General features: G+C 40.3%; 205 protein-coding genes, 2 pseudogenes and 1 other annotated feature (2 of these 208 cut by a window edge). Of the genes and pseudogenes, 121 read left to right on the top strand and 86 right to left on the bottom strand.

Annotated features, from left to right (window positions below; translation table 11 throughout):
* From tssA to NQT65_RS08080, 27 genes are all read left to right on the top strand, one after another.
* Positions 1 to 858: the 3' portion of a type VI secretion system protein TssA gene (tssA, locus tag NQT65_RS08210; RefSeq protein ID WP_256850905.1), read on the top strand. It extends 255 nt beyond the left edge of the window; only the last 858 of its 1,113 coding nucleotides appear in the window; the start codon falls outside the window, past its left edge; the stop codon is at positions 856 to 858.
* Positions 859 to 874: 16 nt separating this feature from the next.
* Positions 875 to 1,378, top strand: a complete 504-nt coding sequence (tssB, locus tag NQT65_RS08205) for a type VI secretion system contractile sheath small subunit (RefSeq protein WP_024032878.1) — start codon at positions 875 to 877, stop codon at positions 1,376 to 1,378.
* Positions 1,375 to 2,865: a type VI secretion system contractile sheath large subunit gene (gene tssC / locus NQT65_RS08200; protein WP_024032877.1), complete on the top strand. Its 1,491-nt coding sequence runs from the start codon at positions 1,375 to 1,377 to the stop codon at positions 2,863 to 2,865. Before tssB ends, tssC (NQT65_RS08200) begins: the two co-directional genes overlap by 4 nt.
* A gap of 36 nt (positions 2,866 to 2,901) precedes the next feature.
* Positions 2,902 to 4,428: a type VI secretion system contractile sheath large subunit gene (gene tssC / locus NQT65_RS08195; protein ID WP_138685260.1), complete on the top strand. Its 1,527-nt coding sequence runs from the start codon at positions 2,902 to 2,904 to the stop codon at positions 4,426 to 4,428.
* Positions 4,429 to 4,430: 2 nt separating this feature from the next.
* Entirely contained in the window at positions 4,431 to 5,207 is a 777-nt protein-coding gene (locus NQT65_RS08190; RefSeq protein ID WP_126009407.1) for a type VI secretion system accessory protein TagJ, read from the top strand.
* Positions 5,208 to 5,224: 17 nt separating this feature from the next.
* Positions 5,225 to 5,710: a type VI secretion system baseplate subunit TssE gene (tssE, locus tag NQT65_RS08185; protein WP_064387136.1), complete on the top strand. Its 486-nt coding sequence runs from the start codon at positions 5,225 to 5,227 to the stop codon at positions 5,708 to 5,710.
* Positions 5,707 to 7,533, top strand: a complete 1,827-nt coding sequence (tssF, locus tag NQT65_RS08180; RefSeq protein ID WP_126009405.1) for a type VI secretion system baseplate subunit TssF — start codon at positions 5,707 to 5,709, stop codon at positions 7,531 to 7,533. Before tssE ends, tssF begins: the two co-directional genes overlap by 4 nt.
* The gene (gene tssG, locus NQT65_RS08175) at positions 7,530 to 8,519 is read left to right on the top strand and encodes a type VI secretion system baseplate subunit TssG (RefSeq protein ID WP_126009403.1); all 990 of its coding nucleotides are present in this window, start codon (positions 7,530 to 7,532) and stop codon (positions 8,517 to 8,519) included. Before tssF ends, tssG begins: the two co-directional genes overlap by 4 nt.
* Positions 8,520 to 8,541: 22 nt before the next feature.
* The gene (tssH, locus tag NQT65_RS08170; protein ID WP_126009401.1) at positions 8,542 to 11,145 is read left to right on the top strand and encodes a type VI secretion system ATPase TssH; all 2,604 of its coding nucleotides are present in this window, start codon (positions 8,542 to 8,544) and stop codon (positions 11,143 to 11,145) included.
* Between the two features lie 237 nt (positions 11,146 to 11,382).
* The gene (locus NQT65_RS08165; RefSeq protein WP_024032870.1) at positions 11,383 to 11,862 is read left to right on the top strand and encodes an Hcp family type VI secretion system effector; all 480 of its coding nucleotides are present in this window, start codon (positions 11,383 to 11,385) and stop codon (positions 11,860 to 11,862) included.
* 74 nt (positions 11,863 to 11,936) lie between these two features.
* On the top strand, positions 11,937 to 13,814 hold the full coding sequence (locus NQT65_RS08160) for a type VI secretion system Vgr family protein (protein ID WP_064387133.1): 1,878 nt from the start codon (positions 11,937 to 11,939) through the stop codon (positions 13,812 to 13,814).
* Positions 13,815 to 13,821: 7 nt separating this feature from the next.
* Entirely contained in the window at positions 13,822 to 14,178 is a 357-nt protein-coding gene (locus NQT65_RS08155; RefSeq protein WP_024032868.1) for a hypothetical protein, read from the top strand.
* Between the two features lie 37 nt (positions 14,179 to 14,215).
* Positions 14,216 to 14,506 (top strand): PAAR domain-containing protein, encoded by a 291-nt coding sequence (locus tag NQT65_RS08150; protein WP_024032867.1) that lies wholly within the window; start codon positions 14,216 to 14,218, stop codon positions 14,504 to 14,506.
* A 2-nt stretch (positions 14,507 to 14,508) separates the two neighbouring features.
* Positions 14,509 to 15,534 carry a hypothetical protein gene (locus tag NQT65_RS08145; RefSeq protein ID WP_256850904.1) on the top strand — a complete coding sequence of 342 codons (1,026 nt, stop codon included), beginning with the start codon at positions 14,509 to 14,511 and terminating at the stop codon, positions 15,532 to 15,534.
* Complete coding sequence (locus NQT65_RS08140; RefSeq protein ID WP_256850903.1) at positions 15,531 to 16,382, top strand: hypothetical protein; 852 nt, start codon at positions 15,531 to 15,533, stop codon at positions 16,380 to 16,382. Before NQT65_RS08145 ends, NQT65_RS08140 begins: the two co-directional genes overlap by 4 nt.
* Positions 16,382 to 21,019, top strand: a complete 4,638-nt coding sequence (locus tag NQT65_RS08135; RefSeq protein WP_256850902.1) for an RHS repeat-associated core domain-containing protein — start codon at positions 16,382 to 16,384, stop codon at positions 21,017 to 21,019. Before NQT65_RS08140 ends, NQT65_RS08135 begins: the two co-directional genes overlap by 1 nt.
* Before the next feature lies 1 nt (position 21,020).
* Positions 21,021 to 22,208, top strand: coding sequence for an ADP-ribosylglycohydrolase family protein (locus NQT65_RS08130; RefSeq protein ID WP_256850901.1), 1,188 nt, complete (start codon positions 21,021 to 21,023; stop codon positions 22,206 to 22,208).
* 29 nt (positions 22,209 to 22,237) lie between these two features.
* A complete protein-coding gene (locus NQT65_RS08125; protein ID WP_256850900.1) occupies positions 22,238 to 23,005 on the top strand; it encodes a peptidoglycan-binding domain-containing protein in 768 nt (255 codons plus the stop codon).
* Positions 23,002 to 23,532: a hypothetical protein gene (locus NQT65_RS08120; RefSeq protein WP_256850899.1), complete on the top strand. Its 531-nt coding sequence runs from the start codon at positions 23,002 to 23,004 to the stop codon at positions 23,530 to 23,532. The genes NQT65_RS08125 and NQT65_RS08120 overlap by 4 nt, the downstream gene beginning before the upstream one ends.
* 369 nt (positions 23,533 to 23,901) lie before the next feature.
* On the top strand, positions 23,902 to 24,657 hold the full coding sequence (locus NQT65_RS08115; protein WP_182711765.1) for a TraB/GumN family protein: 756 nt from the start codon (positions 23,902 to 23,904) through the stop codon (positions 24,655 to 24,657).
* Between the two features lie 4 nt (positions 24,658 to 24,661).
* Positions 24,662 to 25,237 carry a hypothetical protein gene (locus NQT65_RS08110; protein WP_256850898.1) on the top strand — a complete coding sequence of 192 codons (576 nt, stop codon included), beginning with the start codon at positions 24,662 to 24,664 and terminating at the stop codon, positions 25,235 to 25,237.
* A gap of 67 nt (positions 25,238 to 25,304) precedes the next feature.
* Positions 25,305 to 25,571 (top strand): hypothetical protein, encoded by a 267-nt coding sequence (locus tag NQT65_RS08105; protein ID WP_076924322.1) that lies wholly within the window; start codon positions 25,305 to 25,307, stop codon positions 25,569 to 25,571.
* A 176-nt stretch (positions 25,572 to 25,747) separates the two neighbouring features.
* Complete coding sequence (locus NQT65_RS08100) at positions 25,748 to 26,227, top strand: hypothetical protein (protein ID WP_256850897.1); 480 nt, start codon at positions 25,748 to 25,750, stop codon at positions 26,225 to 26,227.
* 76 nt (positions 26,228 to 26,303) lie between these two features.
* Positions 26,304 to 26,570, top strand: coding sequence for a hypothetical protein (locus NQT65_RS08095; protein ID WP_096042758.1), 267 nt, complete (start codon positions 26,304 to 26,306; stop codon positions 26,568 to 26,570).
* A 90-nt stretch (positions 26,571 to 26,660) separates the two neighbouring features.
* Positions 26,661 to 27,440 carry a hypothetical protein gene (locus NQT65_RS08090; RefSeq protein WP_256850896.1) on the top strand — a complete coding sequence of 260 codons (780 nt, stop codon included), beginning with the start codon at positions 26,661 to 26,663 and terminating at the stop codon, positions 27,438 to 27,440.
* Positions 27,441 to 27,585: 145 nt separating this feature from the next.
* Entirely contained in the window at positions 27,586 to 28,104 is a 519-nt protein-coding gene (locus NQT65_RS08085) for a DUF6795 domain-containing protein (protein ID WP_024032856.1), read from the top strand.
* Between the two features lie 23 nt (positions 28,105 to 28,127).
* A complete protein-coding gene (locus tag NQT65_RS08080) occupies positions 28,128 to 29,294 on the top strand; it encodes a lipase family protein (RefSeq protein WP_064387120.1) in 1,167 nt (388 codons plus the stop codon).
* Positions 29,295 to 29,308: 14 nt separating this feature from the next.
* On the opposite strand, the gene soxR is transcribed toward NQT65_RS08080, so the two are convergent.
* A complete protein-coding gene (gene soxR, locus NQT65_RS08075) occupies positions 29,309 to 29,770 on the bottom strand; it encodes a redox-sensitive transcriptional activator SoxR (RefSeq protein WP_154945733.1) in 462 nt (153 codons plus the stop codon).
* A 77-nt stretch (positions 29,771 to 29,847) separates the two neighbouring features.
* On the opposite strand from soxR, the gene NQT65_RS08070 reads away from it, so the two are divergent.
* The 5 genes from NQT65_RS08070 to NQT65_RS08050 all read left to right on the top strand — a co-directional run bounded on the left by NQT65_RS08070 (position 29,848) and on the right by NQT65_RS08050 (position 33,778).
* Entirely contained in the window at positions 29,848 to 30,321 is a 474-nt protein-coding gene (locus NQT65_RS08070; RefSeq protein ID WP_256850895.1) for a flavodoxin family protein, read from the top strand.
* Between the two features lie 64 nt (positions 30,322 to 30,385).
* A complete protein-coding gene (locus tag NQT65_RS08065) occupies positions 30,386 to 30,898 on the top strand; it encodes a DsrE family protein (protein ID WP_256850894.1) in 513 nt (170 codons plus the stop codon).
* A complete protein-coding gene (locus tag NQT65_RS08060) occupies positions 30,898 to 31,521 on the top strand; it encodes a GDSL-type esterase/lipase family protein (protein ID WP_256850893.1) in 624 nt (207 codons plus the stop codon). Before NQT65_RS08065 ends, NQT65_RS08060 begins: the two co-directional genes overlap by 1 nt.
* Positions 31,522 to 31,647: 126 nt before the next feature.
* Positions 31,648 to 33,198 carry an EAL domain-containing protein gene (locus tag NQT65_RS08055; RefSeq protein WP_256850892.1) on the top strand — a complete coding sequence of 517 codons (1,551 nt, stop codon included), beginning with the start codon at positions 31,648 to 31,650 and terminating at the stop codon, positions 33,196 to 33,198.
* A 58-nt stretch (positions 33,199 to 33,256) separates the two neighbouring features.
* A complete protein-coding gene (locus tag NQT65_RS08050) occupies positions 33,257 to 33,778 on the top strand; it encodes a hypothetical protein (RefSeq protein WP_256850891.1) in 522 nt (173 codons plus the stop codon).
* Positions 33,779 to 33,811: 33 nt separating this feature from the next.
* Here NQT65_RS08050 and NQT65_RS08045 read toward each other — a convergent pair.
* A pseudogene (locus NQT65_RS08045) lies at positions 33,812 to 34,069 on the bottom strand (TonB-dependent receptor); the annotation flags it as partial.
* On the opposite strand from NQT65_RS08045, the gene NQT65_RS08040 reads away from it, so the two are divergent.
* Both NQT65_RS08040 and NQT65_RS08035 read left to right on the top strand, forming a co-directional pair.
* Entirely contained in the window at positions 34,011 to 34,568 is a 558-nt protein-coding gene (locus NQT65_RS08040) for a trehalase family glycosidase (protein WP_338128530.1), read from the top strand. The pseudogene NQT65_RS08045 and the gene NQT65_RS08040 sit on opposite strands and share 59 nt — an antisense overlap.
* A gap of 172 nt (positions 34,569 to 34,740) precedes the next feature.
* Positions 34,741 to 35,430 (top strand): response regulator transcription factor, encoded by a 690-nt coding sequence (locus NQT65_RS08035; protein ID WP_064387111.1) that lies wholly within the window; start codon positions 34,741 to 34,743, stop codon positions 35,428 to 35,430.
* A 130-nt stretch (positions 35,431 to 35,560) separates the two neighbouring features.
* Here the strand turns inward: NQT65_RS08035 and NQT65_RS08030 are convergent, their stop codons facing one another.
* From NQT65_RS08030 to NQT65_RS08015, 4 genes are read right to left on the bottom strand one after another with little or no spacing between them, the layout of a single operon-like run.
* The gene (locus tag NQT65_RS08030; protein ID WP_004587046.1) at positions 35,561 to 36,334 is read right to left on the bottom strand and encodes a CsgG/HfaB family protein; all 774 of its coding nucleotides are present in this window, start codon (positions 36,332 to 36,334) and stop codon (positions 35,561 to 35,563) included.
* Positions 36,334 to 36,759, bottom strand: coding sequence for a curli assembly protein CsgF (locus NQT65_RS08025; RefSeq protein ID WP_004587047.1), 426 nt, complete (start codon positions 36,757 to 36,759; stop codon positions 36,334 to 36,336). The genes NQT65_RS08030 and NQT65_RS08025 overlap by 1 nt, the downstream gene beginning before the upstream one ends.
* A complete protein-coding gene (locus NQT65_RS08020) occupies positions 36,749 to 37,147 on the bottom strand; it encodes a curli production assembly/transport protein CsgE (protein ID WP_126009353.1) in 399 nt (132 codons plus the stop codon). The genes NQT65_RS08025 and NQT65_RS08020 overlap by 11 nt, the downstream gene beginning before the upstream one ends.
* A gap of 37 nt (positions 37,148 to 37,184) precedes the next feature.
* Positions 37,185 to 38,687, bottom strand: coding sequence for a curlin (locus NQT65_RS08015; RefSeq protein ID WP_256850889.1), 1,503 nt, complete (start codon positions 38,685 to 38,687; stop codon positions 37,185 to 37,187).
* Positions 38,688 to 39,258: 571 nt separating this feature from the next.
* On the opposite strand from NQT65_RS08015, the gene NQT65_RS08010 reads away from it, so the two are divergent.
* Positions 39,259 to 41,760, top strand: a complete 2,502-nt coding sequence (locus NQT65_RS08010) for a S8 family serine peptidase (RefSeq protein ID WP_256850888.1) — start codon at positions 39,259 to 39,261, stop codon at positions 41,758 to 41,760.
* 254 nt (positions 41,761 to 42,014) lie between these two features.
* Here NQT65_RS08010 and puuE read toward each other — a convergent pair whose 3' ends face one another.
* From puuE to xdhA, 8 genes are read right to left on the bottom strand one after another with little or no spacing between them, the layout of a single operon-like run.
* Positions 42,015 to 42,953 carry an allantoinase PuuE gene (puuE, locus tag NQT65_RS08005; protein WP_138611172.1) on the bottom strand — a complete coding sequence of 313 codons (939 nt, stop codon included), beginning with the start codon at positions 42,951 to 42,953 and terminating at the stop codon, positions 42,015 to 42,017.
* Position 42,954: 1 nt separating this feature from the next.
* Positions 42,955 to 44,160, bottom strand: a complete 1,206-nt coding sequence (locus NQT65_RS08000) for a urate hydroxylase PuuD (protein WP_256850887.1) — start codon at positions 44,158 to 44,160, stop codon at positions 42,955 to 42,957.
* Positions 44,161 to 44,164: 4 nt separating this feature from the next.
* Entirely contained in the window at positions 44,165 to 45,529 is a 1,365-nt protein-coding gene (gene guaD, locus NQT65_RS07995; protein WP_256850886.1) for a guanine deaminase, read from the bottom strand.
* A 2-nt stretch (positions 45,530 to 45,531) separates the two neighbouring features.
* A complete protein-coding gene (gene uraH / locus NQT65_RS07990; RefSeq protein ID WP_029773019.1) occupies positions 45,532 to 45,870 on the bottom strand; it encodes a hydroxyisourate hydrolase in 339 nt (112 codons plus the stop codon).
* Positions 45,867 to 46,367 carry a 2-oxo-4-hydroxy-4-carboxy-5-ureidoimidazoline decarboxylase gene (gene uraD, locus NQT65_RS07985; protein WP_256850885.1) on the bottom strand — a complete coding sequence of 167 codons (501 nt, stop codon included), beginning with the start codon at positions 46,365 to 46,367 and terminating at the stop codon, positions 45,867 to 45,869. Before uraD ends, uraH begins: the two co-directional genes overlap by 4 nt.
* On the bottom strand, positions 46,364 to 47,254 hold the full coding sequence (gene xdhC / locus NQT65_RS07980; protein ID WP_256850884.1) for a xanthine dehydrogenase accessory protein XdhC: 891 nt from the start codon (positions 47,252 to 47,254) through the stop codon (positions 46,364 to 46,366). Before xdhC ends, uraD begins: the two co-directional genes overlap by 4 nt.
* Positions 47,247 to 49,586, bottom strand: coding sequence for a xanthine dehydrogenase molybdopterin binding subunit (gene xdhB / locus NQT65_RS07975; RefSeq protein WP_256850883.1), 2,340 nt, complete (start codon positions 49,584 to 49,586; stop codon positions 47,247 to 47,249). The genes xdhC and xdhB overlap by 8 nt, the downstream gene beginning before the upstream one ends.
* Positions 49,573 to 51,072, bottom strand: a complete 1,500-nt coding sequence (xdhA, locus tag NQT65_RS07970) for a xanthine dehydrogenase small subunit (RefSeq protein WP_256850882.1) — start codon at positions 51,070 to 51,072, stop codon at positions 49,573 to 49,575. Before xdhA ends, xdhB begins: the two co-directional genes overlap by 14 nt.
* 200 nt (positions 51,073 to 51,272) lie before the next feature.
* On the opposite strand from xdhA, the gene NQT65_RS07965 reads away from it, so the two are divergent.
* The 9 genes from NQT65_RS07965 (at position 51,273) to NQT65_RS07925 (ending at position 61,853) form a co-directional block, all read left to right on the top strand.
* Entirely contained in the window at positions 51,273 to 52,832 is a 1,560-nt protein-coding gene (locus NQT65_RS07965; protein ID WP_256850881.1) for an ABC transporter ATP-binding protein, read from the top strand.
* Positions 52,829 to 53,932: an ABC transporter permease gene (locus tag NQT65_RS07960; protein ID WP_256850880.1), complete on the top strand. Its 1,104-nt coding sequence runs from the start codon at positions 52,829 to 52,831 to the stop codon at positions 53,930 to 53,932. The genes NQT65_RS07965 and NQT65_RS07960 overlap by 4 nt, the downstream gene beginning before the upstream one ends.
* 2 nt (positions 53,933 to 53,934) lie before the next feature.
* Positions 53,935 to 54,861, top strand: a complete 927-nt coding sequence (locus tag NQT65_RS07955; RefSeq protein WP_024032830.1) for an ABC transporter permease — start codon at positions 53,935 to 53,937, stop codon at positions 54,859 to 54,861.
* Positions 54,862 to 54,928: 67 nt separating this feature from the next.
* The gene (locus NQT65_RS07950; RefSeq protein WP_256850879.1) at positions 54,929 to 55,996 is read left to right on the top strand and encodes a BMP family ABC transporter substrate-binding protein; all 1,068 of its coding nucleotides are present in this window, start codon (positions 54,929 to 54,931) and stop codon (positions 55,994 to 55,996) included.
* Positions 55,997 to 56,074: 78 nt separating this feature from the next.
* Entirely contained in the window at positions 56,075 to 57,451 is a 1,377-nt protein-coding gene (locus NQT65_RS07945) for a uracil-xanthine permease family protein (protein ID WP_054981699.1), read from the top strand.
* Positions 57,452 to 57,481: 30 nt separating this feature from the next.
* On the top strand, positions 57,482 to 58,216 hold the full coding sequence (locus tag NQT65_RS07940) for a DUF5020 family protein (RefSeq protein ID WP_256850878.1): 735 nt from the start codon (positions 57,482 to 57,484) through the stop codon (positions 58,214 to 58,216).
* A 214-nt stretch (positions 58,217 to 58,430) separates the two neighbouring features.
* Positions 58,431 to 60,329 (top strand): TonB-dependent receptor domain-containing protein, encoded by a 1,899-nt coding sequence (locus NQT65_RS07935; RefSeq protein ID WP_256850877.1) that lies wholly within the window; start codon positions 58,431 to 58,433, stop codon positions 60,327 to 60,329.
* A 9-nt stretch (positions 60,330 to 60,338) separates the two neighbouring features.
* Positions 60,339 to 61,352: an MBL fold metallo-hydrolase gene (locus tag NQT65_RS07930; RefSeq protein ID WP_256850876.1), complete on the top strand. Its 1,014-nt coding sequence runs from the start codon at positions 60,339 to 60,341 to the stop codon at positions 61,350 to 61,352.
* A 105-nt stretch (positions 61,353 to 61,457) separates the two neighbouring features.
* Positions 61,458 to 61,853: a DUF4019 domain-containing protein gene (locus NQT65_RS07925; RefSeq protein WP_241232317.1), complete on the top strand. Its 396-nt coding sequence runs from the start codon at positions 61,458 to 61,460 to the stop codon at positions 61,851 to 61,853.
* A 183-nt stretch (positions 61,854 to 62,036) separates the two neighbouring features.
* On the opposite strand, the gene NQT65_RS07920 is transcribed toward NQT65_RS07925, so the two are convergent.
* Entirely contained in the window at positions 62,037 to 62,936 is a 900-nt protein-coding gene (locus tag NQT65_RS07920) for a LysR family transcriptional regulator (protein WP_138685306.1), read from the bottom strand.
* 222 nt (positions 62,937 to 63,158) lie between these two features.
* Between NQT65_RS07920 and NQT65_RS07915 the strand changes: the two genes are divergently transcribed.
* The 7 genes from NQT65_RS07915 (at position 63,159) to NQT65_RS07885 (ending at position 67,680) form a co-directional block, all read left to right on the top strand.
* Positions 63,159 to 64,313 carry an iron-containing alcohol dehydrogenase gene (locus NQT65_RS07915; RefSeq protein WP_004587069.1) on the top strand — a complete coding sequence of 385 codons (1,155 nt, stop codon included), beginning with the start codon at positions 63,159 to 63,161 and terminating at the stop codon, positions 64,311 to 64,313.
* Between the two features lie 147 nt (positions 64,314 to 64,460).
* Complete coding sequence (locus NQT65_RS07910; protein ID WP_256850875.1) at positions 64,461 to 65,054, top strand: RDD family protein; 594 nt, start codon at positions 64,461 to 64,463, stop codon at positions 65,052 to 65,054.
* 42 nt (positions 65,055 to 65,096) lie between these two features.
* On the top strand, positions 65,097 to 65,561 hold the full coding sequence (locus tag NQT65_RS07905) for a hypothetical protein (protein ID WP_256850874.1): 465 nt from the start codon (positions 65,097 to 65,099) through the stop codon (positions 65,559 to 65,561).
* Positions 65,562 to 65,581: 20 nt separating this feature from the next.
* The gene (locus tag NQT65_RS07900; protein WP_256850873.1) at positions 65,582 to 66,076 is read left to right on the top strand and encodes a hypothetical protein; all 495 of its coding nucleotides are present in this window, start codon (positions 65,582 to 65,584) and stop codon (positions 66,074 to 66,076) included.
* Between the two features lie 50 nt (positions 66,077 to 66,126).
* A complete protein-coding gene (locus tag NQT65_RS07895; RefSeq protein WP_121638324.1) occupies positions 66,127 to 66,450 on the top strand; it encodes a hypothetical protein in 324 nt (107 codons plus the stop codon).
* A gap of 2 nt (positions 66,451 to 66,452) precedes the next feature.
* Positions 66,453 to 66,872 carry a hypothetical protein gene (locus NQT65_RS07890; RefSeq protein WP_121638325.1) on the top strand — a complete coding sequence of 140 codons (420 nt, stop codon included), beginning with the start codon at positions 66,453 to 66,455 and terminating at the stop codon, positions 66,870 to 66,872.
* A 172-nt stretch (positions 66,873 to 67,044) separates the two neighbouring features.
* On the top strand, positions 67,045 to 67,680 hold the full coding sequence (locus NQT65_RS07885) for a trimeric intracellular cation channel family protein (RefSeq protein ID WP_256850872.1): 636 nt from the start codon (positions 67,045 to 67,047) through the stop codon (positions 67,678 to 67,680).
* Between the two features lie 3 nt (positions 67,681 to 67,683).
* Here the strand turns inward: NQT65_RS07885 and NQT65_RS07880 are convergent, their stop codons facing one another.
* Entirely contained in the window at positions 67,684 to 68,049 is a 366-nt protein-coding gene (locus NQT65_RS07880) for a GNAT family N-acetyltransferase (protein WP_256850871.1), read from the bottom strand.
* Between the two features lie 357 nt (positions 68,050 to 68,406).
* On the opposite strand from NQT65_RS07880, the gene NQT65_RS07875 reads away from it, so the two are divergent.
* From NQT65_RS07875 to NQT65_RS07840, 8 genes are all read left to right on the top strand, one after another.
* A complete protein-coding gene (locus NQT65_RS07875) occupies positions 68,407 to 69,246 on the top strand; it encodes a DUF417 family protein (RefSeq protein WP_256850870.1) in 840 nt (279 codons plus the stop codon).
* A 17-nt stretch (positions 69,247 to 69,263) separates the two neighbouring features.
* Positions 69,264 to 69,515 (top strand): Rho-binding antiterminator, encoded by a 252-nt coding sequence (locus tag NQT65_RS07870; protein WP_256850869.1) that lies wholly within the window; start codon positions 69,264 to 69,266, stop codon positions 69,513 to 69,515.
* 440 nt (positions 69,516 to 69,955) lie between these two features.
* The gene (locus tag NQT65_RS07865) at positions 69,956 to 70,258 is read left to right on the top strand and encodes a hypothetical protein (protein ID WP_162986020.1); all 303 of its coding nucleotides are present in this window, start codon (positions 69,956 to 69,958) and stop codon (positions 70,256 to 70,258) included.
* A gap of 647 nt (positions 70,259 to 70,905) precedes the next feature.
* Positions 70,906 to 71,418 (top strand): hypothetical protein, encoded by a 513-nt coding sequence (locus NQT65_RS07860; RefSeq protein ID WP_256850868.1) that lies wholly within the window; start codon positions 70,906 to 70,908, stop codon positions 71,416 to 71,418.
* Positions 71,419 to 71,523: 105 nt separating this feature from the next.
* A complete protein-coding gene (locus NQT65_RS07855) occupies positions 71,524 to 71,892 on the top strand; it encodes a DUF7079 family protein (protein ID WP_121638329.1) in 369 nt (122 codons plus the stop codon).
* A 331-nt stretch (positions 71,893 to 72,223) separates the two neighbouring features.
* Positions 72,224 to 73,762 (top strand): OpgD/OpgG family glucan biosynthesis protein, encoded by a 1,539-nt coding sequence (locus tag NQT65_RS07850; RefSeq protein WP_256850867.1) that lies wholly within the window; start codon positions 72,224 to 72,226, stop codon positions 73,760 to 73,762.
* A gap of 267 nt (positions 73,763 to 74,029) precedes the next feature.
* The gene (locus NQT65_RS07845; RefSeq protein WP_256850866.1) at positions 74,030 to 74,341 is read left to right on the top strand and encodes a hypothetical protein; all 312 of its coding nucleotides are present in this window, start codon (positions 74,030 to 74,032) and stop codon (positions 74,339 to 74,341) included.
* A gap of 417 nt (positions 74,342 to 74,758) precedes the next feature.
* Complete coding sequence (locus tag NQT65_RS07840; protein ID WP_164834669.1) at positions 74,759 to 75,319, top strand: YrbL family protein; 561 nt, start codon at positions 74,759 to 74,761, stop codon at positions 75,317 to 75,319.
* 111 nt (positions 75,320 to 75,430) lie between these two features.
* Here the strand turns inward: NQT65_RS07840 and NQT65_RS07835 are convergent, their stop codons facing one another.
* From NQT65_RS07835 to NQT65_RS07805, 7 genes are all read right to left on the bottom strand, one after another.
* Entirely contained in the window at positions 75,431 to 76,717 is a 1,287-nt protein-coding gene (locus tag NQT65_RS07835; protein ID WP_256850865.1) for an allantoate amidohydrolase, read from the bottom strand.
* 14 nt (positions 76,718 to 76,731) lie between these two features.
* Positions 76,732 to 77,961: a pyridoxal-phosphate-dependent aminotransferase family protein gene (locus tag NQT65_RS07830; RefSeq protein WP_256850864.1), complete on the bottom strand. Its 1,230-nt coding sequence runs from the start codon at positions 77,959 to 77,961 to the stop codon at positions 76,732 to 76,734.
* 3 nt (positions 77,962 to 77,964) lie between these two features.
* Positions 77,965 to 78,789 (bottom strand): sulfite exporter TauE/SafE family protein, encoded by an 825-nt coding sequence (locus NQT65_RS07825; RefSeq protein WP_004587085.1) that lies wholly within the window; start codon positions 78,787 to 78,789, stop codon positions 77,965 to 77,967.
* On the bottom strand, positions 78,786 to 80,360 hold the full coding sequence (locus NQT65_RS07820; RefSeq protein ID WP_256850863.1) for a gamma-glutamyltransferase family protein: 1,575 nt from the start codon (positions 80,358 to 80,360) through the stop codon (positions 78,786 to 78,788). The genes NQT65_RS07825 and NQT65_RS07820 overlap by 4 nt, the downstream gene beginning before the upstream one ends.
* Positions 80,357 to 81,565 carry an amidase family protein gene (locus NQT65_RS07815; protein ID WP_256850862.1) on the bottom strand — a complete coding sequence of 403 codons (1,209 nt, stop codon included), beginning with the start codon at positions 81,563 to 81,565 and terminating at the stop codon, positions 80,357 to 80,359. The genes NQT65_RS07820 and NQT65_RS07815 overlap by 4 nt, the downstream gene beginning before the upstream one ends.
* A 346-nt stretch (positions 81,566 to 81,911) precedes the next feature.
* On the bottom strand, positions 81,912 to 82,394 hold the full coding sequence (locus NQT65_RS07810) for a putative 4-hydroxy-4-methyl-2-oxoglutarate aldolase (RefSeq protein ID WP_054981718.1): 483 nt from the start codon (positions 82,392 to 82,394) through the stop codon (positions 81,912 to 81,914).
* Between the two features lie 3 nt (positions 82,395 to 82,397).
* The gene (locus NQT65_RS07805) at positions 82,398 to 83,051 is read right to left on the bottom strand and encodes a TetR/AcrR family transcriptional regulator (protein WP_024032802.1); all 654 of its coding nucleotides are present in this window, start codon (positions 83,049 to 83,051) and stop codon (positions 82,398 to 82,400) included.
* 175 nt (positions 83,052 to 83,226) lie between these two features.
* On the opposite strand from NQT65_RS07805, the gene yddG reads away from it, so the two are divergent.
* Positions 83,227 to 84,147: an aromatic amino acid DMT transporter YddG gene (yddG, locus tag NQT65_RS07800; protein WP_256850861.1), complete on the top strand. Its 921-nt coding sequence runs from the start codon at positions 83,227 to 83,229 to the stop codon at positions 84,145 to 84,147.
* A 20-nt stretch (positions 84,148 to 84,167) separates the two neighbouring features.
* Here the strand turns inward: yddG and NQT65_RS07795 are convergent, their stop codons facing one another.
* The 3 genes from NQT65_RS07795 to NQT65_RS07785 form a co-directional block, all read right to left on the bottom strand.
* Positions 84,168 to 85,034, bottom strand: a complete 867-nt coding sequence (locus NQT65_RS07795; protein WP_256850860.1) for an alpha/beta hydrolase family protein — start codon at positions 85,032 to 85,034, stop codon at positions 84,168 to 84,170.
* 392 nt (positions 85,035 to 85,426) lie between these two features.
* The gene (locus NQT65_RS07790; RefSeq protein WP_064387079.1) at positions 85,427 to 85,921 is read right to left on the bottom strand and encodes an ankyrin repeat domain-containing protein; all 495 of its coding nucleotides are present in this window, start codon (positions 85,919 to 85,921) and stop codon (positions 85,427 to 85,429) included.
* Positions 85,922 to 85,988: 67 nt separating this feature from the next.
* Positions 85,989 to 87,527: a catalase gene (locus tag NQT65_RS07785; RefSeq protein ID WP_276537816.1), complete on the bottom strand. Its 1,539-nt coding sequence runs from the start codon at positions 87,525 to 87,527 to the stop codon at positions 85,989 to 85,991.
* Positions 87,528 to 87,899: 372 nt separating this feature from the next.
* Between NQT65_RS07785 and NQT65_RS07780 the strand changes: the two genes are divergently transcribed.
* The 7 genes from NQT65_RS07780 to NQT65_RS07750 all read left to right on the top strand — a co-directional run bounded on the left by NQT65_RS07780 (position 87,900) and on the right by NQT65_RS07750 (position 96,390).
* Positions 87,900 to 88,571, top strand: coding sequence for an HAD family hydrolase (locus NQT65_RS07780; RefSeq protein WP_256850859.1), 672 nt, complete (start codon positions 87,900 to 87,902; stop codon positions 88,569 to 88,571).
* A gap of 182 nt (positions 88,572 to 88,753) precedes the next feature.
* Positions 88,754 to 90,475 (top strand): purine-cytosine permease family protein, encoded by a 1,722-nt coding sequence (locus NQT65_RS07775; RefSeq protein ID WP_256845747.1) that lies wholly within the window; start codon positions 88,754 to 88,756, stop codon positions 90,473 to 90,475.
* A gap of 36 nt (positions 90,476 to 90,511) precedes the next feature.
* On the top strand, positions 90,512 to 92,035 hold the full coding sequence (locus NQT65_RS07770; RefSeq protein WP_024032787.1) for a mannitol dehydrogenase family protein: 1,524 nt from the start codon (positions 90,512 to 90,514) through the stop codon (positions 92,033 to 92,035).
* 2 nt (positions 92,036 to 92,037) lie between these two features.
* Positions 92,038 to 92,955 (top strand): carbohydrate kinase family protein, encoded by a 918-nt coding sequence (locus NQT65_RS07765; protein WP_256850858.1) that lies wholly within the window; start codon positions 92,038 to 92,040, stop codon positions 92,953 to 92,955.
* Between the two features lie 588 nt (positions 92,956 to 93,543).
* Entirely contained in the window at positions 93,544 to 95,010 is a 1,467-nt protein-coding gene (locus NQT65_RS07760; protein ID WP_004589533.1) for a carbon starvation CstA family protein, read from the top strand.
* A gap of 91 nt (positions 95,011 to 95,101) precedes the next feature.
* On the top strand, positions 95,102 to 95,794 hold the full coding sequence (locus NQT65_RS07755) for a cupin domain-containing protein (protein WP_256850857.1): 693 nt from the start codon (positions 95,102 to 95,104) through the stop codon (positions 95,792 to 95,794).
* Positions 95,795 to 96,009: 215 nt separating this feature from the next.
* Entirely contained in the window at positions 96,010 to 96,390 is a 381-nt protein-coding gene (locus tag NQT65_RS07750) for a SpoIIAA family protein (RefSeq protein ID WP_024032784.1), read from the top strand.
* Between the two features lie 68 nt (positions 96,391 to 96,458).
* Here the strand turns inward: NQT65_RS07750 and NQT65_RS07745 are convergent, their stop codons facing one another.
* The 3 genes from NQT65_RS07745 to NQT65_RS07735 form a co-directional block, all read right to left on the bottom strand.
* Positions 96,459 to 97,406 carry a carbohydrate kinase family protein gene (locus NQT65_RS07745; protein WP_256850856.1) on the bottom strand — a complete coding sequence of 316 codons (948 nt, stop codon included), beginning with the start codon at positions 97,404 to 97,406 and terminating at the stop codon, positions 96,459 to 96,461.
* Positions 97,407 to 97,522: 116 nt separating this feature from the next.
* Complete coding sequence (locus tag NQT65_RS07740) at positions 97,523 to 99,910, bottom strand: TonB-dependent receptor (RefSeq protein ID WP_126009263.1); 2,388 nt, start codon at positions 99,908 to 99,910, stop codon at positions 97,523 to 97,525.
* 164 nt (positions 99,911 to 100,074) lie between these two features.
* Complete coding sequence (locus NQT65_RS07735; RefSeq protein WP_256850855.1) at positions 100,075 to 101,292, bottom strand: MFS transporter; 1,218 nt, start codon at positions 101,290 to 101,292, stop codon at positions 100,075 to 100,077.
* 173 nt (positions 101,293 to 101,465) lie between these two features.
* Here NQT65_RS07735 and gtfA point away from each other — a divergent pair, with 173 nt between their 5' ends.
* On the top strand, positions 101,466 to 102,938 hold the full coding sequence (gene gtfA / locus NQT65_RS07730; RefSeq protein WP_256850854.1) for a sucrose phosphorylase: 1,473 nt from the start codon (positions 101,466 to 101,468) through the stop codon (positions 102,936 to 102,938).
* 73 nt (positions 102,939 to 103,011) lie between these two features.
* On the opposite strand, the gene NQT65_RS07725 is transcribed toward gtfA, so the two are convergent.
* Together NQT65_RS07725 and NQT65_RS07720 are read right to left on the bottom strand one after the other, a co-directional pair.
* A complete protein-coding gene (locus NQT65_RS07725) occupies positions 103,012 to 104,043 on the bottom strand; it encodes a LacI family DNA-binding transcriptional regulator (protein WP_138684768.1) in 1,032 nt (343 codons plus the stop codon).
* 79 nt (positions 104,044 to 104,122) lie between these two features.
* Positions 104,123 to 105,019 (bottom strand): AraC family transcriptional regulator, encoded by an 897-nt coding sequence (locus tag NQT65_RS07720; RefSeq protein WP_256850853.1) that lies wholly within the window; start codon positions 105,017 to 105,019, stop codon positions 104,123 to 104,125.
* A gap of 163 nt (positions 105,020 to 105,182) precedes the next feature.
* On the opposite strand from NQT65_RS07720, the gene exaC reads away from it, so the two are divergent.
* The 5 genes from exaC to NQT65_RS07695 all read left to right on the top strand — a co-directional run bounded on the left by exaC (position 105,183) and on the right by NQT65_RS07695 (position 110,601).
* Positions 105,183 to 106,703 (top strand): acetaldehyde dehydrogenase ExaC, encoded by a 1,521-nt coding sequence (gene exaC / locus NQT65_RS07715; protein WP_256850852.1) that lies wholly within the window; start codon positions 105,183 to 105,185, stop codon positions 106,701 to 106,703.
* Between the two features lie 448 nt (positions 106,704 to 107,151).
* Positions 107,152 to 107,388 (top strand): hypothetical protein, encoded by a 237-nt coding sequence (locus tag NQT65_RS07710; RefSeq protein WP_256850851.1) that lies wholly within the window; start codon positions 107,152 to 107,154, stop codon positions 107,386 to 107,388.
* Between the two features lie 104 nt (positions 107,389 to 107,492).
* A complete protein-coding gene (locus NQT65_RS07705; RefSeq protein ID WP_138684764.1) occupies positions 107,493 to 107,966 on the top strand; it encodes an energy transducer TonB in 474 nt (157 codons plus the stop codon).
* 420 nt (positions 107,967 to 108,386) lie between these two features.
* On the top strand, positions 108,387 to 108,899 hold the full coding sequence (locus NQT65_RS07700) for a DUF421 domain-containing protein (protein WP_121638353.1): 513 nt from the start codon (positions 108,387 to 108,389) through the stop codon (positions 108,897 to 108,899).
* 229 nt (positions 108,900 to 109,128) lie between these two features.
* The gene (locus tag NQT65_RS07695) at positions 109,129 to 110,601 is read left to right on the top strand and encodes a S41 family peptidase (protein WP_256850850.1); all 1,473 of its coding nucleotides are present in this window, start codon (positions 109,129 to 109,131) and stop codon (positions 110,599 to 110,601) included.
* A gap of 52 nt (positions 110,602 to 110,653) precedes the next feature.
* Here NQT65_RS07695 and NQT65_RS07690 read toward each other — a convergent pair whose 3' ends face one another.
* The 10 genes from NQT65_RS07690 to NQT65_RS07645 all read right to left on the bottom strand — a co-directional run bounded on the left by NQT65_RS07690 (position 110,654) and on the right by NQT65_RS07645 (position 127,385).
* Positions 110,654 to 113,587: a TonB-dependent receptor gene (locus tag NQT65_RS07690; protein ID WP_054981730.1), complete on the bottom strand. Its 2,934-nt coding sequence runs from the start codon at positions 113,585 to 113,587 to the stop codon at positions 110,654 to 110,656.
* A 66-nt stretch (positions 113,588 to 113,653) separates the two neighbouring features.
* The gene (locus NQT65_RS07685; protein WP_248533891.1) at positions 113,654 to 116,314 is read right to left on the bottom strand and encodes a glycoside hydrolase family 16 protein; all 2,661 of its coding nucleotides are present in this window, start codon (positions 116,312 to 116,314) and stop codon (positions 113,654 to 113,656) included.
* 594 nt (positions 116,315 to 116,908) lie between these two features.
* Positions 116,909 to 117,700, bottom strand: a complete 792-nt coding sequence (locus NQT65_RS07680) for a sterol desaturase family protein (protein ID WP_256850849.1) — start codon at positions 117,698 to 117,700, stop codon at positions 116,909 to 116,911.
* Positions 117,693 to 118,337 carry a CDP-alcohol phosphatidyltransferase family protein gene (locus tag NQT65_RS07675; RefSeq protein WP_256850848.1) on the bottom strand — a complete coding sequence of 215 codons (645 nt, stop codon included), beginning with the start codon at positions 118,335 to 118,337 and terminating at the stop codon, positions 117,693 to 117,695. Before NQT65_RS07675 ends, NQT65_RS07680 begins: the two co-directional genes overlap by 8 nt.
* Before the next feature lie 27 nt (positions 118,338 to 118,364).
* Positions 118,365 to 119,003, bottom strand: coding sequence for an ATP-binding cassette domain-containing protein (locus NQT65_RS07670; protein ID WP_096042815.1), 639 nt, complete (start codon positions 119,001 to 119,003; stop codon positions 118,365 to 118,367).
* A 22-nt stretch (positions 119,004 to 119,025) separates the two neighbouring features.
* Positions 119,026 to 120,780: an ABC transporter permease gene (locus tag NQT65_RS07665; protein ID WP_256850847.1), complete on the bottom strand. Its 1,755-nt coding sequence runs from the start codon at positions 120,778 to 120,780 to the stop codon at positions 119,026 to 119,028.
* Positions 120,777 to 122,054: an ABC transporter substrate-binding protein gene (locus NQT65_RS07660; RefSeq protein ID WP_256850846.1), complete on the bottom strand. Its 1,278-nt coding sequence runs from the start codon at positions 122,052 to 122,054 to the stop codon at positions 120,777 to 120,779. The genes NQT65_RS07665 and NQT65_RS07660 overlap by 4 nt, the downstream gene beginning before the upstream one ends.
* Positions 122,041 to 122,859 carry a DUF547 domain-containing protein gene (locus tag NQT65_RS07655; protein WP_256850845.1) on the bottom strand — a complete coding sequence of 273 codons (819 nt, stop codon included), beginning with the start codon at positions 122,857 to 122,859 and terminating at the stop codon, positions 122,041 to 122,043. Before NQT65_RS07655 ends, NQT65_RS07660 begins: the two co-directional genes overlap by 14 nt.
* A gap of 1 nt (position 122,860) precedes the next feature.
* Positions 122,861 to 125,014, bottom strand: coding sequence for a dihydrolipoyl dehydrogenase family protein (locus tag NQT65_RS07650; RefSeq protein ID WP_256850844.1), 2,154 nt, complete (start codon positions 125,012 to 125,014; stop codon positions 122,861 to 122,863).
* A 16-nt stretch (positions 125,015 to 125,030) separates the two neighbouring features.
* Positions 125,031 to 127,385, bottom strand: a complete 2,355-nt coding sequence (locus NQT65_RS07645) for a TonB-dependent receptor (RefSeq protein WP_256850843.1) — start codon at positions 127,383 to 127,385, stop codon at positions 125,031 to 125,033.
* 348 nt (positions 127,386 to 127,733) lie between these two features.
* On the opposite strand from NQT65_RS07645, the gene NQT65_RS07640 reads away from it, so the two are divergent.
* Positions 127,734 to 128,147, top strand: coding sequence for a hypothetical protein (locus NQT65_RS07640; protein WP_054981739.1), 414 nt, complete (start codon positions 127,734 to 127,736; stop codon positions 128,145 to 128,147).
* An 85-nt stretch (positions 128,148 to 128,232) separates the two neighbouring features.
* On the opposite strand, the gene NQT65_RS07635 is transcribed toward NQT65_RS07640, so the two are convergent.
* Positions 128,233 to 128,658 carry a hemerythrin domain-containing protein gene (locus NQT65_RS07635; RefSeq protein WP_256850842.1) on the bottom strand — a complete coding sequence of 142 codons (426 nt, stop codon included), beginning with the start codon at positions 128,656 to 128,658 and terminating at the stop codon, positions 128,233 to 128,235.
* 316 nt (positions 128,659 to 128,974) lie between these two features.
* Here NQT65_RS07635 and NQT65_RS07630 point away from each other — a divergent pair, with 316 nt between their 5' ends.
* From NQT65_RS07630 to NQT65_RS07620, 3 genes are read left to right on the top strand one after another with little or no spacing between them, the layout of a single operon-like run.
* Positions 128,975 to 129,226, top strand: a complete 252-nt coding sequence (locus NQT65_RS07630) for a hypothetical protein (RefSeq protein WP_004589590.1) — start codon at positions 128,975 to 128,977, stop codon at positions 129,224 to 129,226.
* A 57-nt stretch (positions 129,227 to 129,283) separates the two neighbouring features.
* The gene (locus tag NQT65_RS07625) at positions 129,284 to 129,541 is read left to right on the top strand and encodes a putative periplasmic lipoprotein (protein WP_126009226.1); all 258 of its coding nucleotides are present in this window, start codon (positions 129,284 to 129,286) and stop codon (positions 129,539 to 129,541) included.
* 26 nt (positions 129,542 to 129,567) lie between these two features.
* On the top strand, positions 129,568 to 129,786 hold the full coding sequence (locus NQT65_RS07620; RefSeq protein WP_126009224.1) for a DUF6500 family protein: 219 nt from the start codon (positions 129,568 to 129,570) through the stop codon (positions 129,784 to 129,786).
* A 10-nt stretch (positions 129,787 to 129,796) separates the two neighbouring features.
* Here NQT65_RS07620 and NQT65_RS07615 read toward each other — a convergent pair whose 3' ends face one another.
* A complete protein-coding gene (locus tag NQT65_RS07615; RefSeq protein ID WP_256850841.1) occupies positions 129,797 to 131,704 on the bottom strand; it encodes a tetratricopeptide repeat-containing diguanylate cyclase in 1,908 nt (635 codons plus the stop codon).
* A 323-nt stretch (positions 131,705 to 132,027) separates the two neighbouring features.
* Between NQT65_RS07615 and NQT65_RS07610 the strand changes: the two genes are divergently transcribed.
* Positions 132,028 to 132,534: a TetR/AcrR family transcriptional regulator gene (locus NQT65_RS07610; RefSeq protein ID WP_138611065.1), complete on the top strand. Its 507-nt coding sequence runs from the start codon at positions 132,028 to 132,030 to the stop codon at positions 132,532 to 132,534.
* Between the two features lie 11 nt (positions 132,535 to 132,545).
* On the top strand, positions 132,546 to 133,604 hold the full coding sequence (locus NQT65_RS07605; protein WP_256850840.1) for an alcohol dehydrogenase family protein: 1,059 nt from the start codon (positions 132,546 to 132,548) through the stop codon (positions 133,602 to 133,604).
* Positions 133,605 to 133,660: 56 nt separating this feature from the next.
* Here NQT65_RS07605 and NQT65_RS07600 read toward each other — a convergent pair whose 3' ends face one another.
* The 3 genes from NQT65_RS07600 to NQT65_RS07590 all read right to left on the bottom strand — a co-directional run bounded on the left by NQT65_RS07600 (position 133,661) and on the right by NQT65_RS07590 (position 137,201).
* Positions 133,661 to 134,887: a threonine/serine exporter family protein gene (locus NQT65_RS07600; RefSeq protein ID WP_029773039.1), complete on the bottom strand. Its 1,227-nt coding sequence runs from the start codon at positions 134,885 to 134,887 to the stop codon at positions 133,661 to 133,663.
* 107 nt (positions 134,888 to 134,994) lie between these two features.
* Positions 134,995 to 136,224 (bottom strand): glycosyltransferase, encoded by a 1,230-nt coding sequence (locus NQT65_RS07595; RefSeq protein ID WP_256850839.1) that lies wholly within the window; start codon positions 136,222 to 136,224, stop codon positions 134,995 to 134,997.
* Positions 136,224 to 137,201: a LacI family DNA-binding transcriptional regulator gene (locus tag NQT65_RS07590; RefSeq protein ID WP_256850838.1), complete on the bottom strand. Its 978-nt coding sequence runs from the start codon at positions 137,199 to 137,201 to the stop codon at positions 136,224 to 136,226. Before NQT65_RS07590 ends, NQT65_RS07595 begins: the two co-directional genes overlap by 1 nt.
* A 165-nt stretch (positions 137,202 to 137,366) precedes the next feature.
* On the opposite strand from NQT65_RS07590, the gene NQT65_RS07585 reads away from it, so the two are divergent.
* The 3 genes from NQT65_RS07585 to NQT65_RS07575 all read left to right on the top strand — a co-directional run bounded on the left by NQT65_RS07585 (position 137,367) and on the right by NQT65_RS07575 (position 141,098).
* Complete coding sequence (locus NQT65_RS07585; RefSeq protein WP_256850837.1) at positions 137,367 to 139,844, top strand: S9 family peptidase; 2,478 nt, start codon at positions 137,367 to 137,369, stop codon at positions 139,842 to 139,844.
* A gap of 68 nt (positions 139,845 to 139,912) precedes the next feature.
* On the top strand, positions 139,913 to 140,530 hold the full coding sequence (locus NQT65_RS07580; protein WP_064387054.1) for a LysE family translocator: 618 nt from the start codon (positions 139,913 to 139,915) through the stop codon (positions 140,528 to 140,530).
* Positions 140,531 to 140,606: 76 nt separating this feature from the next.
* Positions 140,607 to 141,098, top strand: coding sequence for a DUF2798 domain-containing protein (locus NQT65_RS07575; protein ID WP_256850836.1), 492 nt, complete (start codon positions 140,607 to 140,609; stop codon positions 141,096 to 141,098).
* On the opposite strand, the gene uvrA is transcribed toward NQT65_RS07575, so the two are convergent.
* Positions 141,095 to 143,656, bottom strand: a complete 2,562-nt coding sequence (uvrA, locus tag NQT65_RS07570) for an excinuclease ABC subunit UvrA (RefSeq protein WP_256850835.1) — start codon at positions 143,654 to 143,656, stop codon at positions 141,095 to 141,097. The genes NQT65_RS07575 and uvrA overlap by 4 nt on opposite strands.
* A gap of 192 nt (positions 143,657 to 143,848) precedes the next feature.
* On the opposite strand from uvrA, the gene NQT65_RS07565 reads away from it, so the two are divergent.
* Positions 143,849 to 144,259 carry a hypothetical protein gene (locus tag NQT65_RS07565; RefSeq protein ID WP_256850834.1) on the top strand — a complete coding sequence of 137 codons (411 nt, stop codon included), beginning with the start codon at positions 143,849 to 143,851 and terminating at the stop codon, positions 144,257 to 144,259.
* Positions 144,260 to 144,275: 16 nt separating this feature from the next.
* On the opposite strand, the gene NQT65_RS07560 is transcribed toward NQT65_RS07565, so the two are convergent.
* From NQT65_RS07560 to NQT65_RS07550, 3 genes are read right to left on the bottom strand one after another with little or no spacing between them, the layout of a single operon-like run.
* A complete protein-coding gene (locus tag NQT65_RS07560) occupies positions 144,276 to 145,064 on the bottom strand; it encodes a LytR/AlgR family response regulator transcription factor (protein WP_256850833.1) in 789 nt (262 codons plus the stop codon).
* Positions 145,061 to 146,101: a histidine kinase gene (locus NQT65_RS07555; RefSeq protein ID WP_054981760.1), complete on the bottom strand. Its 1,041-nt coding sequence runs from the start codon at positions 146,099 to 146,101 to the stop codon at positions 145,061 to 145,063. The genes NQT65_RS07560 and NQT65_RS07555 overlap by 4 nt, the downstream gene beginning before the upstream one ends.
* 27 nt (positions 146,102 to 146,128) lie before the next feature.
* Entirely contained in the window at positions 146,129 to 147,982 is a 1,854-nt protein-coding gene (locus NQT65_RS07550) for a CIA30 family protein (RefSeq protein WP_256850832.1), read from the bottom strand.
* Between the two features lie 401 nt (positions 147,983 to 148,383).
* Here NQT65_RS07550 and NQT65_RS07545 point away from each other — a divergent pair, with 401 nt between their 5' ends.
* The 3 genes from NQT65_RS07545 to NQT65_RS07535 all read left to right on the top strand — a co-directional run bounded on the left by NQT65_RS07545 (position 148,384) and on the right by NQT65_RS07535 (position 149,634).
* A complete protein-coding gene (locus tag NQT65_RS07545; RefSeq protein WP_138684740.1) occupies positions 148,384 to 148,797 on the top strand; it encodes a hypothetical protein in 414 nt (137 codons plus the stop codon).
* A 119-nt stretch (positions 148,798 to 148,916) separates the two neighbouring features.
* Positions 148,917 to 149,216, top strand: coding sequence for a hypothetical protein (locus tag NQT65_RS07540; RefSeq protein ID WP_126009197.1), 300 nt, complete (start codon positions 148,917 to 148,919; stop codon positions 149,214 to 149,216).
* 112 nt (positions 149,217 to 149,328) lie between these two features.
* Complete coding sequence (locus NQT65_RS07535) at positions 149,329 to 149,634, top strand: hypothetical protein (protein ID WP_126009195.1); 306 nt, start codon at positions 149,329 to 149,331, stop codon at positions 149,632 to 149,634.
* A gap of 888 nt (positions 149,635 to 150,522) precedes the next feature.
* Here the strand turns inward: NQT65_RS07535 and NQT65_RS07530 are convergent.
* Complete coding sequence (locus NQT65_RS07530; protein WP_256850831.1) at positions 150,523 to 152,106, bottom strand: tetratricopeptide repeat-containing sulfotransferase family protein; 1,584 nt, start codon at positions 152,104 to 152,106, stop codon at positions 150,523 to 150,525.
* Positions 152,107 to 152,191: 85 nt separating this feature from the next.
* The gene (locus NQT65_RS07525) at positions 152,192 to 154,609 is read right to left on the bottom strand and encodes a TonB-dependent receptor (protein WP_256850830.1); all 2,418 of its coding nucleotides are present in this window, start codon (positions 154,607 to 154,609) and stop codon (positions 152,192 to 152,194) included.
* Positions 154,610 to 155,024: 415 nt separating this feature from the next.
* Between NQT65_RS07525 and NQT65_RS07520 the strand changes: the two genes are divergently transcribed.
* Both NQT65_RS07520 and NQT65_RS07515 read left to right on the top strand, forming a co-directional pair.
* Entirely contained in the window at positions 155,025 to 156,119 is a 1,095-nt protein-coding gene (locus NQT65_RS07520; RefSeq protein ID WP_256850829.1) for an NADH:flavin oxidoreductase/NADH oxidase, read from the top strand.
* A gap of 79 nt (positions 156,120 to 156,198) precedes the next feature.
* Positions 156,199 to 157,377, top strand: a complete 1,179-nt coding sequence (locus NQT65_RS07515) for an MFS transporter (RefSeq protein WP_064387172.1) — start codon at positions 156,199 to 156,201, stop codon at positions 157,375 to 157,377.
* A gap of 75 nt (positions 157,378 to 157,452) precedes the next feature.
* On the opposite strand, the gene NQT65_RS07510 is transcribed toward NQT65_RS07515, so the two are convergent.
* The 4 genes from NQT65_RS07510 to NQT65_RS07495 all read right to left on the bottom strand — a co-directional run bounded on the left by NQT65_RS07510 (position 157,453) and on the right by NQT65_RS07495 (position 161,877).
* Positions 157,453 to 158,310, bottom strand: coding sequence for an EamA family transporter (locus tag NQT65_RS07510; RefSeq protein ID WP_054981767.1), 858 nt, complete (start codon positions 158,308 to 158,310; stop codon positions 157,453 to 157,455).
* 219 nt (positions 158,311 to 158,529) lie between these two features.
* Positions 158,530 to 159,279: a FadR/GntR family transcriptional regulator gene (locus tag NQT65_RS07505; protein ID WP_004587131.1), complete on the bottom strand. Its 750-nt coding sequence runs from the start codon at positions 159,277 to 159,279 to the stop codon at positions 158,530 to 158,532.
* A 557-nt stretch (positions 159,280 to 159,836) separates the two neighbouring features.
* Positions 159,837 to 160,838, bottom strand: a complete 1,002-nt coding sequence (locus tag NQT65_RS07500) for a Gfo/Idh/MocA family protein (protein WP_256850828.1) — start codon at positions 160,836 to 160,838, stop codon at positions 159,837 to 159,839.
* 31 nt (positions 160,839 to 160,869) lie between these two features.
* Positions 160,870 to 161,877, bottom strand: a complete 1,008-nt coding sequence (locus NQT65_RS07495; RefSeq protein ID WP_256850827.1) for an AraC family transcriptional regulator — start codon at positions 161,875 to 161,877, stop codon at positions 160,870 to 160,872.
* A 176-nt stretch (positions 161,878 to 162,053) separates the two neighbouring features.
* Between NQT65_RS07495 and NQT65_RS07490 the strand changes: the two genes are divergently transcribed.
* Entirely contained in the window at positions 162,054 to 163,664 is a 1,611-nt protein-coding gene (locus NQT65_RS07490; protein WP_256850826.1) for a GMC family oxidoreductase, read from the top strand.
* Here NQT65_RS07490 and NQT65_RS07485 read toward each other — a convergent pair.
* From NQT65_RS07485 to NQT65_RS07475, 3 genes are all read right to left on the bottom strand, one after another.
* Positions 163,659 to 164,483, bottom strand: a complete 825-nt coding sequence (locus NQT65_RS07485; protein WP_256850825.1) for a class I SAM-dependent methyltransferase — start codon at positions 164,481 to 164,483, stop codon at positions 163,659 to 163,661. The genes NQT65_RS07490 and NQT65_RS07485 overlap by 6 nt on opposite strands.
* A 3-nt stretch (positions 164,484 to 164,486) precedes the next feature.
* Positions 164,487 to 164,885 carry a hypothetical protein gene (locus NQT65_RS07480; RefSeq protein WP_096042842.1) on the bottom strand — a complete coding sequence of 133 codons (399 nt, stop codon included), beginning with the start codon at positions 164,883 to 164,885 and terminating at the stop codon, positions 164,487 to 164,489.
* A 67-nt stretch (positions 164,886 to 164,952) separates the two neighbouring features.
* On the bottom strand, positions 164,953 to 165,372 hold the full coding sequence (locus tag NQT65_RS07475; RefSeq protein ID WP_054981772.1) for a DUF3429 domain-containing protein: 420 nt from the start codon (positions 165,370 to 165,372) through the stop codon (positions 164,953 to 164,955).
* Between the two features lie 254 nt (positions 165,373 to 165,626).
* Here NQT65_RS07475 and ahpC point away from each other — a divergent pair, with 254 nt between their 5' ends.
* Together ahpC and ahpF are read left to right on the top strand one after the other, a co-directional pair.
* Entirely contained in the window at positions 165,627 to 166,196 is a 570-nt protein-coding gene (gene ahpC / locus NQT65_RS07470; protein ID WP_004587118.1) for an alkyl hydroperoxide reductase subunit C, read from the top strand.
* Positions 166,197 to 166,352: 156 nt separating this feature from the next.
* Positions 166,353 to 167,936 carry an alkyl hydroperoxide reductase subunit F gene (gene ahpF / locus NQT65_RS07465; RefSeq protein ID WP_248533939.1) on the top strand — a complete coding sequence of 528 codons (1,584 nt, stop codon included), beginning with the start codon at positions 166,353 to 166,355 and terminating at the stop codon, positions 167,934 to 167,936.
* Between the two features lie 111 nt (positions 167,937 to 168,047).
* Here the strand turns inward: ahpF and NQT65_RS07460 are convergent, their stop codons facing one another.
* The 3 genes from NQT65_RS07460 to NQT65_RS07450 all read right to left on the bottom strand — a co-directional run bounded on the left by NQT65_RS07460 (position 168,048) and on the right by NQT65_RS07450 (position 170,746).
* Positions 168,048 to 168,299, bottom strand: coding sequence for a hypothetical protein (locus tag NQT65_RS07460; RefSeq protein ID WP_154944923.1), 252 nt, complete (start codon positions 168,297 to 168,299; stop codon positions 168,048 to 168,050).
* 17 nt (positions 168,300 to 168,316) lie between these two features.
* The gene (locus NQT65_RS07455) at positions 168,317 to 170,344 is read right to left on the bottom strand and encodes a hybrid sensor histidine kinase/response regulator (RefSeq protein WP_256850824.1); all 2,028 of its coding nucleotides are present in this window, start codon (positions 170,342 to 170,344) and stop codon (positions 168,317 to 168,319) included.
* Between the two features lie 180 nt (positions 170,345 to 170,524).
* Positions 170,525 to 170,746, bottom strand: coding sequence for a hypothetical protein (locus NQT65_RS07450; RefSeq protein ID WP_024032720.1), 222 nt, complete (start codon positions 170,744 to 170,746; stop codon positions 170,525 to 170,527).
* Positions 170,747 to 171,194: 448 nt separating this feature from the next.
* Between NQT65_RS07450 and NQT65_RS07445 the strand changes: the two genes are divergently transcribed.
* The 3 genes from NQT65_RS07445 to NQT65_RS07435 are packed head-to-tail and all read left to right on the top strand — an operon-like array spanning position 171,195 to position 173,307.
* Positions 171,195 to 171,482, top strand: a complete 288-nt coding sequence (locus tag NQT65_RS07445) for a hypothetical protein (protein ID WP_256850823.1) — start codon at positions 171,195 to 171,197, stop codon at positions 171,480 to 171,482.
* Entirely contained in the window at positions 171,479 to 173,074 is a 1,596-nt protein-coding gene (locus tag NQT65_RS07440; RefSeq protein WP_256850822.1) for a PepSY-associated TM helix domain-containing protein, read from the top strand. The genes NQT65_RS07445 and NQT65_RS07440 overlap by 4 nt, the downstream gene beginning before the upstream one ends.
* On the top strand, positions 173,071 to 173,307 hold the full coding sequence (locus tag NQT65_RS07435; protein ID WP_256850821.1) for a hypothetical protein: 237 nt from the start codon (positions 173,071 to 173,073) through the stop codon (positions 173,305 to 173,307). Before NQT65_RS07440 ends, NQT65_RS07435 begins: the two co-directional genes overlap by 4 nt.
* On the opposite strand, the gene NQT65_RS07430 is transcribed toward NQT65_RS07435, so the two are convergent.
* Positions 173,304 to 174,140, bottom strand: coding sequence for a patatin-like phospholipase family protein (locus NQT65_RS07430; protein WP_055253856.1), 837 nt, complete (start codon positions 174,138 to 174,140; stop codon positions 173,304 to 173,306). The genes NQT65_RS07435 and NQT65_RS07430 overlap by 4 nt on opposite strands.
* A 354-nt stretch (positions 174,141 to 174,494) precedes the next feature.
* Here NQT65_RS07430 and NQT65_RS07425 point away from each other — a divergent pair, with 354 nt between their 5' ends.
* Positions 174,495 to 175,367 carry an SMP-30/gluconolactonase/LRE family protein gene (locus NQT65_RS07425; protein WP_256850820.1) on the top strand — a complete coding sequence of 291 codons (873 nt, stop codon included), beginning with the start codon at positions 174,495 to 174,497 and terminating at the stop codon, positions 175,365 to 175,367.
* Positions 175,368 to 175,376: 9 nt separating this feature from the next.
* On the opposite strand, the gene NQT65_RS07420 is transcribed toward NQT65_RS07425, so the two are convergent.
* On the bottom strand, positions 175,377 to 176,819 hold the full coding sequence (locus tag NQT65_RS07420) for a diguanylate cyclase domain-containing protein (protein ID WP_256850819.1): 1,443 nt from the start codon (positions 176,817 to 176,819) through the stop codon (positions 175,377 to 175,379).
* Between the two features lie 198 nt (positions 176,820 to 177,017).
* Between NQT65_RS07420 and NQT65_RS07415 the strand changes: the two genes are divergently transcribed.
* Entirely contained in the window at positions 177,018 to 177,914 is an 897-nt protein-coding gene (locus tag NQT65_RS07415; RefSeq protein WP_029774437.1) for a cation diffusion facilitator family transporter, read from the top strand.
* Here the strand turns inward: NQT65_RS07415 and NQT65_RS07410 are convergent.
* Complete coding sequence (locus NQT65_RS07410; protein WP_256850818.1) at positions 177,911 to 182,446, bottom strand: EAL domain-containing protein; 4,536 nt, start codon at positions 182,444 to 182,446, stop codon at positions 177,911 to 177,913. The genes NQT65_RS07415 and NQT65_RS07410 overlap by 4 nt on opposite strands.
* A 133-nt stretch (positions 182,447 to 182,579) precedes the next feature.
* Here NQT65_RS07410 and NQT65_RS07405 point away from each other — a divergent pair, with 133 nt between their 5' ends.
* From NQT65_RS07405 to NQT65_RS07365, 9 genes are all read left to right on the top strand, one after another.
* Positions 182,580 to 183,134, top strand: coding sequence for a hydrolase (locus NQT65_RS07405; RefSeq protein WP_126009159.1), 555 nt, complete (start codon positions 182,580 to 182,582; stop codon positions 183,132 to 183,134).
* 106 nt (positions 183,135 to 183,240) lie between these two features.
* A complete protein-coding gene (locus NQT65_RS07400) occupies positions 183,241 to 184,707 on the top strand; it encodes a methyl-accepting chemotaxis protein (protein ID WP_256850817.1) in 1,467 nt (488 codons plus the stop codon).
* On the top strand, positions 184,691 to 185,209 hold the full coding sequence (locus tag NQT65_RS07395; RefSeq protein WP_126009155.1) for a DUF6436 domain-containing protein: 519 nt from the start codon (positions 184,691 to 184,693) through the stop codon (positions 185,207 to 185,209). The genes NQT65_RS07400 and NQT65_RS07395 overlap by 17 nt, the downstream gene beginning before the upstream one ends.
* A gap of 846 nt (positions 185,210 to 186,055) precedes the next feature.
* Positions 186,056 to 186,889 carry a tyrosine-type recombinase/integrase gene (locus NQT65_RS07390; RefSeq protein WP_256846747.1) on the top strand — a complete coding sequence of 278 codons (834 nt, stop codon included), beginning with the start codon at positions 186,056 to 186,058 and terminating at the stop codon, positions 186,887 to 186,889.
* Positions 186,886 to 187,974: an IS91 family transposase gene (locus tag NQT65_RS07385; protein ID WP_256850816.1), complete on the top strand. Its 1,089-nt coding sequence runs from the start codon at positions 186,886 to 186,888 to the stop codon at positions 187,972 to 187,974. The genes NQT65_RS07390 and NQT65_RS07385 overlap by 4 nt, the downstream gene beginning before the upstream one ends.
* A 357-nt stretch (positions 187,975 to 188,331) precedes the next feature.
* On the top strand, positions 188,332 to 189,795 hold the full coding sequence (locus NQT65_RS07380; protein ID WP_256850815.1) for an LA2681 family HEPN domain-containing protein: 1,464 nt from the start codon (positions 188,332 to 188,334) through the stop codon (positions 189,793 to 189,795).
* Between the two features lie 110 nt (positions 189,796 to 189,905).
* Positions 189,906 to 190,391, top strand: coding sequence for a hypothetical protein (locus NQT65_RS07375; protein WP_024031814.1), 486 nt, complete (start codon positions 189,906 to 189,908; stop codon positions 190,389 to 190,391).
* A gap of 114 nt (positions 190,392 to 190,505) precedes the next feature.
* Positions 190,506 to 190,925, top strand: coding sequence for a DUF4262 domain-containing protein (locus NQT65_RS07370; RefSeq protein ID WP_256850814.1), 420 nt, complete (start codon positions 190,506 to 190,508; stop codon positions 190,923 to 190,925).
* A gap of 146 nt (positions 190,926 to 191,071) precedes the next feature.
* Positions 191,072 to 191,635 (top strand): hypothetical protein, encoded by a 564-nt coding sequence (locus tag NQT65_RS07365; protein ID WP_256850813.1) that lies wholly within the window; start codon positions 191,072 to 191,074, stop codon positions 191,633 to 191,635.
* Between the two features lie 254 nt (positions 191,636 to 191,889).
* Here NQT65_RS07365 and NQT65_RS07360 read toward each other — a convergent pair whose 3' ends face one another.
* The 11 genes from NQT65_RS07360 to NQT65_RS07310 all read right to left on the bottom strand — a co-directional run bounded on the left by NQT65_RS07360 (position 191,890) and on the right by NQT65_RS07310 (position 205,718).
* Positions 191,890 to 192,264 (bottom strand): hypothetical protein, encoded by a 375-nt coding sequence (locus NQT65_RS07360; protein ID WP_138684718.1) that lies wholly within the window; start codon positions 192,262 to 192,264, stop codon positions 191,890 to 191,892.
* Positions 192,265 to 192,344: 80 nt separating this feature from the next.
* On the bottom strand, positions 192,345 to 195,452 hold the full coding sequence (locus NQT65_RS07355; protein WP_256850812.1) for an efflux RND transporter permease subunit: 3,108 nt from the start codon (positions 195,450 to 195,452) through the stop codon (positions 192,345 to 192,347).
* A gap of 9 nt (positions 195,453 to 195,461) precedes the next feature.
* On the bottom strand, positions 195,462 to 196,592 hold the full coding sequence (locus NQT65_RS07350) for an efflux RND transporter periplasmic adaptor subunit (RefSeq protein WP_138684716.1): 1,131 nt from the start codon (positions 196,590 to 196,592) through the stop codon (positions 195,462 to 195,464).
* Entirely contained in the window at positions 196,589 to 197,185 is a 597-nt protein-coding gene (locus tag NQT65_RS07345; RefSeq protein WP_138684715.1) for a hypothetical protein, read from the bottom strand. The genes NQT65_RS07350 and NQT65_RS07345 overlap by 4 nt, the downstream gene beginning before the upstream one ends.
* A gap of 71 nt (positions 197,186 to 197,256) precedes the next feature.
* Entirely contained in the window at positions 197,257 to 197,541 is a 285-nt protein-coding gene (locus tag NQT65_RS07340) for a hypothetical protein (protein WP_249326035.1), read from the bottom strand.
* A 280-nt stretch (positions 197,542 to 197,821) separates the two neighbouring features.
* On the bottom strand, positions 197,822 to 199,264 hold the full coding sequence (locus NQT65_RS07335; RefSeq protein WP_256850811.1) for an SNIPE associated domain-containing protein: 1,443 nt from the start codon (positions 199,262 to 199,264) through the stop codon (positions 197,822 to 197,824).
* 3 nt (positions 199,265 to 199,267) lie between these two features.
* Positions 199,268 to 199,582: a hypothetical protein gene (locus NQT65_RS07330; RefSeq protein WP_138684712.1), complete on the bottom strand. Its 315-nt coding sequence runs from the start codon at positions 199,580 to 199,582 to the stop codon at positions 199,268 to 199,270.
* 1,225 nt (positions 199,583 to 200,807) lie between these two features.
* Positions 200,808 to 202,139 carry a TniQ family protein gene (locus NQT65_RS07325; RefSeq protein WP_024032701.1) on the bottom strand — a complete coding sequence of 444 codons (1,332 nt, stop codon included), beginning with the start codon at positions 202,137 to 202,139 and terminating at the stop codon, positions 200,808 to 200,810.
* A complete protein-coding gene (locus NQT65_RS07320) occupies positions 202,139 to 203,047 on the bottom strand; it encodes a TniB family NTP-binding protein (protein WP_223866401.1) in 909 nt (302 codons plus the stop codon). Before NQT65_RS07320 ends, NQT65_RS07325 begins: the two co-directional genes overlap by 1 nt.
* Before the next feature lie 35 nt (positions 203,048 to 203,082).
* Complete coding sequence (locus NQT65_RS07315) at positions 203,083 to 205,110, bottom strand: TnsB C-terminal domain-containing protein (RefSeq protein ID WP_055011436.1); 2,028 nt, start codon at positions 205,108 to 205,110, stop codon at positions 203,083 to 203,085.
* Positions 205,107 to 205,718 carry a TnsA endonuclease N-terminal domain-containing protein gene (locus NQT65_RS07310; RefSeq protein ID WP_256850810.1) on the bottom strand — a complete coding sequence of 204 codons (612 nt, stop codon included), beginning with the start codon at positions 205,716 to 205,718 and terminating at the stop codon, positions 205,107 to 205,109. Before NQT65_RS07310 ends, NQT65_RS07315 begins: the two co-directional genes overlap by 4 nt.
* Positions 205,719 to 206,412: 694 nt before the next feature.
* On the opposite strand from NQT65_RS07310, the gene NQT65_RS07305 reads away from it, so the two are divergent.
* The 3 genes from NQT65_RS07305 (at position 206,413) to NQT65_RS07295 (ending at position 208,681) form a co-directional block, all read left to right on the top strand.
* Positions 206,413 to 206,736 (top strand): hypothetical protein, encoded by a 324-nt coding sequence (locus NQT65_RS07305; protein WP_138579943.1) that lies wholly within the window; start codon positions 206,413 to 206,415, stop codon positions 206,734 to 206,736.
* Between the two features lie 357 nt (positions 206,737 to 207,093).
* Positions 207,094 to 207,684: a hypothetical protein gene (locus tag NQT65_RS07300; protein ID WP_150137674.1), complete on the top strand. Its 591-nt coding sequence runs from the start codon at positions 207,094 to 207,096 to the stop codon at positions 207,682 to 207,684.
* Between the two features lie 346 nt (positions 207,685 to 208,030).
* On the top strand, positions 208,031 to 208,681 hold the full coding sequence (locus NQT65_RS07295; RefSeq protein ID WP_256850809.1) for a phosphoribosyltransferase-like protein: 651 nt from the start codon (positions 208,031 to 208,033) through the stop codon (positions 208,679 to 208,681).
* 35 nt (positions 208,682 to 208,716) lie between these two features.
* Here the strand turns inward: NQT65_RS07295 and NQT65_RS07290 are convergent, their stop codons facing one another.
* The 3 genes from NQT65_RS07290 to NQT65_RS07280 form a co-directional block, all read right to left on the bottom strand.
* Positions 208,717 to 209,154 carry a hypothetical protein gene (locus tag NQT65_RS07290; RefSeq protein ID WP_013463093.1) on the bottom strand — a complete coding sequence of 146 codons (438 nt, stop codon included), beginning with the start codon at positions 209,152 to 209,154 and terminating at the stop codon, positions 208,717 to 208,719.
* A gap of 240 nt (positions 209,155 to 209,394) precedes the next feature.
* Positions 209,395 to 209,775 (bottom strand): YlcI/YnfO family protein, encoded by a 381-nt coding sequence (locus NQT65_RS07285; protein WP_024606317.1) that lies wholly within the window; start codon positions 209,773 to 209,775, stop codon positions 209,395 to 209,397.
* A 172-nt stretch (positions 209,776 to 209,947) separates the two neighbouring features.
* Positions 209,948 to 211,167 (bottom strand): IS3 family transposase gene (locus NQT65_RS07280; RefSeq protein WP_256850808.1). Its coding sequence is split into 2 segments (ribosomal slippage): positions 209,948 to 210,879 and positions 210,879 to 211,167, totalling 1,221 coding nucleotides; the frame shifts between segments, so codons are not numbered across the junction.
* Positions 210,773 to 210,889, bottom strand: a sequence feature (AL1L pseudoknot). Its footprint overlaps the gene before it by 117 nt.
* Before the next feature lie 420 nt (positions 211,168 to 211,587).
* On the opposite strand from NQT65_RS07280, the gene NQT65_RS07275 reads away from it, so the two are divergent.
* The 3 genes from NQT65_RS07275 (at position 211,588) to NQT65_RS07265 (ending at position 213,581) form a co-directional block, all read left to right on the top strand.
* Complete coding sequence (locus NQT65_RS07275; protein WP_013463096.1) at positions 211,588 to 212,262, top strand: hypothetical protein; 675 nt, start codon at positions 211,588 to 211,590, stop codon at positions 212,260 to 212,262.
* Positions 212,263 to 212,894: 632 nt separating this feature from the next.
* The gene (locus NQT65_RS07270) at positions 212,895 to 213,104 is read left to right on the top strand and encodes a hypothetical protein (protein WP_152965273.1); all 210 of its coding nucleotides are present in this window, start codon (positions 212,895 to 212,897) and stop codon (positions 213,102 to 213,104) included.
* A gap of 141 nt (positions 213,105 to 213,245) precedes the next feature.
* Positions 213,246 to 213,581 (top strand): hypothetical protein, encoded by a 336-nt coding sequence (locus NQT65_RS07265; RefSeq protein ID WP_055013468.1) that lies wholly within the window; start codon positions 213,246 to 213,248, stop codon positions 213,579 to 213,581.
* Positions 213,582 to 214,472: 891 nt separating this feature from the next.
* On the opposite strand, the gene NQT65_RS07260 is transcribed toward NQT65_RS07265, so the two are convergent.
* Together NQT65_RS07260 and NQT65_RS07255 are read right to left on the bottom strand one after the other, a co-directional pair.
* Complete coding sequence (locus NQT65_RS07260; protein ID WP_029774587.1) at positions 214,473 to 215,870, bottom strand: heavy metal sensor histidine kinase; 1,398 nt, start codon at positions 215,868 to 215,870, stop codon at positions 214,473 to 214,475.
* Positions 215,860 to 216,546 (bottom strand): heavy metal response regulator transcription factor, encoded by a 687-nt coding sequence (locus NQT65_RS07255; protein ID WP_024032688.1) that lies wholly within the window; start codon positions 216,544 to 216,546, stop codon positions 215,860 to 215,862. Before NQT65_RS07255 ends, NQT65_RS07260 begins: the two co-directional genes overlap by 11 nt.
* A gap of 166 nt (positions 216,547 to 216,712) precedes the next feature.
* Here NQT65_RS07255 and NQT65_RS07250 point away from each other — a divergent pair, with 166 nt between their 5' ends.
* The 8 genes from NQT65_RS07250 (at position 216,713) to NQT65_RS07215 (ending at position 223,201) form a co-directional block, all read left to right on the top strand.
* Positions 216,713 to 218,536, top strand: a complete 1,824-nt coding sequence (locus tag NQT65_RS07250) for a copper resistance system multicopper oxidase (RefSeq protein WP_024032687.1) — start codon at positions 216,713 to 216,715, stop codon at positions 218,534 to 218,536.
* The gene (locus NQT65_RS07245) at positions 218,533 to 219,396 is read left to right on the top strand and encodes a copper resistance protein B (RefSeq protein WP_055011431.1); all 864 of its coding nucleotides are present in this window, start codon (positions 218,533 to 218,535) and stop codon (positions 219,394 to 219,396) included. The genes NQT65_RS07250 and NQT65_RS07245 overlap by 4 nt, the downstream gene beginning before the upstream one ends.
* A gap of 22 nt (positions 219,397 to 219,418) precedes the next feature.
* The gene (locus tag NQT65_RS07240; protein WP_004588802.1) at positions 219,419 to 219,826 is read left to right on the top strand and encodes a copper resistance CopC family protein; all 408 of its coding nucleotides are present in this window, start codon (positions 219,419 to 219,421) and stop codon (positions 219,824 to 219,826) included.
* Positions 219,827 to 219,837: 11 nt separating this feature from the next.
* Positions 219,838 to 220,746, top strand: coding sequence for a CopD family protein (locus NQT65_RS07235; protein ID WP_256850807.1), 909 nt, complete (start codon positions 219,838 to 219,840; stop codon positions 220,744 to 220,746).
* Between the two features lie 22 nt (positions 220,747 to 220,768).
* Entirely contained in the window at positions 220,769 to 221,257 is a 489-nt protein-coding gene (locus NQT65_RS07230) for a YybH family protein (RefSeq protein ID WP_008109928.1), read from the top strand.
* A gap of 10 nt (positions 221,258 to 221,267) precedes the next feature.
* A complete protein-coding gene (locus tag NQT65_RS07225) occupies positions 221,268 to 221,786 on the top strand; it encodes a DUF411 domain-containing protein (protein WP_024032684.1) in 519 nt (172 codons plus the stop codon).
* A gap of 140 nt (positions 221,787 to 221,926) precedes the next feature.
* Entirely contained in the window at positions 221,927 to 222,436 is a 510-nt protein-coding gene (locus NQT65_RS07220; RefSeq protein WP_024032683.1) for a DUF305 domain-containing protein, read from the top strand.
* Between the two features lie 33 nt (positions 222,437 to 222,469).
* Positions 222,470 to 223,201 (top strand): MauE/DoxX family redox-associated membrane protein, encoded by a 732-nt coding sequence (locus tag NQT65_RS07215; protein ID WP_024032682.1) that lies wholly within the window; start codon positions 222,470 to 222,472, stop codon positions 223,199 to 223,201.
* A gap of 659 nt (positions 223,202 to 223,860) precedes the next feature.
* On the opposite strand, the gene NQT65_RS07210 is transcribed toward NQT65_RS07215, so the two are convergent.
* Both NQT65_RS07210 and cadR read right to left on the bottom strand, forming a co-directional pair.
* Positions 223,861 to 224,238 (bottom strand): MerR family transcriptional regulator, encoded by a 378-nt coding sequence (locus NQT65_RS07210; RefSeq protein ID WP_055018870.1) that lies wholly within the window; start codon positions 224,236 to 224,238, stop codon positions 223,861 to 223,863.
* A 42-nt stretch (positions 224,239 to 224,280) separates the two neighbouring features.
* Positions 224,281 to 224,670: a Cd(II)/Pb(II)-responsive transcriptional regulator gene (gene cadR, locus NQT65_RS07205; RefSeq protein WP_002962247.1), complete on the bottom strand. Its 390-nt coding sequence runs from the start codon at positions 224,668 to 224,670 to the stop codon at positions 224,281 to 224,283.
* Positions 224,671 to 224,748: 78 nt separating this feature from the next.
* Between cadR and NQT65_RS07200 the strand changes: the two are divergent.
* Together NQT65_RS07200 and NQT65_RS07195 are read left to right on the top strand one after the other, a co-directional pair.
* A pseudogene (locus tag NQT65_RS07200) lies at positions 224,749 to 225,479 on the top strand (transglutaminase-like domain-containing protein).
* Complete coding sequence (locus NQT65_RS07195; protein WP_002962252.1) at positions 225,466 to 226,353, top strand: cation diffusion facilitator family transporter; 888 nt, start codon at positions 225,466 to 225,468, stop codon at positions 226,351 to 226,353. The pseudogene NQT65_RS07200 and the gene NQT65_RS07195 overlap by 14 nt, the downstream one beginning before the upstream one ends.
* 84 nt (positions 226,354 to 226,437) lie before the next feature.
* On the opposite strand, the gene NQT65_RS07190 is transcribed toward NQT65_RS07195, so the two are convergent.
* The 3 genes from NQT65_RS07190 to NQT65_RS07180 form a co-directional block, all read right to left on the bottom strand.
* Positions 226,438 to 229,566, bottom strand: a complete 3,129-nt coding sequence (locus NQT65_RS07190; protein ID WP_256850806.1) for an efflux RND transporter permease subunit — start codon at positions 229,564 to 229,566, stop codon at positions 226,438 to 226,440.
* 10 nt (positions 229,567 to 229,576) lie between these two features.
* The gene (locus NQT65_RS07185; protein WP_002962254.1) at positions 229,577 to 230,473 is read right to left on the bottom strand and encodes an efflux RND transporter periplasmic adaptor subunit; all 897 of its coding nucleotides are present in this window, start codon (positions 230,471 to 230,473) and stop codon (positions 229,577 to 229,579) included.
* 70 nt (positions 230,474 to 230,543) lie between these two features.
* On the bottom strand, positions 230,544 to 230,686 hold the final stretch of the coding sequence (locus NQT65_RS07180; protein ID WP_002962255.1) for a TolC family protein. Its footprint extends 1,150 nt past the window's final position; the window shows 143 of its 1,293 coding nt (coding positions 1,151-1,293); the start codon falls outside the window, past its right edge — the gene reads right to left on this strand; it ends in the stop codon at positions 230,544 to 230,546.

Below are 230,686 nucleotides of genomic sequence, written 5' to 3'. Positions count from 1 at the left end.
TTTATTGAAGCTTTATGCCGAATTCACGGTTTTAAAGGGCTTGCCTTTGGCTTTAAAGTGGCTAGCCACTTATTAGATAATTATTTCGACGCGCTATACCCTACCCTCGATGCAGACGATGAAATTTCAGACAAAGTATCGGCTCTTGGCGGATTAAATGGCTCCGCAGGTGAGGGGACTCTTATTATCCCCATCAAAAGCATACTGTTAACTGACAGTGTTAGCTTAGACCCTTTTACATTTTGGGAATATCAGCAAGGTTATGATATTTCAAGGTTAAATGATGAGAAAAGAGAGAAAAAACTAGCACAAGGCGCGGTCGATTTTGAATTAATTGAAAAAAGCGCCGCGGAGACAAGCACTGAATTTTTTGTCAACTTAAAGCAAGATATAGAAGAGGCAATTACTGAATTTGCCCAGCTTAGCGATGTGATGGATAAAGTGACGGGGCAGCCGCAACCTACCTCAAATATTAAACAAGCGCTTGAAGTAAGTTTGGCGGCCGTTAACCACATTGCAGCGGATAAACTTGTTGCAGCTGAACAGGCTCTCATCTCTGAGCAAACGCAAGAGCAACTCACTCAAAATGATGAAGAGCAAAATGCTGTTGAGGCGCCTAAAAAGGCCATTAACCAAGCAATTGATTCTCGTGAGAATGCGATAAATAAGCTTAAAGAAATAGCGGCGTTTTTTAGAAAAACCGAACCGCATTCTCCAATGTCATACACGATAGAACAAGTGATTCGATGGAGCGAATTATCGCTGCCTGAATTATTAAATGAATTAATAACAGATAGTGATGCTAGGACCGGGTACTTTAAGTTGTCTGGCATTAAGATCAGCGAAACTGAAACATAAGTAAAAGGAGTTCTCTATGAGTATCCATGATAAATTAAAACGAGTACGTAAGCCTCGCGTTCACATCACTTATGATGTTGAAACTGAAGGGACTGCGGTAAAAAAAGAATTACCATTTGTTGTTGGTGTAATGGGTGATTTTTCAGGTGATAACACTGAAGCATTAAAACCATTAAAAGACAGACGCTTTATTCAAATTGACCGCGAAAACTTTAACGATGTTTTAAAACGCATGAGCCCTTCATTAAAACTTGTTGTAGAAAATACACTGAGCGATGATGACTCTGAGTTTGAAGTTAACCTTAGCTTTAAATCAATCGATGACTTTGAGCCTGCAGCAGTTGTTAATCAGGTAGAACCATTACGTAAGCTAATGGAAACACGTAATAAATTACGCGATTTAATGACTAAGATTGACCGTTCAGAAGAGCTTGAAAATGTTTTAGAAGAAGTATTAAGCAATACTTCAAGCCTTGATTCTATTGCTAAGGAACTTAAGCTAGAGGAGACTGAAAAATGAGTGCAGAGCAACTAAGTACTGAATTAGAGTCAACAGCTGAGGCAAGCTCATCGTTATTAGAGCAAGCCATTGGTGCCACTAAGCAAACTGATGCAAGTCGTGCAGAAGAACTACTTAAAACATTAACTGAAGAGGCATTAAAAGGCACAGTTCAATGGAATAAAAACATGACTGTGACGTTTAATGAAGCAATTCAATTAATCGATCAGAAAATCTCAAAGCAGCTTAGTGTTGTTATGCACAGCGAAGAGTTTCAAAAGTTAGAAGGTTCTTGGCGTGGTTTGCACCACCTTGTAATGAATTCTGAAACGAGCTCAACGCTTAAAATTCGTGTTTTAAACATGAAGAAAAAAGAACTACATAAAGATTTAAGCAAAGCAGTTGAGTTTGACCAAAGCCAAACATTTAAAAAGATTTACGAGTCTGAATTTGGTACTCCTGGTGGCGAACCTTATGGCACAATTGTGGGTGACTTTGAATTTACTAATCACCCAGAAGATGTGGAAACTTTAAGCCTAATGTCGAATGTGGCAGCAGCTGGTTTCTGTCCATTTATTGCCGCTTCTTCACCGTCTTTATTCGGGTTTGATAACTGGGAAGAGTTGACTAAACCTCGTGATTTAGAAAAAGTGTTTGAATCATTAGAGTACACAAAATGGCGCTCGTTCAGAGACAGCGATGATTCACGTTTTGTATCGCTAACTATGCCTCGCTTCTTATCACGTTTACCTTACGGTGCAGCTTCTAAACCTGTCGAAGAGTTTAACTATGAAGAGTTTGAAGTTGAACCAAAAGCAGGCCGTTCAGTAAGCACTGATAATAGCGACTACTGCTGGAGTAATGCAGCTTACGCAATGGCCACTAATATGACCAAAGCGTTCTCGCAATACGGTTTTTGTACTGCGATACGTGGTGCTGAAGGTGGCGGTAAAGTTGAAGGCCTACCAACGCATATTTTCACAAGTGATGATGGCGATCCGGATCTTAAATGCCCAACAGAAATTGGCATAACAGACCGTCGTGAAGCTGAGCTAAGTAAACTTGGTTTCTTACCTCTGTGTCATTACAAAAACACCGATTACGCTGTTTTCTTTGGTGGCCAAAGCTGTCAAAAACCACAAATATATTCAACGCCTGATGCAACAGCTAATGCTGCAATTTCAGCTCGCTTACCTTACTTAATGGCGACGTCTCGTTTTGCACATTATTTAAAAGTAATGGCGCGCGATAAAATTGGTAGCTTTATGGAAGCGGAAGATGTTGAGTCATGGTTAAACCGCTGGATTCTATCGTATGTAAATGCGACCGAGGGTGGTGGCCAAGATATCAGAGCACGTTACCCATTAGCCGATGCAAAAGTATCAGTTAAAGAAATACCAGGTCAGCCAGGCGCTTATAACGCAGTGGCATGGTTACGACCTTGGCTACAAATGGAAGAGCTTACCTCTTCATTACGTCTTGTAGCTAAAATTCCAGAGATTGGTTAATTAACTAGTCTTTAGCGTTAAGGATAATGCAGTAAAATGAATCACGAAGAGTTTTCATTTATAAATCAAGACTACGCTTTTCACCAAAAGTCGCAGTCTAGAATTAGCGATAATGATGCTTTGCTTGATAGGTTTTTGAACGAAAAAAACTTAGACAAGGCACTGTTATTGTGGCTTGAAGGCTCTTCTGATTCTCCTATCTCTTGGACAAAAGAATCGCTTGGTCCCTATTTACAACGAATTATTGTTGAACTTGATCAGCTAATTTCTCAACAGCTAAATAGCATTATTCATGCTACACGATTTCAAAAGTTAGAAGCCAGCTGGCGTAATTTATGGTGGTTAACCCTCCAAACAGAGCAATACGACAAAGAAAATAAAGTAAAAATAAAAGTATTAAACTGTGATTGGGCAACCCTCTCTAAAGATGTAAACAAAGCGATAGATTTCGACCAAAGTTACTTTTTTCAGTTACTCTATCAAAGTGAATTTGATAGTGCCGGTGGCGAGCCTTTTGGTGTAGTAATTGGCGATTACGAAATTAGTAATATGTCATCTAATGGCACTATTTATAACGATATTGATACTATTAAAGAAATCTCGCGCACTGCAGCTGCTGCATTCTCACCATTTATATGTTCAGCGTCTCCAAACCTTTTTGGCGCAGATAACTTTTCTGATCTAGGGTACTACGCAGATTTATTCAATCAATTTGAGCAACCTGAATATGTAAAATGGCAAAGCTTTAGATCAATGGAAGAGGCACGCTTTGTTGGTTTAACGTTACCGCACGTTTTAGTCAGAGCACCCTACAGTAACGATGGTAAACGCCATCAAGACTTTTATTTTAAAGAACAAATAAAAAACCCCGAAACAGATATGTTGTGGGGTAACGCTGCGTTTCAGTTTGTATCAACAATAATTAGGGCTTACTGTGATAGCGGATGGTTTGGGCACATTAGAGGGATAGAGCCTGGTAAAGTGTCAAAAGGGCTCGTCACAGGACTTGCAAAAGATAGCTTTGCAAACGATACCTACCAAAAAGAAGCTAAACCGCCATTGGATTTATTGGTAACAAGTAAATTTGAAAAGCAGTTCTCTGAACTTGGATTTATTCCAACGTCATCAGTAACTAATACTGAACATATTGTTTTTTATAGTAATGCATCGGTACAAAAAGCAAAAAATTACGATTCCAGTGCAGCTAATATAAATGCACGCCTTTCATCTATGTTGCAATACATTTTATGCGTATCTCGCTTTGCACATTATTTAAAAATACTTGCCCGCGATAGAGTCGGTTCATACATAAATGCGCATGCGTGCGAGCGCGACTTACAGTCGTGGATCAATAATTATACAACGGCGTCAGACTCAGCATCTGAGCAAATCAGAAGTAAATATCCACTGAGTAATGCGCGCATAAAAGTAAGTGAAAACAAAGCAAATCCAGGTCACTTTTTTTCTGTTTTACAACTACAACCCCATTTTCAATTAGATCAAATGGTCTCGAGCATTAAATTAATAACAGAGCTCAGTCCTCATCACAAAATAAAGGAATAACCATGAAGAAAATACATAGCTTGATTCGCGAGGGAAAACTAACTGAAGCACTATCTTTGTGTGCTACAGAGCTTCAAGATGAGCCTTTAAATTTTGATATAAGAAGTATCTATTCAGAATTACTTTGCATAAATGGTGATCTAGAAAAAGCAGACAAACAACTCGATTTTATGGTTCAAAAAAATCCTGAGTTTGCTGTAGGTGCTGTAAATCTTAGACATTTGATCCGTGCTCAGCAATCACGAATAGACTTTTACCAAGGTAAAGGGATCCCTAAATTATTTCATGATGCTGATGAGATAGACACGCTGTTTTTAAAAATGCATGTGGCATTGCTAGAGGGCGAAATAGACGAAGCTGCTGAGCTTTCTGCGCAAATGGAAACGTTAAGAGTTACAACGTTAAGTGATGCAGAGTCTGTGGCACGCGATTTGGACGATACATTAAACCCTTATTTAGAAGTACTAGGCACAAATGGCGAATTTTACTTGGCAAATTTTGATGAAATTGAATCGATAAAAGTAGAGCCTGTAAGTTCAGTATTAGAAAGCATTTGGCTACGCGTTGAAATAACGATTAAAGAAGGCCCTTCAGGCACTGCACATTTACCGCTTGTCTATGCCAATGCTGAATCGGATCTTGAAAAATTAGGTCAGGTTTCGGACTGGGTTGAACTCAAAGATGAATTCATTATTGGTAAAGGCATGAAAATGCTGTTTGTGAATGATGAAGCCATCACAATTCCTAATTTAAAAATTAATGCTGTAGAAGCAGCATAATTTATATTTGAGCAATAATGATAGAACATAAGCAGCAGCTTCAAGCATCTATTTTAGATAGGCTCATTGATGATGAGCCTGACTTTCAAGATGCACCATCGCGTACCGAAGGGATCACAATAAGTGAGCTACGTAAAAATGTGCGCAGAGATATAGAAGCACTGCTTAACGCCCGAATTCAATGGCACACGTGGCCTACACAATATAGTGAACTTGCTACATCGTGTTTATCGTACGGTTTACCTGATTTTTCAAGTATGTCGGTCAGTTCTCACGAAGGTCGAGCACTGCTATGCGAGACAGTTAGAAACACTATTTTAAAATTTGAGCCACGATTTTTAGAAGTTGAAGTATTTACTGATGAAGAAGTGCCGGTTAATCGCGTTTTAAACTTGCGTATTAATGCGCTTTTATACGCTGATCCTGAGCCAGAATTTATAAGCTTTGATTCTGAGGTAGAGCCCGTAAATTTAGGTATGAAGATTATTGAGGCATCATTATGAACGATGAATTATTAAAATATTACAATCGTGAATTAGCATTTGTGCGTCATTTAGGTAAAGACTTTGCTGAGAAATACCCAAAAGTAGCTGGGCGTTTAAAACTTAGTGAAGATCATGTTGAAGACCCTCATGTATCACGGCTTATTGAATCGTTTGCATTTTTAACAGCCAATATTAGACAAAAGCTAGATGACAGTTTTCCTGAATTAACGGATGCTTTATTAGGGCAGATGCTACCAGATTATCAAGCACCTATCCCTTCTATGTCGATTGTAAAATTAGAAGCCGAAAACCTTTCCACCGCGGGTGTTGTCATCCCAAGAGCAAGTGAAGTTGAAACTAACGTTGATTCTATGAAGCAATGTAAGTTTCAAACCTGTTACGAAACCTACCTTTGGCCCATTGAAATTACTAAAGCCCAGTTTGATAACAGCCCTTTTGTAGCGCCTAAGCCGCGTTGGCATGAAAAGGCAAAGTCTATATTTAAGTTAGAGCTAACCGGTGAATACAAGGGCGTTTCGCTTGCAGAAACTGGTTTAGAAAAACTTCGCGTATATATAAACGGGCAGTGGCACCATACTCTTAAAGTGTACGAACTGTTATTCAAACATAGCATTGGTATAGCCATAGATAATGGCGAAGAAGGCATTAAATACTTATCAAAAAACCAATTAAAAGCGGTCGGGTTTGAAACACACGAAGCGGTTGTGCCTTACTCTCAGCGCTCTGCTGCCGGTTATCGTTTATTGGTTGAAAACTTTACTTTTCCTGAGAAGTTTCGTTTTTTTGAACTTGAAGGTATACGCGGCGCATTACCTAAAAACTCCAACAAATGTGATATCTATATATACCTTGATACTGAGTCAAGTGAGCTTGAGAAACAGGTTGATGAGGATATGTTTTTACTTGGGTGCACGCCAATAATTAACTTATTTGAACAAGAACTTGAGCCAATTCGCCCTGAGATAAGTGAATACGAGTATCAACTTGCACCGCGTTACATGGACTCAGAAATTTCTGAAGTGATTGGTATTTCAGAGGTTATAGCGTTTGATCACAAAGGTAATAAACAAGTCGTTGCGCCATTTTATGGTCAAACTCATCCAAATTATCAAGGTCACGAAGACCTATTTTGGCATATAAGAAGAGAAACAGCGTCGTGGGCGGGCGGTTATGTAGAGTCTGGCACCGAGACATTTATGTCATTGGTAGATGCCAAATTTGAAAACAGCGCTATGGAATATGGTGAAGGTAACTCTGTACTCACTGTACGCGCACATTGTAGCAACCGTAATTTACCTGCGAGTATGCCATTTGGCGACGATGAGCTTGGATTACTAATGCCAGAGCGCGGCGATGTAATTAAAAAAATTCGTTGTTTAGCGCCTTTTACACATGCAGTTAGACCCGTATTAGCCGATGCAACGCGCTGGCAGCTTGTTAATCATTTAACACTCGATACGTTTAGCGGTGAAGATGCGTGTAATAAATTAAAAGAAGTACTTCGTCTGTATGACTTTAGAGCATCGCCTCAAACCAAAGGGCTAATAGATAATATATATCGCGTTAGTATTGAGCCTGCAACCGCGCGTGTTATTCAAAAAGGCAGGGTAAGTTTTGTAACTGGCAGCGAGATAGAAATTACTTTTGCTAACGATGATTTTTCGGGCAGTGGCATGTTCTTTTTTGCCGCAGTGTTGGATCATTTCTTTGCTCAGTTTGCCGCTATAAATAGTTACACACGTTTGAGCTTGCGTTTAAAAGAGCAAGAGCAAATATATTATCAGTGGCCTGCGCGCGTAGGTGATAGACCACTACTATGATAAAGCAACTGATTGCCCAAGCTTCTCAAGTCGATTTTTATAAAGCGGTTTTCATTATTGAAAACCAGCTTAAAAAGCGTGGCTTAGATTATCGCCACGTCGGTTACGATAGCAACCCAAAGCAAGAACTAATAAAATTTACGGCTACCCAAAAGTTTGGCTACCCGGGAAATGCAATTACTAAGCTAGAAGAAACTGGCTTTGAAGATGGTCTGCACAAGGTCAATATGCAGGTTTCATTTATGGGGTTAACTGGCTGCTCTGGTGCATTACCGCAATTTTATAGTGAACTGGTTATGCAAAGGCTGCGCTATAAAGACACGACCATGCGCGATTTTTACGACATGTTTAATCATCGTCTGATCTCTTTGTATTACCGAGCTTGGAAAAAATATAAGCCTTCATTAAATCATGTAAACAATGACAAAAATAAAGACCCATATACCAAAATATTGGGGCTATTAAGTGGTGGCTATAATGAGCATCAGTTGCATTTTTCGGGTTTGTACAGTCGAAAAATTCGTAACGCATTTGATTTACAAAGTGTGCTTAGCTCATACCTAGGTTGCGAAGTAAAAATAAAACAAATGGTTGGTCAATGGCATGAACTTCACCAACAAGAGCAAACACGCCTTGCAAGCCAAGTATTATTTGAAGGTCAGCATGCGCAGCTAGGTGTAGATACCATGCTAGGTAAAAAGGTTTGGGATGTCTCTTCTAATATTGAAGTGCATATACAATCAAACGATCCAAAAAAAGCAAAACTCCTTTTACCCAAAGGGGCTTTGTTTGAACTCGCAAACAAAATTACTAAAGACTACGTTGGAAACTCAATTCAGTTCCGCTTAGTTATTGAAACTGACTTTCAGCATTTAGGCGCCGCTCAGCTGGCTAAGAATGACTGCCAATTAGGCGCAAATTCTTTTTTAGCGGTACAAAATAACAAATCAAAATCTAACCCTACTAAGTTATCGTTTAAGGGATAATTAAAATTAAAAGGAACACTGTATGTCTTCGATGACACTCAATAAATTAGTTGAAAAACTAAGCCCTGATTGCAGAAAAAGCCTAGAGGCGGCGGTTGCAATTTGTAATAGCAGAAGCCACTTTACAGTGGAGCTTGAACATTGGTTACTAGCCATGATTGAGCAGCAACTAGATGATGTTAGACTTATTTTTGGCTCTTTTGACATTGATATTGAAAAAGTAAAACAAGACTTAAATCAATCTTTAGAAGCGTTTAAAACCGGTAGTGAGTCATCACCTAGTTTATCTGTACATGTTACTAGCTTATTAAAGCAATCTTGGTTAAGTACCAGTATTGAGTTTACAGATAATCAAATTCGCAGTGCCTACGTTATTTATACGCTTGTAAAAGACGATACCTTATCGAGCTTAGTAACCCGGTGCAGTAAGTTATTTAATAAAATAGAGCCAGGGCAGTTGCTTCATGCGTGGCCAGAAATAGTTGCTCAATCGCAAGAGCGTAATCACTCAGTACAAAACACGGCTAGCCAATCGGCTACAAACTCTAAAACCCCGAGCCTTGACCAATTTACTGTTGATTTAACTGCTCAAGCAAAAGCCGGAAAAATAGATCCCATTTTAGGACGCGACTTCGAAATTCGCCAGATGGTTGATATTTTGACCAGACGCCGTCAAAACAACCCTATTTTAACCGGTGAAGCGGGTGTAGGTAAAACAGCCGTAGTTGAAGGCTTAGCTTTAAGAATTGCACAAAAAGATGTACCGGCCGTGCTGCAGAATGTGAAAATTCACAGCTTAGATTTAGCACTATTACAAGCTGGCGCAGGTATGAAAGGCGAGTTTGAAAATCGTCTTAAATCATTAATTAACGAAGTGAAAAATTCAGTTAACCCGGTTATTTTATTTATTGATGAAGCTCATACGATGATTGGTAGCGGTGGAGCTGCAGGCCAAAACGATGCTGCTAACTTATTAAAACCAGCACTTGCTCGTGGCGAACTTAGAACCATTGCTGCTACAACGTGGGCTGAATATAAAAAGTTTTTTGAAAAAGATGCTGCTCTAACACGCCGCTTCCAAGTGGTAAAAGTAGAAGAGCCAACGCCAGAAAAAGCAGTGGCTATGTTACGTGGCTTAGTGCCCGTTATGGAAAAACACCACAAAGTATTTATTTCTGAACAGGCACTCGAAAGTGCAGTGCACTTATCGCATCGCTATATTACGGCAAGGCAACTACCCGATAAAGCGGTGGCATTATTAGATACTGCCTGTGCGCGGGTAGCAATGAGCCAAGCATCTACACCAAACACTATAGAGCAACTTGTAAATCGATTAAGCGAAATAGAAACACAAGTGCAGATGCTACACCGTGAACAAAAAACAGGTTTAGATCATTCAGTGCAACTAGATACACTTAAAACTGAACTTGTAACTATTGAAGAGCAGTTAGCGCCGTTAACTGAGCAGTTTAAAGTAGAAAAAGAAATTGTAGCTGAGCTTAATCAGGCACTCGAGTCTATTAACTCAGAACAAGAAAATTCATCAGATGAAATTTTAGCCAATCTTAAGCAGAGTAAAGAAAAGTTAACTGCTTTTGAACATAATATGGTTCATTGGCAAGTGGATGAAGAGCTTATTGCACAGGTTATATCAGATTGGACTGGCATACCTGTAGGTAAAATGCACGAAGATGAAATACATGGCATTTTAAACCTTGCACAGCAAATGAAAAAACGTGTTGTAGGGCAAGACCATGGGTTAGATTTAATCGCTAAGGTAGTGCAAACATCTCGCGCCCAACTAGCAGATGAAAGCCGACCTAACGGCATTTTTATGTTGGCAGGTCCAAGTGGTGTAGGTAAAACCGAGACTGCACTTTCGCTTGCACAAGAAGTGTATGGCAGTGAAGAAAATGTCACCATTATTAATATGTCTGAGTTCAAAGAAGAGCACAAAGTATCACTACTGCTTGGTTCACCTCCTGGGTATGTAGGTTATGGCGAAGGTGGCATATTAACCGAAGCCGTAAGAAGAAAACCGTACAGCGTAGTATTGCTCGATGAAATGGAAAAAGCTCACCCTGGTGTACAAGATATTTTCTATCAAGTGTTTGATAAAGGTACAATTAAAGACGGTGAAGGCCGTGATATCGACTTCAAAAATACAATCATTATTATGACCTCTAATGTGGGAACTGATACCACCATGAGTTTATTTGAAGACGAAGAAAGTAAACCTAGTATCAAAGGTTTATTAAAAGCATTACAAGATGATTTACTCGCATCATTTAAACCTGCTTTTTTAGGGCGTATTAATGTAATACCTTACATTCCACTAAGTGACGATATTCTTACAGAAATTGCATCACTACAAATTGATAAAATAATTAAACGCGTTAATAAGCATTACGATGCTGAGCTTAAATATGAAAATGACGTAATAGAATATATTATTGATAATTGTCAAAATGCAGGGTCCGGTGCTAGGAACATTCATACCATTTTGCAAAATAAATTATTGCCTTTGTTGTCGGAAGTTTTACTTTCTAGCATGATTGATGACAAAAAAATAAATAGTATATCGCTATCAGTTAAAGATAATGAATTTAATATTGAGTTAAATTAAAGTTTATTTAATTTAACTTAGTATTAAGGTTGTTTCTTTATTTTTAGGGTATTATAATTTTGGTGCCTTAAATCACTACATGGAATTTTGAGACATTGTCTTCATCTAAGGAAAGGAGTCTGAAGGCCTTTTCATTGCTGTATTAAAGATAATGATTTCAAAGGAATTTTTGGGAAACCAAAGTAAATAATCCAGTCTAAATGGATAACATTGTTTAATTAAAAGGAGCATTATCAAATGCAAGCAAATACATATTTAAAATACGGTTCAATCAAAGGCGAAACTACAGCTGAATCTTTCAAAGATTTAATCACAGTATTATCTTTAGATTGGAACGTAAGCCGTGAAATTAGCGCAGCAACTGGTACAGCAATGGACCGTGAGTCTAGCTCTACTCGTCTTGGCGACGTTACTATCACTAAACTTCAAGATAAAGCATCTCCGGATCTTTTCAAAGAAGCGACAATTGGTAAAGGCTTACCAGCTATTTTCCATATCACTAAACAAGGTGATAAAGTTGAAGAAATCATGAAAATCGAACTTACAGATGCGATGATTTCTAGCTATTCAGTGTCAGTACAAAACGATCGTCCTATTGAAACAATCACTATCAGCTACACAGAAATGATGATGACTGTTACTCCAACAGACGACAAAAATAACATTACTGCTCCACTTGTATACGGTTACAGCGGTGTTAAAGGTCAACAAATGTAATATTTGTTATCTTATAATGGCTCTGGGCTTTTGCTCAGAGCTTTTTTTGATCTTTAGGATGGGAAAGGCAAGGAATGCAAACAGCAACACAAAATAACAACGTAATTCAGATTAGCACCCCTGCTGGTAAAGATGCCCTCTATTTAACTCGTTTTGTTGCCCAAGAGGCAATGTCAGACTTATTTGTTATGTCTGCCAATATGTACACAATTGGCAAGCAAATAGCACATGAAGATTTGGTTGGAAAGCCAGTATCTATTAAGGTAAAAAATGCACAAGGCGGCGGTGAGCGTTACTATCATGGAATAGTAAGCCATTTGGTTTCAAACGGCAGCCGTACAGCTGATGTAGAAGAACAAAAAAACTATATAGATTACCAAGCAACTATCGTCCCGTTTGCAGCATCTATGCGCAACCGTAAAAACAGCCGAATATTCCAAAAGAAAACAATTAAAGAAATATTTGCTGACCTATTTGGCCAACACAATGTTGCCTTTAGCGATAAAACCAGCAAAACATACCCTAAATACGAGTACTGTGTTCAGTACCAAGAGTCAGACTTTGACTTTATTCAACGATTGCTTCAACAAGAAGGTATTTTTTACTTTTTTGAGCATACCAACAGCAACCATACCTTGGTATTAGCTGATGATATTACCGCTTATGAAGTGTGCGACGAAGCAAAGGTAGTTTACTCAACTGGCCATTTAAGCGAATCTCATGTATCACGTTGGCAGGGCGGTTTAAGTATTGCGCCAGGCAGCTTTAAACGCGTTGGTTACGATTTTAAACAGCCATCACGCTACCCAGATGGTGAGCAAGCTAATCCAGAGTTACCGACTCAATCAGTATCAGAAATTTTTGAATACACGGGCGAGCAAGAATGCCACCCGCGCGCAGCTAATTTAGCATCTGTTCAGCTTGAGTCATTACAGCGAGACATGAAGCTTTCTAGTGGTCGCAGTGATTGCCGCTCATTTACAGTGGGTAAACTCTTTAGTTTTAAAAAGCACGAAGACCCACGTCTTGAAGGTAAAACATTTGTTATTACTTCTATGATGACGTCTATAACGGTGCCTAATCAGTCAGGCTCTCAGCAGTCGTCAGTAGAAGAAGTGTACTCGAACCATTTTGAATGCGTACCCAAAGATATACCCTACAGAGCGCAAATAAATAAGAAAAAACCAGTTATAAACGGTGTGCAAACGGCAATCGTAACTGGCGACAGCGCCGATGAAATAATGATTGACCAATATGGTCGCGTAAAAGTGCAATTTGACTGGGACCGAGAAGGTAAAAAAGATTCAAAAAGCTCGTGTTGGATCCGTGTTGCGCAAAACTGGGCAGGTAAAAAGTGGGGGGCATTTTTCTTCCCTCGGGTAGGCCAAGAAGTACTTGTAGACTTTATAAATGGCGACCCAGACCAACCAATTATTAGCGGAGCAGTGTACAACGCAGATTTAATGCCTCCGTATGCACTGCCTGGTGAAAAAACACAAAGTGGTATTAAAACACGCTCTACCAAAGAAGGCGGAGCCGATAACTTTAATGAGCTAAGGTTTGAGGATAAAAAAGGCAGCGAGCTGGTTTATATTCAAGCAGAAAAAGATAAGCAGCTTTACGTAAAAAATGACCAAAACGACAAAACAGATCACGACCATAATATTGAAATTGGCAACGATCGAAAAGTTGATATTGGCAATAATGAAACACTAAAAGTGGCTAAAAATCGCAGTGACGATATAGGTGAAAACGACACGTTAAAAGTGGGTAAAACACTTAATATTGAAGCCGGTGACGAAATAGTAATTAAAACAGGCTCTGCACAAATTAAAATGAGCAGCAGCGGTAATATAACTATAGAAGGCACTAATATAGACATTAAAGGCAGTAACGTTAAAGTTGATGGTAGCGCCATTACTTTATCTGCCGGCATGATTAAATTAAATTAGTGCAGTTATGGAAATAATAAATAGCTTTTATACAGGGCATAGAAACGGCATTAATAATAATGGTTACGTTGTATATTGCCGTTACGGTTTGCCGTATTTAATTTGTTTACCAATAAATAGGCCAGATGATCCATTGCTAAATCCTGCATTAACGCATTTGAAAGCTATGGATGGTTATTATGCTAATCAGTTTTTAAGTAATTTACATAATGCTTTAAATAGTGAAGATACCATAGCTGCTTTATATCAGTACGCATTACAAAGCCCGGTATCAATTTCGGATTATAGTAAGGCAGAATTAGTTGATACCTTATCGGGTTTAGTTTCTCAAAGTAAATTATTAATTATTCCTTTATTTGATTAGTTTTATTGTCAAAAAGTAAATAAGACAAGGAGTCTTTATGGGTAAGCCCGCAGCTACAATTGGTCATATGCATGTATGCCCTAAAACCACAGGTACAGTCCCGCATGTTGGCGGCCCTGTTGTGGTAGGCTCAACTAATGTATTAATAGGTAGCATGCCCGCAGCACGTAAAGGCGATATGTTAGTGTGTGTTGGGCCACCCGACAGCATAAAGTCAGGCTCTGGTAGCGTAAAAATTAACGGTAAACCCGCAGCTCGAATGGGTGATGATAGCTCCCACGGCGGAAAAATTGTTGTTGGTAACCCTACTGTATTAATAGGTGGCTAACCTTGCTGTCTACTTACATAAGTAATCACCAAGCACAATTGCTTTGTATTAGTAAGGCGCAGTGCTGCCCGTTTACTTCTGTAGGTTATGTAAAAACACTTAAAAAAAAGCTGTTAGAAACAACGTGGCTAACCGCTAAAAAAAATAATACTCCTCAACACTTTACACAACCCGATTTAACTTTAATTAATACGTTAGTAACGAGTGAGCAAAGCCTTGATGTGACTGCGCAGGCATGTATAGAGGTTATGGCTAATTTACCGCAAACAATTAACCTGGCTTTTATAAACTCGTTGCTCAACAGCCCATCCCTGCATGACTTAGCAAAGGCTGTTATTTATAAAGTTTTATTACAGCAACACAGCTTTAATTTAATTGCATTAATTGACTTAAACACTATTTATTTTGCATTGGCTAATAGCACCGAACAAGAGGCAACATCAGCCGAAACAGTGGCGCTCATCAGCGCATTCAACCCTAATGCAAACATACAAGTGCTAAAACATGTGTTTGATGAGCTATGTAAAAGTAAGCTTGTTAATTCACCGTTAATGTCGCTTTTTTTATTATCACTAAGTTGGGAACAAGTAAACGCATTAAGTAATTACGCAAGCAATGTTTTAACAGTAGATGACACTTTGCATGTGCTATTACAAAGTGGCTATATAAAGCTAGTGCCCTTAGCGTGTATGTCGTTAAACCAAGTAGAAAACCCAACAGCTATTATTGCCTTAATAAGGCGAATGCTCGGTGATAAGCTCGATTTACTCGTAAGCTATGACATTCAAGTAAGTGCATTTAATGCTGAACAACAAGCACTAGTGGCTTTTAAACAGCAGTTACAGCAAAACTGGCCTAAATACGAGGAGGAGCTTTGCTTACAAAGGTTTGTAGCTGGAAAATCTCTGAATAAAAGGTTAAACGCAATAGAAATGTCGGCAATGGACTGTTATAGCCAAGCAATATTTAATTTGTATACCTACTACAAATCGATGGCTAAAAATGTAAAAGCAGAGGCGCAAGCATGAAGGCGTTTAATGTAAACGTAAGCTGTTTTTCTACGCCTTTGTCGCAAGACATAGATACACTGCTATATGCAGATACCCCAACTCCACCTAACGGTATTACTTGGCAATCATGGAATGCCTGTATTTATGATTGCATAGTAAAAGCGAAAGAACTTTTTGCAAAAGTAGAAGACTCAAACTTGCCACTTGTATGGTTATTGCCAGCACTTGCGTACCAAGATGAGCTAAAGCAGCTTTTAGCAAAAAGTTTTAAACAGTTGTTCCCTGAGCATGTAGAGCACTTATTATTTTATGGCGCTGTTGGTGCTAATACGTTAGTGCAGTTGGCGGTGCAAAAAAAATGGCATAAGGCAAACGTGATTGCCATTGATGCTACCTATAAAGCCGATAAAAACAATGAGTGGGTATACTTAGGAGTAGGTGGTGCACTTGCGTCTATTGAAACGGCTCAAATTGGCTGGATGCAAACTAGTCATGAATTTGCTCCTTCAATAGATTTTATAAAGCACGACCAACTAGGCGGTATATTTTCCAAAATCGCACAGGATAATAAAGACCATATAGATCTTATATTTGCACCTGGCAACGGCATACATCAGCAAAGTGATGTTTGGCTGACTAATTTACAATTGCTCAGTAATTTAATTAATGAGCATACACATTATGAATTACCTAATTACAAATTAGGTAAAATTGGTGCGCTTGAAGGACTCGTCAATTTATATCAATTGACCTCAAGCCCGGCTATTGTAAATCACTTTAAACACGCGTTAGTGATTTCTCAAGAACAATCAAAATATCAGGCCGCAGCATCATACTTATGGATAAGTGAGGAAGTACACAACTAATGCAAAGTAATACGGTTGTTTTACAAGGAACGAGTTACCCCATTTGCCTAGTTGCTGGCAAAGGCCAAACGCCGTCAGGTTATGCGCCAACTGTGGCAAACACCCCTGAAACGGCTAAACAACAAATAGCTCAAATTGGTGGTGCGTTAACAGGTGACGCTGCCAAACGCCTCGACGTAATTAATTTATTAAATAGTGCTGGCGTTAACTGCCCGCGCAGCGCATCAGCTCGCGAAACCGCAAGCGTACTTACCCAAGCCTTAGTAAGTGGCGCAGTAACGTGTTTCCACCAAAAAGCAAAGTCGGCCATTCAGGTAAGCGATAATACTAATAGTGGCTCAGCGGGAAAAAATTCGAACAAAAAATCAAGCTCAACCGCATCAGGTAAAAGCGCATCGCAAGCACCCGCTAAAAATACGGGTGGTGCAAGTAATAACACCGCAAGTGAAGAGCCCATTACAAATCAAGAGTGCCGTTCAGATCCAGTTTCAATGCTCTCTGGCGAAGAAATCCTCCCGCTTATCGACTTTACCCTTGCAGGCAGTCGCCAATTAGTGTGGCGACGTTTGTATCGCTCATCTCATGCTGATGTGTGCACAACAATGGGTAATGGTTGGCGCCACGACTTTATGGCAAGCCTTACCGAGCATTATTTGCCGCCCCCAAAAGTGGGCCCTAAGCAAAAAGGCACTTACTGGCTAGAGTACCAAGACGAGCACGGCGCTAAACATAAATTTGAAAAGGTGAAACCTGGCCAATCAAGCTATCAGTTAAGTAGTAACCTTGCGCTACATTACCAAACAAATGGTAAGCAAGTACTTGTAACACCAGATGACCAACACCTTACGTTTAAACCAGGCGAAAGCGCGTGGCTGCTTGAAAAAATAATTAACGAAAAAGGCCAAAGCATCGCGTTTTATTACGATGCTAAAGAGCGCCTACACCGTATAGAAGTAAACAAAGTACGTGGCTGTATAATTAGCTACAACGCGCAAGGTTTATTAAGCAAAATAGCAGCGTACTACACCGATAAAAACAACAAACAGCAATTGCTATCGCCATTACTTGCAAGCTATGAGTACGATGAAAACAAAAACCTTGTTCTGTCTACTAATCAGCAAAACGAAACTGAGCGCTACGCGTATAACGCCGCTAACTTATTAACAAAGCGTACCCGAGCTAGTGGCTTTAGCCATCACTTCGAGTGGGATAGCTACTCACCCAGCGCTAAATGTATAAAGCAGTGGGGCGATAACAATACCTATACCTACCAGTTTGAATACAACCTTGAGCGCGGTGAAACAACCTGTATAGACTCTCGAGGCCACAAAGAGCACTTTGTACATAACGCACAAGGTAAATTGGTAAAACATACCGACCCTAACGGCAACGTTTGGCAATATACATACAATGCGCAAGGCCAAAAGCTCAGTGAAATTAAGCCCGATAGCAGCACAACGCGCTATAGCTATACACCTTATGGCCAATTAGAAACAATAACGCAGCCAGATGGTAGCCAAACCCATTTTGCTTACAACCAACTTGGGCAACGTGTACTAACTACCTTACCTGATGGCCAAACCATTACGCGTAAATACAGTGTGGCTGGCTTATTACAAAGCGAAACCTTTGGTGATGGCCGCACCACGTTATACAGCTACGATAAGCTCGGCCAGTTAACCCAGCATATTAATAAAAATGGTCAAATCACCAAGTTTATTTGGAACGAGCAAGGCGAGCTTTTAGCAAAGCATCTTAACGATGAGTTAATACGTTACAGCTACGACAGCCTAGGCCGCGTAAATGCCACACTGAATAACGCAGGCTTACTCACCCAATATAAATACAATGAGCACGGCCAGCTTACACAAACAATTGCCTTTGATGAAAACGAGCCTGAAAATAAGCAGCATCAATACTTTAGCTACGACGAAGCAGGGCGGTTAATTAGCTCGCAAAACAGCAAAGGCGACACCACCGAGCAACACTTTGAAGGGCTAAGCCAACCGCACTGTGTTATTCAGCCCGATGGCAGCGCACTGCATTTAACGTACGACAAAGAGCGAAACTTAACAGCCATCGAGCGAAGCGATGGTCACGTATACCGCATAAGTTACGACGCTAACGAAAACCCAACACAAATAACCGGGTTTGATGGCACGCTACAGCAGTATAAATACGATGCCTGTAACCGCTTAGCCTCAGTAACACAAAGCAACAAACGCCATGTAAAAATAGAGCGCGACAGCCTAGGCCGTGTAACTGCGCAGCATGCAAGCCTTGCCAGTGACTCACATATCATTAATAACGCCAATTACTACAGCTACACAAAGCAAGGTAAAATTGCGCGTGCACATAACGCACAATCAACACTTAAACAACGCTTTGATAAAGGCGGGCGATTATTGTGTGCTGAGCAAGTTAATAACCAGCAACAAGCGCATACCTTAAAATACAGCTACGACGAATACGGCAGAAGGCAAACCCTTACCCTGCCAGATTCAACCACGCTTAAATACAGCTACAACCAGTTTGGCCAGCTAAGCGGTATTAACTTACAGCAAACCAACAGTAAAGAGATTGAGCTAGCTGAGCCGCTTGTAACATTAAGCTACGACAGCCAAGGTAATATTAAAACCCAGCAGTTTGGTAACAGCATTACCCTCAATCAACAGTTTGATGTATTTAACCGTTTAACGCAGCAGCAGCTTACACACCCAGCGCAAGCATTATTTGATACCTGTACGTACAACTACGACAGCGTCAACCAGCTGATTGCCCGTAAAAACGAAGGCGTAAGCAGCCAAAATATCAATTTTGAATACAACAGCTTGGGTCAGTTAATAAAACAAACATTGGCAAGCTCAGGTGCTGATACAATCACACACTACCAGTGGGATAGCTTTGGTAACCCGCAAAGCCAAACAGTTAAATCAAACACAAGCGATGCAGACCTTAGAGATACAGGCGAGCAGGGTATAGACCATGATACTGCCAGTAATGAGCATACAGCCAGCTCTTTTATTGATTTAACACGCGCCACGCATAGCGAATACAATGAGTTAGCGCCAAATAGTAGTAAAAATAGTAGCAACGCTGACTCAGTAGCAAACAATGAAAGTACGAACAACACCACAATAAACAGTGCCACCGACGCAGACCGCCTAACTCACTTTGGCGACAGCGACTTTTACTACGACGAGTTCGGTAACCAAATACGCGAAACCGGCAAAGGCATTAAAACCCGCCGTGAATATAACGCGTTTAATCAGTTAAGCTGTTTTAACAACAACGGCACGCTCACCCAATACGATTACGACCCACTCGGTCGTCGTATCGCCAAGCACACTGAGCAGGGCAAAATTGACTACATTTGGGATAACGATCAGTTAATCGGCGAATGCCAGCACGGTGAGTATACGTGGTATATCAACTTGCCAAATCAATTTCATCCAGTGGCGCTGATTAAACAAGGTGAGGTGTACTACTACCACCTAGACCAAATTAATACCCCGCGTTTTGTAACAAACAACAAAGCAGAAGTCGTTTGGGAAAACCAAGCCGATGCGTATGGTTATGAAGAGTTAAAAGCAGAATCAAATAAAGAAGAGTCTTTCACTCAGCCAATCCGCTTTCAAGGGCAATATTTAGATGAAGAGAGCGGCCTACATTACAACCGCTACCGCTACTACAGCCCCAAACAACAACGCTTTATAAACCAAGATCCGATAGGCTTAGTAGGTGGCATAAACCACTATCAATATGCGCCCAATCCGGTTAATTGGGTGGATCCGTTCGGGTTGAGATGTAAAGAAGATGAAGAGAGAAGATTGAAAGTATGCTTAAAAAAAGCATTTAACGAAGGCCTAATTAGTGAGGAGTTACAAAGGGATTTACTTGAAGCCGCCCAAATTGGATTTATCACGGCAAAAGAGATTAAACAGGAGATTATTTCAGGAAATCCCGCTTCATTGCTTATATTGGGAGGAGGAGATAACTCAAGCCCAATGACCTCTCAGTCTATTATCGATGAAAGTATTGGGGAGCCGCTTTCTATCGATGCATTGATTAATTCAGAACTAGATAAAGTGACTAGTTTAATATGGAAAGAGGGTGAAGAGTTTAAAAATCACGTTTTAATTAATTACCATTTAGATCCTGATATGCAGGTTTTAACACGTGATGAGTTTTTATCACTTGCAGTGTATACTACAAACCTTTACAAGCCTATAAATGCTGGGCTTAGGGGGTTTTCACCTAGGGATAAGGAAAAATGGGCTAAGGCAGTTGCTGATACTGATCAAGCGTTAATTAAATTAGCGGAAAACCCATTATTGAGGTATGAGGGACATGTTATTCGTGGAGATCAATTCAGTGATGACTTATTAGAGGAGTTGTTCCCTGTTGGTGGCATACATTATGAAAAAGGTTTTAAAAGTTCATCGAGCAATTTAGATAAGCCCTTCGATGGCAATACTAAAATACTTATAACTTCTAAAACAGGGGTTAATATTGCTAACAATGCTGCAGTAAAGCCAGAAGAGCAAGAAGTATTGTTTAAGTCAGGAACGAAATTTAAAGTTATTAGCCGTTTAAAAGTAAATGGAACAAACTTCATAGAGCTAGAAGAGGTTTAAAATGAGTGAAAAAAAATATTATGATGATTCTGGTGAGTTAATTACCTCTTCCGCAATAATTCGAATGTTAGAAATGGAAAATAAAATTCCTAATGATCTTCGATTTCCTTTTATGACAAATAAATTAAGTGGTTCTAGAGAGCCTCATAAAACCCAATGGATGTCATCATATAATGTCTATCGCATAGCAGTCCCTAGACCTACTGATGAGCAATGTAAAGAATATTATCAAAGAATCCAAGTTGATTGTGATGATGACATAAATCGCTTTCGAGGTGCTTTACTTGGATGTGCAGTTGGTGATGCTTTAGGCACAACTCTTGAGTTTAAGGCCCCTGGGACATTTAAGCCAATTACTGATATTGTTGGTGGTGGACCATTTAACTTGAAAGCAGGAGAGTGGACTGACGATACTAGCATGATGTATTGCTTAGCTCATAGTCTTGTTCGTACTAAGGTTTTTGACCCTAAGGATCAAATGGATTTGTACTATAAATGGTGGAAAGATGGTGTTTTCAGTGTAAATGGTAAGTGTTTTGATATTGGTAATACGGTCGTTAATGCTCTGCAAAATTATGAGAAAACTGGCGATCCTATATCTGGCAATACAGATCCAAAATCGGCAGGAAATGGGTCTTTAATGCGTTTGGCACCAATACCAATTCGTTACTATGATAATTTTGAAAATGCAATTAAATATGCAGCTTTAAGCTCTATTACAACTCATGGCGCTGAAGAAGCTGTGGATGCTTGCCGTTATTTTAGTGGGTTAATTTGGGGGGCTTTGCATGGAGTATCGAAAGAAACTTTACTCGATGGGATCTATACACCCATAGACGGGTACTGGGATGAAAACCCATTATGTCAATCGATAATTGATCTCATAGTAGACGCTAAATATAAATCTAAAAGTGCTTCGCAAATACGCGCAAGTGGTTATGTCATGCATACCTTGGAATCAGTTTTATGGGCTTTTTATCATTCTGATACATTTGAGTCTGGTGCTTTATTAGCCGTTAATTTAGGTGAAGATGCTGACACAACAGGCGCTATATACGGGCAGCTTGCAGGTGCATATTATGGAGAACGTGTAATTAATTATCATTGGGTTAAAAAAGTGAGAGAATTTCATGTTTTTTATTTAAAAGCCCAAGAGTTTAAAGAGTTGATCGTTTCGGAAAGAAATTAATAACAATAAATAAAAGACAAGGAAATACAATGTCATCAATAAGAATAACTCAATCTATTGGATTGGGCGGCACTAACAGTTTAAATGATGTAAAAACGGTACAAGCCGCGTTAAATAAATTACTAAAACTTATCCCACCTACACAAGTTTTAGTTGTTGATGGTCGCTTAAACCCTCGTCCAGAAAACTCAAAAACTATTGCTGCTATTAAGTTATTCCAAAGCAAAGCCTTAAACATGGTTCGACCCGATGGAAAAATAAATCCGAATGATGCTACTTTTCGCAAAATTAATGAAAAGCTCGCCTTATTTAACTCTCAAAAAGCAGGAATGAAAGATCCTCAACTTTTTTTGAAAAATATAATAAAACCAACGCTGTTAAAAATCTGTTTATCAACAAAAAAAGCAGAAATCTTATTGCTAGGTACAGCGATTCAAGAAAGTCGATTGAAGTATCGTCAACAACTAGGCGGTGGACCTGCGTTGAGTTATTTTCAGATAGAGCCTGCTACTCATGATGACATTTGGGATAATTACCTAAGTTACAGAGGAGAGTTAGCATTAAAAGTTAAAAGCTTAATGACTACTGAAGATAAGTTAAAGGAGCTAAAAGAGAATGATGCTTATGCATGCGCCATTGCTAGAATTCACTATTTAAGAGCGCCAGCTGCCTTACCTGAAGCTAATGATACTAATGCGCAGGCACAGTATTGGAAAACTTATTATAATACGCCACTTGGAAAGGGAACTGTGCAAGAGTTTATCCATAATTGGCAAACATATGGAGTAAGTATATGAACGTTTTTAAGGCCTTAATTTGTACTCTTCTACTAATGATAAGTCATACCGCTTTCGCGTCAGAATGCTTAAATATAAAAGTAACTAAGCCCATAAAAGTTGATGACAAAACAGGGCTATTGCAGTCATTGAAGTTTGAGCAAGTTAAATTACTCCACAAAGATAAGTCAGGTATTTGCTTGCCTACAAGGGATACCTACATTTTGTCTTTTAGTGAAGGGATCCCTTTTATTGCCACTCGATTAAAAGGTCACACGCCAGAAGTAACATTGCTCGAAAAAGACAAAAATTATTATGCATTAATAAAGTTTTATGCAGGTAACAAATTGCAAGTACTAAAGGGATATCAAGTCATCAACTCAGAGCTATACGCACTCCCTAACTTCACTTTAAGTAGTAATGTAAGCAATATTAGTATTGATGAAGGGGTTATTAGCGTAAAGAATACTAAGTTAGTTGAAGAGCACACCATTGATTCAGTTACGCTTTATAACTTTGATTTATCAGGTGTATCAGTTAAGCATTAAGTAATGTATTTTCCAAATAACTATAATATCGAACTATCAAGGGTATTTAAAAAGCATGATAAAAAGTAACCTTGGTAAGTTTTTTCTGATTACAGCCTTGTTTTTTTATTGCACCGTGTAATGAAGCTCAAGGTGCTACGCAAGTTATATTTAAATGTAATGCGGATGTACCTACACCTATTGAGCTGGTTATTAACAAAGTAGGGAATAAATTTCACTTAGCTGAATTTACTATAAATGTAGCCCCTGTTATTGATCTTGGATAAATGAAAATAGAGATTCCCTTAAACTAGCACGCACGCCAGCAGTTTGGTGTGACTAGCTTGGGTTTTTGAATATTATTAAGAATATTAAACATAAGGAAATACAGTGAATAAAATAAACACGGATGTAAATTATAGAACAATGGCCGGTAATGCTCGTTTGGTAATTATCGCAGAATCCAGTCATAGCCCTGTATCTTATAAATATGAGGCTATAAAGGCTCTAAAACAACTTAAAGCTGCGGGTTTCACTCATTTTGCGATGGAAATGTTACCTATAAAGATAAAAGAAAAAATAGATTTTTATCAACGTACTGGTAAAGGTTTTGATGTGATTTACAAACATTTTCGAGAAAATTGGTATTGGAATGGTGCTGCTAGCACAGGTTATGGTGAACTAGTTAAAGCTGCTAACTCTCTAGGTATGAAAATTATTCCGTTAGATATGCCTGTTGAGGTGATGGATAAAATTGATGGTAGGTGCAGTTGGGAGGACGCTGATGGTGGTTTATGTACTGATTCACATATTCAAAGAAATCAAATGTGGGCGAGTATACTAAGCAGTACTCTTAAAATTGAAAAAGGCTCCCGTATTGTTGCATTTATGCATCGGTATCATGCATTTAATGCTGGTAATAGGCATGTAGGTGTTGATTCTATTTTACTTAATTTAAAAATCAGTGGAATAAGTATAATTGACTATATTGGTGGGATGACCTGCAAAGATAGTGGAGTTTGTGAAGGTGAAGGCGACTTAAAAAAGCCGCTTAGAGAGACTTATTTCTATAGGAAAGGTGCATTTTTACCTTCACCAGTACCTTCTTATACTGTCCATCTTCCAGAACAATCTTTAGGGAAGTGATTTTATGGATAAAATATTATTATTGTTGATTATGATGGCGCCTTCCATTTATGCCGCAGGTCCTCGATGGGATAATACTATAGATATAAATGACCCAGATTTAACTGTAATAACCGCCGCACAGCAATGTCATAAAAGCTTAATTAACGCGCCAGAGTATCTTAAAGAGTGGTGTGAAAAAGCTTATTCCATGGGATACTGGAAAGCATTGATTACTTTAAGCCTTCACACTGGGGATGGGACTCGATTATTAGAGGAAGCCAAAAAGCGGGTTGCGGCAAAAGAGATTGAAGCTTATTCAACATTAGCTTGGTTATATGGAAGCGGCATGTTTGTAGGGCAAGATATTAATAATGCAATTTCCCTTCACAAAGAATTTTTAGCATTAGATGCAGAATTGCCAAATTCATTAGTTACAACGGCGCATTTTGAGTTAGCAAGTTTATATAAATCGCAGCATAATTGGCTTGCAGTAAAAGAGCATGCACAATATGTTATTGAACACAGCGCTTTAGCTTATGACAAAGAGCAAGCTGTTAGTCTATTACAGTTAGCAAAAGAGAAAGCTCAATTAAAATAAATCATTGAATTCAAACTGATACACAAAGGAGCTATGAACGCCTAAGCTAAGGCGCTATAGAAATGATATGGAACAACAAAGCCAACAAACACTAACTAACCTTGTTTACGATATATATGAAGACCCAGCTTTAATAGAAGAGCATCAAGTGCTTATAAACCCTTTGTTGAGCGATTTAGTTGCCACTGCGCCAGCTGGATTTGAGGGTATGGCGACAATGATTAATACCCATATTTCTAATGGGTTTAAATTCAAAAATCCTAAAATACAAAAATTTGAACTTGAGTCGGGACTTTTAAAACTTAAAACATATTTTCAAAAAATAAACCTGTAATACCGTTCATAATTACTCACTCATTTTTTAACGCTGTTTTCACAAGCTTATTTTTATGTTTAGCTCTTTTTATAGAGACAGAGTAGAGAGCCTCAAGTCGTCTGTTTTGGTGGGAGCGCTCTATCTGGAACAGTGAATTCACTCGCAATTGGAATATATGAGGAGTTGAGTAAGTAGTGTCTAAAAACGATGAGGTATTTCTATTATTTCCACCATGGAAGCTTTTACGAAGGTTTCTATTAGTAACAGTGCTCTTACTTTTGGGTACTGTATACTCCGGAATGACTGTGTTAACGCAATACTTTGATACAGAACCTGAGTGGCTGTTAGGAATTTTATTTTCTACAGGGGTAGCATTTTGCCTTATAAATTTTAAAGTAAGCCAAGGCTCTTTTTTTTGCGCGAATATATTAAAATTCTATGCTTTATTTTTAGCTGTGATTTGCTTACCGACTTTTATAATTTTAGAAGGTAATGGGTATTATATTGCAACAGTTAGCAATATAGCCTTTATGTTGCTCTCTTTTTATTTAATTAAAGGTGAAAAATACCAAGGTCTTATTAAATATCAGTATGATTTTTTTAAAGATATAAAAGACGCTCGTGCTGCTGTCGAAAAAGAAATGGCAAAAAGTAACCGAAGGAACAAAAAGTAATAATTTTTTTTACCTTTATTCAATTTAGAACTCTAGGGAGCTATAAACGCCTAAGCTAAGGCACTATAGAAATGATATGGAACAACAAAACCAACAAACATTAACTAACCTTGTTTACGATATATACGAAAACCCAACTTTAATAGAAGAGCATCAAGTGCTTATAATGCCCTTATTGAGCGATTTAGTTGCCACTGCACCAGCTGGCTTTGAGGGGATGGCGACAATGATTAATACCCATATTTCTAATGGGTTTAAATTCAAAAATCCTAAAATACAAAAATTTGAACTTGAATCAGGGCTTTTAAAACTTAAAACATACTTTCAAAAAATAAACCTTTAATACCTACCTCTCTTTTTTATTGAGCACCCACATTTTTAATTTTAATGCAGCACGTGTGCTGCATTTGTTTTTTCTCATTAAGGATGATGTATGAGCCTTATTACCACGAGTATTTTAATGCTGTTCTTACAGCCTTTATTTGTATATTTAGCTCTTTTTAAAGAGTCTGAGCAAAGTGCCCGAAACCGTTCACTAGATAACGAAGATGCTATGTATCTATTTATAGCGCCAGGGTTAGCTGTATTTTATCCTGATGACTTTTGGCAGGCAGTACTTTATTTAGGAAGTGTATGCCTACTAGGTTTAATGCTTGCCATTATTGTAAAAAGCAAAGCTAAAAAACTATTAACAAGGGATGACGCTATTGGGTTTACTATTGCCAGTTTTTTATTTTTTTGGCTTATAAAATTAATTATCGGTGGGATAGGGTACCTTTTTAGCGAAAATGCCGCGAATGGTTCAGCGGCCGACATAGGCCAGCAAGCTTTTTCATCAACTTCAGGTGAGCTTTTAAACTGGGGGTATTTATATTATCAGTTTTGGCCAACGCTATACTTTTCACTATCTATGCTAACCACTTTAGTTATAAAAATAATTGAAAGCCGGTTTGATAAACATTCAATTTCAGGCTCGCTGTTAATTTTGGGTGCAGTTTTAGCTGGCGTATCACCGTTATTTGGCAATGCTTTTATTTTAGGTGTGATAGCTAACTTTTTTATATTTTTGGTTGTGTGTACGGCATGCATAGAAGTTGATAAAAAGAGCGACCCTTCAGCCGGTGCTATTAGTATTATGTATGCTTTTTTGCTTATGGGCGGCATCATGTTTAGTGGCATTGGTAAATTAATATATACACTATTTTATAATTAGATTAGTGATTGTTTTTTGATTAAAAAACATGCAGTATAATTGTACCTAATTAGACCCCTACTTTTTCAGCATAAATATGGCTGGTGTAATTAATTAGCCATATATATTAAGTAGTTTATAGCTAGGCCTTGGGAGAGAGTTTGCTTTGTTTTTATCGCGCTTAAAAATTTTTGTATTGGTAATAGTCTCTATTGCCGTTGTTTTTTTTACTACATCACAGGCTTGTGCAGATATGTTTGGCTTTTTTAATAAACAAGAATTTTATTTATCGGCTCCAGTAAAAGGGCAGTTATTAGATAATGGGCAGCCAGTTGCAAACACTAAAGTGATGCGCTCACTTACCTATGGCGATGAATACGTTGATGAAACCACAACAGATGAACAGGGTTATTTTACCTTCACAGAAAAAACAATAAAAACAGGTAAACCTTCTAATATGTTTGATAACGACTCGTTGGTTCAACATATTTATTTAGAAAACGGCACGCCAGAAGGGATTGTTTTGTGGTACACACTTGTTTCAATTCATGAAGATAGCGATACACTCAAAGCGCTTCTTGCACACTTAGAGTGTGATATTGGCCAAGAGCCACAAACTTACGATATTCCAATTAAAGAAGATACAAGCCACACTTTTGCGATATACACATCATGTAAACTTTAACTATTTATTTAAAGGGAACTTATATGAATACTTTGACACCCACTCAAGCCGTACAATTAGCAAACCTTGCTTATAAAGCAAAAAGTATTAAAACCACTAATTTACTCAATCGCACACTTCATGCCTCTTTGCGCGACAATTTTAACTTTTCTGTTAACCCTGGCGCAGTACAAGGGGTAACGGGCAGCTTTTTTTCTCATTTATTTAATTTAAGCACGGGCTTTGCTTTAGTAGGGCATGGGCTTGGCGCGTATGAGGGCGATTCGGTTATAACTATTCGGGGGACTAACTCGCTAAGAGATGGATTAACCGATGGGCACTTTGGTGTGAGTGGTGGGTCAAATGGCAGTATGGTGCATGCTGGTTTTAATAAGACTTTTTATAGTATGAAGCCTGCGCTGCAAGAGTTTATAGCAGCGAATATTCAAGATAAAGTAACCGGTTGCGTTCATTTAGTTGGCCACAGCTTGGGTGGTGCGTTAGCGACGCTTTCTGCTGATTGGATCAAAGCTGAGTATTCACTTCCTGTAAAATTATATACGTTTGGTTCGCCACGTGTTGGGCTTGAAAACTTTTCTCGCGCAGCAACATCCAGAATCGATAAAATTTATCGCTGTACACATGGGGCTGACCCAGTGGCTAAAGTGCCTTTATGGCCTTTTTCGCATGCTCCGCACAATGGCCAAGAAATACGTTTAGATAGTGGACAAGGTTTAAAAGGTGCTGCTCATACTCTTGCTGGTACGCCTGGCTACTTAAACACTGCCAATAGCAATAATTGGAACAACTTAACTATACAAGCTAATCACTTTTTAAACATGCCTGTGCGTTTAAAATTTGAAGACAGAAATCAAGCATCATTTACCTCACATTGGGCAGATAAACTAGGTGCTGCATTAATTACCCTTTTAAAAGATGCAGGCTATTACAGCGCAGTTGCTGCCCAAGCAGCTATTGGTACTGGGCTCACTTTTTACGATATGTTGGCGCGAACGCTTGATAAAATAGCTAAAGCGTCAGCCTCGTTTGCAACACAAACCTTAGGTTTACTAGGACATATGTTAGTGTTTGCAGGCAAAGTAATTAGTAAAGCGGTGGAGCTGACTTATAGCTTTATAAAATCTGTTTTCGACTCAACCCTAGGCGCTTTATACAGAGCTGCAAGAGAAGGGCTTAGCGGCCTAGACTAACCTTAATTTAAATCTCAATCTCGCTCTAATAAAATAGCACCACTTTGGTTTTCGCCTAAGTGGTCGTTTTTGTTATACATAGGGCACTTACTCATAGATAAACACCCACAACCAATACAGCCATCTACGCGGTCGCGTAGGCGCTGCATATACGCTATGCGCTCATCAAGCTGTGCTTGCCATTGCTTTGAAAGGGCTGACCAGTCTTTTTGTGTGGGAGTGCGCTGCTCAGGTAATGTGGCCAGGGTGTGTTTAATTTCATCAAGTGTTATTCCCATGGCTTGTGCGGCTTTTATTACCGCTATACGGCGCAGCACATCTTTTTTATAGCGGCGTTGGTTGCCGCTATTTCGCCAACTACGTATGAGTTCTTTTGTTTCGTAAAAGTGTAGGGTTGATACTTTTACGCCGCTGCGCTTAGCGACATAACCTACGGTTAGGTTGGCCTCTGTTAGTTTTTTTTGATCTATTGGCATTGTTTTAAATTTCCGTTTGACCTCAATATAAGTTGAGGTTTTAAGCTTCTGTCAACATTAAAAAAGGAGCTAACTAAATGCAACAAAAACTTAAGCGTAGCACTGTTATTATTTACTCAAGCGCACGTAAAAATGGTAATACGCAGGCACACGTTAACAGCTTTGCTGAGCAAAACGATGTAAGGATAATATGTTTAGATGATTATAAAATAGCGCCGTACTGTTATAACAAAAACTATAAAAGCGATGACTTTTATGCTGTATTTGAAGCACTGTTAAAGTATGACCACTGGGTGTTTGCCTCACCCGTTTATTGGTACAGCACCACAGTACAAATGAAATTATTTATTGATAGAATAACCGATTACATGGACGATGAAGTATTAAAGCCAAAGTTACGAACGCTGCGTAGTAAGCATTTTTCAGTGCTTTCTAATGCGTCATCAAGTGAAGCGCCGGCGTGTTTTGTAGAGCAATTTAAAAATACGTTTAGTTATTTAGGTATGCAGTTTATTAATCATCACCATAAAAGTACCCAAAAGGTTGCTTAAATTGCAGCCTTTTTTGGTTGTCTCTGGTAGTTTAGTAATACGCTTAAAAACACAGGATTGTTTTATGAAATATTTACTAGGGTTAGTGCTGCTTTTTAGCCCGTTTATTAATGCTAATGAGCAACCAATTAACGGGTTTGGTAATTATTATAATGTACCCGTGCATGACAAAATTAATAGCTCTACGGTATTTAAAATAGCATTTGATGTTGCCGATGGTGCTAAAAAAGGCGAGCAAAATAACTCAATAAATTCGTTAGCGCGTTTTATTAATATGCATGTAGCGCATGGTGTAAAGCCTGAAAACATTCAACTTGCATTAGTTGTGCACGGCAGCGCAAGCGTTGATGTGTTAGCTAACAGCGAATATAAAAAGCGCTTTAGTGCTAACAATAAAAACCAAGCCTTAATTAAGCAGCTACTTGCTAATAACACTCAGGTGTATGTGTGTGGGCAATCGGCAACTCACTTTAAAGTAACGCCAGAATTGCTTATTGATGGCTTAAAAATGTCACTGTCAGCAATGACCGCGCACGCACAACTTCAACAACAAGGCTATACGCTCAATCCATTTTAATGACGCAAATAACAAAAAATATACTCTGCTTTGGCGACTCTAATACGTGGGGTTTAAATCCCGAAACAGGTAAGCGCTATGATGAAAAGACCCGTTGGACCGCGCGGTTACAGCAACAGCTAGGCAGCGGCTTTAGCGTAATAGAGTCGGGGCAGCCAAACCGTACGCTTGTGAATAACCCGCCTTTTGCGGGGGAGCTTAATGGTATTCGCTATTTAAAACCCGATTTGCAGCAATACGCTTTACACACGCTCATTATTGCACTTGGCACTAACGATTTAAAAAAGCGTTTTAACTTAGCCCCAACAGATATAGCCACCGGCCTTACGCATTTTATTGGCTCTATTAAACAATTTTACTCGCCTGCTAACTTACCGAACATAATTGTTATTGGTCCTTTATTTATTAACCCTCAGCATGGGTTAAGCCGTATTTATTTAAACTGTAATCACAAGTTAATGCCCTTAAACGCTCTCTTTAAACGTGTAGCACATGAGCACGCGCTTAATTACGTTGATATATCACACCTTAACGCCCCCCTAGGGAGTGATGGTATACATTTAAATAGCCAAGGCCATAAGCAGCTTAGCGATATACTCAGACACCTGGTTTTGCAATTATAATGCAAACAAATCAATAAATTAAAAACGTAATTTGCTTTAATTATTTTACAAGCTTGATTGCTTTTATGCCCAGATATGCAATTATTATTGCACCTGACTCACACACAGCTTCTTTAAAAAGGTGTTATGAAACAATATCAACGTAGGTCTTTAATTGCAGTATTAAGCGGTGTCGTGGTTTTTATTATATGTGCTAGCACACTGATGTACTTTGCTGCACAAAAGCTAAGTAGGCAGTTAGCGCGAGATTCAAATTATATTGTTCAACACATAGATGCAGCCGCAACAGAACGTAGAAAAATTTTAACCCGCCTAAATAACGCAAACGCTAAACAATGTAATAACAATACATTGATAGAAATGCGCCGCGCGTTGTTTGATGCACAATACGTGATAGATATTGGCTTTTTTACAAATAATGAACTGGTTTGCACCACCGGTGCAGGAAAGCTGGCAGCTACAATTACCGATAATCCTCCCGACTACATTCGAATTGATAAATACGATAATAAACCTGTGCGCGTAAGGTACGAACCACAATTGTATTTGCTTTTGTTTAGTGGCCGTGCAATGGAAGTGATAATTGTAAGGCAAGGTAGTTACAATTTAATAGTCGATACGCGCGCTTTTAACGATAAAGTAATTGTATCGACCAAATGGGAAGTACTTTATAAAAACACGCACGAGACGTTTCATTTAGCGGGGGCTAAAGGGGTTTATGAGCAGGTAAAAAATAACGCATTTTTACCTTATGAATCAATTATTAAATGCAGTACTAATAACCCAGGCTACTGCGCAGCCGCACAACTACCGTGGAGCCAATTTTTTGCTGATAATCAATTTTTATTGATTATTTCGCTTATTTTAATTTCGTTAGCGGGTGTATCAAGTGGACTGTTAATTGACTATAGCTTAGCGGCTAGGCGCTCAACTATCACGCGTGTGCGCAAAGGCCTTAAAAAAGGCTCATTTTATTGGACCTACCAACCCATTATTTGTTTGCAAACAGGTAAAGTGGTTGGCTGTGAGGCGTTGGCCCGTTTTGAAGATAAATACGGCGTTTTATTTCCTGATCAATTTATTCCTATTATCAGAAAAACCAATTTAACGTGGCGCTTTACCCAAGCCATGATTGAAAAAGTACTTTATGAGCTAACCACCGTTGAGGTATTACCGCGCAATTTTAAAATTTCTATTAATATTTTTCCCTACGATGTAGAAACAGGCAATATTGCGCTTTTAAAAGACATACCGGCACTCACCGATTCGCGCTTTATTATTTGTTTAGAAATAACAGAAGACGAATACTTAGACTCAACAGTTGCCCATGCCCACTTTAAAAGGCTGGTTGAGGCGGGCTTTAATTTATCGATAGATGATTTTGGTACGGGTTACTCTAACTTAAAAAATCTACAAAACTTGAGCTTTCATCAACTTAAAATTGACCGCACCTTTGTACAAGACATAACAACACAAGGCTTAAAGGCCTCAATGATCCCCAATATTATGGCGTTGGTACGTAAGTTTAACTACACCTGTGTAGCAGAAGGCATAGAAACTAATGAGCAAGAAGCCATACTAAAACAAGCTGGCGTACATTATGGCCAAGGCTGGAAATACGCCAAGCCCATGGCACTTCGAGAGTTTAAAGCGTATTTAAAATTGCAAACGGTTTAAACCTGTTTTACCTCATACACGTATTAGTATGATATTTATAACAGTGTAAGGTTTTAAAATGATTAAAATAATAGCCAGCGCATTTGTGGTGTTAATGCTTAGTGCGTGCTCAGCTCAATATCCAAATCAGCAAATTACCGGTAAGCAGTTTCCTACCATTAGCGGCCAAAGCCTAGATGAGAAAAGCGTAACCATACCGAGTGATTTTAAAGCCGATAAAACCTTGTTACTCATTGGCTATAAACAAGATAGCCAATTTGACATAGACCGTTGGTTAGTTGGCTTAGACATGACAGGAGTTACATTACCCACTTACGAACTGCCTACCATAGCAGGTATGGCTCCACGTATGTTTAGTACATTTATAGACAGCGGTATGCGCAAGGGTATACCTAAAGAGCTGTGGGGCGGGGTAATCACTATTTATGAAGATGGTGAAGCTGTGCAAAAATTTACAGGTAATAAAAACCCAAACAATACTCGCGTTGTTTTAATAGATAGCAAAGGTAAAATTTTACATTTTTACGATAGGGGCTTTTCGGTAAAGGCGCTTAATAAACTAAACGAAAAAATAAAATAAAGGGAGCCAAGCTCCCTTTAGTATTAAGTGTGTTTAAAACGCATAACTTACACTAAAGCGCGTAGTGCGTGGCATAATATAGCGGCCATTTGGGGCATCGGCATTACGTGGGTCGCCCTCTGTTATACCTTGCTCATCCGTTAAGTTATCAATGGCCAGTTGTAGTTTTATGCCTTCCATAGGTTCTAAAATTAAACCTAAGTCTACTTTTTCGTAGCCATCAAGAGTAACCGTGTTTTCGTTGTTACCAAAGCGGTCATCAACAGCCGACAGTGTGCCATATAACGCAGCAGCTCGCCGCACACTGATTAATAAATACATGTGGAGTGAGCAACAACACTTTTTTGTTGATTATAATCATCATAAAGCGAGTCAATCTAAGGTGTTAAGCGCTGCCGCAAGTACTGCATTATTTTTTAACTTAGCGTCTGAGCAACAAGCTCAACATATTGCCGAGCGACTAAGCCGCGACTTTTTAAAGGCCGGTGGCATAGTTACTACCGTTACCTCTACATCACAGCAATGGGATAGCCCTAATGGGTGGGCTCCGCTGCAGTGGTTTGCTGTTAAAGGGCTTAATAATTACGGTTTTAGTGATCTTAGTAAACGTATAATGAAAAACTGGTTAACAATGGTAGAAAACGACTTTTCTGTTAATCAGTGCCTACTAGAAAAATACAATGCGTGCGTGCCTCAATTAAAAGCAGGGGGCGGAGAATACGTAGTACAGCAAGGTTTTGGCTGGACTAACGGGGTTACCTCACGCTTTTATACGTTATGTGAGGACTGATCAGAGCAGTGTTTTATATGAAAATAATTCATTCATTATCATTAAGTTATTGTAACTATTAACTAAATATAATTGGTGATTGTTTTATGCCGTGTATGAATAATACCAAGGGCGCATTGTAAGTTGTTAATAAATTCGGTAATGTGGTGTAAACATTTCAAGGAAGAAATCTATGCTACAACCACACGCCGTTTTTGTAAAAACCACGTTTCAATCTTCTTTTCACTGTGAAAGCTACACAACTATATTAAAAACCATGCAAGCCATTTTTGGCGATATTAAAATGGACGACGTGATCCCTAAAAATGAGAAAAGGGACAAGTTTGATTTATTTTTAATTGATGGCGCTAAAAATAACTGGTTAGATTTACTGCCTGCCGACTTAATTTGCCTCGCTAAAAAGCATAAAGTTGTCTTATTTAATGTAGAGCCCAATGCCGTGTGCGAAAAAAACCTACTGTTAAATCATTTCAATGGTGTGTTTTATAAATCAGATGCACCAGAAACTATTTTTAAAGGGCTAGTTAGAATAACCGCAGGCGAGTTATGGTTTACGCGAAAGGTTATATCAAAAGCGTTTTCAGATATTCTCTCGGTTGCCTCTTCGTTTAATAGCCTACAAGAAGATATCACCCTAAAAAAAGGGGATTATGCGCACCTTACTAAACGTGAAAAATCGGTTATTCACTTAATTGCTCAAGGGGCGAGCAATAACGCCATTGCCGATAAACTTAATATAAGCGACCACACCGTTAAAACGCATTTGTACAGTGCCTTTAAAAAAACCAATTCTCGTAACCGTGTTGAATTAGCAAATTGGGCTCAGCGTTACATATCGGTTTTATTACCTATGGCTAAGTAGTTATAGCAATTTTTTAAAACACGATTGTTGTATACACTCATATAAAAAAGGCTACATCATGTAGCCTTTTTAGTTTTTAAATTATAGCCTTATACCAATTCGCTTAATCAAGTGTTATTGCGCATTGGTATTACGCTGCTTTTTGTGCCCACAACCCTCTATCAATTCCTTTTGTAATTAAGTCTGTGAGTGCTTTTTCAATGGCTTGGGTTACACATATGCTCATCGGTTCGTTATCACTAAAGCCGGCTTCCGCTTCGGCTAAGCGTTTGTAGCTTACGTACCTAAAAAACCCTGCACGCATTTCTTGGCTAAGTACTTTTTTGCTGGTGGCTACGCTAAGTAATACTTGGCCGGTGCGAACATCAACTGCGCGTAAATATATAGATATTGCATCTTCACGGTATAACTCAGATGCGCCAATACCAAAGTATTCCATTCCTAAACCGCCTGTTTTTACATTAGTATCGTAGCTAATAATACCGCCTTCTAAAATTATTTTAGCGGTTGTTAGGGGCGGTAAATCTGGTTGGTTAGGGTTGTCAGATTGGCCTGCACGAATAATTTTTCGCTCTGTTAAAATATTTTGTAAGCCTTCGCGTTCAACCGGTGTAAACCAATCAGACTCGTGCAGTGCTTGCACTAAAATAGAGTTAGCGCCTTGCGTTACTGCAGTTGAAAACGAGCTAACATTAGTTTGCGGTTTGTATTGGCCTGTTTGATCTCTAAACGAATACACAGACACAGGGATACTGCCTACGGGTTTAGGTAAGTTCTTTAAATCACTAAATATTTCAGTGGGTTCTAATGTGGTGGCGACTTGCTGTGAGGGAGGGATTAAGTTTCCCATACTTGAGCAACCAGTTATGGCTAATAGAGTTATTGTTATGAGTATTTTGCGCATTATCCAAACCTCGGAACTTCGATTATCACGACAGAGTCATCTAATATATTGGTTATTTTTACTGTAATAGTGTCGGTTGTGCTGGTGATGACTTCTATTTGATAATCGCCACTCATAAATATTGAGTCTTGGTCAAACAGGCTGTCTTCAATTTCTTCGCCAAACGCCATATCGGTAATTTCTCTTACCATGCGGTTTAAATACGTGCGCTCTAATGAGTCTTGAAATTGCTCTGCGTAGCCTTTTTCGATGGTTGGGGCTTTGTGTTTGTTTTGCGCTTGCGCTTTACTAAGCAGCATAGTGGCATTGAGTGGGTTACCACCAAAGCTTGGGTTGATTGGGGTATAAATTATTTCAGTTGCCGAGGCTGAAAAACTAAGTGTTGTTATTATTATAAGTGCTATTTTTTTCATTTTACCATCCATTTACTGCCATATCGGGTGACGATGTTGCCATATTTGAGCGTGCCATCGCGTCTATTACAGTGTAAACAGCTTGCTCAACGCGTTCGTCGAGGGGCGCTAATCTACGTCCTAAATAGGTTACATACACGAGTTGGTTATTCATAATTAGCGAAAGCTTTGTGCCAGCTTTTGGTATTACTGTTTCTCTTATTTCTATATTAAAACCAGCGGTTGAAGGGAGATCTCGCCAGTAATTTGAAAACTCGTAATAAAATTGATGGCCAAAACGACTAATGCTTCTATCAAGCAGTAAGCCATCTATTTCTAGTTCTTGCGCAGCATTGCTTAGCGAAGAAAAAAACAGAAAAAAACTCAGTAGGTAGTAACGTAAGTGAATATTTTTTTTCATAATAAAATGGGGAGGGTTAACCTCCCCACCTCAATAATTACATTTGCGTAATTGTTGCTGTATTGCCATCACCAATTTGCGTAACAGAAACCGTGCTGTCGTAGCCAATTACTGAGCCTTCAACAAGGTTATCGTTACCTACTTGAGTAACTGTAAACGATACGTTTTCACCGCCCACTAAAAAGGCTGACTGCTCAACGCCGCTTACCCAGTTACCTTCACCTTCTTGTGAAATATCAATACTGTGGCTACTACCTTCAACCATCATATCGACTAGGTTTAACATGCCATCTTGCGCAATATCGATTTGGTTATCGTTACTATCTAAAATACCTGCAAGCGTAATAACTGCCTCGTTTTGAGCACCACTTTGGGCAATATCAATATCGTTATTGTTTGATGTAAGCGATACATCAGGGTACGACGATTGCACCAGCATGACGTTTTCATCACCAGATTGAACTAAATCAACATCGTTATCTGTGCCGTTAAAGTTAGCAAGGTGAACAGAGTTTAAGTCGCCAACTTGAGTGGTTGAAAACTCATTATAAGAGCCAATTACACCCATGTAAGATTCGTTAAAGTCACCGTTTTGTAGTGAAGTTAGTTCGTTGTTATCGCCAATTAAATCGGCTGTCATTAAGTTTTCAGCGCCAACTTGCGTTGCTGCCACTTCGTTATTTGCACCTTCAAATAAGTTTGATTCAATTGTATTTAATGAACCTTCTTGATCTAAATCTATTTGGTTATCATCGCCAACAACAGCTGCAAACGTTACTGCATTTGTTAAGCCATCTTGCTCAATTTCAATTTCATTTGCATCACCAGAAATTGAACTAAATGCTACAGCGTTACGGTCGCCGTTTTGTTCAACATCAAGTTCGTTGTCGTTACCTTGTAAGCTGCTTACTTTAAAGGTATCCCAGTAGCCGTCTTGAACTAAATCAAGTGTGTTTTCATCGCCTGAAAGCATAGTGATTTCTGCTTCATGCCATTCACCCTGTTGTAAAGACATGATTTCATTTGCATTACCTTGCATATCCATGTTGTAGAACCAGTGGCCGCCGCTACCTTGCTCTACATCAATAAGGTTGTCATCACCGGTTACGATGTTAATCGCTTCGTTATTTACGAAAAAGCCTTGGCCAAATTGGCTAACAAATAACATGTTGTTGTTACCTGTTACCTCAGAAATAAACCCATTAGCAACGCCATCTTGCGAGTACACTTGCGTGTTGTTATCGCCAGTTGTTGTTACTTCGGCATAATTACCAAATTGGCTTTGCACAACTTCAGTGTCGTTATTGTTACCTGTGGTGGTCACAAGCATGGTGTTGCTGTCGCCTTCTTGATAAAGAAACGCGTTATTTTCATTTGAAGTTTGGCTGAGGGTTAAGCTGTTTTCTAGACTCTCTGTAGATACCTGTGTACTTAGTTGCGAGCTAGACACTGACTTGTTTTGTGTATCTGCGTGTGAGGCAAAGCTGGTACCGACTGCTAATGCAACAGCGTAGCTTAAAAGTGTTTTATTCAACTTCATTATTATTCTCCTTGAAATAGTAAAATCAAATACCTTAAGTGTTATAAATGTTAATAAGATATTTTCGCTCAGCATGCCGTGCTGAAATAATGGTGTGATCCACTGTTAATTTGATTTTGTAAATCGTTTGTTATTACAAATGCTAAGTTTAAGCCTGTCATTTTTATTAAACATAAAGTGGCTAAACTTTTTTGTAAGAACACCTTCACTGTATTCTCCCCGGCGAAGGACTTAAATCATCTTTTTTTACCAATTTTATTTTTCATGTATTTCATAGATTTATAAAAAAGTATCTATATAGGAACAAAACTAGGAAGGAAAACTAGTAAAAATGTTTGGTCCTTAAAAAGGTAAAAATGGCAGGCGGTATTTCATAAAAATGACTGTGTTGTATGTTTTTTTGTTAATCAGTCTGGTTAAAAATGTTGATTTTTAGTTGTTTGTTATTTTTTGACTTGTGTAAATCCATATTTATTAGTTTTCTAGTTCTATGCCACGTGATCCTCTTGTATTTGAAGTTGTAAGTAAACTTACTTAGTACGGCTAAGTTAAACCAACTATGGATAGAACAATGAAAACAAAATTATCTATTATCACTCTTGCTTTACTCCCGTGTTTAGCTGCTGCAAAACTACCTGATGCAGGTGTTAAACACCCTGTTGTAGCAAGTAGTGATGCAGTAATTGTTAAATACAAAAAAAATGCATCAGCACAAATGCGTAAACAAGCGCGTTCGTTAGTTAAAGCAAAAATTTCAGATGTAAACGCTGATGAAATTGATGATAACTATAAGTCTTTACTTTCTGGGCGGTTAGCTAAGTTTAAAATTTCGGGCATGAGTACTAAAGAAGCCATTGCACGCTTAAAATCTCACCAAGCGATTGAATACGTTGAGCCTGATTACCAAGTAAGCATTGCTCAAACGCCTGATGATCCGCGCTTTGATGAGTTGTGGGGTTTAAATAACGACGGCCAAACAGGCGGTACTGCCGATGCTGATATTGATGCAGTAGAAGCATGGGATATTTCGACAGGTAGCCGCGATGTTGTGGTAGGTGTAATTGATACCGGTATTGACTATAGCCACAGCGATTTAGCTAGCAATATGTGGGTTAATAGCAGTGAAGTGCCTGGAGATGGCATCGATAATGACGGTAACGGCTTTGTAGATGACGTGCACGGTATTAATGCAATTACCAACAGTGGTGACCCTATGGATGATGAAGGCCATGGTACTCACGTATCGGGCACCATAGGCGCAAGCGGTAATAACGCAACAGGTGTTGTAGGCGTTAACCACGAAGTATCGCTGGTAGGGTGTAAATTTTTAGATGCTGCAGGTAATGGCTCAACATCAGATGCAATTAAGTGTATTGATTACATGGTAGGACTTAAAAATGCCGGCGTTAACTTACGTGTATTAAATAATAGCTGGGGCGGTGGCGGTTATAGCCAAGCATTAGCCGATGCAATTGCCTCAAGCGAAGCAGCCGATTTACTGTTTGTAGCGGCAGCGGGCAACGACACCATAGATAACGATGTAAACCCGCATTATCCTTCTAACTACGAAAACGCAAGCGTGTTATCTGTAGCAAGTACGGATCAAACCGATAATATTTCGTGGTTTTCGCATTATGGTTTAACCAGCGTTGATATGGGCGCCCCTGGTAGCGCAATTTTATCTACTACACCAGGTGAGAGCTATGCGTCTTACTCTGGCACATCAATGGCGACTCCTCATGTAGCTGGCGCTGCAGCGTTAGTGCTATCTATTAACCCAGAACTTAACACCCAAGAGCTTAAAGAATTACTAATGAGTTCTGGCGATGCAAACGCTGCACTGCAAGGTGTAACGGTGGCAGGTACGCGTCTTAATGTTAACCAAGCACTTATTGATGCAGATCCTACACCTGGCTTTAAAATTTCAGCCGATCCACTTACGCAACAAATTGTAGCGGGCCAAGCTACAAATTACACATTTACCATTGGCTCAATTGCCCAGTGGGATGAAGAAGTAACGCTTGAACTATCATCGACATTAAGCGGCGCTTATTTGTCGGCTAGCACAGCTCGCCCTGGTGATGAAGTAATGCTTAACGTTGAAACCGACACTGATACACAGTGGGGTGAATACGAGCTAACCGTTACTGCAACAGCGGATGAAATTGTTAAACAGCAGTCAGTTAAATTAATGATTCAACCGGTAGGCCTAAACGACTTTACCTACAGCAGTAATGCAAGTGTTGATATTCCTGATAACTCGCCAGTGGGCGCCGTATCAGTAATTAATGTGCCTGATGATTTAACTGTGTTTGGTACAACAGCGGATGTTGATATTACGCATACTTACTCAGGCGACTTAGTGGTTAAGCTAGTATCAGCACAAGGCACGCAAGTAACGTTACAAAGCAACGTAGGTGGTTCAAGCGACGACATAGTGAGAAGCTTTACGTCTGAGTCATTTAATGGTGAAGTGGCAACAGGTGATTGGACGCTACACGTTGAAGATACCGCAGCAGCCGATACGGGTACCATTAATACTTGGTCTCTTACATTAAGCGCTATTGGTGAAGTTAGCCCACAACCACCGCGTGCGGGTTTTGATGTAGAAACACAAGGTTTAACCGTTAACTTTACTGATTCAAGTACGGATGCAAATAACGATATTACACAGTGGAGCTGGGAGTTTGGTGATGGTGCAACATCATCTGATCAAAACCCAATGCATGTCTATGCAGCCTCTGGTAATTATGATGTTGTACTAACCGTAACTGACAGCGAAGGCAATACAAGCACGTCAACGCAAACGGTTGTAGTAAGTGATGTAGAGCTTGAGCTTACCCTTAAACGCGCTAATAAATCTCGTCTTGATACTATGCGTGTAGATTTAAGTTGGGAACGTGTTGGCGCTGAGTCATTAAGCGTATACCGTAACGGTGAGCTGGTTGATACCACATCAGACAACGGCCGTTACCGCGACTACGTACGTGGTGCTACATTACCATCGTACGATTACCAATTATGTGTAACTGAAAATGTATGTTCTAACATCATTACGGTGTCATTTAATTAACTACTCCTAAAGTGACCTTAAGCCCAGCACTGCTGGGCTTTTTTTGTTTTACGATAAATCTAATAAGCTCTTAGAGTTTAGTTTTAACGGCTCACATCTAGGCTTTTTTATACCAATGCGCATAATTAAATGATCTATTTTGAGGATGGATAAACGTGTTGATAGCAAGGCAAAAAATTCACTATTTAGTTGTTCTAAGTGAGAATTTTTTAACGCAGATAGCGACACGTTTAGCCCCTAAAAATGATTAAGTACTATTGCGGATTGGTATTATACGGATGAGTTTTAAGCCAGTGCTCGGCGATTTGCTCGCGCGTGGCAAACCAAACTTGCTCATGCGATTTAGCATATTCTAAAAACCGTGCAAGGGCTTTAATGCGCCCAGGGCGGCCAATTAAGCGACAATGCAGCCCTATCGACATCATTTTTGGGGCGTTTTCACCTTGTGGGTCGCCTTCTTCATAAAGCGTATCAAACGCATCTTTTAAATAATTATAAAACTGATCGCCGGCATTAAAGCCTTGCACTGCAGCAAAGCGCATGTCGTTTACATCAAGCGTGTAGGGCACTATTAACTGTGGCTTACCTTCTTTAATACTGTAAAAGGGTAAGTCGTCGCTGTAATCGTCGGCATCATATAAAAACGAGCCATTTTCTACCACAAGGGCTGCCGTGTTAGGGCTTGTGCGCCCGGTGTACCAGCCTGAGGGCTTTTTACCAGTAAGCGTTTGAATGATTTCAATGGCCTTTTGCATGTGCTCGCGCTCGGTTTGTTTATCTATATGTTGATAATTAATCCAGCGCAGGCCGTGGCTTGCAATTTCGTGCCCAGCTTCAACAAAGGCTTTAGCTACATCGGGGTGGCGCTCAAGGGCCATTGCCACAGCAAATATGGTGACCGGTATATCGTATTTTTTAAAGAGTTTAAGTAAGCGCCACACGCCTGCGCGCGAGCCATATTCGTAAATAGACTCCATGCTTATGTGGCGGTCTTCTACATGGGGAGCGCTGACTATTTCAGATAAAAACGTTTCGGCTGCTGCATCACCATGCAGTACACAGTTTTCACCGCCTTCTTCGTAATTTAATACTACTTGCACGGCTATACGGGCTTTATTAGGCCAATTGGCATGCGGAGTGTGTGCACCATAACCAATTAAATCGCGCGGGTAATGTTTAAATTGCTCGCTCATGTTACTGCTCCTTTTTTACTGCGCTAAGCCAAGTGCCAAGCAATTCGCGCTCTGCATCAGTCATTTTGGTTATATTTGCCAATGGCATATCTTTGGTAATAACGGCGCGAGTATGAATAAGTGCACTGGCTTTTTTTACATCAGCAAGTGAGTCGAGCTTAAAGCCGAGCGGCGCGGTTTGAAAAAGCTTTGAGGTAGGGGTTTCACTGTGGCACTGTGTACAGTGCTTATTAATAATATCCCACGCTTGTGCATCGCTTATACTTGCTTGTAGCTCATTATTCGCGTTTACAGAGCTACTTGGCCACGGTGCTATGGATAGCATTAACGCAAAAAACGCGGCAATACCGCTTATTAGCACTGAAGGCTTATTAACACCTTGGTGCTTTAAATTAAAAAAGTGGCGTATCCACATACCAATAATAAAAAAGGCAATAAGCACTAACCAACCAAACTCATGGCTATAGGTATACGAAAAATGGTTACTTAGCATAATAAATATAACTGGTAGGGTGGCGTAGTTATTATGTACTGAGCACTGCTTTGCTTTTAAGCCCGGCGCTGAATCAGGAATGCGCCCAGCTTCTACTTCGCTTACCATGTATCGCTGTGCAGGCATAATAATGTGATATACATTACCGGCCATACAGGTACCAATTAATGCACCAACATGAATATACACTGCGCGGTCACTAAATAGCTGATCAACCCCATACGTCCATAACGCTAAAAAGCCTACACCTAGGGCAATAAACGCCTTGCCGTTTTCAACAAGCGGGCTTTTACACAATAACCGATAAACACCATAACCTAAGCCTATAAAACCAAGTGATGCACCAATAGCTGCAAACTTACTGAGCTCACTTTTACTGGCATCAAGTAAATACACATCTGCGCCCACATAATATAACAGCGTAAATAACAGCGCGCCGCTGATCCAGGTTGTGTAGGCCTCCCATTTAAACCAATGTAGGGTAGAGGGCATTTGCTCTGGGCCATTTTGATACTTAGCCACTTCGTAAAAGCCGCCGCCATGAATAGCCCATAAATCGCCTTTTATGCCTTTATCTTGTTTCCATTGTGGCGGTGTTTGTAAGTTATTATCAAGCCACACAAAATAAAATGAGGCGCCTATCCACGCTATACCTGCTACCACGTGAAAGTATCTAAACACCAAATGAGCAAGCTCAAATAAATAGTTTTCCATCGGGTTATGCCTCTTCTAAATCGGGTGTGGGTGTGGCTGCAAACTGGGCTTGTTGGTCGCGTTTATACACGCTTTTACCCATAATGTAGGTTTGTTCAATACAGCGGTCGTCGCCTAGCATCATCATGGCAAAAAGCTGTTCGTGAAGGGTTTTGGCATGGCCAATTCTGAACTTTAAAAACGAGGTGGCCGCGTAATCCATTACAATAAAGTCGGCCTCACAGCCTACATTAAAGTTACCTATGGTGTTCTCTAAATCAAGGGCACGTGCGCCGCCTAGGGTGGCTAAATAAAACCCTTTAAATGCTGAGAACTTTTGACCTTGTAATTGCTGAATTTTGTACGCTTCGTTACCTGTTTGTAGCATAGAAAAACTTGTGCCTGCGCCTACATCGGTACCCATACCCACATTTATTCCATGCTCTTCACATCTCTTTAAATTTAAAAGGCCCGAGCCTAAAAATAAGTTAGAGGTAGGGCAGTGCGATATAGCCGCGTTGTTATCGGCAAGGCAGCAAAGCTCACGTTCAGATAAATGAATACTATGAGCAAATACCGAGCGTTTACGCACCATTTTAGCTTGCTCGTACACGCTAAGGTAATCATCAGCCTCTGGGAATAACCCTTTTACCCATTCGCACTCGTCTTTGTTTTCAGATAAGTGGGTATGCAGGTAGGTGTCGGGGTATTCTTCTAATAATTGAGTACATTTTTGTAGTTGCTCAGGGGTTGATGTAGGCGCAAAACGTGGCGTTACTGCATAGCTTAATCTATCCACATTATGCCATTTTTCTATCAGTGCTTTTGATTGATCGTAACTGGTTTGCGCGCAATCTGATAAGTCATCTGGGCAGTTTCTGTCCATCATTACCTTACCGGCAATCATACGTAAATTACGTTTTTGAGATTCGTTAAAAAACGCATCTACCGATTGCGGGTGCACAGTGCCAAATACCAACGCGGTAGTGGTGCCATTACGCAGTAGCTCATCTAAAAAGCGATTAGATATGTCTTTTGAATAATGCTCACAGGTAAACTTTTTTTCAGTGGGGAAGGCGTATTCGGTAAGCCAACTTAAAAGCTGCTCGCCATACGCGCCGACCATTTCGGTTTGCGGCAAATGTATGTGCGTGTCTATCATGCCGGGCATTACTAATTTACCATCGTGGCGAATAATAGTGGCTGACTTATCAATGTTTGGCAGTATGTCTTGCTCGTAACCAAGGTTAACCACTTTGCCGCTTTGAATAACTAACGCGCCTTTTTCAAAATAGCGATGGGCGCTTTCGCCTGCTATGGCGGGGTCGTCAACAAAATCGAGTATGTTGGCACAAATTACGGTCATTTTATTATTGTTGTGGGTGCTCATAATTAGCTGCCTCTGTACGTTGAGTAGCCAAATGGGCTAAGCAATAACGGAATATGATGGTGTTTTTGATCTTGTAATCTAAAGGTAATTTGCGCCTCTGGGTAAAACGCAGGTGTTTCTTGGTTTTCATAATAGCTGTCTAAGTCAAAAACCAGTTTATAGGTTGCAAATTCTACGTCTGTGTTGAGCCAGTCGGTAATTCGCCCGTCGCTATTTGTTTTACCTTGAGCTATTAATTGCCACTCGTTATTAGTGAGTAAAAACAATTGTACAGCTACATTTTCAGCCGGTTTGCCTGTGCTGGTATCTAAAATATGGGTAGTGATAGGGCTTTTATTCATAGCAATGACTCCAATCTTATTTTTGTTATTTTGGCTTGTTCGCCCGCGGCTATATTAAGCTCTGTGCTGCGGGTGTTGTGTATGCGCTGCTCAATAAGTTCAAGCATTTGCTCAGCACTTTTACCACTGGCACACACAATAAATATAAAGCCAAATTTACTGAGGTATTCTTTATTTAGCGCAATCATTTTTTTAAGGGTTTGCTCGTTTGCTTTACTCATGCCTGATTGTTCGTGCCCCGCTTTTTGCGCTGTAGCGGCGTACTTTTTACTTAATGTTGATAAATCGCCTATTTGCGGGTGGCCTTCAAAAGCGGCTAAATAATCGCTTTCGCCTAGGCTATCCCATACGCTTTGAGCGCTGTTAAATAAGTGATCTTTATTTTCAAATGGCATGATATTTAGCATACCGCTTACCCAGTTAGGGGCGGCGCAACAATGTTCTAATGCTTGATGCGCTTGCGCTGCATTTAGGTCGTTAATTTTTAAGCTACTCATGCGTTTTCTTCCTCGTGCGTGGTGCTAATTAGGGCATTTTTAAGTGCACGCCATTGCAAACCTTGGCGTTTGGGCGCATGGTCTTGCATAGCCTGATAAAGGCCAATTAACTGCCCACTAATTGATATTGCCACTTCCATAGGGAGCTTGCCCGTTACATTTTCAAGCCCTACAGGGCAGGTCATTTGCTTTATTTGCTCGGTGGTAAAATCGCGATGGGCTAAGCGCTGTTTAAAGCGTTTTGCTTTAGTATCTGAGCCAATTACACCAAGCCAATTAGCATCAGCGCGTTTAATAATGGCTTGTGTAAGTGCAAAGTCGAGCTGGTGGTTATGGGTTAATATTAAGTAATTATTAGCCTTTGGCGCGCGTTTAACTTGCTCTGTTGGTTCTTCATCAACCACTTTTATTACGTTATTAGGAATAACTTGCGGGAATACATCGGCGCGGCTATCTATCCAGCGTATGCGCATAGGTAATTGCGCCAATATACCAATAAGCGCCTGTGCTACATGGCCTGCGCCGTATATGTCGAGGGTAAAGCGCTCGCATTGCATGCACTCAAGCATAACGGTGGCAGCTCCCCCGCAGCATTGGCCTAAATTTGCGCCTAGGTTAAATTGCTCTATCACTTGGGCGGCCTCGCCTTTGGCAAGTAGCTCGCGTGCTTTTTCTATTACTACGTATTCAAGGTGTCCACCGCCAAGGGTGTCGTAAATATGCTCGCCGCTTATTACCATTTTAGAGCCTGTGCCACGTGGGGTTGAGCCATTAGTTCCAAGCACTGTCGCAATAACATAGTTAGTGCCGCTTTGTTCGTGCTCGTTTATAGCTTGCGCCCAGTTTTGCGTATGAAAACCCTGAAACGACTCATTTAAATTAGCCATGTTGCTGCTCCTTAAACCAGCTAGCGGTTTGCTCAATTGCATTTAATACACGCTCAGGTGTGGCAGGTGTATCAAGTGGGGCGGTGTATTTGTAATCGGCCACACTGCTTATAGCATTACGAATAGCACTCCACACACTAAAGGCCAACATAAACGGCGGCTCGCCAACCGCTTTTGATCTAAATACCGTGGTTTCTGGGTTGGCCGAGTTATATAAATTTACATTAAATTCGGCAGGGGTATCGCCAATTGCAGGAATTTTATAGTTAGCAGGGCCAAAGCTTGCAAGCTGGCCTTTATCATTCCATTGTAAGTCTTCGGTGGTAAGCCAGCCCATACCTTGCACAAAGGCACCTTCAATTTGGCCTATATCAAGTGCAGGGTTAATTGAGCTGCCCACATCGTGCAGTATATCCACGCGGGTTACGGTGTTTTCGCCTGTCAGCGTATCTACTTCTACTTCACTGAGCGCTACGCCGTGTGCGTAGTAAAAAAATGGCCGGCCTTCGCCTTTCGCTCTATCGTAATGAATTTTAGGCGTGGCGTAATAACCGGTTGATGAAAGCGATATACGGTTCATGTAAGCAAGGTTTACAAGTTCGCTAAAGCTAATTTCGCCTTTACTAAAGGTAATGAGGTTATCTTTAAATACAATACTTTGGCTGTCTACTTCAAAATGCTTACTTATAAAGTTTATTAAACGCTCTTTTATGGTATTTACCGCGTTTAGCGCCGCCATGCCGTTTAGGTCAGTCCCGCTTGATGCGGCAGTTGGCGAGGTGTTTGGTACTTTGTCGGTACGAGTAGCGCTTATGCTTACTGCGTCAAAATCAACGCCAAAGCCATGGGCTACTATTTGCGCTATTTTTGTATTAAGCCCTTGGCCCATTTCGGTGCCGCCATGGTTTAAATGAATTGATCCATCGCTATATACATGCACTAATGCTCCCGCCTGGTTTAAGTGTTGTACGGTAAACGATATACCGTATTTTACCGGCGTCATTGCAAGGCCTTTTTTTATAATAGGCGATGATGCGTTAAAGGCTTTAATTGCCTTTTTTCGCGCCCAGTAATCACCCGACTCCTCAAGCTGGCTTATCATATCTTTTAAAATATGCTGCTCTACTGTTTGATGATACGGGGTGGTGTCGCGGCCTTTTTTGTATAAATTAAGTTTTCGGATCTCAAGCGGATCTTTACCTAACTTAGCGGCTATGTCGTCCATTATTAGCTCGCCCATGATCATGCCTTGCGGGCCACCAAATCCTCTAAATGCAGTGTGGCTTACGGTGTTTACTTTACAGCGATTCCCTTTAATGGTGGCAGCTGGGTAGTAATACGCGTTATCGACATGAAACATTGCGCGGTCGACAATGGCATCAGATAAATCAGGCGAATAACCACAAAACCCATTTACGGTTACATCAGCGCCTTCAATCAGGCCATTTTCGTCAAACCCTACATGGTATTGATTATAAAATGGATGGCGTTTACCGGTAAGTTTAAAGTCGTCGCTGCGGGCTAGGCGCATTTTAACGGCGCAGCCAAGGTAGTAAACTGCAAGCGCTGCAAGGCAAGCCCACGGTGCGCCTTGGGTTTCTTTACCGCCAAAGGCTCCGCCCATGCGGCGGGTTTCTACGTTTACAAAGCTAAATGGCTTTTTTAAAATTTTAGCAACTAAGTGCTGCACCTCTGTTGGGTGCTGTGTAGAACATTGCACATGAATCCCGCCATCGTTGTCGGGTTGAGCAAGTGCTATTTGCCCCTCAAGGTAAAAGTGTTCTTGCCCGCCTATGTGTATTTCGCCTTTAAGCTGGTGGGCTGCATTATTAATGGCTTGCTCGCTATTACCGCGGTTAAGTGAATGCGGCGGCCTTACCCAGTGCTCTTTTTTAATCGCTTCTTTAATATCAAGTATGGGGGTGGTTTGCTCGCATTCTATAACCACTAAGCGAGCAGCGCGGCGCGCAATGGCGTAGCTTTTGGCAACCACTACTAGCACAGGTTGCCCGTGATATTGAATTTCGTGATTGGTTAATAGCACATCGCCAGGGAATACTGGGCCAATATCAAGCTTACCGGGTACATCATCAGCCGATAAAATACGTTTAACGCCTGCCACTTCAAGCGCTTTACTTGTATCTATTGATTTAATAAAGCCGCTGGTAATAGGCGCAAGCACAGGGTAGGCGTGCAAGCAGCCATGGGGCTCTGGGTTATCGTCGGCGTAGTTTGCATTGCCACATACTTGCTTTATTGCGCTTTCGTGATACTTAGATTGGCCAACACTTCCACCTTGGGCTTTTAGTTTATCCATTTCAAAGTGACGCATGTGAAATCCTCGTAATGGCAATGTTGTTATTATTTTTACTGCTTGGCTGTGCACCGCAAAACTCAATACCAATACGCTGTAGCAAGTTTTTGCTTACCGTAGTGCGGTAATGCGCGCTGCTGCGTACATCGCTCATGGGAGCAAAGTCATCATTTATAGCACTAGCGGCATCTATAAACGTGCTTACTTGCAAGGGTTGAGCATTAAGCTTTTGCTCTATGTGCGCGGCGCGTTTGGGTATTGCGGCCATGCCGCCCATGGCGCAGCGGGCATTGCTAATTACGCCTTGTGCTTGCTCTATAGCCAGCACTAAACACACAGTAGATATATCATCTTCAAAGCGTTTTGAAATTTTATGACACGCAAGCTTTAACGAGTCTGGGCGTTTAGGTACGGTAATTTTGCTAATGACTTCATTGCTTTTAATGACTGTCTTTTTGTAATCAACAAAGTAGTCGGCCACGTTTATTGTACGTGTGCCTGCTGCGCTTAATAAATCTAGAGTGGCATTAAGTGCAATGAGTAAAGGGGCTGGATCGCCGATTGGAGAGGCGTTTCCTATGCTGCCACCTAAGGTGCCACTGTTACGTACTTGGTTAGAGCCAAGGCGTTCAAACAGCTCCTTAGACTCTGGGTAGTAATCGTAAAAAGCGTCTACAAACTGGCTGTAAGGGAGTGCTGCACCAATATGTAGCTCGCCGCTGTTATCGGTTAAAGTGCACAGCTCACTGGTTTGGCTAAGCGATATAATAATATCGGGCAATAGCATGTTTTGGCTAAGCTCAATGGCAAAGTCGGTGCCACCAGCAACCAAGTGAGCCTGCGGGTAACGCGCTTTAAGCTCAACAAGTTGCGCTGCACTTTGCGGTAAATAAAACGTACGAGCGCCATTTTTTAAACAAGGAATGTCATCACCTATATTTAGTGATGCCTTAAATTGTGCCGCCATGGCAGAGTAAGGCTCATTTTTACGCTCGTAGCTATAAGCTTTTTCAACTGCAAGTAAAATAGGGCTGTAACCCGTACAACGACATAAATTACCCCCTAGCGCATGAATAGCGGCTTTTTTACCTGGGTAACTCGGGTTATTAATATAAAGCGCCAACATGCTCATTATTATACCAGGGGTACAAAAACCACATTGCGAACCATGGCACTCAACCAACGCGCGTTGCACTGGGTGTAAATCGTTAAGTGTAGGGTAAAGCCCAGTTGTTACAGCCTCTACGGTTACTATGTGTTTTGCGTGTGCATTACCTAATAAAAGCAGGCAGCTATTCATGGTTTTATAGTGCCAAACTGGCTCACCGTTTGAATTTAGTTTTTCTTCGCCAACTAAAATTGTGCATGCGCCACAATCGCCTGTTGCACACCCTTCTTTGGTGCCCATTTTCCCTTTTTTGGTGCGAAGCCAGTCCAAAATGGTGAGATTCGGCGCGCATTCTTCTACTTCTATTGGCGTGTCATTTAATAAAAACGTAATCACACAGACCCCCTTAACTTTTATAAAGCCCTGATATGTAAAGGCTTGGCGTATATTTTTTCTTGTTGTTTTTAAGCAGGTAAGAAAAAAACTTTTTCATCTTGGTAAGTTAATTGCAGATACCATGCCATTGTTGACCGCTTGGTCAGCTAAGTTTTTAGGCTAGCTTATTTAACCAACAAGCACAAAGAAAGGTTTAAATAATGGACAATAAATACCGCCTTACTATGCAGGGAATGACAAAGCAGTACCCCGGATGTATAGCCAACGACGGCGTAACAATAAAAATAAAACATGGTGAGGTACATGCTCTGCTTGGTGAAAACGGCGCGGGTAAAAGTACGTTAATGAAAATGCTTTACGGTGTAGTTAAACCTGACCAAGGGGACATGTTTTTTAACGGTCGTAAAATGGACATAAAAGAACCCGCCGATGCCCGCGAATTAGGCATAGGTATGGTGTTTCAGCATTTTTCGTTATTTGAAACCCTAACAGTTGCGCAAAATATCGCGTTAGCGCTGGGCGATTTAGCAGGGCATAGCAGCACACTTGCCAGCAGAATTAGTAAAACATCGGCTAGGTACGGCATGCCGCTGGACCCGCATAGGTTAGTGTCTACGCTTTCAACGGGCGAGCGCCAACGAGTAGAAATAGTCAGGTGTTTATTATTAGATATTCAACTGCTTATTTTAGATGAACCCACCTCGGTACTCACTCCGCAAGAAGTAGACGCACTGTTTAAGACCCTGCATTCGCTTAAAAAAGAAGGCTGCTCGGTGCTGTTTATTAGCCATAAGTTGCATGAAGTTATTGCGCTTTGCGACAGCGCCACTATTTTGCGCGCCGGCAAGGTAAGTGGGCATTGCATTCCTAAAAACGAAACCAGCGAATCAATAGCTCGCTTAATGGTAGGCGACAGCACACCAATAAGTAACCAAACACGCAGAGCGACTGGTACAGGTGATTTTTTAACAGTCGATAACTTATCAACCAGTGCGCAGGCGTTATTTGATATTGCGCTTAAAAATGTGAACTTTGCTGTACAACAAGGGGAAATAGTCGGTATTGCAGGGGTTGCCGGTAATGGGCAAGAAGAGCTATTAAAAGCGCTTTCGGGAGAGGAGCCACAAAAAAATAGCAATGCAATAAAATTTAAAAATACCGCTGTTGATGCGTTATGCCCTCTAAAAAGGCGCAGGCTTGGGCTTGCATGCGTACCCGAGGACAGGCTAGGGCGCGGCGCAGTACCCGATATGGATTTAGCGCAGAATGCACTTCTTACCAGTTTTGATAGTGGTTTAGTTAAAAAAGGCTTTTTAGTAAAACAAAAAATTAGCCAACTCGCCGACAAAATCATTAAAAAATACAAGGTTAAAACACCAAGTTTTCGTACTCACGCAGCAAGCCTTTCGGGCGGCAATTTGCAAAAGTTTATTATTGGCCGAGAGGTTGAGCAAAACCCACAATTGCTGGTTATGTCGCACCCTACTTGGGGTGTAGATATTGGCGCGCAAGTTGCCATTCACGAGGCAATTTTAACGCTGCGCGACGAAGGCTGTGCAGTACTGGTTATTTCAGAAGATTTAGACGAGCTCTATAAAATTTGTGACCGTATTGGCGCAATTTGCGATGGCAAACTATCGCCTATTTTAAATACCGACTGTGTACCACTTGTGCAATTAGGGCAGTGGATGGCGGGCGATTTTAATCACGACACTAAAAGCAACACAGCAAAAATAACACCGCAAGGAGCGCTGGCATGATAAAGCTTGAACCCCGCGTAGAGCGCTCAAACACATGGAGTTATCTCTCTCCTGTTTTAGCCATTTTACTCACTTTAATAACAGGTTATGTGGTGTTTGCCTTATTAGGGCACGACCCGATTAATGCCTTATATACCTTACTCATAGCGCCTATTTCTGACTGGTACGGCGTTACCGAGCTATTAGTAATGACCATTCCAATTTTATTATGTGCCTATGGTTTAGCGCTGTGTTACAGAGCGGCGGTGTGGAATATAGGTGCTGAAGGGCAGCTACTTATTGGCGGCGTATGCGCCAGTGCCGTAGCTGTTAACTTTGTTGACTCTACAAGTGCCTTTGCATTAGGGCTTACATTACTTGCAGGTATTGCCGGTGGCATGCTGTGGGCAGGCATAGCCGCGTTTATGAAATTACGTTTAAACACCAACGAAATTTTAGTCACCATTATGCTCAATTACATTGCCGTTAATGTGTTGCTGTGGTCAGTACACGGGCCATTAAAAGACCCATACGGTTATAACTTTCCTGAAAGCGCCTTATTTGGCGATAGCACCTTACTACCGGTTTTATTTGAGGGTACTCGCCTTCATTTAGGGCTTGCATTTGCGCTATTAGCGCTGTGTGCCACATGGGTGTTTATTAGTAAAACCTTTGTGGGTTTTCAAATACAAGTACTTGGGCTTGATGCATCGGCGGCCAAAATGGCGGGCTATAAACGTGCGCTTTTAATTGCTGGTGTATTGGTAATAAGTGGCGGGTTAGCTGGGCTTGCAGGGGCTGGCGAGGTGGCTGGGCCTATAGGGCAATTAGTGCCGCAAATATCACCCGGTTATGGTTATGCCGCAATTATTGTGGCTTTTTTAGGGCGCTTACATCCGCTTGGGATCACCTTAGCAGGGCTGTTAATGGGGCTTATTTATATGGGCGGCGAAATGGCGCAAATAGAAATTGGCCTACCCAATGCCATTACCGGCATTTTTCAGGGCTTAATGCTGTTTTATTTACTCTCGTGCGATGTGCTTATTGGTTATCGCATTAAATTGTTACTGCCATTTAAACAACAAAAAACGCAGCTAACACCCATCGCACAGGAATCTTAAACATGGATTTAGAGGTATTCACAAATATTTTATACGCCACTATTCGCACCGGCACGCCTTTATTGCTGGTGGCTCTAGGTGAAATGGTATGTGAGAAAAGCGGCACACTTAACCTGGGGCAAGAGGGCATGATGCTATTAGGCGCGGTGGCAGGGTTTATAACCATGTACCAATGCGACAACCTCTTTATAGGCTTTAGCGTGGCTGCGCTTGTGGGGGTTATGGCGTCGTTAGTATTTGCGTTTGTAGCACTTAATTTAAATGCTAGCCAAGTGGCTGCTGGGTTAGCGCTAACTATTTTTGGCACGGGCTTGTCGGCATTTTTAGGTGTTGATTACGAGGGTAAAACCATTAATGCCTTACCTACTTTAGCAATTGCAGGGTTTGAGCATATTCCGCTACTGGGCAAAGCGCTGTTTTCGCAAGATGCCATTGTGTATTTAAGTTGGGCATTAGTACTTGGTGCTTATTTATTTTTTAAATACCACAGGGCAGGGCTTGCGGTACGCGCCATTGGTGAAAACCCAGGCGTTGGTAATAACTTAGGCTTGCCTGTAATGCGTACTCGCTATTTAGCGGTGATGTTTGGCGGCGCAATGGCGGGTATTGCAGGGGCGTACTTGTCGCTTGCTTACACCCCCCTTTGGACACAAAACATGACCTCGGGACGTGGCTGGATAGCACTGGCTTTAGTGGTATTTGCAAGTTGGCGAATTGAGCGGGTAATGCTAGGCGCTTATTTATTTGGTTTTGCCAGCATTATGCACTTAGTGGCACAGGCGCTTGGCTTAGCGGTGGATTCTAATTTACTGGCCATGCTGCCTTATGGTGCAACGCTTATAGTACTGATTATGCTAAGTAAAAATAAACAAAAACTAAAAATGTACGAACCCATGTGGCTAGGTAAGCCTTGGCATAAGGGCCATTAAAAATTTTATACAAAGAGTAACAATAAGCCTTCAACAGGATATTAAAAATACAACACGGAGAATAACAATGAAAAAACTAATAACAGCGCTTGGCGTAGCACTTAGCTTAGGGTTAAGCGCGAGTGCAATGGCAAAAGACAGCGTAAAAGTTGGGTTTGTATATGTAAGCCCGATTGGCGAAGCTGGTTGGACTTACACCCACGATGTAAGCCGCCGCTACCTAGAGGATAAATTTGGCGAAAAAATAGAAACCACCTTTGTAGAAAGCGTACCTGAGGGCGCCGATGCAGAGCGAGTTATTACACAACTAGCCAAAAGCGGGCACGATTTAATATTTACCACCTCGTTTGGCTACATGAACCCGACCATTAAAGTGGCCAAACGTTTTCCTAACGTAAAGTTTGAGCATGCAACAGGTTATAAACGCGCTAAAAATGTGGGCACTTATTTTGACCGTATTTACGAAGGGCGCTACCTAACCGGTGTTATTGCTGGGCACATGAGTAAATCTGACAGTATTGGCTATATTGCCGCGTTTCCTATTCCTGAGGTAATACGCGGTATTAACGCGTTTACTTTAGGCCTGCGCTCAGTAAAACCTAACGCAAAAGTAAAAGTAGTGTGGGTTAATAGCTGGTTTGATCCTGGTAAAGAGCGCGAAGCTGCCGACAGTTTAATCGACCAAGGTGTTGATATTATTACCCAACACACCGACTCACCCGCCCCACTTCAAGCCGCAGAAGCCGCCGGAATATACGCCATTGGTTACCACTCAGATATGAGCGGCTATGGTAAAAAAGCGCACCTTACGGCGCCTGTGCATCATTGGGATGAGTTTTACGCCGAGCGCGTGCAGCAAGTGCTTGATGATAAATGGGAATCGCAAAATGTATGGAAAGGCATAGATGCCGGTATGACCCGCTTAGCGCCGCTGAGTAAAGACATTCCTGCCAATGTTGTTGCCGAGGTAGAGGCGATTAAAACCAAAATTGCCAATGGGGAGTTTCATCCATTTAGTGGCCCAATTAACAATCAGCAAGGTGAGCTGGTAACTAAAGCCGGGCAAACAATTGATGATAAAACCTTACTGGGTATGGACTTTTATGTAGAGGGTGTTGAAGGGCAGCTTAAATAAGCGCCACTGTATTTAAATTAAAACCTGGGCAAGGCATTTATACCTTGCCCATATTAAAGCGCTAAAAGGATGTTGACTATGTCAAACCAAGAAGCAATCTCAGAAGACATAATTTACGCAGTAGATGATAAACCCGGGCTGACCGAATCCTTTTTTGCTGCCCTGCAACATGTACTGGCAAGTTTTGTAGGTATTATTACGCCCACGCTTATTATTGGTGGCGTGTTGGGGCTTGGTAGCGAAATACCGTATTTAATTAGTATGGCGTTGTTTGTATCGGGGGTTGGTACATTTATTCAGGCTCGCCGTGTGGGGCCAATTGGCTCAGGGCTTATTTGCGTACAAGGCACCAGCTTTGCGTTTTTAGGCACTATTTTGGCAACCGGTTTTACCGTAAAAGCCACTGGAGGCGGAAACGATGAAGTACTTGCCACCATTTTTGCTGTGTGTTTTTTAGCAGCCTTTGTAGAGATATTTATTAGCTTTTTTATAGAAAAGCTTGGCAAAGTAATTAAGCCTGTAGTGACCGGTGTGGTGATCACCACCATTGGGGTTTACCTCATTAAAGTAGGTATGACGGACATAGGCGGCGGGCAATGGTTGTTAACTAATATGCCTGAAAAGTTTGCCTCGCCAAGCAACTTAATTGTGGGTTTTTCGGTGGTGGCGCTGGTGGTATTACTAAATGCTAGCAAAAATCAGTGGGTAAGGCTTACCGCTGTAGTCGTTGCCATGTTAGTAGGGTGGTTACTTGCACTTATTTTAGGTATAGCCAAATTTAAAATGGGCGAATTTGATTTAATCGCCATGCCATTACCCTTTAAATATGGTTTTAATATTGATTTTGGCGCCATGATTGCCTTTAGCTTTTTATACCTAATTACCGCCATTGAATCCACAGGCGATATAACCGCAAATTGTGCGGTGTCTAAATTACCGGTAAAAGGCGCAAGCTATTTAGCGCGTATACGCGGAGGTATTTTAGGCGATGGCGTTAACTCAATGATTGCTGCCGCATTTAATACGTTTCCTAATACTACTTTTAGCCAAAATAACGGCGTTATTCAGTTAACCGGTGTAGCAAGTAGATACATTGGCCTGTGGATTGGTGTAATTTTGATTATTTTAGGGTTATTTCCGGTGATTGGTGCCGTGCTACAAAATATTCCTAAACCAGTGCTAGGCGGTGCAACGCTTGTTATGTTTGGTACCGTGGCAGCCGCAGGGGTAAAAATTCTTGCAAGCGAAAAAATAAATCGTCGTAGCTTACTTATTATTGCGGTGAGCTTAGGTATGGGGCTAGGGGTAAGCTTTGTGCCCGAAATGTTTATAAATGCGCCTAAGCTGGTAACCGCTATTTTTGGCAGCGCTGTAACGGTATCGGGTTTAACCGCCATCGTTATGACGCTTGTTTTACCAGAAAATTATTCAGCAAGTACAGATCATCTTAACTAGACTAATAAAATTATAACAAAGGGATTAACAATGAAAATTACAACAATTAAAAAATTAGCCTTAGTCAGTGCTATCGCGTTGTGTTCAAGTAGTGTGTCGGCAAAAGAGCTGTGGTCAGATTTTAGTATAACCGCCATGACCGGCGCCGATTACCTCGAGCCGTTTTCGGGGGAGGAAGATGACAGAAGCGTAGTAACCATTGAGCATGCATCGGGGCATACATGGGGCGGTACCTTCTTTTTTATGGATAGATTAAGTAACCCCGATGAAGTATACGGAGAGCTAAACATAAACCCAACGCTATACAAGCCACAAAACAGCTTTGTTAAAGAGGTATTTTTAGGCCTGCAAACAGAATATGGCTCGGGCGATACCGATCAAAATAACTACTTATTAGGTGGCGGCGTATCGTTAGATGTACCAGGGTTTCAATATTTTAATGTGGCTTATTACCGTCGTTTTCAGGACGATATTGGCATAGAGCGTGAAGATAACAACCAAATAACCGTAACGTGGGGCTATAACAAGGGTAACTTTAGATACGATGGCTTTTTAGATATTGTTGACAGTACCGACACTATGTTTGGTAAAAGTGAAGGCGGTTTTAACTTTACCTCACAACTTAAATACAACATTGCTCCTATGCTTGGCCTAGACACAGGTCGCCTTGATGTAGGCATAGAATACGTATATTGGAAAAATAAGTTTGGTGTAGATGGTCAAACAGAGCACAACCCAAATTTGATGGTTAAATGGCATTTTTAAAACTTTAAGCGTTACAGAATACAAAAAAGGCTGCTAGTTAATGCAGCCTTTTTTGTATTATTAAACGCAATAAAATTGGCTTATTGTTAATAATGACACTGCAGTAACCCGCATCTTAATCGGTTAAGTTTTGTTGTGAATTAATGAAATGTTAATTGCTGAATGTATTGATAATTGTTATCATTACGCAAAATGACTAATTAAATACCACGTAATGACTCTGAAAAACACTTTAGCTCTGCCTCTAATTGCTGTCGCGCCATTTTACACTTTGGCTAACGCTAACAATGATATAGAAACAATAGTAGTGACCGCCTCTGGCTTTGAACAAACCTTAGCGCAAGCGCCAGCTTCTATTACTTTAATTAGCAAAAAGCAGCTAGAAAACCGCGCTTATAAAGACTTAACCGATGCACTTAACGATGTTGCAGGGGTTACGGTTACCGGTGGTGGCTCGCGACAAGATATAAGCGTGCGTGGCATGCCAGCGCAGTACACTGCTATTTTGGTAGACGGTAAAAAGCAGTCAGGGCGTGAATCACAACCAAGCGGCAGCGGTGGCTTTGAGCAAGATTGGCTGCCACCACTAGACGCTATTGAACGTATTGAAGTTGTGCGTGGGCCTATGTCTACGTTGTATGGGTCGGATGCAATTGGCGGCGTTATTAATGTTATAACCCGTAAAAATTACGACAATTGGCATGCTAATGTTCGCCTAGAAACCACACAGCAAGAAAACAGTAATTCGGGTGATGAATACCAAGGGCAAATATATGCAGCGGGGCCATTAATAAAAGATTTATTAAGCGTTAACCTTTCGGCTCTTTACCAAGAGCGTGAAGAAGATGAAATTGAGCGCGGTTACGGTGAAAAAGAGCTGACAAGTTACAGTGGTACACTGCATTTAACAGCCACCCAGCACGATGTGATATCGCTTGAATACAGCGAACACGATCAAAAACGTATTTCTACCTCGGGGCTATCGTTACCTAGTCGAAATAGCTCTAGCGAAACGAACAATAACCGCAGCACGTGGTCGTTAGCACATAAAGGTAGCTATAGTTGGGGCGCTGCGCATTCGTATATTCAACAAGAGTCGGTTGAAAACGAAGGCCGTGAAATAACCATCGAAAATACCTTAGCAAATACGCAGTGGTCAATTGCACTTGAAAACCACCATGTAACATTAGGCGGCGCATTTGAACAAGAAAAGCTTGATGACAAAACAACAAACGCAGCCACTATTACTAAAATAGATAACAAACAATGGTCGCTATTTGCTGAAGATGAGTGGAGCTTACACCCCGATTTTACCCTTACCACGGGTTTACGAGTTGATGATAACGAGCAGTTTGATTCGCACTTGAGTCCACGCCTATACGGAGTTTGGAATGTTAATGAGGCATGGACCTTTAAATCGGGCGTAGCTACCGGTTACCGAGCGCCAGATTTACGCGAGCTTAGCCCTAATTGGATCCAAAGCAGCCGCGGTGGCGATTTATATGGAAATGCTGACCTAGAGCCCGAAACATCCGTGAGTAAAGAAGCGGCTGTGTATTATGCTAACAGTGATTTTCAAACTAATATCACGGTTTTTCATAATAGCTTTGAAGACAAAATTAACACCGTTTTATGTCCTCTCACAGTGTGTGGTGATGAAACCGACCGCTATAACATCAATATTGATAAAGCGGTGACTTATGGGGCTGAGCTAAATATAGAAACAATGTTAAGTGCAGATATTACCCTTGCAACTAGCTACAGCTATACTTTTTCTGAGCAACGCAGTGGCGACAATAAAGGCCAGCCACTTACGCAAATACCTAAACATTTAGCAACGCTAAATATTAACTGGGATGTAAGCGATAACATTAATACGTGGGCACGTGCTAATTACCGCGGTAAAGAAACCGAAGCAGCCTCTATAACTAGCCGTTTAACCTCAGCCCCTTCTATTGCAACAGCAGATATAGGCAGTGCGTGGCAAGTAAACGGTAACGTTAAAGTTATGTTTGGTATTTACAATATATTTGATAAAGCAACCAGCTACGATGAATACGGCTATGTAGAAGATGGCCGACGCTACTGGCTAGCTATAGATACAAAACTATAAGGGGTGTTTATGCCAAAGTTTATATTATCTGCTGTGGTACTTAGCTTTTTAGCTACGTACCCGGCTATTGCGCAAAATACACAATTAACAGCGCAAGATTATGTCGAAAAAGGCATGCAGTACGCTGATGAGTTTCCGGGGTTAACAAGCCTATGCGATATACAAAACCCGTTACGTGATTTAACAAAGCGTGTTCGTACTAATAATGAAGGTAAAAAGCGCAGTAAAAAGTTGGGTAGTAAACGGCGCTCATCAACGATTGAACCTACACAAGTGTTTGACAACCTTTATTATGTAGGTACTGGTGGAGTGGCAAGTTGGGTAGTTAAAACATCACAAGGGCTTATTGTTATTGATGCGCTAAATAACAACGAACAAGCTAAAAATTACATTGAAAAAGGTTTGCTTAAACTAGGCTTAAACCCCGAAGATATTAAGTATTTAATTATTAGCCATGGGCATGGTGATCATTACGGTGGGCAAGAGTACTTAGTTAATAAATACAAACCGCGTGTTGTAATGAGTGAGGTTGAGTGGCGACGCTTAGAACAACCAAAGCTTGATTTTGAAAGCCCACGTTGGGGCAAACGGCCAACAAGAGATATAAGCACAAAAGAGGCAGATACAATTACGCTTGGCGATACTAGCATTGGCGTTTATTTAACGCCTGGACACACCCCTGGCACTATTTCGTTGTTGTTCCCAGTATATGATAACGGCAAAAAACATATGCTAAGCCTGTGGGGAGGGACTGGGCTAAACTATGGGCCTGATATTGAGCGAATTAGCGCTTACAGTGTTGCCGCTAAACGTTTTGGCAATGTGGCAATGCAAGCCGGTGTAGATGTGTTTATATCAAACCACCCTAAACGCGATGGTTCGTTTGAGCGCATAAAGCAACTTAAAAATAGAGCCCCCGAGGCGGCGCATCCATTTGTAATAGGCCAAGAGCAAGCCTCGCATGGTTTTTCTATGTTGAGCGATTGCACTTACGCGCAGGTTTTAAAAATTAAAGGAGAGTAAGGCACTTATTTGCAAAAGTTTTTAATATTAGGGGTTAACCATTTAACCAATGTGTTGTAATTTGGAGTATCTATATTTACTTTTAACGCCAGATTAAAAGGAAGAATGATGAAACCCCTCATTTTAATTTTATGCTTGTTTATAAGCTGCTCAGTGTGGTCCGAAACCACTAAAAATATGCCCGTAGCAATAAACTGGTTACAGTTAATTGATGCGGGTGAATACACAAAAAGTTGGCAACAAGCCGATGCGCTATTTAAATCACAATTAAGTAAAGCAAACTGGAAAAGCGCCCTAAACACAGTGCGTGCGCCACTAGGTAAAGTGGCTACGCGAGAACAAATAAGTGCTAATGCTTACTCATCTTTACCTGGTGCCCCGCAAGGTAAATACCTTATTGTGCAATTTAAAACGCAATTTTCAGCAAGGCTTGCGGTGGAAACCCTTACATTAAGTAAAAGCAGTGGGCAATGGCGCGCGGTTGGCTATTTTATTAAATAACCAGCGTTCAATACCAATCCGTAATAATACATAATGATTTTCAGGGGCTAAACGTGTCGCTATCTGCGTTAAAAAATTCTCATTTAGAACAACTAAATAGCGAATTTTTTGCCTTGCTATCATCACGTTTACCCATCCTCAAAATAGATCACTTAATTATGCGGATTGGTATAAGTTAAAAAACTATTTTGCGTATTTATTAATATTAGAAAAAGCCATTAACACATCGCGGGCATAATTAAGCCGCGGGTGAGCAAGCGCCCCTTTACGCCACGCTAAGTACAAATTGTTTTCCGGCCCTTGCGGACCAAGTTTAATTAATCTACCCGATTGAATATCGTCATGACATATATAATCAGGCAGCACGGTATAGCCTACACCAGTTCTTACTATGCCAGCGAGCGCGCGTATGTCGGGGCAGCGGGCAATTATTTTTGACGTACAGCTTTGTTTAAATACAGTATCAAAATACTGGCGTATAAGTGGTAATTGACTGTCGTAACTGACCACTGGCAGCGTATTTAAAAGTGCTGGCGTAATGGTTTGCCCCTCTAAGCTTTGCGCTAATAAACGGTGCGCCACCAGTACTAGCTCTTCGCTGTCGAGCACTTCAAAGTCGTAAATTTTGTTATCGGGCAGGGAGGCTGTAATAGCCATATCGGCAACGCCGGTGTCGAGCGCTGAATAAATTTGCTCACGATTACCAGGCAGCACGACCACATCAACATTGCCTGCTTGTAACAAATTTGCCAGCTGTGCAGAGGCAACATAACTAATATATTCGGCGGGCCCGGCTAGTGTAATCGTTCCGCTCACATCGTTTGAACGGGTGCGTACAGAGGCGACTTTTTGCTCTATAGCATCAAGGTGATTTGCCACTTGGCCTGCTAAATCGTGGGCGGCATTACTTGGCTCTACACCTCGGTGACGCCGCTCAAATAACGATTTACCTACTACCGACTCCATTGTTTGTATATGCGCGGTTGCAGCCGGTTGCGACAGCCCCAAATTTTTAGCAGCCCGAGAGATGTTTTTACAACGATATACCTCAACAAAGGTGCGTAATTGTACAAAATAAGACATAAAAACATTAGGTATCAGAAATCCGATGGGTAAAGCAAGATTAACTGAATTCTAGTTATTGTAAAGTGCGCGTACACTTGCGCTCGTTCAGTTAGACATTAAACGTTTTCATATTTAATTTATAAAATAGGTTATTAATTACTTGAAAGTTAACTATTAATTCCCATTTTATAAAGCAATGAGCACTAGGGGCTGAGCCCCGTAACCAAGTAGAGTACAAATATGTTAAATTTTGCATTTAAAAACCGCACCGAGATTTTATTCGGCAAAGATCAAATTAATGAGATCGCAAGCCGCGTACCAAGCCAAGGCAAGGTCATGTTTTTATACGGTGGCGGTTCGATCAAAAAGAACGGCGTATATGACGATGTAGTAAATGCACTTGAAGGTGTGGACTTTGTGGAGTTTTCGGGAGTTGAGCCAAACCCAACTTACGAAACACTTTCAAAAGCTGTAGAAATTGTGAAAGAGCAAAACGTTAGCTTTATATTAGCTGTAGGCGGCGGTAGTGTTATCGACGGCGCTAAATACGTAGCGGCAGCAGCAAAATACGAAGGCGACGGCTGGGATATTTTAGTTAATGGCGCAGAAGTAAAAAGTGCATTACCTATTGGCGCGGTATTAACGCTTCCGGCTACTGGCTCAGAAAGCAACGGTAACTCGGTTGTTACCCGTAAAGAAACCCAGCAAAAACGTGCCTTTGGTACGCCAATAGTGCAACCGCAATTTGCTGTGCTTGATCCTACGTATACATTCTCACTGCCAACTCGCCAAATTTCTAACGGTGTAGTTGATGCGTTTGTACATGTTATTGAGCAATACTTAACGTATCCAGTTAATGCGCCACTGCAAGACCGTTTTGCAGAAGGCATTTTATCTACGCTAATTGAGCAAGGCCCTAAAGCCCTTGAAAACCCAGAAGATTACGATGTTCGTGCAAACGTAATGTGGTCGGCAACGATGGCACTAAATGGCTTAATTGGCCAAGGCGTACCGCAAGATTGGTCTACGCATATGATTGGCCACGAGCTAACAGCGCTTTATAGCTTAGATCACGCTGTAACACTTGCAATTGTATTACCGCCGCTTATGTTTGTTCAGCAAGAGCAAAAACGGGCTAAAATTATTCAGTTAGGTGAGCGTGTATTTGGCCTTGATATGCAAGACAAAAACGAGCTGATTGATGCAACCATTAAACATACTCAAGACTTTTTTGAGCAAATGGGCATTAAAACAAAACTTGGCGATTACGACCTAGGTGAAGACGCGGTTGAAGCCGTTGCCAACAACCTTGAGCGTAACGGCATGACAGCCCTTGGCGAACATGGCGATATTGACATAGCTAAAGCGAAGAAAATTTTAAGCCTAGCGCTTTAATTTAATTGTTTTTTGAATGGCGCTTTTTAGCGCCATTTTTTATGCTCAAAAAGCTAAATGTTGAGCTAAATTTTTGACATAGATTATTGAATAAATTACTAAAGCTATGCTACTTTGGGTTAAATTACGTAAAGGAATACCCCAAGCATGGACACCCCAATAGACTTTTCTACCTACACATTAGATGAACTTTACTCCAGCGCAAAAGTCATTGACCGAGAACGTTTTCCTGAGCGCGCAAAAGAAATAGACGAGCTTATAAAAACCCGAGAAGCGCAAGATCCCGCACACAATGCCGACCTAAAAATAGCGGGAGAAAAAGCATCACGCGGGGACAGGTTTGTTGCTGCTATTATTGACGGCCTATTAGGTATAGCATTTTTTATACCTGTAATAATGTATATCGGTTTTGATAACTTAAGCCAACCAAATCTGGGTTTATCTGCATTTTTATTTGTTTACGGTTTGTTTTCTACGTTAGTGCTTCATGCCTACCTTATGTATCACTGTGGACAAACTATTGGTAAATACTGTATGTCTATTCGTATAGAAAACCTAGACGGCACAAAAGCAAGTTTTATAACTATTTACTTTAAACGCATGTTACCTATGCAGCTGCTATCACTAGTCCCTTCGGTAGGTCAGTTTATTGCTGGATTTGTAAACCCTGCATTTATATTAGGAAAAGATAAACGCTGTTTACACGATCATATAGCGGGAACAAAAGTGAGTAATATTTAGCAATAGCAATACTCAGCGAAGGATAATACTTTAAAGGGATTTATGAAAAAACTAACAAGGTACAAAAAAACACCCAGCGCAAAACTACTTTGGACGCTTGGTTTCAACACATTTATCGCAGTTATAGTTTTATTTTGGGTAGAGGTATTTATTGAACAGCCTTTGCTGCATCAATTTTTATACTTATTTGCATTTGTCCTATTGAGGGTATTTTTACAATGGCATTATATGAAAAAAGAGCAATGCCATGCGGTTGAAATTGTTGATGGCGAGCTTGAAGTATTAGGTATAACGATCAAAGTACATGAACTTGAAGAAGTACTGTACTGCCAAACTAAGCGTTTTGAGCATATTTTAAGATTTAAGTTTAAAAACGCGACATACCAAGATATTGAAATAACCGCCTCAGATTTAATTGACGACCTACGTTTTTACTATTTTATGGTAGATAACGGCCTGCCAGTAAAAATGACAGATGATAGTGGCCGTTTTTTTGACGAAGATTAACAGCGTAGCAAGGTGCAGTAATGAGCATACAGGCTTTAAGGTTTTTGATGCTAGCAAGTGTGCTCTTTAGTGGATATTCACATGCAGACTTACTTGAAGGATGTTATTCAAGGAGAGACAAAATAACGAGCGCGATCCCTATGCTTAACGACGATGGAAGCAAAAGTAATGAGCGTTTTAAATTAAAAAGGAGCTATGTAAATGTATTTAAAAAAGAAGATAAATACTTTGCAGAAGGCCTTATCTGGGGCTTTAACTTTCATATTTGCACTATCACTGCCCCACTAGAGGGGACGAAAGAACCATTACCTTTAGCCCTAAAGGGTAAAAAATTGGTGTTTGAAGAGAAAGAGCCCGAATACGATATTAACTGTAAGTTTGAGTTAGAATTTGATGAGAATGGTTTAAATATTAAGGATGAAAACTACCATTGTTCTAACTATATTTTTTACTGTGGTGCACATGCAAGTGTGCATGACGTTCAGCTAGCTAAAACCAACAAAGGCTGTAATTAACTAAGCGAGTTTATTATTTAACTTAACGATACAGCTAACAGGGACTTACCATGCGCGGCTTGTTATTATTTATTGGTTACTCATCTTATATTGGCAGTGTGGGCGATGGCCTGCTCGGTGTATATGCGCTTTGGGTTTTAATCAGTAATAATTTAGCATTTTTAAGCTTATCGCTTAATGACTTTTTAGCGCAGTATGTAGAGTTTATATATTGGGTGAAGCAGGTTGCGTTTTATGTAATGCCCGAAGGCTTTGCCAATTGGTTATTCGGCATTCCAGCCGTTATTTACTTTCCCGTACGTATACTAATGAGCCTAATAATTGGCTGGTGGGCACTAAAAAAGGCAGCTCAACTAAAAGCTGAAAGATACTAAAAGTGGTTACATATAAAAAATTCGACATACTCTTTCTTGACGGTGTCGCAGGGCTACTTGCAGGTTTAACGTTGTTTAGTTTTCAAGGATGGTTTCACGAAGTTTATTCTTTACCTCTATATATCCTTCAATTTATTACAGCAGCTAATATGCTTTATGGTGCGCTGGCATTATTGTTGGCTTCTAAAAGAAAAAGAAGCTTTTTGATCATTAAATTATTAGCTTTAGCTAACACATTTTGGACATTGATTTGCATCTGTTTCATTTTTATATACCTAGATTCTGCAAGTTGGAAGGGTATAAGCCTATTAATTTTAGAGTCTCTTTTTGTTGGCTATTTAGCTTATTATGAATGGGTTAATCGCAATAACTTAATTTACAGTCCTACTTATAAAAAATGTGTAAAAACTACTCACTTTTAAAATAATTACCTTTTTAAATACCGCATATCACAATAACCCATCATTAATTTCATCAAAAATTTATTAACTTATTGTTTTTAATTGCATTTTCAATCCTCGCTTTTGGCTTTTGCTAATTACATCTGGCATATAAATTGATACACCAATGTATAAAATTTAAAAGGGAATGCACATGACTGCTGAATACTTTATGGTGCTGGGGCTGCTCGGAGTGGCTTTTTTTTCGGTTGCAGGAGCACTGCTAGGCTACGAAAAAAACATAAGTGGTTTTGGGGTGGTTGTGGTGGCTACTGTCACTGCGCTTGGCGGCGGTACTCTCAGAGACATTTTGCTAAATAAGCCTGTATTTTGGATTGCTACGCCCGAATATTTATACTCAACTTACGCCGCCATTGTAGCCACAATATTATTTGTACGTTACTTGCCTCATGTAAATAACTCTTATTTTTTATTCGTCGATGCCATAGGCATGGGTTTGTTTAATATTATGGGGATCGAAAAAGCGCTGATTAGCGGCACAGGTATGTTAATCGCCATTACTATGGGTGTAACAACCGGTATTTTTGGCGGGCTTATACGCGATGTAATTTGTCGTGAGTTGCCCTCGGTTATGCGAAACGAACCTTATGCCTCAGCGTGTTTAATTGGCGGCCTAGTTTATGCTGCGCTGTTTACCATAGAAGTCGATTACATTTGGTGTATTTTAGGCTCACTTTTTACCACTGTATTTTTAAGATTAGGCTCGCTTAAATGGGGCTGGCACCTAACCATTTTCAGAAAAAAAGATTTTAAAGATCAAAGAGAGTAGCTCTTAGTTATTTATAGGCTGGGTTTGCATATGGTACTCATAGTTATCTTCCCCAGTGATCTTAAAGCCTAGTCGAGTATAAAGTGCTTTAGCAGGGTTGTTTTTAAGTACTGTTAGTTTGATAGGCTTTAAGTTTGCAGTTTTAATTACTTGCTCAATAACGCCTCTGCCGTAGCCTTTATTTTGATGGTTGGGGTGTATTTGTAATTGCATTATTTCAATGTGGCTACCCGATACCTTGTACTTTAGCGTACCTATGGTATTACCATTAAACTGTATAAGATGAGAGCAATCGTATTGCTCGTCAACCCTTTCATTATGCTGTTGCTCAGTTAAAAATAAGCCGGCCACCTCAAGGTGCGCTACCATAGTAAGTTTTCTAAGACATAATTAATAACCTGAGCCTTGGCTAATAAATCTATCTCAAGCAGCTATTTTTAGCGCTAACTGCGTTGAATTTACTTGCAATAGGCTAGCTATTGACGCGCAAATACGCCTTGTTTTCACTTAAAATTTCTAGCTAGAGAAAACAGACCCAGTAACATTACTAACCAACTATATTTAAATCTCTTAACCAAAGCTCAGGTTAAACCTCTTTTCACGCGTGGCTTTTCTAAACGTAAAAACCAAAATGTCCTTCCTTGTATTTAAAAACTTAACTTTAGTTGAATCACTTTTTGTAAAAATTAGGTCTTTATTAGCCATTACAGGTTTAATGGGCACACAATGAACATAACACACACAAATAACGCACTCACCTTTTTACTTACACTCAGCTTTGCATTACTTGGTGTATCGTTTGCTTTAGGTGCAAACCCAAACACACTCTCAGCTACCTTTAGTTTTTATGAACTTGATACCTTACTCAGTAACAATACATTAGGTTTGCTCACAGGCACCGCGATGATTGCGTTGGCAGCCACCACCTTAGCTGCGCATTTAAAATTAATAAAGCCTGTGCCTGCAGTTATACTCGCATTAGTTGTTAGCATAGTGCCTTTGCTTACCCTATTTGCCAGTAACCGCTGGATGGCACAGTTAGGCGGCTTTCCAATTATTGGCAGTGGGCAAGGCATAATTAAATACTTTGCTGTTATCCCTTTGTATTTATTTTTGTTTTATAAAAATAAACTAACAGACAAACAACACGTACTTTTAAACTTTATACCGGTTGCTATGGTGTTACTGTGGATTGGCGGCATGAAATTCTATGAATTTGAAGCCAAAGCCATTGTAGGCCTAGTAGAAACCTCACCGTTTATGTCGTGGTTATACACGGTATTTAGCGTACAAGGCGCATCAAATATCATTGGTGGGTTTGATGTATTATTTGCAGTACTACTTGGTGCGGGCATTTTACTTAACAATAAAAAGCTTATTATTGTTAGTGGCTTAGCGTGTTTAAGTGTATTTTTAATGACCCAAACATTTTTAATTACCGCAAACGGCGCGTTTAGCTCAAGCACGTTATTAGAGCGTTTAGGGCAATTTGTAATTAAAGATTTATGGTATGTAGGTAACTTAATTGTTATTGCCACTTTAATGCTACTTAAACCTGCTAAATAATATATAAAGAGGACGTTATGATCAGTTGCAACCATTACGATTACATCGAAATTGCCTCTATGCACCATTTAAGCGTTGAGCTTATTTTAAAAAATGGTGATAGTGTATGTGGTGTAGCAACTGATACAAAACGCAATGCACTCAAACAAGAGTGCATTGCCATTAATGTAAGCGGCGAGCTAAAGCTTATTGTGCTCACTACAATTAGTCTACTTAAAGCGCGTGAGAGTAATCCTTACTTTGATCATGTGAACTTTGATGTAAAGTAAATCACTAACCAATTCGTTTTATCATAAACACTCCAGCGGGCCTGTTTCATTATTATGTTAAGGCTCACTTATCTAACTAGTGCTTTAGCTAATTACGTGCTAAATACATACATTCCAAAACGCCAATTAAAACAACACCAAGCTCTTTTTATATTCTGCGTAAAAATACAGTAATCAATTGAACCAAAATAGGAACTCGGCTATTGTTTGCTTATTAACAAAAACAAATAAAAAACGAATTAATCTACATACTCGTTAGAATTTAAATCTCATAGGTGCTTATGCGTTATATATATTTTTGCTTACTATTATTTTTAAGTGGTTGTGCTTCAGCCCCAAGAAATGCTTTAACTTTTGACCAGGTACAGCTACCTCAACCAAATGAAGAACATAGTGTTTTGGTATTCCATAGGTTGTTTACCCCACCAGCGGCATCGGATATGCGTGTAAGTATAAATGATAAAAAAATCGTAGCACTACCAAACAATACTTTTTCTTACATAAAATTACCGGCGGGTAACTATGATTTAAAAATTAGCTGGAGCCCACTCACAGGGGTATGGAGTAATACAAAACAGCTAATAATTGCACCTAATCAAACTAAATTTTTACAATTAAATAGCAGTGTTTATACGGCAATAGGTGTTGAACTTGGTTCGAGTAAACACGATCCATCTAACAAAGAGTCCGCAGAGGCCTTGCTAAGACAGTGCTGTAAATATGTACAAGCTACCAAACTCTAATAACTAGCTTTTTTATTATTACCTAGCTTATTTTAACCAGCTATTTTAAGCCGTAAAATTGTTGCGTTGAGATTGTAAAATTACTTCTTTTAATTAAATTAGGCTGTTGGAGCTATTCTACAGTCTAATTATATTACTAAAGGATTATCTTGAAATACTCTAGGGGTTTACTCTTTTCAGTAGGTTTGTATTTATTGCTAGTTGCTTTATCAACAATAGCAACAAAGATTGTTGGCTTTGATGAGATGATTCTAAGCACATCATACATTTATACTCAATACGTCCTCGGTTTTGTAGCCTCTTTAATCGTTTATTTATATCTAGGGTATAGGCAAACAGTGAGTCCGTATAAACACGCCTTTTGAGTTGCGGCTGTTTATTGGTTTATTAACTTAAGTGTCGGTGCCTTACTATATATACTGTTAGAAATAACAATGGAGCCTTTAATATATTTGATTTCTGCTTTGCTGCATGTAATCGCTGTTTTATTAGGGACGCTACTTGGTATTCAATTACGTAGTAAGAAAATAAAGCGTAATAAAAAATTGTTAATCAGAACCTAAGCTGCTGGTTTTGCTTTCTCACTCTAACCTTAACCAACAATCTTACAGCCTATTTATTTGGCATAAGTAAAAAGGAGTTTGAATTTGCTATTTGATTGGTTTAGCGCTGAAAAGCCTAATGTTTATTTGGGATCGTTAGCTGTAGTTAATAACAGTCACTTTTCTAAAATAGAGTCGTTTTTTTATATAACGGGCGATTCACTTGAAGATCATATGCACCAAAAGCTTAAAGAGGTATTTTGCCTTCATAGTATTTCGTCTATTAAAGAGCCCAAAAAGTCAGATATTGGTTTAGATGTGGTTATAGTTACTTTGCATGGTGGCGATGCATTCACTGTGGATTTTGACACTGCTATTATTCCGCTTTTTTGGCGACCAAAAGTTAAATTAGTGTCGCGCTTGTATAACATTGAGCACAACAAGACGATTAAGACGTTTAGTGTTTCTAAGTCTATTACATGGCGCGAATTTATTGCTAAAAAATTTAGCTTAAGAGGATTCTTTCGTTGGGGCCCTTTGTATCATACAAAAGACATGGAAATACTGTTGTATAAAGCATGCTACGAGTTATTAAATAAAATGCGAAAAGCTATTTAACCTGTAGCAATAACAAGCATACTTAAATAGCTGAACACAGAAAGTAGTTCACTTTGTTATTAATGGCAGGTTTTATTTTTAAACTTTACAAGGCGTTAGTGGCTTATGGATAATCCACGATTAGATTCAGAAGATAGAAAACCTATTTGGGATGCGTTGCAAATGTTTTGGATGGATATTGAGCCATCTGATGAGCTAGAAAACGCTATAGCTACGTGTGCTAAATCTAAGTATTCAATTTTAGAATTAGAGTATATCTACTGGAATGAGGTTTACCCTGCTGTTAATCAGAATTTTGCACAGCCAATACCTGAGTGGACTGGCTATGATATTGAGCAGTTATCAAAGTTAATAATTGCAAACGCAGGCAGAGTTAAACCAACTAAGTACAAGTTATTGCATTTTGGGGCTAACAACTGGTGGAAAGAAATAGCCAGCGGTATAACAAAATATCGAAAAGACATTAGTAAATAACTGGCTGAACACCATACTAATTAGCTAATTTTATGAGGCTTTTACTAGTCAGGTATTTATACTGAGCGTAGCAGCGACGCACAGATCAGTATTTCGATTTTAAAGCACTAACTGGCTTAAACTAAGTAAAAGCTATATCAGCCGCATTTATTAAATACAGCTATTCAAACACAATCCCCCAAACACAGCTAAGCATAGAAGCTTCGCCAAATAACGTTATTTTAGTAAACGCGAGTTCATATTGCGGTGTGTAATATCTTTACACGCATTTTAAGTTAGGCGTTCGTACTGGGCGCTTATTTTTAGACTCCCTTTATTAGAGATACTTTTTATGAAGTTAAAGTTATTTATTGCCGCTATTATTGCCTCCTCTGTGTCGTTACACGCGGCGCAAGCACAAGCAAGTGCTAAGTTTACTTTTGAAGATTTAAAAGCAATGGCAAAAGCCTCTGCCAAAAAGCCCTATACGCCTGTGGAAGTGCCAGCACCTGAGCTTATTGATAAAATTACCTATGACGAACATTGGAAAATACGCTTTAAAGAAGATGAAACCCTCTACCCAAATGGCAAAAAGGCACCGGTACAATTATTTTACCCTGGGCGATATTTTCCTGAGCCGGTAAGTATTTTCATCAGAGATGATAAAAACAACGTTAAAGAACTGCCTTTTAGTAATGCGCTTTTTGATATGCCTGAAGATAGCCCTGCCCACGACCTACCAGAAGGATTTGGGTTTGCAGGCTTTAGAATTATGCGCCCCGATATAAAACCAGATTGGATATCGTTTTTGGGGGCGTCTTATTTTAGAACTGATGGCCCTCAGGGGCAATATGGGTTGTCGGCTCGCGGTATTGCAATAAATACCGGTATGAGTGAGCCAGAAGAGTTTCCTCGCTTTTCGGCATTTTGGTTAGGCCCTGCAGAAAATAAAGGTGAGAGCATGTCTGTGTGGGCTTTGCTTGAGGGGCCCTCTGTTACAGGTGCTTATCGGTTTGGTTTAAGTAAAGACAACAAAGAGGCCAAAGGGCATGTTACCTCTGTAAGTGCTAATTTGTATATGCGCGCCGATGTAGAGCGCTTAGGTATAGCGCCGCTAACCAGCATGTATTGGTACTCAGAAAAAGATAAAACGGTAGCGAAAGACTGGCGCCCAGAAATTCACGACAGTGATGGCTTAGCGATTCATACTGGGTCGGGCCAGTATATTTGGCGACCGTTAAATAATCCGCAGTCGGTGTCGACCAATAGCTTTATTGATGAGAACCCTAAAGGCTTTGGTTTAATCCAAAGAGATCGTGACTTTAATAACTACCAAGACGACGGCGTGTTTTACAATAAGCGTTCATCAGCGTGGATCAAGCCTACGGGTGATTGGGGGAGAGGCGCTGTGCAGCTAATCGAAATACCAACTAAAGATGAAACGTTTGATAACATTGTTGCTTATTGGGTGCCTGAAAAAGAGGTACGTAAAGGCGATGAGTTTACCTTTTCTTATGATATTGAGTGGCGTCCACTCGATCCAAAATCAAAAAACCTAGCAAGTGTTGTTAATACTCGCCAAGGGCAGGGCGGAATTCCTGGCCAGCCTATTCCTGAGGGCGTAAACAAAATGGTGATTGATTTTGAAGGCCCAGTATTTAAAGGCCTTGATAGAGAAAGTGGCATAAAGCCTATTGTAGAAGCCAGTAACGGCGAAATACTGGAGCCAATTGGTGCTTACCCAATAGTGGGTACCAACCAATGGCGATTAGCATTTGACTACAAACAGAGCAATAACGACCCCGTAAGCATACGCGCGTATTTGGTTGATAAAAACGAAGAGGCGATAACCGAAACATGGGTAAGTGATGCAAAGGTAACGATTGAGTAACTATAAAAATTAAAGCGGGTGGCCCTATAATTAGTTTTATGTAGCCACCCGAATAACTGCAAAATAAATGTTTTTAGCGAAGGTTAGCTAAAGCAATTCTCTTATTTCAATATACATCTAATGCTTAGTTATAAATTTAACATGCTTGGCTAACTACTTGGTGAATTTAGCTATTTTAAGCTGCTCCTACTTGTTTTTAAGTTTGCTTGTGTGAATAATAAACATTCGCTCAGAAAAATAATAAAAGTAATTAAATTAAGGATGAATATGAAACTTTACCCGTACTCAACAATTAAAACAGAAAACCTTAAGGGCCTGCTTATCGCTTCTAGAGTGCTTGGGTTTTTGAGTTACATACTGTTTTTTATAGCTATTTGCATTGGTTTATTTGGTATTTTTTCTAACCTTGGCGCACCTAAAGATTTAGGGAATGGAATAGTTATGTCTGCACCAAATGCCGGTTTACCTGTGATGATAATGTCAATTTGGGGTGCCGTTTCTGCAGTTTGTATTTTAGCTTTTAGTGGCTTATGTGCAGCTGTTGTATCATGCGAATACAAATATACAAAGTCGGTTTAGCTATATACCAGAGTATTTAGATAGTAAAAACGGGGCTTCTACTATCTAAATATTTATTCGTAAGACTTGGTTAACTACCGCGAACAAATCTAAATTTTTTGTTCTTCTTCCTTATCTCAATAGCCTGGTATTCGTTTTAATAATAATACAAAAGCAAATCTACCTTAGCTTCTAATACATCCAAACTGTAGCTATTTTACCTTGATATACCCTAATTTATAGTTAAAATGGCCGGCTTATTTAACGAATGTGCCTACTTTATTACTGAGATAGTAATAAAAGCTGCATTAATTGATGTAAATACTAAGCGTGCAATTTTATGGCGTGTTATTTACCTCGTTTTATACCAATCCTCAAAACAGGTTACTTAATTAAGCGAATTGGTATTTGTAAATTTACGTTAGGACGAAAATTGGTTTGATCTCATTGAACGACGATTTAATTGTAGGTAAAGGGGCGCATAGAACGTGTTACAGGCATCCTGAGGCACATAATTTATGTATAAAAGTAAGCCATGAAGGGTTTTCGCAGGAGCAAGATCAAGAGCTGGCTTATTATAAGCGACTTAGTAACCGGAACATTCAGTGGCAGTTGTTAGCGCGATACCATGGTACGGTACACACCAATATTGGCACAGGGTACGTGTTTGACTTAGTGATTGATGCAAATAATCAGCCGGCTAAAACGCTAGAATATTATTTAAATCAGCCAAATAGTGAAGCATTAGCCGAGCCACTATTAAATTTAAAAGATTATTTATTACACAATTTAGTGATCACCAAAGAAATAAAACCACGCAATATAGCGTGTGTTAATAATAACGGCACCATTGAGCGGTGTGTTGTTGTTGATGATATTGGTAATACTGAGTTTTTTCCTATTAGTAATTACGTGAGCTCATCGGCTAAGCGTAAAATAAATAGAAAATGGCAGCGCTTTGAAGCGAGTTTAAATGAGCTTGGCTTAAGCCTTAATTAAGTTTTAAACTCCCACTTTAAATACTGGCTTTAATTAATAACCACAGCCCCGTTTAATACGCAGGGCTAAGCTAACAGCACATAGCCTACCCTGCGGATGCACAACCGTTAGTTACTTTTCTAACTCTTTTACATACAGCATGAGTGCGCTGTACATTACGCTAAGGGCTTTTGTTACATCCTCATCAATAACAGCTTCTGCGGGGTGATGGCTTATCCCGCCAGGGCTGCGTATAAATAGCATGCCCACAGGGCAAATAGGGGCAATAGCCATGGCATCGTGCCCAGCGCCAGAGGCAAGTGAAGGCGAGGCTTGGTTATTCAATTTACAGGCACTGCTAAACAATTGCTGAATTTGAGTGTCGCACGCTACGGCGTCGGCCGCATGTGTCCATTGCCAATCAAGCGTTAAATTACGCGATGTAGCAATTTGATCGGCGCGGGTATGTATTGCATTAAGTAATACTGCTAGGTCGGCATCATTTTGTGCGCGTGCATCTAGGCTTATAGTCGTTTTACCGGCAATAACATTTGTAGCGCCTGGGCTAGCATGAATTTGCCCTACGGTGGCGACTTCACCATTACTCGCGTTTTTTGCTAGTTGCTCTATGGCAAGGGTAAGCTCGGAGCAGCCAACTAACGAATCTTGGCGTAAGTTCATTGGCGTAGTGCCTGCATGGCCGCTTTGGCCTGTTAGGGTGATCATAGCGCGTTTGGCGCCAGCAATAGCGGTTACTACGCCTAGCGCCTGATTTACCGATTCAAGCACTGGGCCTTGCTCTATGTGGGTTTCCCAATAACCGAGTAATTCGTTTTTGTTAAGGGCGGCTTTAGCGTAATCATCAGGGTTTAGGCCAAAATCAAGCATGGCTTGGCGCATACTAATGCCGTTTGTATCTTGTATATTTAACCACTGGGGGTCAAACTCGTTTGCCAGTGCTTTTGAGCCAATTAATGTGGTGGCAAAGCGAGTGCCTTCTTCATCACAAAAGCCCACTACATCTAAATGAAACGGTAATTCAAGCTTAAGCGTATGCGCAAGGGCGGCTATTTCAATCCCCAGTAACACCCCTAAAATACCATCAAATGCACCGGCGTTTGGTACGGTGTCTAGGTGTGAGCCAATAATTAATCGTTTAGCGTTTGGGTTAGATGATGCTAAGCGCCCCCATAAATTGCCGACTTCGTCCTGCCACGATTGCATGCCCGCCTCAGCCATCCATTCAGCAGTGACACGGTTACACTCTTTGTGCTCTTTAGATAAATACACACGGTGAATGCCACCTTGCATTTGCGATAGGCCACTGAGCGTTTTACAGCGCAATAACGCGCGCGTGGCAAATTTATTAGCCAGCTCACTGTTTAATAATGGCTCATGGAGGGGGCTTGCAATCGTCATGCTAAATCCTTTTTTTATTTATAATGGGCAAGGGCGGCAATAGCGGCTTCGCCTTTAGGGCCTTTATAGCCGTTGGCGTGTAAGCAGGCATCTAGGCTTGCCAATGTTTGTAATACGGCATCTTTACGGGCGTTGTAACCCATGGTGCCAATACGCCAAATTTTGCCATGCAGCGGGCCAAACGAGGTGCCAATTTCAATACCAAAGTCGGTTAGCATTTGAGCGCGTACGTGGTCAGGATTAATGCCCTCGGGTATATACACACCCACTACGTTGTTCATTTTATGGTTTAAGTCGCCAAATACGTTTAAGCCCAGCGCTTGAATACCCGTTAGCATGGCATCGCCGTGTAACTTGTGGCGGGCAACGCAGTTATCTACGCCTTCTTCAATAACAATGCGAGCACATTCTGATGCGCAATACAGCATGCTGGTGGCTTCGGTGTGGTGGTTAAGGCGCTCTTCACCCCAGTAATTCATGATCATGCCTAAATCAAAGTAGTTTGAGCGTACAAATGGCTCGGTGCCGTCGGTATGCTGCGCGGTACGAATACCCGCTTCTACTTTTTTGCGCTTTTGGATCCAATCGGCGCATTTATCGCTCAGTGTTAAAGGAGCAGAGCCAGACGGGCCACCTAAACATTTTTGCAATCCAACCGAAAGCGCATCGAGCTTCCACTCATCGGCGGGTAAATCGTTACCTACAATCGAAGCGGTGGCATCGCAGTAAAATAATACGTCGTGTTTTTGGCAAATATCGCCAATGTGTTCAAGGGGTTGGTTCATGGTTGTAGAGGTATCGCCCTGTACCATAGCAAGTACATGGGGTTTTACATCAACAATGGCTTTTTCTATTTGTTCGGGGGTAAATACCTCGCCCCAAGGGACCTCTATGGTGTGTACTTTTGCGCCTACGCGCTCGGCTATTTCAGCAAGCAAGTGGCCAAAGCGGCCCATAATGGGCACCAGTACTTTATCGCCTGGACGTAAAATAGAGCATAAAACGGCTTCTATGCCTGCGCGTGATGTGCCATCAACTAACATGGTCCATTCGTTTTTGGTTTTAAAAATTTCGCGATAGCGGGCCATGGTTTCGTTCATAAAACCGGTCATTACTGGGTCGTATTGGCCAATTAGCTGCGCCGACATAGCACGTAGCACGCGTGGATCTGCGTTTATTGGGCCTGGGCCCATGAGTAATCGCTGTGGCGGATTTAAAGTTTGAATTTGCGTGTCGCTAAACATGTTTTAGGCTCCCAGAGTCTGAATAAGCATACGAATGCCCGTTATCATTAATACAACGGCAAAGGCGCGTTTTAATTGTTTTTGATCTAGCTTGCTACCAATTTTTACGCCAATAGGGGCAAACAAAATAGTAAGCGGAATAATAAGTATAAAAGCAGGTAGGTTTACAAGGCCCCACGTGCCAAGTGGCGCATCGGTGGGTGTAGTACCAATACTTAATAAAGTAATAACGCCCGGTAGCGCAATTAATAAGCCAAATACAGCAGCGGTGCCAACGGCAACATGGGCACGTACGTTAAACGCGTTTAGCATGGGTACGCCAATAGTGCCGCCACCTATGCCAATCATTACCGATAAACCACCGACAATACTTGCCATAATGCCTTGGCCAAATTTACCTGGTAATTTACTAACAAGGGCAGGCGCGCCGGCTCTAAATAACATGTTTAAACTTACTAAAATGGCAATACAGGCAAACATAAGTACCAATGCATTACCGCGTATAGAATGAGCTAAGTAGCTACATATAACGGCCATTACCAAAATAAACGGGGCCCAGTATTTAATTAAAGCAAGGTCGATATTGCCCTTAGCATGGTGCGAGCGAATCGACGAAATAGAAGTAGGCACTATGGTGGCAAGCGATGTCGCTGTGGCTATCATCATGGCCGACTCAGGGCTTACGCCAAAGCCTTGCAGTAAAAAGTACAGCACAGGCACAATTACTATGCCGCCGCCTACACCAAATAGGCCTGCTAAAATACCTGCAAAAATACCGGTTGCTATTAAGGCCGCTATAATCGGCCATTGATTTATTATTTCTGTCATTGTGTTCCTGCTGTAGTTACTGTTGCGCGACCATCTGAACGAGGATCGGTGGCTGCTTCAAGGCTGGTAGGCGTATCTAAAATGGCACCTGCATGACCCATCATTTCATTGTTATTATCAACGCTCACCCAGTCGTGGTCACGTTGATTTAATTCATGTTTAACTTGAATTACTAAGCTTTGCTCTACCTTTAAATTTGTGCTTGTATCGCCCCAGGTGCGCCCTAATAACCAACGCGGATCGCTTACTGCTTGGGTAATTGATTTATTACGCCATGCGTAACCACTAAATACAGCAGCTTGTGTTTGTGGTTGGCCTTCGCCGCCCATGGTGCCGTAGGCAAGGCGCCTACCATCGTCAAATTTTGCTAAAGCAGGGTTGAGTGTATGAGCCGGTTTTTTATGCGCTTTTAAGGCATTGGCATCGTTGCTATTTAAACTAAAACTTAAACCGCGGTTATTCCACACAAAGCCGCCTTCGCTCATCAAAATACCGCTACCAAACTCCCAATAAACACTTTGAATAAAGCTCACTAGTTGGCCGCTTTTATCCCGTGCGGCCATCCAAACGGTATCGCCTGGCTCTGCATTAAATGGCCATTGCTTGGCTTGGCTCATATCTATATTGCTGGCAAGCGCATTCAAGCGCTCATCAGTTAATGCGTTTTTATAATCATCGCCTAGCGCGTCTGGGTCTGCCCAAAGTGTAGGGCGGTGAGTAAAGCTTTGTTTGGTTGCCTCAACAATTAAGTGCATCCAATCGGCCTCTGTTTTGGCTAAATGTTTTAGTTTATTAACAGCGCCAATTATTTGCAGAGAATGCACGCCTTGCGTGGGGGCGGGTAAGTTATAACACTGTATGCCCGATAAATTAGCACTGAGCGGCGTTACTAAATCAGCCTGCGTATTGGCAATATCAGCGCGTGTAATTGCACTGCCTGCGGCAGCTAAATCGTTTGCAAACGACTCTGCTAAAGGGCCTTGGTAAAAGGCGTTTAAGCCATGCTCGGCTAAGTGCTCAAAGGTACTGGCAAGTTTTGGGTTTTTAAAATGTTGGCCCGCTTGCAACGGTTTACCATTAGGTATGTAAAGTTCTTTAAAGGCAGCGTTAGTGTTTGAAGCGGTAGCAAGCTTTTCGCAGCCTGCTTGCAAGCTTTTAGACACTGTAAAGCCTTCGCGCGCGAGCTTTATGGCTGGGGCTAAAATAGTACTTAGCGAAAGAGCTGCGTGCTCATCTACCGCAAGGGCTTTTTGCCAGCCGCGAAGTGTTGCAGCCTGAGTAAGCGCGCTTAAACCGCCGCGATCTGGTATGTGTGGCTCATTGCTATAGGCGCTTATATCGTTTGGTGCGCGCCCGCAGGCATCAATGGCAGTGGGTATACTTTGGTTTGGGTTATCAATAAGCCAAAAGCTGTCGCCGCCAATTGAATTCATATGCGGATATACCACGCTAATAGCAGCCGCTGCCGCTACCATGGCTTCGGTGGCTGTACCGCCTTGTTTTAGTATTAAGGTGCCTGCCTCGGTTGCTGCAAAATGCGGGGCAGTAAAGGCAATGTTGTGTGTGCTCATGCAAGTGTGTCCTGTTTAAAATGGGCAGCTAATTGTTGTACGCAGGCAAGTAGGCTTTTATCGTTGCCGTGGCTCATCATTAATGAAAACCCATACGGGTGGCCATTTTCTAAATTAGCCAATGGTAAGTGTACTTGCGCCGAGCGGCTCAAGCCCGCAATGGCCGATAAGGTGATTATTTGCATACGTAAGGCGCTTGTGTCGGCGCCCAATTTAGGTGCAGTTGTGGGTGTGGTTGGCAAAAATAAACAACTGTTTGTGTTTAGGTTTTTAGCGATTAGTGTTTGCCATTGGGTTTGTACATTTAGTGCTTCTTGCTCTTCTTGGGCGGTTAGGGCAAGCGCCATGTTAAAACGTGCCGCAATTGCCGGAGCAAACTGGGGAAGTTGCCCTGGCAATTGAAGCCAATCTTTATGCGTTTTTGCGATTGCTCGCCCTTGCAGTATTCTAAAGCTGTCAGCCAGTTCGTTTAATAAGCTACTGTTAGGCAGTTCAAATTCTTTATGGTGTTTAAAATAAGGTTTGGTTTTTTCAAGCAATTGTTTAAGTGGGGCTTGTAAAACAGGGTGAACCAGCTCAAATAATGGCTCGCAAATAACTAAAGTATCAACGTTATTAATAGCTTGATTTGGTAACAGTACATTGCCTACATCGCTTAGCAGCTCTGCATTTTGCGTAAGCCAGCCAATGGTATCAAATGGGGGCGCTAGCGGTATTAGGCCATCTTTTTCAATTACGTTATGGCTTGGCCTTATACCAAATAAGCCACAATAACTTGCCGGTATTCTAATAGAGCCACCAGTATCAGTGCCTAAGCCAATATCGGCTAGGTTAGCCGCCACAGCTGCTGCCGAGCCCATACTTGAGCCGCCACTTGCATGGCCTTTAAGTTTTGGGTTTTGTGCTGCACCATAGTGAATGTTATTGCCCTCTAAGCTATAGGCCAGCTCATCGGTATGGGTAAAGCCTGTAAAGCGACAACCCTCATTCATTAGTTTGTTTACGGCACTTGCTGTTTGCTGTGCAGGTTTTGCTGCTTTAAACCAGCTTGGGTTACCTGCGCTGTTGCGCTCGCCTTTAACTGCAAATACATCTTTTACTGCAAGGCGCTTATTTACAAGTGTGCCGCGGGTTTGTGTTTGCCATGCGTTAGGGCCATGGTCACAAAAAATACCGGTAAAATTATTATCTGTTTTGGTACTCATATCACCACTCGTTATAAAGTAAATCTGACCAACTGGTTATAATCAGATTTAGGGTGATTAAAAAGACGAATTAGTTATTATTATTTTTCAGCCCACTGCGTAACATCTTATTTTTATTTTACAGAGCCTGATCCGCTTTTTAATCGGTTAGCTATTATATTGCCTAAAAGCTAAGCAAAAGCAATGCCAAATGCAATAAAGTTGTCCGCTCGGTCAGGTTTTGTTTGGTTTGTATGGGGTTTAGCAGATATTTATAAAAATATAAGTATTAAAGAAGGCGTAATTTAGAGGTGAAAACACACCAAGTTGGTGCGTGATTGCACCAACTTGGTTGCAAGTGTAGCGTTTACAGTAATGCGTTAGGGCTAATAATTAAGCCATTTACATCGGCGTATAGCCAATCGTTAGGGTTAATTGTGGTACTAAGCATGGTCACTGTTTGGTTTTTATCTCCAAAGCCACGCTTTAATGTACTGCGCGGGGTTGAGCCAAGTGCCATAACCGGCAAATCCATTGTGGCAAGTATTTCAATATCGCGGCAACAGCCGTTAATAATCACGCCTTCCCAGCCGTTTTTTAACGCGCGCTCCGCCATAATATCGCCTATAAAAGCAAAGCGTTTGCTAGCAAAGCCATCAATAACCAGTACTTTACCCTTGCCGTTTTCATGCAGTATGTCGGCGGCAAACGAGTTATCGTCTGGGCAGGTAACGGTAACTGCTTGGCCACTAAACGTGGTTTTTTTACCAAAGTGGCGCAGGCCGCTGTCGGCTACTTGTACGCTATTGCGGTGATCGTCAAATAAGTCTGGGGTGGTAAAATTATCCATGGGTTAAGCCTCACTGTGCTCAGGTATTTTTAAACCAATACCTTTTAAAATTATATGGGCAGTTGATTGCGTTATTTGTGCCACATCGGTTTCGTCGTATTCTAATTTGTTCATTACCAGTAGCACTTCGGCCTGAAAATCGGCGTAGTACTGCGTAGTTGACCAAATGGTAAATAATAAATGGTAAGGGTCAACATTATCCATTTTGTTTGCATCTATCCAGGCCTGAAACACGTCTACCTTTTGTTTTACCCACGGGCGTGTGTTGGTTCTAAAGTAGTTTTGCAAATAAGGAGCGCCGCGCAGTATTTCACTGGCAAATAAACGTGATTGCAGCGGCTGGTTTACGGCAAGTATGACTTTGCTTTTAATATAGTGATACAACACATGTGCAGGGTCGTCCTCAGGGGTTACGTTATCTAAGCCTAAGTTCCAGTGCGCGATAATGCGGTCTATTACGTTTTCGTATAGGCCGTCTTTGCTTTTAAAATAATATAAAATATTGGCCTTAGGAACGCCTGCTTCTTTGGCAACCATACTCATACTGGTGCCATCGTAACCAAGCTGAGAAAACAACTGCTCGGCGGCATCGAGTATTAATGTTTGGTTTTTTACTCGGGTGAGTTCTTTTTTATTTGGCTTTGTTTGTGTGCTCATTATGGCGATGCTGTTTTTAACGTGTTGAATGATTGTAACTTTACTGACCAAAAGGTCAAACACTTAAGTGCAGGCCATAAACATCTTTATAACAATAAATGATGAGCAACAATTGTTTAACCCATCAATTACTGTTAGCGTAACGTCAAACATAAGTAGTACTTTTAGGTAGTTAATGGACTTTTTTTCTAATCATAAATACACGCTTTATGGCATTGCCGCTATTTTATTATGGAGTTGTTTAGTGGCTCTGCTCAGGGATGTTTCGGAGTTATTTGGCCCCATAGGTGGGGCGGCACTTATGTACAGTGTAAGCGCGCTGTTTTTAATTTTGGTAATGGGACGGCCAAAGTTTGCTGGGTTTAATAAGCGTTATATTATTTGGGGCACTGCTTTATTTGCACTTTACGAGGTGTGTTTAGCGCTGTTTGTAGGGCTTGCTAATAATCGCCACCAAGCGGTAGAAATGGCAGTTATAAATTATTTATGGCCCACACTTACCATTTTGCTCAGTATTATAGTTAACCGTAGTAAAGTAAGTATTTGGATTTACCCCGGTATGCTGCTCGCTTTTTTTGGTGTGGCTTGGTGCGTTGGTGGCGATAGCGGGTTATCTCTTAATAGTATTATGGGCAATTTTGCCAGTAACCCAATAGCCTACTTATTGGCGTTTGTAGCACCTTTTATTTGGTCTGTTTACTGTGTAATTACTCAAAAAAATAGCAATGGGCAAAATGCCATTGTGCTGTTTTTTATCGCCACGGCACTAAGCTTATGGGTGTTGTATGGATTAAGTGACGAGCCAAAAATGACCTTTACACTGCACGCGACCGTAACGCTTGTGTTAGCTGGTGTGGTTGTTGGCAGCGGGTATGCTCTTTGGAACCAAGCTATTATTGGCGGTAACTTAATGTTGCTTGGTACGCTTTCGTATTTTACGCCGGTTTTTTCGGCGATTATTTCGGCGCTTTATTTATCAATTACGCTTAGTGCCTCGTTTTGGCAAGGAGTAATAATGGTAACTGGCGGCTCACTCGTGTGCTATTTCGTAACGCGTGAAAAACCAGTTAAAAAGCAAATTAACGCCGTAAACTAACGGTGTAAACGCATCATTTTTTAACTGTGTTTGTTTAGCCAGTTAAGCGCAAGTGGCCATAATCCGTCAGATTTTTTGCTAAAAAATTTCATATGGCCAATTTCCTTCAAACCATAGTCGTGTGGGTTTAAGGTTAGGGTTTGTGCTTTTAATTTAGGAAAAACCGAGAGCATATCGGCAACATTTGCATTGTTAGCAATATCGTCATCGGTAGCATTAACCCATATTGAGGACATAGAAAGCGTGTTGTAACAGTGTTGAAATACGGTATCACCAAATGCTGATTGCACATACCCTTGGGCGTTACACCATTTTCGCCATTGTTTAGCTACGCCTTTAGGTAGGGGTTCGCCCATGCCAAACCACTGCGATTTAGTATGACCAAACAAGGCATTACTAAGGGGTATAACTCCATTCATAAAAAAGTGCGCTTTAACCTGGTACACTAAGCTCATATTAGTTAATTTACCTGACGAGCAAGCAAAATTAAACGCGGAGCTTAGCTCGTTAGCGTTATGCATTAGCCCCACTAATTGCCCGCCGGCGCTATGACCCACTAATTGATATTGCGTATTAGGAAATACCCTTTGCAAATGCTCAAGTACCGCAGGCATGTCTTGCTCACCCCAACTTTGTAAACTGGCTTTGCTTTTTTTAATACTGCGGTTAAGCGATTGGCCAATGCCACTGTTATCAAACGTAATAACGCCAAAGCCATGTTGCTGTAAGTAAGTAGCAAAGTTTGCATAAAACTGCTGCTTTATACCGGTTGCAGGGGCAATCATCACCGCACCTTTAATAGGGCTGGTGGGTGTAAATACACGGGCGCTTAGGGTTTGCCTGTTATTACAGGTAATAGTGGTGTGCTCAAAGTGTGGTGCGGTCATTAGAATTATTATTTCCCATAAAAAGTACACAGGTAAAAATAATATCTGGTTAGACCAGTTTCAGCAAGAGGGGAAAGCGTTGTTTATACCAACCCCATTAAGTATGTGTTCTAAATTTTACGCCGAATAAACAATTCAGTCCTAGGCGTAAATTGATGTAAATGGTTGTTCCCTTAACGAAAATTACAACAAAGAAATGCGTTGTTTTAGCCGGTAAAATAGATCAACTATTTATTGGCGTTGGTATTAAACCACGCCCCAGATAAAATGGGGCGAGAGGAAGGTTTAAATAACTAAAGGGTACTACTTATTTTGCTAAAGCCGTGTTATTGGCTGCTAATGTAGCCTTATTGTCACTAACAATAACGGGCTAGGGGGTAATTAAAAGTTGGTTAATTAGATTTACTGTTGACCTGTGCTAATAAGTCGAGCACTTTTTGTTGGCCAAATTTTTGTGCAAATTGCTCGGCTGTTTGACCGGCTTTGTTTTGATGTGCGTTATCGCAATCAAGGCCTACAAGTGTTTTAGCTATGCTAAATTCGCCTCTAAATATGGCGGCCATTAGGGCTGTGTTACCGCGGTTGTCTTCAAGGCAGGCATTAGCGCCTAATTGCAATAAGGTGTTTACCGTATTTTTATTGCCGTGGTAGGTGGCAATCATTAGCGCGGTGTAACCTTTGTTGTTGTAACTATTAATAGGAATGCCAGCATCTACAAATTGCGTTATTACGGCGGTGTCGTCGGTGCGTGCGGCTGCAAAGTAATAAGCAAGTAAGCTGTCGTATTGCGACTGGGCGGTGCTTTGTTCCGTTACAGGGCTTTGTGGCTCATTGGCAAAGCTTGAAAAGCTCATCACTAAAGTAAATATAATAAGTAATTTACGCATACTGTTTACCTTTTTAAAAAAGAGGAAAGCTAGGCTTTCCTCAATAACTTACAGGTTGGGTAAAATATTAAAGCTTAGCGGCTAGTTGCTTAACTTGTTTCATGTCGCCGTTTACAGCGTTAGTTAAGCGTGTACCGTATTCGCTATCTGCTTTGTAGAAGTGGCTAAGCATTTTGTGCATAACTTTGCTGTCTTTCACTTTGCCTAAATCACCGGCTAAGTTGTTAACTAAGTTAGTGCGCTCTTGCTTGCTAAAGCTGCGGTAAAGTACACCCGCTTGAGCAAAGTTTTGCTGCTTTTTAATTGCTGCTTGTTGTACGTAGCCTTTAAGCTCTGTGTTACTTCTGCGTGCAATTGGGTTTTCTGCAACGTTTTCGTGACTTGGTTGGTAGTTCACGTTACTTGTTGTATTACCGTAGTTCATTGCGCCGTCTTGGTTGTAGTTAACCACTTCAACTTTTGCACGGTTAATTGGCAATTGTTGGTGGTTAGCACCTAAGCGGTACATTTGCGTATCGGCGTAAGAGAAAACACGCCCTTGTAATAGTCTGTCTTCAGATGGCTCAATACCCGGAATTACATTTGCCGGTGCCATTGCAACTTGTTCTGTAGATTGGAAGAAGTTAGTTGGCATACGGTTTAAGGTCATTGTTCCTACTTTAGTTTCTTTAACGTCTAACCACATTTTTGTTGCATCTAATGGGTTGTAGTCAAAGTCATCTAACTGCGACGGATCAAGGGTTTTAATGTATAGATCCCACTTAGGGAAGTTGCCTTTACCAATCTCGCTGTATAGGTCGCGTGTTAAGTGTTGGAAGTCTTTACCTTGCACTTCGTTTACTTCTTTAGCATCAAGGTTGTCTATACCTTGTTGGCTTACCCAATGAAACTTAACGTATTTAACATCGCCAGACTTATTAATCATTTTGTAAGCATGTACGCCCCAACCGTCCATTTTACGTAGGCTTGCTGGTGTGCCGTAGTCGCTGTATACCCACGTTAACATGTGAGTAGAACCTGGCTCGTATGAGAAAAAGTCAAAAAAGCGGTTAGGATCTTGAATGTTATCTACCGGTGATGGCTTTAACGAGTGAACCATGTCTGGAAATTTAATCGCATCGCGAATAAAGAATACCGGTAAGTTGTTACCTACTAAATCCCAGTTACCTTGGTCGGTGTAAAACTTAGTAGCAAAACCACGTGGGTCACGCAGTGTTTCTGGGCTACCTTTTGAGTGAATTACTGATGAAAAACGTACAAATACGTCAGTTTCTTTACCCGCTTCTGCAAACGGTGCAGCAATTGTTAAGTCATCTAATTCTTTAGACGCTACAAACACACCGTGTGCACCTGTACCACGCGCATGCACTACACGCTCAGGAATACGCTCACGTGCAAAACGTTGTAGCTTTTGAATTAGGTGTACGTCTTCAAGTAATACACTTCCGCGCTCACCTGCGGTAATAGAGTTTTGGTTGTCGCCAACAGCTGCGCCGTTGTCTTTAGTAAGGGTAGTTGCGGCACTTGCAGGTAATGCCATTGCTAAAGCTAATGCGCTTAGCGTTAACGTAGATTTATTATTAATCGTGTTGTTTTGAGTATTCATTGTCGACCTCATCTGTAAAAAGTGCCGGCAGTGTTGCTGGCTGTTTAACTGTTAACGAGTGTATTAACAAAAGCGAATTCGGTAAAGTTGATTGTTTAGATTGGAGTAATCACAAATTTAGATTGCTGTTTGCGTGCTGCCTTCTATTTTCTAAATAGCGGTTTTGCAATGTTCGACCTTAGTCGTAATTGCAATTTTGAAATCAATGAAAATACAGACAATTTCATATTTAATGAATAAATATTCACCACTGTGGTGCGTTTTTCACTAACAAGATGTTGACTTATTATAACAATAAAGAGAATATGCTCACTTGCTGGGCTTATGCTCAAGTTAAGGTTGCACCAAACTAGGTGCATAAAAAGGGGCAATATGAATACTAAAATAGAATTAGTTATTTTTGATTGTGATGGCGTTGTTATAGATAGCGAAATATTAAGCGCGCAAGTGTTAATAAACATGCTTGCAGAGGTTGACGTTAATATTGACCGAGCCTATGTACAGCAATATTTTTTGGGCTGTAATTTTAAAACAGTTACCCAAAACTTATTCGATACCTTTAACGTGACCTTAGCTGAGAGCTTTGAAGCCGATTACCGAGAAGCATTATTAAACGAGTTCGAAACTGCATTAATGCCAACTAACGGCATTAAACACGTGCTAGAGCAATTATCTGTACCTTGCTGTATTGCAACAAGCAGTAGCCCTAAACGCACCGCTAAAGCGCTTAATGTGGTTAATTTATCGCAGCACTTTAATAAGGTATTTACCTCAAGTGAGGTAAAAAATGGTAAGCCCGCACCCGATTTATTTTTACATGCCGCTGAGCAAATGGGCGTGAAGCCACAAAATTGTTTAGTGATTGAAGATTCAAAAGCCGGCGTGTGCGCCGCACTTGCCGCCAATATGCAGGTTTTGCATTACAGCGGGGGTGGGCATATGCAAGATGCAGTGAACTTTGTTCACCAAGCTTACCCAGAGGTAGCGCATTTAACGCATTGGGATGACTTTTATAAACAGTACCCAACATTACAAACACAGTAATAGAATATCAACGTTAAGCTTTATGACACTGACAAAGCTTAACGTAAAAATGCATTAATTATTAAGTAGTTATAGTAGTAGCATTATAAAAAGGCACGGTGATTTACTCACTATTAATTTAAATAAAAAACACTTATTTAAATTAATAGTTAGGGCTGTGCTTAAAACAATAGGAAAATACCATGGCATCAAGTCCACACACACAAACATTTAACGATGTTAACGAAGAGCAATTGCCCGTTGCTAATCATAAGCTTCATGGTTGGAAGCACTTTGCCGGTTTATACGCTGGTGAACACGTTGCTGCAACCGAGTTTGTTATTGGTGCAACCTTTGTTGCATTAGGCGCATCGACCATCGACATTTTACTAGGTTTATTAATTGGTAACCTATTAGCTATGTGTTCGTGGTGGTTAATTACCTCTCCAATTGCGGTAGAAACACGCTTAAGTTTATACAACTACCTAAATAAAATTGCGGGTAACTCAATGACCAAGCTCTATAACTGGGCAAATGTGGTCATATTTAGTGTGATATCCGCCGCTATGATCACGGTATCGGCAACCGCAGTGCGGTTTTTGTTTGATATACCCGCGCAACTCGATTGGTACCCTAACAGCTTAGCATTTGTGGCCATTGTATTATCGGTTGGCTCTATTGTTGTATTTGTGGCTATGTATGGTTTTTCAACCGTTGCTGATTTTTCTAAAATTTGTGCGCCATGGTTATTTGTTATTTTTATAGCGGGCTCGTTTGCATTGTTCCCTGAGCTTTCTAATCATGTATTAGGAGTGACCACGCTAACAGGGTTTGATGACTTTATGGCGATAGGGGATTCTTCTATTTGGACCGGTACCACCGCTGATGGCGAAAAAGGTATTGGCTTATTAGAGGTTATTGGTTTTGCATGGGCTGCAAACTCTATTACCCACTTTGGCTTAATTGATATGGCAATTTTTAGATTTGCTAAACGCAAAAGCTACGGTTTGTTTTCAGGCGTAGGTATGTTTTTTGGCCATTACTTAGCATGGATCTCGGCTGGTATTATGGGCGCAGGTGTTGCGGTATTACTTAAAACAACTATTTCATCACTTGACCCAGGTGACGTTGCTTACCACGCATTAGGCTGGACAGGCTTTGTTATTGTAATTATTGCGGGCTGGACTACAGCTAACGCTAACCTTTACCGTGCAGGCCTTGCAGCACAATCTATTTTTGTTGACCAATCGCGCGAGCGCACTACCGCAATTGTCGGTGTTGTAACCGTTATAATTGCGTGTTTCCCGTTTGTATTTTCGCAAATGTTACCGCTTTTAACTTACGCAGGCTTATTAGTAGTACCTGTAGGCGGCATTGTATTTGCCGAGCATGTTTTATTTCCTAAAATTGGTTTAACCCGCTACTGGGCTAAATACAAAAACATTACACGTAGCGTACCAGCCATTGCCTCTTGGGCATTAGCACTTGTGTTTGGCTTTGGTTTAAATGCGATTGATGTAATGTCGTTTTACTACTTATTTATTCCTACTTGGATTTTCACCATTGTTATTTACACGCTACTGGCTAAAAAATACGGCGCAGGTGAAGACTACAGCAAAGAAATTGCAGCAGAGGAGCAAGAGCTGCAAGACATTAAAGAGTACCAAGCAGGGCTTGCAGAAAACGTTCAAGCTCCAGTTGTTGATAACTCAATGCTAACCAAAGTGTTAAATGGCGTGTCGACTGTTTCGTTACTTATTATTTTTGGCTTTGCCAGCCAAGTAATGTTTTTTAGTGACAGCATGAGCATTTACGCAGGAAATAAATCTCAGTTTGAAATTGCATGTTTTATTTGCACCATTATTTATTTTGCAACCGCTTACTGGTCGCTATTGCGCCATAAAGCACTCAATACTGCATCTTAATTTAAATTTTTAATATTGTTTTAGTAAGGCCGCACCATGACGCAACACCAGCACACTGACGCTCTTGTTAAAGGGCTAAACCAACAAAGCTTGGCAGATATGCCAAGCCATGTAGATACACCAAACTATGACCGTAGTAAGCTAAAAGCAGGTATAGTTCATATTGGTGTGGGCGGCTTTCACCGTGCTCACCAAGCGGTGTACATTAACGAGCTATTAAAAACGCCAGGTGCTGAACAGTGGGGTATTTGTGGTGTTGGCTTATTAGAGGGTAACCGTGGTCTGCGTGATATTTTAAAGCAACAAGACTACCTTTACACGCTAACGGTAAGACACCCAAACGGGCAAATAGATAACAAAGTTATTGGCTCTATGATTGACTTTTTGTTTGCTCCAGAGGACAAACAAGCGGTTATAAATAAGCTTGCGCACAGCGATACGCATATTGTGTCGTTAACCATTACCGAAGGCGGCTATAACTTTAACCCAGTTACGGGTGAGTTTGACTACTCAAACCCAGACATTATTAACGACATTAATAACCCGAACGACCCAATTACGGCGTTTGGTTACATTACTGCTGCGTTAAAGCTACGTAAAGAACAAGGCCTTGATGCGTTTACTGTACAGTCGTGCGATAACATTCAGCACAACGGTAATGTAACCCGTAAAATGCTACTTGCCTTTGCGGCCGAGCAAGATAAAGAACTAAGCGAGTGGATTGCCACTAACGTAACCTTCCCAAATGCAATGGTTGACCGTATTACGCCGGTATCTAAAAAGAGCGATATTGACTACGTTGTTGATGCCTACGGTGTTAGCGATGAATGGCCAATTACCTGTGAGTCGTTTACACAATGGGTAATTGAAGACTCATTTTGTTGCGGACGCCCAGATTGGGATAGCGTTGGCGCACAATTTGTAAGTGACGTAACACCTTTTGAGACCATGAAGATACGCTTATTAAATGCAGGCCATTCGGTACTGGGTTTATTAGGCTCAGTACATGGCTACGGCACAATTGACGAAACAGTATCAGATCCTTTATTTGCAAAGTACTTACGTGCGTTTATGGATAGAGAAGTAACGCCTAACCTAGAGAAATTAGAAGGCATTGACCTTGAAATCTACAAAGACACGCTAATTGAGCGCTTTGCTAATCCAAACATTAAAGACAGCTTATCGCGCATTTGTTCAGAAAGCGCAGCAAAGTTACCTAAGTTTTTAATTGCCACCATTAACGAAAATCTAGCCCATGGCCGTGATGTATCACTTGCGACCCTGGTTATTGCTGCATGGTGTTTTTACAGCGATAAAGGTGAAGATGAGCAAGGCAATAAGCTTGAAATAATCGATGCAATGCAAAGCGAGTTACATGAAGCCGCGGCTAAAACGGCGACTGATGACCTTGCATTTTTATCGCTAACTAGCTTATTTGGCGATTTAAACACGCAAAGTGCCTTTACGTCTCACTACAAAAACAATGTAGAAGCGTTATACGCACCGGCAAGCAAAATTAAAGCAATTATGAATAACGTGCTTGAGCCTAAAGGTAACTAATAATGAGCATTTTAATTGATTCTAAACAAGGTAAAGACGTAAGCGTAAGTTGCTTTGGCGAAGTACTATGGGATTGTTTTGCAAACGATAAACGCTTAGGCGGCGCGCCGCTTAACATGTGTGTGCGTATTAACTCACTGGGCATTAAAGCCGACATGATAAGCGCTGTAGGTAACGATGAACTTGGTACTGAGCTACTAGGCGAAATTAAAAGCAAAGGCGTAAGCTGCGAATACATTGGCGTTAATAACGACAAAAAAACCAGCACAGTACAAGTTACCCTAGATAAAAGCGGCTCAGCCAGCTACGAAATAGTTGCCGATACAGCGTGGGATAACATTGAGCTTACAGACTCACTTATTGAAAAAGTAAAAGCCAGTGATGTATTTGTATTTGGCAGCCTAATTGGCCGAAGCGAAGCTTCACTTGCTACATTAAACCAATTAGTTGATGTAGCTAACTTTAAAGTGTTTGACGTAAATTTACGTGCGCCACACTACACGTTAGACACATTAGTAGATTTAATGAATAAAGCCGACTTCATCAAATTAAACGATGAAGAGCTTTATGAAATTGCCAAAGCAATGGGCTGTAAGTTCCATTCACTTGAGCAAAACTTAGCGTTTATTGCACAGCAAACTAACACCGAATACTTATGTGTAACTAAAGGCAGCCACGGTGCACTACTAACCATAAAAGGCGAAAATTACTATAACTCAGGTTATTTAATTAGCGTTGTGGATACAGTAGGCGCGGGTGATTCGTTTTTAGGGTCGTTAATTTATAAGCTTTGTAGTAGCGATTGTGCACAACATGCTGTTGATTTTGCGTGTGCAGTGGGTGCTATGGTGGCCGAAAGTGCCGGTGCTACACCTACACTGACTCATGAACAAATTAACGAGTTTATGAGCCCAGCGTAACGTAAAAAATCACAGTTACACCCAATCATTGTGTGTGTAAGCGGCTTTACTTTTATAGTAAAGCCGCTTTTTTTTGTTTTAATTTTTATTAATAAAGCCGTTTAGATTAAGTGTTGAGCAAGGTGCATAAAAAGTAACTCAAATAGGGTCTGTTGACCTTTGCAGTTTGAAATTTGTTCAAACTAGGGGCGGTTTAATCGCGGCGCGAGGTTTGTAACCTAGTGGGCTAAGTAAAAACCGAGCAAAGCTTCCGCGTCCTGCTCACGCCCCTTACCTACATCCATGTAGGCAACAACGAGTAAATCGCCCCTAGGCAGAACCCGAAGGGCAGCGCCTGTTTGGCATTAATGCTGCGTTATCGCCTACTTATGGGGAATAACCACACCACATAGGCTCTGCCTTGCCTAAATACCAAACAGGCGGCTGCAAATTTAACCTTGAAAGGTCTACAGACCCTTGTGTATTAGCTATTCGTCTTATAGCGGGGGGATTAATACTTTGTTAATGTTCGTCGATTATTCATGGATTGAAAGGCGGGGCGGCAATTAGGCGCTCTATACTCCAAATACAAAAAGAGAAACGTGCTTTATGATCATCTTTTTTATCTGCATAACAATCTTAATACTGGGATATAAGTTTTATAGCCCGTTTGTTGAAAAACAAGCAGGTATGGATACAACAGTTGATACACCGCAAAAACGCTTTAGCGAAGGTGTTGACTATGTAGCCATTCACCCTGTGCGTGCATTTTTAATTCAGTTTTTAAATATTGCGGGCGTAGGCCCTATATTTGGCCCAATTTTAGGTGCGCTTTATGGACCGGTAGCACTTGTGTGGATTGTGCTTGGTAACGTATTAGGCGGTGCAGTACACGACTTCTTCTCGGGTGTGATGAGCATTAAAGAAGATGGCAAAAGCTTACCAGAAATAGCAGGGCACTATTACAACGTTGTGTTTAAAGGCTTTATGCTAATATTTACAGCCATGCTGCTATTTTTTGTGGGCGTTGTATTTATTATGAGCCCAGCAGGCTTATTAAGTAACTTAGATGTATTTGAAGGCACTTTTTTTGCTAATAATACCTTTTGGGTTTTGGCTATTTTAGCGTACTACTTTTTAGCAACGCTGCTACCTATTGATAAAATTATTACTAAGTTTTACCCGCTATTTGGCTTATTAATGATTGTAATGACTACATTAATAGCCGGTGCGTTATTACTAGATGCACCACACTTACCAGTTGCAGGCGACTTTTTAGCCTACTTTGAAGCCGACCACGCGCATGACTTTTTAGAGCCAAACCCTGATGGCCTGCCAACCTGGCCGTTACTGTTTATTACCATTACCTGTGGTGCTATTAGTGGCTTTCACTCTACCCAAGCGCCTATTATTGCCCGCTGTTTAACAAACGAAAAATACGTACGCCCAGTATATTACGGCGCAATGATGTGTGAAGGCATTGTAGGTTGTGTATGGGCACTTGCGGGTATTGCTGCATTCCCAGAAGGTTACGCTGGCTTAAAAGCATTGCTTGATCAAGGTGGCCCAGGTTTAGTGGTTAACCATGTAGCAAATAGTTACTTAGGCGTAATGGGCGGTATTATGGCCATTATTGCTGTTGCGGTGTTCCCTATTACCTCTGGCGATACGGCGTTCCGTTCACTGCGTTTAACCGTGGTTGATGCGTTTAATATTCCGCAAAGCTTACGTAATCGCTTATTACTGGCAGTGCCAATTTTAACGATTGCCTTTTTTATGACTAAATTAGATTTCTCGGTTATTTGGCGCTACTTTGCATTTTCAAACATGCTGCTTTCAACCAGTGTATTATGGCTTGCAACTAAGTACTTATTTGATAGACGTGCATTCCACTGGATCACCAGCATACCTGCCGTTATCGCAACTGGCGTAACACTTTCGTACATTATGACTGCTGCTATTGGCTTTAATTTATCGGCCGACTTAGGAAAACCAATTGGTGCCGCTGTGGTTGTTATTGGCTTAGTAGGTTTAGTGTTTGTACACTCTAAGCATAAAAAGCTAGATGTAGCGTAAAGCGATAAAAATTAAATAAGCGAGCTTAATAAGCTCGCTTTTTTTATGCATAAAATTTACTCTCACACTATGCAATTTTAAAGGTAATAAAATGAAAATAGCCGCCGATTTTACCCAGAGAGTCGTTGTTCATAGTGAGCAACTTAATTGGAACCCTTCGCCAATGGCGGGCGTTGATAGGCGCCCACTTGATAGAGTAGGCGCAGAAGTAGCCCGTGCTACAAGCATTGTACGTTATGCACCAGGGAGCGAGTTTTCGCCTCATGTGCATACAGGCGGCGAAGAATTTATAGTACTAGAAGGCGTATTTCAAGATGAGCATGGCGATTTTCCACAAGGCTCTTATATCCGTAACCCACCGCAATCAAAGCACAAACCAGGCTCTGATGAAGGCTGCATAATATTTGTAAAGCTTTGGCAATTTCAGCCACAAGATAGAACCCACGTACGCTTACAAACACAGTATATGGGCAGTGTGCAACACGCCACATTTAAAGGCCTTGCTATAACCCCACTTTATAAAGATGACTTTGAAGATGTGAGCTTATTGCATTTTGAGGCAGACGCCAACATGCAAATTAGTGCAAACGGAGGGGCTGAGTTACTCGTGCTTGAAGGCGATATAAGTGAGCGAACAGATGTATTAGTAAAACACAGTTGGTTAAGGCTGCCTATTAATAGTGAGCTTAATATAACTGCAGGTAAGCAAGGTGCAAAGGTGTGGCTTAAATTAGGGCACTTAACAGATGTAGATAAGCAAATAGAGCGCGTACAAAACGCTTAGCAAATAGCATTATTGTTTGATTTAGTTCAGTACTAATTAACTTAATACGGTGTAGTTTTATGGTTTAACTCAGTAAGTGATGGGTATTTTTGGGGTTTTTATTTTTTAAAGGGAATAATTTCACTTTATAGGCTTTAATTAACTCCAACTTTCGTTATTAAACCCATTCACACAGGCTGTAAATAACATAAGCGCACCCGATTAAGGAGAGCAGCATGGTACACACAACACATGGTTTATCTATTGGTATTGAACGCGCAGGCCGAGAATTTTTTTTAAAACTAAAAGCTGTAGGAACGCTAACCCACGAAGACTATAAAGTCATTACCCCCATGATCGACTCAGCCCTTGGCGAGGTTAAACACCCTATAGCAAACGTGCTTATTGATGCCAGCGAGCTAGAAGGTTGGGAGCTTCGCGCCGCGTGGGATGATTTAAAGCTTGGCGTAAGGCACTCAAAAGAATTTAATAAAATTGCTATTTATGGCAATCAAGAGTGGCAAGCCCGCATGGCTAAAATAGGCAATTGGTTTATTTCAGGCGAGGTGCAGTACTATGAAAACGCCACCGCCGCCATCGATTGGCTAGATGAATAATTAAATAATAAAAAACGCTCTCAAGAGCGTTTTTTATTATTTAAAGCACCTTGCACTCTACTTAAGAGTTACATTACATCAGCCAGCACTGGTAATGCCGGAAATGCTCCTTTAGCTAAACACGCTTTAGAGCCACATTGAAGGGCAAAGTGCAGGGCGTTTTTTATGCTAGTTTCATCATTTAACTTATCTGCTAGTGATAAATCACTCCCTAAGTTATTTAAATAGTATAAAACTCCCGCTATAAAGGCATCGCCCGCGCTTGTTGTATCTACTGCGTTTATTTTTGGTGCCGATTCGTTAAGTATAAATGCGCTGTGGTAAACCGTAGCAGGCTCAGGCCCGTCGGTTAAAAACACCAATTTTACTCCGGTATTTAATAGCATTTGAATGTAATCTTCGCCCGTTGTTTCGCTATGCTTTGCTAAAAAATTAAGTTCATCACGCGAAAGTTTAACTATGTCGCAATAAGCGAAGCAGGCTTTTACATTGCTTGCTATATCATGGATGTTTTCCCACAAGCTGTAGCGTAAATTTACGTCAAAACTAACGAGCTTACTATGTGTTTTAGCAAGCTCTAGCGCTTTAACCGTTGTACTAGCTATGGCTGGATCGGTTAGGGTGTTTGAGCAAAAGTGCAGGGTGCTTATGCTTTGCCAATTTATTTGCGCTAAATGCGCTTGGGTTAAAAGTACATCGGCTGTGTTATGGCGATAAAAGCCAAAACTGCGCTCGCCTGTTTCATCAAGGCTTACTATTACCATGGCGGTTTGTGAGCCAGCAATGGTAAACAAATAGTCTGTATTTACATTGTATTGAGCCAATGCATTACTTAATTGATTGGCAAAATGATCGTCTCCTTTACCACCACAAAATGCAGCATCACCGCCAAGTTTTGCATAGCCAACAGCAACATTAGCAGGTGCACCTCCAGGGATGGGTAAGTACGCTGAGTTATGAGCATCTTGAGGCAGCATATCAATTAAAAGCTCGCCTAAGCACAGGAGTTTGGTCATTTGGAATATCCTAAAAAGCCTAGCAAGGCTAGGCTAAAAACATGAAGGGTGTTATTTATTCATACTTTAAAAGGCGCTACAGCGATGACTCACTGCAGCGCAATACACACATTTAGTTAAAAAGCGTATTTTAAAGTAACCGACGTAGTGCGGCCGTTAATAGTACGGGCACGAATAATGTCGTTCTCAGGTACTGAGCCTTCTTCGGCTTCTGTAATACCTACTGTATCGAATAGATTGTTTACATTAAGCGCAAGGTTTAAGTTTTCTGATAAGTCGTAGCTTACAAACGCATTTACTTGCGTGTAGCCGTCAAACTTAAGGTCGTTGTTATCTTGTGCATAAGCATCGGTTGTACCAATAAAGCTTACACCTGCCGCGCCTTTATCGTAGCTGTAACGCGCCATTAATGAGTAAATTAAATCCGCTTGGCGACGTGGTGTGTTACCTACAACTTCAGGAGTTAGCGCATCTTTTGCAATTTCAGCATCGGTCCAAGTAAAGTTACCTCTAAAGTCCCATGCATCCATAAAGTAAGTTGATTCAACCTCAATCCCTTTTGCTTCGTATTCACGGTCGAAAAAGGTTTGCGATGTTGCTTCAAAGTTTTGCTCTTCTGTTTCTGCGTAAAAGGCTGTTGCAAATACCGAGAACGAGTCAAAGCGTTTTTTCACACCAATCTCAAATTGGTTTACTTCATCTACTGCATCTTCATCGGCTACGCTTCCGTCACTGCGTACTTTACCAAATAATAAACGGTCTGCATTTGCACGCCCACCTTTACTAATACGTGCAAACGTCGCTAGGCTTGGGTCAATTTGGTAGTTAGCACCTACAGAGTAAGACGAGTAGCTCCAGTCGTAATTAACTGGGCTTGCATTAGCTATATCAATACCTGCTACGTTTTGCTCAGGAATAGAAATAGTACCGTCGCGGTTCATATCTACTGTTGAGGTTACGGCACCTGCGTAGTTACCGCGTGCTTCACCGCTGTCGTAGCGGGCACTTGCATCAATGCTTACATCACCAAGTTTTGTTGAAAACGCAACATACGGTGCGCGAGTATCGTATTCGGTGTCGTAATCGCGCTGACAACAGTTACCCCAATAAGGCGTGCCGTATGCGTATAAACCGTTTTCTGAATACTCAGTACCATCGGCTGCGGTTACATTTAAAAGTGCCGCATTGTCGCCTTTAAGCTCCATTACGTAAGAGTTCCATAACCACGACATAGCAATATTTTGCGTAGAGGCAAAGTAACCAAAGGTTAGGCTAGTGTCATCACTAAACGATTTAGTCAGTTTAAAATCGTTAACAATAGAGCCAAAGTCGTTAAGCGTTACATCAAAAGTGTGAATACGCATGGCAAGTTCATCATTAAATGCTTCGCCTGTGTTTGCGTTACTAAGTGTTGCGCCTACACCGCCAATACTTTGTGCAATAGACGATGCGCTGCCAACCTCAGCAGGAATAAGCGAGTTAAAGTTACCGCTAATTGATGACTTACGAAAACGGTTTTCGATACGCCAATCGTTATCTAAATCAAATACAGCTTCAAAACCAACAGAGTCAACCTTTGGATTCATACCATCACGGATATCACCACTGCTAATTTGGTTTTCACCATTTAAGCGTACTGTTTTAGTAAATAACGCTGAGTGAGGTGTATCTGATTGCGCATCAAAGCCAGCAATAGAGTCACCATTTGAGTACATTGGCATAGGAAGATAGCCAACACTCTTATCGTCTAAGTGTTTGTAATAAAGGCGAACGTAACCGTTTTCAAAATCTTTAGTAAGGTTAGCTTTAATTTGGCCACCTTTATTTGATGTGTAGCCTGTTTCTCGCGGGCCTTCGCCTTGGCGTACAAAACCACCTACATGAAAACGCACGCTGTCGGTTAAATAGGTGCCGTATTCAAAGTCGGTGCGTACACTGTCGTAATCTAGGCCAACAGTAGTAGATACGCTACCCGATTCGTTTTCGCCATTTTTAGAAATAAAGTTAATTATGCCGCCAGGTGCATTACTGGCTGATGTAGAGGCTGAGCCACCACGAATAGATTCGATTGTTTGCACTGTGTTATCAAGGCGCATAAAAATATCTGCGTTACCAAAGGCAACATCACCAAACTGCATTACAGGCAGACCATCTTCTTGCAGTTGTAAAAACTTGGCGCCACCCGATGCTACAGGTAAGCCACGCACTGCAATATTTGCATTACCTTCACCGCCTGTTGATTCAGCGCGAACACCCGGGATAATTCTAAATGCTTCAGCCGTTGAGCGTGGTGTTGATACCTCAACTTGCTCAAGTGATAAACTGCTTACTGATGAACTCGATGCCATAATAGTTGTGCGGCGAGGTACACCGGTTACAACAATTGTTTCAAGCCCTTGCTTAGCTTGCACTTTGGTTTCTTGCTCGTCTTGTGCATGAACGCCTTGGCTTACTGCAAGTGCTAAGGCACTGATTAAATATAAAGGTGTGTGGTGTGTTGTCATGTTAACGCCTCATTGTGTTGTGTGAGTTTGTTATTTTTACTTAATCGATTAAGTAAAAATAACAAAGTTTTTACAATATGCAAATTATTTTTGTGTGTAATTTGCACTTTTTTTGTTTTTATATTGATTTTAAAGGTGTTTTTTATTCTGGCTTGAGCAGCCATTTATGCATTTTTAGTTAATGCTTTTGCCGCAGGGTCGCGGTAAAAGTTATAAAGCATGGCTAAAAATAAGATCACAGCAAAGCCGGTAGCTAAGTAAAAACCGTAGCGTACGTGGCCAAAGTAATCACTTATCATGCCCATAAATAAAGGCGCAAGTGCGGCCGAAAGCGCGGTAAAAAATAAAATAACACCCGCTACTGCACCATGTTGTGCAACAGGAAAGCACGATATACCTTTAGAGTTTAAAGTAGGGTAAACCATCGACATAAATAAACCCGAAAGCGGAAGTAAGCCTACCGCCCAATCAACACCGCCTACCAAAGTGCCTACATAACACAGTGCGATGCCTAAGCTTAAATAAGCCATAACCCCTTGCCAGCTAAAGTGATTTAAAAGCCATACAGCAATAAAGCGTCCAGCAGCACGTAATACAAAAAATATAGTAAGTGCGTAGGTCGCAAGCAAAGGCCACGAGCCTGTGTAATCTTTTAAAAGTGTTGGCATCCACACGTAAATAGCAACCTCAGTAGCCACATATAAGGCAATAGCCAACGAAAAACCAAGTGCATACGGGTTTTTAATCATTTTCATGGTGGTGGCAAGTGAAGCTGGCTTTTCTGTGCTTTTAACAACACTTGGGTAGTCGGCGCGCCATGCCATTAACGCTAAAATTAAACACATAACGCCGGCAATAATGTACAGATAAGTCCAGCTCACGTTTTGAGTAAGCAGTACGCCTACCAGCGCAGGGCCAACTATGGCACCAATACCAAAAAAGCCTTCTACTTTGTTCATGGTTTTAGTGTGCTCTGCGTTACTTGCAGATATATCGCCAAGTAGCGCTAGTGCGCCGGTTTTAAATAAACCAATGGCAAGCCCTATACAGCACAGCAAAATTAAAAATACCGAAAAACTGTTACTAAAGGCAAACAAAAAACAGCTGAGCGAAAAAATTAGTAAGCCTAACATTATGGTTTGTTTACGGCCTAGGCTGTCGGCTAAAAAGCCCAAAAACAAGCCAGTAAAGGCAATGAGTGCCATAGGTGCGTAATGAAAAGCACTGGCTTGGGTCATACTTAAACCAAACTCTGTGATCAGTTCAGGGATGATCATACCTACTGCATCTGAGGTCATCGCAAACATAAAAAACATCATGTAAGTGAGTATTCGTATGCGCTGCATTGGGTCGCTTTGGGTGTGTGTGTGTAAATTTGTCATGTGATTTTTCCTCGTTGTGGCTCAAGTTATAGTAATAACTCAATCACTTACTCTGGTTAGTATTACCTTTGCCACAACTTTTGTATGTAAAATATTTAAAAATTACTTGTAAAATTGTACGTGCTAGTTAAAGATATATCTTAATCGATTAAGTTTCAACTTGGTAATCACACATGATGAAGAATAAAGTTCAATTGATCACATACGCTGATCGAATCACAGGGCAAGATATAAACGCACTTACTACGCTTTTAAATGGCCAACTTAAGGGCGTTTTTGGTGGTGTACACCTTTTGCCGTTTTATAATCCGATTGATGGCAGCGATGCAGGCTTTGACCCGATTGATCACAGCGAAGTAGATTCTCGCATTGGTACATGGGCTGATATTCAAGCACTGGGTGAAAACCATGATCTAATGGCCGATTTAATCGTTAACCATGTATCGGCGCAGTCTTATCAGTTTCAAGATGTGCTAGCTAAAGGTAAGCAATCAGAATTTTGGGATTTGTTTTTAACAAAAGAAGACGTTTTTCCAAATGGAATGAGCGAGCAAGAGCAGCAAGCCATTTATCGCCCGCGCCCCGGTAGCTGTTTTACGCCAATGCAGTGTGGCGATGGTCAAACGTATGACTTTTGGACCACGTTTACCGATAACCAAATTGATATAAACGTAAAAGTTGAAGCGGGTATAGCGTATTTAAATAACGTATTAACTAAGTTCTCTGAAAATAACGTAAATATTATTCGTTTAGATGCAGCGGGTTACGCAATTAAACAAGCCGGTACTAACTGTTTTATGCTAGACGAAACCTTTGGCTACCTAGATAACCTATCAAAGCAAGCAAACGAGCTTGGCATGGAAACCATTGCTGAAATTCATAGCCACTACCAAACACAAGTAGAAGTAGCAAAGCGTGTAAACATGGTTTACGACTTTGCATTACCGCCGCTTATTTTACATAGCTTATTTAATAACGATGTAGATGCACTGCTTAAATGGTTACAAATTTCACCACGCAACTGTTTAACGGTACTTGATACGCACGACGGCATAGGCATTATTGATGCAGGCCCAATGGGCGACAAGCCAGGGCTATTAAATGCACAGCAAATAGATACCCTTGTAGAAACCATGCATGTCAACAGCAATAACCAAAGCCGCCAAGCTACAGGTGCTGCTGCCAGTAATGTTGATTTATACCAAGTAAATTGCACGTATTACAATGCATTAGGTGCTAACGATTTAGATTATTTGATTTCGCGTGCCATACAGTTTTTTGCCCCCGGTGTGCCGCAAGTGTACTACGGCGGTTTATTTGCCTGCGAAAACGATATGGATTTACTTGCGCGTACCAATGTGGGCCGTGATATTAACCGCCCGTATTTAAATACTGAAACAATTGAGCACGCACTCAATAAACCTGTAGTAAAAGGTTTAATAGAGCTCATTAAATTACGTAATGAACACCCCGCTTTTGCAGGAGAGTTTAGTGCTCACGGCACCCAGGGAATATGTTGTTTAACATGGCAACTAGAAGATAAGTCTATTGCATTAAGTGTTAATTTTAAAACGCGAGACGCGCTTATTACTCAAGTAAATGGTGATGAAGAAACAACGATAAGTTTAAACGCATTGCTAGCCTAACATGCTATTAAAACATAAAAGCCAAGCTCTTGAGCTTGGCTTTTGTTTACCCAGCCCTTTTTAACATAACCTATTAACCACTTGCGCCAATATCTAGCTCGTAACTTACATCACATATTTTTTCTTCTTTTGATATAAAGAGCTCGGCGGCCATTACGCCTTTTTCTTGGCTGTTTTGATGAATAGTGGTTAGGCGCGGCACAAAACGAGCGGCTTCGTCTATTCCATCAAAGCCGACAATACGCAGTTCTTCATCTATTTTTATGCCTTGTTTTATCGCTTCTCGCATGGTGGCAAGGGCAATTAAATCACTCATACAAATTATAACGTTAGGGCGAGGGGAGGCACTTAACACCTCTTTAGCGGCAATGTTAGCAAAACGCTCGCTGCTCTCAGGTATATTCCAAATGCGGTCATCAGCTACGGTTATATTTGCCTCACTTAAAGCACGTTGATAACCCCGTAAACGTTGGTGCGAAATAGATTGCCCTGTTTCAAATTCGTGGTGCTCATATACGCGGCACAATACGTTTTCATCAAGTAATCTTAAGCCTAAAATAGCGACTTTATCACTTGGATTTTTTAAAACATGCTTGGCTATTTCGTAACTTGCTTGCTCGTTATTAATATTTACAGAGGCATTGCGGGCTATATCAAAATCAATAGTTACCACATGTTTAGAGACCGTTTTTAGCTGCTCTACTAATGCGTTATTACGAGGGCGGCCATAACAAATAAAGCCATCAACAAAGTCGACCACACTGTTAAGGTTATCGCTATTACCAGAAAACAATAAAACATTAATGCCGTTTTTTTCAAGCACCGAGGTTACACCCCGCATAAAGCTACTGGCCACAGGGTCCGACACCATATATTCCACGCTATCGGGCAGCACTAACGCCACAATATTAAACGTACCACTGCGAAGCGATTGCGCGGCTTTATTGGGCCCGTAATAGCCCAAGGTTTTACACGCTGCAAGAATATCGTCTCGGCGTTTAGCCGATAGCTGATCAGGGCGATTAAACGCATTAGAGACTGTTGCGTTAGATACACCTAACTCTTTGGCAATACTTTTTAGTGTCCAGCGGGTTTGCTTACTCATACCAATTCTTTACTCAATACTCATGTTAATAAACTAACATATTCAGGGCGTTAGCAAAGTAAAAAATAAGGTTTTAGCCTTAATGCCGGCACTCTTTAGGCGCAATGCCAAAGGTTTGTTTAAATACACGACTAAAGTGGCTCGCGCTATTAAACCCAACATCAAAGCACACTTGGCTAATTGCATGGCCTTGTAGTAATTGATTGCGGGCTTTTTTAAGCCTTAATTGTTGCTGCCAAAGGGCTGGGGTAGTACCAAATGCCAGTTTAAACTGCTGATAAAATTTACTGCGGCTCATGCAGGCTATTTTGCACAAGGTATTTATATCGAGCGTTTCGTTTAAGTGCTCTTCCATATAAAGCAGTGCATCGCTTATTTTTGTTTTAAGGCGTGGTTTATCGCTATTAGCGAGTAATAAGTCGCGACTTTGTTGTTGTAGCAACCGGGTGATCAATTCGTTTAATGACAAGTCAATTAAGTAATGTCGCTGTGCGCCTTGTTCGCTAAATAAATGCACCATGCGCTCTAATAATTGCTGTGTTTGGCTATTATGTTGGCTGTGTACCAATTGTGGAACATACTCGAATAAGCCGCCATCGTGTGCAAAGCTTTGCTGCATGTTAAGCGCATTCGCCACAGCGTTTATTTTATCTTTGCTTATTTCAATTGCTAAACATGTGGTTGGGGCGTGCATTGATGCCTGTGGAAAATCAATTAATACACCTTGCTCTGGCGCTAATACAAACGACTCGTGGGGTAAAAATGCTTTATGGTATTGGCTACTTTCTACGTGCATTACTTTTTTACCGCTGAGCATGGCACAAAACAGTAACTCCTTTGAATGCAGTGCCACCTTTTGTGCGCGTTGGTACGTGTCGTAAATGTTCAACTCGCTGTTATCTGCTGCAAATGTCACTTTATTTTCTATTAAAACATCAAGTTGTTGGCGTTTTTTGTTTAACGGAGATGTGTGCATATCAATCCTTTTGGCTTTTATTAGTGTGGACTCACAGACAACTTTTGTGGACAGCTAATCAAGTTTTTAGGTGCTCGTTAGGCTAATGTCAAACTAAATATAAAGCATTTTGTTTTATATAAATGTTCGACCTTTAGCTAACAACAATAAAGAGAGCACACACATGATATATGCAAATCCAGGTAGCGACGGCGCACTCGTAAACTTTAAACAACAATACGGTAATTACATTGGCGGAGAGTGGGTAAAACCTGTAAACGGCCAATATTTTGATAATATAAGCCCAGTAAACGGTAAGGTATTTTGCCAAATACCTCGCTCCGACAAAGACGATATAAACCTAGCACTCGACAAAGCGCATGCAGTGCGAGAGCAGTGGGGCACAACCTCGGTGACCGAGCGCAGTAATATACTGTTAAAAATAGCCGACCGAATTGAGCAAAACCTAGAGCTACTAGCCGTTGCCGAAACATGGGATAACGGTAAAGCCATTCGCGAAACACTCGCGGCTGATATTCCGCTCGCGGCCGATCATTTTCGCTACTTTGCAGGGTGCCTGCGCTCGCAAGATGGCAGTATTGGCGAAATTGACGAAACCACGGTGGCGTATCATTTTCACGAACCGTTAGGTGTGGTGGGGCAGATTATCCCGTGGAACTTCCCTATTTTAATGGCTGCATGGAAACTTGCCCCAGCTCTTGCTGCAGGTAACTGTGTGGTACTAAAACCAGCTGAGCAAACACCGGCCTCTATTTTAGTTTTAATGGACATTATTGGTGACTTACTGCCTGCAGGCGTGCTCAATATTGTAAATGGGTTTGGTAAAGAAGCAGGCGAAGCACTGGCCACAAGCAAACGCATTGCTAAAATTGCATTTACAGGCTCTACACCTGTCGGCTCACATATTTTAAAATGTGCTGCTGAAAACATTATTCCCTCAACGGTAGAACTTGGCGGTAAATCGCCCAATATATTTTTTAGTGATGTAATGGAAAAAGACGACGCGTTTTTATCAAAAGCCATAGAAGGCGCCGTACTTGCTTACTTTAACCAGGGCGAAGTATGTACCTGTCCATCAAGATTGTTTATTCAAGAAGATATATACGAGCAATTTATTGAGCGCATACTCGAACGTACCCAACAAATTAAACGTGGCAATCCACTCGACAGCGAAACCATGGTGGGCGCTCAAGCTTCAAAAGCACAGTTTGATAAAATACTTAGTTACATAGACATAGGTAAAAAAGAAGGCGCTGAAGTACTCACCGGCGGAAACGTAGAGCAGCTAAATGACGATTTAAATGGTGGTTATTACATACAACCTACACTGCTTAAAGGTACCAACGACATGCGTGTGTTCCAAGAAGAAATTTTTGGCCCTGTTATTTCTATGTCGACCTTTAAAGATGAAGCCGAAGCACTCGAACTTGCCAACAGCTCAGAATTTGGCTTAGGCGCAGGGGTGTGGAGCCGAAACATGAACCGTGCTTATACCATGGGGCGTAAAATTGAAGCTGGCCGGGTGTGGACCAACTGTTACCACATGTACCCAGCACATGCTGCATTTGGTGGGTATAAAAAATCAGGAATAGGGCGCGAAACGCACAAACTAGCACTCGATCACTACCAACAAACTAAAAATTTATTAGTGAGCTATAGCGAAGATCCGCTCGGTTTTTTTTAATAAAACAGTTCAAACTTAAACACAACAACCATTAAGTAATGAGGGCGCTGCATATTTGCAGCGCTTTTTATTCACAGTGCTAACAACACTATTTTAAGCGTGTTGTAATATATAAGTACAATACCAGCCGCGTTTAAAGCGTTAAAACCTAAGCGCGTTAAATAGGCCATTACGTGCGTTAAAAACGATTTTACGATATTAACTTTTTATAAAAGCTGCTCTAAAAATGTGCAGTGATTTATGCATTGTCGGATATTACTGATCTCCCCCATTTGGGTGCATTACAGCATTTACGGAGATTTCTTTGTAGTTAACTAGTTGTTTACAGGTGGTTATTTGCTGGCTAAGATAAGTGCATTGTAATATAGGGACATTTGTCGGTTTATAAAACGACAAATGTCGTAGACAAAGTTGTTAGTTGTACTTAATAAACTCAAAGGAATTACCCTTGGAATATGTTAGAAAAGTTTGGTTTTGGTTTACTTTAATTGTTTGTCCTATTTTAATTCTTTGGGCTTTCTATACCATTGGAAAGTTAGTAGGCCATGCAGTGGTTTCACAATCTAGTATGCCTGCTATTAATAGCACTCATTTGGTACCAATTTGTGGTGGCATTTGTGCTTTGTCTGTTCTCTTAAATACTTTACGTAAAGCAAAAGTACGCTTTGCACGAGCAAACAACTAACAAGTTTATTAAACATCATTACGGCCAAAAAACGGCCTCCACTGGACGCGCAAAAAACGCGCGCCGTTTATAAAAAGCGTTATAAATAAAAGGAAGTTTCGGTTATGAAAAAGAATATTGGCATTCTAATCACTACTCTTATTATTGGTGGATGTGCATCAACGGAAGTAGATAAAGAGTATTCGCACTTATCAGTTACTCACAACGAAATACAATCTTCAAAATGGAGTCAATTAAATCGGTTTCCAGCTAGGTATCCCAAACAGGCTGTAATGAAGTCTATTGAAGGTTGCGCCACCATTGAGTATGTAATCACACCACAAAATGAAGTAAAAGACATAACTGTTATAGCTTCGACAAATAAGCACTTTTCTAAAGCGGCTGAAGATGTAATTAAAAACTGGAAGTGGTCAGAATTACCAAAAAATATCATTACTCATCCAGTTAAAACGCAAACTCGGTTTGATTTCTGTTTTGATAAACCAAATCAACCTTGTTCAACCATAACACCAAAATATTCATGTCCAAGCAAAGATATAATATACTCTACAGGCAAGCGTATAAAGGTAAGTGGTTAATCTATTTATAGCAACATGCCCTTAGGTGGACGACTAGTAAAGCTTAGCTATTAATTTAAAGTGGCAGCTTAATTTGTGTTGGTTATTTCGCAGTCCACACCAAGAATTAAACTAGACACCGTATTAAACTAGACACCCACCTTAAACTTCCCTCTTTAAAAAGCCTAGATTCTAATAGGCTAAATAAAGTGGGTCCCATCATAATTTGTTAGGCCCCATTATAATTTGGTGCCCTGACATAAATTAAAAATTATTCGTAAAAGTGACCCATTAATAAAAGATAAATTCTGAACCTGTATGGCAGATTTAGTTGCACAGTGTTGTTTGTTTTATTAAGGTGACTGCCTAGTTTGTGTGATTCAGGTGGCTGTTTAGTTTATATGATTATTAGTATATTCAGCACCTTAAGTAGAGGGAAATATGTTTTTTGAATCGTGGAGTGAAATAGCGCGCATTGTTACCACAACCTTGATTATTTATCCCTTTTTAATCCTAGCGACGCATTTATTAGGTAAACGCTCATTTGCTAAAATGAACAACTTTGACTGGATAATCACCGTTGCGGCAGGCTCCATCTTAGGTTCTGCTATCTTATTGAAAGACGTGGTTATAGTTGAGGTTTTAGTCGCGGTAAGCTTGCTCCTATTTTTACAATATTTACTCACTTGGATCAGCGCCCATTTTTCGACGTTCGACAAAGTAGTCAAAACTTCTCCACAATTAGTCTTTTTCGACGGTGAATATATAGAGGCTGCTATGAAAGACACTCGACTCACCAGCACGGAAGTGGAAGCGAGTGTTCGAAAAGCCGGTTTTGGTGATTTAAGCACAGTTATGGCGGTGGTTTTCGAGGCGGATGGTGAATTAAGTATTGTGCCGAAAAGTGAAAACTATGATCAACTGATTATGAAGTTACGAAATCCCCGAGATTAATTGGACAATTTTTAGCGGCCGAAGATTACCTTCAAGAGCCAAAACTAATTGGCATGGCTTTTTTACTGTATCAGACACATTGCTCACCTACTAAAGAAGGTTGGACGATTCTTAAATTTTTAACTTAGGTGGCAGGTATGTATTTACTTATGTCCCTTAAATCGCTTTTTTAGTATGGTTAATGAACAATAACGTACCAGTAAATTATTTTTAGATTAAATGGATTTTCATGACTATAAAAACAAAAATAACCAATTATGTATTGCTCCCAATTTTACTACTACCAGCAGTTGCAAATGCCGCACAAGAGCCGATTATACCTACCACACCTGAGCAGTGGCGCAGTATAACAGAGCGCGATATTGAGGCAGCATATAGCATTACCGCACATAATCATCCCGGTATGTTTGATGTTAATAATCCAACGTTCCCTGACTTATTAAAAAAAGCAAAAGCAGAAGCACTTACATTGTCGGCTCAAGCGAGTGGGCCGCAGGTTCATACAGCGGTAATTTCTCGTTTTAGCACTATTTTACTAGATGGCCACGCGGGGGCGTTTTCAAGCGTAGATAGACCCGCGCGCCGCTGGCCGGGCTTTAGAACTGTGTGGCGAGGTGATGCGCTAAAAGTGTATTACAGTGAAAACAAAAGTATTAGCAAAGGCGACGTTGTAAGCCAATGTGATGGGCAAAGCACCGAGACCTTAATACGTGAGAGAGTGTTTAAGTTTCATGGGCAAGTTGCACAACCTGGCCATTGGTGGCAGCAAGGTTGGCGGTTACTCATTGACGAGGGCAATCCATTTTTAACTCCTTTAAAAGAATGCGAATTTGTTAAAGCCAATGGCGATACCTATACACACGTATTAAATTGGTCTGTAAGGCCTAAGTCAGCCAGTAAGCATTTAGAAAATGCCTACAACGGTGATGAACTCCCCATTGATTTAACCTGGCCTGAAAAAAATATTGCGTGGATTGCTATGCCTAGCTTTTCATCAACCGAAAAGCAAACTGCTGCCTACAATAAAGTGTATGAAAAAATACAACAGCAGCGTAGCAAGTTACTTACTGCAAAAGCCGTGGTGTTAGATTTGCGCCATAACCAAGGTGGCTCATCTTATTGGAGCTCACAAATAGCCAAAGAACTATGGGGCAAAAAAATAGTAGAACAAAAAGTAAATAATACATCTCAAAATACGCAAGTGTGGTGGAGAGCATCAAAGGATAATACCGACCATGTAGTGTCTTTATTAGAGGTTGTAAAAAATCAGCCTGAATTATTGAAAATATTTAAAATCACAGCTGCGGGTATGGCTTTATCACTTAAAAGTGGCTCTACATTTTATGTAGAGCAAGAAACTAATATGCCAATTAACATACCACAAAAGCCTTTAACTAGTGACTTTAAAACCAAGGTGTTTGTTATTGTTCCGCCGCAGTGCGCCAGTGCTTGTTTAGATGCGCTTGATAAGTTTAAGCTTTTTGAAAATACAACGTTATTTGGTGCGCCAAGTAGTGCTGATTCTATGTATATGGAAGTACGCTTAGCTGATTTACCTTCAGGGTTGGGGAAAGTGATTGTACCTAACAAAGTATACGTAAACAGAGCGCGAGGAGCAGGGGCTTACTACAAGCCAGATATTGCGTATAACGGCATTGATTGGACAACTAATGTATTGCTTGAGCAAATAAAAACGTTATAAAAAAAGCCGCTTGTTAAAACAAGCGGCTTAACTATTCTAACTAGGGAATAGTTTAAAACGTGTAACGGGCACCAATTGAGTAGCGTGGGCCGTACTGATTAGCAAATAAAAATTGCTCTTCGTAACGGCCGTAGCCTTCTTCGGTGGCATTGTTTAAGTTTATGCCATCAAAAAATACGGTTACGTTTTCGTTTACATCGTAGTTAACGCTCATATCCCATTGGCCGTAAGCTTTAGCATATTGCGGTGGCGCATCGGCTGAGCCTTGTGCTTGGCCTACACCAATTAAGTACGAGTCGCGCCATGCGTAAGTAATTTTGATTGATAGGCCGTCTTTTTCGTAAAAGCCTTGAAAGTTTGCAGAGTCACTTAAACCTGTAAGCGGAGCTTGTTGGTCTAGGCTTTCGCTATCAAATTCTACATCGCCATCTACAAACGTGGCGTTAACACCTACACCAAAACCAGTTTCGCCAATTAAGTGCTGAACAGCCACTTCAAAACCATCTACCGATTTGCTGTCGGTGTTTTGTGGTTGGCTTATGTTCCATACCATAAGTGGGTCATCGCTATTTGGCTCAATGACGCCATTCGCATTGCCATAACCATTGCTAATCATTTGCGCAAAAATAGCATCGGTGGTTGCTTGTTCGCCGCGCGATTCAATATCGCTAACTGCTTGTAAGTAACGTGGGCCGTTTAAAATGTCGTATAGGCCTTCAATCGTGGTTTGCGTAATGGTGGTTTGAATAAAGTTATCTACGTCTTTTTTAAAGTAACCAACAGAGGCGTAGCTGCCTTCAGCGTAGTAATACTCTAATGATAAGTCGAGATTGGTTGATTCAAACGGCAATAAATTTGTATTACCTTGGCTACCCGTGCGCGAGCCAGGTTTTGGGCTGCCTGTTAAGCTACGGCCACCGGCTAAATCACCCAGTGGTGCACGCGACATAGTTTTACCCCATGAAACACGGGCTACAACGTCTTCGGTTAAATCAACACTTACATCGATTGACGGTAATAATATGTCGTAATCGCCTTGCTGCTCTAAGAAGTTATCATCGCCGCCGGCTGCATATTGCATTATCCACTCTGAGGCGCTTATCCAGTTTACTTGTTCTTCAACACGTTGGCGTACTGTGCTGGTTACATCTGTTTGCTCGTAGCGCAGGCCTGCGTTTACTTTTACGTAGTAATCGCTTACATCAAACTCCCAGCTTGATTGAATATAAAAGCTGTTTGTAATTTCTTCTACGTAGCTTTCGCTATCAATACCATCCATGTAAGCATTGGCTGCGTATGCATCGCCACCGGTTACATCAGAGGTTAGGTAAGCCATTTGGCGAGCAACTGCTTCGTCAAAATCGTAGGTGTAGTAGTAACCTGGTTGTAAGTTGCTGCCGCCACCATCAAATTGATCTAAAAGGCCCGACGTATCGTGGCGAGTAAACATGCTATCTGGGAATATTTCTGTGTACGATGGGTTAAAACCAGGGCCACCTACTAAACCACTCCATGCAGTGTAACCACCGGTGTTTTGCTCAGTGCGCGATGCACCAAATTTTACTTTAACTAGGCCAATATCAAAGTTTTCGTTATACCAAGTGGTATGTAATTGTAATTGCTCAATGTTTGATTCACCTGGCGAGTGCGTAAATTGGCTAAAGTTAGAGTCAATTTCGCCTGGCGTTAATTCGCTTGTGCCGTTTAACCAGTTAACTTGAGCACTTGGAATTTCGCCTGTGCGGTAATCGTAAATTTTGTTTGCTAGCTGATCAGAGCCTAAAATCACTTGGCCAGTACTGCCTAGCCCATCATCGGCGCCGTTATCGGTTTCATTTTTAGAGTCATGGTAATCAAGTTCAACGTGCCACGTGTCGTTAATTTCCCACTCTAGGTTTAAACCAATAGAGCGTGCTTTTACTTCTGTGGTGCCTTTGTTGGCTGTAAACGAGGCATCGTTACCGCTAATATCGGCATAAACAGCGGTGCCGTTTTCATCAAGCTCGTAGCCATTAATATTGCTACCAAAGTCGTTCCAAATACCCCAACCAATACTTTCAGAGCCCGTAACCGCTTTACTTGCTGTGTAATCTAAAGTGGCAACAAAGCCATCAACTGGTTCAAATTGAAAAGTAACTTGGCCGTTAGTACGTTCACGCTCTACATCTTCAATAGAGTAGTTCATGTCTTTAGGGAAGTAGTAGTTACCTGATGGGTCAGTACGGTTATCAACAACGTTACTGCTATCTAATTCAGGTAAATCAACATTGGCTTGCCAACCTTGAATATTGGCGCGTTGTTTTTGAAAGTCGCGTTCTTGGTGCGAAAACGAAAAACCAAAACCAAATCTGTCATCTGCAAATGTGTTGCTATAAACAGCTGAAAGCTCGGGCGTTACATCATCACCGGCTTCGTTTGATGAGTCGTGATTTGCTTTAACCGTGGCTGAAAAATTTTGACCTGGCTTTTGAAAAGGGCGCGCAGTAGAAATATTAACTGTTGCACCTAAACCACCGCTTGGTACATCGGCGCGCGCTGTTTTAAATACTTCTAGCGCACTTACGCCCTCTGAGGCAATGTTTTCAAGGTTGTACGAACGCGTATAACCTGTGCCTGGCATTTGGCGGCCGTTTAACGTAATTAAATTAAACTCTGGGCCAAAACCACGTACGGTAATTTGGCTACCTTCACCGTTTGCTCGGCTCACCGATACACCGGTAATGCGTTGTAATGATTCTGCTAAATTGGTATCTGGAAATTTCCCCATTTCTTCTGCTGAAATGGCATCTACCACGCCCGATGAATCACGTTTCATATCCATAGAACGAATAAGTGAACCACGAATACCTTTTACTTCAATAACTTCTACATCAGGAGATGCTGCAGTGTCTGCCTCGGCAGCAATGGCCGTATTTAACGTGCTTGCAGCAATGATAAGAGACACAGAAGCCGCAAGTTGGCTCTTTTTAAAATTGAATGTGTTCATAATAGCTCTGCTTTATAAAATGTTGTTGTGTAGCAATAGGCGCCATGCGCCTATTGTAGTGTGTTTTTATGGATTCGCGATAATCACGTTATCTATGCGGTATAATGCGCCGTTGCCCATATCCCACGTAGGAAATACCATGAGCACGTTTATAGCGCTAATATCTAAGCCCGCATCAAATAGTTGCCCAATAGGGAAGGTGTATGTTTGCCATTCGCCTGTAACAGGTGTTTGCCCTTCATTGCTTTGCGTTAATGCCAGCTCTACTGCGCTTGAAGCGCCAATTGATTCAATTTTAAACAACCATTGTGCATCCACGTTTGAAGGTGCTGTTATTACTTTTAAATCAAACTGTACAACGCCATTTTCTAACAGGGCTGATGCATCAAACGATACGTCTTCATCGGCTAAAAAGCCCATTACAGTAGGTGTTGCACCAATGCTAAACTGAGCCACTGCGCCGTGCTGATCATCGTCGGTTTCTGTTGTAGGTGTTGAACCACCACAGCAATCCCATATGCTCCACTGATCGGCGACTGTATCTGTAAATACGTTTAGCTCACCAGAGGCAACGGGCGCTGCATTAGGGTTGTAAATTTTAACATTATCTACACGGTAAACCGCGCCTTCACCTGCGCCCCATGCCGGAAAAATCATAAGTACATCAATTGCACTTACATCAAGGCCCGCACCTGCGAGATCTGATAACTTAAATGTATAAGTTTGCCACTCGCCAGTTACTGGCGCTACACCTTCAACACTTTGCGTTAGTTCAAGTTCTGCAAATGAAGTTGCACCATTTGCTTCTACTTTAAATAACCACGCAGTTGACGGGTCGCTAGGGGTAGACGTTACTTTTAAGTCAAACTGAATAACGCCTTCATCTAAAATGCTGCTTGCATCAAATGACTCACCTGCACCACCTACTTCAGTACGGCTGTTAAAGCCCATTACTGTAGGCTCTGCACCAATACTAAATTCAGCGGTTACACCGTGCGCTTCATCATCTACTACTTCGATAGGCGTTGAGCCACCACAACAATCCCACATTGGCCATGCTAGGTTTTGCTCATCTTCAAAAATAGTCAGCTCTGGTGATGCGCCTAGGTTGTCTTGTGTAATTTCAACGTCGTCAATTAAAAAGGTTGCGCCTTCGCCTGTGCCCCACTCAGGAAATACCATAAGTACGTCAATTGCGCTGATATCTAAATCTAAGTCAGCAAGGTCAGAAAGTAAAAACGTATAGGTTTGCCACTGACCTACTACAGGTGCTTGGCCTTCAACGCTACTTGTAAGCGGCATATCAGCATCGGTTGAGGCTTCTGTGCTTTCAAGTTTTACAAACCAAGGTGTGTCTGACACGCTTGGTGCGCTGGTTACTTTCATTTTAAAGCGTACGTAGCCTTCTTCTAGCATAGGTGATGCATCAAAAGGCGTTGCAGCGCCGTTTTCATCAGTAATAAATGCATCGCGGCTTATAAAACCAACCACTGTAGGCTCGCTACCTATTGTAAATTCAACAACGTCGCCTTGCTCTTCATCACTTACAATTGCAGGTGTAGAGCCACCACAACAATCCCATGCTGGCCAGTTAGGGTTAAAGCTGTCGCCAAAAATAGTTAACGGTGTAGCAATACCTGTAGATGGCGGGCTAGGAATAGGCGCTTCGCCCTCTAGCAGGGCATCGTCTAGGCTATCGTAACCTGGGCGAATAGTTTCACACCCTTTGCCGGTATCTGGGTTTGATGCACATTGATAAACACGTACGTAGTCAATTGCAAATGTTTGGCCGTTTTCAAATGCGCTGGCATCTACGCCTAACTCATTTACGTTTTCAGGCCAGTCGCCGCCTACTGCTAAATTTAATAGTAAGTGAAAGTCTTTATCGTAAGGAGCGCTATCCCAATGAGTTTCTAGCTCGCCAGAACCTTGTTCAAAATACTCTGCAAACCAACCGCGATGTTTCAAACCTGCGGCTTCGCCTTTGGAATTATATAATACTTCTGATTGGCGCTGTGTGGCATATAGGTAGCCATCAACGTACCAGCGTATTTCACCTTCTTGCCACTCTACTGCGTAAGTATGAAAGTCATCTGCTGGGTTGCTATCTTCAGGAAATTTGTACTCTTGGCCTGTGTAGCTGTTATCTGGCCATGCACGGCCGTAATGCAATGTGCCATGAATACTTGATTCAACACCGCCATCTTCGTCAGCGGTTTTTAGGTTTACTGATTCTAAAACATCAATTTCGCCTGAGCGTGGCCATGTACCGTATTCTTCATCGGTTGGTAGCATCCAAAACGCAGGCCAGCTGCCTTGCCCCGAAGGGAGCTTTGCACGTACTTCAAAGCGGCCATAAGTAAAGTCAGCATTGTAACGGGTATTTAAACGCGCAGAAGTGTAGGGCTTTTCAGCGCCTTCTGTTGCGGGTAGGGCAACAATGTTTAACACACCGTCTTGTATAAAGGCGTTTTCTTCGTTATCGGTGTAACATTGTTTTTCGTTGTTACCACCGCCATCGCAGTTTAATTCAAAGTTCCACTTATTAGTATCAATGGCAGAGCCGTCAAACTCGTCGCTCCATACTAGTTGCCAATCTGAAACTGGCTCAGAAGCGTCGATATTTTCAAAATTAGATGTTGTGGCTGAGTCGCCACCACAGCCAGCTAAAGACGCTAACGAAATAGCAGCCAGTAAGCGAGCAATGTGTGTTTTTTCAATGTTCATAGCTGAACCCCGGTTTCACAGATTGTTGTCAGAATGTGTGTTTAAACTTATTAAAAAGAACCATATTTATTTTTGTAAGCGCTTACATTTATCATGTGTTTTTGTAAGCGCTTACAAATAATATTGCGCACTACGTAAATGGTCAACATATTTGTGTGTTTTATTTACATTTAGTTTACGGTAAGACCAGTTTACCAATAGGGTTTATTAACTAAATCATTAATAAATTTAACAGCTTACATTATTTGTAATGTTGCATTTTTAATACATCTATTAATACTTTACTTAATTGGTAAATATTAAAGTGACCTGCAGCAATTACGTTAGTGCTAATTGCGATGATTTACCCGTATTAGGCTAATTATATGGCGTGTAATTTTGCTTTTTTACAAAAACGAGAGTTAAAAACAAAGTGAAAGTGGCATAGCATTCAATAGGTTAGTAAACCCTTTAAAGCGCTTAGCTTGTAAAGGTTAAATTATAGGGAGTAAGGCTTTGGAGGGTTTAATAAGGTAAATGTGTAAATTTAAATACGCATTTACCGCTTAATTTATTGTTTATTTTAATAGTATTGTAGCCACTTGAAATGGCAGCTTATTTACGTTTAAACGGCATAATTAGTAAGCCCCACAGCGAGGCGTTTTGCTGCGGGTTAGGGTATTCTTTTAAGCCTATATCTATGTCGTTATCGGCTTTTTGCGCTTCATTTTTGTAACTACCAAACAGTTTATCCCACCAAATAACGCTAAATCCATAGTTTGAATTGGTTTCGCTCACACGTTGGCTATGATGAATACGGTGCAGTATTTGGGTCATTAATATGAGCCGAAGTGGTTTTTCTATGGCATTGGGTAAACGTATATTGGCGTGGTTAAACAGCGCTAATCCATTAAGTGCTATTTCAAATATTAATACTGCAATAGCAGGTACACCCAAAGCGGTAACGGCAATCAATTTTATAACTATACTGAGCACAATTTCGATAGGGTGAAAACGCAAACCTGTGCTGGTATCTACATGGGCATCGGCGTGGTGCACACGGTGCAAACGCCACAAAATAGGCACTTGATGAAAAAGCCGGTGCTGCCAATAAATAACTATATCAAGCAGTAATATGCTTAAAATAATAGCAACACCACTTGGTGTGGCTATTTGATTAAATAAACCGATACCCTGCTCTTGGTTATAAAGCGCTACGGCAGTTAAGCCTATTGGCACACTTAAGCGAGCAATTAATGATGAAGCAAACACCAGTCCAAAATTGGCCAACCACCGGGTGGTGCTTTTTATCGGCGATTTACGGGCAGGCATACGCGATTCTAGCAGCATCATAATAACCAAAATGCTAAAAAAGAACCCTAATCGCCACCAAATTTCATTACTCATTGGCTTGTGTAACCTCATCAGCTTCTTGGCGTTTAAGCGTGTTATAACCACCATGTATACGTGTAAAAATAGTAATAGCGCACGCAGTGGCAAAAATACTCGCCATTAGGGCAAAGTGCTGCGGCCAAATACAAAAGGCAATAAACAGCGCGATGGTTTCTGTGCCTTCGGTTAAACCATTTAAATAGTAAAAGCTTTTGTATTTAAACTGGGGTTTTTCGAGCTTAAATTTTTCGGCGGCTATGGCAAAGGCTAAAAAGCTTGAGCCAGTGCCTATAAAGGTGGCCAGTAATATGCTACCTGCAATGGCGTTTTGCTCGGGGTTTGCCAAAATAAAGCCAAGCGGAATTGCCGCATAAAATAAAAAGTCGAGGGTAATATCTAAAAAGCCGCCAGCGCTTGAACTTAAATTTGCATGGCGTGCCAATGCGCCATCTAGCCCATCTAAAATACGATTTAAAGCAATAGCCGTTAACGCTGCGTACCACATTTCATACGCAATTAATGGCACAGCTAATAGGCCTATTAAAAAGCCTGCCACAGTAAGTTGGTCGGGCGTTATGCCGCGTTTGTGCATTAACGCTACAACGGGAGTTAACAGTGGCTTTATTACTGGGGTGATGTATTTGTCTAACATGCTTGGTGCCTTGTGCTTTTTGTGCGTTTACTTGGCTAAATTTAAGGTGATCAGTTTGCCGTTTGCAGCCTCTGCATCGCTATGATCGTGAGTTACCATAATAGCGGGCAATTTATGCTCGCGTATTTGGCTAAATACCAGCTCGCGCGTATCTACTCTTAATTGGGTGTCGAGCTTGCTAAAGGGCTCATCAAGTAAAATGGCTTTTGGCTCGCTCAATAGCATACGCAGTAAAGCTACGCGTGCTTGTTGCCCACCAGAGAGGTTGTCGGGGTGGCGATTAGCCATGCCTTTTAGTCCAACTTGTTCAAGGGCGTGCTCTATTTTTTCAAGGCGCTGTTTTTTATTACCTTTAGGCATAGCAAAAGCAATGTTACCGCTTACCGATAAATGCGAAAATAATAACGCATCTTGATAAAGCACGCCTATGTGGCGTAAATGTGCGGGCAAGTTATTAATATTTTCGCCGTTAAGCCACACTTCGCCATTTGCGCTAAAGCCGTTGGGTAATGTGCCGGTAAGCCAATTTAATAAACTTGATTTACCACTGCCTGATGGCCCCATAACAGTGAGTATTTCGCCGCCTTTTACCTGTTCGTTTAAGCTAAGTAATTGCTGGTTTTGACGATAAAGCTCACAATTTTTAATCTCTAAAGATGACTGCATTAAAAACCTTTTAATTTATGGGTTAGCGATGGGCGCTTTTAAAAAAGTACTTAGGTAACACCCACGCCAGTATAAAGCCAATGAGTGGCAATGCCATTTGCATAATGGCATACACTGCACTGGTGCGCCTACTTGCGCCATTAGCAAGGGTAACCGCTTCGGTTGTGATGGTTGCTATGCGCCCGCCACCGGCTAAAAGCGTGGGGAGGTATTGGCCAAAGCTAATGGCTAAACCAAGTGCCGCCGCAATTAAAATAGGAGCAAATAACTGGGGTAATTTCACTTGTAAAAATACTTTGCAGGGCGTTGCGCCAAGGCTTGCTGCTACATGAGCAAAGCGAGGGTCTAAGCGCCTATAACTGCTCGCAAGCGATAAAAACACATACGGTAGTACAAACAATAAATGGGTAAATACCACATTAAAAAACGCGGCCTGGTTATTTACTAGTTGTTGCAGCCACACTAGGCCAAATAAAAACGCAATACTTGGTACAAGCAGCGGTAAATAAATAATTAAGCTGGTAAAGCGCGACATGGGTTTGGCACTTAATTGCTCTGACTCTAAGCACAAAAGGGTAATAATAATGGCAAATAACGTAGTAACTAGCCCTATAGCAAGGGTATTAAAAAGCGGGCTTTGCATTTGCATTAGCGCACTTTTAAAGTGAAGTAGCGTGAGCTGCTCGGGCAGTGCCGCCGGAAAACGCCAAAATCCGGCAACCGACCACATAATTAAGCCAGTTAACGAAAGCAAAATAAAGCCAATTACAAATACCGTTAATACGGTTGTTATTTTTTGCCAATAAACGCCACCATATTCTCGCTCGCCATTGGTGAGTAAATTACTAAATAATGCTTTTATCGCTTTTTCGCCGCCAAGCCAAAGAGCTAGTAAACCACCAGTAAGTACAAGCTGCAATAATGCCCCCGCAGAGGCTTTAATACGCAGGTTTAAATCTACATCGTTAAACCAGTGCATTATAGCAACAGCAAGCGTTGGCGGGGTATTTGGCCCCAAAATAAGTGGCATTTCTACACTTGCACTGGCATAAGCCAATACTGCGAGAATAGGTAGACGCAATAATGGGTAAAGGCTTGGTAATACTACTTTAAAAAAAGCCGTCATAGGGCAGTAGCCTAAATTAAGCGCTACTTTATGTTGTTGGCGCAGTTTTTTGCCAAGCTCAGGTTGGGCAAGCACACCTAGCGCCATTAACAGTAAAAAAGGCAGCTCTTTAAGGGTTAAGCCTAAAATTATACTAATACCAAACGCGTCATGCGGAAACATGCCGTTAGGCGCAAGTTCCCACCCACTAAACCAAGGCGATACTAAACGCGAGATCATTCCCGAAGGCGCAATTAAAAAACCAACCGCTATAGCCGCTGCCGCGTGGGGAATTACCAGTATCGGGCTCAATAAACGCTGAATACGGTTAAGCCACGGGCTATTAATAAATGCCGCTAAAATCATTAATGTAATGGTAAAGGCTAGTAAGGTACTTATTAATCCGCTGCCAACACTTAGCATAACCATGTGTGTTAGGCCGGGTGTTTGCATGAGCATAGTAAAGCCATGTAGGCCAAGTGTTGTATGCTCAAGTACCGGCGCATAACCAAAAGCGGGCAATAGCACGCTAATTAAGCCGCCTATTACCGGCAAAATTAATAATGCCAGTAAAAAGCGTGGACTTAATTTAACTAATTTACTAAACATATCGGCGCTTTTATGTGGTTTAAGCGTTAGGCTCGCTGCTAACTTATTTGATACAACACTCATTGGCTTACTCCAAAACGCGCTTGCCAACCTTGCAAAATAGCATTTACCCAGCTTGGGTGTGGCTCACTTAGCGTGCGTTTAATACTATTTAAAGGCAGGGCGCTTGGATGCGGTTGCGTTGTTTTAAATAAAGCTTGCTGCTGTGGTGCTAGCGTTGATTGAATAAGCACGCTTTTATCGCCCCATATAGGTGCTTTTTGTTTTTGAGCTTGCGCCTCTGGGCTCAATAAAAAATTAGCCACTAACTGCGCACTTTGTGCATGGCTTGCATTATAAGGTATGGCTACAAAGTGGGTGTTACTTAAACTGCCATCTTGCATTGCATAACTGCGAATACTTTTTGGTAAATCATAACGTTTAACGGCGGCGGGTACTTCTGGCGCTGAAAACGTAAACGCTATGCTTAGTTCTGTGTCGCCTACTAAGCGGCGCATTTGTGCACCACTTTGCATAAAGTGTTTACCGCCGCGCCAAAGTGTTGGGTGCAGCTTATTTAAAAAATCCCATAATGGGTTTAATACTTGGGCTGTGTTTTGTGCAGTAGCTGGCTGATTTAACTGTGCTTTAAGTGTGTCATCGCTTTGTTGATGTAGCATAACAAGCGCGTATTTTAAAAAGCTCATGCCTAAAAAATCAGGGGGCTTTGGGTAGCTAAAGCGCCCTGGATTTTGTGCGCTCCAGTTAAGTAATTGATTTAGGGTTGTTGGTAGTGTGTTATTTGCAGTGCCATCAATTGCTAAACTGTCGTAGTAAAAGGTGAGCGATGCTTGGCCCCAAGGTGCTTCCATTCCATTAGTGGGTATACCAAAATCAAAATTAACAGCGGGATTATTGCTAGGGTCGGTGTAGCTAAAATTAGGCAGCTTATTAGCCCATTGTTTAAGTAATAACGAGTGCTCGCTCATGGTTGCAAAGTTAGCACCGTTTATCCAAATTAAATCTACGCTGCCTTTATCGTTATTGTTTGCTGATTTTTCGGCAAGTACCCGGCTTACTGCTTCACTGGTATCGCTTAGCTTTACATGTACTAAGTTTATGTTGTATTTGGCTTTTACTTGCTGCGCAGCCCATTGAATATATGCATTTATTTGCGCATCGCCGCCCCATGCATAAAAATATACGCTTTGGTTTTTACCTAAGCTTTCAATTTGCTGCCAACGGCTTTGTAATTGTGTACTTGCTAGGCTTTTAAAGCTAATAACAAGGCAAATGCAAAACGCGATGCAGCAAAAGCTGTATCGCGATAATGTTTGCCAACATTTATTGGCGAGCATTTAAATCCCAGTTGTAGTCTAAAAACTTAACTTTCATGTTGTTATTTTTAAGCGCTTTTTGCTGAGCGGGTACCAGTTTTAGAGCTTTAGGGTATTGCATAAAAAACTGCTGCAATGTGTTTGCGCCTTTAAAGCCTTGTTCAAAATCCTCGCCGTACCACTTAAATATTGAAGATACACTTAGCGTGTTATCTTGCGCTATATTGCGGGTTGTATCTGATAAAAAACGCACCGTTTGCGCTTGCAATTGGCTTTCTAAATCAGTGGCAGTGTAGGCTTCTTCACGTAGGGCTGGGCAGCCAATACTTGCGCAATTTACAGCAAAGTGAATGCGTGGGTCGTTGTACTTACCACTGCCACGTATTAAACCATGTTCTATATCATCAAGGCTGCGCGTTTTACCAAGTAATGGCACAAACTCTTTGCTCCACGGTGAGCTAAAAAAGCTGCCTAAATCTTTAATTGATTTAAGGTTTGGGTATTTTTTTAATATTAGCTCAACAGTAAAGGCGTTATACGCGTTGATTAAAAACGCCAGTTGCTTTGGTTTTTCCCATGTATCAAACTCATTTTGCGTAACAGCCGATAGCGAATCTAAATAGGTTTTAAGCTCGCTGTGCTTAGCTTTTATTGCTGCGTAATCAACCTCAGTGCTGTGGCCATTATTAATAGCTACAACATGGTTGTTTAATAATGCGTTCCAGCCCTCGTGCATGTTTTGAGCTTGGGCCGAAAATGACGTTGCAAACGATGTTGCAAGCAAAGCAGACCCTAACAATAGCGCTTTTAAAGGTGTTTTAAACATATTAGCCTCTGCGCCATGTGTGGTATTTTTCAAGCATGTTAAGTACTTTTTCAGGTGCGTGAGCGCGTTTCCACTCGCCTGCTGCGTACTTGTTACCTTCAGCCCAAGTAGGGTAGCTGTGAATAGTACCTAGTATTTTGTTAAGGCCTAAACCGTGTTTCATTGCTAGTACAAACTCAGCTATTAAATCGCCAGCGTGCTCAGATACCACAGTAACACCGAGTATTTTGTCTTTGCCTTTTGGTGTAATTACTTTAATAAAGCCTTTGGTGGCGCTGTCGGTAATGGCGCGGTCTAGCTCTTCAAATTCAAAGCGAGTGATTTCATAGTCAATGCCTTTATCAATAGCGTCTTGCTCGTTTAAGCCAACACGTGCTACTTCAGGGTCAATAAACGTAGTCCACGGAATAACACGGTAATCTACTTTAAACTTTTTAAGATTACCAAATAAGCCATTCACTGCTGCGTACCAACCCTGATGAGCGGCTACGTGCGTAAATTGATACGGACCTACAATATCGCCAGCGGCAAAAATGTTAGGGTATAGCGTTTCTAGGTATTCGTTAGTGACTACAGTACGATTAGTTTCAATACCGAGTTCTTCAAGGCCGTAACCTTTAAGGCGAGCGCTTCGGCCCACAGCACATAGTAGCTCATCGTATTCAATATCGATTTCGGTATCATTAGGTTTTACCACAATGAATTTTTTACCATCGCGCGCTTCACAGCGCAGTGCCTGATGCGAGGTTAAAATGTTTACGCCGCTCTCAATAAGCGCTTCGTGGGCAAATTTAGACACCTCTAGGTCTTCTTTGATCATAATGCGTTCAGCCATTTCAATTTGCGTAACATTTGAGCCTAATCGTGCAAAACTTTGTGCAAGTTCACACCCAATTGGGCCACCGCCAAGTACAACAAGCTTTTTAGGGGCTTCTTCAAGCTCAGCAAATTTAGTCCATAATGTATCGCTTGTTACGTAGCCTGTTTCTTCAATACCAGGAAGTGGCGGTACAAATGGGCGTGCGCCAGTGGCAATAACAATAGTACGGGCTGTTAATGTTTGCGTGCCACCGTCGTTAAGCTTAATTTCTACAGTCCACGGATCTAATAATTTACCGTAGCCTTTTACTACATCTACGCCTAGGTTAGTGTAACGCTCAACACTATCGTGTGGTGCGATGTCGGCAATTACTTTATGTACACGTGCCATTACTTTTTTAAACGAAAACTGCGGTGTCGCGTTTTCTAAGCCATAGTGTTCACCGTGGCGAATTTGCTCAGCAATTTTAGCGCTTTTAATCACAGCTTTACTTGGCACACACCCGTAGTTTAAACAGTCGCCACCCATTTCGCCGGCTTCAATTAGCGTTACTTTGGCTTTAACTGCTGCTGCAATGTAGCTTGTCACTAAGCCGCCAGCACCTGCGCCAATAACAATCATGTTGCGGTCGAACTTTTTAGGTTTAGTGTAATTTTTGTATACGCGACGTTTTTTAAACACGTTTAAGATTCCTTTAGCAATAAAAGGGAACACACCCAATAAAGCGAACGATAAAATAAGATCGAGCGATAAAATGCCTGATAAGCTTTCAATTTGCGCAAGTTGCGTACCCGCGTTTACAAATACAAATGTACCCGCCAGCATGCCTATTTGGCTTACCCAGTAAAAGGTCCATGCTTTAATTGCGGTAACACCCATCAATAAGTTAATTAAAAAGAACGGAAATACAGGCACTAATCTAAGCGTAAATAAGTAAAAGCCACCTTCTTTTTCAACGCCTGCGTCAATAGCGTCTAAGCGCTCAGGAAAACGTTGTTTAATCGTATCGCGCAATAAGTAACGCGATACTAAAAAGGCAAGCGTAGCACCTACCGTAGAGGCAAACGAGGCAACCAATAAGCCTTCAACTAAGCCAAATAACGCACCTGCGGCTAGTGTTAATATAGCCGCCCCCGGTAATGAGAGAGCCGTTACCACTACGTATAATAAAAAGAAGCCACCAAAAACCAATAATGGCGATTGCTCTTTATATTGGCTAAATTGATCCATCGAGCCTTTTAAGCCTTCAAGCGTAAGTAACTGGTGTAAATTAAAGTGAAAGAACAAGCCTATAGCCGCTGCTGCAATCAATACCAAAAATAGTTTTTTAATCATGTTCTCTCAACCGCTCTTAAAAATTATGGGTTAGTGTTAATTTTGCGTTTATTGGCAATTCAGGAAATGCCAATGTTGCGCCAAAGTAACCCCCTTCAAATACTGGGCGCCAGTTTTTTTGATTAGTGACATTGTTTACATCTAATCGCAACTTAGTGCTAGGCGTAAATGCGTAGCTAGTATTAACGTTTAGCGTGTATTGATCACGAATTTTAACTGTTGCTAAAAAGTCTAATGGGTAACTCTTTGTATATAGACCTGAAAAACCCATTTGCCATTTCGAATTAATTGAATAATTTCCGTTAAAACTGAACGATTGCTCAGGAATGCCCTGAACTTGGCGGTTTGAAGGTGCAAACGCGGTAAAACTTGGTGCGCCAACGCCGGTACCTGCAATAATATCTGGGCGTGAATTGTCAAACGCATCGATTACTTGAGCAGAATCTTGACTGCTTGCAGAATTGTCGTAACGAGCGTCTATGTAGCTGTAACCCGCACTTAGCCAATAAGGGTAGGCATCGTAAAATACTTGGCTTTCAAAACCTGTAGTACGAATACCTGTATTGCTGCCGTCGCGATTACGTAAACTACGGCGCTGGCTAAATACCGCGCCATCAGCGTACCAGTCGCTATCGGTTGGAGCGTACTTTAAGCCAAACTCGACTAAGGTGTTTTCGGTAGCAAAATTTTGTGCGCTAATTGTGTTATCGCCGCCAAGTGATGTGCCGCCAGCCATACTGTTTGATGTTGCTTCGTTATAACTTGCTGCACCATAGGTGGTGTAATCACTATTTAATTTGTAATTAAAGCTAACTTGGCCAGAATGCAGTATTTCGTTAATGCTGTCGCTTGCGGCAACTTGACCTTGTGGTGCAATAGGGTCGTTTGCTTCTACATCGTAAAAATCAACGCGGTAACCCACACTAGTATGAAGTTTATCGCCCCAATCTGAGTCTTGCTGAATAGCAAGTCCTGTTTGCCATGAACGTGAGTCGGTGGTGTCTGATAAGTTAAAGTCGCCGCTGCCATCGTTATCTAAATCGTATTGGCCGCCAGGCGATACAAATACACCTGGGCTTAGCTCTACTAAACGTGCTTTTTGTGCATCGGTTAAGGGAATGCGGCGGTTTGAAAGTGGGCCAGTTAAATCAATTGGTAAATCGGCCTCGGTAGTAAATTGGCTGTAGCCAAGTACTTTGTTATAGCGTACGTCAAAAGCAAAAATTGTTTGCTGGTCACTATTCCAACGGTAGATAAGCTCAGTGCGGTTTTGCGCTGTATCGGCGCCGTCTATAATTTCTACAAAGCTGTTTTGGGCTATTTCTTCACGCTGTAAATGCTGAAAATACGTAATGTTTTTAAGCGAGACATTAGCACTTAGCTCGCGCTTATAAATGCTGTGAATTAAATAAGTGGTTGCTTCGTTTTGGTTATCAGGGTCGGTAAGTACGGTGCTGCGATCTATTTTTACTTGCCCAGTAGGCGATACAATTGAACCCGCTGCAGGTACGGTACTGCCATTGGCTTGCACGCCTTGGCCGGTAATATAAAGGCCATCATCAATTAAGGCTTGGGTAGGGCGGTTAATACCAGCGTTATCGGTAAATTCAACTTGGTATAGCTCAAAGTTAATATCCCAACTGCTTTTATCATCGGGCAATATGCGTAGTGCTGCAAATAAACTGTCGCTTTTAGTGCCTGAGTAATCGTAGTAACTGCCTTCATCAAGGTGCTCGTAACTTACTCTAAGGCCCACTTTATCTTTTATAATGGGGGCAGTGTAATCTACTTGCGCACTGTATTGATCCCATCGCCCGGCTGAGAGTTTAACTTTACCTTTACTTTCATCTGTAGAGGCAGCTTTAGAATGTAGATTTACAAAACCACCGTTACGTTGGCTTGAACCAAATAAAACCGGCGGTGCGCCTTTTACTACATCTATTTGTTCTACAGAATTGAACGATAACGGCACGCCAAAGCCATTATTACCTGCTTGGCGGCGTGTACCATCTTGAAAAAGCTCACCTAGCTGGCCACGAATAGTAGGTAAGCTGGGTGCACCAAAGCCACTTGCAGAGTATGTGTTTGGGCTCACGGCTAGTACGTCTTGTAGGGTAGTAATATTTAGTTGCTCTATTAACTCGCTTGAAATAGGTGTTACTGAGCGTGCTATGTCTTGCAGCACAAGGTTGTCGCCGAAGGGGCCGTTAATAGTGGCATCTTTTACAGAAAGCCCTTGAGATTTAATCGTTTGGCCTGCTACTTCAATACGTTCAATTGAGTCGGTATTAGCTGCAGATTGTGCCGCGTGAGCATAAAAATTAGGTGTGAGTGAAGCGGCTATAAAAAGTGCCAAATATGAATGTTTCAAAAGGGTTCTCATTTTGGTTAGTGTGAATGTGGCAATAAAGACCTGAAGCTTTGTGAATAACTTTCAGTAAATATTAATTCTTTTTGTTTTTTAGAATGAAACGTTAAAAGTTTAGCACATTGCTCAAAAGCGTTATTCAGTTTTAGGCACTATGTTTTTGTTTTACAAATATTGTAGTTAGTTATTGCCATGATAAGGTCGTAATTTATAAATAGCGGTTTTATACGCAAACAAACCAAAAGCAGGGCACAGAACTTATTAAAAAATTATACATTAAGATGAAATAATATATGTGTTGAGCGGTCTTGCTAGTTTCAACATTAAATTATTTAGTTTTAAGGAAATTTTATGACTGGTACAACAGGTACTGACTTTCAAAATCGTTTGCAGTGGTCGCTTTTTTCGCTACGCCTAGGCGTGTTTATTGTAATGATTATGTGGACGTTTGATAAGTTTGTTAACCCTGGGCATAGCGCACGAATTTTTGAGCATTTTTATGGTATTGGCGGCTCTACAGATGTGGTTGCTTATGTACTGGGGGCGTTACAGCTTATTTTAGTGTTGGCTTTTATAGCGGGTATTAAAAAGCGCCTTACTTATGGCGTTATATTTGTAATGCACGGCCTTTCTACGCTTTCATCTTATAATCAGTATATTGATGGCTTTAATAACTTATTGTTTTTTACAGCGTGGCCAATGTGGGCAGCGTGTTTTGCACTTTATGTGTTACGCGAGCAAGACGTTAAATTTACCATTAAGTAGCACTGCAAAAAAAATGGTTATAAGCCATACGGCTTATAACCAATAAGTACACAAGGGAGTGTATGGAAGTCGGTTTAATTAATAACTAATGCATGGCATCGTTATACTGTTTAGCTAGGCTTTCTTTTTGCCCTTCGGTTAGGGCTTTACCCGCTAATTGAAATACTTCATGTTCTTCTTCACTTAAATGATGATGCACTAAATGGTGCAATTTTTTAGCTGCAACTAACCATGCCGATGAGCTCATTGCTGTGTCTTCAAGTTGTTCAATTAATTCGTCAATTTCATGGTGCTCAGCAACGCTGTGGCGTGCTTTTTCGTGCGTTAGATCGTCAAACATAAGTGGGTTATAAAAATAACGCTCCTCAAATTTTGCGTGATCTTCTAATTCGGTTTTTAGCTCGTCCATTAGCTTGTGGCGCTGCCGCGTATCGCCGTGCGTTTGAATAAGGGCATCTACTAACTCGCGTTGTTTATCGTGGTCGTGACGTAGCGCTTCAAAAATATTCATAACTCTTTCCTTGCTGTAATTGCTTTATAAATATTTAAAAGCAAGCGCAGTGCCAGGTTTTAATGTGTTGATATAGTTGACTTTTATGTACTTTTGGCTGGTTTGGATGGAGTTGCTCTGTAACTTTTACACATAAACAGCTGCAATTTTTTCAGATTAAAAGAGGTGATTGCTTTTTACGCTACATAAGCTTACATATTTTTACTGGTTGGGTATTTTATTGAGATGGTAAAGTAGCGCATTATTTGGGTACAAGCTGTACATACTTGCCTTACCTATATTTTTATAAAACTTTAGATACTAGGATAGTTTAAGGATGAACTTAAAAAGCCCCACTACAGCATTATTACTGTGCGCGTTATTAAGTGCATGTAGTACAGCCGAGCATTCTGAACGACGTGTATGCATACAAGAGGCAGAAATGACTGAGCTAAATGGCGCTAAAACAAGCTCAGAAGTTTACAATGAATGTGTAAGCGCTCAAATAAAAAAGGATGCTAAAGGCGACACTTTTTTTGATGAAGTTGGTGTGTTTTTTATTGATCTACTTGTTTTAATAGCCGACTAAGTAAGCAAACTTACAGCTATAATTTAAAGCATAAGGGTGCGTAAAATAGGATTGAATATGAAAGCGTTTTTAATTGTATTCTTACTGTGTATATTTTTAACTGGCTGTGCGGCAAAGCCTTATGCGGGCTCTGCACAATGTATGGAGCAAGCTGATATAGCTTATGAAACCAATATACATAAAAATGAGCCGCTAGATAATGAATGCAAAGCTACAAAAGTAAATACGCCTAATAAAGAGTTTGAGAATCATAGTATTGTTGATAGAAGTCTTTTACAGCTAATTGTTAGTTTTTTAAACGGTATATTTAGATAATTAAAATACAATTAAATAAGGTATGTATGCAGGAAGAACTAAAAGCAAAAATTATAGCTGTGTGCGATAAAAAAATAGCAGCCAAAGGCGAAAACGTAGGGCTTTCTTTTTACGCTTTTTTTGCAAATAAAAACGACAATCCAGAGCTGCTGATGCAAGCCGCTACGTGGTGGATACACACCCATAAGTTAGATCACTTTGAAAAAGCGATAAAAATAAGGCAAATGATTATTGAAGGTGACTAATAACGTATATTTACGCGATTGCTATTTGGTTTCTGCCATTTTCTTTTGCTTTATAGAGTTGTTGGTCTGCACGTTTAATTAGCTCGCTAAGTGAGTCGCTTTTAGCATCACTTATTGCCACGCCAGCACTAAAGGTTACGTGTGTTTTACTTGGCAATGCCTCAATATGACTGCAGTACTGTGCTAGCTTATTTTCAAGATTTTCAAAAAAGTTGTTTATTTTATCGCGATTTTGCGTTTTTAAAACAAATAGCCACTCCTCGCCGCCATAGCGCCCAAACTTATCGTTAGTACTTAGTGTGTCTTTTGCTGCTTGAGCAAATTTTATAAGTACTAAATCTCCTATATCGTGGCCAAATTTGTCGTTAATAGCTTTAAAGTAATCTAAATCAACGATGGCTATTGCTAGGCTCTGCTGGGATAAACACTCATTTGCTTTTTGCAAAATGCCACGCCGATTTAAGCTGTTAGTTAGGTAGTCGGTTAATGCTATAGCATGGTATTTTTTTCGTTGGCGCATTTGGCGGTAAAATAAAAATAGCGACACGATGACTAAAATAAAGGCGATTGAGGCACTTAAGCGCCAAATTATTTTTTGCTGGTGTTCTTCTGTTGCCTGCAGTTTGTTTATATCTTTTTCGTATTCTAGCTGTAAAATTTTGTCTTCTTTTTCTTTTACTTCAAATTTAACTTGTAAGGTTTTTATATTGGTTTCGCTGGTGGCTTCGTAGTGTTTTATTGTATAAGCAAGCTCATCTTCAATAGCTTTAAATGCATCTTCGGTGAAGTTAAGCTGGCGCTTTAATTTATAGCGTTTGCTTAAAAAGTCAGCCTTATAAATGCTGCGGCTAAATTTATCTAGGTTTAAAAATACTTCGTCGTTTACTTGGTTGGCTTTATTTAATAAATTTTGTTTTGTGTAGATGTCTGATAATAAAATCATTGATGCTAAATGCATGTCGTTAATACCGGCAGAGCTTGCAAGTGCAATGTTTTTGTTTGCAAGCATTAAAGCCGTATCGTAATTACCCTGCAGGTATTGAATATTTGCAATAGAATATTGAGCGAAGGCTAAACCTTTTTTCATATTAACTTTGCTAAAATAAGCCAGCGCTTTATTTAAGTATACAAGCGCGTTTTTAGGCTGACCGACCTCAAGTAATACGTTTCCTAAACTCCAATAAGCTTTAGCAGTAAATAGGCCGTCGCTTGTTTGCTCGTATGCATCTACCGCTTTTTGGGCATAATAAATGGCTTTTTCTTTATCATCTTTGTAGAGGTAGTTGTAAGCGTCGGCAATTTTTCTAAAAAAGTAGCCCTGCGAGGCTATGTCTTCTTCTTTTATAGCAAGCTCTAAACCTGTTAACGCCGCACTTAGCGTTTTTTTAAGTTCGTCGGTTTCGGTGTAGTAATAGGCTATAGCCCGAAAAACAATGATTTGTTTGTTAGGAGAAAGCTGTTTTACCTGCGTTTGCAGTTGATTAGCAAGCGATTGCGCATTACTCAACTCTTTGTTAATTGCAAAAAGCTTAAGCTGAGCCTCTAAAAATAGTAGGTGACTGTTTTTATATGTTACAAGCTCAGTACTCTTTAAATACATTAGCAAATGGGTACTTAGCGCGGTGTATTGTTCTTGTCGAAAAAGTAGCTCTGAATATAAGGCAGCCGCTTCAAGGTGCAACTGTTTATGCTTTGTATGTTTAGTGACATTATAAGCGTGGGTTAGTTGTTTTTGGTGTAAAAGGTAATCTAGCTTGTTGGCTTTAATATCACTAAGCAGGCTTTGGATTGATTTTATATCAGATGAAGTTAGTGAAGAGCTATTGGCAAATGTAGCACTACTTGTTAGTAAAAATAACAGGAGCACAAAAAAGCGAAACCACACTATATTGATTTTTATTATTATATTGTTCGTCATTTACTTTTTACTGAATCAACACCTAAAACGATATAACTAACTATAGCATTGCTTGTGAATAACAAGTTAATGCTTTGTTGGGAATAAATCACCACATCCCTTTGAAAACCCCACTTTCCAGTAAATAAGTATGAAAAGAAAGATTAAAGGGATGCCATATCTATCACTATCCTTATACATTTTGAACTTGAGGGCTTTCCTCATTTGTTAATTTTAAGATGGGTGTCAAAGTTATTATTTTGTATAAATCTGTATTGGTTGACATGTAGAATGAATGCTCTACTATGCTGGGTAGAGCATTCATTCTACATGGGTTAAATATTATGCTAAAACAAGATATAGCTGCTGCGCTTGAGGTGGCCTTTAGTCAACATGGTTTTGCTGAGCCTAGTGTGGCTAAGCTGCAAAAACTCAGTGGCGTTAGTTTGCGCACCCTTTATAAATATTACCCGTCAAAGCAGGCAATGATCATTGCTGCGCTTGAGTACCGCCATAATCGCTATATTAATTTTTTACTTAAAGGTGCACCTGCTCCGGGAGTTGAGGCGGTTTTGCACATGTTTGATCAACTAAAAGCGTGGATGGTGCAATTTGCGCCTAATGGCTGTTTATCTATTAATGCGTTGTCGGCGTTTCCTGAAGATGAAGCTATTAGCCTTGCGGTGCAAACACATAAAAATGACGTAAAAAAACTGCTAGGTGAGCAAGGTTTAAATTCATCGTTGGCCAGTAGCTTGTTTTTGCTGCACGAAGGAGTGTCGAGTGCGTGGCCAGTTATGGGCGATGAGGCGGTTACATCAGCAAAAAACAGTATTCTTAAATTAATATAATGGAGCAACTAATGGCAAATTTACCTAGTACAATGCACGCTGTACAGCTTACCGAACATGGCGATTTTGATGTATTAAAGTATGCAACTAACTTACCGTTGCCAGCGCTTGCACAAACAGATGTACTTATAAAAGTCATGGCGGCAGGTGTTAATAACACAGATCTTAATACCCGCACGGCGTGGTACGCTAAAAAACAAAGCAGTAAAGACGATGCAAGTTGGTCTGGTGATGCGTTTGTTTTTCCTCGTATTCAGGGGGCAGATGTATGCGGCGTAATTGTGGCTGTTGGTAAAAACGTAGATCAAAGCCGTATTGGTGAGCGCGTTATTGTTGAGCCATGTTTAATTAAAGCTAATGGTGAAACGCTTAAATCGCCATGGTATTTTGGCTCTGAGTGCGATGGTGGCTTCGCACAGTTTACCCGCGTTGACTCTATTCACGCTTATAAAATTAATAGTAAATATAGTGATGAAGAGCTGGCCTCTTTTCCGTGCTCATATTCTACGGCCGAAAACATGCTATTTCGCTCAAACCCACAGCAAGGGCAAACTGTTTTAATTACAGGCGCTTCTGGTGGTGTTGGTTCAGCGGCAGTGCAATTAGCTAAAGCACGTGGCGCTTTTGTTATTGCCATTACGAGTAAAAGTAAGGCGCAGCAGCTTAAAGAGTTAGGTGCCGATAAAGTTATATTTCGTGAAGATGATTTAATTCAAGCCTTAGGTAAAAACAGTGTTGATGTAGTCATTGACCTTGTTGCCGGCGAGCAATGGCCTGCACTGCTGGAGGTATTAAAGCCAAAAGGGCGTTATGCGGTGTCGGGCGCTATTGGCGGGGCATTAGTAGAATTGGATATACGTACTTTGTACTTAAAAGATTTAACTTTTTTGGGCTGTACAGTTATAGAGCCTGAGGTATTTAAAAGCTTAGTTAACTTTATTGAACAAGAAAAAATAAAGCCTATTGTGGCGCAAACATTCCCATTGAGCGAAATTGTTACGGCGCAAAAAGTGTTTGCACAAAAACAACACGTAGGAAAAATTGTACTCACTATCCCCCATAGCGAATAGCGCGATAAACAACAAAGCCCGTTACAAAGTAAACGGGCTTTTTAATGGTAACAAGCTTATAAGCTTTTTTTAGGCGGTAAAGCCACGTTTGCAAATATGAGCCCTGCTACAAGCGACATAAATATTAAAAACGTTTGCTGGCCTATATGCTCGGCGTAAACAAAGTCTTGGCCTTCAATAAGCGAGTTTAAGCCAATATACGTTTTACTGCCGGGTACCAGTACAATTAAGCCTTGCATGGCAACAATAGAAGCTGGGGCATTTGCAACGCGGTTAAATAAGTTACTAAACACTCCAACCGAAAGCGCACCAACAAAAGTGCCTAACGTGTAGTCAAGGTACATAGCCGAACCAATACTTGTGCCATAGGCTATAAAACCAGATGCGATAGACCATCCAGCATGTTTTAGTTTGGTTCTAAAAATCACTATTAAGCTGCTACAAAGTAAAAATATAGCCAGCCACGCAGTCCAGCGCGGTAGAGGCTCGGGCTGTACAAAATCGGTTTGGCCAAATATGGCAAAGCCAATGCCTATGCCAATAAAGGCGCCAAAGTACAGTTTAAATAACAGCATAAACGAGTCCATAACCCGCGCCGTACCCGACACCAAATGCCTAGCTGCAAGTTCTGCTAAACCAAGCGCTAGCGCTAAACCAGGTATAAATACAATAATGGCTGAAAGCACCACTAACCGTATATTTATATCGGGCGAAATATACACACTTATTGCACAAGCCAGCACTGCCGATACTATAGCAACAAGGGGCTCAAGCATATGAGCAACCCGTTTTGAGCGCCCTGACCACAGCACAAACACATACACCACTAAAGTAAGTAACGCAGACCAAATAACGTCTGTCCAGCTGGTACCCATTAGCATGGCAAATGCACCCCCGGATGTTGCAAAAGCAATACCGGTAACAAATTTATTGTACGGGTTTGGCATGTCGTAAATGGCATCAAGCTGAGCATCAACTTCTTGTAAGGTGAGCTTGTCGTCGAGCATTTGATTAACTAAGTCGTCGGTGTCGGCAAGTGAGCCTAAGTCGTGATCGCCTGGGTCTACGCGTGCCACGTGGGTGTATTCGTCTTCGTGGCCATCAGTCCAAATTACAAACGTTACCGAAGTTGGCGACATAACAAAAGACGATTTAAGTCCTAAGTAAGTGGCCACTTCCATTAAGTGTGCTTCTAGGCGGTACGCAGGGGTGCCGTACTTATGAAGCATTTTACCTAATTTAACGATAAATTTGCGTTTTTCAGTAAAGGTTGCAGTTTTCAAATCTTGTATGGACCAGTGTGTAAATAAATTAGCTAAAAGTATAGGCTAAAACGCCCATTTGTAATGGGCGCGATTTTAAACACAAATCTGTAGGAGTCTAGTCATTTTTAATCTAATTTTTTATTTTTTTCAGCAATCCATTGCGCCATATATTGCGTACTGCGCATAGTATGGTGTTTTAACATTTGTCCGGTGAAGTTTTTTTCCCTATGCGCTTTTAAATCGTTGCTTATAGAGTCAATTTTATTAATTAACGCCGCGCTTAATTTTACTTTGTCGTACACGGTATTTAGTAGCGTATTGCCAGCTTGTTGCGCATGTTCAAAATCGGCTTGATTGGTGTAAAGCTCAACGGCTGCATTTGCAAAGTCGTCGGTATTATTAGCCACTTTACCAGGCCATGGTAGTTCGTTGTGCATGCCCTCACTGCCTATATTGGTAGTTACACTGGGGGTTTGCATTATCATTGCTTCTAGCAGCTTGCCTTTTATACCTGCGCCAAAACGAAGAGGGGCTAAACATACGCGTGCGCTTTGCATTACCTCATAGGCGTTATCGGCCCAGCCTTTTATTAAAAAACCGGTTTTAGGGTTATTAAGTGCTGTTGCTTTTGGTGGCGGGTAAGAGCCATAAATATGCAGTTCTGCTTTTGGTAATTGCTTGCGAATAAGCGGCCATATTTTTTGTAAGTACAGCACGGCATCCCAGTTGGGGGCGTGTCTAAAGTTACCTATGGTCATAAAGTGCTGACGTTGTTCAAACGATTTAGTTTGCGCCGGTAAAGCAGTTAAATCGACCATAAAAGGGAGATGATGTAATAAACTGGCTTCTACGTTAAATACACTACTAAGTAATTGCATTTCAAAGCTTGAAATAATTAAGCTTAGGTCGCAGCGCAATATTGCGGCTATTTCGCGTTTTGCGATGTCTGAATGTAAATCGCTGGTGGTAAATTCTCGCTCGCCTTTGTGCGCTTCGTGGCGCGCATTACGTAGGCATTGTAAATCTTCGGTATCGAGTATTTTAATGGCATTAGGGCAATGTTTATCTACACGCCAGCCAAATTGCTCTTCCATCATAAAGCGGTCAAACATCACTATGTCTGGGTTGTACGCTTTAACGTACTCATCAAAACTTTCGCAGTTTAGGGCAATGCTTTGACTGGTTATACCAAAGTGATCTAGGTTTACCATGTGCTCGGTGCGCTGTGCTGGGGTGGCAAATTCTACTTGCCAATTTTGCGCTTTAAATGCATTTAATAACGACATCATGTGCGTACCCGCAGCAGACGAATTTGGCTCTGGCCATACGTAACCAATTACCAGCACTTTTTTCATTACGGTGTTTCTCTAATTTGTAGGTTTACATTTACCAGTGTTTTTACTGGTGCAGTGTTTGTTTGAAGTTGTTCTTGCAGCACTAAAATACTGCGCTTAGCAAGCTCTTGCGTGTTTATATTGGCGCAAGTAAAGCGAGGTTGCATTTCGGTAATATCAGGAATGTGTAAGCAGCTTACTATATTGTTTTTTAAATGCGGGGCGGCGGCTAAAACGCCATGCGCAATTATATTATTAGCGCATACAACCGCGTCAATACTCGGATTATTAAGTAATGTGCTACTAAATACTTGCTTAGCATGCAATGGGGTGCTTTTTGTGCACGTAATAGCTGGCTCAGGGGTTATATTGTGTTTTTTACACGCGCTATTAAAGCCACTTAATAAACCTTGTGCAGATAAGCTTTCATCACCCATAAACAGTATGTTTTTAGGCGAATCATTTATTAGCTGCAATGTTACTACATGGCTTGCTTTAGTGTAGTCGGGTAAAACACACGGGGCTGAGCTGTAAGGTACTTCGTGCATTAGGCTAATAACATGGTAGGCAGCAGCAAGGTTGTCGAGCCACTGCGCACAGGTACTAGCCACAGGGCAAATTATAAATGCAGCCACTTTGTATTCTTTTAAATTATTTATTAGCTGCGTTTGGCGTTCTACGCTGCTGTTACTACTAACAATAATGGCCTGAAAAAAAGCCTCGCTTAAAGCCTGCTCTATATTTTTAGCAAGCAATGCCATAAGCGGGTTTGTTAAATCGTCAATCACTACAACCACTAAATTAGAGCGCCCTGAGCGCATAGCCGCTGCATCGCGATTATACACATAGCCTAGCTCATCTATGGCTTGTAACACTTTTTGTTTGCTTTTATCGGCTACTTTATTACTGTGCGTAAGCACCAGCGATACGGTCGATTTAGACACCCCCGCACGATGAGCAACATCAAAAATAGTGACCGATTTAGCTTTGTTAGGCATGGTATTTTAAGCGCGCAGTAGTGAGTAAATAGCTGCGTAGTGTAGCGTATATAATGCGTTTAAGTCATCTTTTAGCCCTGTAATTTAAAGCTTAATACTTTATGAACAGAGCAAAACATGTTTATATACCTTTTATAATCTTAAAAATAACAAAAGGATGAAAACATGAACGCATTTAGGCTGTTAGTTGCCTTTATTTGTTGTGTTGTAATAATGCCAAACAGCTATGCTGAGCAAGGTTATCAAACACCTTCGCCTGAGCTAGCCGCTGTGGTAGATGCCAAATTAGCACCCACTAGTTTTTTATCGAGCGATGGCCAATGGCTTGCTTTATTTGAGCGTAAGCGCGTAGAGACGCTTGACGAGCTTGCTAAAGATGAGCTTAAACTTGCGGGTATAAAGCTTAACCCTGCTAACTTTTCACGTTCGCGTGTTAGCGCTAAATACAGCGCGCTTGAGCTTAATCATGTGCAAAGCGGCACCGTTATTAATATTAATAATTTACCAAACGGTATTATTCGCTCGCCTAAATGGTCATCTAACAGTAAATATTTAGCATTTGTTGTAGAGCAACAAAACCAAGCAAATTTATGGCTTTATAGTGTAGAGACAAAGCAAGCAAAAATGCTCTCAAATGCAGCGCTTAACTCGGTTATTACCGCTACGCCTTACCAATGGCTACCCGATAGCAGCGCACTGGTTGCAAATTTAGCGGTTAATATAGGTAAACCCGCGTTAAAAAACAGCAGTCAAAATGTAGTGCCTGTAATACAACAAAGCACAGGCGAAAAAGCCCCCGCGCGTACCTATCAAAACTTATTAACCAGCCCGTTTGACGAAGCACAGTTTAAATTTTACGGCCAAGGGCAATTAGCTTACGTAACGCTTGATGGCAATACACAAGCCATTGGCAGTTCTGCATTATTTAAATCGTTTTCGGTATCGCCAGATTCAACCAATATATTAGTTGCTGCGATAAACGAGCCGTTTTCGTATCAAGTACCGTACAGCCGTTTTGCCAGCACTTGGCAAATATGGGGAATGCGCGGTTACGCATTAGTCGAACTTGTAAAACAACCGCTTGCCGATAACATTCCACAAGGCTATGACAGTGTTCGCACCGGCCGCCGCGATTTTGAATGGCGCGCGGATCAAGGCGCAGAAGTTATTTGGGCCGAAGCGCAAGATGGCGGCGACATGAAAACCGATGTTAAGCACCATGATTATATTTACAGCTTACGCGCGCCGTTTAAACGCGAGCCTAAACTGTTTGCTAAAGTAGAGCGCCGCTATGCTGGTATAGTTTGGGGTAATCAAAATATTGCCATACTTAGCGACTGGCGCTTTAGCGACCGCCAAGTGCGTACGTATGTTATTCAGCCACGCAATGCAGATAAAAACCGTGTGCTTTTTTCTGAGCGAAGCTATAACGATGCGTATAAAAACCCAGGTAGCTTTATATACGAGCGTAACGATTTAGGCGCCAACGTTATTAAAATTGTTGGCGGGCGTTATATGTATCTGCGCGGTAACGGCGCGTCTGAGCAAGGTAATATTCCGTTTTTAGACCAGTACGATGTAAAAACGAATAGCAGCAAGCGTTTATGGCAATCACAAGCGCCATATTACGAGCGTGTTCGTGCATTGCTTGACGACGAAGGCGAGCGCTTTATAACTGTGCGAGAGTCTAAAACCGAGCAACCTAACTTTTTTATTCGTGATTTAGATAACGATACTCTTACGCAGCTTACTAATTTTGCTCATCCGTACCCAGCATTTAAAGGGGTTACAAAAGAGCAGTTACGTTACAAGCGAGATGATGGGGTTGAGCTTTCGGGCACGTTATATTTACCACCAGGTTACGATGTAACCCAAGGCCCGTTACCTGTACTTATGTGGGCGTACCCACTTGAATACAAAGATAAAGCCGTAGCATCACAAGTGCGCGAATCGCCATACGAATTTACTTACATTGGCTATTGGGGCCCTATGCCTTACCTTGCTAAAGGTATTGCCGTATTTGACGACCCTAAAATGCCTATTGTAGGTATTGATGGCAGCGAGCCAAACGATAACTTTAGAAAGCAGCTAGTTTCAAGTGCGCAAGCTGCGGTTGATGTGCTGGTTAAAAAAGGCATTGCCGATAAAAACAACATTGCTATAGCAGGACACTCGTACGGTGCATTTATGGTGGCAAACCTATTAGCGCATAGTGATTTATTTAAAACCGGTATTGCTCGCAGTGGTGCTTACAACCGTACCTTAACGCCGTTTGGTTTTCAGGGTGAAGAGCGTGATTTTTGGCAAGCACAAAGTGTGTACGCTAACATGTCGCCGTTTTTCCATGCTGAAAAAATTAACGAGCCAATGCTGATGATTCATGGCAAAGAAGATCCTAACTCTGGAACTTTCCCAATGCAAAGTGAGCGCATGTACGCCGCCCTAAAAGGCTTAGGTAAAGACGCTCGCTTAGTTATGCTCCCTTACGAGGCACATGGCTACCGCGCACGTAAAAGCTTATTACATGTACTGTGGGAGCAAGAGCAGTGGCTAGATAAGTACTTATTAAGTGGTTCTGTTGAAGAGCCGGTAAATGTTACTACTGAGCAAGTAGCAGAGCCAATACCGATTGCTGAACAATAGTAGATAATAGGTAACCAATAGCGCGGCTACTTTAGCCGCGTTTTTTGCTTTTAATATAGAGAGAAAAAATGATTGATGTTGCAGCGCTTGCCGTTTTTATTCCTACCTTCTTTTTTGTATCTATCACACCGGGTATGTGTATGACCCTTGCCATGACATTAGGTATGAGCATAGGTGTAAGGCGCACATTATGGATGATGATAGGTGAGCTGTTAGGGGTCGCAAGTGTTGCTATTGCTGCGGTATTAGGTGTTGCAAGCGTAATGCTAAATTACCCTAATGCGTTCGATATTTTAAAATGGGTAGGCGGTGCATACTTAATTTATATAGGTATAAATATGTGGCGCGCAAAAGGTAAAATGTCGATTGATACACAAAAACCGCATGATGTAAGTCGCCAGTCGCTATTTACGCAAGGTTTTGTAACTGCCATTGCTAATCCAAAGGGCTGGGCGTTTATGATCTCTTTACTACCGCCATTTATTAGCGTTGAACACGCACTCGCCCCGCAACTGTTAGTGCTTGTTTTAGTTATTATGATAAGCGAATTTATTTGCATGTTAGCGTACGCCACAGGCGGTAAAAGCCTACGTTTATTTTTAAGCCGTGGTGATAATATTAAATGGATGAACCGAATCGCAGGCAGCCTTATGGTGCTAGTAGGCATATGGCTGGCGTTAGGGTAATTAAATAACAGTTGATATTGTCAATCAATTTGATATAGTTGATTTTGTCATCTATCTTAAGAGAGATACCTGTTTAATGAATACGCCTGCTTTAGTAAATTCTGCGCTCGTAGAGCCTAAAAAAACACCGATCATTTATAAAATAATGGTGATGGTAAGTATTATTGTTTTTGTAGGCGGTAGCTTAACAGGCATTATGACTTACACAAATGTAGGTATAACTGAGCATTTTTATATAGATTGGTTTACTTCGTTTTTAAGTGCGGTGTTGGTTATGGCCCCTGTGGGGTTAGCGATGACAGCCCTTATGAATGCCTTGGTGGCTAAGTTATTACCAAAAGCAAGTGAGCTAAAACGTAATTTAGTGATTAGTGTTTTTATGGCGCTTACCATGGAGTCGCTAATGGCGTTTGTAACCGCTACTAACAATATAGGTTTTGCCAATATGCGCTTATTTTATACCGTGTGGGTAGAGGGGTTATTAGCCGCGCTACCCATTGGTTTAACATTAATGCTTGTTATGTCGGTTACTGTAAAACCTAAATTAGAGCGGTTTTTAAAAAGCTAAATTGCGCTTTTTAAAAACGTTGCCGTGCGGCTATGCTCAGATTGAGCCACATCTTCTGGTTTACCTTGAGCAACAATTAAGCCGCCTTCGTCCCCGGCTCCTGGGCCAATATCAATAACCCAATCGCTGTTACTGGCTACTTGCATATCGTGCTCAACCATAATAACGGTGTTGCCCGCATCAACTAAGCCATTTAACTGCGCCATCAACATGGCTACATCTTTTGGGTGTAGGCCGGTGGTTGGTTCATCTAAAATATACAGCGTATCGCCGCGCTGCGTACGTTGCAGCTCTGTGGCAAGCTTTATGCGCTGGGCCTCTCCGCCCGAAAGCTCAGTAGCCGGTTGCCCTAAACGTAAATAGCCAAGGCCTACTTGTAAGAGCGCATTTAGCGCACATAAAATAGCGGGTTCATCGGCAAAAAATGTATGCGCTGACTCCACCGTTAAATTAAGCACATCGGCAATGGTTTTATCTTTATAGGTAATGTCGAGTGTTTTTTGGTTATAGCGCTTGGCGTTACACACAGGGCACGGCGAATACACGCTTGGTAAAAATAACAGCTCAATGCTTACAAAGCCTACGCCTTCGCAGTTGTCGCAGCGGCCTTTTTTCACATTAAACGAAAAACGACCTGCATCGTATTTGCGCGCTTTTGCCTCTTTGGTATTGGCAAATAATTTACGTACGTGATCGAACAAACCAGTGTAAGTAGCAAGGTTTGAGCGAGGCGTGCGGCCAATGGCTTTTTGATCAACCGTTATTAGGCGCTTTATATGCTCAAGGCCCTCGGTAATTTTGCCATGGGTTGGTGTTTGGAGTTCTTGATCAAGCAAGTCGGCTTCATCGGTAGGCATTGGCGGCGGCGTTTTTTGACCTAAAGCATCTTGAATAAGCTCGACTAAGGCTTGGCTTACTAAGCTTGACTTACCTGAACCAGAAACACCCGTAACACTTGTAATAACCCCAAGCGGAAATTCGGCACTGATGTTGTGTAAATTGTTACGCTCAATACCACTTAGCTTAAGCCAGGCTGATGGCGTACGTTGTGTTTGATGATTTGGCTTTGCGTTATTGTTATGCTTAAAAAGATACTGACTTGTATGTGAGTTGCTCACTTGCTCTAAGCCTTCAACTGGTCCGCTGTAAACAATATTACCGCCATGCGAACCCGCATTTGGCCCTACATCAACCACCCAATCGGCATGGCGAATTACACTTGTATCGTGCTCCACCACAAATACTGAGTTACCAGCCGCTATTAGCTCATCTAGGGCGCTTAAAAGTGCTTGCGTATCGGCTGGATGTAAACCTGCCGAAGGTTCATCTAGCACATACACAACACCAAATAATTTTGAGCGAATTTGCGTTGCAAGCCGCAAGCGTTGTAATTCCCCAGCTGATAACGATGGCGTAGTACGCTCAAGCGATAAATACCCTAAACCAAGCTTAGTGAGTGCTTCTACGCGTTTGATAATGTCGCTTGTGATGCGCTTTGCCACAATGGTTTTTTCGGGGTTGGCTGCGTTACTTTTAGCGGGGTTATTGGCAGCAATGCTGAGTTTTTCTGCCAGCTCGCCAAGTGTTAATTGCGAAATTTCGCCTATATCAAGGCCTGCTACTTTAACCGATAACGACTCTTTTTTAAGTTTTTTTCCTTCGCACTGTGGGCATTGTGATATTTGCATATACTGCGACACGCGCTTTTTTGTGCGCGGACTTTGAGTGCTCGCAAATGATTGTAAAACAAAGCGTTTAGCACTTATAAATGTACCCATGTAGCTGGGGCTTTCTTCATTTTTAATAGCCGCTTGGGTTTGCTCAAGCGTGTACTCGGGAAACACGGGTACTGTGGGCGTGTCGTTGGTAAACAAAATCCAATCACGGGCTTTTTTGGGCAGGGTATTCCACGGTTTATTAATATCGTAACCTAACGAGGTAAGAATACGGCTTAGGTTTTTACCTTGCCAAGCTGGCGGCCATGCTGCAATGGCGCGCTCTTTAATTGATTTAGTAGGGTCGGGCACTAACAGCTCTTCGGTTACGTTAAATACACGGCCAATACCATGGCACTCTGGGCAGGCGCCTTGTGGTGTATTTGGCGAAAACGCATCGGCATACAGTATACCTTGCCCTTTGGGGTATTCGCCCGCGCGTGAGTAAAGCATTCGCAGCGCGTTAGAAATAGTGGTTACGCTACCGACCGATGAACGTACCGAGGGTGCGCCACGCTGTTGTTGTAATGCTACCGCGGGTGGCAGCCCTTCAATCGAATCTACATCGGGCTCATCTACTTGGTCTATTAATCTGCGCGCATAAGGCGATACCGAATCAAGATAACGATGCTGTGATTCGGCAAATAATGTTCCAAAGGCGAGCGATGATTTACCCGAGCCCGATATACCAGTAAAAACAACAAGTGAATTACGGGGCAAGTTTACATCCACATTTTTTAAGTTATGAACACGCGCGCCTCGTACTTGAATGCTGTGCTCTGGGTTTAATAAAGCCGATTGCGCATTACTAACCTCATGTGAATTTTTAGGTGTGGTTGCCATGTAATTTACTCCTGTTTAATAACCATGTGTTTATTAACGTGCCGCAAAGTATTAATACTAATGGGGAGTCACTGAATGAGCGCTTAGTTAGTTTACTGAGCGTTTAATAGAGTGTTTACATAATAGGTAAAAACTGCGAGTATAAATTTCAATCAAGCATGCAAAATTCGAAATTTAAAAGGACGTTTAATTGTGGCAAAAATTGTAGTTAGCTTTTTATTTTTATTAGTACTTTGCGCCAATGTGTGTGCAGCGCAAAATAATGTACTAAACGTTGACCGAGCCATACCAAATAGCATGCACTTGTCGTTTCCAAACGATAATAATATAACGCCTAAAAAGTCTGACTTTTCTATTGCAAACTATGTACTTATGAGCAGCGAAATAGGAGAGCGCTGGGCGGTTATTACCCTTACTAATTTAGCCTCTGGTAAGCGAGAGCTTAATCAGGATCATTTATTAGCGCTGTTTGCAGATGGCAGCAGGCTAACACCAAGTGAATTTAAATTAGGCTTTAAAGGCAATCAAACACAGTCGGTAACGGTATCGTTTGCTGAGCATACGTTTCCTATTTTAAGTGTGTATACCAGTAATGATCAGTAACATGTTTTTAGATAAGTTAAATATGTAGCAATTGCTTTAGTTTATCGGCACCGGCTCTGCTGGTGCTTAGTTCTGATTTAATTTCATCATTTACAATCACCATTAGCTTGCCGTTAAACCAACGCTGTATTTCTTTAATGTGGTCAACGTTAACTAAATAACTTCGATGAATTCGTACAAAATTATGTTCTGCTAAAGCAAGTTCAAGCTGATCGAGCGTATCGCTTAAATGATGAAATGTATCGCCATTCCACGCCAAACTATTGCCTTGCTCCGATTTAATAAATTTAATGTCACTTGGGGAGAGTAAAAATATCCGCTCACCGTTTTTACTAATGAGCTTATTTATGGTGTTTTTGGTTAATGTAAAGGTTTGCTCGTTGGGTTCATGATTGACTAGCGTATGTGCACGTCGTTGCTCTAGTAGGTGCTGCGCTTTGGCGAGAGCTTTTTTTAGCCTAGCAATAGGAAAAGGTTTGAGTAAGTAGTCAGTTGAGGCGTGCTCAAAAGCTTTAATTGCAAATTGGTCATACGCGGTTGTATAAATAATAATGGGCTGGTAGTTAAGTAAATCAATAAGTTCAAGGCCATTAATTTCAGGCATTTGTATATCAAGTAATACCACATCAGGAGTCAGCTCATTTATTAATGTAATGGCCTCTTTGCCATTTGTGGCCATACCCACTACTTCAACATGCTCCATTAAACTCAATTGATGGCTTAATTTTTCGCGAGCGGGAAGCTCGTCATCGGCAAATAATACGCGCATTTTAGTTACTGTATTTGGCTGGTTTTTGTGGCTCATAGTGTTAGCTCCAACGTAACCACTGCACCATTATTATTGCTCAGTAGTACCTTACTTTTACCAAGTTGTTTAACGCGTTTTAGTATGTTTTTCATTCCTACACCACTGCCATGGCCGTGTTTTATTACCTCGCTCGAAAAACCCTTACCGTTATCGCTAATTTGTATTTTAACGCCGTTAGGTAGCTCACTAAGCGTTATATTAAGTATTAACGACGTTTGTTTGGCGTTATGTTTAATGGCGTTTTCAATAATTGGTTGAATAAGTAGCGGGGGCAGCGATATGTTTTTAAGCGTATTGGGAATGTGGTAATTAACTTTGAGTTTATCGCCAAAGCGGGCTTTTTCAATATTTAGGTACTTTTCTATTATTGTAAGCTCTTGCTGTAAAGGTATTTGTTGTTGCTCTGCGGTGTCGAGGGAATACCTTAAAATATCAGCCAGTTCATGCAGTACTTCATCGGCTAAATCAGGGTTTGTATGAATATAAGCCGAAATTGTATTTAAGCTATTAAACATAAAATGTGGGTTTAGTTGGTAGCGCAATGTAGCAAGTTGCGCTTGTTTAAGCGCGTGTTTTTCGGCTGTTGCGCGTTTTTTGTTTTCAATAAAAATACTGGTAAAGTAAATACACGAGCCCCAAAGTAAGCCGTTAAAAACAACAAACACCCCCATCGATTTGTGCCCATCAAAAAGCTGTGTGAGTACTATATCAGTAAGCACATTACCAAGTGCCATAAATACAACTGCAATTAACCATTCAAACGCTATTTTGTTAATGTGTTTATTGCGTAGGTAAAAAATAACCGCTGCAGCACTCCATACCGGCACCCAGTAAAAAGTAACAAACCACACGGTAGCAGCGAGCGCACTACCCGCAGTAAAGGGCGCAGAGTTAGCAATTATGAGCCCAAGGGCATAAGCAATATCTACAACAAGTAAAATAAAAAAGCTGTATTTATAAAAAGGATGTTTGAGCATAATAGGTGCTTCTTTTTGTAATTGATTAAACCATAACAAAAAACAGTCAAAACCCAAAGAGTTTGTGTTTTGACTGCTACTCTTTTAAAAGTAAGTTAGCTCTTTGATTTGTAGTGTATTTTTTAATGGCTTATTGCTTGCGCCTGGCATTTTACGCCACATTAGGTTTACTCCAGTTAATTGAGTGGCCGACCACGTAACGGGGCTACCAAAGCCAAATTGTTTAAATGTAGTGAAAGGAATATCAAGCGTTGTCCACTCATCGCGCGGTTTTAAAAGTACACTAAAGTGATCCCAATCTTTTACATCACTATGATAAACAGACAAGGCAAAAGGCGTGCTTGAACCTTTATACGTTAGTCGAATACCTTTAAATGCAGAGGCATCAGCCGGCGATGTAAATTTTATTTCAGCGCCTGCCCACGCGCCAAAGCTGGTTGGTTTGGTAATGGTTGTATCAATAGTTAAACTGTTTTTATGCGTGGTAAGTGTTGCCACAGACTGACCACCCATTACCGAGTCGCTCAAGGCTTGCCATGGTGTATCACCGGTAAAATCATCAATAACATGTTGCGCTTGGCTGCTTTTTATTACTTCATTACAAGCGGGGCCTTGGGGCTTTGTGGCTTTGTTTTGAGCAATAAGTGCTGGACGGTCTACTTGTACTCCTGCTTTATAAACCTCTGAGATAGTATGAATGTGGTTTAAATCATCAAGTGGGTTTTGCTTAAGCAGTACAAAGCTTGCCTCAAAGCCTTTAGCCAGCTTGCCAATGCTCTCGGCTTTATTAATCGCTTTTGCGCCGTTAACTGTGGTTGCATTAATTATTTCGCCATTTGTTAAGCCCGCTTTTTTAAGGGCATCTAGTTCGTTGTGTAACCCAGTACCGTGCAGCGTGTAAGGGTTTCCGGCATCAGAGCCTGTGCCAATAGTAATATTAGCTTTATGTAACTTTTGTATATTTGCATAAGCGGTTTTACGCTCCTCCCACGCGTGCTCTTTCCATTTTGAAGGTGCAGGTACTTTGTCAAACAAACATCCTTGAAGCTTTTCGGGAATGGTTTTTAGTAACTCGCTTTGTGAGCTAATAGAATGGTTATGCTTTTCATCGCTATGGTTATGATACACCGCAAGGGTAGGAATGTAGGTTACATTATGCTGTTTCATTAGCGTAATAAACTCATCGTCAATCGCTTCGCTATTAATACCGTGCGCTAAAGCCGTTGCACCGGCCTTAATAGCGCGTTTAGCATCACCTAGTGTAGAAACATGCACAAAATACGGTAAATTAGCCGCTGCAGATCGTTTACCTAGCTCGCTTAATTGGCTATCAGTTAATGATTTACCCACACCGCCAAAGGTTTCAATAACCGCTTTAGTTACATGTGGCTTAGTGCTTATATGTTTTTGCCATAGTGCTGCTATGTCTTCATCTTTTGCAATTTCGTATGCGTGGCCGCCAAACTGCGTGCCGTGTCCGCCAGGGTTAGTAAACAAAGTACCCGCATAAAAAAGGTTAGGGGTTAGTTGGGCTTCTTTTAATTGCGCGGCTTCGTTTAGGGTTTGCTCAAACGAAAACAAATCAACAATATTAGTTACGCCTAAATACAAATTAGAATTAAAGTGCGATTTAACCGGCAAATACTGAAACTCAGTAAAGTTACTACCCGATGAACCCAAATGTACATGTAAATCAATTAAACCAGGTATTGCATATTGGTTGTTGGCGTTAATTGTTTTATCTGCGTTTTGTAGTGGGTCAGTCGCTTTAGTAATACTTACTATTTTACCCTCGTCAATATACAGCGAACTCGGCGCAGAAAAGCTTTGCGAACTACTTTGGTATAAACGAATGTTGTCGACCCGCAGGTCAATGGCATACGCACTAAAGTGGCTTGCTAAACTCAGTGCTATAACTGTTTTTGTAATAATGTTCATGACTATATTCCTTATCAATAAATAGGTATTTGGCGTTTTGTTGATAAGAAATTTAGCGAGCTTTTTAACCTGCTTCATTAATGTTTATCTGAATCGACATTATTAGAGGTTGAACCGACATAAAAGTAAATAAGCGTTGTGGTGGGGTACTCAGGCTAACTAAATTAAGTTTTTAAAGGGCCGCGATGAGCGAGAAGCAGTAACTCAGTTGAGTCGACATTAGTTTAGTAATAATAGGAGGAAACTTTCCTCTTATTTACATGTTTATATAAGCTACATAAAGCATAATATTTATAGTTGGCAATAGCTTACGCTATTTGCTATTAATATAAGTACATAAAATAAGGACGTTTTGGCGCTAAAATAAGGAAAGTGTCATCTGATAAAGTTGTTAGGTTTACATGAAGTATTTATTTTTAATCTCACTAATCGTGTCTTTTTCTTCACTGAGCAACGAAGTAGTCAATAATCAGATTGAAAATACCATTAAATCTTACTTGGAAGTTAGAGAAGGTTACGTGGTAAAGAATAAAATTAAAGGAGTTATTGATGGTTATAGCAAAGAGATAACTATTATTCAGTGGTCTATGCTTGGAGCAACATATTGGCAAGATTATTTATCAGTTTTTAGTGCTGATAATAGTGAAGTTTCAACTATGAAGCTTTTTGGTATTGTTCAAAATGTTCAAGTTAAAGCAGGAATTATTCGGGTTAACATTAAGCAAAAAATGCCTGATGATCCTCGCTGCTGTCCTAGTGGTGAAGAGGAACAATTTTATCATCTTAAAAATGGGGATTTAACTCGTCTAAAGTAAACCTAACAAGGCACTAAAGTAGGACGCTGCTCCTCACCCGTTTTAGTGGGGCGTTAGCTGATTGGCGCAAATAATAAGAACAACTCAACAATTAAATATTTTCTAAAGGAGTTCGAAATATGCAAGAAGACACTGTTAAGTCGACTATAGCAACCATTCAGAATGGCGTGGCTAAAGGGGATGGTAAGCTCTGGGTAACTGAAAGCGAAGTCAACTTTGAATCGTTCCACAACGGCGCCGGACTTGGGTCATACAAAATTGAGCGAAAGTCAATTTCAAAAGTAGACAAATGTTTGGGCAAAGGAGCAGGTATTATTCCTTTAACATCGGATGCCATAGAAATTTCGTTGCAAGACGGTAGTACATATCAATTTATCGTGTCGAACCCAAGTGAATGGATAAGTTTACTTAACAAATAATCAGCAAACAAATTGCTTAAATTGAAAAATAACTGCTGGCTATCGCTTCGCGATTGTAGCCAACCATTATCTTCCGTTTAAAAAGGCGTTATGCGCAAAGGAGGTTAGTTACATGGTAAGTTCTATCCCTTTAATTTTTATATCTATACTTATTTTTGTTCAAATAAAAAAATTCAAAGATCTGTGTAAATATTTATCTTATACCTACCCAGAAGAATGGAAAAAATTATCCCATAACTCTTTAGGTAGCTCTCAATGGTCTGTTACAAATGCAAATTTAAGTGAATCACTTAAAACAGGTTTTTTTTCAACTGTAGTCGATGGAAAAATAAGACAGTTTAAAAAATTTAGATTATTTAATATGTACTTAATGGGGGCGGCGGTATTGCTACAATTAAACCTAGTATATCTGCAGTAGTGTACGCTTAATAAACTGTTAATAGTGCGTTAGGCTCATAGTTAATAATCTACTATATTTAAATTTTAATGAGTAAAGGAATATAAAATGAAAAAATATCTGTTTTAATTTCAATGTGCTTTTTAGCTGCTTGTAGTAATACTAACGATGTATCAAGCAACAAAAGATATACTCTTGCATACGATAATGGAGTGCCTGTCAGTACCCACAAAGAAATAAAAGACTGCGGAGCTGCTGCTATCGTTGCTAATATCAGAGAAGTTAATAACTGGAATACTAAATACAGAAACTCAAAAACGGCTCCATTACATAAAGCATCAGCACCTAGAAAAGCCTCGTGTAAATAAGCGTAAAAAGCTAATCAAGTGGGACTGTGCTGCTAAAGCATGGCTCAGCTCAACATTATAGCCATGCATTACCTGGTGCGTTTTTTTACTGCAAGTTTAGAGCGTTAATGGAATATTTATGCCAATAAAAAAGTGGATTGTACAATACGCAATAGCTCTACCAATTATTTTTGTTCTGCTAACTAGTGTTCAATACTTAAAAGGCAGAAGTCTAGAATACTCTATTGGATTTGGTATATCGTGGGCATTGGTGTCGGTAACTATTTTTGCTATTAGACGTTCTTACAATTATCGCAAAAATATTAATTGTGCTGTATGTAATGATTTACCTAATAATAACCAAGACTCTGATAGTAAGTAAATATAACAACAAGTGACTAAGGTTACGACCGTCCGCTCATTTCACTCTTAAGCCACCGACAACATAAAATGTGATAATAATTGGCAAGGTATTTTACTGTGTCGGATGGCGCTTCGCTTATCCGACCTACACTTACACAAGTCGCTTATTTGGATTCACCTACTACCCAAAATAAAACGCTCATTCAACACTAATACCTTGGCTTAAAAGGTACTCCACTGCTGCATCAGTATGGGGTTTAAATGCTTTCCACCGGCCAATTGCTTTGTTGTTAAGTGGTTGGCGTACTTGTACTTTACTAGCCGTAGATACCGGCGCGGTGTTTAAGTGAAAGTCCATACACTGTGCTTGCCACTCTAAATTACAAAAGCTAACTAGCTCTTTTATTTGCTGCTCGGGCTGGGCGACTAGTTCTTCGTATTTTACTAATTTTATATTGCTGTGCAGGGCGCTAAAGTGCTGCATGAGTTTGTAAAAGCGGCTATAAAATTTGGCTGTGTCGAGTAAATCGAGCGAGTACGCGTAGTAGGGGTTATTTATAGTAAATAACTGGCGATAGTTACCAATGCAGGTGTCCATTGGGTCGCGTAGCATGCAAATAATTTTCGCGTTTGGTAGGGCTTTGGTTATTAAGTCGATATAAAAAAAGTTAAACGGGAGTTTATCTATAAAGTGCTTATGGCTGCCGGTGGTTACGCGAGTGGCATTTAAATACGTTGTCCCAAGATGATTAAAATCAAGCTCATACGCTTTAGTGAGTGTTTGAGTATCGAGTACATGCGGTGTTTGAGTTTGGCTTAATTTTTTAACGCTTAGGCCAAAGTCTTGTAATTCACCGGCTGATTGTACGTCGCTGTGGCTCGATAAAATACGCTCAACCAATGTGGTGCCAGAGCGGGGCATACCTAATACAAAAATAGGCTCTTGCGTTGGGTTGCCGTGTGTTAGCGCGTGTTTATGCTGCTCACTTAAATGTTTAATGTGTTCAAATAACTCAGTTGAGCTTTTATGATCAAAAGGCTGCATAGCGCGTTTAGTGGCTTTTCCTCGCTCTAGGCTGTTAAACGCATCATCAAACTTGCCTATGTCTTGGTACTCTTTTGCAAGTGCGTGGCCAATGTGTAATTTTGCATCGGGGTGTGTTACTTGCTTAAACACGTTTTTTAAGCGCGCTATATGATTATTTTGTTGTGTGGCTTTGGTTAAGTCGCTTAATGCGAAATGGCTTGCATGGTGAAGTGGGTTTAGCGCAATGGCGCTTTCAAAGGCATTTTTGGCTTGTTCAAATTGGCCTAAAAATTTAGCGCTTACCCCTAAATTATAATAAAACTGAGGTTGCGGTTTATTTGCATGGTTAGCCAGTTCAATTGCGCAGTTAAAATAGTTTAGTGCCTCTTTGTGCAGGCCTGCTTGTGTAAGCGCTACACCTAGGGTGTCGGCATCAAGACTCTTTTTTATTTGCTCAACGGGTATCGCTAAAGCGGTGTTTTTGGCTTTGGTAAGCTCACCTGTTAATGCGTAACACTTTGCAAGCTGCGCGGTGTATTCAATGCTTTTGCCAAGGCTAAGGGCTTTTTCGATTAGCTTTATGGCTTTGTGAATTTGCCCTACGCGTAAATTAACCATGGCCAGTAAAAAGTAGCCATCGGCAAAGTCGCTTTTTTGAGTCACTAATTCAACGAGGGCTTTATGGGCACGTTGTATATTACCTTGGTTTAAATACTCAATGGCGCTTTGATGAAGGTGCTTTAAGTTTGGCTGCATGATGTTTGTTTTATTTATGTGTTAATAAAGAAAAAAGGCTCAAATAAATTTGAGCCTTATAACATTGTTTAAAAGTGACTATAAATTATATTTCAAATTTGTAGTTAAATTTAACGCCTACTGTTAGTGGGCGATTAATATAGTGGCCGTAGTTACGTTGTATGTCGGCGCCATTTGCTGATGTTATGTCTGCATCTGAGCGACGTACTGATGTAAATGCATATTTGTTGAATAGGTTATCAACATAAAGAGTTGTTGACCACTCATCGGCTGTTAACTTAGCAGAAATATTACTTAAGCTGTAACCTGGCAGGGTTTCACCGTTGTCATGCAAACCTACTTTTGAAATTACATCACTTTGTGCGGTTAAACCGTAGTTAATATCAAGGGTTTTGTCGTTAAACACATCTGTTTGGTAGTTTACACCCATTGAGAACTGATGCTCTGGCGAGCCCGGTAAACGGTCGCCGTCTTCTGCGCCATCGGTGCCATCAGCATTAAACAAAAATGGGGCGTCTGAGGTTAGCTCTGCTTTGGTGTATGCGTAAGTTGCATAAACCGAGAATGAGTCAGATAAAATGGCACGGGTAGAAATTTCAATCCCTTTTGCATTTGCGCTGCCTGCGTTTGAAAGGTACGTTAATTGGCCTACATCTGTAGCGCCTGTAATTTGTGCATCATCCCAATCTATGTTGAATAACGCGGCGTTAAAGTGTAATTGGCTTCTAAACCAGGTGCTTTTAAGGCCTAGCTCGTAGTTTGTAGTAGTATCTGCATCAAAAAGCCTTTCGTCAGCGTTACCACATCCTGTTTGCTGGTTTTCAGGGATAGGATCAGGGCAAACAGCTAGAAGGTTGGAACCGCCAATTCTAAAGCCTTCACTTACTGTTACATAACCCATTACTGAATTAGTAAACTGGTATTTAGCATTAAATTTGAATAAGTTACCGTTATCGCCTGCTTCGTCTTTTTCGTAAGCAACGGTGATTGCATCAGGGTCTGCATCGCCATAAAGTGTATTTGCAAGCGGGAAGTCAAATGCTGCTTGCGCCTCTACATCGTATTCGTAAAAACGTGCACCAATGGTAATATCTAATTTTTCGGTAACTTGGTAGCCAACTTCGCCGAATAGCGCAGACTCAGTGACTTTACTTTTTGTAAGCTCTAAGTATTCTAATGAGTCAGGTCTTAGCTGAGCGCCACCAAAGTTATCGATAGCGAATTGGTCAAACCCAGGCGTAAACTCTCTACTTGATGCTTCGGTTTCTGTTTTGTTGTAAAACGCGCCTACAATCCAATTTAGGTCGCTGTCGCTTTGCGATACTAAACGAAGCTCTTGCGTGAAGGTATCTTCTTCGTCAATTTCACGTGTGTATGATGAAAACGCAGGGAACTCTTCATAACCGTAATCTAGGCGGATAAGTAAATCGGTTTGGTCACGTTGGCCGTCGGCATCAAAGCTTGAAATACCGGTTGCCGATACAAACTCTGCAAAACCTAGGTCGGCTTTTAGCTCTAGGCTTAGTAGTTGATCTTCTTTTTCGCGCGGCTCTTCATAACGATAAGCCGACTCGTATTTACCTACAATATCGCTTAAACCGTTATCGTCGTTTAGGCTGTTGTAATGAACAATTGAACGGCCTTCGCTGTCTTGATTTTGGTAAAAGTAATTAAGTGTCCCTTCAAATGTTTCGCTTGGTTTCCAACGTACAGAAATACGGCCTGTGGTAGTTGTTTCGCCGTTAGCATCTTCAACATTTTTAATATTGTTGTTTACTTCGTCGGCGTTACTCCAATCAGGGTCCGGTAGCGATACACCTGGCTCACGCACTGTGTAAGCATAATCAATAAAGCCTGGGTCTTCGTATACGTTCAAGCTTGCACGTACTGCAAGTTCATCTTCAATAAGTGGCAGGTTTACTATAAAGCCGCCTTCGCCGCCTAACGAGTCACTTTCTTGGGTTTGAAACATATCACCAAATATTTCTACCGTCGTAAAATCAAGCTCTGGCTCTTTAAGCATGTAACGTATTGCGCCGCCTAAAGTACCAGCACCATATAATGTGCCTTGTGGCCCAATAAGTACTTCAACACGCTCTATGTCGACTAAACGCATATCAACTGACACTGGAATTTCGTTAACGTATGTGGCTACGGTACCGCCATCTGATGATGGACCCGACGAGTTAGTGTTTAAACCACGAACTATAATCGGTGAGCCTGAGCGACCACCTTGATCGGTAATTGTTAAACCAGGTACCCAACGCGCTACATCGGCTAATTCGCCAATGTTTTGATCTTTCATTACATCGGCATCAAGTGCGGTAATGTTTAGCGGTGCATTTTGTACAGATCCGCTGCGTCTTGTTGCTGTAACTTCGATTACTTCGAGTGATTTGTTTTTAGCGGTGGTTTCTTGTTGTGCCACAGCCGAGTTAGAAAATAAAAATGCGCTAGATACAGCGCTCGAAATAGCCAAGGTTAGCAAGCTTGGTTTAAACATAAAAAGTGATCCCCAGATTCAAAATTTAACACCAGTTAATATAAGTTAACCAGTTTATCAGGGAGTTAAAGTGGTGGGAATATTAAAATTGAATTTTAATTCACTTTTTTGGAATAAATATAGCTAGTTACACAACAAAAAATTATATAAATATGTATAACATCCAAGTAATTGGCTAATTAAGGTACAAGGAAACATATTTTACTCGTTGAGCAAATGTAAATAGCCATTCATATTGGTTAATTACCTAAATGTATTAATACGGTTAAAAAACCTATAAGGCCCTGTTGAATGTTTTGCTCAACGGTATTTATTCTCGTTTTGACACTATAAAAGTGAAGTTTGATCCCCATTAACCCTTCATACCGTAAGCTATAGCATTTCGTACTAAAGTACGCGTATTTAAGGAATATTTATGAGCCAATTATTCTCACCTTTAAAGCTCGGTGAACTCACTTTAGACAACCGCATTATTATTGCGCCTATGTGCCAGTACTCAGCAAATCAGGGGTCTGCCAGTGATTGGCACACTATTCATTTAGGGCAACTGAGCTTAAGTGGTGCAGGGCTATTAATTTTAGAGGCCACCGCGGTAAGCCCTGAGGGGCGCATTAGTTACGCCGATTTAGGGCTTTGGAATAACGAAACCCAGCAAGCACTGGGCAAAAGCTTAAAAGCGCTTAGGCAATACAGTCCTATGCCTATTGGCGTTCAGCTTGCGCATGCAGGGCGAAAAGCGTCTACTGAAAAACCGTGGGATGGCGGTTGTGCAATTGCACCTAGCGATGAAAACGGCTGGCAAACACTTGCGCCTTCTGCACTTGCCTACGATGACAACGCCTACCAGCCAAAGGCTATGACAAAATCGGATATAACCCAGCTAATAAACGATTTTGCAAGTGCAGCAAAACGCGCTGATGAGCTAGGGCTTGATTTAATTGAGCTACATGGTGCGCATGGTTATTTGTTACACCAGTTTTTATCGCCACTTTCAAACAAGCGTGATGATGAATACGGGGGCAGTTTGCAAAACCGTATGCGCCTTGTGCTTGATGTGTTTAAAGCACTAAGAGCTGAATTTGCAAGCCATAAACCGGTAGGTATTCGTATCTCTGCTACTGATTGGGTAGAAGGTGGCTGGGATTTAGCACAATCTATTGAGCTTGCTAAAGCATTAGATAAGCTTGGCTGCGATTTTATTCACGTAAGTACAGCAGGGCTAAGCCCAGAGCAACAAATACCGGTTAAACCTAACTTTCAGGTACCATTTGCAACCGCTATTAAAGAGGTAGTAAGTATGCCGGTAATAGCTGTAGGTTTAATCACTGAGCCACAACAAGCCGAAGATATTATTAGCGAGCAGCAAGCCGATGGCGTAGCACTAGCGCGAGGTATTTTGTATAACCCGCATTGGCCTTGGCATGCTGCAGCGCAGCTTGGTGCAACCGTTAATGCGCCTAAACAGTACTTGCGATCTAGCCCGCATGGGCAGCCTTCACCTATTAAGTAACTTACATTTTTACATTTACCATGGCTACCCACTGCATTTATATGCAGTGGGTTTTATTATTTATAAATTAGAGTTATTTATGAACCAATCACGTGCACAGCCAGTGCAAATAAGTAATACCTTAGTGAGCATTATTGCCCTGTGCTGTGGCCTTATTGTGGCAAATATTTATTATGCCCAGCCTATTATTGAGTTATTAGCGCCCGATGTGGGTTTAAGTGCGCACAGCGCCAGTTTTATTGTGTCGCTTACACAAATTGGCTATGCAATGGGACTGTTTTTTTTAGTGCCATTGGCTGATTTAGTCGAAAACAAACGCTTAATGCTCATTACCTTAGCCATAACATTTTTAAGTTTAATAGGCGCAGGCTTAGCGCAAAGCCCAAGTGTAATGTTGCTTTTATGCTTATTGGTGGGGGCGAGCTCTGTATCGGTGCAAGTATTAATACCGCTTGCTGCGCATTTATCGTCAGATGAAAAACGTGGGCAAGTACTGGGTAATATAATGGCGGGGTTGTTACTGGGTATTTTATTAGCAAGGCCAGTTGCAAGCTTAATAGCCGATCACTTTGGTTGGCGAGCCGTATTTTACTTTGCCGCAGGCTGTATGGCATTTATAGCCAGTGTTATATATTTTGCAATACCGAGCAGACAACCGACACACAATACAACATACTTTAAGTTATTAAAATCGCTTAAGCAGCTAATAATACAGCAGCCCGTGCTGCGTCAGCGGGCATTGTATCAGGCGCTTATGTTTGCCTCTTTTAGCTTATTTTGGACCAGCGTACCGGTTGTATTAGCCAGAGAATATGGCTTATCGCAATCGCAAATTGCCTTATTTGCTTTAGTAGGCGCAGCTGGTGCTATTGCAGCCCCTATTGTTGGGCGTTTAGCCGACAAAGGTTACACGCATCAGTTATCGTTACTTGCAAAAGTGATTGCTGCTGCGTGCTTTTTACCCAGTATATTTGAGCTTCCGCACGGTATTATTATTTTAGCGCTTACGGGCATGTTTATTGATTTTGCTGTGCAGGCAAATATGGTGCTGGGTCAGCGGGTGGTATATTCATTAGAGCCGCAAAGCCGAGCTCGCTTAAATGCTATATACATGACCAGTATTTTTGTAGGCGGAGCGCTTGGCTCGTTAATGGCAAGCCCGCTATACGAAGCTGGTGGCTGGGAAAGCGTGGCGTTAGTGGCAGCGGGTATGCCAGTTATATCACTAGTCGGCTATTTAATGACAAGTAAAAAGTAGCGCGATACAAGTTACATAAAATTTTGTTATTTAAAAGGCCAGCGCAGTTATGTGCTGGCCTTTTTATAGAGGCGATTATTGTTTTTTAACACTCGAAAATGAGCTACCCACCGAAGCTATAATCACCAATAAAATAGCCAACCATTGCCACAAGGTTAATAACTCGCCAAGTATAATAAACCCAGCAAGAGCGGCAAATGCAGGCTCTAGACTTAGCATAATGCTAAACCCTTGAGCGGGCATATTACGCAGTGCAACCATTTCAAGTGTATAGGGCAGTGCACTTGATAAAATAGCAATGCCAATGCCCAGCGGTATAACACTCCATGTAAATGCACTGCTTTGTAATATGCCGCCATAAGGTACAAGTACAATGGCTGCTACGGTCATACCCAGTGCGACCGTTGCGCCGCCCGAGCTTTGCGTGCCGGTTTTTTTGCCAAATAAAATATAGGCTGCCCAGCAAGCACCGGCACCTAGCGCGAGTATTACGCCAATTGGGTCTAGGCTTTCTTGGCTGCTCATATCGGGCAGTAACAGTAAAATACCCGCAATTGCACACGCCACCCAAAATAAGTCGCGCTTAGCGCGTGAGCTAAATAACGCCACCGCTAATGGGCCGGTAAATTCAAGCGCCACACCAATTCCTAAAGGGATACGTTCAATGGCGTAATAAAATAAAATGTTCATTCCGCCTAGGCTTAAACCGTATACCACAATTGATAACCGATTACCTTTAGCTGGTAGGTGTTTCCACGGTTTAAATATTAAACACAAAATAAGTGCAGAAAAGCCAAGCCTAAGTGCAGTAGTGCCTTCGGGGCCAACAACCGGAAATAACTGCTTAGCAAATGAGGCACCAGATTGAATTGTGATCATTGCTAAAATAACGCACACAAACGCGAGCAAAAAGTCTTTAGTGGATGATTGCATTATTTTCCTTGGTAACAATCGTCTAGTTTTGCGCAGTGTATCTGTTTTTTATTGGCTAAGTAATAGCTTGTATGGCATACACATTAAATTTGGGAGGGAGTGACTAATATGTGCGATGAATTAGCGTAGCTGATTATGCATAACTAAAGGCAAACGCTGAGTGCCTTAAAATAAAAAAGCCAGCGAATAGATCGCTGGCTTATAAACGTTTAGGTCGTTTTAGTGTGTTTTGCTAGCACTTTTAACTAGGCCATCTAAAGAATAAAGGCCACGTTTTTCATCATTTTTACGTTTGATTTCTTCAAGCGCACGCGCTTCTACAGCGTCAAATAATGCATTAATTAAACGGTTAAAGTGTTTATGCATTGCGGTACGTGCGGCGCTTGCGTCGTGTGTTTGCAGCGCATTATAAATAGCGGTGTGCTCATCCATTACGCAATCGTTATTGTTTTTACACACACTGCCATAATCAGCCACAATTTGTGAATTGTTTAAACGCAAATCCCATAAATTTGCCACTGCATACTCAAGGGCTTTGTTACGTGTAGCACGCGCTATAATTTCGTGAAACTCGCGGTCTGCTTGTTCTACATATAAGCCTTTTTCCATGGCTATTAGCGTTTGCTTTAATTGAGCTAGTTCTTCATCGGTGATTGATTGAGCGGCAAGTGCGGCTATTTCACCTTCAATGAGTGCGCGAGCTTGTGTTAGCTCAAAAGCGCTGATCTCTTTTGTTTTTACCGATGTTTCTTGTTGTTCTATTACATAAACGCCTGAGCCGGTTTTGACCTCTACGCGGCCTCGTACTTCTAATGCAATAATAGCTTCACGAATTGTTGGGCGGCTTACGTCAAACATGTCGGCAAGTTCTCGCTCTGGTGGTAAACGACTCCCAGCAGAAAACTCTCCTTGGTTTATCAAAGCTTCAACTTTATCAACAATGCGCCAAAATAAGCGACGGTTTCCCATATTCTACCTTTATTACCTTAAGGAATAGCGGCTAATAGGCTCAAATAGCCTAAACCTACTGTTATTAGCAGAGGTTACCCCAAAATTCACTATTATGTCAAAATTCTAAAGTGATGTAACGGTCATATAATATTATAAATGAGTGTTAACCTATTTATGTTACCAATTTAGTATAAATTTTAATAATTGGCTAGCTTGATTGGTCATGTTTTTGTGTGCTAAGTTAACTTTGCTCATTTATATAAGCGTGCTTAGAGCAAGCTAACTTTAATGGATTGAAATGTGTGCAATCTAGGCGCGGGTTAATGGTGGTGCGAGGTGTGTAACCTAGTGCGCCTAATAACTGGCGCAGCGTGATCACCTAAATGTGGCGCGCAACCATACTGCACAGGCGCTGCCTTGGTTGAATGGTGAATAGATTTATGCAAATTAAACCATTAAAAATCTACACGCTTAAATAAAGAGCCTGTGTAATTTAGCTGTACCTAATAAAAAATAAGTAAGCACATAATTACAATTAGGCTCTTGCCTTGATTGCCCACGGATGGGGGTCAACTTTAGTCCGCTGCTGCGTTTTTATCATTAGGGTAAACTACCCCAAGCTGTTTTCTTGCGGTATCAAGTACGTTCATTACGTCGCGGGCAAGCTGATGTGTATTAACATCTGACTCTCGCTTTTGCGCGTTTATGATTTGCATAAAGTGTGCAACTTCGTACTTCATAAAGTGCTCATCAAATTTATCAGAAATAACCTCAACCTCCCCGTTATTAGCAACAAACTCTATGTGTTTTAACTGCGACACGGCATGTATTCGTAAGCGTCCGCGCTCACCTTGTATTTCGGTGATGTTATCGCCTTGAGAAATTTTAGAGTAGCTAATAACGGCTTGTTTATCATCGTAATTTAATAATACGTCGCCTGCGCCATCTACGCCTGTATCTAATAGTACCCCACTGGCACTCACGCGCTGTGGAGCGCCCCAAAGTGCTATAAGTAGGTAAAGCGGATACACACCTAAATCGAGCAAAGCGCCATTGGCAAATTCGGGTAAAAAGGTATTTGGGCGTTCGCCGTTTTTGTATTTATCGTAACGTGATGAGTACTGACTGTATTGGCCAATAAACTTACGGGGTTTACCAATTTTACTCAGCGCATTTTTAAGTCGCGCAAAATTTGGCAAATGCGTGGTCATCATTGCTTCCATGTAAAGGCGTTTATTGGCGTTAGCTGCAGTTAAAATAGCATTTAGCTCTTGGCTATTAGCGGCTGAAGGTTTTTCGCCTAGTACATGTTTGCCTGCTTCAAGGCACATTACTGCATATTGCTTGTGTAGGCTATTTGGCGCTGCAATATACACCGCATCAACATCGGGGTCTTGGCATACCAGCTCAATTGAGGTGAAAATTTTTACATCGGTATTGGGGTGATTAGATAAAAAGGCTTCGCCGCTTGATTGTTTGCGTGAGCACACACCGTATAAATTAAATGCAGGTAACGTATTTGCTGCGCTTAATAGGGTATCACTAATAAAATTTGTACCGACAATGACAAAGTTCATGCCTGCTCCTTAGCTTAAATAATAAGAGCCGTTACTTTAACATTTTTTTTGCCCTGTATGCGCGTGGAGAATACCCAAACCAGCGTTTAACACTTGCGCATAAGGTTGCCTGTTCGTGATAGCCTAAAAGCATTGAAATAGTACTGATAGAGTATTGTTTTTGAAGCAAGTAATGCGCTGCCAGCGCCCGACGTGTGGTGTCTTTAAGTTTTACAAAGCTGGTGTTATGTTTAGCTAATTCACGGTGCAAGGTACGCGGGTGCATATTAAGTGCCTCGGCAATAGTTTGGTTTGAACACTTATAAATAGGCAGCATTGGCCTTATGAGTGCGCTTACTTGGGCAGGTAATGACTGACTGTGTTCGTTGCGTTTAGCTAAAAAATTAAAGGCCGCGTCGGTTTTATTAAGCTCATTGTGGTTAAGCTTTATCGATAAGTCGGCTTTGTTTATTACAATGCCTGCACTGTTGCGGTGCTCTATTACTTTACAGCCAAAATAGGTTTTGTATGCGAGTGTATTAGTTGCCAGCTTTTGCGGTAAAAACACAGTGCGAGGCTTGCACTGATTATTACTTAATTTTTTAATTATGCTCATGGCTAAGCCAAGCGTTAGCTCTATGGCTTGGTTTATTTGTGGCAGGGGCTTTAAGTTAAATTCAAACGATAAAAATAAGCTCTCGTCATTATCTAATGAGTGCGTTGTTAAGCACAATGCGGGGCTGTGTAAGTGTAAATATTTAACCACCCAGCTAAGCGCTTCTTCTAAATTAGTCCCACTTTTAGCGGCTATGGCGATGTGGCCTAAAATATCAAAGTTTTGTTTATTTGCTAATTTAAGCCCAAAGCTTGGGCAGTTAAGGGTGTGACTGCAGTACTCTAATAAATTTGCATAGCTCAAGTAGGGTAAATATTGGTTTTCAAGGTTATTAAAGTCGACAGTGACCTTACAGGTTTTCATTACGCTTGCTGGGTCTGCACCAAGTTCTTTAATTAACGAGTCTATTGAATATAAAGAGGTGGCACGTATTGGGCTGCTCATACACTGGCGCTGTAAATTAAAGAGGGTGTCTAAAAATATCAAGTTTTTAGGATTTGATCTATGCACTATAGAGCGAATAGCATACTGCAATAAAACTGCTTATTTACAACTGCATGGATGCACAAAGCAAAAGCAGCTCCTGATAACACCTAAATAGTGATGATGCAAAGGCACCTATGAGTAACCACACGTTTGATTATATTATTATTGGCGCAGGCAGTGCAGGTTGTGTGCTGGCAGCGCGTTTATCAGAAGATCAGCATATAAGTGTGTGCTTAATAGAGTCGGGAGGTAGCGATAAGAGCGCTTTAATTCAAATGCCTGCGGGTATTGCGGCCAGTGTGCCATATGGCATAAATAGTTGGCACTACAATACGGTACCGCAAAAGGCGCTTAATAACCGATGTGGCTTTGTGCCGCGGGGTAAAGTGCTTGGTGGGTCAAGCTCTACTAATGCCATGGTGTATATACGCGGTAATAAATACGATTACGATAACTGGGCACAAAATGGCAACCTTGGGTGGGACTACAACAGTTTATTACCCTATTTTATAAAAGCCGAAAACAATAAAACGTTTAATAACGCGTTACATGGCACAACAGGGTCTTTGCATGTGCAAGAGCTGATTATGCCAAGTGCGCTAAACACTTGCTTTTTAAAAGCGTGTGTTGAGCAAGGAATACAGTTAAATGACGATATAAATGGCGCTGAGCAACATGGAGCACGGCTTTCGCAGGTTACGCAACATAATGGTGAGCGCTGCAGTGCTGCAAAAGCGTATTTAACACCGCACTTAAATAGGCCTAACCTTAGTGTGTTTACCCACAGCCACGTTAATAAAATTATAATAAAAAATAAGGTCGCCCACGGCGTAGAGCTTGAGCGCGACGGTAAAATTATTACATTAATGGCCAAAAAGGAGGTGCTTTTAAGCGCCGGTGCAATTAACTCTCCGCAGGTGTTAATGCTTTCAGGAATTGGCCCTAAAGCGCATTTAGCAGCGCATAACATACCACTGGAACATGCACTGGAAGGAGTAGGGGCAAATTTACAAGATCACCTAACTGTGGTGCCTTTGTGTAAAGCAAATACTGCAAAAGGCACCTTTGGGGTAAGTGTAAAAGGCGCTGCAAGTATTATTAAAGGGTGTGCGCAGTGGTTTAGTAAACGCAGCGGAATATTAACCAGTAATTTTGCTGAGTCACATGCGTTTATTAATGTGTTGGATAATTCGCCTGCGCCGGATATTCAACTTGAGTTTGTAATTGGGTTGGTGGACGATCATAGTCGCAAAGTTCACCTTGGCCATGGCTATAGTATTCACAGTAGTATTATGCGTCCCAAAAGCCGAGGGACAATAAGGCTTGCCAATAGCAATCCACGCAGTGCGCCGCTTATCGACCCTAATTATTTAAGCCACCCTGATGATTTATCGCTTATGCTTGCAGGGCTTAAAAAAGCGCTGCGTATTATGCAAAGCCCCGCCTTTGATAAAATTCGTGGTAACTTTGTTTACCCGCTTGATGTAAATAACGATTCCCAGCTTATTGAATTTATTCGCCAAACTGCCGATACCGAATATCACCCTGTGGGCACCTGTAAAATGGGCACCGACAATATGGCTGTGGTTAATAGCAAACTACAAGTACACGGGATACGCAGCTTAAGGGTTATTGACGCCTCAATTATGCCAACCATAGTAACAGGTAACACAAACGCACCTGTTATTGCCATTGCTGAAAAGGCCGCTGATTTAATTAAATTGAGCTATAAAACAGGGTTATAAGTTGCGGTTGTAAAAGTCAGTAAGCCACGCCTGCCAGTCATCTTCTAGTTTAAGCATTTGTTGGTGCTTTTTAGCGTTAAGGTGTTTGTTTTCATCTTCGGTGGCAATAAAAGGGCCTACCCGACAAAGCGAGCAATGATTTTCACCTAAATACGCAGGCTTTGTAAGGTGCGTGCTTAGTTCGTCAGATTGCGCCAAGGTTGCTTTAGGCGTAAACACATAAGTGATGCCACTGGTGTCTTTCACGTGTTTATCACGGTCTACGTTTCTTATTTTGTAACCATCAAACTGGTTAATATCAAAAGGCATTTGGCCCGCGTATTTAGCTTCAAGGCCATTACTTAAGCTGCCTTCTATGTTCCACTCGCGATAGGGTTTTACATCTTTTGAGGTTATGTAGCAAAGCATAGGGCCGCTTTTGTCGAGTGCGTATTTGTTAGCGTATTTAATAAATTGATGTAGTAACGCGCGATTAAGCACGTTCATGCTGGTATTTTGGGTGTTGCTTTCAAATGCTTCGCGCCCTACAAAGGCAGGAATAAGCGGAAACTGAAAAATAACCACATCAAAGCTGTGCTGGTGGGCAGCTAATTTTTGCCAACATAAAGGGTCCGTTACATCAAAGCAATTAATAACCTCAACATGACACTTTTTTAAACTACTTAGCGCATTGTGCTGGTATTTTTGCTCTATGGTTTCGGCGCTATCATAAGTAGATGCGACTAACTTTGCCGGTTTTATATGATTAACCACCGCATTAGAGAACGATAGATCGCCATCGCCTACGGTGAGAATTCGCCAATTAGGATTTAAATACATAACTTAATTAGATTTGTGAGTGTTTTTATCTGCACTTTGAGTATTTTGCGCTGTACTAGCACCATGCAAACGATGAAACGCAAGGCGTGTTTTAAGCCCTTCAATGGCTATTTGTTTTAAAATTAAATTAAAGGTAATTAAAATAGCAAACACAATATGAATAGGGCCATGTGTAAAACCCGCCTCTGGGTTATAAAGCGTAAGCCCAAACAACATAAATAACACCACTAACAGTATTTCTATTAATTGGTTTGAGTAAAAGCTGAGCCGGCCTTCATTTTTGTGATCTTTTTTAATACTAATAGCGCAAAAAAACGGAATAACTTTAATTTTAAAAGCGGCGTTTTTTTCTACGTAGTTTTCGCCAAGCTCGTTAAGCTGCTGGCGTAATGTATCAATCATGGTGCGTCCTTAAATAGCAGTGCGCGGATGTTACACTATTACGTCTAGTAGGTTAAGCAGCGCAAGGTTATTTTGGGTAAAGGCTCATACCAATGGTGAGTATGTGACACACAAATACCACTGAGGTAAGAATAAAGCGCATTTTTTGATAATCGCGATGGTAGGTTTGCCATTGTGGTGTGGCTTTTTCAAAGATAAGAACTAACCAAAAACTAGCCCCTAACCAGGCAAGCGCCCACTCCAGCGGGATAAACGATAAAAATGGTACGGGTATAACAGGCACAACCGCTTTAATTGCATCGCTGTAGCTTTGCATCCCAGCGCGCCATAAATTGCCCGCCATAAATGCCAGTATAGCAATGCTATAAAAAGTAAAAAACTCCAAGTTAACGCTATTACTGCCAAACATAAGCGGCCACGCTACGCAGCCTAAAAAGGGTAGTAACCCCAAATAGCCAAGTTGAATATGATTAACAAATTTTTCCATTACAGCATGCCTTATGTTGTGTGTTTTTTAGCGCGGCTATTGTAGCAGTATTCTTAGCACTTACAGGTAATAAATCGTTTACGAATAGAAGAGCTGGATAGTTCAATCTTAAAAATCGATTGTTTTAATCTAAATAATCAATTTTATTTAGTTTACCAATGGGCTTATTGTATTAATCAAGCCAACGCGAAAGGCCACACATTTTGGCTGCGTTGAGTAACTTTAAAACACTTTAAATATAAATGAGGAATACTATGAGCACTTCATTGATCAACACAAAAATTCAACCTTTTAACGCAACTGCATACCACAATGGTGACTTTGTAGAAGTGTCTGAAAAAGACGTACTAGGTAAGTGGTCAATCTTCTTCTTTTACCCAGCAGATTTCACGTTTGTATGTCCTACTGAGCTTGGCGATGTTGCTGATTACTACGAGCAGCTACAAGAAATGGGTGTAGAAGTTTACTCAGTATCAACTGATACTCACTTCACGCATAAAGCATGGCATGACACGTCAGACACTATTGGTAAAATTAAATTTCCAATGATTGGCGACCCAACTGGCCGTATTACTCGCAGCTTTGGCGTTATGATTGAAGATGACGGCCTTGCACTTCGCGGTACTTTTGTAATGAACCCAGAGGGCGAAATCAAAGTAATCGAAACGCATGACCTAGGTATTGGCCGTAGCGCTAAAGAGTTAGTACGTAAAGTACAAGCTGCACAATACATTGCAACTCACGACGGTGAAGTTTGCCCTGCATCTTGGCAGCCAGGTGAAGACACACTTGCTCCTTCACTAGACCTAGTTGGTAAAATCTAAATACAGGTTTACCCACTTTTATGAGGGCAGGTAACTGCCCTTAAACCAATAAATATTCGTTTGTTGGTGCCTCCTATCTCAACTCGGACTCATTAGCACATGCATTAGTTGGCATGGGAGGCTTGCTGTTTAAATTTTCCTAAAAAGGGTTAAGCCATGTTAGATAACAACATTAAAAATCAATTAAAAAGCCATTTTGAATCGCTTACTCAACCTGTTGAGCTGCTTATTGCCTTGGATGACAGCAAAAAATCAGCAGAAGTAGAAAGCTTAGCAAACGACTTAGCATCATTAAGCGACAAGTTTACGGTAGTGAGCAACCCTGATTCGAGCGCACGTCGCCCATCTATGGTTGTGCATTCACCTGAAAAAAACACCCACATTACGTTTGCTGGCGTACCTATGGGTCACGAATTTACAAGTTTAGTGTTAGCGCTTTTACACACTGGCGGACACGCAAGCAAAGCAAAAAGCGAAGACATTGAACAAATAGAATCACTCAATCAAGAACTTAATTTTGAAGTATACATAAGCTTAAGTTGCCAAACATGCCCGCAAGTAGTGCAGGCGCTAAATACAATGGCAGCAACAAACAGCAAAATTAAAGCAACAATGATTGACGGCGCACTCTTTCAAGACGAAGTAGAAGAGCGCAATATTTTAGCAGTACCAGCTGTGTACTTAAATGGCGAACCATTTAGCCAAGGTGCATTAAGCCTGACCGACATTTTAAATAAAGTAGACTCTAAAGGCGCTGCTAAGCAAGCTGCAGCACTAAGCGAAAAAGACGAGTTTGATGTATTAGTAGTCGGTGGCGGACCTGCGGGTGCCTCAGCCGCTATTTACTCTGCTCGTAAAGGGTTAAACACCGGTATAGTTGCCGATAGATTTGGTGGCCAAGTTGCCGATACGTTGGCTATCGAAAACTTTATTTCGATTAAAGCCACTGAAGGTCCAAAGCTTGTTGCTCAGCTTGAAGAGCATGTTAAAGAATACGATGTAGATGTAATGCATAACCAACGCGCAGCAGGGCTTGGTCGCGGTAGTAATGGTTATGAAATTACCCTTGAAAACGGGGCTACTTTAAAAGCTAAATCGCTTGTTTTAGCAACCGGTGCACGCTGGCGTGAAATGAACGTACCTGGTGAGCAAGAATATCGCGGTCATGGCGTAGCTTACTGCCCACACTGTGATGGTCCGCTATTTAAGGGTAAGCCTGTTGCCGTTATTGGTGGTGGTAACTCAGGTATAGAGGCGGCTATCGACTTAGCTAACATTGTAGAGCATGTAACCGTGCTTGAGTTTGCTGATACGCTGCGCGCTGACGAAGTACTTATTCGCAAAGCGAATAGCTTAAGCAACATCACTATTATTAAAAATGCGCAAACCACTGAAGTAGTAGGCGATGGTAAAAAAGTAACCGGACTTAATTACACTGACCGTGTAACAGGCGAGGAAAAATCATTAGCACTTGCAGGTATTTTTGTACAAATAGGTTTGATCCCTAATACCGAATGGTTAAAAGAGAGCGACCTTACACTAAGCAAGTTTGGCGAGATAGAAATTGACGCTAAAGGCGCAACCTCATTACCGGGCGTTTACGGTGCGGGTGACGCGACAAATACGCCGTTTAAGCAAATCATTATTGCAATGGGTAGTGGTGCAACAGCAAGCTTAGGGGCGTTTGATTACTTAATTCGCCATAGCGAGCAAAGCAACCAAGACCAAAATGCAGCTTAATAGGCAAACCTTCTCTTGATGTAACAGCAATAGGTACACCCAAAAGCTGTTTGTTAACCCAAGCCGCCCTCTCCAAAGGCGGCTTTTTTAATGTTTATAACAATATCTCTATTAATCACAGCCACCAGAATCCCCACCGCAATCATTATTAGAGTGTGAGTTATTACTAGCATAAATTGAAGAGTCAGTGCTTGTATAAGCTGAACGGCCTTGTGATGCCTTACCACTGATAAACGTAACTAATAGCAATACGCTTGATACAATAACAACGGTTATTGATGAACCCCATTGCCCTGTAGAAATGCCTTTAAATATGGCTAACAGCAGAACAGTAAAAAGTAATGTTCTTATTATATTTCTCATAGTATGTCCTTACTAAATTAAAGCGAATTTACTTTAGCTGTATGTTCTAAGGCATTAGAAAGCGCTTTTTCTATGTGCGGAAGCTTAAACGGCTTAGAGACAAACATATCCATGCCTGCTTGCTGGCAAGCTAGTTTATCTTGCGACGATGTATTAGCAGTTAGCGCTACAATGTAGGTGCTTTCGCTAGGGCAAATACGTTGCGCTCTCAGCGTTTTAGTGGCTTCAAAACCATCCAGGATTGGCATAATGCAATCCATAAAAATAAGGTCGTAATGCTTTTGCTTACACTTAAAAATAGCGTCTTGGCCATCAATGGCGCAGTCGGCTTTTACGTTTAACTTATCAAGAGAGGCATCAAGCACACGGCGGTTTATATCGTTGTCATCAACAATAAGTACACTGAGCGAGTGGCTGTTTAACTCAATTTTTGATTGAATGTCGTCTATTATTTGCTCTTTACCAAGCTCTAGCGGAATATTAATACTAAACGTTGAGCCTTTTTGTAGTTCACTCGTCACCTTTATTGTGCCGCCCATGTATTCTACAAGCTCTTTTATAATTGCTAGGCCAAGCCCTGTGCCCCCTTTATTATTTTTAGCGTCAACCTCTTGTGTAAACGGCGAAAATAAAGACTCTAAAAAGGCAGGGGTCATTCCGCGACCAGTGTCAGAAACTGTAATACCAAGAGATAGCGCATCGTTATTATTTATGAGCTGTGTTTTAAGTTTTACATGGCCTTGCTCGGTAAATTTTAATGCGTTACTTAATAAGTTAGAGGTAATTTGGCTCAGGCGTGTACTGTCGCAAAAGGCCCAGCAGCTATCATCAATTGTATTTTCTATGATTAATTCAACATGGGTTTCTTTAAATAACGGGGTATATAAAGAGGCTAAATCACTAAATATGGTTTTAAGCAGTACATCGGTTGGCTCTAGTTTTAATTCACCATGATTAATTTTAGAAAAATCGAGTACTTCGTTGATAATATTAAGTAAAATATCAGCGCTGCGTAGCGCTATTTTTATTTTTTCGTCTCGTTTTTCAGTGTCTTTTTCATCTATTAGGGTGGTGAGCATGCCGGTTATGCCATTTAGCGGGGTGCGTAACTCGTGGCTGATTTTAGCAAATAGCATACTTCTATCTTCTAACATATGCTCTGCTTCGGCTTTTTTCTTTTTTAGCGCTTCTCTAAGTAAGATTGATTCGGTAATGTCTTGGAATGTACCAAATAGCCTTATGCAATTACCTTCGTGAAACTCGGCTTCTCCAAAAGTCGAAATCCAAATTTCTTGGTTTTGTGCAGTGATAACCTCAAGCTCTAAATCCCATTTTTCACCTTTGTTTATGGCGTTTTCTACCGCTTTATTTATGGCTTCTCTGCTGGGGCCCTCTTTGTAAAATTCAATCGCGTTATCAACTATTGGCTGATAGTCATCGGCTACCTGATGAATGCGTTTAGTTTGCTTACTCCAATAAACTTTGTTCTCGATTAAATCCACCTCCCAAGTGCCGATATTCGCGATGTTTTCGAGCTTTGACAGGGTGTAGCTATTTTTTAAAAGTTGCTCTTTCGTGTCTATTTTTGCAAATTCAGATCCTAACCACTGAGCAAATAGCTCAATGTAATCGTAGGCTTCGTCGCTAAATGCAGTTGACTCGTTAGGCGATGAAAAGTTAACCGTGCCAAAAGTTTTATCGGCTACTTTTATAGGTGCGCCAATGTAGGACTCAAGTTGAAAATTTATGTAACAAGGGTGAGTTGCAATCGTACTTTGTGAGGCTTTATGAAACGATAGCGCCGAGCCCGCAGATAACGTATGGACGCAATAGGTGCCATCTAGCTCAAATTGTGTACCGGGTAATAAGGCGTTATCGGGTGTTAGAGCATGTAATACTGTGTACGTATTAGCATCAATTTTACTAATTATTGCTACATCAAGGCTGAACACTTCTAGGCCAAACGCGAGTAGGTTTTTAATTTTAGAATTAAAATCCAGAGTTTGGTCTGAGACTATATCGTGAAAACGCCTTAAAAAGTTCACCGCAATTACCTTAATTGTATTTTATATCGTTATGCGTATCGGCAGATAGGCACATTTATTTATATGTTTTTAACAGTTTATACCAACAGGCGTAAACCGTTGAGCAATATATTGAGTAATGGGTGTTAGGCTATCAACACGCGAACTTAATTGTTTTGCTCAATTAGCAAACTTTTCTCATTAATAGGTAGAATTAGGCGTGTATTCTGGGTTTATGTCGCCGCCTACTTCTTCTGGGTCTACATCGTTTATAAGCAACACTTCGCGCACGGCTTCAATATGATCAAGCACCGTTTGATAGCGCTCGCCATATTCGTACTTTGTTACTTCAATTGCTTGCGGCATGTAAGTAAATGCAATTTTTAGTGCGTGTAACGCGTCTGGATTGATTTTATCGCTCATAAATTTTTCTCATTTTATCAATGTATAGTGATTTGTTTAACAGCTGCAAAAAGAGCCTGCCTAGGGACAATTAGCTTTTTGCATATGCCTTAACAAAATAACAATAATTATAGAGTTTGTTGACTGTTAAAGTTAAAAATTTGCCTGTTTAGTCGTTATTTTAATGGGCTAAGCAGTTAAGCACTGATCAGCATGATAACGCAGTTGTTTTTGGGATTATTTAAAAACAGTTTTAGCTCATCATATTTGCCTACCTAAATACCAAGTATGCTCAAAAAATGTAATTTTATAAATAAACAGGCATTGATTGTGCGAATAAAAAGGAGCTTGTTAGCTTATTAAGTAACGATAATATGTTGCATAAATTCACAAATGCGCAATATAATGCAAATAGTTGTTATTTGCATGTGCAGATGTGCGCGCCTGCTATTTATTAAAAGAGCTAAAAATGAATAATAAAAAAACCTTTAGCGCTACAAAGCGTCGCCATTTAATGGCGTGCGTATTGGCATTGGTAACCGCTACGGTAATAATCACCGGGATGACTACCTATTTGCCCTTACAAATGAGTGAACAAATTTTACTGCCTATTTTACTGTTTCCAATTATTTGGGTTGGGCTTTTTATATATGCCTACATTAGCGAAAAAGCATGGCAGCCATTTTTACTCATGATCACTTTGTGTTTAGTGCATGGAATTTTAAGTTATTTTGCATTAATGCAGGGGCAAGGATGAAATCAATTACTTTAAAAAAGCTATTTTTATTACATAGTTGGGTGGGCGTAGTAACCGCCGTTTTATTGTTTGTTGTGGCATTTACCGGCGCGTTAGCAGTACTTGCAAGGCCTGAGCTAAAAATTTGGGCCAATCAATCACTGCAGCAAACTCAACATATTCCTAATAGCGAAATCAGCACATTAGTTAATACATACCACGCTCAAGTGCCCAAAGAGTTTGGTGAAAACATTCATGTGTTTATGCCTACAGGGCATAATTTTCACTTACTGGCTTTAGTATTTGAATCGCACCATGGTGATGAAAATTACCAGCAAGAAGTACTTCGGGCATTTGAATTTGACCCAGCAAGCTTAGCGTTGGTAAATACCTACTATGGCCCAAGTAAGCAATATTATGCCAATAGAAAAACAGATGCAGCCAGCTACATTGGTGAGTTTCACGCTGACTTACACTTAGGGCGACCTATAGGGCTTATTTTAACTGGGTTTTTAGGTTTAACATTATTAGTAAGTACGGTAACTGGCTTATTTATACATCGTAAATTAATTAAAGAGCTGTTCACCTTTAGGTGGCTTAAAGGCTTTGATGTAACCATAAGTGACGGCCACAAAGTAATGGGCATTTGGGGCAGTATTTTTAATATTGTAATTGGCTTTAGCGGCGCATTTTTAGGGCTCGCAACCGTAATTTTACTACCGGCAGCAGCTTTTGTTAGCTTTGGAGGCGACCAAGATAAGTTGATAGAAACTTTTACAGCTATTCCTGAGCCAATAATTAGTCATGTAAATCAGCCAACTAACATAACCGCTATTTTAAGTGATGCGCAGCAACGCTATCCACACGCTGTTATTTTAGATGCCACGGTAATGGCGCATAACGATGCTAACACACAAGTGTATTTACGCCTTTTAGGAGGCGAAGCCGTGGCTTCTCAGTTATTGCATTACAATGGGCAAGGGGAGTACATCACTTCAATGAGTAGTTTTGGCGATATAGCAGGGGTATCAATTAAAATTGTTGAAATACTCTTCCCACTCCATTTTGGTAATTTTGCTGGCTTATTTGTCAAGTTACTTTGGGTAATGCTGGGCTTAGCATGTGCCTTAATGCCACTTTCTGGCATGATGATGTGGTTAGCAAAGCGTACCAGAGGCAGCACACCAACACTTAGCGCTGGCGCGTATGCAAGGTGGAACCGCTTTATTATAGGCAGTTGCGGTGGTTTAGTGCTTGCTTGTTGTGTGTTATTCCCTGTGCAAGTACTTTTAAACTATGCCGTGGCTGGTGTTGAGCACAATGCTTACTTTGGGCCGGTATTTTTTTACACGTGGTTAGTATGGCTAGTAATTGCAGCATTTTGGCAAAACTATAAAAACTACTTTAGAGCAACCTTGTTGCTTTGCGCCTTATTCTTAATAAGTGTTTTACCACTTAATAGTGTATTTGGCGTTAATAATGTTATTAACGCAAACAGTACCCTAGTGGCATTTACAGATATTAGCTTTTTAATTGTGGGACTGGCGTTTTTATGGGGATACTTAAAAACAAAACCTGATGCCATAGCACTTGCAGAGGTAAAAGCAGCATGAGCACCGTTATGATAGTTATTGCACTAGCGTGTTTACTGGCCGCTTTATTATTAATGAGAAGTAAGCACTACAATGTAGCCTATAAGTGGCTGTATTGTTGGGCTTTAATAGCTATTGCCTTAGCGTTTTTTATACATGTTTACGCTGTGCTAGCGGGCATTGTATGCACCATTGCAGCGTTTACTGTAATGGGCATACTGGTTGCGCTATCTAAAGGGAAACAACACACTTAGCTTAAAAAGGCTTTGGCTGTATCAATTCCCATTTTGTACCCATCGTTAAGGCGTTTAACATTTTTTGTTGTACGGCCCACTCTAAATTGAGGCGGTGGAGCAATAATATTGATTTTGCAATCTTCAGGCGGGTTATTAATAAAATCTATGCTGCTGTTATAAACATGCGCTCTGTTAATCGAGCTATTTATTAAAGCAGGGTAGTTTTTATAAAGTTTCTTGGTTAACCACTGAGATTTACTTGGCTTTTTTCTATAGCCTAGTGGCTGAGAAAGCACCACGGTTATTTCTTGAGCGCCCATTTCGTATGCTTTTATTACGGGAATAGAGTCTGCTACGCCGCCATCGGTCATCGCAATATCATTAATTATAGGGTAGTTACGATACGCAATTGGAATCGCGCACGATGCCTTAAGTTGCTCTACCATCGCATCACTACTTGCTTTGAGGTAATGGGGCTGCCCTGTGGTGATAGCTGTAGAGACGATATAAAATTCGTGAGCTGCCTTTGCAAAGGCTTCTGTATTGAGGGGGATCTCTTTAATGGTTGCCTGCCACAGCCAATCTAAATCAAATAAGTGGCCGCCTTTGATAAAGCGCGCTAAGTTAATAAATTCAGGCCGACACGAAAAATCGGTAATAACATGGTAGTTTCGTTTAGGTTGTTGGCATAAATAAGCGGCTATATTGGTAGCGCCAGCAGAAACCCCAAAGTAATTAGTAAAAGGTTGATAGCGCTGCGCTAAAAACTCATCCAGCACGCCGGCGGCAAAAATACCGCGCATTGCACCTCCCTCAACCACTAAAGAATGTTTATTGTTATTATTAATCATACTATTACCTCCCTTTTGATGATATTACCAGCTACCCAAGTAAAGCGCGATAAAATGCTGAAATAATTATACCCATTTGCCACATTACTTAATTCACTTAAGGGATTAAACTTGGCGCTAACGGCGCTAAAAATTTTGATATAAACAGATCAATAACGAAGCTTTTGCCCTGTAGTCAACATGGTTTAGTATTTAAAACTAAATCACTTAATTAAGCTATTTGGTATTAGTGCACTGTTTGGCTTAGCAAAAGCATTTAGTTGCTAATATGTTTTGTTTAATCGTAAGTGTTGGGTATTTCTGATAAAGTATTTATTAATACAAGGCTTTGTTAATATTAAAGAATCGTTATTTATGACTGACTTAAGTGTGACCGTATTTAGTAACGTGCAAAATAAGTTAGGTGAAAGCCCGCTTTGGCACCCTTTGCTTGAAACGCTATTTTGGGTAGATATAGAAAAAAATCTCCTGCTAAGTAAGTGCTTAACAAAGCCTGACTCACTAACACAAGTTGAAATGCAAGATACGGTTTCGGCTTTAGCGTGGCTTGATAAAGCACACCTTATTATTGGCACCAGTACGGGTATTTATAAATACCATATAGCTTCTGGGGTGCGCCAAACGCTTACATTTTTAGAAAATACCCAGTCCACACGGCGCTCTAACGATGGTCGAGCTGACCCCTGGGGTGGTTTTTGGCTAAGCACTATGGATACAAACGCCCGCTCAGGCGAGGGTAAAATTTACCGTTTTTATCAAAATTCGCTCAATTGCGTGGTGCAAGGTTTAACCATTCCCAACGGGTTATGTTTTGATAAAGCGCGCTCACGTGCTTATTACTGCGACTCAAAAGCCAGCTGTATTTTTACTTTAAATGTAAACCCAGATAGCGGCGAGCCTATATTACCCGCCCAAGTTTTTTATCAATTTAAAAATACCCAAGTGGACCCAGATGGATGTGTGATTGATGCCCTTGGCAACTTATGGCTTGCGGTATGGGATATGGGCTGCGTTATGTGTTTATCGCCAGATGGGGAGGTTTTAAACACACTGCCACTTGCTGCAACAAAACCTACAAGTGTTGCGTTTGGTGGCAACAACGCACAGTGGCTATTTGTAACTTCTGCAGATGACAGTAATGTAAAAACTAACCAGTCATTACAAGGTAATGTATTTAAAATATCAGGTATAAAAAAAGGGCAGCTAGAGCCGCCCGTTACTTTATAATAGATTTAGTTATGTAAATTGGCACACCTTATTACGGCCTGTTTCTTTTGCGGTATAGAGTGCTTGATCGGCTTTGCTTATAAAGCACTGCGGCGTGCTATTTTTATCCGGTGTGGCTGAATAAAAACCGATACTTAATGTTAAGTACTCACTTACGGTAGAATTATTGTGTTTTATGCCTGCCGCTTTAATTGCTTGTTGAATTAAGCGGGTAAATTGTTGGCAGTCTTGCTCATTAGTTGCCGGTAAAATGACCGCAAATTCTTCACCGCCATAGCGCGCGGCTAAATCGCCTTCGCGTCGGCATTGCGACTTAAGCGCAGCTGCCACCTTAACTAAGGCTTCATCGCCTTGTTGATGGCCGTAGCTGTCGTTGTAATTTTTAAAAAAATCTATATCGCACATAATTAAACTAACCGGTTGCTTAGCACGTGCGCAGCGTTTAATTTCGCTCTCTAGTGCTTTGTCAAAACAACGTCTGTTTGCAATTGCGGTTAGGCTGTCGGTATTTACAAGTTGGTTAAGCTTTTGATTTGCGGTAATAAGCTGTTGTTGAATATGCTGAAGCTCTTGCTTGTAGTTTAAGTTTTTAAACGCATTAGCGATTATTTCACCTACTAGTTTTATCCTAATTAAGTCTAAGTCTGTCCACTCACGTTTTTGCTTTACACAATCACAACCAATAAAGCCTACTAGCTCCTTATCGTAGCGAAGGCCAATACACAGTACCGATTGAATACCTTCACGCTCAAGTTCTTGTTTTTCTTTAGCCGCTTTTGCTGGGAGGCTGGCAACATCATTTACTTTAAATAAGTGTGTGGTGCCCATTAAATTAGCAAAGTAGGGGAGTGAGTTTTTTGGTATGTGCTGTAGTTGATCTTTAAATGGCTGAATCCCTTGGTTAACCCATTCATGGGTGTTACGCATTGACTTACCATCTTCAGAAAATTTAAATAAGTAGCTTCTATCGGCATGGCATACAGTGCCAATGGCTTTAAGCGCAAACTCTATATGAGTATCAATATCGTCAATTTGAATATCTATTAAGTCGGTAGAAATTTTTGAGATAATTTTATCAAAGTTATATTGCGCATCTTCGTTGTGTTCAATTATCTCAAACGTAGCAATGTGTAAGTGACTATTTAGCGAAGCAAGTTTGGCGTTTAGTAATAGGCATTGCGTTTGTTTTTGTAAAAATACGTGGCAGTTAGTATTTATAACTAAGTATTTTTCAAATAATTGCGTAACAGTAAATTGTTTTTTACTTTCTGTACTACTTAACGTGAGGTGCTTAAAGTCTGCATCTTTTAATGTTGGCTGTGAGGGTATATCAAATATACTCTGCGCTTGAGTGTTTGCTTTATAGGCTTGTGTTTTTGCATCATAAAGTACAACGGCAAACGGAATAAGCTTTATAGTACTCCACATATCTTCGATTGGTTTTAAGCCCACTCATTGCTCCCGTTGATTTTACATACAATTTAATTATTCCTACTATGTTATTTAGTACAACTTTAGCTATTTTGCTAAGTTTTTAGTGCGTTTAAGAGGGCTTCGTATTACAATTGCTACTGTATATCATTACCCTTTTCTACTCTAAGCCACCTGACGGCTTATTTGCATTTTAAGTATAGGTTTTTCAAGCATTTCATGACAGAAATCACTACACACCAGGCGTCTCGTCGTCGGTTACTTATTGCTTTAGCGATAACATGTTCATTTATGGTAATTCAGGTAATTGGCGCTTATTACGCTAATTCGCTTGCTGTACTTGCCGATGCAGGGCACTTATTTGTGCATAATAGCTCGCTATTTATTGCCCTTATTGCCTCAAGCTTAGCAATTCATTTTGCTAAAACCTATAACGATGGCTATCAACGCGCTGAGCTCATTGGTGGTTTAATTAATGGTTTACTGTATTTGGCGATAAGCTCCGTTATTTTATATGAAGGTGTAGAGAGAATTTCCCATCATAACGATGGCCATGATTTAGCAATAAACAGCTTTTTAATGTCGAGTATTGCCTCTGTGGGGTTTTTATTTCATGGTGCTGCAGCGTGGGTACTTTATAAAGGCCGCAAAGCAAGCATTAATGTGTACGCTGTATTTTTACATTCGTTTTTTGACATTATATCGACTATTTCTACGTTTATAGCTGGCGTACTTATATATTTTACGGGCTGGAGCATTATTGATATTTTATCGAGCATGCTAATTGCCTCGTTTGTGTTATTTACCGGCGGTAAAGTGATCACGAGCTGTATTAAGGGGCTGTTCTTTAATAACGCTAAGTTGCCTAAAGTGAAGGATATTGAGCAGTCAATTACCGATTTAGAGCATGTGCATAACGTACATAATGTGACGGTGTCGCGCAAAGACAGCGATATTATTGTCGGCGCTCATGTGGTGTTAAAAGAGCATTGTACAATTGAAAAGCACGATGAAGCCTGCCGCTTAAAAATAGAAAAACTCCTCGCTGCGCGTTTTAATGTTAAAAGCAGCGTACTGCAAATTGAAAGCCACGAATGCCAGCATATTCATAGCTAACTTTTTATTAAAGTGTGAATATGCTCATGTGTTTCGGGGTTTTGTAATTGCTCTGCCCGCATTGGTTTTGCAAAATAATAACCTTGTAAAACATGACAACCTAACCCTTCTAAAAAGGCTTTTTGTTGCTTAGTTTCAACGCCTTCGGCTATGCAATAAAGCTCCAAGTTTTGAGCTAAAGTGTAAATGGTTTTGATGATCGACTCATCACTTTTATCAATCCCAATGCTGTTAACAAAGCTTTGATCTATTTTAATGACATCAATAGGGAACTGGCTCAAATAAGTAAGTGATGAGTAGCCGGTGCCAAAATCGTCGAGTAACAGCTTAAAACCAGCCGATTTTAACTTTTGTAGTTGCTTTGCGGCTTTTTGCTTGTCTTCTAGCAGTATGTTTTCTGTTATTTCTAGGCGCAGTTGTACTGGGCTCATTTGATGCTGTTTTAATATATTGGTCAGCTTGGTTGCTATATTCGTCCTTAAAATGTGCTTTGGCGACAAGTTAAGTGAAATATAAAATAATGGGTTGCTGGCCAATGTAGGGGCTAGCTCAGTTAGCGCGCGCTCTAAAGCTTGCTCAGTTAATGCTTCTATCAGGCCTGTTTCTTCCGCAATAGGGATAAATAAAGCCGGCGAGACAAATTGGCCGTTATTTTCCCAGCGCATAAGTAATTCAACCCCATTTATTGTTTGTGCGTGCGTGTCTATTATGGGTTGGTAGTGATTAAATAATAGATTATCTTTCGCGGCGTCTTTTAAATCGTTTTCGAGGATGAGTTTTTGTTTTATTTGCTCGTTCATGGAGTCGTTAAAAAACTTAAACCCGTTTCGGCCAGCTTGCTTTGCATGCATCATGGCTACATCGGCGTTTCTGATCAGTAAATCGGTCGAGCTGGCATCAAATGGGTATAAAGCCACGCCAATACTGGCTGATATATTAATAGAAAAATCTTCGATAATGACCTTATTGGCAAGTTCTGAGCTAATACTTTTGACTATGTTATTTAGTGCGGCTATGTCTTCTACGTTATCAATAAGCACTAAAAATTCGTCACCGCTTTGGCGGCCAAGCGTGGCATTACTTGGCAACATAGCGCTTACTCTTTGGGTAATATTACACAGCAGTTGATCTCCCACTGCGTGGCCAAATGTGTCGTTTACCGGTTTAAATTTGTCTAAATCTATAAATAGTAAAGCGCTTTGAGTGAGCTGTTGGTGAGCTTTTTTAATCGATTTACCAATTTTTTGATGCATTAAACTGCGGTTAGGCAATTGTGTAAGGGGATCGAAATTGGCTAAATAGCGCAGCTCGTCTTCTGCCTTTTTTTGCTCGGTTAAATCCGAAATAACAATCACATAGTAACTTATGCTATGTGTATCTTTAGCGATTGCAGTGGCACTTATATGTATGGGGTGGTGCGGGTTAGTTGCAGTTTTAATAACGGCATCAGTTCGCCAATTTTGTTTTGCTGTTAAGCTTTTTAATGTGCTGGCATAGCTTTTACATTGCGTTTTACCTATCGCATTAACAAACACTTTTAAGCTAAGCGGATGTTTATGAGTTTGCGAAAAGGTTTTTATAAAACTGTTGTTTGCAGAAACCGGCACCAAATTATTATCTAAAATAAGCAGCCAGTCGTTTATTTGCCCAAACGCCTCACCTAAAATGTTGGCTTGCTGCTCATTGGCACGTTGCTCTGTTATGTTGGTATATATGCCAGATACAGATACCGGTTTATTTGTTTGTTCGTCATAAATAATTTGCCCTAAATCTTGATACCACAACCAATGGCCAAGCTTATGCTTTAACCGGTAAGTTGCTTGCCAATGCTCATGCTTTTTTTGTTTGGTAAAATTTAACCAGTGCGAAATAACCCGCGGTTTGTCTTCAGGGTGAATTAAAGCTAAATAATGTTTTAATGGAATACGGTTGGGCAAATTAGTATACCCAAGCTCACTCCCCCGGTTTGTATTTACCGAATCGTCGCTGTAATGGTAATCCCAAATGCCACTTTTATTGTTACTGAGCGCAAGCTCGGTTTGTTTTTGTGAGTGTATTGTCGCTTTTTGCGCATTAGCTATGGCTAGCTGTCTGCTTCTGTATTGCCAAAACAGTAAACACAGCACAGTTATAATAATTAAAATATAAGCCGCATACGCATAAGGAGACTTCCAAGGCGCGTATGCCACATTAAAATTTAACAGCGCCGGCTTTGACTCGGTCGCACTATTAAAATTATACGCGCTGGCCTTTAATTGATAATTACCTGGTGGGAGCTTTGTAAAAAATATTTTGTTTGCTTTTAAATCATCATACTCTAGCGAAGTAGGTCCTTGAAGCGTAATTTTGTACCGTGTTTCCGCGCTATTTTGAAAATCAAAATTAGAAAAGCTGACCTCCAAACCCATATCCTCATGTGTTAATTGCAATGCAGAGGTGGCAAACTGATTTGGCTGATAGTCTAAATCGCGCGACATTAAAGTAATATCGGTTATTGAGGTTGTTGTTTGCGTGCTTTGCTGTAAAAACTCAGCGGGGTTAAACGAAATCGCACCATAACTGCTGCCAAACATTACAGTGTTATTTTTAAGCGTAATTGCCCCTAAAGTACTAAATAAATTAACCGATAAACCATCTTTTACTGTAAAAACTCGCAGTCTTAACGTATCGGTATTTAAGCGGTACAAACCATTTTTACTGCTAAACCATAAATAGCCATACTCATCGCTAATAAGTGAATAAATAGACTGCGTTTTTAAAGCGTTACTTACGTTAAAGTGGTGCTTTTTTTCAAAGCTCTGCGCATCAATACCCACTAAGCCTTCGCTGGTTGTTGCTAACCATAAAATGTTATTTTTATCGGTTAACCAGTTTTCGACTGTGTGGTAATTTTGGCTGTCTTTTTTGCTGGTTTTATAAATAGTAGTAAGGGTGTTTGTTTGCTCGTTAAAGCGGTAAAAGTGGGTAGTTGTGCTTAATACAAATTCATTTGGGTAATCATCAAAAGGTCGATGAAAAGTATAGGCCTCTAAAGGGTTTACATGTTGTTTTAACCCGTTAATTTCGCGCGTTAAGCCTGTTTTGCCATTGTACACATAAAAACTGTGATCATTATAAAAAGCGAATGTGTCGGGGGCTACCTCAGACAAACCATAAATAACCGCACCTTCAGACAGTGCGTTATTTAAATCTTTTTTAGCAACGGCTGTGCCTGTTTCTTTGTCAAATAAAATTAAACTGTAGTACCCCGTTAGCCATAAATACCGTGAAGTGGATTCTAAATGCGCTTTATTAATTGCAAAAATAGCGTATTCACCATAAACCGCTTTAGGGTCTTGCGAGGTTAGGTAGTAGGTTTTTTTGTTTTTAGCATTTACATGAGCAAGGCCATTATCGGTGCCGTACCACATAGTTAAATCATCGTCTTGGTAAATACTGTTTATATAGTTGTTTTCGGGTAGGGTGATTTTGTTAAAGCGCCGTGTGTTTATTGACCAAGTAAGCACGCCTTGAGTGCGCGACCCCAGCCAAAACACGCCACTTGAGTCGACCATTAAATCGTTAATAGTATTTTCGGTAATATTAAATTTACTTTGATCAAAGCTAAGAATTAACTCAGTGGTGCCCTTTTCTCGGTTAAATTCGAACAAGCCATGCTCTGTGGCAATAAATTCGCCATAGGGTGTATTGCTGTAATCCCAAATATTGTAATCAGCAATCACGCTTTTAGTGCTTTGATCTGCAGCAGCTCCTGCTGAGCTATTTAAACTTAACGCGTACATGCCCTCAACGGTGCCTACTAATAATCCTAGCGCGGGGTCTACAGATAAAAACTTAACATTACTGTTATCGACTGTTTGTTTATCGGGAGTATGTAAATTAAGAGGGGTTAATGACTCTGTTTTTAGGTCGTAGCTAAATAAACCCGTTTGTGTGCCTATAAATAGCGTATTTTTGTAATATTTTAACGCGCGCACCACGCTGTTTTCATTGCCTATTGTAAACTCTAAAGTAAGTGAGTTTGTTTTAGAGTTAAGTGAATACACGTTGTTTAAAATGGCAAGATAAAAGGTATCTTGGTGTTGGGCTATCGCTTCAATTGAAGCGTAACTAGCTGTATTACCTGCAAGATTGCCCGAAAATATATTACGAGTAGTTAACGTTTTTGGGTTAACTAAATAGGCACCGGCAAGCTCAGTAGAAACAATTATATTGCCTGCATGCGTTTTAAATAGTGTAGTGATGAAGTTTTCGTTAAGAGTAAATCCGCCATCAAAAGGGGTTACCGTGTAGCCATCAAATCGATTAAGCCCTTGCGCTGTAGCTATCCAAATATAACCTAAATCGTCTTGCAAAATTTTAGTTACGTAATTTTGGGATAAACCTTCATCGGTAGATATTCGTTGTAGTTGTTGAGCATAATTTGTGGAGGCCGATACGCTAGTAATACAAAGAAAACATACAGTGGTGAAGAGAAAAAACAAAATACTCAATCGCACTAATAAACTCGCTCTAGGGCAGGGGATATACATATAAAAGTTAAATATAGCACATTTTTTAAAATGTGGATTACAACTTATAACAACTAAATTAAAGCACTAATTTAGTTATTTATAATGATTTAAGCTACGCTTACTAATTATAATTACTTAAAAACGGGGTGTTATGGTTAGTCACAAAAATTTATCTGCAGATAACAGCGTGTTATTAGTGATAGATATTCAAGATAAGCTTTCTCCCGCTATTAGCGAATTTTCTAATTTACTAGAGTGGGCAATAAAAATTGCCAACGTAAGCGCCCTTTTTAAAATTCCTAGCATAGTAACTGAGCAATATCCTCAAGGGCTTGGTGGTACAAACAGCCTTTTAAAAAACACCCTTATAAACGCACAGACTGTTGAAAAAACGCATTTTAGTGCGTGTAATGAGCCTGCATTTAATGCTGTGTTTACAAAGCTTACGCGTTCACAAATTATAGTAATAGGCACAGAGGCGCATGTATGTGTGTTACAAACCTGCTTAGATTTAATAGCACAAGGGTTTGAGGTACATGTAGCTGCAGATGCTGTGGGCTCACGTAATACGATGCATAAATCGCTAGCTCTAGAGCAGTTACAACAGGCAGGTGCAATAATTACAAGCGTAGAAAGTATCATTTTTCAGTGGGCAAAAAACGCAGCATTACCTGAGTTTAAAGCGGTTTTATCAATTATTAAGTAAAGTTGGCAGGCTAGGCTATATTGATAATTAAATGTGGTCGTAATTATTAGCTAATACGTACAACCCCTGATTTTGTTTAAAAAAATTTTAATAATTAAAGGTATTTATGAATAGTGTAAGTCGTTTATTCACCATTATATTCATTTTTTTGTTTGTAGAGTCTATCGCCCTAGGCTTGTACTTTGGGACACTTACGCAAGCATTTATAGTCGGCCTACCTTTAAGTTTAATGCCTATATGGTTACTTAAAACTCAGCAAAATAGCCCAGTTACAGGTCATGTTGTTGCTGCGGCAATTATGATGTTTTCTTTTTTGCACATACAACAAGCCTTTGGGTTGATAGAAATACACTTCGAAATATTCATATTAATGGCTATGTTGATCATGTTTGTGCAATGGCAGGTGTTTATTACGGCCATTATTTTTGTGGCCGTTCATCATTTAAGCTTTTACTTTTTACAAACACAAAACACCGGTTTTTATGTATTTGACCCAGATAGACTGGCGTTTACTACGGTGCTTATACATGCCGGCTATGCAATAGTAGAAGTGTTTGTAGCAGGCTATATTGCTAAAACTCTACAACAAGAGCGCCGAGCTGGCGTGTCTTTAACCAAAGCGACCGAAGCCATTATGCAAGACCCTGAGCATATACAGCTTTCGCTTAGGGCCGATGATAAAAATAGCAATGCAGTAGCGGGCTTTAATACTTTATTGGGTTATTTATCAGATGTAATTAGGCAAGTGCAAACGCAGTCTCTTTCACTGCAGCAAAATTCGCAGCAATTAATAAACGTACACGATGAGCTAGCAAGCGGGGCAGAGCAAAGAAAGCAACAAACTAATGATATAGCTGACTCTGGTGCTCAAGTTGCACAGGGCTTTAGCTTAGTTGAGCATGAAAGCGAAGTGTTAAAGCAGCAAGTAGATAACATTACTCAAGCTGCAAATAGCGCCTTAAATGACGTTATGCAAACAGACACTAAAAGCACGGAGCTACTTAATTTACTTAATCATACAGAAGAGCAAATAAATCATTTAGTGGCCGCTGGCGATGTAATATCAGGGCTGTTGAATGAAATATCAGGCATTGCAGAGCAAACTAACTTACTTGCGCTTAACGCAGCCATTGAAGCCGCAAGAGCGGGTGAGCATGGCCGCGGCTTTGCAGTTGTAGCCGATGAAGTCAGAACGCTCGCTACAAGCAGTAAAGCCACGACAGATAAAATTGCTTTAACATTAAAAGATTTAGTTACAAACAGTAAAACGTCAACTCAATCTATGAGCCAGTGTGTCGATTTTGTTGTTGATTTAACGCATATCAGCACCACCATGAAAGAAAACATAAGCGCCATGAGTGAGCAAATAAAAGCCGTCAGCATAAGTACTCACTCTGTAGCGCAAGTTGTTGCTGAGCAAGCTGTAAACACAAAACAAATAGCCTCAAGCACAGAACAAATGCAGCAAAGCCAATATCAAGATACCAAAGTGGTAGAAAAACTAACCGCTAAAGTACAAATGATCGACGTAAGTATTGCGGTATTAGAGCAAAGCATTGCTAAATTTAAGTAATTCATCCATTAAAATGAGCGCAGTGATTGCTCTGTGGTTAGTATTGACGGTTTCTGGTTTAGTTTATTATCAATATAATCAGTTGCGCGTTTTTGACAGCTATGGCGTGCTTGAACAACCAGGGTGGTTTACTAAATTTAAACAACACATAGGGTTTACAGCAGAAAAGCATAATTCGTTGATTATCGTTACTGACCCTGACTGTGGCTGCACCAAGCAAGCCCAGCCTCATTTAAAACAGTTGGCTGCGTTTTCTAAAGCGCAAAATATTACGCTTATCAATATTGAGCAAACAGCCTCTTTACAAATACTGCTCCCTGCTACACCAGCTGCTGTGGTGATTAACGATAAAGGTGACTTTGTTTATGCCGGCCCACTTTCTCAAGGGCTTGGCTGCGCGCAGGGCAGTGGTTTTGTTGAAACGGTTATAAATAATCTTGTAGCTGGATTTAACAGCGAACTGTTACTTAATAAAACCAGTGGTTGTTACTGCACTGCTTGATAGCGCTATTACTGATTAGCCTTTTATAGGTATTAAAAACGCCACCTGCATAATATTAAGAATATTAGACTGGTAGGTTTGTGGGTCAAATACGAGTAAGCGCTACATTTACGGCTTTAGATTACGGTTATAAACAACAAACTTTGATGAAGCCTACTGTTAGTTCAATCACAGCAAGTGAAATTTAAAAGTACTTAAATATAGTTATTTCTATAATAACGCTTATTTAACTCTAGCCGCTTATTTGCCTGCTTTCTTGAAAGCGTCCTGCTCAATTACTAAATAGCATTTGAACTGTATCAATGTTTGCTCATGCTTTAACTATTAGCACGTGGGTTTAGACAACTAGCAAAATTATCACTGGACTTCCCAGCTTTCACTAGACACCAGCTTATAAACTTACAAAACGGAAGTAAACTTCCGTTTCTAGGACTTCAAAGGTAGTTATCGGAAATATACTTCTGTTTTTTGAAAGCGTTAACCTAGATAGCTATATGGGCCACTTTTCGGGGTCTTATTTGAGCGATCAGCAGACGTTGAGGTTGGCTAAAAATCGTAGTTACTTGGTTGGTCAAACTGCTCTTTGCGCGTATATTCATGAAAATAAGCGACGCGCGCATATTGTTCTATTAAACTTTACTTTAAAGCTTTAAAAAACTTAGTGGTAGTAATGCTTTAGGTTATTTGTTAAAACTAAATAAAGTAGATAAATGAGCGTTAAGTCGGCAGAAATATGCGCGATGAGCGCACTATTAAATTGTTGAACTAAGCCGCTACGCGGAGATCCTATTCTTATCATTTGAGCCACACTTACCTTGGGGTTATCCCATAACTTGGAGGTAAGTCATGAATACACTCATTGAACAAGTCAAAACTGAAATAGCCTATCGTGGTTATTCGCAAAGTACATGTAAAAGCTACTCTGAACATTTACTCAAACTCAGTCATTATTTTAATAAACCGCTCGATTCGATTACTGATGAGGAACTTAACGCCTTTTTTAACGATCCCGCTATTCGTAAACTGTCTAGAGCAAGCCAAAAAATACAGATAAACAGTATTTGGTTCTTGTTTAAGAATATTTTACATCGCCCACTGAACTTAGACATAGCCTTGCCTAAAGCAAAAACTCGGGCACCTACTTATTTATCGCGTGATGATATTCGACAACTTATAGAAAGTTGCACGGATATGCGCTTAAAAACATTGATAGTGGTGTGTTATGGATGTGGTTTGCGCATTGGCGAACTGCTGCGCATCAAAGTGCAAGACATCGATGGACAGCGTAAAACCATTTTAATTGAACAAGGAAAAGGAGATAAATCACGCTATGTTGTTGTATCAAATAGCGTGCTAAATCAATTACGCAGTTACTGGAAAATGTATCACCCAACGGGTTGGATGTTTTACTCGCGATTGTTAATGGATAAACCTATGTCAGCATCGACCTTCAGGAAGCCATTGAGAAAACACGCACAAGCGTGTGGTTTAAAACACTGTAATCCACATGTATTACGCCATGCATATGCAACACACCAACTTGAATCAGGTATGCCACTTCATCAACTGCAACATCAGCTTGGCCATAGTGATATTAAAACCACGCAAAGTTACTTACACTGGTTACCTGAATTAGGGCATGGTGGTATTGATTTACTCGCAAGTTGGGGAAACCAATGAGCGGCTTGCACCTCGCTGATATTTTAAATTCTAGCCTTGGGAATTATCGGCAGCACCACATAATAAGTTATCAGCAGTTACGAGTCTGCCAACACCTTCAATCATGCAGAACGGGTCAGCTCGGTTATCAAGCATGGCAATGTGATAACTGTAGTGAAGTACAACAAATTGGATGTAGCTGTCGAGATCGGCATTGCCCACGTTGCCAAGGTATGGCAACGGCTAAATGGGTGCAAAGACAGCAGGAAGATTTATTATCGTGTCGCTATTTCCACCTTGTTTTTACGCTCCCGCATGAGTTAAATACCATTGCTCACTATAACCCAAGTGCGTTGTACCAAAGTTTATTTAAAGCCGCATGGCAAACGCTGAGCAAATTTGCGAAACGAAAGAGGCATGGCCAATTAGGCATGACAAGCGTACTGCATACATGGGGACAGAACTTAAGTCAGCATATCCACTTGCATTGTTTGATACCCGCAGGCGCGCTAAAAAAATCGCATTGGCATGAAATAGAAAAAGGCTATTTATACCCTGTTAAAGCATTATCAACAGTGTTTAGAGGGAAAATGCTCGCGGCGCTCAATGAATGCGATAGTTCATTCGCGAAGGTAAGCACACCAACCAAATGGTGCGTGTATAGCAAAGCCTGTTTAACTTACAGTGAAAAGTTAGTCAGTTACCTTGCACGTTATACCCGAAAAGGCGTGATGTCAGAATCGCGCTTAGTGTCAGCGACTGAAGAAACAGTGAGTTTTAAATACCGCGATTATGCAGATAACAACCGCGATAAAGTCATGACTCTGAGTTGTGATGAATTTTTACGGCGCTACTTACAACATGTATTGCCCAAAGGGTTTATGCGCATTCGCCACTATGGCTTTTTAGCTAATGCGTGTCGCAAGCGAAAGCTAGCATTAATAAGGTCACAAGAATCACACATAGGTAAAGTGGAGAAGCTAAAGACAGAAAACGTAACACTGATACCGCATTGGCCTTGCCAGCATTGTAAGGCAGGTATCTTGCGATTAATTGGCGTATTCAAGTTATATGAAACAACGACCAAAGTAGAGCGAACGAGTTAGCAGCTAGGTAGCTGCTTAAAATCAATTAGTTAACCTGCTTAACTGCTCAGGCTAGCGGCCTCTGTACGTGTAAAAAATATAATTGCTTATTAAGGCAAATTTAGGTGTAATGAATACATAATAAACGCTGAGCAATGCAGGGAAAGCTTACATAACACTAGCTAAGCTGATTAAATCAGCTAGGAAAGTGAGAGCCTCCAAAAAGCAAATTCCCATAGCATAAACAACACCAACTCTGACACACCGAGCAGGTAGCGGCTCAGTCCAACAAGCGATTATGCAACACAAACAGCGTGTCGCATAAATACTAAAATGTTAGAGCACCTAAATCCACATCACATTTAATCGAGAGAATGCATGGACGGCTGGAACGAAAAGATCGCTTTTTTTGCAAGAAATATTGATAGCTGTATTGAATCTGATGATATTGACTCTTTAGTACGTTTTTGTGATGAGTTAAAGAAAATCATCTCTGTTGAAAGTGAAGCTCCCGATATTGTAAAAAGTATATTGACTTACTACCTATCGAATATATACCAGCATTTAGCTTCTGATAGAAATGACAGGTGGAACAATCAAAATTATGGTAATGCTATCATTTGCCATAGGAAATTTTATCGATATAAAGATAAGGCTTATCAACTACTTCCTCAAGTAGAAGTAAACCATGCAAATACACTACAAACATTATGTAGAACCTTTGAAGCCATTCCTCTTTGGAAACAAGGGATTTCCCATTTTGGGGATGCCGAAGAAGTTGGATTATATAGACTTACAACTGGTCTGCTTTGGATTTCTCACTATTTATACGATGAAGAGCATATTCATTATTACCAGCTATATGCATACAACTATGCAAAAAAACTATTAGCTAAAGATGATATTTATCATAATGGTATTAGAGAAAGTATCAAAGTTGATTCAAGCTCTGGATTTGGACGCTTCCTCCAACATGTTCAAAATTCATTTGACGAAGATCCTGATCTATTAGCTCACCCTTATAAGCCAGACTATTCAAAAGAAGAAACAAAATATCGGAACTGGTGTAAAGATAATATACTATTCCTCAACCCATTAAATGATCTAGAAAATGCTTGGGTTGTAGATCATGACGTTCTCAATTTTCCATCATATAGCACTCCAGTTTTTGAAGGCCCGTATCTATCTGCGGCATTTTCATCAATGAAAAATGAGTATTGCTTCTATCGTCATTTGTTCTACGAAGGGTTGAATAAAAAATACGTAAAATTCACTGACAAAGATAAATATCTAACAGATACATTAGACGGCGTAATCTACGATGGATACATTGAAAAAATAAAGAGTGCTTTGAAAGGCTGTTTTAGTGTACTAGACAAAATCTCAAGACTCTTAGATAAGTACTATGAATTAAACAGCTCCAAGATTGCGTTTAATCGGCAATGGTTTGATAAGCAGAAAAAATTAGAAGACCAGAACAATCCATTTTTAACTGCATTGTTCTGGTTAAGCAAAGACTTTACCCAGCACGATGATGATGAGAGAAGACCTTCTTATTGGCTTGATGATTCGGCTTTCGAAGTGCGAGAGCTACGCAATGAACTAGAACACGGTTGGGTTAGAGTTGTAAACCCTGATTTTGAAGGTTTCTCTACTTGGGAAAATGAACATGACTATGCGTATAAAATTACGTCTGATGAGCTCGTTGATAAAGGAATGTATGTTTTCAAACAAACGAGACATGCATTAATATATCTATGCTTGGCTATTAACTTCACTGAAAAGTTAGCAAAAAAAGATAATAAGTTCAGTGCTTTATCAAATGAAGTGCCACTCATTTAACTGTGCTCTAACAAGGCATTTAAACGGAACTAAAACAGTGGGTTACGTTCCGCTTCGCTACACAGTATAACCCACAATTTTATTCCGCTTAATGCGGCGTTAGAGGCACTATGAAGTTAGCAACCATTTTTCTAGCCCTATTCTTGCTATCAGGATGTGGTACAGAAGGTGTTGATATGGAAATCAGTGATGTTGATGACTGGTTTAAGGTAAATGAAACTGAAATAACTTCTATCGTTGAATTATTTAAGAGCGACAAATGTTTACGTAGAGTTGAACTCGGCTCAATGAAATATATCAGTCAAAACTGTGAAAACAGTTCGTCTCAAGAAACCAAAATAAAAGAAATACAAAGTAAGCTAACAAGCCTTGGTGTTGTTCTAGCTGTTGCGCATACATTCGATGATGGAAATTTTGTTGCGAGTATATTGATAAACAGGAGAGGTATTGCAGTATCTGGTGGAGGTCTTGAAATTAGTTACTGGGAAAAATTTCCTGTTTATTTAAATGATGAACTCGAGTGTGGTGCAATTGAAGCTCTCTACAAAGAAAAGTGGTACGCAGAGATTTTAAGCTCTGAAGATCCGTGCCTCTAACAAGTCAATTCAGCGGGACAAAAAACAGTTGGTTTTGCTCCTGCGTCGCTAATTTTAACCAACTATTTTTTGCCTTTGATTGAGGCGTTATACGCAAACTAGGAATCTGTGAATATGTCAGATGTAATGGAAAAAGTAGAAGATGACATTAAGAAACATGGTTGGCATGTTCTTTCTGTTTTTAGCAAGGATGCTCCGAGCTTTTCATATTCAATAGGTTTTACTGAAACGCTTGATCATCCTGAAATCATCATATTTGGGTTGGATACCTCATTGATGCACTCGCTTATCAACGATATTGGACAGTTAATCAAGAACGGTCAACGATTTACCAATAACCAATTAAGTGAAGAAGTTATAAAAGGCTATCCGGTCAAATTTAGTAAAATTAGCGAACTCAACAAAGAGGAATACTTAAGGGCGGCTGTTAGTATTTATAGCATTGAAAAGTTTGACGCTCTTCAATGTATTTGGCCTGATAAAGAAGGTAAATTTCAAGAAGAAAGTAACACCGCTCAAGAGGTCTTATCGTGATTGCGTATAACAAAAAAATTAAGTCACTCACTTCGTTCGCTGGGGCGCATACATGCGGGGCGGCTTCGCCATTATGCCCCACATGCCTGCGCCCCTTATTTAAAAGTTAGGCTATATATTTCGACCATCGTACTCCGAGGATAAACATGACTGAAAATCAGTTAAAAAAATTGAAATACTACGTGATTGCAATTACCGTATTATTCGTAGGTGGACACCTGTGGTGGGAGCATTTAAATGGTGGAATATTGAGCCATCACTTAATGCACCATTCTGATTATCCTGCAATATCAAACTGGTGGGGGCTATTAATTCTCCCATTCTTAGCGTGGCTTTCTATAGCGCGCATAGAAAAATGTACAATTTTTCAATCTGGTGATTCACCAGTAAAAGAAAAAATTTCAAGCGGAATACTTATTGGTTTTTTCGGCATGCTGACTTTAAGTTTTGTACAGTCATTCAGCTTTAGTGTCGGCTACGAAAACGTTGCAATATACTTGTCTTTAGGCTTGCTAGTAGTCGGGTTGTTCCTCCCCATATACAGATCGGAATGTATTTTTGGCTATGTATGTGGTTCAATAATTTTTACTGGCGCAATAATTCCACTTATAGGCATATTAATAATAGGAGCAATTTCATTGTTTGCTCACGCATGTATAAAACCATTCGCTTTGCGATTTATTAAAGTTGTTATGGCTCAACCGCAGTAGTTTAGCCTAACAAGAAAATTCGCAAGGAAACGTAACAGTTGGCTACGTTTCGTTTCGCTACACAATTTTAGCCAACCATTACTTAGCCTTCTATTTGGGTGTTACGAACGTCCGGAAATGGCACAGAACCGCCCGTCGACTCTAACTCATTTTGTCCAAAAATGAGTTAGAGCCTAAGGATGGACACGTGGTAAGAACGTCACCTGTTTATGATTTGAAGCACTCAAGATCACGAGTGCTTCATAAAGCCACTATTAGAAAGAATATCTTACCGTCACAGAGTGATGACCATCTTCCTTAACTTTTACAAGAACTTTAGCACCATTAGGAATAACGACGTCAGCCACCATTTTGTTGTCACCAGCAGGCGCTAGAACTACATCTGATTTTTTACCATCTGCAAGTACAGTAACAATACCCGAAAGCTTTTCTGACGGATATGGCTTACCGTGATCTCGTAAATAAAGGCCGGTTTCTGAGTCACTTCGAACTAATTCAAAAATCATCTCATGCTCAACTTTGACTATTCCACCATGCTGAGGTGTTTCATCACCGTGTGCAAAGGCTGACGTGTTAAACAATAATGAACCTAGTGAAATTAATAGTACGTTTATAAGTTTTGTTTTCATATTTTATCTCTTTGTATTTATGAATTTTAAAATTAAATGTGGGCTTCGCTTTTACATGATTAGGTGCCACACGAAACCCGTTAAATCAATTCTTTTGAATTAGTGCTTAACCATTTCTCTGTAGGTCGTTTGCCAAACTTCCAATAAAGTAAAGGTGTTAGCAAAGTATCCAATAGCGTTGAACTCATTAGTCCTGAAAAAATAACTATGGCGACTGGGTGTAATATTTCTTTGCCTGGTTCATCTGCCGCCCAAAGTAGCGGTATGAGTGCAAAAGCTGTAACCATCGATGTCATCAAAACAGGTGATAACCTTTCTTTAGCCCCTCGAATAATAAGTGCTTTATTAAAAGACTCATTTTCAAATCGGAGTAGATTCAGGTAATGACTGACTTTCAAAATGCCGTTTCGAGCAGCAATACCTGTCAAAGTAATAAAGCCTACGACTGATGCCACTGATAGTGGTGTATGGGTAAACCACATGGCAAATACTGCACCAATCAATGACATAGGCAAGCTACACATAATGATCGAGGCAAATACCATCGACTGATAGCGCAGGTATAAAACGAGAAATATTAGTGCAAATGATAAGGTTGATAGTGCGATTAACAATCTCATTGCTTGCTCTTGTGCTAAGAACTGACCTTCGATACTAACGAAGCTATCTTTAGGTAATTCTTCTTCAGCGATGGCCTTACGCACCTGTGCTAGAAGCTCATTTACGTCAACATTTTCACTATTCGCGTAAAGCACTAATCTTCTTCGTCCATTTTCGCGTAAAATCTGATTCGGCCCGTCTAGTAATTGAATATCAGCAATGTAGTCAACAGGTATACTTCCAGCAGGCGAGTCTATAAGTGTTTGCCCTAGTTGTTCAGGTGTTCGATTTTGATCATCTAACCGAACAACGAGCTCGAATCGTTGAACACCATCTATCACATCAGCAACCCTTGTACCTTCAGTAAGAATATTTAACTGACGTAGCGCAGATCCTGGTGTTAATCCATACTTCGATAAATCAGAATATTTAAGTCTCACACTCAGTTGCGGTATCAATACTTGTTTTTCGATATTGATATCGACTAATCCAGGTATCTCCTCTAATTTACTTCGAATTGATGCCGCGCTGATCCGCAAGCTTTCTAAGTCATCTCCAAAAAGCTTAATCGCTAGTTGCGCTCTTACCCCCGAAAGCAAGTGATCTAAACGATGTGAGATAGGCTGACCAATTGCAATTTGCCCAGGAATAACAGAAAGCTTTTCTCTAATATCTTCCAGCACTTCATCTCGGCTACGCTCTGAGGGGATCAAATCAACATCAATTTCCGATGAATGAACCCCCTCAGCATGCTCATCTAATTCAGCACGCCCCGTTCTTCGACCTACTTGCGACACTTCTGGTACAGATAACAAAAGTGACTCTGCAAGGTGTCCCATTTTATTAGACTCTTGGAGTGATGTTCCAGGTTCGAAAATCATCCCTAATACAAGTGATCCTTCATTAAACGATGGTAAAAATGCTCTTGGAAATTGAGTGACACTTGTTGCTGTTAATACCGCTATCACACCAATAACAGCAATCAACTGCTTAGATTTTGGCAATGCCCATTCGATCCATAATCCCTGCCAATACTTTAGCTTGGCAACAATTACACTATCACCTTGGTGAATAACTTTAGCACCAGGCAATAAGTAATAGCATAACACTGGTGTCACCGTCATCGAAACCAAGAGCGAGCCAAGAATGGCGACAATATAAGCAATGCCCAAAGGTGAAAATAGCCGGCCCTCGATGCCAGGCAAAGCAAATAATGGTAGGAATACCAAGATTACAATAGCCGTCGCGTATACAATGCCTGAGCGAACTTCTACACTCGCTCGCCAAATAACCTCAAAGACTGTTTTGGGTTTCTCTGCTAGCGCGTTTTGTTTTAAACGTCGTAGTATATTTTCAACATCAACAACTGAATCATCGACAAGCTCACCAATAGCGATAGCCAAGCCCCCTAAAGTCATCACATTTATACTTTGACCTAACCATTGAAAAATAAGAACGGTTACTGATAACGAGAGAGGAATGGCAAATAATGAAATTATCGTTGTTTTTACTGATAGTAAGAATAAAAACAAAATAATCGTTACCATAATTGCACCATCTCTCAGTGCTTCGGTTACATTGTCAATAGATGAGGTAATAAAGTCAGCTTGTCTAAATAACACTTTAGGAGCTGCCATGCCTTCAGGTAAGCCTGTTTTCAACTCATCTAATGCTAATTCAATTTGCTCGGTTAACTGGACAGTATCAGTATAAGGTTGTTTCTGTACATTAATAACAACCGCAGGAGCACCGTTAAAGCCACCATCACCACGTTTGACTGCTGGGGAATAACCAACAGTCGCAACTTGTGAAAGTAAAATAGCTTGTTGTTTATGCCAGCCAACAGCAAGGTTTTGCAAGTTAGTAATGTCTAGCGTGCGTCCTTTGTGACGAATTAAATACTCTTGATTATTGATATCAATAAAACCACCGCCAAAGTTTGCAGCAAAGTCTTCAAGTGATGATTGAAGTTGCTCTAAACTAATACCTAACTGACGCATTCGCATAGTGTTAGGTGCAACTTTTAGCTGCCTGACTTCACCACCGATAGGAATAACTTGAGACACACCAGGAATTGAAAGCAAACGAGGCCGTAGTACGAAATCGGCATACTCTCGCGCTTGCATAGGGTTGCCTTTTTCCTCATCACTTATTGGCAATGCAATAAGCATCACTTCACCCATTATCGAAGAAACGGGCCCCATGACAGAAGTAATACCTGATGGTAACTGTTCAGATGCAAGATCTAAGCGTTCAGAAACTAATTGCCTATTACGGTAAATATCGGTGTCCCACTCGAACTCGACATAAACAATTGATAAACCAATCCCTGATGTAGACCTTACTCTTGTAACGCCTGTCACACCATTAAGTAAATTTTCTAATGGAAATGTAACTAGCTGCTCGACTTCCTCAGGTGCCATCCCCCCAGCTTCAGTCAAAACCGTAACAACGGGTTTGTTCAAGTTGGGGAATACATCAACTGGTAACTTTTGTCCCTGCATCAAGCCATAAACCATCATAACTAGTGCAATAAGCAGTACAACCAACCGATTACTTAGACTCGACTTAACTAAAAAATTAAACATGCCTAAAGCCTACCTTACTTGATTGAGTAATGATGAGCCTTCTACCACAACGCGATTATCAGTGCCTAAACCCTTAGTAATAACTACGAAACCAGGCTCAAGTTCTTCATATTCGACTATTTGTGGTAAGAATCGCTCCGCTGATAACTTTATCCAAACTTGAGGTAAGTTGTTTGCGCTTAACACTATGGCCTTAGCAGGTAAAACAATTCCTTCAATGGTTTCGTTTAAAGGGGCTTTAAGCGTAACGGGTTTATTTATATATAGGTTCTTATTATCCGCACTATTTAACGATTCAAAATTTGCATGAATTAGTCCATTCACAAGTTCTGGAGAATATCCCTTATAATTGAGCTTCACATTAGGCAATTGTGTAATTTCAGCCGTAGTAAATTTACTCAACAAATTGCTATTGCTCGTAGTAGCTTCTACTACAAACTTTCTAGGAGAGACTATTTCAAAAAGCGTCTTTCCAGCCTCAACCCATTGACCTCTAGATACTGATTTATTGACTAGTACACCATCAATTGGTGCAATAAGAGCTTCAGATTTTTCGATACCTTGCTTAAGCACGCTTTCTTGCTGTTTAAAAGTAGTTAGCTGGGTTTCTAATTGCTCTCTTTCTTGCTTAGAGGCTAAATCACCAAGCTTTCTAAGCCTTTCAACATCGCGATTGGTTTGTGCTATTTGATTTCTAACAGCAACGAGTTCACTTGTTTGACTAGCTAAATCAAATGCTGTGTATTGATAGCGTATATAGCCAAGGATCTCACCTGCTTTGACCGACGTTCCACTGGTATACATGCCCTGTTCTGGTGCATCTAATCGACCATCACTGCTTGGTTGAATGATTGCAAAACCATCAGGGTGTGGTCTAACGATACCGAGAAGTTGCACATGCTTATTGGCAGTTGTTACTTCAGCAAACTGTGTTCTGATATTAAGAAGAGCCTGGTGCTTCATTGGCATTAAAACCGAGCTATCTGCTTGTCTGCCAAGCTCCCCATTTCCTTTACTTGAGTTTTGGTCTAAGTGTTCACCATTAGGGCCATGAGCACCTGGAGAAGCAATTAATGTTGTAGATAGCAGGCTGACAGAAAGAAGACTTAGTTTTAAAAATCTAGAATGCTTTAATCTCATGATTTTTTCCCCTTGTTGATACGACCAAAAAGGAAGCCAACACAGAAAACTACAAGTACAATAAAGATTTCGAACCAGGGAATGTGATAATGGTCTTCATTGTTGTGGTCATTAGTTGTATGAGCCTTTGTTATATCAAGATTAGCAACAAGCAAATCACCACTATCTTGTGTCATGATCGTAAGCACTATTTCATGAATTCCATCTGTATTTAAAAGTTCTAGCATCTTTTGATCGGTTAGAAGATACGCTTTTAAAGTGTCTGAATACTCTGTGGTTGCGGAGAGTTGTCCAGACTCCAACTCAATAGAAGCCCCCTTTATTGGTACATTTGTTTTAAAATTGTGTAGGTAAATTACCAATTGTGATTCGAACAACTCTCCCAATACTTCAAACGTCTCAGTAAAGCTTTCAAATTTAGGGTTTGCAGAAGCTAAGACACTATTAGAAGTATCTAAATGCTCACCATTTGGGCCATGAGCACCTGGTGACGCGTATACCATTGATGATAATACGACTGAAGTAAGTACAACGCACAAAATGAACGCAGTAACACGCTGCCAGCATCGCAGCAATAATGTATTAAGAAACATAATTAATCCATAAAAAACAACAGGTCCTCACGCCTATTTGCGACGAGGTTCGATTAGCTTGTTTGTTTGGATTAGTACCTTGGAGGTGGCTTTATATTTTGGAGATGTGGGGATGACCAGTTACTAGCATACCAAATAACTGTTCCTGATAAGTTTCTGTCACTTGCCTGACGAGGTGAAGCATCAATTAAACCAAAAACACAGCAATCGGTATCAGGTGCTATGTGCTCAAAGGCTTCAACGGAGTAAGACAGTTTAAAGTTACTTTCATCGTCGTGATCATGACTATGAGGCTGCCCTAACTCATGTATTAAACCATGAATATCACCTTGCTGCTTATGCTCATTCTCATACACAACGCTTCCAAGCACCTGTGTACTTAGAAAAAATAGCATAAATGTCATAAGGATAAGTTTGCGCATATGTGTTTTATTAAATAAATTAGCGTGATGAGAGTACCATTCAATTATTAGGTATGCAATAAATTAACAATTGGGTAAATAAATTTCTTTACTTGTCATTGTGGGCGTCCGCTTCACTCATAGTCGGCTTTTAGAGTTATTGCGTTAGCTCGTTTTTGGGCAAAGGTGAGCCAGCGCTGTTCTGGCTGACTCGAAGGCGGACAAAACTGTTAAATCATGCGGCATCACTAAGACGAAGGCTTTCGTAATAGTCTTCCGCCAGAGCGGTCATTTTGAACTCAGCATCTACTCCAGCGATCTTCTCTACGGCATCTTTAATTTCCTCTAGATCGACATTGAAGAACTCCTTCCGAAGATTAATTGCATTAACACGTTGAGAATGGAATTCACGGTGCAAAGCTGTTTCGAGTGCAGGTGCATCATCAGTATAAATCATAGCATGTACGTCAAATGGGAATGGTACACTGGCATCACCAAGCTCTTTAACTCTGTCCATAGGCTCTAGCCTGCGCGTTAAACCTATCTTGTAAACATCTTCTCCAAAGGAACCTATGTTACTTATCACGTACACATGGCCCTTACGAGTTTGTTCCGCCATACTCTTGGCACGTTCTTCTTTGGCTTCAGCTTCGGCCAATTGCTGCTCTAGGATGGCTATTCTTTGTTCCATTTCACTACGTTCTTGTTCATTAGCTTGAGCGAACTCTTGCTGAGCTTTATCAAGAAGGCTTCGATACATTTTTTCTTCCTTCTCAGCTTCAGAAATAGCTTTTTCAAACTCCTTTATTGCTCTCTGCTCTTCACGAATTTGCTCTTTGATGAGCTTCTGCTCGGCAATTTCTTCCTGCTTCTTCAGGGTATATTGATACTGAAGCTTACATTCTTCAAATTTTAGTTCGATGTAGTCAATATCAAAGCCACACTCCAGTGTCGCAGCTGACTTTTCTAGATTGTTTGCTAGTTTCTCAATTCGCTCCAGCGTACGACCAAATGAGCTTGGAGAAAGCTTGCCAATAAGCATGTCACATTCAATATTGAACGCAGTTAGCATTAGCTTAACTTGACCATTGAGGATTTTTTTATTCAAAGACTTATCATTAGAAATAACGTTCGTTTCTGGGAAGGTGACTGCGGTCTTAGCTTTAATCATGTCTTTTTGTTGCTGCCGTATGTCTTTGATCTCTTCAGAATAGCGAGTTGATGTTTCGTAGAGATATTGTGGCATTTCAAAATGGCCATGAGCAGTATATTCATCGAGTCGTGAATACAAGTCTATACCACCCATTAGCTCGTTCAGATCCTGTTCGCTCTTTTCAATATTGGCATTAAGTTCATTTAGAGCGTTTTGGGCTGCGTCAAGAGACTGTTGCTGCTCTAGAATACTAACTTTAAGAAAGTCATCTTGTCCTTTCAAAGCTTGTAGGTCGGCAGTTTTAGCGTTAATTTTGGAAAGCGCCTGCTTTGCTATCTCAGTAGTTTTCTGTAGTGATTCATTTGCTTTCTTTAATGTCTCGTGCTCTTCTTTAGCTTTCGTTAACGCTTCATTAATTGACTTGTACTGTCCAACTTTTTTATCCCCAGAGCGTTTCGCCACTATATAGGTCAGCAAAACTGCCAACAAAGAGATGGCTGCTAATATCAGTAAATTACTATCCATTGTTTACTTTAAAACCTCTTGTATGAATTGTTTTCTAAGGGCGGCTCGTTCTTCGCAGCGGTCTTGGTACTCTTCATTTGCATTTGATAGCGCATTTTTAAATGCTTGCTTTGCTGCGGATTGTTGCTGTCTTACTTGCAGCTTTAGTTCTCGCTGAGCTTCACGCACACCTCTTTCATGCTCTCTAAGTGCTTGAGCTTCAGCACGTTGCCGAGCTTTCTCTCTACGCTGAGCTTCGCGGGTGGCTTGTTTGTTGGCTCTATCTATAGCTTTAACAACCTTTATAGCCGTCCTTAAGCCATTTCCTCGTCTGGCCAATGCATTTCTCCTTTATGCAAATCAGAATTATACTTCCGATGCTAGCACAACAAAATTAGAAGGGTTACATTGAAATTAAATAGATTGCATAAAGTCTATATCTATTAGGGCACTAAGGTTTCAAATAGCTATGTTTCTCACAGGCCGATTAGCCCCTTGCTTTAGGTTAGAAAAAATATTCCAAAGATGGCATGGAGAGTAATTGATCATGCTGTCAAAGACTCATGTTGGAGCAAAAACGAGTTAATCATGAATGACCGCTCTTGGCACAGAGCAGACCGCCGGTAATTATTGAGTGATGCAATCCACGGCTATAACTGACCAAGAATAGAAGTTCTTTATGTAATGAAAAATAAAGATGCGCTGTCGCTCCTCTGGCAAGCATCGGCCTAAATAAACTCTACCTCGAAGTAAACCCGATTAGCTTTCGTATAACTGATAGGCAAATTACCACTTCAAATCACTTACTGTAATAGATGTTTTCAAGCGATTTCTCGTTGTTTAAGAAATTTACCTAATAAAAAACATAATTATTTTTAGAGTGTAATTTAGTTAATAAATCTCAATTTAAGTGCCATATTTCATTATAAATCAATAAGTCCTCAACGCGCCGTGTATTCTCGACTTAAGTGGCACTGATCAGTTGATCGGCGCCATATAACTTGAGAATCTCAGCCATGTAATAAGATTTCAAAACAATAACTTAGCTTGTGTTCTTTATCGGTACTGCGCCTCTTAAATTGAGAATTATTTATAGCTAAAAACTGCCCCAACACAAATTCTCATCCAGCCAAAAAGTTCTCATTCTGCCTTGCAGATTCTCATTCTGCCACTGAAGAACTCTGACTTGATTTTAATGAGCACATAATTAAGTAGATTCTGTATTCGGTAAATTAGTGGCGAACACTATACGCTAATATTTACTTAGTAAAAGTGTAGTAAATCGATTAGAAAATGGATTTTTAGGATAAAGAGAAATGAAGCCATTTAAGTGAAAGTTAAAATGCAGATATGCGAAGCTTCATTTGTAATGTTGAGTTAATTCAAATTTGGTTTGATTTAGGTTTAGTTATGGATGAAATTACTAAACTTTTATTAAAAAAGGGAAAGTTAAACTTATTGATATTCAGTCGATTAGTTTTAGTGAACTGCCGGTATTGTTATTAATAAAGCATAGGCCGAGAACATGTCTCGGCCTAAAAATTAAAGTTGAAATTACAAAGTACTAAATGTCGAGTGATAGCTGTTTGTTTTGCGTTTTCGCCAACTTCAAAGTATCACAATTAAGTATACGTTTTGAATTATTGCCATGAATGTAAACGGGCCTGAGCTTACCGGTATTAATCAACCTCATTAGTTCTACCTTTGGTATACCGGTGACTTCAGCTACGTTTGCAACGGACATCGTTTTATCTCTTATAAGTTGAGTATGTAATTTACAAAAGGTATCGAATGCTTCAGGCAAAACGTGTATGGAATGCATTAAGTCTAATGAAGGTTTGTATGTTATTGATAATTCTTTATTTTTAGCAGCTATCAGTACATCAGTTATACAGATATTATGAAGAGCCATAAAGCGACGTAGCTCAGAAAGGGGGACGTAATCTTTATTGTGGCTGAACTCGGCTAAAAAGGTATAAACACCTGATATTTCAACGCGAGTATCTGTTCTTAAGGCCTTTTTTGAATCAGTTCTTATCAATCCAACTTCGACTAAAAGAGCGATTTGTTTAAACGTTACCCCAATTATAGAGGAGGCTGTTTGAGCTTCAAACCAAAGCTGAGTTATGGGAGCTTTTGAACGAATATACTCGCTATTATACATTTCATATAGTGTGGATAATGACCCCCATTCACATAGCAAATTCTGAACAATAATTTCAATTTTGTGAAACTCAATGTTCAACGGTAGATCTGTTGGTACACGTTTAGCCCTTTCACTTAAGAATACTCTAGCACTATCTGGGTTATTAAGAATATCAGCCGCTCTATTTAATAATGTGGAGGTAATCTCCTTTGGTGGGAAACTCGTTCGTGTATTACTATCGTCAACTATCACTTTAGCTATGAGGTATGCATCGTGGACTTGTTCAGGTGATTTTAATTGATTATTCAATGGTATATGCGTTAAGCGTAAGCCGCACAAAGGTGATGTGCAGCGGCCATTTAGAAGATTAATGGTAAATTGCAGCGGTGAATTGCAATGAGGGCATTCGGATAACAGGGCACACTCATGAATAATACAGTGTCGTAAAAATGGATTTTGCCACTGGGCCCTAAAATACCCATATTGGTTAACACAATCTGGACAAACTTGTGGCGTTAGCAATCTCGCATGTGTCCAGCACTTTATCTTTAATGATGATAAAGTGCGAGTTATAGGAATAAGGTGATCAAGGAGTTCGTTCTTTGTTGATCTACCTTTGATGATACTGGTTAGCATAGCCTTATTGAGTACGCGAGATTCTGATTGTATGCCATTTCTTTTAAGTAAACGAAGTACATAACCAATACCTGACTCCGCTTCATAGTAAGAGGGTTTTATTGGGAAACGCATTAGCATAACCCCGAATAGAACTGACTTCTAAGGTTTTTATCTTGCTCATTTAGATATGCATCTAATTGTTTTTTTGTTAAAAGTTCATAATCAAATGGATTGACAGCCCCAATTGCATATTTCTCAAAGTTTTCAAATAAGGCTTCTATAAGCTGATCATAGTTTTTTGCATTTCGTGTGTTATTACGTAAAAATAAATCGCGCATTGTACTCATGGTGTGCTCACTGTACGCAAGGTAAATACGATCAAGTAGCTCACTGTGCTCATCCTTTGTTAAATTTGGCAACCCAACTTGTTGAATGAACCAATTACAACAGGCAATCCAGTTTTTCGTTTTAGGAAGGATTGGCTTAATTTCAATGGGGCGCATTTGTCGACGAGACATCTGCTCGTCATCGTCAAATTTACCGGCGGTTCTACCAAATGTAATAAGGCGCTTAGCACTGCTTGTACCGGCGAAAATAATCGAACAACGGATCTTGTTGCTATCGATCAGATAGCAAAAATATTTAATAATTCGTTGAAACTCTATCCCATCATAACTTGAGGCAATATTCTGAATTTCATCAAGAATGATTAGCTCCACTTCTAGGTCTTTGAGAAGTGAGATAAGTTGGGCATCCAATTCAGCTGCAGTAGTGCGAGAGTTTTGTGTTGTTCCCTCTAGCTCTGAAATTAAAAATCGAGTTATCTCTGCAGTACTTTTTTTAAACTCCTTAAAAGCGACATAAAAGATTGGTTTTGTCGTTTTTTCTGGCTTAGTAACAGGTAAAAACTGAGCGTGATACTGCTTTAATATATACGTCTTGCCAGCACCCGAGGCACCATAAATAAGTTGAGCTCGTTTATCCTCTGAAGGTACGTGATACATATTGTGGATTTCCGCTATCCTCTGCCATATCTTCATTTGTATGTCACATGCGAAAATTGTACTGGGCATAGTTACCATTGTTTTTCATTTCCTTCATCATCATTATAACGGGTAGAGGCCATTTCTCTGGTTTTGCTCACTATCGTATCTGCGTAGGTATCTTGTTCACCTGAGTGCGATATCTGTGATTTAAGTTCATTCACTTTATGAGATTTTTTTATTCGCTCTACAATGGATAAGTTCTCTTTCGTATTTTTATTGAAAGACGCTACCTTCGGGCCCCTGTGCTGTTTGCGTTTGGGCTTTTGCTTTACGAATTCAGTTATTTCACCGACATAGTGACCAGTAGGAGTATGGGAGAAAGTTTCTGTATATATTCCGAGTTGGGTCAGAGTTTGATTGCCATTTAGTTCAGCAAAGCTGACTGGTAGTTTAGTATCATGATGGTCAATATTATCAGCCACTATTTCCACAGGATTGTTCTCGCCAGGCAGTGTTGCTTGAACTGTTACTTTTCTGGCATCTAGGTCGTCATGAAACACATAAACAGAGGGGTTTTCACCCAGCTCCATGTCTGTTTTAGTAGCCGCGTATAGTTGTTTTAGCTCATCACTGTAATAATCTTGACCTAAACATCTGATAGTTCCACGTTGCTGTAATTTATGTGAGGCCTGGGCTCTGGACACGTGGAAGCAATGTTGAAGCTGATCATATGTGAATGAAGGCATAGGCGTATCAATAATGGACTGATTCCATTTTTTGATAGGCGTATGGCCAGCCTGTTTATGGTGTTTGTGCATGTATTCTGTCAAAAATATATTCAGTAGCTTTGTAAAATCAGATACCTTTATATCCGCACGTTTAGCTAATGGAATTGTGTCGAGTGAGTTCGGGTTAGTACGTTTTCCTGAATAACTTTGAAATCCAATACTCGTCTCACCACTTTGCGTTTCAATCTTCATACCCGAAAAAAAGTGATCTCTTAATACGTTAAAAAATGACTCAATGAATGGCTTCTTAGCAGGTTGATTTGATGGTGTATAATGAATATTTAACTCAAGTCGCTCCGCAGCCTTTTTTATCAAACGATTATTAAACCCTGGGCCATTATCCATAATCAATGTAGTCGGTTTACGTCCATTCATTGTAAGATTACTATCTGCCATAAATATTTGACGTAAAAGATTAAGCCCACCGGCAGAGTTTTCAGGTTCAAAGCTAAGCACCACAGAGATAGGTGCGCGTGTGTATACGTCTATTGCTACATACAAAGAAATAGGCGGTGTCGGAAGACCTGTTTTGTCGTCAATTAAACACATATTTAGCACAACACGGTCGCATTCAACGCGCTGCATTGCGTAATAGGTTTTTATTCGTTTACGTAGCGTTGTTAGTCGCTTATTGATTTCCGCTTGTGAAAGGCCTTTAAAATTAGCAAGTTTTTCGGCATCAGTAAGCTCTTGTAACCGGCGGTAAAAGGTGCGTTGTGATGCGATTTGAATCTCATTATTTTTCAAGCTAGCTTCTTGCGCTTCTCGTTTATAGTTACTGTAATATGCGCCTTTGAAAGCAGAGTTATTACACGAATAGACGGTAGCGATGTAGTGCTGTATGAAAGCCTCAGTGGCCGCATTTAGCCGTATAGGCCTATTACGCTTCACTCCCGCAAGCGCCTCATCATTAAAATCTGATTGAACCCATACGCGCCAATGGCGACATACCGTTTTCCATTGCGGGTGTTTTGTGGCAATAGTTGCAGGATGTTGACTCTCGACTCGTTTGATGAGCTCATCATATGTCTTCTTGGTTGTAGCAGGGTATCCTTCACTAACCAGTTCTTTCAAGATAGATTGATAAATCAATCGTGATGTAACCGTTAACTTTTGATATTCTGTTAGTTCAATATGTGGATGCTGTGCGCTTCTTAATATAAAGCCTTGATCATCAATTGATTTCTCAAAGTCGTCTCGAGGTAATAGGCGCTTCTTAGTCTCTATACCATCACCGGAAAGGAGTATTGATGTACTGTCAACAAACGCAATAGATTCAACGTTACCGTACTTATTAGTCAAGTCAGTACCCGTAGCATATCCGATCATTTGAGGTGACCTCGCATCAATGTAGTAGAGGCGTTTAACGGCTTCTCCATATCGAATTTATATACATTTGATGCAATTAGTCCATAAGCCTCTGACACTGGGTTTTTAGCTATACCCTCCAAGCATTCGATGAGTTCACCAAAGGTTAAATCTCCATCAGGCAGCATTGTTAATGGGAATGAATGCTCCGAGTAATACATTGTTATCAGATTAAGGTTCGCCATAAAGATAGTATTGAGCTTATCGACGATGATTAACCGTAAACCTATTTGTGCTTTTTTTCGGGTGTACTCATTAAAAAGATGAATTTTCGAGTGATACTCTTTATCAACCTGAGACTCATGATGAACTTCAATATATTCAGCGAAGCCAGAATGATATAGCACTAAGAAGTCGGGTGTATAGCGGTAAACTTTTTTGTCTATAGTCACTTCTATTTGCTCTGGTTGGGTGGCAAACAGCTTCACATTAGGGTCACATTCCAGTTTAAAAGCCAGGATCAGCTCCTGAAATGACTCGGGATTAAGTGCGCACTGATTTTTATGGGAGTAAAATCGTATAACAAATCGACCTCTGTGAACGTTAGCGTTCGTCTTTGTAACGGTCATAATTTTACCTCCCAAAAATAAATGTCTTTACACTATAGATAATGGGTGATAAATTAAAAGGTTTATCTTTGGAATAGTTGTTCTTGGTAAGCATTTTTACATTATTCCTTTCGTCATAATTAGGCTTATCAATCCTTGGAGCCACTGAAAATTTTGTTTTATTTTCAAGGGTTAATCTCACTTTAAAATTCAAAAGTTAAGTTCAATGTTTTTTCTACGAGCAAATTATTTATTCTCAAAAAAAATTTATCTTTAAAGTACTGTGAAGGTTTCTCGAGTTGTTTTTACCTTATCCAAACCGATTTTATGTTTGTGTTTAACATGACGTTGTTATGTTCAAGTAAAACACCCAAAGCGTAATTAATATTCCGCGCTACCCCCAAAAGCTTAAATTTAAAATTTCACACCTAGCCCCAGCAAAGTTGATGCTTTTCAAAAGGCAGTCACTATGATTGCAGATATTGCAGAAATAGAGAAGGTTAAACTGGTCGACCACTAGGTTATATTCTTCTAACTTCTTCGATTTGGGTCTTAAAATCCAATAAATCTCCACTACAATTAATATTAACTGAGTGTGAATATGTGCTTTTTTTTTATTTTTTGTGTTTTTTTAAGAAAAAAGAGGGGGTGTTCTCTTTTATTAAGTTAAGGTTAATGGAGGCTTAAATTTTTTGTAAACAAGATGGAGTGACATATGAAACACAAGCCAGAAGGGTGGGTTGTTTTAACGTTTCAAACTATTGATAGCAAACCCTGCTATGTGTTGTTTTGTTCGTGGAAAAATGATGATGAATGGAGAGTAAGCTCAGGTTCAATGGTTCTACCCCACTTATCAGCCTGTGGGAATTATTGGATTTGGCCTCAAATATCAGGCTCTGTTTATGAGCTTCCCGTTGATGAAGAAAATGGCTATACCTTTTACACCGGCGCTGTATTAGATGAATTATTAGTAAAAGGGTATCGCGATGGCACTCAGCTAAAACGCATTGCACTTAAAGATATTATGGAAGATAAATAAGGCGATTAACGCCTTGTAATCTATCTATTATATTTTACTTTTGGGGGTCGTGAGCTCTACATAAGGGAAGATATTTAGGGGCTTTGGTAGGCAAAGATGAGAATCTGTATTATGTAAATGTTGCTAGTTCTACATTAAAAGCTAATAAATGAATACATTAAAAGCTAATAAATGAATACAGTAAAAGCTAATAAATGAATAGAGTACAGGTATAACTAACGCGCACTCCCATAGTAATCCAGCCTAATAAAATTTGGCTAATATCCAATGAGGTTCTGCTTGCGTTACCGAAGGAGTTGATATTCTGGCTTCATTAATCTTTAATAAGCACAAATATTACTTCACAAAGGATTACTTATGGGAAAGGAACTCGATATTTATAAATTGCACAAACCAGATAGAACATACGATATAATTGACCTAGATATCGTATCGATGGCAGACCAAATTGCCGAAGAAAATAACCTCAGTTATAAAGAAGCAGTAATATTAGCCAAGATTGGTTTTCCTAGCGGCAAAACTAAAATAGCGGATATAGTCAAAAACGGATTTAGCTGCAAAGTTGAAAAAGAAGCTTTAAAGCAAGCCTACGACGTAAACTTATTTACGAATTACCTTGTTTTGAACCAAAAAGCGTATATTGCCCTAGGGAACTATCTGCAAGTTTACGGGGAATTTATACCGCTTAGGTGTGATAAAGAGCTAATTTTATTTAATCCTCTCGTTTTCGAAGATGAAGACGAAACTCTTACTGAAAAGGCTTACCTGAATGGTATTGAGGACGGCCTCAAATCCTTATCATTTAAATCAGACAAACATCTTGTTTTTAAATCATGCATTCAAGGCGGGACAGTACTTTATTGCAATGCCGCGTTTAAATCTCTGATTAATGAAAATAGCTTAAGCGGACTTTCTTTTAATAGTGATTTAGTTAGCATTTTTGCTTAACAAGATAAGCGCGGAATGAATTCATTTAATAAGACCTAACCAAAACTGTCAGATTTGAACAAATAGAGTCAACCAAATCGAACAGACGCATTCGTTCCATGAGCTGCCTTTCCGGTTTAACCCATTTCTGCCCCGTTCCAATTTAGTTAAAACTATCAGCAGTGAAGGGCGAGCAGTTTAATGGACTACTTTTTCTTATTTTATAGTATCTAAATGTCTCAGGCCTTACTAAATGGGGTAAATGAAGGGAAGCTCAAAAGATTCCCTCTTTGATGTTTAGCTTTATTTCTAGCGATGAATTGCATAGTATCTCTCTAATATAATTAACTTTAATTGGCAGGCGGCAATGACATTGTATACTCCCAAAAACTCATCAGAGTCAGATTTTTATGAAGTAGGAGTTCTGGTGAACCAGATCCTATGGTTGAATGACCGACGTTATGAAAAGGGGCTTCATGGGCTTTTGGAAGAGTATAAATCACATGAAGAGCGTGAGGCTCTCATTACGTTGCTTGAGAGATTTATCCATCATGAGCATAGGGATAGGCTTGATGCAGTGGATTATCTTGCCGATATAATTAATGAGAAGAATTTCACACACCAAGATACTTTGTTCATTGCAACCTCAGATGGAAAGGAGTCTGATGGATCAACAGCAGGCTTATACAACTTCAAGTCGGCACTTGCAGAGTTAGGGCAATATTGGAAGGAAGATAACTTAATCCCATCTCTCAATATGTCTTTTGAAAGATGTACAAGTTGCCATATAAAAAACGTTGTAATTTTTGACGACTTCATCGGTAGCGGGAAGACAATAGTTAATAAGGTTAATGAATTTCGACAGGAGATGAAGGCTAGAAATGTTCTACATATAAAAATATATATATTTTCATATGTAGGCATGAAGTTTGGGGTTGAGTATGCTGCTAAGGAGTTGGATCAAGAGATATATTGTTATCTTCATGTCAGTCCAGATCAGTATTCTTTGATTTATTAATGATGTAGGCCAGACATTCTGGCCTTTTTATATTTCTAAATACGAATGTTAACACCAGTACTTTTGTCTTGCATGATAGACATAGCTGATTCTAACATCTTCAAAGTAGTCTCGTCATTGCGTGACAGTGCGCCTTGGATGCCATCACGCGTTTTTTGAATGAAGTTATATCGTGTTTCATCACTGTGTGCACCTGCCAGTTCGCCTCCATTTACGGGTATTTTCATAGTCATAGCCATGAAAGGCCTGCCGTCATCGAGAGACATTTCTCCATTGCGGATTTGAGTGTTGGCCCAGTCCCGCATTTCTTGCCGGGTCATACTAGTGAAATCCGCCTGTTTTGTGCTGCTGTCAGTCTTATCATTGTCTGTTTGTGCTGCTGTTAATGCAGCCGAAAATGACGTTGAGGCCTCTGTTGAAGGCTTGGTACGCTGGTTCCCATTAAAATAATGTACGTTTGCATCAACTCGCATAGGTTCTTTTCCTTAGTATGATCGTATGAGTGATATTAACTGCAAAACCTGCGCCATAATTATACACTTATAGTCTTTTGAAAACGCCTTTAAAAAGTTTATTTAAATTAAGTTGTTGAAGGTAATTCATCGTAAAGTGAAAAGCTTAATACAGAGGTGTTGGACGGCAAAGGCTTTCCGGTAACTGGAATATTTACTAATAGGCTTGGCTCATAGGCCTTAAATTATTCAGGATAAAGCCTAATAAAAGAAGGTTTTGAAATAAGCAATATTAAAGTGAAATATTGGGATCGAGATTGATACAAAGATGAGGGATATAGAAATCAATATCCATTTCAATTTTTTGATTTCTTTTAAGTGATTTGCATTTTTAAGCGATTCATTTAGCCGCTGAATATTTAGTTCAACTTCGTGTACAGTCTCCTGAGAGACGAGCGCTAAATCTTTAATACTATCAACAGAGCTTTTTAAGTTTTTCTCTGTTGCTAGTATATGAGTATCAACGCTCTTAATTTCCAGTGATTTCTTCACATATTCAGATAAAGAAATACCTTCCTTTTGCGCCTCACTACTTAAAGACTCTTTTAATTTATCGTCAATTCGGATGCTTAGAATAGCCATTCTAAAATACCTCTGATGTATACGGGTGTAAACAAAGCGTATACGCCTATTTTTAAAGGCGCAACAGGTTATTTTAGATGAAAACTGTGTATGACAAAATGAGATAATAGGCACGCTGTCGAATGTATACAAATGAATCGCCCCGAGTTCATCGGAGACCAGTTTGTTTAAGTCAGGCCACTTTACCTGACTCGTTTAAATTATCATAGTAGTCTGTTTCATATTGAGCTGGTGAAATATACCCAATTGAAGATAATAAGCGTTGATTATTAAACCAATTGACCCACTCTAAAGTTGCGTATTCAACAGCATCAACATTCTTCCACGGGCCATTTCTGCGAATAATCTCTGTTTTAAATAATCCATTTATTGTTTCAGCCAATGCATTGTCATAAAAGTCACCCACACTGCCTACAGACGCTTGAATTCCAGCTTCAGCAAGTCGCTCAGTGTATCGTATAGACAAATATTGGCTGCCTCTGTCGCTGTGGTGAATTAACCCTTCGGGGTTGCCACGATGCCAAATAGCTTGCTCTAACGCATCAAGAATAAGCTCTGTGTGCATTGTCGTTGATACACGCCAACCTACAATGTATCGTGAAAAAACATCTATCACGAAAGCGACATAAACAAACCCACTCCATGTGGCAACATAGGTGATGTCAGCTACCCAAAGTTGATTTGGCTGCTCAGCAGTAAATTGACGATTAACTAAATCAAGTGGCTTATCTTGTTGCTCGTCAGGTATCGTTGTCTTATGTGCTTTACCCCGACGAACACCTTGAATTCCCATAACTCGCATCAATCGTTCGACTGTACAGCGGGCGACTTGATGGTCGTCAAGCTGTAGCTGCTTCCATATTTTTCTTGCACCATAAACTGACATATTATCCTCCCACACTTCGCGAATGAGTATTATCAGCTCAGCATCACGCTTTTTGCGGTTAGACAGTCGCTCAGGCTCTCTTTGTATCTGTTTATGAGAATAATACGTTGATGGTGCAATCGGCAATTCCTTGCAAATTGACTCGACACCGTAATGCTCTCTGCAAGCATCAATAAAATCCGCTATTACTTCTGTTTGCGGTCGAGCTCCGCTTGGGCGAAAAAAGCGGCAGCTTGCCTCAGGATATCATTCGTTCGCTTGAGCTCTTTATTCTCGCGCTCTAAGACGGCAAGGCGTTCTTCAGTTGATTGCGTATTAGAAGAGGGTTTAGACGGTTGAGCTTGAGATTTCTTGACCCATGCTCTAAGTGTTTCTGGGGTACATCCCAGTTTATCTGAAATCGATACTAGCGCAGCCCAAAGAGAAGGGTATTCATGCTGTTGTGTGGTAACAAGCCTAATTGCACGTTCACGAAATTCTGATGTATAGCGATTTGATTTTTTCATAGTTCCAGTTTCTCAAGTTATTGAGTCTCTGGCAAACACGGGGCGATTCATATTGCAAGCTTTACTTATGATGGTGGTAATTGCCGTAGATACGGTTTTGCAATTTTAAGAAACTATGACGGACATGATTTCAAAGTGACTTTGGTTGATAGCAATGGAGATAGAGTTGCTGGCGGATATAGCGTAGCAGTTTCCACTTCTATCTTTAATGCAGGCACTTATTATTGGGAAGTTGAAAATAAAACAACAACTGGATCTACTTATGGTGGAATTACTTATGAAGTAAGATCTGGTGGCTAGTTAAACTTTCTATTAACGACTCAGCCCTATGAGTCGTTAATAGAAAACAATCTAAAATAAAAGCTTAAGTTTTATAAAATTATGTCGATAAAAGAAAACGACATATGAAAAAGGATTTTTATGAAAATCAGCACCAATCTACTACCTACTCTATTTGAAAGTAAAATATCTATTTTTACAAACAGTGATGATGAAAAAATAAAAAGCTTTTCTACTAAAACAAGCGAAAGTGGCTTAAAAATTAATATAAACACAACTCACCTTGATCCTAAAGTTAAAGAAAAAAAAGACAATAATGCTTTTGATTCATCATTAATTGAGGGAAGTGCATATGAAAAAGTATTTAAAAAAGAAGAGCTCAACTTTTCTAATATGAGTATAAAAGAACTTCATAGTATTGTTAAAAATGTGAATGAAATGGAACGAGAATACACACAAAAATACGATAGTGATGAACCAGTTAGATTAGGTAAGTCAGGAAACCCCATAATATCCAAAAAAAGAGAAGATATGAATAGTTTAGAGTCTAAACTTAGGATCCTTTCTTATGGTGGAGGGGATGTAGATCCTGATAAAAAAATTAATGTTATGGAGTATTTTTCTAATAGTTCAGAGAAATTAGATGGACTTGCTAAAGAATATCCTGAACGTCAGACTTATCAAGTAAGAGCCTCTTACATGAAAGAAATAATTAATACGTTTGATAAATTTATATCAGACGATACTTTTGATTTATATCAAGAAAAGGCTGCTTTATTGTTAACCGACAAAAAGAAAGTCGATGTTTTTATTTGAAAAAAGCCTAGAACATAGCAAAACAGCTAACAGCTTATTGAACACCATTTTGGTGGTTTATAACACACCGAAACGGCGTATATTACATACCCTGATAATTTCACCAATAATTACCTTTGTAAACAAGTAATTAAAACAGCTAGGAATTAAGCATGTTATTTTGCCCCAAAACGGCGTTTAATAATGTTATTGGACAAAATTAGATTTCTACTTAAAACACAGGAATAAATTTAACTTTTTCAGTGTCCGGTTATCGCTCAAAGCCGACCTATAGAATAATTGCTTTAACACGTTTTGGGGCAAAAACGAGCTACGATTGAAGGTCCGCTGGCACAGAGCCGAACTTCGTCAAAGAGCGAAAAGCGGTCATTGAGGTTGGCTAAATATTGTCGTTAATTGATTGGTTAAACTGCTCTTTGCGCATATATTCATTAAAATGAGCGTTGCGTGCATAATGGTTCATTTAACTCTACCTAAAAAATTTTAGAAAGCTTAGAGATAGTAATACCTTAGGTTATCTGTTAAAACTATATAAAGTAGACAAATGAGCGTTAAGTAGGGAGAAATAAACGCGGTTATCGTACTATAAAATGTTAGTTGCATCCGTAATATTGAACATTGGAGGTTTAAAAGTGGAATGGTCTTGGAAAGTATTCTTTATAACTTTACCCATAATGATTATTTATAGCATGTTTTCTCGTGGCTATATGAACGCACAAAATGTTGCTAAACATGGGGATAAAGCTGATTATAAGCAAAATCCTAAAATGGCGTTATTTGGTTCAATAGGCAGTGGTGCGATCGCATCGGTAATAATTACGGTCATTATTGGCTTCTTTTAGTTAATTAAAAATGCAACTAACAAGCGCATTAGATCTGACGTCCCACATTGTTCGATTTTTTGCTTAAAAGAAAATGACGAAAAAAAGCGTCTAACATGCTCCGTAACTAATGCGGGCATTATAATGACTAAAGGGAATTTTATGAAAAGACAATTTTTTGCAATATTATCAGTATCTTTATTATTAGCAGCTTGTACATCGAGCAGCGGGGTAATCCCTGACGGTAAAGATGCATACAGAGTAGTGCAAACAGGGGATACGGGATTTACCAACTCCAACACATTACAAAAAAATGCTTATAAAGAAGCCTCGTACTTTTGCGCGAATAAAGGACAAGTAGTCGAGACACTTAATGTTGAATCAAAACAAGCTAGACCGTTAGGTGGTTGGCCGGAAGCAAATTTATGGTTTCGTTGTGTAAATCGAGAAAAAGATGTCGAACAGTCCTCTTTTTCTGATAGCAATCAAAAAATTTGAGTACCGATCTATAACAGGTCAATCAACGCGCTCACTTCGTCCGCTGGGACGCAAACGCTTAGGACGGCTTCGCTATTATGCACTACGTGCCAACGCCCACTATTTATAAGTTATACTTTTCAGAGGTTTAGGTGAAGTTAATTAGCAATATAAAAACTTGGATTACACGGCTGCTAGGCTGCTTTTTAATGTATCTCGTTTTCACATCTGATTTTCACCTGCTTTATTCATCGTTAGTTGTAATAGGTGCAATTGTTTGTTTATTTTACAAACACTCATCAGATAAACGAAATGGTATAGTTGAAGGGATATGGATTCTGACAGCAGTTCTATTTATTTTATTATCTGGTTTAGCGATATTTGGTGGTAAAAATGATCTACTCGCTTTAGCTGTTCTTATCCCATTAGCGGTACTTTATGGTTGTACTTATATTCCATCTAGATATATTCCTAAGTTTATCAGGTTGCTTTTTGAATAAAACATAACAAGCGATTGAACAGGATTGTGCTTGTCCCTCGCAAATTTCAGCCTGCAATAAAAGTCCATTAATTGAGCGTTATCAATGTCCGCTCATGGCACAGAGCCGTCCTTCAGCTCTAACTCATTTTTGTCCAAAAACGAGTTTACCCGACCCTCCGCTTTTCGCTCAAATAAGACCCCGAAAAATGGCTCATATAGCTATCTAGGCCAACGCTTTCAAAAACAGAAGTATATTTCCGATAACTACCTTTGAATTCCTATAAACGGAAGTTTGCTTCCGAAATATAGCAATATTGGGTTAGAAACCGGAAGTTTACTTCCGTTTTGTACTTTAAGTTTATAAACCGGTGTTTAATGAAAGCTGGGAAGTCTAGAGGTACAAGCAAACTTTGGGTTATTAAATTTAATAATTAGCTTTTAGCTAAATTTAGAAAAACTTTAAAGCTGGTAGTTTGATTATTTGAACTGACCTCTATATTTCCACCGTTTGCTTGCGCTAGAGCTTTAACTATTGCAAGCCCTAAACCAGCTCCATCGCTGTGTCGTTGGCGCGATTTATCGGGTCGATAAAAGCGGTCAAATAAATAAGGTAAATGCTCAGAAGGTATTCTCTCCCCAGTATTAATCACTGAAATACATATTTTATCAGCGGTAAATATTTCACTATTTACTGTGATTGATGAGCCTTTTGGGGCATACCTTATTGCATTGGATAGGAGGTTTGATAATAATTGGCGAAAGTGTAATTTGTCACAATAAAAACAAAGGTTTTGACCTTTTTTCTTAAATGTAATCAATGAGTCTTCAGCCAAAGCATCAAAGTACTCAAATAATGCTTCAATTTCATCATGGCTTTTTAGAGTATTTTGAACGGGTTTAACCAGTCCATTCTGAGTTTTTGCAAGCCAAAGCATATCACTAACCATCTTAGTTAGTCGTTCCAGCTCTTCTAGATTAGAAAACAATAATTCTTGATACTCTAACAACTGTCTTTTTTTAGATAAACCAACCTGTGTTTGAGTGATTATATTTGTTAGTGGAGTACGTAACTCATGCGCAATATCACTAGAGAAATTTGATAAACGAATAAATTCACCTTGGAGCCTGTCGAGCATCGAGTTAAACGACTGCACCATATTAACAAGCTCAATAGGCACTTTATTTTCATCAAGCCTTACATCCATCTTATTAGTTTGGATGTCATGCATTTTCTGACTCAAACCTCGTAAAGGGTTCAATCCTTGATGTATAGCAAACCAAGCCACCAATAAAATGAGTACCGCAGAGCCAAACATAATAGCCCAAAGGCTTTGTTGAAATTGATTGAGAAAGTGTAAATGAAAGCTCATGTCTATCGCTGTAGTAATTTTGTATTGCTGTTGCCCAGTACTTAAATTACTCACCAGAGCTCGGTAGGTGTGGGTATCATTTTGCCATGAGGTAATGTTGTTACGGTTAAAGCCAGCTGAAGCATTAGCACTCATTACAAAATCACTAAAATCTCGTTCAGAACTTTGAAAAATGAGCTCTCCTTTTGCGGTATTTACCTGATAGTAAACACCGTGATGACCCGCTACAGCGTTAGATAATTCATTTTTAAGTTTCAGGTTTGATTTATACTGTTGTCTTAAAACTAATTCAATAGATTGATTAATAACATGCAGTTCACTACTATCTTGCTGGAAAAAATGATGTTTTATCGAACTATTTATTAAGGTGGCAACTAAAGTTAAGCACGCAATAACGGTTACAGCCACAAACAACACAACACGCATCGTAAGTGATAAAGGCCGTGACTTAATAGTCATCAGTTTCAACCTCTAATTTATAGCCCATACCACGAACCGTATGAATTAATTTAACAGTAAAGTCATCATCAACTTTTGCTCTTAGCCTACGAATGGCAACATCAATCACATTGGTGTCGCTATCAAAATTCATATCCCATACTTGAGAAGCAATTAACGAACGTGGCAGTACTTCACCTTCGCGCCGTAACAATAGTTCAAGTAAGCTAAACTCTTTATTACTCAATAAAATACGCTTGCCTGCACGTTGTATTTTTCGCTTTGGAATATCCATTTCTAAATCAGCAACTATCAGTATATCGTCAACTGTTTGTACTACACCACGGCGAATAAGAGTGCGTACTCTTGCTAAAACTTCAGCAAAAGCAAAAGGCTTTATTAAATAGTCATCAGCACCAAGTTCGAGCCCCTTTACTCTATCGTCTATACTATCGCGAGCAGATAAAAATAGTACTGGGGTTTTGTTATCTGCTTCACGTAGCGACTGTAAAATTTTCCAACCGGATACGTCAGGTAACATGACATCAAGTATTATTACATCAAATAAGTCGGTCATTGCTAGGTGATGACCGTCAAGTCCATTGCGCGCCAAAGAAACCTGAAAACCAGCTTCACTTAGTCCCTGTTTTAAATAATCTCCTGTCTTTGATTCATCTTCAACAACTAATAAGCGCATACAATTCCTTCATTAAAGTCCTAACAACTACCTCTGCAAATATTATGCAGTATCTGTCACTACAGCAACATGACACCAACATTACAACTTTGTAATGTTCGCGTCATGTTTAAGACAGGTCTATTTTCTATACTCAATACATATTCTGGTATGAAGGAGTAAGGAAATGGGGTTTAAAAAGTCATCACAACAGGTTAGCACACCACGAAGACGATTTGTTCAAGGCTTAATTGCAGGAGGTGTACTTGCTGCTTTTCCGAGTGTATTACATGCTGCATCATCTTTAGTAGCAGGAACAATAACAGGCACTGTGCCCGAACTTAGCGGCAAAGTAATTGATCTGGTTATAGATGAATCGCCGGTTAACTTTACTGGCGTAGTACGTATGGCGACAACTATCAATGGCTCTATACCCGCCCCTACCTTGCGCCTCAAAGAAGGCGATGACGTTACTATTAGAGTAACAAATAAGTTATCAGTACCGAGTTCAATTCATTGGCATGGCATTATTTTACCGTATCAAATGGATGGCGTACCTGGTATCAGTTTTAAAGGCATTATGCCTGGCGAAACCTTTGTTTATAAATTTAAATTACAACAAAGCGGTACATATTGGTATCACTCACATAGTGGCTTTCAAGAAATGACTGGCATGTACGGTGCATTAATTATTGAACCGCGAGAAAAAGATATTATTAGTGCAGATAACGAGCATGTTATTCAATTATCTGATTGGACTGATGATGACCCAATGGCGCTGTTCCGCAAATTAAAAATACAGAGTGATGTATTTAACTTCAATCAGCCCACTGTTCCAGAATTTTTTGATGACGTTTCAAATAGCGGTGTTTCGAATGCTTTGCAACGCCGCAAAATGTGGAATCAAATGAGAATGAATCCTACAGATTTAGCTGACTTATCTGCATCAGCAATGACCTTTTTAATGAACGGTAGTACGCCAATGTCAAATTGGCGAGGAATGTTTAAAGTTGGGGAAAAAGTAAGACTTAGGTTTATTAATGGCTCAAGCAATACTTTTTTTGACGTTCGTATTCCAGAACTAAAACTAACAGTTGTACAAGCTGATGGGCAAAACGTTGAACCAGTGACAGTTGATGAATTTAGATTCGGCCCTGGTGAGACCTACGACGTAATTGTTGAGCCTAAAAATGATGCCTATACGATTTTTGCTCAAAGTATGGATCGCTCTGGTTACGCAAAAGGAACTTTATCAAGCTCGCCTAATATTGATGCGCCAGTACCTGCACTTGACCCTGTTGAATGGTTAACGATGACCGATATGATGGGCAATATGACCCACGGCGGTGAGCATTCTGCAATGGCAGGTATGGCTGGCATGTCAGGTATGAACTCTAAAGAAATGGATCATAGCGCTATGGAGCACGGTGCAATGGCGATGGATCATAGCAAACATGGTATGTCTGAAAACCCATTGGCAGTTGCCAGCCCTAAAGTGCGTCATGCCAAAACGGAGTATGGAGCTTCCGTTGATATGCGCGTTGATATGCCTAGAACAAATCTTGATGATCCTGGTATTGGTTTACGTAAAAATGGTCGCCGTGTTTTAACACTTGCAGATTTACACTCACTTGAAGGGGTCACTAACCAGCAAGAGCCAGAAGCTGAAATTGAGTTGCATTTAACCGGAAATATGGAACGTTATAGCTGGTCATTTGATGGCTTAGAATTTGGTAAAAGCACGCCAGTGCATATGAAGCATAACCAACGTTTAAGAGTTATTTTACAAAACGATACCATGATGACGCACCCTATGCATCTGCATGGTATGTGGAGTGATTTAGAAAACGAGCAAGGTGATGTGCAAGTGCGACGTCATACAATACCTGTTCAACCCGCACAAAGAATCAGCTTTTTAACCACCCCTCACGATGTAGGGCGCTGGGCTTGGCATTGCCATTTATTATTCCATATGGATGCCGGCATGTTTAGAGAGGTAGTCGTATCATGAAACAATTAAAACTATCTAAATCATTTAGTTTATTAATGTTAACTGGGGCTTCATTAATTAGTTTCCCTTTATTAGCGCAAAGTGAAATGGCACAAATGAATAGCGCTAAGATGCAACCACAAGGAGGAAGTGCACCTAAAGATGCAAGAGACCCCCATGCTTACTCTGCGGGAACAACTTTAACAGAAGGCCCATATGCGCTTGAGGGCAATGAGCGATTAACACTCGCTGATGAGCATCCATTTTACGCATTACTAGGCGATCGTCTTGAATATAACGAGCAAGCAAACGCAGGTGTATTTGACTTACAAGCATGGTACGGCACTACCTTTGATCGATTGGTAATTAAAACCGAGGGTGATTTCAGCGAAGGAAGTATTGAAGAAAACCAAACCGATATTTTATGGGGTCACGCCGTATCAGCATATTGGGATACTCAAGCAGGTGTTCGTCTTGATTACAATAAAGAAGGTGAAAATCGGCAATGGTTGGCTTTTGGCTTACAAGGTTTAGCCCCTTATTGGTTTGAACTTGATATGACAGCATACGTAGGTGAGCGAGGCAATACCGCATTTACGTTAGAGGCAGAGTACGAACTACTACTCACGCAAAAGCTAATTATACAACCGCGAGCCGAAATTACACTTTATGGCAAAAACGATAAACAAAACGAGCTTGGAAGTGGCCTATCAAGCAGCGCGATTGGCTTTAGGGTTCGTTATGAATTTACACGCCAGTTTGCGCCCTATATTGGCGTTGAATGGAGCAATAAATTTGGCAATACCGCCGACTATGCCACATCAAGTGGACAAAGTAGCAACAACACCGCATTTGTTGCGGGTATTAAATTTTGGTTTTAATCATTTTAAATAAGAGGTAATTATGAAGTTTTTTAACTCTGCAGTAGCCATTTTAGGTTTAGTGCTTACATTTTCCGCATCAGCGCATATATCACTCAAGCAATCAATACCTGCACAAGAAGCCATGTTAATGCAAGGACCAGAGGAACTTTCGTTAATTTTTAGTGGTGAAGTAAGGCTAGCAAAAGTCATCATCAAAGATGAAAAAAATAAAACAATAAACTTTGATTTCAAACCCAGCGCCACCCCAAGCACAGACTTTAATTGGTCATTACCGAGCCTAGCCCAAGGCACTTACACGGTTAAATGGACAGCACTGGGTGGTGATGGACATAAAATGACTGGCACGTTTAGATTTATGGTACATAAAAATGAATCGCATAAGATGATGCAAGAACAATCTAATACCCACAGCAAACATAATCATTAAGTAGCAACATCATGCAATTAAGTGAATGGTCAGTGCTCTTACTATTATTAAAACTAGCAAGCTATATAGCAATTGTAGGGCTTGCGGGCACTTTATTAATGCGCTTTATGTGTGGCAACAGCAATGTTGCAGGGCATCACTTAATTAGCTTTCATCAGTTCTTAAAACGTTGGCAAATTACGTGTGTAGTTACAGGTAGTATTGCTGCACTTTTACAAGTACCTATAGAAGCTGGAGCAATGGCTGAATCAGGCTTTATGGGAATGTTTGACCCCTTTATGCTTGAAATTGTTTGGCAATCAGTCATAGGTGACCAAGCAAGGTTTAGAATACCAGCGCTTATTATTGCTCTAATTAGCGCATGTATGTGGAATGTGGAATCAGATGATAACGTAGCAGGTTATAAAAACGGTGCCGTTATACTAATCATGCTTGGGTTTATCGCTTATAGCTTCACTTTTACTGGGCACAGTGCAAACGAAAATGGGTTAGTGAAAAGTATTTTAACCTTTCACCTTATTGCCATTGCGAGCTGGTTAGGGTCATTGTGGCCGCTTTACAAAAGCTGCACTTTACTACCTACCAGTGAAGTAAAGTGGTTAATGCATTACTTTGGTCAACTCGCTATTGTTATTGTATTTGTACTACTTATTTCGGGCTTAACTCTGCTCCTGCAGTACCTAGAGTCATTTTCTGCATTGTTTACATCAGATTATGGGCAACTAATTTTATTAAAGCTGTTACTCGTCAGCGCGATGCTGCTCCTAGGTGCATGGCATAAGCTTTTTTTAGTCCCGCAAATCACTCAACAACACCATATAAGTATATTAAAACGCTCGATTACTGTTGAAATAGTAATTGCCCTGTTTGTACTTATTACAACAAGTGTATTTACCACACTTGTTGGTCCGCCTATTTAACGATTAATAAAAAGGGAAACGTATGTTAATTAAATCCTTTAATTTAAAAATTTTATTGCTACTAATTTTTAGCACTGTTAGTTCTTTTACTGTTAGTGCACATGACGATGAAAAATATTCAAAAAAAGGCAAGGCCTTTGTCAATGTTGATAGCGAGGCTGCAAAAACAGTCAGCCTATTTCATGCATCTCTAAAACAAGGTAATCGCGAAGCTGCACGTAAATTACTGGCCGACGATGTCATCATTTTTGAAGGCGGAAGTGTTGAGCGTTCTGCAGATGAATACGCGAAACATCATATGATAGCGGATATGAAATTCTTAAGTGCTGTTAATAGTGAACTACTAGAGCATCAAGTTTACACAAATGGAGACATAGCTTACTCAATTTCAAGAAGTAAAACTCAAGGAAAGTACAAAGGAAAAGATATTAAGTCTATGGGAATGGAATCAATCACATTAAAAAACACCGATACAGGTTGGAAAATCACTCATATTCATTGGTCAAATTAAGGAGTTAACAATGCGAGTAATCTACATTACCTCAGCGTTATTTTTATCATTAACTATGTCATTTTCGGCGATAAGTATCGAAAAACAACATAAAGCATTAATAACTTATGAGAATTCAGAAAAACCTAAAATTGAGCTTACCGTTTATAAAAGTAAAAATTGTGGATGTTGTAATAAGTGGATTGCTCATTTGAGCGAAAACAATATTCAAACAAAAGCAATTAACGTCAATGACATGGGGACGATTAAATCTCAGTATCAAATAAAATCAAATATGCGGTCATGCCATACAGCCGTTTCAGCCGATGGATTTGTATTTGAAGGTCATGTTCCCGCCAAACATATAAAACAGTTTTTAGCTGAACAACATCCTGAAAAGACGATAGGGCTCTCTGTTCCCGCTATGCCTGCTGGTACGCCAGGTATGGAAATGGGCGATCGCTTTTATAAATATAATATTGAAATGCTTACGCACGATTTACAGCAAAATACTTATAAGCATATTAGCAAATACGCTGAGCAGTTTTAACACTTATGGCACAACTCTTGATGTAATATTAAACATTGATTCAATGATTAAATATATAGTGGGTTTACGCCTAATAACCTGTAAGAATTACCCATTGGTATAAATGATATACAAAGTAAATGATAGAAAGGAGCCATCTAATGTCGCAGTATTTAAAGTTTTTCTTAATGATAGCCACATCAACATTAGTCATGTTTGTACTGATGTATTTGAATACTTATCAGCTAAGTCATGTTTTTTTTAGTGAAACTCGCACTTATATGGCGCTTTATATGGGAGCCATGATGGCAGTGATAATGCTACTTTTCATGCTCAATATGTATAAAGATAAAAAGAAAAATATAACAGTACTCATTGCTAGTGTTACCGTATTTGCGGGAAGTTTATTTTTAGTTCGATCACAAGCGACTGTTGATGATAGCTCATGGATGTCGGCGATGATCCCACATCATTCAATTGCAATACTCACCAGTGAAAGGGCAAAAATCAAAGATAAGCGAGTCCAAGAGCTTGCAACAAATATTATTGAGGCACAGCGTCGTGAGATTAAAGAAATGCAGTGGTTACTAAAGGATATAGAGAAAAATGGCCTAGCAGAAACTCAGGAGCAAGCACAATCTAGGACCGTACCGGATTTTAATGCTAAGTAAAATTTTATACCAATACATAAAAGGGAGCTAAACATGAGTAAATCAGCCCAACTTTTTAGAATGGCCACAGATGAGCATATTTGTCCGTTTGGTTTAAAATCAAAAGACCTACTAGAGCGAGAGGGATATACAGTTGATGATCAGCTATTAACTTCTCGAGAGCAAACAGATGAATTTAAAAAACAACACAGTGTAGAAACTACACCTCAAACATTTATTGATAATAAACGTATAGGTGGCTATGACGACTTACTCGATTACTTTGATAAGCCAAAAGCTGGGCAAGAAGGTACAACTTACACGCCCGTGATTGCGATTTTTTCGGTTAGTTTTTTGCTTAGTGTGGCATTTAGTTTTGCAGCGAATAATAGCTTATTATCAATGCAAACCGCTGAACTGTTTGTAGCCCTAACAATGGCAGTGTTAGCAATACAAAAGCTTCAAGACTTATTTAGCTTTACTAATTCATTTATAACCTATGACTTAGTCGCTATGAAAGTAGTCAGGTACGCCTATGTTTACCCATTTTTAGAAGCATTTGTTGGCATTGGAATGATAGCCGGATTACCAGCCTATATTATTGCCCCTATTTCATTGTTCATAGGTGGGGTTGGTGCTGTTTCAGTGATAAAAGCAGTCTATATAGATAAACGAGAGTTAAAATGTGCGTGTGTAGGCGGTGACAGTAACGTACCACTAGGGTTTATCTCCCTAACAGAAAACCTGTTTATGATCGCTGCCGGTATTTGGATGTTTGTTAAGTAAACAACAGCTTTAATTTAAAAACATGATGATGTACTAGTGTGATTACCAAGGGATTATGTCGCTCTAATTACCGAGCGACTTTGTCGTAAATAGCATATCAGCTGTACTAGCTCATATCAGATCTCACAGTTTAAGTGAATAAGTTTAGACTTCATCAGGCAGACTGCTATGAGCGAAAAGCAGACATTGACCGTTAATCGTTTCAACGACGGCAATTAGCCATACGTTGCATGTTTGCTCCCTTACTGGTTTTACGATATCCAAAACCGACATAACGACCATTAAGCAAATACCAAAGTAAAATAGGTATGTGCTCCAATCATATAGCCAAAGAGGATAAAGCGTTAATAGCACTGCTACAGGCCCTAGAATGCTGAAGACAGCTCTGGTATGGTTTTTATTTTGTGCCAGTTGTATAAGTTTACCAATAGTTCCAAAGATGCAAAAATAGGTAAGAGCGTATTTACAGCTATTCCTTCGAAGTGAGAGAAGAAGCCTAGTCCTAATGCCGATGCAAGTGACCTTAATGCAGGGAAGCAGGCCGTGCCGCTAGCCAAACGCCACTAGAGCCTACTCTGTCTAATATTTTATTTATCATTTGAAAGTCTATTGGTTGATATTACCATCATTCTAAACTCCGTATATAAGTACGGAGTCAATCATTTTAATGAATCAATTATGGGGCAATGTGTTGGATCTTCGTTTTGCATACAGGTATTTGTCATATCCACAATTACTTTCTCTAAACGTTGAAGGTCATTAATTTTGTCTCGAATGATTGCTAACTTTTGTCGGCTTAATAGCTCAACTTGAGTGCAGTTGCTGTCCATAGACATTAGCGATTTTATTTCTCTTAACGTAAAGCCGAGCGCTTTGGCTTTTGTGATAAACCTAAGTTGTCCTGCTATTGTTTCGTCATATTGTCTATAACCAGATATTGGTTTTTCAGGTTGTGTAATCAGCCCTTCTCGTTCATAAAAACGAATGGTTTCTACATTTAAATTTAATGATTGTGCTAATTTGCCAATGGTTTTCATTATTGCCTTTGCGAATACTACTAATCTAAAGTTATATTTAGTTTAGCTATCCAATGATTTGATGATGCCGCACGCTTCAATTGTATTGTCTGAACCACAAGCACTTGCCATCTGTTGTAATTCAGCTTTAAGCGCCCTTAATTCTTTCATACGTTTATTCACTAGTGCAAGTTGCTGATCAATTAATGCATTAACGCTAGAGCAGCTTTCTTCTGGCTTATTTTTTAATTCGATAAGACGTTTAATATCATTGAGTGATATATCTAGGCTGCGACAATGCTTTACGAATTCCAATTGTTTAAGTGCTTTACTATCATACAGCCTGAAATTACCTTCTGAACGGTTTGGATTTAACAGTAATCCTTCTCTTTCATAATATCTAATCGTTTGTATTGAACAGCCCGATTTTTTTGACAATTCGCCTATTTTCATCAATTTCCCCCAGACATTTGACTCTATAGTTACTATAGAATCTATAGTATAGGTATGCAACGAAAGGGATATATAAAAATGACTGAGAAATATTTAAACAATACGAATATCGTTAATTTTGAACACAAAGATATCCAATCCCTGATCGATCAACGAGGGTGGAAAAATTTGGATAATTTCAACAAAATTGGTGCCGCTTATCAGTTTGTAAAAGATGAAATAATGTTTGGCTATAACAAGAGTGATGATATTTCAGCAAGCGATGTGCTAGCAGATGGTTATGGACAATGTAATACTAAGGGTAATCTGTTAATGGCACTATTGCGTGGACTAGGTATCCAGTGTCGTTTCCAAGGTTTTACCATTGATCAGCAACTACAAAAAGGTGCTATCCCAAGCTTGTATTTTGGTTAGCACCTAAATACATCATTCATAGTTGGGTAGAAGTTTACTTTGAAGGGCGTTGGATAAACTTAGAGGGCTTTATATTGGATGAGCAATACTTAAGCTCACTACAGCAGAAATTTAGCCAAGCAAAAGATGAGTTTTGTGGTTATGGTGTTGCAACAAAGTGCTTATCTTCACCCGGTACGGATTGGCGTGGAGAGGATACCTATATTCAAAAAGAAGGTATTCATGACGACTTTGGGCTTTATGATTCACCAGATAAGTTCTATCTCGAAAAAGGTACTAATCTATCAGGTGTAAAACGTTGGTTGTATCAACGAGTGATCCGACATTTGATTAATATGAATGTATCAAAAATAAGAAATAAAAAAGTACTGGAGGTACAAAATGCACAACCATAGTCACAGTCATCAGCATGGTAAAGACGACCGGATTGGTTGGGCATTTTTCCTTAATGTGATATTTACCATTATCGAATTTATAGGTGGTTGGCTCACAAACAGTACGGCGATAATGGCGGATGCCGTTCACGATCTTGGTGATAGTCTTTCAATAGGTTTTGCGTGGATTTTAAGTCGTTTTTCAGATAAAGAAGCATCAGACAAATTCAGCTATGGTTATCGCCGACTTACACTTTTTGGTGCATTGGTAAATAGTATTGTTTTGATTATCGGCTCTATTTGGGTTTTATTTGAAGCAATACCTAAGCTGTCCAATCCTGAAATGCCTGTAGTTGAGGGGATGTTAGGGCTAGCCATACTCGGTGTTGCCGTAAATGGTTATGCGGTATTCAAATTAAAAGCGGGTGAAACACTAAATGAAAAAGTGCTGACATGGCACCTACTTGAAGATGTACTCGGTTGGGTTGCCGTTCTTATAGTCTCTATTGTATTGTTGTTCGTTGAACTGCCGATATTAGATCCTCTATTATCAATAGGGTTTACGCTGTTTATCTTATTTAACGTTTTCAAAAATCTTAAATCAACATTGGTGCTTTTTCTTCAAGCTGCACCCGATAAAGAGACCCAAGAGCGTATTAAGCAGTCATTAATTGAATTTCCTGAAGTAAATGGTATACACCATATGCATTTTTGGTCACTGGATGGTGAAAGTCACGTTTTAACAGCGCACCTTGAGCTGAGTGACAACTTTGACGTTAAAGAATTAATTAAGCTTAAACAAGAGGTTGCAGCTAAATTATCTTCCTATCATTTATCGCATACGACGATAGAGTTTGAGTTTTTAAATGAAAATTGTAGGGATGAAGCAGAGTAAGTTTTATCAATAAAATTTTGGAGCATACAATATAAAAAGCAGCTTAATTAGGCATAACTTAGTAATTAAGCTGCTTTTTTGCTTTTAGATTTCGTCGGATTGCTGTTTGTTACTCTCAGCGCCATGCGCCCATTGATATAAAATAGGCAATACAAACAAAGTTAAAATGGTAGAAGATACAATACCGCCGATAACAACTGTTGCTAGTGGTCGTTGTACTTCTGCACCAATTCCAGTGTTTAACGCCATTGGAATAAAACCTAAACTTGCGACCAGTGCCGTCATTAAAATAGGTCTTAAACGAATGATGGCACCTTCAATGATCGCTACGTATAGGTCGCCTTTTTTATGCCAAAGATCTCGAATAAAAGCCAACATAACCAAGCCATTTAATACTGCGACACCTGACAATGCAATGAAGCCGACACCTGCCGAAATTGATAAGGGCATGTCTCTTAAATAAAGTGAAAATACGCCCCCTGTTAATGCTAAAGGCACGCCACTGAAAATGATTAATGCATCTTTTAATGAACCAAATGCTATAATCAAAATACCTAGGATAACAACCAATGTTATCGGTACAACTAGGCTTAATCGCTTACTTGCTGATTCTAGTTGTTCAAACGTTCCACCATAATCAAGCCAGTATCCTGCTGGAATTTCTCCTTCCTGATTAATTTTAGCTTTAACTTCTTTTACAAAACCGCCTAAATCTCTACCACGAACATTGACGGTAACCACAACTCTTCTTTTTCCGTTCTCTCGGCTAATCTGCGCGGGTAAAGACTCTGATTTAAGCTCTGCAACTTCTTCAATTGGCACATAGTTACCATTCTCAAGTGGAAGCGGCAGATGCTTCAAGCTATCGATATCCGTTCTTATTTGCTCTGGTAGGCGAACAACTAACTCAAACCGTCTGTCACCTTCATAAATGATCCCCGCAGATTCACCGCCAATCGCAGTGGCAACCCAGTCTTGCAATTCGGTAACGTTCAATCCATACCTACCAAGCGCTTCTCGTTTAGGAATTACTGATAAAGATGGAACACCTGTGACCTGTTCCATTCGAGCATCAGCGGCACCATCCACGGTTTTCACAATATTTAGAATATCTTTTGCGGTAAGTAATAACCGATCCAAATCATCACCAAATATTTTGATGCCGACATCAGCTCTAACGCCAGAAATCAATTCATTGAAACGCATTTGAATAGGCTGAGTGAATTCATAGTTGTTGCCTGGAATGTTTTTCAGTACTTTTTCCATTTCTTCAACTAATTCACTTTTTGGTTTTGAAGGTTCGGCCCATTCTTTACGTGGTTTTAAAATAACAAAGATATCAGCAATACTCGGTGGCATTGGGTCGGTTGCTACTTCTGGTGTGCCAATGCGCGAGAATACTTTATCAACTTCAGGAAACGCTTTAATACGTTGCTCAAGTACTTCTTGCATTTCTACTGATTGCTCTAGGCCAGTCGATGGAATTCTTAATGCCTGTAGTGCAATATCACCTTCATTTAATTGAGGAACAAATTCTGTCCCAAGCGTAGTTGCTAACCAAAGGCTATACCCCATTAACAGCGTTGAGAATGAAACAATAATCCAACGAAATTTCATCGCCATTTTTAACAATGGTTCATAAATAGACTTGGTTGAACGAATAACTACACTTTCTTTTTCGCTGATTTTACCTTTCATAAACACAGCTACAGCAGCAGGAACCAGTGTAACTGAAAGGATCATTGCGGAAATTAACGCCATAACGACAGTTGCCGCCATAGGGTGGAACATTTTCCCTTCAACGCCAGTTAGCGTGAAAATGGGGATGTAAACAACAGTGATAATTGCCACACCAAACAAGCTTGGACGTATCACTTCTGAAGTGGCTTCAAAAACGGTATTTAGGCGTTCTCTTAAGTCTTGCCTATGACCGTTGTGTTGGGCCTGTGCTAACCTACGGACAGAGTTTTCAACGATGATTACAGCCCCGTCCACTATCAAGCCAAAGTCCAATGCGCCGAGACTCATTAAATTGGCAGATACTCCTGCTTGCACCATACCTGTGATTGTCATTAACATGGAAATAGGGATAACAGCAGCGGTAATGAGAGCTGCACGTAAATTTCCAAGTAGAATAAATAACACAACAATAACTAAAAGCGCACCTTCAACGAGGTTTTTGGTAACGGTTGCAATCGCTTTATCTACTAACGTTGTTCTGTCGTAAACAGGCTCTGCGGTAATGCCCTTTGGCAGAGATTTTTGTATTTCGCTGAGCTTATGTTCCACTTCTAAAGCAACGGTGCGAGAATTCTCACCAATCAGCATCATGGTTGTACCAAGCACTGTCTCAATGCCATTACGAGTAGCAGCCCCTGTTCTAAGTTCTTTGCCTATAGCAACATTGGCAACATCACTTATTTTTACAGGAATACCATCGTTCTTTTTGATGATGACATTGAGGATTTCATCCATTGTCGCAAGTTGCCCGATGGAGCGCACTAACACTTGTTGTCCGTTTTGCTCAATATAACCCGCGCCACGGTTATCATTATTTTTACGTAATGCATCAGAAACGTCTTCAAAGCTTACCTGATGAAAAAGTAATTTTTCGGGTTTCGGCGTTATATGATACTGCTTGTTATAGCCGCCGATGCTGTTGACCTCAATGACGCCTTTAACTTGAGCCAATTGCGGTTTAATGATCCAGTCTTGTATTTCTCTTAAGGCAATAGCGGTATAAGGCTCTCCATTAGGCATTTTAGCGTCAGGAGAAGCTTGTACGGTATACATAAATATTTCACCAAGCCCTGTGGAAATAGGACCCATCTCTGGCTCTAAGCCAGAGGGAATAACGCCTTTTATCGCAGCTAATCTTGCATTGATTAAGTTGCGTGCGAAATAAATATCGGTTCCCTCTTCAAAGATAACGGTCACCTGGGATAAACCATATCTTGAAAGAGAGCGGGTGTGAGACAGCTTTGGTAGTCCAGCTAATGCGTTTTCTACTGGAAAAGTTACCCTTTGCTCCGCTTCTAAAGGTGAATAACCGGGGGCAGAGGTATTTATTTGTACCTGTACGTTTGTTATATCTGGAACAGCATCAATGGGAAGTTTTTGATAACTCCACATACCAACGCCGATGATTACCATCAGCAAGCTTAATACTAAATAGCGCCTATTTATTGCAAGACGCAAAATTGATTCAATCATATTGCGTCTCCTAATCGTCGTCTTCTACTTCAGATTTCAAGATATCTGCTTTAATCAGATAACTGTTTTTGTTTACATATTCAGCGTCTTTACTGAGGCCATCAATGACCTCGATATAGTTTTTGTCTGAACGACCAAGGACAAGTGGTGCAAACTCGTACTCTTCATTTTCTTTTACAAAGACACCTAATTGTCCACCTAGCTCTTGTATGGCAACTTTCTCGACCGCTAAATCCACCTCAAATTGGTTTATCTTTACGTTGCCTTTTAATAATTGACCTGACGTTAGCTTTAACTCAGTGTTGTTTAATCGTACCCGTGCTAAAACATAAGGCTGATCTTTAGCTGGAATAATATTAGTGATGACTGAACTGAATGCGTGTTCACCTTGCTCAATATCAACATGCTGACCGACTTTGATTTGATTATATTGGCTGGTAAACACCTTAAATTCAGCCCACAAGGTGTCAAATTTGACGATTTCAAACAAGCTAGTGTTTTGCGTGATACCGCCAATATTTCCATTTCGCTGTAAAACAGTCCCAGAAACAGGCGATGTTATTTTATAAGTATTTAAGCTCTCATTAGATTCAATAACGGCTAATAGATCGCCTTTTTTTACCGTATCACCAACAGTGAAGTTTATTGTCTTTATAACGCCGTTATATCTAGCGCTAACTTGAAATAATTGTTCAGCGCCTATCGTCGTAGAGCCGTATACAGGGATAGTTTGGTTCAACGTTTTTGAAGCTAAATAGGCTGTTTCAACACCAACCTTTTTTGCCATGTTATTGTCGATTTTGCTTATGCCTTCTTCGCCTTCATGTTCATCTTCACTAGCGAAAACACTTTGAATGGGTGATAGATACCCAATAAAAATCAATAGTGCGAGTAAATAGTTTTTCATTTTGAATTCCTAAACGATTCAGTTAATCACTGAATCAATAAATTGTTATTAAACTTAAAGTGATGTTTATTTAGAGTGACAGCGCTTCGTTTGTTAGTTTTTCTATCTCTGCGCCATAAATTAGGGCAGCAGATGCCGCGTCAATAAGGGTTCGCCGAGCATTTAACAGCTCTTGTCTAGCCGATACATAATCAAGATATCCATATCGACCTT

Origin of the sequence: Pseudoalteromonas agarivorans (assembly GCF_024518735.1) — a bacterium.
Classification (GTDB): domain Bacteria; phylum Pseudomonadota; class Gammaproteobacteria; order Enterobacterales; family Alteromonadaceae; genus Pseudoalteromonas; species Pseudoalteromonas atlantica.
This window is presented reverse-complemented; position numbering and strand designations above follow the sequence as displayed.

What these genes read in the sequence shown, in the direction of transcription:
- NQT65_RS07955 (WP_024032830.1), top strand. Translation starts at nt 53,935, where the DNA reads ATGGATTTAGAGGTATTCACAAATATTTTATACGCCACTATTCGCACC.
- NQT65_RS07210 (WP_055018870.1), bottom strand. Translation starts at nt 224,238, where the DNA reads ATGAAAACCATTGGCAAATTAGCACAATCATTAAATTTAAATGTAGAA.
- NQT65_RS07620 (WP_126009224.1), top strand. Translation starts at nt 129,568, where the DNA reads ATGCAGGAAGAACTAAAAGCAAAAATTATAGCTGTGTGCGATAAAAAA.
- xdhC (WP_256850884.1), bottom strand. Translation starts at nt 47,254, where the DNA reads ATGGCTAATTTAAATGAGTCGTTTCAGGGTTTTCATACGCAAAACTGG.
- NQT65_RS07190 (WP_256850806.1), bottom strand. Translation starts at nt 229,566, where the DNA reads ATGATTGAATCAATTTTGCGTCTTGCAATAAATAGGCGCTATTTAGTA.
- NQT65_RS07780 (WP_256850859.1), top strand. Translation starts at nt 87,900, where the DNA reads ATGAATACTAAAATAGAATTAGTTATTTTTGATTGTGATGGCGTTGTT.
- NQT65_RS07870 (WP_256850869.1), top strand. Translation starts at nt 69,264, where the DNA reads ATGATCAGTTGCAACCATTACGATTACATCGAAATTGCCTCTATGCAC.
- NQT65_RS07930 (WP_256850876.1), top strand. Translation starts at nt 60,339, where the DNA reads ATGCCAAAGTTTATATTATCTGCTGTGGTACTTAGCTTTTTAGCTACG.
- NQT65_RS07290 (WP_013463093.1), bottom strand. Translation starts at nt 209,154, where the DNA reads ATGCGAGTTGATGCAAACGTACATTATTTTAATGGGAACCAGCGTACC.
- NQT65_RS07905 (WP_256850874.1), top strand. Translation starts at nt 65,097, where the DNA reads ATGAAAAAACTAACAAGGTACAAAAAAACACCCAGCGCAAAACTACTT.
- NQT65_RS07605 (WP_256850840.1), top strand. Translation starts at nt 132,546, where the DNA reads ATGGCAAATTTACCTAGTACAATGCACGCTGTACAGCTTACCGAACAT.
- NQT65_RS07495 (WP_256850827.1), bottom strand. Translation starts at nt 161,877, where the DNA reads ATGAGCAGCCCAATACGTGCCACCTCTTTATATTCAATAGACTCGTTA.
- NQT65_RS07965 (WP_256850881.1), top strand. Translation starts at nt 51,273, where the DNA reads ATGGACAATAAATACCGCCTTACTATGCAGGGAATGACAAAGCAGTAC.
- NQT65_RS07255 (WP_024032688.1), bottom strand. Translation starts at nt 216,546, where the DNA reads ATGCGCTTATTAGTTGTTGAAGATGAATCAAAGACAGGAGATTATTTA.
- NQT65_RS08025 (WP_004587047.1), bottom strand. Translation starts at nt 36,759, where the DNA reads ATGGATGGTAAAATGAAAAAAATAGCACTTATAATAATAACAACACTT.
- NQT65_RS07745 (WP_256850856.1), bottom strand. Translation starts at nt 97,406, where the DNA reads ATGACCAAACTCCTGTGCTTAGGCGAGCTTTTAATTGATATGCTGCCT.
- NQT65_RS07425 (WP_256850820.1), top strand. Translation starts at nt 174,495, where the DNA reads ATGACTGACTTAAGTGTGACCGTATTTAGTAACGTGCAAAATAAGTTA.
- NQT65_RS07530 (WP_256850831.1), bottom strand. Translation starts at nt 152,106, where the DNA reads ATGCAGCCAAACTTAAAGCACCTTCATCAAAGCGCCATTGAGTATTTA.
- NQT65_RS07795 (WP_256850860.1), bottom strand. Translation starts at nt 85,034, where the DNA reads ATGACCGCACCACACTTTGAGCACACCACTATTACCTGTAATAACAGG.
- NQT65_RS08010 (WP_256850888.1), top strand. Translation starts at nt 39,259, where the DNA reads ATGAAAACAAAATTATCTATTATCACTCTTGCTTTACTCCCGTGTTTA.
- NQT65_RS07220 (WP_024032683.1), top strand. Translation starts at nt 221,927, where the DNA reads ATGTCGCAGTATTTAAAGTTTTTCTTAATGATAGCCACATCAACATTA.
- NQT65_RS07485 (WP_256850825.1), bottom strand. Translation starts at nt 164,483, where the DNA reads ATGTATTTAAATCCTAATTGGCGAATTCTCACCGTAGGCGATGGCGAT.
- cadR (WP_002962247.1), bottom strand. Translation starts at nt 224,670, where the DNA reads ATGAAAATAGGCGAATTGTCAAAAAAATCGGGCTGTTCAATACAAACG.
- NQT65_RS07575 (WP_256850836.1), top strand. Translation starts at nt 140,607, where the DNA reads ATGAATACGCCTGCTTTAGTAAATTCTGCGCTCGTAGAGCCTAAAAAA.
- NQT65_RS07685 (WP_248533891.1), bottom strand. Translation starts at nt 116,314, where the DNA reads ATGAACATTGAAAAAACACACATTGCTCGCTTACTGGCTGCTATTTCG.
- NQT65_RS08065 (WP_256850894.1), top strand. Translation starts at nt 30,386, where the DNA reads ATGAAATATTTACTAGGGTTAGTGCTGCTTTTTAGCCCGTTTATTAAT.
- NQT65_RS07615 (WP_256850841.1), bottom strand. Translation starts at nt 131,704, where the DNA reads ATGACGAACAATATAATAATAAAAATCAATATAGTGTGGTTTCGCTTT.
- NQT65_RS07320 (WP_223866401.1), bottom strand. Translation starts at nt 203,047, where the DNA reads ATGAAGATATGGCAGAGGATAGCGGAAATCCACAATATGTATCACGTA.
- NQT65_RS07310 (WP_256850810.1), bottom strand. Translation starts at nt 205,718, where the DNA reads ATGACCGTTACAAAGACGAACGCTAACGTTCACAGAGGTCGATTTGTT.
- NQT65_RS07225 (WP_024032684.1), top strand. Translation starts at nt 221,268, where the DNA reads ATGCGAGTAATCTACATTACCTCAGCGTTATTTTTATCATTAACTATG.
- NQT65_RS08060 (WP_256850893.1), top strand. Translation starts at nt 30,898, where the DNA reads ATGACGCAAATAACAAAAAATATACTCTGCTTTGGCGACTCTAATACG.
- tssB (WP_024032878.1), top strand. Translation starts at nt 875, where the DNA reads ATGAGTATCCATGATAAATTAAAACGAGTACGTAAGCCTCGCGTTCAC.
- NQT65_RS07785 (WP_276537816.1), bottom strand. Translation starts at nt 87,527, where the DNA reads ATGAATACTCAAAACAACACGATTAATAATAAATCTACGTTAACGCTA.
- puuE (WP_138611172.1), bottom strand. Translation starts at nt 42,953, where the DNA reads ATGAGCGAGCAATTTAAACATTACCCGCGCGATTTAATTGGTTATGGT.
- guaD (WP_256850886.1), bottom strand. Translation starts at nt 45,529, where the DNA reads ATGAGCACCCACAACAATAATAAAATGACCGTAATTTGTGCCAACATA.
- uvrA (WP_256850835.1), bottom strand. Translation starts at nt 143,656, where the DNA reads ATGGCAACCACACCTAAAAATTCACATGAGGTTAGTAATGCGCAATCG.
- NQT65_RS07855 (WP_121638329.1), top strand. Translation starts at nt 71,524, where the DNA reads ATGGATAATCCACGATTAGATTCAGAAGATAGAAAACCTATTTGGGAT.
- NQT65_RS08105 (WP_076924322.1), top strand. Translation starts at nt 25,305, where the DNA reads ATGGAACAACAAAGCCAACAAACACTAACTAACCTTGTTTACGATATA.
- NQT65_RS07630 (WP_004589590.1), top strand. Translation starts at nt 128,975, where the DNA reads ATGAACTTAAAAAGCCCCACTACAGCATTATTACTGTGCGCGTTATTA.
- NQT65_RS07315 (WP_055011436.1), bottom strand. Translation starts at nt 205,110, where the DNA reads ATGATCGGATATGCTACGGGTACTGACTTGACTAATAAGTACGGTAAC.
- NQT65_RS08155 (WP_024032868.1), top strand. Translation starts at nt 13,822, where the DNA reads ATGGAAATAATAAATAGCTTTTATACAGGGCATAGAAACGGCATTAAT.
- NQT65_RS07450 (WP_024032720.1), bottom strand. Translation starts at nt 170,746, where the DNA reads ATGAGCGATAAAATCAATCCAGACGCGTTACACGCACTAAAAATTGCA.
- tssG (WP_126009403.1), top strand. Translation starts at nt 7,530, where the DNA reads ATGATAAAGCAACTGATTGCCCAAGCTTCTCAAGTCGATTTTTATAAA.
- NQT65_RS08050 (WP_256850891.1), top strand. Translation starts at nt 33,257, where the DNA reads ATGATTAAAATAATAGCCAGCGCATTTGTGGTGTTAATGCTTAGTGCG.
- NQT65_RS07945 (WP_054981699.1), top strand. Translation starts at nt 56,075, where the DNA reads ATGTCAAACCAAGAAGCAATCTCAGAAGACATAATTTACGCAGTAGAT.
- NQT65_RS07705 (WP_138684764.1), top strand. Translation starts at nt 107,493, where the DNA reads ATGAAAAAGAATATTGGCATTCTAATCACTACTCTTATTATTGGTGGA.
- NQT65_RS07750 (WP_024032784.1), top strand. Translation starts at nt 96,010, where the DNA reads ATGGTACACACAACACATGGTTTATCTATTGGTATTGAACGCGCAGGC.
- tssC (WP_024032877.1), top strand. Translation starts at nt 1,375, where the DNA reads ATGAGTGCAGAGCAACTAAGTACTGAATTAGAGTCAACAGCTGAGGCA.
- NQT65_RS07640 (WP_054981739.1), top strand. Translation starts at nt 127,734, where the DNA reads ATGACTGGTACAACAGGTACTGACTTTCAAAATCGTTTGCAGTGGTCG.
- NQT65_RS07660 (WP_256850846.1), bottom strand. Translation starts at nt 122,054, where the DNA reads ATGCTCGCCAATAAATGTTGGCAAACATTATCGCGATACAGCTTTTGC.
- NQT65_RS07880 (WP_256850871.1), bottom strand. Translation starts at nt 68,049, where the DNA reads ATGGTAGCGCACCTTGAGGTGGCCGGCTTATTTTTAACTGAGCAACAG.
- NQT65_RS07285 (WP_024606317.1), bottom strand. Translation starts at nt 209,775, where the DNA reads ATGGCTATTCTAAGCATCCGAATTGACGATAAATTAAAAGAGTCTTTA.
- NQT65_RS07635 (WP_256850842.1), bottom strand. Translation starts at nt 128,658, where the DNA reads ATGAATATTTTTGAAGCGCTACGTCACGACCACGATAAACAACGCGAG.
- NQT65_RS07755 (WP_256850857.1), top strand. Translation starts at nt 95,102, where the DNA reads ATGAAAATAGCCGCCGATTTTACCCAGAGAGTCGTTGTTCATAGTGAG.
- NQT65_RS07590 (WP_256850838.1), bottom strand. Translation starts at nt 137,201, where the DNA reads ATGCCTAACAAAGCTAAATCGGTCACTATTTTTGATGTTGCTCATCGT.
- NQT65_RS08095 (WP_096042758.1), top strand. Translation starts at nt 26,304, where the DNA reads ATGGAACAACAAAACCAACAAACATTAACTAACCTTGTTTACGATATA.
- NQT65_RS07935 (WP_256850877.1), top strand. Translation starts at nt 58,431, where the DNA reads ATGACTCTGAAAAACACTTTAGCTCTGCCTCTAATTGCTGTCGCGCCA.
- yddG (WP_256850861.1), top strand. Translation starts at nt 83,227, where the DNA reads ATGGACTTTTTTTCTAATCATAAATACACGCTTTATGGCATTGCCGCT.
- NQT65_RS07345 (WP_138684715.1), bottom strand. Translation starts at nt 197,185, where the DNA reads ATGTTTCTTAATACATTATTGCTGCGATGCTGGCAGCGTGTTACTGCG.
- NQT65_RS07400 (WP_256850817.1), top strand. Translation starts at nt 183,241, where the DNA reads ATGAATAGTGTAAGTCGTTTATTCACCATTATATTCATTTTTTTGTTT.
- NQT65_RS07350 (WP_138684716.1), bottom strand. Translation starts at nt 196,592, where the DNA reads ATGAGATTAAAGCATTCTAGATTTTTAAAACTAAGTCTTCTTTCTGTC.
- NQT65_RS07215 (WP_024032682.1), top strand. Translation starts at nt 222,470, where the DNA reads ATGAGTAAATCAGCCCAACTTTTTAGAATGGCCACAGATGAGCATATT.
- NQT65_RS07480 (WP_096042842.1), bottom strand. Translation starts at nt 164,885, where the DNA reads ATGATTGATACATTACGCCAGCAGCTTAACGAGCTTGGCGAAAACTAC.
- NQT65_RS08070 (WP_256850895.1), top strand. Translation starts at nt 29,848, where the DNA reads ATGCAACAAAAACTTAAGCGTAGCACTGTTATTATTTACTCAAGCGCA.
- NQT65_RS08140 (WP_256850903.1), top strand. Translation starts at nt 15,531, where the DNA reads ATGAAGGCGTTTAATGTAAACGTAAGCTGTTTTTCTACGCCTTTGTCG.
- NQT65_RS07835 (WP_256850865.1), bottom strand. Translation starts at nt 76,717, where the DNA reads ATGACGATTGCAAGCCCCCTCCATGAGCCATTATTAAACAGTGAGCTG.
- NQT65_RS08080 (WP_064387120.1), top strand. Translation starts at nt 28,128, where the DNA reads ATGAATACTTTGACACCCACTCAAGCCGTACAATTAGCAAACCTTGCT.
- NQT65_RS07500 (WP_256850828.1), bottom strand. Translation starts at nt 160,838, where the DNA reads ATGAACTTTGTCATTGTCGGTACAAATTTTATTAGTGATACCCTATTA.
- NQT65_RS07765 (WP_256850858.1), top strand. Translation starts at nt 92,038, where the DNA reads ATGAGCATTTTAATTGATTCTAAACAAGGTAAAGACGTAAGCGTAAGT.
- NQT65_RS08000 (WP_256850887.1), bottom strand. Translation starts at nt 44,160, where the DNA reads ATGGAAAACTATTTATTTGAGCTTGCTCATTTGGTGTTTAGATACTTT.
- NQT65_RS07490 (WP_256850826.1), top strand. Translation starts at nt 162,054, where the DNA reads ATGAGTAACCACACGTTTGATTATATTATTATTGGCGCAGGCAGTGCA.
- NQT65_RS07260 (WP_029774587.1), bottom strand. Translation starts at nt 215,870, where the DNA reads ATGACTATTAAGTCACGGCCTTTATCACTTACGATGCGTGTTGTGTTG.
- NQT65_RS07665 (WP_256850847.1), bottom strand. Translation starts at nt 120,780, where the DNA reads ATGAGTGTTGTATCAAATAAGTTAGCAGCGAGCCTAACGCTTAAACCA.
- NQT65_RS07390 (WP_256846747.1), top strand. Translation starts at nt 186,056, where the DNA reads ATGAATACACTCATTGAACAAGTCAAAACTGAAATAGCCTATCGTGGT.
- NQT65_RS07370 (WP_256850814.1), top strand. Translation starts at nt 190,506, where the DNA reads ATGTCAGATGTAATGGAAAAAGTAGAAGATGACATTAAGAAACATGGT.
- NQT65_RS07535 (WP_126009195.1), top strand. Translation starts at nt 149,329, where the DNA reads ATGGTAAGTTCTATCCCTTTAATTTTTATATCTATACTTATTTTTGTT.
- xdhB (WP_256850883.1), bottom strand. Translation starts at nt 49,586, where the DNA reads ATGCGTCACTTTGAAATGGATAAACTAAAAGCCCAAGGTGGAAGTGTT.
- gtfA (WP_256850854.1), top strand. Translation starts at nt 101,466, where the DNA reads ATGATGAAGAATAAAGTTCAATTGATCACATACGCTGATCGAATCACA.
- NQT65_RS07375 (WP_024031814.1), top strand. Translation starts at nt 189,906, where the DNA reads ATGAAGTTAGCAACCATTTTTCTAGCCCTATTCTTGCTATCAGGATGT.
- NQT65_RS08190 (WP_126009407.1), top strand. Translation starts at nt 4,431, where the DNA reads ATGAAGAAAATACATAGCTTGATTCGCGAGGGAAAACTAACTGAAGCA.
- tssE (WP_064387136.1), top strand. Translation starts at nt 5,225, where the DNA reads ATGATAGAACATAAGCAGCAGCTTCAAGCATCTATTTTAGATAGGCTC.
- NQT65_RS07670 (WP_096042815.1), bottom strand. Translation starts at nt 119,003, where the DNA reads ATGCAGTCATCTTTAGAGATTAAAAATTGTGAGCTTTATCGTCAAAAC.
- NQT65_RS07825 (WP_004587085.1), bottom strand. Translation starts at nt 78,789, where the DNA reads ATGACAGAAATAATAAATCAATGGCCGATTATAGCGGCCTTAATAGCA.
- NQT65_RS08020 (WP_126009353.1), bottom strand. Translation starts at nt 37,147, where the DNA reads ATGAAAAAAAATATTCACTTACGTTACTACCTACTGAGTTTTTTTCTG.
- NQT65_RS07690 (WP_054981730.1), bottom strand. Translation starts at nt 113,587, where the DNA reads ATGAACACATTCAATTTTAAAAAGAGCCAACTTGCGGCTTCTGTGTCT.
- NQT65_RS08150 (WP_024032867.1), top strand. Translation starts at nt 14,216, where the DNA reads ATGGGTAAGCCCGCAGCTACAATTGGTCATATGCATGTATGCCCTAAA.
- NQT65_RS07435 (WP_256850821.1), top strand. Translation starts at nt 173,071, where the DNA reads ATGAGCACCGTTATGATAGTTATTGCACTAGCGTGTTTACTGGCCGCT.
- tssH (WP_126009401.1), top strand. Translation starts at nt 8,542, where the DNA reads ATGTCTTCGATGACACTCAATAAATTAGTTGAAAAACTAAGCCCTGAT.
- NQT65_RS07275 (WP_013463096.1), top strand. Translation starts at nt 211,588, where the DNA reads ATGAAAATCAGCACCAATCTACTACCTACTCTATTTGAAAGTAAAATA.
- NQT65_RS08015 (WP_256850889.1), bottom strand. Translation starts at nt 38,687, where the DNA reads ATGAAGTTGAATAAAACACTTTTAAGCTACGCTGTTGCATTAGCAGTC.
- NQT65_RS07305 (WP_138579943.1), top strand. Translation starts at nt 206,413, where the DNA reads ATGAAACACAAGCCAGAAGGGTGGGTTGTTTTAACGTTTCAAACTATT.
- NQT65_RS07865 (WP_162986020.1), top strand. Translation starts at nt 69,956, where the DNA reads ATGCGTGTAAGTATAAATGATAAAAAAATCGTAGCACTACCAAACAAT.
- NQT65_RS07295 (WP_256850809.1), top strand. Translation starts at nt 208,031, where the DNA reads ATGACATTGTATACTCCCAAAAACTCATCAGAGTCAGATTTTTATGAA.
- NQT65_RS07520 (WP_256850829.1), top strand. Translation starts at nt 155,025, where the DNA reads ATGAGCCAATTATTCTCACCTTTAAAGCTCGGTGAACTCACTTTAGAC.
- NQT65_RS07885 (WP_256850872.1), top strand. Translation starts at nt 67,045, where the DNA reads ATGACTGCTGAATACTTTATGGTGCTGGGGCTGCTCGGAGTGGCTTTT.
- NQT65_RS07740 (WP_126009263.1), bottom strand. Translation starts at nt 99,910, where the DNA reads ATGACAACACACCACACACCTTTATATTTAATCAGTGCCTTAGCACTT.
- NQT65_RS07445 (WP_256850823.1), top strand. Translation starts at nt 171,195, where the DNA reads ATGAATAATAAAAAAACCTTTAGCGCTACAAAGCGTCGCCATTTAATG.
- tssF (WP_126009405.1), top strand. Translation starts at nt 5,707, where the DNA reads ATGAACGATGAATTATTAAAATATTACAATCGTGAATTAGCATTTGTG.
- NQT65_RS07250 (WP_024032687.1), top strand. Translation starts at nt 216,713, where the DNA reads ATGGGGTTTAAAAAGTCATCACAACAGGTTAGCACACCACGAAGACGA.
- NQT65_RS07185 (WP_002962254.1), bottom strand. Translation starts at nt 230,473, where the DNA reads ATGAAAAACTATTTACTCGCACTATTGATTTTTATTGGGTATCTATCA.
- NQT65_RS07915 (WP_004587069.1), top strand. Translation starts at nt 63,159, where the DNA reads ATGTTAAATTTTGCATTTAAAAACCGCACCGAGATTTTATTCGGCAAA.
- NQT65_RS07545 (WP_138684740.1), top strand. Translation starts at nt 148,384, where the DNA reads ATGAAGTATTTATTTTTAATCTCACTAATCGTGTCTTTTTCTTCACTG.
- NQT65_RS07505 (WP_004587131.1), bottom strand. Translation starts at nt 159,279, where the DNA reads ATGGGAAACCGTCGCTTATTTTGGCGCATTGTTGATAAAGTTGAAGCT.
- NQT65_RS07610 (WP_138611065.1), top strand. Translation starts at nt 132,028, where the DNA reads ATGCTAAAACAAGATATAGCTGCTGCGCTTGAGGTGGCCTTTAGTCAA.
- NQT65_RS07845 (WP_256850866.1), top strand. Translation starts at nt 74,030, where the DNA reads ATGAAACTTTACCCGTACTCAACAATTAAAACAGAAAACCTTAAGGGC.
- NQT65_RS07385 (WP_256850816.1), top strand. Translation starts at nt 186,886, where the DNA reads ATGAGCGGCTTGCACCTCGCTGATATTTTAAATTCTAGCCTTGGGAAT.
- NQT65_RS07725 (WP_138684768.1), bottom strand. Translation starts at nt 104,043, where the DNA reads ATGAGTAAGCAAACCCGCTGGACACTAAAAAGTATTGCCAAAGAGTTA.
- NQT65_RS08090 (WP_256850896.1), top strand. Translation starts at nt 26,661, where the DNA reads ATGAGCCTTATTACCACGAGTATTTTAATGCTGTTCTTACAGCCTTTA.
- NQT65_RS07820 (WP_256850863.1), bottom strand. Translation starts at nt 80,360, where the DNA reads ATGAGCACACACAACATTGCCTTTACTGCCCCGCATTTTGCAGCAACC.
- NQT65_RS07560 (WP_256850833.1), bottom strand. Translation starts at nt 145,064, where the DNA reads ATGAGCCACAAAAACCAGCCAAATACAGTAACTAAAATGCGCGTATTA.
- NQT65_RS07655 (WP_256850845.1), bottom strand. Translation starts at nt 122,859, where the DNA reads ATGTTTAAAACACCTTTAAAAGCGCTATTGTTAGGGTCTGCTTTGCTT.
- NQT65_RS07415 (WP_029774437.1), top strand. Translation starts at nt 177,018, where the DNA reads ATGACAGAAATCACTACACACCAGGCGTCTCGTCGTCGGTTACTTATT.
- NQT65_RS07365 (WP_256850813.1), top strand. Translation starts at nt 191,072, where the DNA reads ATGACTGAAAATCAGTTAAAAAAATTGAAATACTACGTGATTGCAATT.
- NQT65_RS07230 (WP_008109928.1), top strand. Translation starts at nt 220,769, where the DNA reads ATGTTAATTAAATCCTTTAATTTAAAAATTTTATTGCTACTAATTTTT.
- NQT65_RS08030 (WP_004587046.1), bottom strand. Translation starts at nt 36,334, where the DNA reads ATGCGCAAAATACTCATAACAATAACTCTATTAGCCATAACTGGTTGC.
- NQT65_RS08120 (WP_256850899.1), top strand. Translation starts at nt 23,002, where the DNA reads ATGAACGTTTTTAAGGCCTTAATTTGTACTCTTCTACTAATGATAAGT.
- NQT65_RS07950 (WP_256850879.1), top strand. Translation starts at nt 54,929, where the DNA reads ATGAAAAAACTAATAACAGCGCTTGGCGTAGCACTTAGCTTAGGGTTA.
- NQT65_RS07440 (WP_256850822.1), top strand. Translation starts at nt 171,479, where the DNA reads ATGAAATCAATTACTTTAAAAAAGCTATTTTTATTACATAGTTGGGTG.
- NQT65_RS07510 (WP_054981767.1), bottom strand. Translation starts at nt 158,310, where the DNA reads ATGCAATCATCCACTAAAGACTTTTTGCTCGCGTTTGTGTGCGTTATT.
- NQT65_RS07810 (WP_054981718.1), bottom strand. Translation starts at nt 82,394, where the DNA reads ATGGATAATTTTACCACCCCAGACTTATTTGACGATCACCGCAATAGC.
- NQT65_RS07830 (WP_256850864.1), bottom strand. Translation starts at nt 77,961, where the DNA reads ATGTTTAGCGACACGCAAATTCAAACTTTAAATCCGCCACAGCGATTA.
- NQT65_RS07325 (WP_024032701.1), bottom strand. Translation starts at nt 202,139, where the DNA reads ATGCGTTTCCCAATAAAACCCTCTTACTATGAAGCGGAGTCAGGTATT.
- NQT65_RS07360 (WP_138684718.1), bottom strand. Translation starts at nt 192,264, where the DNA reads ATGAAAACAAAACTTATAAACGTACTATTAATTTCACTAGGTTCATTA.
- NQT65_RS07265 (WP_055013468.1), top strand. Translation starts at nt 213,246, where the DNA reads ATGAAAAGACAATTTTTTGCAATATTATCAGTATCTTTATTATTAGCA.
- NQT65_RS07515 (WP_064387172.1), top strand. Translation starts at nt 156,199, where the DNA reads ATGAACCAATCACGTGCACAGCCAGTGCAAATAAGTAATACCTTAGTG.
- NQT65_RS07460 (WP_154944923.1), bottom strand. Translation starts at nt 168,299, where the DNA reads ATGAGAAATATAATAAGAACATTACTTTTTACTGTTCTGCTGTTAGCC.
- NQT65_RS07960 (WP_256850880.1), top strand. Translation starts at nt 52,829, where the DNA reads ATGATAAAGCTTGAACCCCGCGTAGAGCGCTCAAACACATGGAGTTAT.
- NQT65_RS07525 (WP_256850830.1), bottom strand. Translation starts at nt 154,609, where the DNA reads ATGTTTAAACCAAGCTTGCTAACCTTGGCTATTTCGAGCGCTGTATCT.
- NQT65_RS08165 (WP_024032870.1), top strand. Translation starts at nt 11,383, where the DNA reads ATGCAAGCAAATACATATTTAAAATACGGTTCAATCAAAGGCGAAACT.
- NQT65_RS07430 (WP_055253856.1), bottom strand. Translation starts at nt 174,140, where the DNA reads ATGATTAATAATAACAATAAACATTCTTTAGTGGTTGAGGGAGGTGCA.
- NQT65_RS07595 (WP_256850839.1), bottom strand. Translation starts at nt 136,224, where the DNA reads ATGAAAAAAGTGCTGGTAATTGGTTACGTATGGCCAGAGCCAAATTCG.
- NQT65_RS07775 (WP_256845747.1), top strand. Translation starts at nt 88,754, where the DNA reads ATGGCATCAAGTCCACACACACAAACATTTAACGATGTTAACGAAGAG.
- tssC (WP_138685260.1), top strand. Translation starts at nt 2,902, where the DNA reads ATGAATCACGAAGAGTTTTCATTTATAAATCAAGACTACGCTTTTCAC.
- NQT65_RS07235 (WP_256850807.1), top strand. Translation starts at nt 219,838, where the DNA reads ATGCAATTAAGTGAATGGTCAGTGCTCTTACTATTATTAAAACTAGCA.
- NQT65_RS07245 (WP_055011431.1), top strand. Translation starts at nt 218,533, where the DNA reads ATGAAACAATTAAAACTATCTAAATCATTTAGTTTATTAATGTTAACT.
- NQT65_RS07410 (WP_256850818.1), bottom strand. Translation starts at nt 182,446, where the DNA reads ATGTATATCCCCTGCCCTAGAGCGAGTTTATTAGTGCGATTGAGTATT.
- NQT65_RS07790 (WP_064387079.1), bottom strand. Translation starts at nt 85,921, where the DNA reads ATGCGTAAATTACTTATTATATTTACTTTAGTGATGAGCTTTTCAAGC.
- NQT65_RS08130 (WP_256850901.1), top strand. Translation starts at nt 21,021, where the DNA reads ATGAGTGAAAAAAAATATTATGATGATTCTGGTGAGTTAATTACCTCT.
- NQT65_RS07195 (WP_002962252.1), top strand. Translation starts at nt 225,466, where the DNA reads ATGCACAACCATAGTCACAGTCATCAGCATGGTAAAGACGACCGGATT.
- NQT65_RS08125 (WP_256850900.1), top strand. Translation starts at nt 22,238, where the DNA reads ATGTCATCAATAAGAATAACTCAATCTATTGGATTGGGCGGCACTAAC.
- NQT65_RS07815 (WP_256850862.1), bottom strand. Translation starts at nt 81,565, where the DNA reads ATGAGTACCAAAACAGATAATAATTTTACCGGTATTTTTTGTGACCAT.
- NQT65_RS07700 (WP_121638353.1), top strand. Translation starts at nt 108,387, where the DNA reads ATGTTTTTTGAATCGTGGAGTGAAATAGCGCGCATTGTTACCACAACC.
- NQT65_RS08110 (WP_256850898.1), top strand. Translation starts at nt 24,662, where the DNA reads ATGGATAAAATATTATTATTGTTGATTATGATGGCGCCTTCCATTTAT.
- NQT65_RS07760 (WP_004589533.1), top strand. Translation starts at nt 93,544, where the DNA reads ATGATCATCTTTTTTATCTGCATAACAATCTTAATACTGGGATATAAG.
- NQT65_RS07940 (WP_256850878.1), top strand. Translation starts at nt 57,482, where the DNA reads ATGAAAATTACAACAATTAAAAAATTAGCCTTAGTCAGTGCTATCGCG.
- NQT65_RS07925 (WP_241232317.1), top strand. Translation starts at nt 61,458, where the DNA reads ATGATGAAACCCCTCATTTTAATTTTATGCTTGTTTATAAGCTGCTCA.
- NQT65_RS07625 (WP_126009226.1), top strand. Translation starts at nt 129,284, where the DNA reads ATGAAAGCGTTTTTAATTGTATTCTTACTGTGTATATTTTTAACTGGC.
- NQT65_RS07380 (WP_256850815.1), top strand. Translation starts at nt 188,332, where the DNA reads ATGGACGGCTGGAACGAAAAGATCGCTTTTTTTGCAAGAAATATTGAT.
- NQT65_RS08055 (WP_256850892.1), top strand. Translation starts at nt 31,648, where the DNA reads ATGAAACAATATCAACGTAGGTCTTTAATTGCAGTATTAAGCGGTGTC.
- soxR (WP_154945733.1), bottom strand. Translation starts at nt 29,770, where the DNA reads ATGCCAATAGATCAAAAAAAACTAACAGAGGCCAACCTAACCGTAGGT.
- NQT65_RS07540 (WP_126009197.1), top strand. Translation starts at nt 148,917, where the DNA reads ATGCAAGAAGACACTGTTAAGTCGACTATAGCAACCATTCAGAATGGC.
- NQT65_RS07355 (WP_256850812.1), bottom strand. Translation starts at nt 195,452, where the DNA reads ATGTTTAATTTTTTAGTTAAGTCGAGTCTAAGTAATCGGTTGGTTGTA.
- NQT65_RS07300 (WP_150137674.1), top strand. Translation starts at nt 207,094, where the DNA reads ATGGGAAAGGAACTCGATATTTATAAATTGCACAAACCAGATAGAACA.
- NQT65_RS07895 (WP_121638324.1), top strand. Translation starts at nt 66,127, where the DNA reads ATGCGCGGCTTGTTATTATTTATTGGTTACTCATCTTATATTGGCAGT.
- uraH (WP_029773019.1), bottom strand. Translation starts at nt 45,870, where the DNA reads ATGAATAAAAGCCCTATCACTACCCATATTTTAGATACCAGCACAGGC.
- NQT65_RS07850 (WP_256850867.1), top strand. Translation starts at nt 72,224, where the DNA reads ATGAAGTTAAAGTTATTTATTGCCGCTATTATTGCCTCCTCTGTGTCG.
- NQT65_RS07875 (WP_256850870.1), top strand. Translation starts at nt 68,407, where the DNA reads ATGAACATAACACACACAAATAACGCACTCACCTTTTTACTTACACTC.
- NQT65_RS08135 (WP_256850902.1), top strand. Translation starts at nt 16,382, where the DNA reads ATGCAAAGTAATACGGTTGTTTTACAAGGAACGAGTTACCCCATTTGC.
- ahpF (WP_248533939.1), top strand. Translation starts at nt 166,353, where the DNA reads ATGTTAGATAACAACATTAAAAATCAATTAAAAAGCCATTTTGAATCG.
- NQT65_RS07735 (WP_256850855.1), bottom strand. Translation starts at nt 101,292, where the DNA reads ATGACAAATTTACACACACACACCCAAAGCGACCCAATGCAGCGCATA.
- NQT65_RS07695 (WP_256850850.1), top strand. Translation starts at nt 109,129, where the DNA reads ATGACTATAAAAACAAAAATAACCAATTATGTATTGCTCCCAATTTTA.
- NQT65_RS07240 (WP_004588802.1), top strand. Translation starts at nt 219,419, where the DNA reads ATGAAGTTTTTTAACTCTGCAGTAGCCATTTTAGGTTTAGTGCTTACA.
- NQT65_RS07650 (WP_256850844.1), bottom strand. Translation starts at nt 125,014, where the DNA reads ATGATTAAAAAACTATTTTTGGTATTGATTGCAGCAGCGGCTATAGGC.
- NQT65_RS07910 (WP_256850875.1), top strand. Translation starts at nt 64,461, where the DNA reads ATGGACACCCCAATAGACTTTTCTACCTACACATTAGATGAACTTTAC.
- NQT65_RS07770 (WP_024032787.1), top strand. Translation starts at nt 90,512, where the DNA reads ATGACGCAACACCAGCACACTGACGCTCTTGTTAAAGGGCTAAACCAA.
- ahpC (WP_004587118.1), top strand. Translation starts at nt 165,627, where the DNA reads ATGAGCACTTCATTGATCAACACAAAAATTCAACCTTTTAACGCAACT.
- NQT65_RS07475 (WP_054981772.1), bottom strand. Translation starts at nt 165,372, where the DNA reads ATGGAAAAATTTGTTAATCATATTCAACTTGGCTATTTGGGGTTACTA.
- NQT65_RS08035 (WP_064387111.1), top strand. Translation starts at nt 34,741, where the DNA reads ATGCTACAACCACACGCCGTTTTTGTAAAAACCACGTTTCAATCTTCT.
- NQT65_RS08160 (WP_064387133.1), top strand. Translation starts at nt 11,937, where the DNA reads ATGCAAACAGCAACACAAAATAACAACGTAATTCAGATTAGCACCCCT.
- NQT65_RS07680 (WP_256850849.1), bottom strand. Translation starts at nt 117,700, where the DNA reads ATGAGTAATGAAATTTGGTGGCGATTAGGGTTCTTTTTTAGCATTTTG.
- NQT65_RS07805 (WP_024032802.1), bottom strand. Translation starts at nt 83,051, where the DNA reads ATGAGCACACAAACAAAGCCAAATAAAAAAGAACTCACCCGAGTAAAA.
- NQT65_RS07675 (WP_256850848.1), bottom strand. Translation starts at nt 118,337, where the DNA reads ATGTTAGACAAATACATCACCCCAGTAATAAAGCCACTGTTAACTCCC.
- NQT65_RS07720 (WP_256850853.1), bottom strand. Translation starts at nt 105,019, where the DNA reads ATGCACACATCTCCGTTAAACAAAAAACGCCAACAACTTGATGTTTTA.
- uraD (WP_256850885.1), bottom strand. Translation starts at nt 46,367, where the DNA reads ATGAGTAGCTTAAAAATTAACGACCTAAATGCAGCGCAAGCGCATCAA.
- NQT65_RS07405 (WP_126009159.1), top strand. Translation starts at nt 182,580, where the DNA reads ATGGTTAGTCACAAAAATTTATCTGCAGATAACAGCGTGTTATTAGTG.
- exaC (WP_256850852.1), top strand. Translation starts at nt 105,183, where the DNA reads ATGATATATGCAAATCCAGGTAGCGACGGCGCACTCGTAAACTTTAAA.
- NQT65_RS07550 (WP_256850832.1), bottom strand. Translation starts at nt 147,982, where the DNA reads ATGAACATTATTACAAAAACAGTTATAGCACTGAGTTTAGCAAGCCAC.
- NQT65_RS07580 (WP_064387054.1), top strand. Translation starts at nt 139,913, where the DNA reads ATGATTGATGTTGCAGCGCTTGCCGTTTTTATTCCTACCTTCTTTTTT.
- NQT65_RS07335 (WP_256850811.1), bottom strand. Translation starts at nt 199,264, where the DNA reads ATGGATAGTAATTTACTGATATTAGCAGCCATCTCTTTGTTGGCAGTT.
- NQT65_RS07900 (WP_256850873.1), top strand. Translation starts at nt 65,582, where the DNA reads ATGAGCATACAGGCTTTAAGGTTTTTGATGCTAGCAAGTGTGCTCTTT.
- NQT65_RS07585 (WP_256850837.1), top strand. Translation starts at nt 137,367, where the DNA reads ATGAACGCATTTAGGCTGTTAGTTGCCTTTATTTGTTGTGTTGTAATA.
- NQT65_RS07920 (WP_138685306.1), bottom strand. Translation starts at nt 62,936, where the DNA reads ATGTCTTATTTTGTACAATTACGCACCTTTGTTGAGGTATATCGTTGT.